This is a genomic window from Rossellomorea sp. H136, from assembly GCF_056838065.1.
Genome location: NZ_CM166371.1, coordinates 1,462,501 through 1,693,186 on the forward strand (window position 1 = coordinate 1,462,501; position 230,686 = coordinate 1,693,186).

Here is a 230,686-nt window from a genome sequence, read left to right on the forward strand (position 1 = left end):
TCCTGAGGAAGGCTCGTCCGCTCAGGGTTAGTCGGGACCTAAGTCGAGGCCGATAGGCGTAGACGATGGACAACAGGTTGATATTCCTGTACCACCTCTTTTCCGTTTGAGCAATGGGGGGACGCAGGAGGATAGGGTAAGCGCACTGCTGGATATGTGCGTCTAAGCAGTTAGGCTGATGATGAGGCAAATCCCATCATCGTGAAGGCTGAGCTGTGATAGCGAGCGAATTATAGTAGCGAAGTTCCTGATTCCACACTGCCAAGAAAAGCCTCTAGCGAGGAAAAAGGTGCCCGTACCGCAAACCGACACAGGTAGGCGAGGAGAGAATCCTAAGGTGAGCGAGAGAACTCTCGTTAAGGAACTCGGCAAAATGACCCCGTAACTTCGGGAGAAGGGGTGCTCTGGTAGGGTGCAAGCCCGAGAGAGCCGCAGTGAATAGGCCCAGGCGACTGTTTAGCAAAAACACAGGTCTCTGCGAAGCCGTAAGGCGAAGTATAGGGGCTGACGCCTGCCCGGTGCTGGAAGGTTAAGAGGAGTGCTTAGCGCAAGCGAAGGTGCGAATCGAAGCCCCAGTAAACGGCGGCCGTAACTATAACGGTCCTAAGGTAGCGAAATTCCTTGTCGGGTAAGTTCCGACCCGCACGAAAGGCGTAACGATCTGGGCACTGTCTCAACGAGAGACTCGGTGAAATTATAGTACCTGTGAAGATGCAGGTTACCCGCGACAGGACGGAAAGACCCCGTGGAGCTTTACTGTAGCCTGATATTGAATTTTGGTACAGCTTGTACAGGATAGGTAGGAGCCTTGGAAGCCGGAGCGCCAGCTTCGGTGGAGGCATCGGTGGGATACTACCCTGGCTGTATTGAAATTCTAACCCGCGCCCCTTATCGGGGTGGGAGACAGTGTCAGGTGGGCAGTTTGACTGGGGCGGTCGCCTCCTAAAGAGTAACGGAGGCGCCCAAAGGTTCCCTCAGAATGGTTGGAAATCATTCGCAGAGTGTAAAGGCACAAGGGAGCTTGACTGCGAGACCTACAAGTCGAGCAGGGACGAAAGTCGGGCTTAGTGATCCGGTGGTTCCGCATGGAAGGGCCATCGCTCAACGGATAAAAGCTACCCCGGGGATAACAGGCTTATCTCCCCCAAGAGTCCACATCGACGGGGAGGTTTGGCACCTCGATGTCGGCTCATCGCATCCTGGGGCTGTAGTCGGTCCCAAGGGTTGGGCTGTTCGCCCATTAAAGCGGTACGCGAGCTGGGTTCAGAACGTCGTGAGACAGTTCGGTCCCTATCCGTCGTGGGCGCAGGAAATTTGAGAGGAGCTGTCCTTAGTACGAGAGGACCGGGATGGACGCACCGCTGGTGTACCAGTTGTCTTGCCAAAGGCATCGCTGGGTAGCTATGTGCGGAAGGGATAAGTGCTGAAAGCATCTAAGCATGAAGCCCCCCTCGAGATGAGATTTCCCATCACGTATGTGAGTAAGATCCCTAGAAGATGACTAGGTAGATAGGTCAGAGATGGAAGCATGGCGACATGTGGAGTTGACTGATACTAATCGATCGAGGACTTAACCACAAAGAGTCATTTATGAAATGAACAACAATGGGTCGGTATTCGGCTTTCTTGACATCAATTCTTTATCTAGTTTTCAGGGAATAAATTTTATACGAAATTATAAAAAAAGCCTTGAAAAAATATATCTACGCGATATAATAGTACTTGTCCTTAAAAAAGAGACAAGAAAACAGTCTGGTGACAATGGCGAAGAGGTCACACCCGTTCCCATGCCGAACACGGAAGTTAAGCTCTTCAGCGCCGATGGTAGTTGGGGGATCTCCCCCTGTGAGAGTAGGACGTCGCCAGGCATATCGTTCCGCAGTAGCTCAGTGGTAGAGCTATCGGCTGTTAACCGATCGGTCGCAAGTTCGAATCTTGCCTGCGGAGCCATCATATGGAGAGCTGTCCGAGTGGCCGAAGGAGCACGATTGGAAATCGTGTAGGCGGTTAATGCTGTCTCAAGGGTTCAAATCCCTTGCTCTCCGCCATAACTTTTCTTCTTATTAAGGCCCATTGGTCAAGCGGTTAAGACACCGCCCTTTCACGGCGGTAACACGGGTTCGAATCCCGTATGGGTCACCAACACTTTTTATTCGAAAGTGAAAACAATACAATTAATATATTGGAGGATTAGCTCAGCTGGGAGAGCATCTGCCTTACAAGCAGAGGGTCGGCGGTTCGATCCCGTCATCCTCCACCATGTTTTTTTACGAAGCTTAAGCGGAGTGAAATAATCTTCCTTAAATTATAAGTTTAACTTAACAAGTTATATCGTCGCGGGGTGGAGCAGTTCGGTAGCTCGTCGGGCTCATAACCCGAAGGTCGCAGGTTCAAATCCTGTCCCCGCAATACCATTTTTGACTTAGGATAGCATTATCCTTGGTGAGTCACGCATGGATAGTTATTTTGACTGTCGTCAAAAAACTTTGGTCCGGTAGTTCAGTTGGTTAGAATGCCTGCCTGTCACGCAGGAGGTCGCGGGTTCGAGTCCCGTCCGGACCGCCATTTTTATTTTACATAGTGGCTCAGTAGCTCAGTTGGTAGAGCAATGGACTGAAAATCCATGTGTCGGCGGTTCGATTCCGTCCTGAGCCACCATTTATCACTATTCTTGATGCCGGTGTAGCTCAACTGGTAGAGCAACTGACTTGTAATCAGTAGGTTGGGGGTTCAAGTCCTCTTGCCGGCACCACCCGAGTGATTTAATATGTGGAGGGGTAGCGAAGTGGCTAAACGCGGCGGACTGTAAATCCGCTCCTTCGGGTTCGGCAGTTCGAATCTGCCCCCCTCCACCAAGATTTTTTGCGGAACCTCATCGAAATAAAATAATCTTCCTTAAACTTTGCAGCGAAGCATTATGCATCAAAGCGAATAGCATGAGGAATCACTGGAAATCAATTATATTTCATAGGGGTATAGTTTAAAGGTAGAACGAAGGTCTCCAAAACCTTTGGTGTGGGTTCGATTCCTACTACCCCTGCCAATTAAATCATGGCGATTGTGGCGAAGTGGTTAACGCACCTGATTGTGGTTCAGGCATTCGTGGGTTCGATTCCCATCAGTCGCCCCATAAAAGTCACATTTTCATTTCCGTGACATATACTATCAGTGGGCTATAGCCAAGCGGTAAGGCATCGCACTTTGACTGCGACATGCGTTGGTTCGAATCCAGCTAGCCCAGTAGTGCGGAAGTAGTTCAGTGGTAGAACACCACCTTGCCAAGGTGGGGGTCGCGGGTTCGAATCCCGTCTTCCGCTCCAATATTAAGGCGGCATAGCCAAGTGGTAAGGCATGGGTCTGCAAAACCCTGATCACCGGTTCAAATCCGGTTGCCGCCTCCAAATGTAATGCCGGTGTGGCGGAATTGGCAGACGCGCACGACTCAAAATCGTGTTCCTCTGGAGTGCCGGTTCGATCCCGGCCACCGGTACCATTCGCGGGTGTAGTTTAGTGGTAAAACCTCAGCCTTCCAAGCTGATGATGAGGGTTCGATTCCCTTCACCCGCTCCAACTTACATACGATAGACTTTCTCATTAGAGGAAGTCTTTTTTTATTGTTTGAAACTGAAAATTTGGAGGTATATGGGGAAGAATATTAAAAAAGAATAGGTTTTGGTGTGGAGCAGTGAGTAACAGCTTTATTTTAGATTAGTAAGGTGTGGTTTGAAAGTTTATAAATATTATAGATATAAGTAGTAGCATTTTGTACAGGAATTGAGTCAAAACATGACTATTTTAAAGTGAAAATGGTTAATTTGACAAAAGAAGCAAATTTCTAATGATGGAAGTGCTAGATTATAGGCTTTTGATAATTTATTATCGAGTTTGGTAGATATATTATCGACTTTACTACATTTATTATCACCATTCCGATTTTATTTTAAATTCACCACATTTATTTTCAAATACACGATTTTATTTTCAAATCCCATCATTCCATCATTCATTCCAACCAGTTCTCACCACTCTAATCCCACCCACTTATCGAATCGTCCCAAGGGTTCCCGCACCAAGATCACCACACCACAATCGATCACGACACACGAACCCCATCCACTTCATTTACCCACACCACAACCAATCCAAAACCATCTAGTCAAAATTTTGCACCTTCTTTGTCAATTGAGTTCCCCTTTTTAAGAAAGCGCTGCCATTATAATGTAAGAAAGCGATTACATAATTAGGGGTGGTGATACGGGTGGAACCAAAGATTCAGACTGGACCAGTAAGCCCAGACGTGCAAATGAAAGCAGTGTCGAAGAAGAAGTTTAAGTATAAGAGCTTGCTGACGTATGCTGCCTTTGTTGGACCGGCACTTTTATTTTTCTTAGTGATTCAGATTCTTCCGTTCTTGATGGGTGTGTATTATTCGTTTACTTCATGGAATGGTGTCAGCTCGGTTGTTGAGTGGGTTGGGTTTGAGAATTATATTAAGATCTTTACGGATGATAAGACGTTCTTTAATTCCTTTATGTTTACGACGAAGTTTATGTTTGCGGCTGTGTTTATTAGTAACTTAATAGGTTTTGGATTTGCGTTACTGTTAAATGCGGCATTGAAAACCCGTAATATTTTACGGACAGTGTTTTTTATTCCGAACGTGATCGGTGGATTGCTACTCGGGTTCATCTGGCAGTTCATTTTTGTTAAAGGGTTTGCATCACTCGGGAATATGACGGATATAGGATTCTTTAAAATGCCTTGGCTTGGTGATGAGACGACGGCATTCTGGGGAATTGTCATCGTGTTTGCGTGGCAGATCAGTGGTTATATGATGGTCATCTATGTTGCGGCATTGCAAGGGGTGGATAATTCACTTTTGGAAGCAGCGAGGATAGATGGAGCATCAAACTGGACGTTGTTGACGAAGATTATCATTCCGTTGATTCTACCGGCATTCACGATTTGTTTCTTCTTGACGATTTCAATGGCCTTTAAGATATTCGATTTGAACATCTCGTTAACAGGTGGGGGACCTTTCAATTCTACACAATCTGTTGCGATCAATATTTACCAAGAGGCGTTCCAAAACAACCGTTACGGCCTGGGAACAGCGAAATCGATACTGTTCTTTGTGGTAGTGGCAGTGTTTACGACTATTCAGGTGATGGTGACGAAGAAGAAGGAGGTTCAGGCGTAATGGGCAATCGCTATACGAAAAGAACGTTTGTATTAGAGATTATCGGTATTGTCATAGGGCTCATTTTTCTTATTCCTTTCTACTTCGTACTCATCAACTCAGTGAAGCCATTTGCAGCGATTTTGATCGATGCGGCGGCGTGGCCAAAGGAATTTGTTTTCTCTAACTATGCGAAAGTGTGGGAGATCATCAACTTCCCCCGTGCATTCTGGAACTCCTTGGTCATCACTGTTTTCAGCAACATTGGATTAGTGATTATCAGCTCCATGGCTGCGTGGAAAATGGTACGAACGCCAGGGAAGTTCAGCAAAATCTTATTTGTCATCTTTGTGTCAGCCATGGTCATTCCGTTCCAGACGGTGATGATTCCTCTTATGAAAGTTGGAGGAACTCTTGGGCTTACGAATAGTATTCCAGGTTTGATCATCATGTACTTCGGATTTGGGGTCCCACTTTCTCTGTTCTTATATCATGGATTTGTAAAAACCGTTCCGATTGAGATTGAAGAATCCGCGATGATTGATGGCTGCAGTCAGTTTGGTGTGTTCTGGAGAATTGTATTCCCATTACTTAAGCCAATAACAGTGACCGTGATCATTCTGAACACCTTATGGATTTGGAATGACTATCTGCTTCCCCTTCTTGTATTACAGGATGCGGAACTGCGTACGATTCCACTCGCAGCAAGCTCGTTCTTCGCTCAGTATACGAAGCAATGGGATATGGGTCTTGCAGCATTGGTGCTAGGCATTACACCGATCATCATTTTCTTCTTATTTTTACAGAAGCATATCATCAAGGGAATTGCTTCAGGGTCAATTAAGTAGATATAAAGTTTCTGTAGAGATGGTCTATCATTGATACAGAAATTTATATAAAATAATTTATATCAGGGAGGTCAATCCATTTATGAAACGTATACTTTTACTTTGTATGTCTTTGGTTTTAGTATTTGGAATTATTGCCGGATGTTCTTCTAAAGACACTACAAGCAAATCAGGTGGAGAGTCTGGATCAGGTGATGATGTAGTAACCCTTAATTTCTTCCAGTTCAAGGTTGAAATTGCCGATCAGCTTCAAGAAATGATTAATGAGTTCGAAGCTGAGCATCCAAACATTAAGATTAAGCTTGAAACAGTTGGTGGAGGTGCCGATTACGGTGCAGCTTTGAAAGCGAAATTTGCTTCTGGTGAAGAACCGGACATTTTCAACAACGGTGGTTTTAAAGAATTAGAGCTTTGGAAAGAGAAGTTAGCGGATCTTTCTGGTGAGCCATGGGTTGAACATGTTCTTCCGATCGGGAAAGTTCCGATGACAGATGAAGACGGCAAGCTTTATGGTATGCCGGTTAACCTTGAAGGCTACGGCTTTGTATATAATAAAGATTTATTTGAAGAAGCGGGGATAACGGAGCCGCCTGCAACGATTGATGAGTTAAAAGACGCTGCGAAGAAGCTGGAAGCGAAGAAAATCACACCTTTCTCAGCGGGTTACGGCGAGTGGTGGGTAATTGGTCAACATTTACTTAACATTCCGTTTGCTCAACAGGAAGATCCGGATGCGTTCATCGCCGGACTTTATGATGGTTCTGAGAAAATTGTAGGAAACGAAAAGTTCAAGCAATTTAAAGAAGTTTTAGATGCTGAGCTTAAGTATGCAAATGATAATCCGTTAACGACGGATTACAATACACAAGTAACGCTATTTGCCTCTGGTGAAACGGCGATGCTGCAACAAGGGAACTGGACTGAGAACATGATCACAGAGATCAATCCTGAAATCAACATGGGCTTCCTTCCGATTTCTATCAGCAATGATGATAGTGCTGATCGCCTTCCTGTAGGTGTACCGAATAACTGGGTATTAAACAAGAACTCCCAGCATCTTGAAGAAGCGAAAACATTCTTGGAGTGGATGGTTTCATCTGAAACTGGTAAGCGTTATATCACGGAAGAATTTGCATTCATCCCGGCATTCGATAACATCGAGCCAAATGGTCTTGGGGACTTAGGTCAGTCTATCCTTGACTACTCTAAAGAAGAGAAGACGATTCCTTGGACTTGGTTCAAATGGCCGGATGGAGCGAATAAGGAATTCGCCGCAACGATCCAGGAATATGCCGCAGGTAAAATTGATTATGATACTGTACTTGAGCGATTCCAGCAAACATGGGATAACTTGAAGTAAATCGATTAATAGAAAGCATGTCTACTTAGGGCATGCTTTCTATTTTATAAGTTTAATAGGAATATTTCGAAAAAACACTTCCAAGAGCGGGGAAAAACACTTTATACTAGTGTATAAGTGAGACCTGGGAGGTCCGTCCCTCATGTTAAAGACCAGCATTCGGAATAAGTTGATTGTGTTGTTGATGATTACGACGATTGTGCCGTTTGGAAGTTCGATTATTATTACATATTTGTATACGAAGGATTCCATAGAGGAGCAGGTGGTGGAGGAGAGCAGCAATCTTCTTTATCAGGGAAAGGTGAATCTGGAGAGCTATATTAATGAGCTCAACGGGTTAACTCTATCACTCTATAATAATCCTGATTTTATCAACTTCATGAGATCACCCAGTCAAGAGAATAATTACTTGACGATCGGCATTGTAAAGAATGTTGTGCAAACGATTCTCTACACGGGTGATACAATTAACGGGGTACGTATTTCCTTCGCAGATGGTGACCGCGTCATCTCTGCAACAAAGCGCTCTACAGTTGTTTTTTCCAATAAGGTAAGGGATTCACAATGGGAGTCCTTCAGAAATGCAGAGCGCAGCCCTTATAACATGTATATTGAACCAACCCATAGTCAGGAAGAAAAGAATATCAACCGGTCGAAGGATATTGTCACGATTCACCGGGCATTCCGAAACGTTCCCGGCGATGAGGTACTTGCGTATATTTCATTGGAGGTTTCGCCTGACAAGATCATTGATTTGAGTAGAAACCTGTATAACGGTAAGTCAGAAGAATTCTACCTTCTTTCTTCCGAAGGGGAAATGATTTATAGCTCGGACCGGGATGTGTCGGACGATGGCAACAACCAGAAGTGGATTAAGAGGATAACGGAATCAAAAGATGTATCAGGGACACTCGAGTGGAAAGAGGACTCTTTCAACGGGGTGATGATGTACGACCAGCTACCTGCTTCGGCTGGAGGTTGGTTGTTAGTGAAAAGGGTCCCTTACGTAAATCTTTATGAAAGCGCATTTAGTGTGGCAAAGATTAATATTTTATTCGGAGTACTTGGATTATCCCTCGTGGTCCTGGCAACTCTCTTTGTATCTTTTAAAATTACATCACCGATAAGGATTCTGCTTCAAAATATCCAGCAGGTTGAAAAAGGGAATATGAAGGTACAGTCTGAATCGTTCGGTTCCGATGAAATTGGGATCCTCGGCTTCAGGTTTCAGCAGATGATCGAGCGGATCAATCATTTGATCAACCGTGAATACAAGCTTGAGCTTGAGAACAAGACGAATCAATTAAAGGTTCTCCAATCTCAAATCAATCCGCATTTTCTCTATAATGCCTTGCAATCCATTGGAACGATTGCTTTGAAGAACAAGGTTCCGCAAATCTACTCCCTGATCACCCACCTTTCCAAAATAATGAGGTACGGGATGAATATGGAGGAGGATGTGGTTCCATTAAGCAAGGAAATCAATTACACGAACGCCTATCTTCTTTTACAAAAAGAACGTTTCGGTGAGAATCTGGATTACAGTGTAGATGTAGAAGATAAGGTAATGGGGACCCCAGTACCGAAGATGATCCTTCAGCCCCTCATTGAAAACTACTTCAAACATGGATTCGATATTCGGGACGGGGTAGGGCGTATATGGTTATCCTGCTTTCAGGATGAGGAAGAATTGGTGATGATTGTCCGTGATAATGGTGTTGGCGTAACGGAAAGCAGACTTAGGGAAATCGGGGACCACTTTAAAGCAGATGCTTGGAATAAAACGGGGGATGAGACCAATATCGGACTGAAGAATGTTTATGCTCGCTTAAAACTCTACTATGACCACCAGGCCACTTTACAGCTTGAAAATCATGATGAGGGAGGCTTTATGGTCACCATGAGGCTGCCGATAAGAATGGAAGGTGAAGCAAATGAAAGCAATCATCATTGACGACGAAAAGCATGTGCGTGAGGGGTTACTTTTATTAGCAGAATGGGACAAGCATGGAATTCACACTATTCTGGAGGCGGAAGATGGAGATCAAGCCATCGAATTGATCACAGAGCACCGTCCGGAAATCATTTTCACTGATATGAGGATGCCGAAGCGGGATGGCATCACCCTATTAAAATGGCTTCATGCGTCTGACCTAAAAAGCAAAACCATTGTTGTAAGCGGGTATGATGATTTCGAGTATATGAGAAACGCGATCTTTTACAAAAGCTTTGATTATATTCTGAAGCCGATTGAACCGGATGTGTTAAATGAAACACTGGATAAAGCGGTAAAAGAGTGGAATGAACAGGCTCAATCAAGAAAATCCCAAGTCGAGGAAAATCGAGTGATGAATGAGGTAAAGCCTCTCTATTGGGATCGGTTATTCTCAAGTCTCTGTGCGAAGGAGAGCATTACCACAGAGATGGTAGAAAAGGTTGAACAGGAGTTTGGGATTGCCATTACAAAGCGTGAAAAGACCGTTGCCCTCATCCCCATCAAACCGATCGTGGAGAAACTCTTTCAAGGAGACCGGGACCTGGCCTTTTTCACCCTTAGCAATATTTGCAATGAATTGCTGCGAAAGCAAAATGATGGAGTTTGCTTCCGGAATGGGAACAAAGAAGAAGAGCTTGTGATTCTCTTCTGGAATGATAAGAATGTGACGTATCTGTTAGAGGAAATCTACTCACTGATCTATCAATATAGCAAACTCTTTACGATCATTGCCCTTGGGCAGCAGTCTAAGAAAATAAACGAAGCGTATGAATCTGCTTTACATGTGTATCTTAAGCATTCCCTGCTTGATCAAAAGAAAATCGTCACCCATAAAGATATGAAACCGAGCCCCCTGCTGCACCTATTGGATCACTCCAATGAATTAAAATGGGCAATCCGTTCAGGAAGCGGCGATCAGGTTCAGTCCCAGTTAGAGAGGATATTTTCACAGATGGAAACGGAGCATGCACTGTCACTTGAGCAGCTCCAGATGTGGGAAAATCAATTCGAGTTATTACGGAATAATTGGTTGAAAGAGTATGAGATTCACTATCAAGCACCATTCTATAGGGGCCAGGGTTATTGGAATGAAGACGGCTCGTTTTCATTCCGGAAATTTAAAGAGGAAAAGGCGAAAGAGTTCAGTGAATTAATTCAAACCCTTTCAAAAGCAAAGTATCAACGGGAAAAGAACAATATGCAGCAGATTGAAGAATATCTTCAACAGCACTATCAAGAAGACATCAATCTACAGGACATTGCCGATCGTTTTTACTTAAGCAGGGAATATATTTCACGTAAGTTCAAACAGGATCATGGATCTACCATCACGGATTACGTTACGAATATCCGGATGGAAAAAGCAAAGAAACTGCTTGGAAATCCTTATTTGAAAATCTATGAAGTTGCCTATGGTGTAGGGTTTGGGAATGAGAAATATTTCAGTAAAGTATTTAAAAAGCACGTCGGTATGACACCAAATGAATACCGGCATTTACAATCAAACACTTAACTTGGAGGTTTTACAATGTTGAACGTTACAGTATGGAATGAAAATCGTCATGAGCAGAAGAATCCGAAAGTGAGAGAGGTGTACCCTGAAGGAATTCATGGTGCCATTGCCTCCTTCCTGGGAGAAGCATCATTCAACGTGAAAACGGCTACATTAGACGAGGGTGACCACGGACTAACAAAGGAAGTATTAGATGGTACAGACGTATTGGTTTGGTGGGGACATATCGCCCATGATGAAGTGAAAGACGAAGTAGTTGAAAGAGTGAAACAGCGTGTCCTTGATGGAATGGGATTAATCGTCCTTCATTCAGGTCATTTCTCTAAAATCTTCAAAACATTGATGGGTACTTCCTGTGACCTGAAATGGCGGGAAGCTGATGAGAAAGAACGCATCTGGATAGTCGATCCAAGTCATCCGATTACAGCGGGCTTAAGTGAATACATCGAGCTTGAGAAGGAAGAAATGTATGGAGAGCATTTTGACATTCCGACTCCTGATCAGCTTGTGATGGTGAGCTGGTTCGAAGGTGGGGAAGTGTTTAGAAGCGGGTGTACGTATCAGCGTGGTAACGGAAAAGTATTCTACTTCCGTCCAGGACATGAAACGTATCCAACCTATTACTATGAAGACGTTCAGAAGGTCATCGTCAATGCAGTGAAATGGGCATCCCCTGTAGATCATGCGAGACCGGTATACGGAAACGCACAGCCGTTAGAAGAAATCAAAGGATCTAACTAAAGAACAAGAGGAGGAAAAATCATGAATAAATTAAAAATCGGGGTTATCGGGTGTGGTAGCATCGCACAGCATCGTCATCTGCCCGAATATGCAAACAATGAAAACGTAGAAGTGGTAGCGGTGTGTGACATCGTGGAAGAACGGGCATGGAAGATGGCCGATGCAGTCGGAGCGAAAGCGTATACCAATTATAAAGAACTACTGGCTAACGCTGAAGTGGAAGCTGTGAGTGTGTGTACCCCGAACTACCTGCATGCACCGATTTCCATTGATGCCCTAAACGCTGGAAAGCATGTATTATGTGAAAAGCCGATGGCCACTTCAAGTGAAGAAGCTCAAAGCATGATAGATGCCGCTGCTAAAAACGGTAAAAAATTGATGATCGCTCATAACCAGCGCTTTGTCCCTTCTCATCAAAAGGCCAAGCAGCTGATTGAAAGTGGTGAAGTAGGTAAAATCTACAGCTTCCGTTCTGCATTTGGTCACGGTGGTCCTGAAGGCTGGAGTGCTGACGGGAAAGACAGCTGGTTCTTCAAAAAGGACGAAGCGTTCATCGGTGCCATGGGGGACCTTGGTGTTCATAAAACCGATCTTCTTCGTCACATCTTAGGGGAAGAATTTTCCGAAGTCGGTGCCTTTGTTGAAACAAGTGCAAAGGAAAATGCAGATGTGGATGATACGGCTGTCTGCGTATTGAAGACTGAAAGCGGTACAATCGGTACCCTTGCAGCAAGCTGGTCTTATGTTTCTAAAGAAGACAACTCTACGATCATTTATGGAGAGAAAGCGATACTCCGCTTAGAGGATGATCCGGTCAACTCTCTTGTCGTTCAATACTCAAGCGGAGAAGTAGTTAAGTATGAGCTTGGCGGCATTCAAACAAATGCCGAGGGCGGCCAGACGAATTCCCGTGTGATCGATCAATTTGTTCACAGTATCCTTCATAATGCAGAGCCTCCTGTTACGGGTGAAGAAGGAAAGAAATCTCTTGAGGTTGTTTTGTCTGCTCTGGAATCAAGTGAAACAAAACGAATCGTAAAGCTATAGAGGTGAATGCATCGATGAAAAAACTTCGGATGGGAGTGATCGGCGTTGGGGGCATTGCCCAAACGCGTCACATTCCTACTTTTATAAAACTATCAGATTCTGTAACCATTGAAGCGATCAGTGATATCAATCCTGTCACTGCTAAATCCGTGGCAGAAACCTTTAACATTCCGAACGTGTTCAGTGATTATCGGGACATGTTCGGGCATGTGGATGCAGTGACGATCTGTACTCCAAATAAATTTCATGCGGAAATTACGATTGCAGCGCTCAAAGCAGGTCTCCATGTGTTTTGTGAGAAACCAATGGCCATGACTCCTGAAGAATGTGAAATGATGATCGAAGCAGCGGAACAGTCAGGAAAGGTTCTGGCTATCGCTTATCATTATCGTTTTATGAAGGACTCACGTGCTGCGAAGCGAGTGATTATGGAAGATGAAATTGGCGAACCAATGGTCGCAAGGGCAAGAGCGATCCGTCGCCGCAAAGTCCCTGGCTGGGGAGTGTTTACCAACAAGGAGCTGCAAGGCGGTGGCAGCCTGATCGACTACGGATGTCACTTTCTGGATCTATCCCTATGGCTCCTTGGGAACCCGGCACCTGTTGAGGTAACAGGGACGACCTATAACAAGCTTAGCAGAATGCCAGATCAAGTGAATCAGTGGGGAGACTTTGATAAAGAGAAATTTGAAGTTGATGACCATGTTACGGCTTATATCAAGTTCGATAACGGTGCATCCATGCTCTTTGAAACGTCTTGGTCTGCAAATGTCAAGAGCGATGAAGAAAGTATGAGCATTTCAGGTGAAACGGGTGGAATCGATCTATTCCCGTTCCAAATGAACCAAATGAAACATGGCATGCTTCTGAATAGTGAAGCGGATTGGGTTCCCGGTGAAGATGATCCGAGTCTTCCACAAGCCCAGAACTTTATCAATAGCTGTCTCGGTTTAGAAGAGTTGGTTGTGAAGCCCCAGGAAGCTATGCAAGTGTCCCAAATAATTGATGCCATCTACAAAAGCAGTGAAACCGGACAAAGCATCCGATTGAAATAGGAGGAAGTACAAATGAAACTAGGCGTATTTACTGTATTATTTTCACAAAAAAATCTTGATGAAATGCTTGATTATGTAAAAGAAGCCGGGCTTCACGCAGTCGAAATCGGCACGGGAGGATATCCTGGAAATGCTCACTGTGACCTGGACGTTCTTCTAGAAAGCGAAGAAAAGAGAAACGAATACTTAGAGAAAGTAACATCAAGAGGACTTCAAATCAGTGCCTTCAGCTGTCACGGAAATCCGATCTCGCCAGATGCAGTATTTGCGGAAGAATCCCATGTGGCACTTCAGAAAACAATCAAGCTCGCAAGCTTGATGAATGTACCGGTTGTTAACTGTTTTTCCGGAACAGCAGGAGACCATGAAGGAGCAAAGCATCCGAACTGGCCTGTTTCCCCCTGGCCGAATGAATATGGGGATATTCTCAAATGGCAATGGGAAGAAAAGTTGATTCCATATTGGAAAGAGATAGGGAAGCTTGCAGAGGATCATAACGTGAAAATCGGTTTAGAGCTGCACGGGGGGTTCCTTGTTCATACTCCATATACATTATTGAAGCTTCGTGAAGAAACATGTGACGCTATCGGTGCAAACCTTGATCCCAGTCATCTGTGGTGGCAAGGAATCGATCCGGTTGCCGCGATTAAAATCCTTGGTAAAGAAAATGCGATTCACCATTTCCATGCGAAAGATACGTATATCGACCAAGACAACGTCAACATGTACGGCCTGACGGATATGCAGCCATACGGAAACATCCAAACAAGAGCGTGGTCCTTCCGTTCGGTAGGGTGTGGACATTCCTTGCAGGAGTGGTCAGATATGATGAGTGCACTGCGCACATTCGGATATGATTATGTGGTCAGCATCGAGCACGAGGATCCGATCATGTCGATTGAAGAAGGCTTCGGACGTGCCGTTAAGAATTTGAAGTCGATCTTGATTGAAGAGCAGCCATCGGATATGTGGTGGGTGTAGAATTTTAGAGGGGAGGGTCCTATGGGGCTCTCTTTTTTTTGGAGTAGTAGCGTGATTGTGTTAGTCTCAAATAAGTAGTGTAAAATTTACAGTTAATGTCAATCGCCAGAATTAATTGCAAAAACAGCTGGATTTTCACAAGAAATGGCCGGATTATCGTGAATTTCGGCGGGATTGACTCCAGCCACAGTGGAAAGCGGGGTGAATATTCCCATTCATCTAAAGATTAAGCCAATCTTATGCTTTAGATTTCAATAAGATTGTATGAGATTTTTTTAGATTAGCTATGGGTTCTCGTACAGAATTCTCTATAAAAAACAAGATCCCAACCAGGGATCCTGCAGAAACAACTAACCTCCCACTACTTCAAACGATCCTTCTCCACCATGGATCCCGATAAACATATCCATTAGCGATTTGGTCAGTTTCTCGCTTTCTTCTATAGAAAGGGAAGGCTTAAGAAAGATGATTTGAACGGCATTTTTGGTTTCTTCGCCGACGGGTGCACGGTCTGAGTCAACGAATGGACTTCCGAAAGGTCCGTCCCCGTCACAGGCGACGATCAGGTTTTCCAGAGAGTTTTCCCGGCCGTTGAGCCCTATGTATGATTGTCCGGTTTCACCAATTTTCAATTGAATGGTGTCTCCCTTAAGTTGAGCCCTGTCGTAAATGCCGATGGGCACTTCGTATTGAAGGGAGAAGAAGTTATTAAGATCTATACTTGAGTTAATGGAGCTCAGATAATTCTGTTTTTTGACCCGACGAAAGAGTGCTTCGGCTGAATGACGATAGCGATTCGGGTCCTTTCCTGTATTTTTGAAGATGTCCCGCCACGCGGCAATTCCCTCTATTTCCGTCACATTTTTATCGTGAAGATCAAAGAAGATGGATTCCTGGAATAGCTGAAGTCTGCCTTTCAGCATTTGAGGAGAAGTGCCGACTTCGATATGATGATATTGAATAAATCCCACTTTAAAACCAGGGATTTTGGACGTTATTGGTGAATCGATCGTGATTTCCACTTATTTTCCCTCCACATTTGTTTTAAAATAGTTTATCATAATACTCGTTGCCATTTCACGTAAGCTGATAAGCTGTATATATATTTTATAGATAGAAAGGAGGAAAGGGCAATGGATATGGATCAGTTGAAACAGGATATCATCGATTATAGTAAGGAAATCGGGATTGATAAAATAGGATTTACGACTGCTGGTGCGTTTTCGGAAATGAAGAACCGTCTTTTACGTCAGGAAATGCTTGGGTATCAATCCGGTTTTGAAGAGAAAGACATTGAGAGACGGGTCGATCCTTCTTTAATCTTTGATGGTCCCAAATCGATCATTGCCATTGCCCTTGCCTACCCTTCAAAGATGAAGAATGCTCCACAAAGCAAACGGGGAGAGAGACGGGGGATCTTTTGCCGGGCATCATGGGGGACAGATTATCACCATGTGCTGCGTGATCGACTTTCAAAGCTGGAAGAATATATCGTATCAAGAGTCCCACAGGCACGTTTCAAATCCATGGTGGATACAGGTGAACTTGTGGATCGTGCGGTGGCAGAACGGGCGGGCATTGGCTGGAGCGGAAAGAACTGCTCCATTATCACGCCTGAGTTCGGATCCTATGTATATCTGGGGGAAACGGTGACAAACCTACCGTTTGCCCCTGATTCACCGATGGAGGACCAATGTGGTACATGTAATAAATGCGTGGATGTCTGTCCAACGGGAGCTCTTATAGAAGGTGGGCAGCTGGATGCTCAGAAATGCATTGCCTTTTTGACGCAGACAAAGGGCTTTCTTGCGGATGAGTACCGGGTAAAGCTTGGGAACCGTCTTTATGGATGTGACACCTGCCAAACTGTATGTCCTGAAAATAAAGGGATGGACTTTCATTTTCACGAAGAGATGGAACCGGATCCAGAAATTGCAAAGCCGCTATTAAAGCCGCTTCTAACGATCAGTAACCGTGAGTTTAAAGAAAAGTACGGTCATGTATCCGGCTCGTGGAGAGGTAAGAAACCGATTCAGCGAAACGCAATCATCGCCCTGGCCCATTATAAGGATACAACAGCCATTGACGACCTGATTGATGTGATGAAAAAAGATGTGCGCCCCGTCATTCGCGGGACCTCTGCCTGGGCCCTTGGCAAAATAGGCGGAGTAGAAGCAGAAGTTGCTCTATTAGGGCAGCAATCGGTTGAAACGGATGAGGAAGTACTAAACGAAATTCAAAAGGGCCTTAACCTTATAACAAATAGTCCAAAAGGATAAACTCACAAATCCACCTGAGTTTATCCTTTTTTGTTTTGAACGGCCCCTTCCCTGCATAACAATTAGGGAGGAGGGAAGACAATGATCAGAAAGCTGTTAATGGAAAAGGTCCAACATGTGATAGATGAATATACATCTCGTAGTCAGTCAGACTATCACATTGACAAAGTGAAAAGAAAGAAGGAATCTTGTCTTCAGCGGAATGCGGAAATTGTAAAGGTGGATGCAGCGGGGAAAATCCAAAGCATGACACCTCAGCGAAATGAAACACAAAACATTTTATATGATGTTCACTATAAATATCTTATTAAGCAAGGCGATCTTCTTTATTTAGAAGAAGAAGTTGAGAATCGGCATGCAGCCTTTTATAAGGATAAAATCTATGAAGACAGCGAGGTTCCGATTCAATATGAAGAGAATGTCGGTCATGAAGAGAATTCCACCTTTAACGAGAAAGCGGTTAGAGCGGTGTATCAATATGATCGTCTGAGTGCGGTGCAGTATGCTGAGCGGTGGTGGAACAGCTATAACCCAGCGTTCAAGAAATTTGAGAATGATTGCACGAATTATATTTCACAGTGCCTATATGCCGGGGATGCTCCCATGCGGGGATATCCAGCGAAGGGGAAGGGCTGGTGGATGAGAAATCAGAACTGGAGCTATAGCTGGACGGTGGCGAATTCCATGAGATGGTACATCCCAAACTCGACGGTCGGGTTAAGGGGAAGACAGGTGAATGACGCTAAAGAGTTAAAGCTTGGAGATGTCATCTGCTATGACTTCGAAGGGGATGGGCGTTTTGACCATACAACGATCGTAACGGGGAAAGATGCTGCTGGAGAGCCTCTCGTGAATGCCCATACGTTCAACAGCAGAATGCGATATTGGAAATATGAGGACTCGACTGCTTATACACCCAATATCAAATATAGATTTTTTACAATAGTAGATGACGGCTAAGTCTTGTTCTATGTGGAGGAAATGGTATAATGTCACTTAGAGTTTTATGAATGAGGTGACAGTAACATGGGAGTACATGTTGTATTATATCAACCAGAAATCCCTGCTAATACAGGGAATATTGCGAGAACGTGTGCAGCAACGGATACAACTCTGCACTTGATTCGTCCACTCGGGTTCTCAACAGATGATAAAATGTTAAAGCGGGCAGGCCTTGATTATTGGCAGTTTGTAAACATTGTATACTATGATTCAATTGAAGAGTTCTTCGAGAAAAATGACGGCGGAGAATTTTTCTATTTAACAAAATACGGAAAGATCCCTCACACTGACTTTGATTACAGTGTGGAAGAGAAGGATTACTTCTTTATTTTTGGCAGGGAAACATCCGGACTGCCTGATGACATCATCCAAAATAACTTAGATCGTGCCCTGCGCATACCAATGAACGAAAACGTCCGTTCATTGAACCTTTCCAATACAGCGGCGATTCTGATTTATGAAGCATTAAGACAAAGAAATTATCCGGGTTTGTTATAAAAAACGAGGAATGAGAATCATATGATTTTCATTCCTTTTTTTATTTGGCTTATACTAGAGGAAAGAATGTGAAGGAGAGATTACATAATGAACGAAACCATTGAAACGATTCTTAAGCATCGATCCATTCGTCATTTCAAGAATGAGCCATTAACGGAGGAGCAGATCCGGACAATTGTCTCGAGTGCCCAGGCTGCGAGTACGTCCAGTTATATTCAAGCGTATACAATCATTGGGGTGAAGGATCCTGCTAAAAAGAAGAAGTTGGCGGAACTTGCCGGTCCACAATCATATGTAGAAGAAAACGGTCATTTCTTTGTATTCTGTGCCGATTTGTACCGCCACGAGAAAATAGGTGAATGGGAAAATGCAGATGTCATTCCAACACTTGAAAGCACGGAGAAATTCATGGTGGCTTTAATTGATGCTTCACTAGCGGCCCAAAATGCGTCCATTGCCGCGGAATCGATGGGAATGGGCATATGCTATATTGGAGGAATCCGAAATGATCTGGAATCAGTGAGTGATCTGCTGGAGCTTCCTGATCGGGTCATTCCTTTATTCGGTCTGGCAGTCGGTTTCCCTGAAGGAAATTCTGATGTAAAGCCACGATTACCTATGGAAGCCATTTACCATGAGGATTCTTATCAAAGTGATGAAGGATCAATGAAAAGGGAACTCGATCGTTATGACGAAACCATTTCTTCCTATTATCATGCACGAACGGCCGGCAAACGATCGGATCGATGGACGGAGCAAATGGCCAACATGCTTTCAGGTAAGAAGCGCATGTATATGAAGGAATTTATAGAGAAGAAAGGATTCAATAAAAGGTAGATCCCTGCGTCCGGATAAATAGAAAAAGCCCGAAAGGAACAATTCCTTTTCGGGCTTTTTCTTATTCCATCTCAGGGAGCTCGACTTGAAAATGTATTGTTACTAACCGGATAAACTCCCTCGTAGTTTTGGGCAAATAGAAGTCTTTTTTCCACACGATACCGTAGCTTGCTTTGTTCATGTTCTCGATTTCCAACAGTTGAACATCTTTATACTTAAATACCTGCAGAGCACTATGGGGGACGATAGAGGAAGCGAATCCTTGTTCCACAAGATTGGCCAGGAGGACAGTATCCGAGCATTCCGCCTTTACATTTGGCGTTAACCCGATTGAAATAAATGACTGAACAATCATTTCGTACAATCCTAAACTTTGCGTACTTGGAAGGATTAATGGGTGGTGAACAATATCCTCTAATCTAATCGTGTCATGGCTCGAAGTCGGAACACTCGTAATGTAATAAAAGGGCTCATTTTGGAGGACCACCTTCACCATATTGTCTGCAGAAAATGGCAGTCGAATCAGAGCAGCATCAATCTCTCGTAATTCTAAAAGATGAATGAGCTGAGAAGATTCGTTTTGATGGATATTATAGGTGATGTTCGGGAAGTTCTTTTCATACTCTGTTAAAATATGTGGTAAATCAATGTCAGATAGTGTATTTACACCAATCCTCAGTTTGCCTTTTTCTCCGGAACCAATTTCTTTGACTTCAGCTTCTGCAGCCTCCAGCAGCTTGATTGTCTGATAAGCATGCTGATAAAGGGCTCTACCAGCCTCTGTAATCAACAATTTCCTCCCCCTACGGTCAAACAAGCTCACACCAAGGTCCTCTTCCATCGTGCGCAGTTGCTGACTTAGAGGAGGCTGAGACATATGTAGTCGCTTTGCTGCAGCCAGTATTGTTTTTTCTTCCACAATCGCCATGAAGTAGCGCAGTTGTTTAATGTCCAGCATGGTAACGACCTCTCTTATACAATAAATATATAATAATACAATTTAATATATATTATACATATATATTGGGCCGTGATACCCTAAAAGTTGTTAGGGGGAGTGAAAATGAAGAAGATGCTCATTGCAATCTTTATCAGTACTCTAGCGGGATGTTCGCCTAATGCTCAAGAGGAGGAAAAAGAAGTGATTTTCACCTATATAAAAGAAGGATATATTGAAGAGGTTGAAACGTTAATTGATGAAGGTGCCGATATTAATCAACAGGATGCCCTCGGTAGAACTCCAGTAATGCTTGCGACGTATCAAAATAATCCGAATATGGTTCGTTTGCTTATTGATAGGGGAGCTAATATTCATGTTAAGGATGAATTAAAAAACAATCCCTTCCTGTATGCTGGTGCAGAAGGAATGAATGACATTCTGCTTCTCACGATCGAAGCAGGAGCAGATCCTGCTCTAGTAAATCGATATGGCGGAACTGCGCTAATTCCAGCTGCGGAAAAAGGCCACGGTGAGACGGTCAAACTTCTACTGGAAAAAACAAATGTCGATATCAATCATGTAAATGACCTTGGCTGGACAGCCTTGATGGAAGCCATTGTATTGAGTGATGGAGGAAAGGTGCATCAAGAGATTATTGCCACATTAATCGAGTATGGTGCCGATGTAACGATACCTGATCAGGAAGGAAAATCACCAATTGAGCATGCCAAGGAAAGAGGATTTGATGAAATTGAGGAGATGCTGCTTAAAGAGGGAGCGGTCAAAGTATCATGAAATGCAAAGGGCAGTCCGTAAGAATAACTATGCAAAGCTTCCAATGGCTCATGTTTTTGATTGGAACGTCGATTGCTCTTCCGATTGTGATTGGTAGTGTGTTTGGATTAAGTGAGATCGAGATATCAGGGTTAATGCAAAGAACGCTTTTCCTGGTGGCTCTCGGCTCCATTCTTCAGATAGTAATTGGACATTCCCTTCCGATTATTGAAGGACCAGCTGGATCCTGGGTAAGTGTCTTTGTTATTTTGGCGGGCTTTTCTAAGCAAATGGGTCTTTCTGTTGAAGAATCACTATCCCTTGGCATGGGATCACTTGCTTTAGCAGGATGTATTCTGCTCCTAATGGGATTAGTGAAAAACAAATCATTTTACCAAAGAGTATTTCCACCTTTAGTTTCAGGTGTTTTTTTGTTTCTTCTAGCGATTCAGCTTAGTGGCATCTTTTTTAAAGGGATGATCGTTCAAGAAGAAGGGAGCGTTGATTGGAAACTGACGATGCTGGCCATTTTCGTTTTTATCTTTATTGTAATTCTGTCAATTAAAGCAAAAGGATGGGGAAAGCAGTTTTCACTCTTGATCGGCATCATTGTTGGCTGGGGTGTGTTCGCCATGTTCGGTGGGGCTTCCAACCCCATTGGACAGAGGGATCTTAATGGTGTAGCTTTACCAGAACTATTTTCATGGGGACCACCTGCAATCAATGGTAATATCATTACTGCGACTATTCTGTTTTCTTTTACTCTGATTCTAAACAATATTGCAGCCATTGATTCGATGTATGAGGTATTTGATGGAAAGAAAATCAATAAGCAAGACAGTATAAGAAGAGGGTTTGTCATCGGAGGAATCAATCATTGGTTATCGTCCGTTTTTTCTGCACTTGCCATTGTGCCCTTGCCGGTTACATCAGGTTTCGTACAAACGACGAAACAAAGAAATGGTCTTCCATTTCTTATAGCAGCAGGCAGTTTATTACTCATATCCTTTATGCCACAAGTGGTGCATGTAGTGTCCACTTTGCCTGTAGCTGTCGCAAGTGCAGCGTTGCTTTCGACAATTGTGAATATGTTTATCATTTCTTTAAAAAAGATTACTTCTATTGAGTTGAACCAAAGGGAGTTATCAATCATTGGTATTTCACTTTTGGGCGGCACAAGTCTCTTCTTTCAATCTCCGGATCATTTCGAAGATCTTCCGAGTTCGCTTCAAATTGTAATGAGTAATGGTTTGATCGTAGGGACAGTTATGGTGATTGGTCTTAATTTAATATGGCGTAATAACTAAAAAAACTGGCCAAGGCCAGTTTTTTTAGTTTATGAATTAGTTGGAGCCGGGTTTATCATTATATCCAGCAGTGAAAATCGCTACTAAGAACGCTAAAGATACACCTATAATCATTATAGTACCCATGTTTGGTAACCTCCCAGTTTCACTTATTCCACAGTCTGTCTTTAGTATAGCCTATTTTTTATTTGATGTGAATGAAATCGGTTAATTTTTTGATGATCTGTGACAGGTGGACGAATTGATAATGAAACGATTTTATTCATAGTGAATACCGAACCTTTGTCTGCAATAAATATATCTTGTTAACATGTTCAGGTGAACAAGCGCATACAGTATATTAATCGTCTCTCATTAAGCGACAGGGGGAGGTCCTTATGGATATTTTAAAAAAAATCGAACATTACCGAGAAGAAGAAGAGAAACTGAAATGGGAAGGGACGTTTGCTCAGTATTTAGACCTGCTGAAAGAGAAGCCTTGGGTTGGGCAATCCGCTCATTCAAGAGTATTTAATATGATTAAGGATGCCGGAGTTGAAGAGGTCGAGGGGAAAAGAAAGTATAAATTCTTCAGCAATCAATTATTTGGCTTAGAAGAGGCGCTGGAAAGACTCGTTGAAGAATACTTTCACCCTGCTGCGAAACGATTGGATGTCAGGAAGAGAATCTTATTACTGATGGGGCCAGTCAGTGGAGGGAAATCAACCCTTGTTTCCATGCTGAAACGCGGGCTGGAACAATATTCCCGGACTGAAAGAGGAGGCGTCTTTTCAATCAAAGGCTGCCCGATGCACGAAGATCCATTGCATCTGATTCCACAACATTTACGTGAAGATTTTTACAACGAATATGGCATTCGCATTGAAGGAAATCTCTCTCCGTTAAATACTATGCGTTTGGAGAAAGAATACCATGGCCGCATAGAAGACGTTCAGGTCGAAAGAGTCTTTTTCTCTGAAGATAAACGTGTCGGAATCGGTACGTTCAGTCCATCCGATCCAAAATCACAGGATATCGCCGATTTAACGGGAAGTATCGATTTTTCCACGATTGCCGAGTTTGGTTCTGAGTCAGATCCGAGAGCTTACCGATTTGATGGTGAGTTAAATAAAGCGAACCGTGGATTGATGGAATTCCAGGAAATGCTGAAGTGTGATGAAAAGTTCTTATGGCACTTATTATCTCTTACTCAGGAAGGAAACTTCAAGGCAGGGCGGTTTGCACTGATTTCAGCTGATGAGCTAATTGTGGCCCATACGAATGAAACTGAGTATCGATCCTTCATTGCAAATAAAAAGAATGAAGCCTTACACTCCCGTATTATCGTCATGCCGGTTCCTTATAACCTGAAGGTTACCCAGGAAGAGAAAATTTATGAGAAAATGATTAACGAAAGTGATGTGTCGAATGTCCACGTGGCTCCTCATACGTTACGGGTAGCGGCGATGTTCACCATTTTGACCCGAATGAAGGAACCAAAGCGCGGTGATATTGATTTAATCAAGAAAATGCGCTTGTACGACGGCGAAAATGTCGAAGGTTTCAACTCTGCAGATGTGGATGAAATGAAGAAGGAATACCAGGATGAAGGAATGAGTGGAATCGATCCGCGGTATGTCATTAACCGAATCTCGTCTACGATCATTCGGAAAGAGATCCCGACCATTAACGCTTTAGACGTTCTTCGTGCGTTGAAAGAAGGACTGGATCAACATCCATCAATTACGAATGAACTTCGTGATAAGTATTTGAACTTTATCTCCCTCGCCCGTAAGGAATATGATGATATTGCCAAGAAAGAAGTTCAAAAAGCCTTCGTGTATTCATATGAAGAGTCTGCGAAAACGCTTATGGATAATTATCTTGATAACGTTGAAGCTTACTGCAATAAGGCGAAGCTTCATGATCCATTAACCGGTGAAGAAATCAATCCGGATGAAAAGCTGATGCGTTCCATTGAAGAACAAATTGGCATTTCAGAAAATGCAAAGAAAGCATTCCGTGAAGAAATTCTTATCCGTATTTCTGCCTATGCCCGTAAAGGGAAGCGTTTCGACTACAATTCACATGATCGCTTGAGAGAAGCCATTCAGAAGAAGCTATTCGCTGACTTGAAGGACGTTGTGAAAATCACGACATCTTCGAAAACGCCAGACGAACAGCAGCTGAAGAAAGTCAACGAAGTGGTTGCCCGCCTCATCGATGAACATGGCTACAACTCAACATCCGCCAACGAATTACTACGCTATGTGGGCAGCCTGTTGAATCGATAAAAACAAAGAAATCGGAAGGTGCCAAACACACCTTCCGATTTTTCTATTTGGTTTATTTTTTTCTCGTAAAGGGAAAAGTAGTAGCCAAGAGGTGAAAGTTATGAGCAAATACAAACATGAACTGGATAAAAACTATGAACCTGAAAATGGCTCCATGGCATCTGATATGGAAGAGATGGAGCAGCTGGGAAAGCAAATGGACAAGCTAAGAACGAATGAAGAGCTGAAAGAGGACAAAAAGCAGCCGGATCCTGTTCAATTTAAAGAGAAAGACAAGGAATAGTTGACGGAAAACTCTGAATATAATAGTCTATAGATAGAGAGCTGGGCCCATTATCTTAAATGAAAGTGGGTGAAGAGGATGTCTTCTAAACCTCATCGTCGAGAAGAAGCAGAACCTCTTAACGGAAGTATGGCCTCCAATATGGAGGAAGTCATTAAGCTAGGGAAGCAGATGGAAAAATTACGTTCCAGTGGCGAATTAAAGATACACAATCGAGTATCAGACCCGGCTCAATATGAAGAAGAAGCTTAATCAGGTGATTCTGCCTGGTTATTTTTTTTGAGGAAATCGGTCATTCACGGGCATCACATAACCTGTCAGAAAAATAGGCTCGTCCAACCATAAAAGAACGATTAATTGTCGAAATTATTTGTAAATTTATCAATACTTCTGCATAGGATAGAGTAATCCCCGTTTCACTTCATGGGATACATGCAGTTTAGACAGTCAACATAGTGTATGCAGGAGAATGAAAAAATGTGAAAAAACTTTAAGGAGGGGAATAATTTGAGTCAAATGGATAATCATCAGTTTGTCATTTCCAAGGAAGATTGGGCCCTCCACCGCAAAGGTCACGATGATCAACAAAGACATCAAGAGAAAGTACAGGATGCGATTCGAAACAACTTACCTGATTTGATTACGGAAGAAAACATTGTCATGTCAAATGGTCGAGACGTCGTCAAGATCCCGATTCGTTCTTTAGATGAATATAAAATTCGTTATAACTATGATAAGAATAAGCACGTGGGGCAAGGTGACGGTGAAAGTCAGGTAGGAGACGTTATTGCAAGAGACGGCTCACCGCAGCAGCAGGGTCCTGGAAAAGGTCAAGGGGCCGGAGATAAAGCCGGTGAAGATTACTATGAAGCAGAAGTGTCGATGCTCGAGATTGAAGAAGCCTTATTTAGCCAATTGGAACTTCCGAACCTAAAAAAGAAGGAGCAAGATGTTCAAACCGTCGAGCACATTGAATTCAACGATATCCGTAAAACAGGCCTAATGGGGAATATAGATAAAAAGAAGACAATGATGTCTGCCTTTAAGAGGAATGCCATGAAAGGAGCACCAAGCTTTCATCCGATATATACCGAAGACTTGAAGTTCAGAACGTGGAATGAAGTATTAAAGCCTGAATCCAAAGCGGTCGTATTGGCTATGATGGATACGAGTGGATCCATGGGAGTATGGGAGAAATATATGGCAAGAAGCTTTTTCTTCTGGATGACACGTTTTTTGAGAACAAAATATGAAACCGTAGAAATTGAATTCATCGCACATCATACCGAGGCCAAAGTGGTATCAGAAGAGCACTTCTTCTCGAAAGGGGAAAGTGGAGGAACCATCTGTTCATCTGCTTATCGCAAAGCGTTGGAATTAATCGATGGAAAGTACGCCCCAAGCCGATATAATATTTATCCGTTCCATTTCTCTGATGGGGATAACTTGACGTCTGATAACGTACGATGCGTGAAGCTTGTTGAAGAATTAATGAAAGTATCCAGCATGTTCGGTTACGGGGAAGTGAACCAGTATAACCGCCACTCCACCTTAATGTCAGCCTATAAAAATATTAAAAACGACGATTTCCGTTATTACATTCTCAAACAAAAAGCAGATGTATTCCATGCCATGAAAAGTTTCTTCCACAATGAGCAGGAAAAAGCATTCGCTTGAGAAAAACCAGCCGATGAGGCTGGTTTTTCACTGTCTTCTGCTTATCTACTTACATATTAAAATATTAGGTTATTCTATATGCATAGTGCTAGAATAGAGAGAGGTACTATTAAAAACATTCTATAAGTGGTGAGGTTTATCATGAAAGATGAAATGCAAGAAATTCAACAACTAAAGAATGAAATTAAAGAATTAAAAGAACAGCTGATTCAATCAGAACAGCTAATCATGGATATCTCAGCACCTATTATCCCATCGATCGTCCCGGAAACCATCTTGATCCCCATAACCGGCAGACTTAGTCCTGAACGTTTTGAAAGAATTATTTCCAGGATATTAGACGTCTCGTACGGTGGGGACATCAACACAATCATTGTAGATTTCTCAGCCATATCAGAAAAAGAAATCGGGGAAATGGACATCTTCGGCACTTATATTCATAACATGGCAAAGGCAATTGGATTAATGGGAATCGAACCCCTTTTTGTCGGATTTACGCCTGCCCTTACCCAAGTGATGATCAATTCAGGGGTGAAAGAGCTTAAAGGGATTAAAAGCTTCCTCACATTCCGGACAGCTTTGCAGTATTTGATGAGTGAAAAGGAAATTACATTTCAGAAGAAAACTGATTAAAAGAACCAGCCTATTCGGTTGGTTCTTTTAATTTATATGCAAACAGCCTTCATGTTTGTTCTGTGATAGGGGAAACTATCCCTATCAGACTCAAAAAGGATTTGAATAGCTCATGGTTGACTTTAAAGACTTAGGTATCGTGGTTTTAAGAATCTTTACGATACTTCCATTTATGATTTTTGTCACATTATATATGGGGAAACGTTCCATTGGGGAGTTGCCTGTATTTGATTTTTTAGTGGTCCTCGTGTTTGGTTCTGTTGTAGGTGCGGATATTGCGGATCCTGACATCAAACATATCCATACGATCGTCGCAATGATTCTAATCGGCATATTACAAAAGATCTTGACCAAAATGAAAGTCTCCTCAAGAAAAGTAGGCAAACTGCTTTCCTTTGAGCCTACTGTCGTGATTGAAAACGGTCAGGTTCTAAAAGAAGACTTAAAGAAAACCGGTTATACGATTGATAATATCCTGATGCTTCTTCGGGAGAAAGAAGTCTTCTCGTTGCAAGATGTGGAGATTGGAATCATTGAATCGAATGGAAGTTTATCGATTCATAAGATTCCCCCGAAACAAACGGTTACATTGGAGGATGCGGGAGTGATGAAGCGGACGAGCCTTGCATTTCCTCTTATTGTAGATGGCGTATTGCATACGGGCGTCTTAGATAAATTAAACGTGGAGGAAAAATGGGTTCGGGATGAAATGCGAAAAGTGGGATTCACGGCAATCGATGAGGTATTCTATGCTTCCATCAATGTAAGAAAGGAAATTCATATCGTGAAAACATCTGATATCCACTCGTATCCCCCATTCTTTAATTGAGAGTACCCTTTGAAAGCAGCAAGGTTAAGTGGAGCTCAGATTGAAGGAGATATCGTTCATTTTTATATAATCTAAAGAAGGCTGTTGCGTATATTGAACAGCTTCTTTGCTTATAAAGGAATCTTGGGAAGAGAAGTCGTATATATAGGGAGAAGGAGGTTGATTCACGATGGAATTTATCTATGTATTAAAGCTGATTCAGCGCCTACATAAGGAAGGAAATTGGACAACCGGGGATGAGGGGATTGTTCAACGTCATTTTGAGAGGCTAAAGGAGCTTACGGATTCTGGAGTGGTTATCCTTGCCGGCAGAACATTGAATGAAGAAGAAAATGCTTTTGGAATTGTTATTTTTGAAGCGGAAGATGCGGAAAAGGCCAAAGCGTTCATGAAGGAAGATCCTGCGGTAAAAGAAGGAATCATGACAGCAGAGCTGTTTCCTTACCGAGTAGCTCTTTCGAGATAGGAACTCAATACTGAAATAGAGTAGGAGAAGGTACGATGGAAAAGTGGATAGAAGAACTTTTTACAGAGAAACTATTGGCTGAAGCTGCCTTGCGATATGGCTGTAATACGGCTCAAGCGAAGAAACTCGGTGACTTTGAAAATTATGTGTATGAGGTGCATAAGGGAGACATCCCTTATATCCTCCGCCTCACTCACAGTTCTCATCGTTCAGAAAGAGAAGTGGAAGCTGAACTGAAATGGATTAACTACTTACATAAACACGGAGTGAATGTATCTTTAGTCAATCATTCTGATAAAGGAAAGCTCGTAGAAGTCATCAAAGCAGGAGACACGTATTTCTATGTGTGTTTGTTTGATAAAGCTCCAGGCAGTCCAGTAAAAGTAACTGATCCGTTGTTCGATGATGAACTGTTTTATAAATGGGGGGAAATGACTGGGCATATGCACCGGGTAACAAAGAAATATGGAGATGATGTCAACCGCCATCGCTGGGATCAGGACGATGTGCTGGACTATAAGAAATATTTATCTGTGGAAGACAGGTACATCCTTAAAGCTGCTCAAACAAACATGGAGACGATTAGAAGCTTTGTGGAAACCAAAGATAATTTTGGGCTGATTCACTCAGACATCCATCCAGGGAACTTCTTTTACCATGAGGGTGACCTTCATGTGTTTGATTTTGACGATAGTACACAGTTCTTTTTTATCAGTGACGTGGCCATCCCTCTTTACTATTCCGTGTGGTGGAAGCTTCGGAATGAGGACTTAGATACCCGCAGTCAATTTGGCGAAAGGTTTCTCGTTTCATTTTTAAAAGGTTATTTAACGGAGTGTGATTTAGAAGAAGAGTGGGTGAAACGGATCTCTCATTTCCTGTTGCTCAGAGATTTAACACTGTATTCTGTATTCCATAAAAAGTGGGATCTTGAGAATTTATCGGAGGTCGAGGAGTCGCTTCTTTCTCAGATCAGGGACAGATTGCTCCATGATGAACCAATCGTCGATCTGGACTACGGCGAAATTATTGAAAAAGCGAAAGCAAAATGATTTGGGCTCTGCTTATTACTGGTGTGATCATCGGATTGTTAGTCCGCCTTATGAGGACGACCTTTAAGAGTGGGTATGGTATGTCTGAGGATTTATTTGATCAACCTGTGTACGTGAAGACATGCAATCATTGCCAGAGGAAGATTCCAAAAGATTATCAAAAATCTCTTTGTCTCCATTGCGGGAAGCTGGTGGAATAAGGGAAAGGTTTGAAGGACTTGTCCTTTGAGCCTTTTTTAATGGCGTTTATTTTATATGTGGAGATAATTTTGGTATGATGCTAAAGACTGTTTACATACAAACTGATGAGGTGAAGAAATGGATAAAACCATTGGATTTATAGGATGCGGAAATATGGCACAAGCGATTATGGGGGGCATACTGAGGTCTGGATTGGTGGATAAACATGCGGTTAAAGCCAGTGCCAGGACTCAGGATACGCTGGAAAAAGTAGCAGGGGAATTTGGAGTGGGGGTTACCAGTGATAATAGAAGTGTAGCAGCCTTTTCGGATATTTTGTTTTTATCCGTGAAACCTGACCAATATCGGAGCATTATCGAATCGATAAAGAATTTCCTGAAAGAGGATGTCATCGTCATTACCATTGCGGCGGGTATCACGATTGATTGGATGGAGAGTCAGCTTTCTGAATCAATGAAAATTGTCCGGACCATGCCTAATACACCGTCTCTTGTAGGTGAAGGTATGACAGCCTATTGTGTAAATAATGAAGCAACAGAAGAAGATCTTGCAGATGTACAAGCCATTTTAGAAAGCTTCGGAAAGGCTGAAATGGTAGAGGAAAGCTTGATGGATGCCATTCCGGCAGTAAGCGGATCTTCTCCCGCGTATGTGTTTATGTTCATAGAAGCTCTGGCTGATGGAGCGGTTCTGCAAGGCATTCCCCGTAAGCAGGCCTATCAGCTTGCATCGCAGGCTGTACTTGGAGCAGCCAAAATGGTTCTCGAAACGGGCACTCACCCAGGAGAACTGAAGGATGCCGTTTGCTCACCAGGAGGAGCAACGATTGAAGCGGTATCGGTTCTGGAGAAAAATAATTTTAAAGGAGCCATTTTAACGGCTATGGAAGCATGCAGCCGTAAATCGAAGTCCTTGGGTGAATAGAGTGGAAAGCATTGACCTCAAGACGGAGGGGCTAACATAATTTCAACCAAACCTGGAGGTCCGTCCCTCTTAGCATTATTCAAACTGCCAAAGTGTTATATACTTTGGCAGTTTGTTATTTATTGGGTTTGGTATTCTACTGTCAAGATGGCTGTGACGCCGATTTGCCCTGGTTGTACGGTTGTACTTTCTTCAGCGGCTTTCACAAGTCCAGTTGTTACAAAGGGGGAGACCATTGGGCTTGATTGCTCTGTGATGGACTTTGGCTGTGGATTTAGCTGCTGCCCCGATTGGCTCGATAATGTGAGTGCTTTTTGGTATGCCTTTTGATATGCGGAAGTAAGGGCTAACTGATAGGATTCAATAGGATTTGAATTGACAAATTGAATGTTTTCTACCCGATTTGCTCCGCTCTTTATGGCTTCATCCATAATCGTACCCACTTTTTCAATATCTTTTATAGTAACGCGAAATACTTGGCGAACCTCATATCCTGTGAAAATTTGCTTCCCGTCCTCATAGTTGTACTGTGGGAATACTTGATAGGTGGAGGTTTGGATATCTTTTTGTGACACACCATTATTTAATAGTGATTGAACGACTTCAGTGGACTGTTGTTGGTTTTGGTTTTGTGCCGCTTCAAGTTCTTCATCTTTAGTGAAAACACCGATAGAGACGATGGCTTGATCGGGATCCACATAAAGTGTATTCTCACCAGTTACAGTAATCGTCCCATTGGTGTTGCCGGTTCTATAGTAAGGATATGAATACATGAGCAAACCTACACGCAAGTAAAGGATTCAATTTTATCTAAATCGATGCCGAAGTATACCCATGTGAATCCGATCCATCTCCACCCGGCAATGGAACGGCGCCCAACAAAGACAGGATAAAACCAAAAAGCATCTCTTCTTAACCAAATATACGTGTAGCGGAATAAACATCTTCTGATGGCACCCGGGTCTACTGCAAAGACACTTGGTCCACCTTGTGTTCCTTGCATTACCGTTTTTTGTGGTTGGAAGTTCGGTGGTGGTCCGGGTGGTGGTTGATTTTGTCCGCCTTGCCCGCCTGTAGGTGGTGGTGAGCTGGGTGCGCCTTGTCCTCCACTTGGAAAGCCTGGAAAGCCACCGCCAGATCCTTGACCTCCCCCAGGAAAGCCGGGGAACCCGCTACCTCCCCCAGGAAAACCAGGGAATAGTTGTCTGTGATCGTACATAGAAGAACCTCCTCATAAAGAATTCTCTTTATCATATGAGGAGGTCCAATGGGCGTGCGTGTCTATTCATTTTAACAAAGGGAGTAAATCAAGAATCCATCGCTTTTTTCATCACATTTTTCAGCATCTCTGCAGAGTGAGCGAATTGGGTTCTTTCTTTATCATTTAACGGAAGCTCGACGACTTTTCTGATACCCTCGCCATTAATAATTGCAGGGACACCGATGTATATGTCTTCCTGATCATATTCTCCATCAAGGAGAGCAGAAACGGTTAAAATGCTATTTTCGTTGTTAAAGATAGCTTTGGTAATCCTGGCAAGCCCCATGGCTATGCCGTAATAGGTTGCGCCTTTCCGTTCAATGATGTGGTAGGCTGCATCTCTTACATTGACGAATATATCATCGAGCTGATTCTGCACGTCATCTTGGTGGAGATCAATCAACTCACTTAAATGACTTGCGCCTACAGTCGTGTGGCTCCAAACAGGAAACTCAGTATCTCCATGTTCTCCCATAATATAGGCATGAATATTCCGTGTATCAATATCAAAATGCTCTCCGACTAAGTAACGAAGTCTTGCTGTATCGAGGATCGTCCCTGATCCGATGACTCTTTCTTTCGGCAGACCGGAAAACTTCCACGTTGAATACGTCAAGATGTCGACAGGGTTCGTCGCCACAAGGAAAATGCCGTTGAATCCACTATTCATGACAGAGTCTACAATGTTTTTAAAGATTTTCACATTCTTTTCCACCAGGTCCAGACGGGTTTCACCCGGCTGCTGGTTCGCTCCTGCCGTAATCACGACCAAGTCAGCATCTTTACAATCACTGTAATCTCCTGCAGATATTTTCATAGGGGAAGCGAAAGCAAGACCATGATTTAAATCACGTGCGTCTCCGTCAGCTTTCTCCTTATTCAAATCAATCATCACAAGTTCATGTGCGATTCCTTGATTCAAGAGAGCAAAGGCATAACTTGAACCTACAAATCCTGTACCGATTAAAGCTACTTTGTTAGTGCACTTGATTGTCATACGTCCTCACCTATTCACTAATTATTTGTAAATAAATTGGTCCATGAATCTAACAATGGCCAGATTAAAAGAAAGTAATAAAGCTTTAAGTATACGAGTGGAGATATTGTGAAGTAATTCACAATAAAATGATAACACGAAACAGATTGTTATTCTAGTCTGAAATATAGCCTAACATACATAAATGTGAATGAATTCACAAACTTGTCATACAGAGGAATGGACCCAGGTCCTTCTTTCAAAAAAAAGGGTTTTTTTTGATATGTGATGAATGTATAGAGGAAGAGGAGAGTTATGGGAGGTGTGTGTATGAATGTCAGGAGTGGGGATTTATATATCCGTCGGTTAGAGGAGGAGGATAAATACACGTTGGCAAGGTGGTTGCAGGATCCAGTGGTACTGGAGTTTTATGAAGGGAGGGACCGCCCCTTCACTCTTCAGATGGTGGAGGAGAAATTCCTGGCAGAGAGGGACGTCTTAGGTTGTCTGGTCGAGTATGAGGGGAATGAAATTGGTTATCTCCAGTATTATCAGCTTGATGAAGAAACAATGATACGATATGGTTACACGAATTTAGATGAAGTGATTTACGGTACGGATCAATTCATCGGAGAAGCGACATATTGGAACAGGGGAGTAGGGACGAAACTCATTCGAGCTGTAGTAGAGTACTTGCTCAAGAAAGAGGGGGTCCACCGCCTCGTGGTGGATCCCATGACTTGGAACACCAGAGCGATCCGTTGCTATGAGAAATGTGGGTATAGTAAAGCGAGAATACTACGGGAGCATGAGCTTCATGAAGGCAAACACCATGATTCCTGGTTGATGGAGTTCATTCCCGAATAAATGGGTGATTTCAAATGAATAGAAAAATAGAAAAAGCCATTGCATTGAGAGAGTCGGGAGAATATGCAGCTTCCATTAAAAGGTGGAAGCGATTGATTGGGGAAGAACCAGATAATGGTTTTCTCCATTACCAATGTGCATGGAGCCATGACGCAATGGGACTCGAAAGCGAAGCCGCTCCTTATTACGAGAATTCGATTCAATTGGGACTGGATGATAAAGATTTACAAGGCGCGTATCTTGGATTAGGGAGTACATATCGGACATTGGGAGAGTATGAAAAAAGCAAATCGGTGTTCGAGAAAGGAATAGGACGATTTCCTGAAAATAAAGTGTTGTCGGTCTTTTATTCTATGACCCTCTATAATTTGAACGAACACAGTCAAGCAATGGAGCTACTCCTGACATGCATTGGAGAATCATCACAAGACTCCACCATCGAACCTTATAAAAAGGCGATAACATTTTATGCTGGTCAATTGGACGTTGTATGGAAATAAGGGTAGCAGTTCTGCATGACGGCTCATTTTTATGGCTGGAAAGTAAATAGGAGTGAATGAAGTTGGCAATTACACAACTGTATCTAGTGAGGCATGCTCACTCGGAATACACCCCCGAGGAGTTAACCAGACCCTTATCAGGCAAAGGTAAAGTGGATGCTGAGCATGTAACGGAATTATTAAAGAATGAAGAGATTGATGCAGTATGTTCCAGTCCGTATAAAAGGGCGGTGGAAACCGTTGAAGGGACAGCCCGCTATATTGGTCAGGGAATCAATTTGTATGAAGAAATGAGAGAACGAACACTCTCTGGAAAACCAGTTCAAAACTTTGAGGAGGCAATCTCATTGGTTTGGGAGGATCCTGCTTTTTCCTTAGAAGGAGGAGAGTCGAATCTCATCGCTCAAAAAAGGGGCGTACAAGGGATATTTAAGATCATTGAAGAATATAATGGGAAAAACGTTGCGATTGGAACACACGGTAATATCATGGTTCTGATCATGAGTTACTTTGATCCTCAATATGATATCAGGTTTTGGAGAAAGCTTGAAATGCCGGATATATATTGTTTAACTTTTGGTGACAAAAATCTAAAAAGCGTCAAGAGAATATGGACACAACCAGCTGAATTTGCACCACAAAAAGACCGTTCATTATGAACGGTCTTTCGAGTATCTATATCGAGTTAATGAGGAAGGAATGCCAGCTGATAGAAGAACAGGACGGCAAAGATATACACGAGTGGGTGTACCTGCTTCCATTGCCCTTTTACTACTTTTAATAATGGATAAGATATGAATCCGAGAGCTATCCCGGTTGCGATGCTTGATGTTAACGGCATGCTAAGAATGATTAGAAATGCAGGGAAGGATTCATCTAACTGATCCCATTTAATATGAGAAATGCTCCCCATCATTAAGCTTCCTACGATGATAAGGGCAGGAGCTGTAATGGCTGAAATTCCTGATACGGCACTTACAAGAGGACCGAAGAATGCAGCAGCGATGAACAGAATAGAAACCGTTAATGTTGTTAATCCTGTTCTTCCTCCAGCGGAAACACCGGCTGAAGATTCGATATAAGCGGAGGTAGGACTTGTCCCAAACATCGCCCCTACAGTTGTTGCAATGGAATCCGCCAGTAGTGCTTCACGTGCTCTTGGCATCGTGTTGCCTTTCATAAGACCTGCTTGTTGAGCCACTCCGATCATAGTTCCTGTTGTGTCAAAGATAGTTACAAGTAAGAATGAGAACACAACGGCATATAGCCCGTATTGAAAGACATCGGCAAATGCTGTAAGAGGATTTGATACGATCAGTCCTTCTGGAAGATGTGGAAGAGCCACAAACCCTTCTTTAAATGATAATTCTCCTGTGAAGAAGGCAACGAGACCAGTGACAATCATTCCGATAAATAATGCACCATGAACACGTAAGACCATGAGGATAAGGGTAACAGCCAAACCGATTAAAGCTAATATCGCTGAAGATGAATGAAGATCCCCCAGTTGTACTAAATTCGTTGGATGAGCTTGGATAAGTCCTGTCAGTCGTAATCCGATAAAAGCAATGAACAACCCGATTCCTGCGGTGATGCCGTGCTTTAGATTTTGTGGTATGGCTTCGATCAATTTTTTTCTGAATGGTGTTAATGAAAGAATGATAAAGATGATACCTGCTACAAAAACGGCAGAGAATGCAACGATATAAGAAATATCATCATTTGCACCTACTACAGAGTACGTAAAGTAAGCATTCAATCCCATACCTGGTGCGATGGCAATTGGATAATTTGCGAACAAGGCCATCCATAACGTTCCGGCTACGGCTGAAATAATGGTTGCTAAGAAGACTTGATCAAATGGCACACCTGCGTCGGCTAATATAATGGGATTGACAACGACAATGTAAACCATTGTTAGAAATGTTGTAATTCCTGCCAGTATTTCAGTTTTAGGATTAGTGCCGTGTTCCTTTAATTTAAACATCGTAATACCTCCAATAAAACGAACATTAAAAACGCGCAACTTCTATAATATTCGGTATTAGATCCGATTTCAATAGAAAGGTATGAAATTTTTTTAAGAAAGAATCCTGAAACCCCTTCCAAACCCATATCATTTTCGATAAGATGTTATCAATTATAGAAGAATCAGTCTCTATAATGCCCAGTAAGTAAACGATTAACCACGCATAAGCTGACATTTCTTAAGGGAAGGAGCGGTACTAACGTGTATACACAATTAATAAACAAATCAATCTCCGAGCAGATTGAACTCATCACACGATCTTTAGTCGCTCTGAAAAGCTATAATGGGACAATTGGCGAAAGTGAAAAAGCCCAGTATATATATGAAATGATTTCTTCATTTCCTTATTTTCAGGAGCATCCTGATCGAGTCTGGCTCCAAGAAGTACCGAACGATCCTACAGGAAGGAAAAACGTGATTGCTCTCGTGAAAGGAACGTCATCGAAAACTGTATTATTCCATGCCCACTATGATACGGTGGGGACGGATGATTATGGGGCACTTCAAGATATGGCTCATGATCCCGACTTTCTTCAAAAGTTCTTTATGGACTATGAAGGAGAGGAAAAGGTAAGAGAAGATGCCCTCTCTGGAAACTGGCTGTTTGGGAGAGGGGCATTGGATATGCAGAGCGGAATTGCCGTACACATAGCGAATCTCTTGTACTATACGGGACAGGAAACGCCAGATGGACATTTACTTTTCCTATTTAATGGTGATGAAGAAAGTGAACATGCCGGAATGATTGCAGCATTAAGTGATCTTTATCGTCTGAAAAATGAGGGTTTTGACTATTTGGCAGCGATCAATACCGATTTCATTTCTCCGATCTATGATGGGGACTGTAAACGCTATATTTACACGGGTGCTGCAGGAAAGCTCCTACCAAGCTTTTATATATATGGAAGAGAAGCACATGTAGGGGATGTGCTGACATCCATCGATCCTACTGTGATTGCTTCCAAAATCAATCTTGAAATCAATCAGAACCTGGATTATCTGGAGGATATACCAGGTGAATTCACCCTGCCGCCATCTTGCCTGTATTTCAAAGATGACAAGCATACGTATAATGTTCAGACCCCTCTAAGCGCTTCTCTATACTTTAACTATTTTGTATATGAGAGAACTGCCCGGGAAGTGCTCTATGATATGAAGAAGGCAGCCTTAAAGGCAGTGAGTGAATTGGAAGAACGCAGTAAAAAACAGTTTGAGCAATATCGAAGCTATCATGGTTTCCCGGAAAGGGAGTTTTCATGGGAAGTGGAAGTGCTGACGTTACGGGAGTATATCTTCTGGCTGAAGGAAAGAGGCATTGATCCGGATCCTGTCATGAAAAAGGTCTTTTATGATATGGAGGGAGAAGACAGAAGAACGATTGCGTATGCCATGGTGGAAGCACTGCAGCATCTGGACCCCGATCGAACGCCTAGAGTGATCATTTTCTTCGCACCGCCTTTTTTACCTCATAACTTTGTGAATGAAGAAAATGAGTATGGCAAGAGGGTGAGAGAAGCCTTAGGGAAATGCTTAAATGATATAGCCAAAGAAACCGGCGAAGAATTTGTTATTAAAAGGTTTTTCCCATATCTCGCAGACGGCAGTTTTCTTTCTCTTCATGAAGAAGACGAGGATATTGACGTATTCAAAAAGAATCTTCCATTGATCGATCAGTTGTACCCTATTCCAATCGACATGATCAGAAAGCTGAACATCCCTTCTATTAATATCGGAGTTTACGGAAAAGATGGCCATCAGTGGACAGAGAGAGTGTATAAACCTTACACCTTCTCAGTGCTTCCGGAGATTATCCAGCGTGTGACGAAGGATTTATTGAAGATATGATGTGCTCATGAAAAAATAAAATTTTCAGACAGAGAGGTCATTCGCTTAGCGGTGTGCCTCTCTATTTTTATTGATTGGAACTGGATACGAAACTGGAATTGTCACAAAAAGGTCAATCCTAAAAGATGCATAAAGAGAACAAGTTTACTATAATAGAGTTATTGATTTGTGAAACATTTCACTAACTTTTAACTTTTGGAGTTGAGAGAAATTATGAAAGAACTGAATCGAATGGCTAAGCAGCAGAAATCATCCATGATGACACTTTACGGAACATCCCTATTAATGGGGGGAGTCGTAATTGGTCAAGCTTACTTGCTGGTTAGCATTGTAGATAAAATGTTTATAGAGGGAGAGGAATTTCAAGACATTCTCCCAATGCTTGGCGCATTGCTGCTTATTTTAGTGGGGAGAGCAGCCCTCACGTATGTGAATGGACGAACCGGAATCAGGATGGCTTCGAGGGTAAAGAGCGACTTGAGAAAGCGGCTCTTGAATAAGTGGGCAAAAAATCCACTGCAAGCGTCCATCCAAGGGCAGTCTGGACAAAAAGTCAGTACGATGATGGATGCTGTCGATGGGCTGGATGGGTATTACAGTCAGTACGTACCCCAAAGAATTCAAACGACCATCGTTCCGTTAATACTATTAATCACCATTTCTACTGAGCATATTTATACGGGTCTGATCATGGTCATAACGGCACCGTTCATTCCTCTGTTTATGGCGATTATCGGAGTGATGACAAAAAACAAATCCGAGAAGCAAATGGATAAGCTGACGGCTTTTTCTGGACGATTTCTCGATACACTGCAAGGATTGACTACCTTGAAGCTCCTTGGAAGAGGGGGTCAACAGAAAGAAGGGATCCGTTCTGCCAGTCTTGACTTTCGTGAAGCAACCATGGAAGTGTTAAAGACCGCATTCTTATCTTCCTTGATGCTAGAGTTTATTTCCATGTTAAGTATTGGACTGATTGCTCTTGAAGTAGGGCTCAGATTAGTCGTCTTTGAAAGCATTTCATTCTTCACCGCTTTCTTCGTTCTTGTGCTTGCCCCGGAATTCTATTTATCACTAAAAGAACTTGGGCAAGCCTTTCATACTGGTCGAGGAAGTATGGGGGCCGGAAAGAAAGTCATGGAGGAGCTTAAAGAAAAAGATCGACCTGTGCATTGGGGAGAGAAGGAACTCGAATCAATTGGGACTCCTGCCACAATTGAATTGCGTAATGTCGGGTTTTCCTACGGGGAAAAGGGATTTGTTCTTCAATCCATTTCGGCAGTCTTCCCTCCCGGCAGTCAAGTGGCGATCGTCGGTCACAGCGGAGCAGGGAAAACAACCCTTCTTCATCTTTTAGCAGGACTTCTTGATCCCTCTGAAGGAGACATCGTGATTGATGGACATTCGAGAAGTGAATATAGAGAAAGCGACTGGTTTGATCAACTGAGTTATATTTCACAGAATCCGTATTTATTCTCAGGCACAATCTCAGAGAATATTGCGGTTGGAGGAAGAGAAGGGGTCACCCGGGAAGAGATTGAATACGCTGCTGAAAAAGCAGGAATCTCACACATGATTGCAGGTCTCGATAGAGGGTATGACACACTAATCGGTGAAGCGGGGAGAGGGCTGTCAGGAGGAGAAAAGCAGCGTATTGCCTTAGCCAGGGCTTTTCTCAAAAAATCTTCTCTTATTCTCTTCGACGAACCGACAACAGGATTGGATCTTAAAACCGAGGGAATCCTTCAAACCTCCATTCAGGAATTATCCAAGGATTCAACGGTGATTACAGTGGCTCACCGCCTGCATACAATTCGTGAAGCGGATCAAATTCTGTTCTTGGAAAATGGGGAATTAGCGGGCATAGGGAATCATGAGAAGTTAATAATGTCCTCTTCTCGCTATCAGGAGATGGTGACAGCACAGCAAGGGGTGAATACATGATGAAAGAGTTAGGATTTGTCGTAAAGCTGATGATGAAGGAAAAGAAGGATATAGTGTATTCTATTCTTTTTGGCTTCCTGGCTGGAATGACCTCTGTGGGATTATTTGCTTCCAGTGGTTATTTAATTTCTAAAGCAGCTTTGGAAGTGCCACTTTACGCACTGACGGTGATGATTGCGCTCTTGAAGCTATTCGGTTTTACAAAGGCGCTAAGCCGGTACGCTGAACGTTATTTTTCCCATCGTGCTACATTCACGATTCTGGCTAATTTACGAGTCTCGATTTATGAAGCAATCGAACCGTTAGCGCCTGGGATTTTCGGTCGATACAGAAGTGGAGATCTTCTCTCAAGAATTGTCGGGGACGTAGAGAGCCTCCAGAATTTCTTTCTTAGGGTCTTTTATCCGCCGATCATTCTGGTGATGGTGTTCTTAAGTACGATTTTGTTTACGATGTTTTATTCTGTATCTGTTGCATTGATCCTTCTCGTGGGCCTTCTGCTGACGGGATTCGTCGTCCCTGCCTATTTTGCTCTTAAACAGAGAAAGTTTGAAATGACATTAAGAGAAAGAAGAGGGGACTTGTCTACTGAGGTAACGGAATTTCTTCATGGATTCAGAGACCTGAAAATCTATCAGAGACTGGAGGATAAAGAGAGAAGTCTTGTTCATGCATCAACAGGCTATGTGAGTGAACAGGAACGTGAGGGTATCCATTCCCTCTTTAGTCATTCAACCAATATCCTGGTTTCGCTTCTTATTTCATGGATCGTTTTAGCTGTAGGAGCATATTCGGTAGGATCAGGTCAACTGGATGGAATATACCTTGCTATGCTTGTCATGATCTCATTAACTGTATTCGAAAACGCCACCCCCATGGCAATCCTCCCTACACACTATGAAGATTCCCGCAGAGCGGCGTCCAGGCTCTCTTCTGTCATTCCCGAAGAGAGCATTGAGAGGGACGGACCTTCATTTGGTGGGAAACTTGGCGGGGAAGCTCCGTCCTTTCATTTGAAGAATGTAAGCTTTTCCTTTGAGGGAGAGGAAAGAAAGGCTTTGGATGGTGTGGATCTTAAGTTGCCTGCAGGTTCGAAAACAGCGATTGTAGGACCTTCGGGATCAGGGAAATCAACAATGCTTCAACTGTTATTGAATTTTTACTCAGTAGATCACGGATCTATTTTCGTAAACGATACTTCCATGAAAGATTTGGATAAAGAGTCGTTGTGGGAGCATGCCAATGTGGTTCTTCAAGAAAATCATTTCTTTTACGGCACTATAAAGGATAATCTTATGCTGGTGCGTGATGGACTGACAGACGGGGAAATGGAATCGGCATTAGAAAAAGTGAAGCTACGCAACTTTTCGTTAGAGGACACTGTACTGGAAAAAGGAGAGAATCTTTCTGGAGGAGAAAAGCAGCGATTGGCGATTGCAAGGACATTGTTGAAGGGGTCACCCTTATGGATGCTGGATGAACCGACGTCTTCGGTTGATGCGTTGACGGAGAAAGAGATCTTTGACCATCTTTATACAGTGGCCGGTGGAGACACGTTGATTCTGATCTGTCATCGTTTAACTGGTCTTGAAAATATGGATCAAATCGTTGTCATGGATCAGGGAGAGGTTGTAGAAGCAGGAAATTTTGATGAGCTCATGAGGAAAAAAGGCTACTTCTATGAAATGAAACAGATTGAAAAGAGCGTACTCTTTTAACAGACTAAAAAGAGGCTGGGACAAAACTAAAAAACCACGATAAAAAGACGAACAATAGAAGTGTAGGTTCTTTATACCGCTAATGATTTCCGTGCAAGACTACGCTTTCCGCGGGTAGCCCGTGAGCCTCCTCGGCAAGCCTGCGGGGTCTCACATAAGCTACTTTCCCGCAGGAGTCTTCGTCTTGCACTCCAATCAACCGCTGGAAACAGTTAAAATCAAATGATTAGAAAACAAATAATAAACCCGAACAAATCTGCACACTAAGAGGCAGGTTTGTTCGGGTTTGACTTAGGATAAAAAACTTTTGTCCCAGCCTCTTTTCATAGGCTTATTCCGCCCAATCAATTAAGTTGCGGATATCTAAACGATCTGATTTTCGTGCTTCTTGAAGTGGTTTTCCGATTGTAATCAGCATAATCGGGATATAACGGTCCGACACATTGAATTCGGAAACGAGAGCTGACGGATTGAAACCGCCGATTGGGCAAGTATCCCAGCCTTTCGCTTTTGCAGCAAGCATGAATTGCATAGCAGCTAAGGAAGCGTTACTGAAAGCTGCGTCTCTTGGATATTCATCGCGGCTGTAAGCACCGTCAATTTGTTTCTTCAGTACCTCTTTGATTTCCGCCGTCATTTCACCTTTTTCAATGGCAGGATCAAAGACAGGGTCGACATTCTTATTGGCTTCCAGGTCACCAAGTATAGCCACAACTGCAGAAGCATCATGTACCTGTTGTTGATTATAGGCAATTGGAAGTAAGCGTTGTTGAACTTCTTTATGATCGAATACCAGGAATTTCCACTGCTGAAGATTCCAGGCAGATGGTGCTTTTCCTGCTGTTTCGAGCAGGCTGACTAATTCCTCACGGGGGATCTCCACTTGAGGATCGTATACTTTCGTTGAGCGTCGTTCATCGACGACTTGAAAGAAATTATCCATGATAAAGCCTCCTTGATGTTTAAAAAGTGTTATAATATTTGTATGTTACTTACTTTTTGTAAGTGCGCAAGCAATATGAACAATATAACCGACGTTTTAGTATGCGTCAAGGAATAACGTTTTAGGATGTGAAAACTTGCATGGAAACAAAACTTTGCCCGAAATATGCCGCTGCCTTTGAACTATTAGGCAAGCGCTGGATAGGGATGATCATAAAGGTATTATTTGAAGGAACGTGCCGTTTTAAAGATATAAATGCAGAAATACCGAATATCAGTCAAAAGGTGTTAACCGATAGATTAAAGGAACTGGAGGAAAACGGTATCGTGTCCCGGGAAGTTCTCGACGAAAAGCCGGTCAAAGTCCTTTATAGCCTGACGAAAAAGGGAAGGGAACTGGAGCCAGTGATGGAGGCCGTCCAGTGGTGGGCAGTAAAATGGGTAAAATAAAAGCCTGCTTCATTGAAAGCAGGCACTTGCACTAGTTGAGTTTATGGTTGTATATGTGCTCAAATGGATCCTGTTGATCGTAGGGGGTATAGAAATGGATGGGCTTTAATGCGGCGTAGCTTCCTCCGATGATCATGATACACAGAACGGGTAAGAATAAAATACCGAGCATAGTATAGCCTCCTTATCATGTTTTAGGGTCGACCCCTTGCATGATTAACTCTAAAGTGTGAAACGCGTTTCAGAGCAAGCGTTTATTAAAAGTTTTGCGCAAAATGGATAGGTGGGCCATTCAGAATATCTAATGAGGGGTATGGGTATGACAAATATACGCAGTATAGCCAAGCTTGCGGGAGTATCTGTTTCAACGGTTTCAAGGGTATTAAATGAACACCCTTATGTGAAAGAAGAAAAACGTCAGAAGGTTCTCGAGGCCGTCGAGCAATTAAATTATACTAAAAACGCAAACGCTGTCCATTTATCAAAAGGAAAGACCTATAGCATAGGAGTTGTTTTGCCGTATTTGAACCTTCCTTACTTCGGAGAGATTATTCAAGGTATTGCAGGTGAAGCGTTAAAGCATGGATATCATCTTCAACTTTTTCAAACGAATTATGACAAGGGAGCCGAACTTGATGCCTTTCATCGTCTGCAAATGAAGGAAGTGGACGGATTGATATTAACTTCACGATCAAATTCACTGGATGTTCTCACTCCGTTCATGGAAAACGCCAATGTTGTTTTCTGTGAGAATGTGTACGGTCACTCGTGTAAGAAAATATATATCGATCACTATCAAGGAATCAGGAATGGTCTCGAGCATCTTTATTCAAAAGGTCACTCCCGGATAGGTCTATGCCTGAATCGAATGTTTGGGACGAATAGTGAAGAGAGAATCCGGGGGTATTACGATAGCTCAGAAGCTGCGGGCAATCCTGTGCGTGAAGAGTGGATCTTCAATGACTGCTATCACCTGGAAGATGGAAGAGACGTGGTGAAGGCATGGGAACAGCTGAAAGAAAAACCTTCAGCCCTTATCGTAACGAGTGATCAGGTTTCAGCCGGTATGGTGACAGAGGCAGGGAAAAGAGGGATCAGAATACCCGATGATTTGGCTATCTTAAGCTTTGATAATCATCCTATTGCCGATGCCCTGGACATTACATCCTTTGAAGTACCGATACGAAAAGTGGGAGAAGAATCGTTTAAACTATTTCTTGAAAATACGGACCCTCGCCCCGTGATACTGGAAACAAAATTATTTGAAAGAGGGACCGTGTAAGTTCCTTAAGAAATAGAGGAGGCGAAAAGAATGTTAGGAAATAAAGAAGAAAAAATGTTGATCATTCTAATGGGGGTAGTCGCTTTTATTGTGTTGCTTGCCATTGTAGGGAAATATCTTATGTAGCTTTTTTGCCCTTGTCTTCATAACTCACTCGTTTCTGCCATATGTTAAGAGTAATGAAGCGGTAGGTGAAATCATCATGTGGCCTGAATTTAAACAATTCATTTCAAGGGGGAATGTAATTGATATAGCAATTGCAGTCATCATTGGTTCAGCGTTTGGCAAGATTGTGGAGTCACTCGTTCAAGACATGATGATGCCGGCAATCGGAATTTTATTTGGCGGCATTAACTTAGAAGGTCTGCACCTTCGAATTGGAGCAGAGGTGATTGAATTGGGAAAGTTCCTACAAGCCTTTGTAGACTTTCTTCTCGTGGCCATGAGTATTTTTCTGATGATAAAAGTGGTCAACCGCTTGAAAGGCGGAGAGCAGCAATACAAAGTGAAGCAAACGACGAACCTTGAAGTCTTACAGGAAATCAGGGATATCTTGAAGGACGATCATAGCCCTTCCCATAGCGATGAAGTCCCGAAAACAATCGATCAGCTCACCAAAAGTGGTATGAAAATTCAGATGAGAACCGACAGAAAGCCAAGATAAATTCATGATCATTGACCTAAATCCTACTTTTATAGTAGGATTACTTTGTGTTGTACGACCATTTTTTAAAAATCATATGAACAAAGGGTGTAATGATCGTGAAAAAAATTCATATTATTCATGAAAATAGTGATTGGACCAATCATTTAACGACTTGTCTCGACGAGCTTCAATTGCCTTATGAGGAATGGTTTCTCGATCAAGGGCTCATCGATTTATCATCAGAACCTCCAGAAGGCGTTTTCTATAATCGAATCAGTGCATCTTCTCATACCAGAAACCATCGTTTTGCACCTGAGTTAACGGAAAGCGTTCTTTCATGGTTGGAGAGATATGAAAGAAAGGTACTGAACGGGAGCCGTGCCCTCCGGTTGGAAGTGAGTAAAGTGAACCAGTATATGGCCTTGAACGCTGCCTGCATCAAGACACCTAAAACCATTGCAGCCGTTGGAAAACAACATATCATAGAAGCCGCACAAAAGCTCAACAAGCCATCATTCATCACCAAGCATAATCGTGCAGGAAAAGGATTGGGTGTTCAGTTGTTTCATTCAGTGGACGCATTGAAAAACTATGTCTACAGTGATACATTTGAAGAACCGCTAGATGGCACAACGCTAATTCAGGAATATATTGAAGCACCAGACGCTTCGATTACGCGCTGTGAATTCATTGGGGGCAAATTCATTTATGCAGTAAGGGTGGATACGTCAAAAGGATTTGAATTATGTCCTGCCGATGTCTGCCAGGTCGATGATTTATTTTGTCCAGTGGGGGAGCAAGAAGAGAAACCTAAATTTCAAATCAGGGAAAACTTTTCCCATGGCATCCTTTCATCCTATGAAGCATTTTTAAAAGAAAACCGGATCGATATTGCCGGGATTGAATTTATTCAGGATAAAGAAGGCACCATCTACACGTATGATGTGAACACCAATACAAATTACAACAAGGAAGCCGAGGCGAAGTACGGACAATTCGGGATGCTAGAGCTGGCAAAATATCTTGGAGAACAATTGAAAACGGTGTAAAGTGATGACTCTCCTGTGCATGTACAGGGGGGTTTTCTTATGTAAATGCACGATTACATATATAATTGTAACGATTTTTGTATTAGTATGGTAGAATTTCTATAAAGTAGACAATATCTGTGAAAGGTAAAAGGGTAAGTATGATTATCTTTAATCAGGATGTTATTAATAATTTCTTTTATATCATTTTGAGTATTTTTTTAATTTTTTTCCTTATCGAAAGAAAGATGATACATGGTTGGTACACAAGGTTAGCAACCCTTGTTTCTTTGAGTATTGCCATTATCCTGTGCATGCTTTCCCCGATCTATCATAATCCATACTGTGTACATGATTTAAGGATGATTCCTTTCGTACTCGGAATTATGTATGGAGGACCATACACAGGGCTCGCACTCTTAGTTGTTTTATTGGTATCCAGAACTATGATATATAGTTGGAGTTTAGTAGCATTTGTTATTTATGTGGTAATCTACCTTTTGACGGTTATCGGGATGAAGTGGTTCGTTTTTGACCGTTTAACAAGCCGTAAGAAGATTATATTCTCGGTGATTCTCTTTACCATTCATTCAATAGTAGCGGCCCTTATTGCTAATGCCATGACAGTGTTTGTAATCGATGAAAGCTATCTCATTAATTTCATCTTACTCCCCTCAGTGGGAATGCTCATCTTGACATACATATGTGAAACATTGCTTAAACAGATTCAAATCAAACAAGCACTCGTGAAAATAGAAAAAATGGAAGTGCTCGCTCAACTGGCAGCCAGCATTTCACACGAAGTGAAGAATCCGTTAACGGTTATTAAAGGATTTCTAAGATTGCTCCATCAAGAAAATCTTCCAGTCGGAAAAAAAGAGCAATACTTAGCCATCGCATCATCAGAACTGAACCGGGCAGAGGATATCATCAATGACTATCTCACATTTGCCAAGCCGGACCCTGATCATATAGAGGACATCTCAATTTCTGAACAACTCAATAAGCTTGTTGATATGGTAGAGCCCCTGAGCAACCAGCAATCGGTGGACGTACATAAAAGCATCATGGACGCCACCATTGTCGGCAATACACGGAGCTTTCAGCAAGCATTTCTCAACATCATCAAAAATGCGATCGAGTCCATGCCAAAAGGGGGTACCCTTACGATGCTTTCGAAGGTTCAAAAGGGCAACGTCAGCATCACCATCACTGATACTGGAGTCGGGATGACCTCTGAACAACACGCCAGACTGGGAGAACCTTATTTTTCTACCAAGGAAAAAGGTACTGGTCTTGGGCTTATGGTTTCCTATCGCATCATTGAAGCGATGAGAGGCGTCATTACAGTTGAAAGTAAAGTTGGCAAGGGGACAAGTTTTCAGATTGTGTTTCCTGTGGATCGTATGAAAGAACCTTCATCTTTATTAGAGAGACCTAATAATATGAGACTGAATAAAACACCTTCAAGTAGTAAATAATTCATTTACATTTGGAGGTGTTTTTTCTATGGGTAATAAAATGTCCTATCCAGAAGAAGTTAAGAAAGAAGTTGTCCGTTTAAAATTAGAAGGTAAACATTCAAATCAAGAGTTAATGGAGATGTTCGGGATTAAGAATCGATCTCAGATTAAGACCTGGGTGAAATGGTTCAAGAATGGTGAGGCCCATCGTTTTGCTCAACCTCTTGGTAAACAATATTCTTATGGGAAAGGTCCTAATGATGAAAGTGAACTAGCCCAGTTACGAAAGAAAGTTGCTTATTATGAAATGCGTGAGGAATTGTTGGGAAAGTACAGGGAAATCGAAAGGAAGTGGTCCCAGAAGTATTCGTACAGACCGTAGAGATGTTTAAACATAAATATACCGTTATTGCCCTTTGTGAATGCTTTGGAGTGGCAAAGGCTACTTATTATCGTTGGCGGGGAAAGTCATGGGGCCCATCAGAATTAGAGAAGAAAATCATTGATATTTGCGGGGATTTGAAATTTCGCATCGGGCACCGGATGGTTCGTGATCTCTTGCGTAAAGAGCACAAACTCAAAGTCAATCGGAACACTGTACAACGAATTATGCAGAAATTTAATATTCAGTGCCGTGTTAAACGGAAAAGACAAAACTATATAGCTGGGGAAAGTAAAATCGTGGTGCCGAATTACTTAAACAGAGAATTCCATGCATCTAAGCCAAGTGAAAAATGGGTTACAGATATTACCTATCTTCCTTATGGTGAGAAAATGTTATATTTATCAACGATTATGGACTTGTATAATAACGAAATTCTTGCTTACACCATTAGTGATAAACAAGATAAAGCTCTAGTGCTAGATACGTTAAAGAGAGCGTGTGAAGGTCGTGATGTATCTGGATGCATCCTTCACAGTGATCAAGGGTCTCAATATACATCGTATGATTTTCAGGAAGACGCAAAAAAAAGAGGCATTATCACAAGCATGTCCCGACGAGGAAACTGCTTTGATAATGCCGTCATCGAATCCTTCCACTCCTCTTTAAAGTCAGAAGAATTCAGCCCTCTGGATCGAGGGAAACTAACCAACCATACAGTACGAAAGAAAATAGAATCGTACATGTATTATTATAATTATTGTCGTCCTTTTACAAAATTAAACTGCCAGACTCCGGTAGAATTTAGAGTCATGGCAGCTTAGGTGTTTTATTTAGTCTTATTTGACTGTGTCACTCCATTATAGATGTAGGTTTTTTTATTTTACTGATTCCCCAACGCATCCAGGTCAATGATTATTAATTGTGTATTGAACTTTCTTAAATTATCTGATAATATATATTCCTGCTCCCAAACGCCTACATAATTTTTACAGATTTCGATATGTCTTTCTATTGTCTAGCTCCGGCGGCTAGGCCTTCGAGGTCATAAGCTAAGTCTGGCAAGAAGACAAAATGCGCCTTCTCGCCAAACTCAACTTATGCTTGTCGGGCCTGATCGAGCCGCCTCCGCTTTTCGTTATGAACGTTTCCCCACCGAGAGTCGTTACCTTAGTGGTATTGTTGAGACGTTTTTTCTCCATTGCGGCTACTAACATTTGGAAGGAGAAATGTATGACGAAGGAATCAACTATTCATCCCGATTTTTCAACTGAATCAGAACGCCTGGAGTTTACGAAGCGTTACATTGATGTGGTCATCAGCACATCCCAGACGAGTAAGGAAAAGTATAAGGAAAACATGGAAAAAGCTTTTGGAGATATTGATTGGGGCGAGTCAAGTGCTGCTTACATCGATATCTTGACGAACTCAAGCTTTTTTGAGATGTCCAAAGAAGAACTGGAGTCCCTAACGAAAGCGAAAACGAAACCGTATTTTGCCAGGATTGATTTTCAACATGAGGGATCGGACAAGGTGGAGAAGCACTATATTGGGAAGACCTCCCTGTATCAGAGGGAGAATCAAGAACAAATCATCGTGGACTGGCGGTCTCCCATCGCAAACCTGTATTACGAAGGACGGATCGGTGATGTTTCGTATGAAGCGGAAGACGAAACATATGAAGGAGATCTTTCATTAAAACGTCAGTACATGATTGAGGATGGTTTGTTAGAAGAAATCAGGGATATAGATTTAACGACCACTGATGAACTGCTTCAGGATTCATTAGCCAAAAGCTCCAGCAATCGTTTAACTGAGATCATTTCCACCATTCAAGAAGAACAGAACCGGATCATCCGGGCCGATTTAAACAAGCCTATCATTGTTCAAGGAGCGGCAGGAAGCGGAAAGACAACCATCGCCCTTCATCGGATTTCATACTTTATTTACAACTATAAGCAGCATTTTGACCCGAAACAACTGATGATCCTTGCACCAAGTAATTTGTTTATCGACTACATTTCAGAAGCCTTGCCGGAACTTGGGGTTGAACGGGTAAGACAAACGACGTTCACGGATTATGTCATGACCTGCTTAGAGAAAAAGCTGAAATTAGTAGAAGATAACAAGCTCATTCAGTTAATTGAAACCAAGGGTGAAGACATAAAGACTGCATCCTGGATATCTGGGTTTAAAGGCTCCAAAGCATTTAGGAGAATTCTTGATTATTATATAGAAGAAATTGAACAGCGTTTTTATACATCAAAGGACTTCTATGTTGATAAATACAAGCTCTACACGGCAAAAAAGTTCACTCACCTTTTTAAAGATGAATATACGTATATGCCAATCTATCGCCGGATGGATAAGCTCAAAGCTCTCTTACAGAGTTATGTTCGGACGAACAAGAAGCAGATGGTGGGGAAGGTAGAGAGGTTTTTCGATGAACGGATCGAAACAGCGCTTTTTCAAAGGACACAAGCAGCAAATCGGAAGGACTATGTGTCAAAAGCATTGGACAAGAAAAAAGAGCGGGTCGAAGAAGTTAAGAAGGCGATCCGAACAAGCGTAACGGCCTACATGAAGCAGTTTGAAAAGAAAAACCTGGATCAATACTTCATAGAATTGTTCTCAGATCCGAATCGGCTGGCTTCTTACTCGAAAGGTGAGCTAAGCATGCAACAGGCAGAACAGCTTAGTCAATATACGTTGAAATACGCGGAGAAGAAGCAGTATGAGGTAGAAGACTTAGCCATTCTTCTTTACTTGCAAACTCACTTGTTTGGAATCGATAAATTTTATAAAGCGAAAAATATCGTGATTGATGAAGCACAGGATTATAGTTATATGCAGCTTTATTCGTTGAAGAGGGCACTTGAAACCGACATGTTTACATTAGTGGGGGATCTTGCCCAGGGAATTCACTCCTACCGTGGACTTCAGTCATGGGAACCGGTGTATAGAGATGTTTTTCCGAGGGCCACCTATACCGAGTTGCAAAAAAGCTACCGAACCACAATTGAAATCATGGAGGAAGCAAATAAACTGCTGAATCTCTTACCCTATGAATTTCCTAAAGTGAATCCAGTGGTGAGACACGGAGATTCTCCCAGCTTCGATGAGTTTGTGGAATTAGAAGAATTGGCTGCCGTAATCGAGGAGAAGGTGAATTCTGGACGAGAAGAAGGATTCCAAACCTTCGCCGTGATCGGTAAAAGCATGAAGGATTGTGTGAAAATCAGCGGAATCCTTCAAGATCGGCAGCCCGGGAAAGTGAAGTTATTAGAAGAACAGGAATCGATCCCAAAAGATCAAATCGTCGTTGTCCCATCTTACCTGTCAAAAGGACTCGAATTCGATGTCGTCATCATCGCAACGGTGGATGAAGCATTCAAAGCGGAAAACGAACTCGACATTAAGCTCCAATACGTGTCCATGACACGCCCCCTGCATAAGCTCGCGTTTATCGGGAAGAATAGAGGTCAATTTATCGGCCGGTAGAAGCTCCAAATTGAGGCTGGGACAAAAGTTTTTTAGCCTAAGTCAAACCCGAACAAACCTGCTTCTTAGTGTGCAGATTTGTTCGGGTTTATTATGTATTTTCAAAACTTGATTTTAGCTGTTTCCAGCGGTTGATTGGAGTGCAAGACGAAGACTCCTGCGGGAAGAGTAGCTTATGTGAGACTTGTCCAGCTATAGGGCTTAGAGGCAAATGTCATAAGGCAGATCGTCCATGAAGGAAAAGAACGCCTTCAAGGCCGCTCCGCCTTATGCCAACCGCCTCTGAGCGAAGCCCCTCCGCTTTTCTACCCGCAGGCTTGCCGAGGAGGCTCACGGGCTACCCGCGGAAAGCGTAGTCTTGCACGGAAATCATTAGCGGTATGAAGAACCTACACTTCTATTGTTCGTCTTTTTATCGTGGTTTTTTAGTTTTGTCCCAGCCTCTTAATTTAGTATATAAACAAATTTTTCAATCATAACATTAGCAAAAAGCTGAGTGAATTTGTAAAATAGTAAATCAGGAGGGATGCAATATGTTAAAAAACTTACAGAGCACGAAGACATTACATAATGGAATCAAAATTCCTTATGTCGGTTTAGGAGTTTACCAAATGAAAGATCCGTCTGAAACGGTGCAGGCTGTTCGAACAGCGATTAAGTCAGGGTACCGTTCCATCGATACAGCGGCGATCTACGACAACGAAGAAAGTGTAGGCCAAGGTGTGAAAGAAGGTGGAGTAGCGAGAGAGGAACTGTTCATTACATCGAAAGTATGGAATAGTGATCAAGGCTACGATACGACATTGAAAGCATTCGAAACCAGCCTGAAAAAGCTTGATATGGACTACCTGGATCTTTATTTAATTCACTGGCCGGTAGAAGGAAAATACATTGATACATGGAAGGCACTCGAAAGACTGCATAGCGAAGGGTTAGTGAAGTCAATCGGTGTAAGTAACTTCCATCAGCATCACCTTGAAGATTTGATGAAGAACAGCAATGAAAAGCCTGTATTAAATCAAATCGAATTACACCCTCGTCTGAATCAGGAAAAAATAAGAGAATTCTGTGCATCACAAAATATTGCAGTCGAAGCATGGTCACCAATCGCTCAAGGGCGTGTACTGGATGAGCCAACACTGAATCACATTGCTGAAAAGCATGAAAAATCCGCTGCCCAAGTGATTCTACGCTGGCACCTTCAGAATGATGTCATCATTATTCCTAAATCTGTTCATGAAAGCCGAATAAAAGAAAACGCAGATCTATTCAACTTCGAATTATCACTGGAAGAAATGAACCAAATCAACGGATTAAATCTCGACGAACGCTTCGGGCCAGATCCGGACAACTTCGATTTTTAATCGATAGGTATATGTTAGAGGTCCGTCCCTCCAGAAGAGGGACGGACCTCTTATTTTCTCCTTCATGTCCCATTATTAACAAAGTTGTAAAATAGTTATTGACAGGGAAGCGAGGAGTATTATACAATTATCTCGAAATCAAAATAAATACATTCGAGATAACAAGTACTCTTTTTTTACACATATATCTCAAATTCAAGATAAATAATTTGAGAATAATTGAATTTGAAATGTTTGAAGCTACATCTCGATGGGAAAACATAAAGGAGGAAGTAAAATGACAGCACTAGCTGCTTTCGGTTTATTGGTTATTCGTTTAGTAGTAGGGTTAACATTGGCTGCTCACGGAGCACAGAAATTATTTGGCTGGTTTGGTGGACACGGACTACAAGGAACAGGTGGTTTCTTTGAGTCCATTGGAATCAAGCCGGGAAAAACGATGGCATTACTTGCAGGACTTTCTGAAGTTGCAGGGGGATTACTATTCGCGGCAGGTTTTTTGACGCCATTAGCAGCGTTACTTATCATTGGAACGATGATTGTAGCGATCGTAAAAGTTCACGGACCAAATGGTTATTGGGTTACACAAAATGGTACAGAATATAATGTGATGCTCATTGTTGTTGCTCTTGGAGTTGCACTGGTAGGGGCAGGATCATTTTCTATAGATGCACTTTTATTTTAGATAAGTTCATAGGAATTCAAATGTACACATATACGATGTGGAAATCCAACACAGAAACTCGGCATGCAATCCAACATCACTACTTTCAATTAGGTAGCAAATGAATAATGCAGGTGAATGTTGATTGATTTACCTGCACTCGGATTCGGTGTTTCACTTATTTACTATATATAAACCATATTTAAAGGAGAGATTAAGATTATGTCTAATGTAAAATTAGCAATCATGTACTACAGTTCAACGGGAACAAATTATCAAATGGCGAAATGGGCAGAAGAGGCTGCGAAAGAAGCAGGCGCTGAAGTGAAGGTACTGCGTTTTGAAGAAACGGCACCTGAAGGAGCGATCGCTTCAAACCCAGCATGGGAAAAGCACTATAATGAAACAAAAGATATCGTACCTGTTGCGACACTTGATGATCTTGAGTGGGCAGACGCATACCTTTTCAATGTTCCAACCCGATTCGGAAATGTTCCTTCTCAAGTCAAAGCCTTCCTGGATACTACTGGAGGTCTTTGGTTCAACGGGAAACTTGCAAATAAAGTAGTAAGTGCCACTTCATCTGCAAGCAACTCACACGGTGGACAGGAGCAGACGGTCCTGGCTCTTTACACAACTATGATGCATTGGGGTGCAATCATCGCAGCCCCTGGATATACAGACCAATCAAGCTTTACTACAGGAGGAAACCCGTACGGAACGAGTGTAACAGTCGATCAAGAGGGTAATATGGTTGAAGCCGTTGAGCCTGCAGTGAAACACCAAACTCGCCGTACCATCCAAATTGCTGAAGCAGTAAAAAACGGATTGAAATAAATAACATATAAAAAAACGAGTCACTCACGAATGGGAGTGGCTCGTTTTTTTTTTGTTCTCACAACCCGACATCATCGGCACAATCAGCCTCACACTCAATCCATTCCCCAGTCAGGGGATGAGGAAATGAAATCCGTGCAGCATGCAGCGCTTGCCTATTGAAAATCGGCCTTCCTCCATATAATATGTCTCCGACTAAAGGATGACCGATGTGACTCATATGGACGCGAATCTGGTGGGTGCGTCCAGTATCGAGCTGGACCTCAACTAGTGTAAAAGGATTTTTATACTCCAGCACCTTGTAGTGGGTGATTGCATCCTGACCAGAAGGTGAGACCCTTCTTCTTGTATTGTGATGGCGGTCCCTGCCGATCGGTTCAGAGATGGTGCCTTTTTTTTGCTTCAATCGACCATGAACGAGAGCGTTGTATGTACGCTTGATCTGTCTCTCAGTGAGAAGGCGGTCAAGAATCGCTTTACTTAACGGGTGCTTGGCGAAGATGATTGCTCCCGATGTATCATGATCCAAACGATGAATGTGCTGGACGCGGCTGCTTTCTCCCCGGGCTTGATAGTGAAAGGCCACCAGATTTGCAAGGGTTTCCGTCTCATTCGGATGGTTTGGGTGAGTATCAATTCCCGCAGGTTTGTTGACGACAATCAGATGGTTATCTTCGAATAGTACATCGATTTCTCCATAGGTCGGAGGGACATCATATTCTACTTCTTTAAATAAATGAAGCTGAAGCGTATCTCCCGGAGAAAGGGGCTGGGTCCAGGAAATCGATTTCCCGTTCACTTTAATATCACCCGCCATCCTCATGGAATGAATTAGTTTCTTAGGTGCTTGCCAGTGATTTCTAAGAATTGTTTCAATCGTTACATTTTTCCATTTGTCTGGAACAACTAGTTCAAATAGTTCTCCTTTTTTCTGTGTTTTCATCAAAAAACTCCTTCAACTGACAAAAATCTTATACTTGTGTGGGTATTTAAACCTAATTTAACTCCTATTCAACCCATTTCATGGGTATAATTACCACGCTGTTGGTTCTACTTCTATGTTATCCTTAATATATCTATTACAGAGAGATTACAACCATTACAAAGGTGGGTTATGACGGTGAAAGTTTTACTAGCATCAACACATGAACAGGAAGACAAAATTCAAGAGCTCATACAGTATATGTATTGTACTATTTTCCCTGATTATTTCACAGATGATGAAATTGAGCAATTTGATGATATGCAAGTATTACATACGACGACGAGAAACTTTGAATACTTCGGAACCCTTAAAGAAGCGTTCCAGGTGATTTCAAGCTTACAAACATTGATTTCCATTGTCGAGAGCGGATCAAAAGAAGAAGTGTATGAAGAAATGTTTTACCGCAATGCTGATATTCTTCAAGGGTTTGGTATGTTTTTCCCACTGTCTTATGATCAATTCAGTGAAGAAACTGATTGTAAGCATAATTTAAGTATTTATTCGAGAGCGGATAACCAACTGCTTGTTTAGAAAAATCACGTCGCAAAAAGTTTGATACTTTAGAAGATTCGTGTAAAAATGTTTAGAAGATTCCAGTGAGGGGAAAATAGCTTGTAATAAGTTGATTTTGAAGATACACAGTATCTTCATCTTGAAATTCCTCCTCACTTGAAAGGGGCTGACTCGTGGAAAAGTCAGCCCCTCTTTTTTTGCTTTATTATTCTTTCGTAACGTTCTCTTCAAAAAACTTCTTAAATTCTTCTTCAGGTTGTTCCCCTACGATTCTCGCTACTTCTTTTCCACCTTCGAAATGTACCAGTGTTGGAGTGGATTCGATTCGGTACTGATCCCATCCTTGTTCAAATTCAAGAAGATTGTACTGAACCATATCGACTCCCATGTCTTCGGCAAGTGGTGCAAGTATAGGAGTAGTTCTCTTACAATGAATACACGATGAGCTATAGAAATACACAGTCACATCTTCGTTATTCTTTAATTTCTCTTCTAATTCCTCTGGCAGGACCACATTCTGATAGTTAGGGTCGTCCAGCAGTTCGACTGTGGCAGGATTAAGATTCGCTTTTTTAAACTTATTTCCCTCTGCTTTTTGACTGTTTTGCATGCTTGTGATGAGCGCGATGGCAGCAAATAATGCGACGATCGCTACTAGAAATATGATGATTTTCTTCAATCTATTTGTCCTCCTTTAATGCTTTTAATACCATTACACTTGCGATGAAGATGATAAAGAAACCGGTCAATGCCAAGAATGGGATGGTGATAAATCCGAACAGGTTGATGTATTCGCCTGTACATGGAACCCGTCCGCAGGCGGGTGCACTCTCTGTAAGGATTGAAACTTTTTGAATAGAGTAGTGATACAAGGAAACGATAAGGCCGATTCCGGATAAAATAGTAGAATATAATGCCGCTTGAAAATCTTTGCGGACATAGGCCACACCTAATAGAATGACCATCGGATACATTAAGATACGCTGATACCAGCATAATACACATGGTTCATATTTCATGATTTCAGAGAAATATAAGCTCCCCATAGTTGCGACAAGAGAGGAAGCCCATGCAAGGAACAACAGAGAATCTGCTTTTTTATTCATATAGAATTCCTTTCTAAGTATATTCTATCAAATTATAGTATGTTATTATTATAAATGTAAAATGAGAAATCTTTATGAAGAAATATGATATTTTTTTAACGATTTATGCAAACGTTTGCAGTAAGCGTTTTATTCTTTGAATTGACCTAACAGGAGGAAATCACATATGACAAAACAATGGTGGAAAGAATCGGTAGTCTATCAAATTTACCCTCGCAGTTTCATGGATTCAAATGGAGATGGCGTCGGGGATATTAGAGGAATTATTTCTAAATTGGATTATCTGAAAGAACTGGGCATTGATGTGGTCTGGTTATCACCTGTGTATGAATCTCCTAATGATGATAATGGTTATGATATAAGCAATTATAAAAAGATTATGGATGAGTTCGGCACGATGGCAGATTGGGAAGAAATGCTTGAGGAAATGCATAACCGTGGTATGAAGCTTGTTATGGACTTAGTGGTGAATCACTCTTCCGATGAGCACGGCTGGTTTGTGGAATCGAGGAAATCAAAGGACAACCCATATCGTGATTATTATATTTGGCGTGAAGGAAAAAACGGAAAAGAGCCGAATAACTGGGAGTCTGTATTTAGCGGTTCTGCTTGGGAATATGATGAAACGACAGAGGAATATTTCTTACATCTCTTTTCGAAAAAGCAGCCGGATCTAAACTGGGAGAACCCGAAGCTGCGACAGGAAATCTATGACATGATGAAATTCTGGCTGGATAAAGGAATCGATGGTTTCCGTATGGATGTCATCAACTTCATTTCGAAAGTGCCAACACTGCCTGATGCGCCAAATCCTGAAGGGAAGACGTATGCTTCCGGTCATGAGTACTTTATGAACGGTCCGCGCATTCATGAATTCTTTAAGGAAATGAATCAAGAGATCTTATCACATTATGATGCAATGACTGTTGGTGAAATGCCGGGAGTGGCACCGGATCAAGCCGTACTTTACACAGGTGAAGACCGCAATGAGGTGAATATGGTATTTCAGTTCGAACATATGGATGTGGACTCGGGTCCAGGAGGGAAATGGGACGTCATTCCTTTCGACCTTGTAAAATTGAAAACCATTTTAACGAAGTGGCAGACAGAACTTCACGGGAAGGGCTGGAACAGTTTGTACTGGAACAACCACGATCAGCCAAGGATTGTGTCACGACTTGGTGACGATGGAGATTACCGCGTGAAATCTGCCAAAATGCTGGCAACACTTCTTCATCTGATGCAGGGGACGCCTTACATTTATCAAGGCGAGGAGCTTGGAATGACGAATGTCCGATTCTCGTCCATTGATGAGTACAAGGATATCGAGACCCTGAACATGTATCGCGAAAAAATAGCGCTAGGAATGGATCCTGAAGAAATCATGAAGTCCATATATGTAAAGGGAAGAGACAACGCAAGAACCCCTATGCAGTGGAACAGCGGGGACCAGGGAGGGTTCACTGAAGGAGAACCCTGGATTGCCCTTAACCCCAACTACAAAGAAATCAATGCCGAACAAGCTCTAAAAGATCCAGAATCCATTTTTTACTACTATCAAAAATTGATTGCTCTTCGTAAAGAGCATGAAATTATCCCATACGGATCCTTTGAACTTCACTATGCAGATCATCCTACCGTATATGCCTATACGAGAACATATGAAAACGAAAAGATCATGGTACTTTGCAATGTATCCGGAGAAAAACAAGTCATTGATAACATCGCTTCTTTTGATATCAGTCAGGCTGAAATCCTTATAACAAACGAAGAAAAGCATGAAAAAGATAAATTTACTTTAAACCCTTGGGAAGCAACGGCTTATTATTTTAAGAGGTAAAATGAAAGGAAGCACCAATATGATCGGGTGCTTCTATTTTTAAGGACATTTTTTGTAAAATTTGTTTGGTGTTAAAGATCTATGAAATCAACCGCTACTGGCTATTTTAAGAATATTTAACCCCAAATCAAATTTCTTCAAATCATCCACACCCCTTTGCTAAAATAAAAGGGATGGACTGTCATGAACTTCGTTTCAACAGTGCACTATAAGGGTATATAATTCAGGTAATTTATGAAGGAGTAGATCATAGATGGCAGAAAAACTAGACTTATCACAGTTCGAAAAGAAAATGATCATACGTCCAATGGAACATAAGGACATTCAAGATATTATCAACATGCAGTCTGTTTGTTTTCCAGGGATGGATCCCTGGAAGGTGGAACATCTGGAAAGTCATTTGGACGTGTTTCCGGAAGGTCAGCTTGTCGCCGAATTAGAAGGGGAAATTATTGCATCATGCTCGAGTCTGATCATTAACTTTGACGAGTATGACGACCGCCACACATGGGATGATGTAACGGATAATGGTTACATAACGAATCACAATCCCGATGGCTATAACCTGTACGGAATCGAAGTCATGGTGCACCCTGAATACCGACGCATGAAGGTAGGACATCGTTTATATGAAGCAAGGAAGGATCTTGCAAGACAGTGGAATTTAAAGAGTATCATCATCGGGGGACGCATCCCGAACTACCATAAACACTCGGAGGAGATGTCTCCAAGGGAGTACGTGGATTCAGTTGGGCGTCATAAGATTTATGACCCTGTACTATCATTCCAGTTATTAAACGGTTTCACCCTGATGCGGATCAACCCGAACTATTTACCTGATGACAAACGATCACATAAATACGCCACGCTGATGGAATGGAATAACGTCGATTACCGTCCGTCCAGCAAACGGCATTTTAAAACAAGTTATCCTGTCAGGATCTGTGTTGTTCAGTACATGATGCGTAAAATCAATTCCTTCGAGGAGTTCGCGAATCAGGTTGAATACTTTACAGATGTAGCATCAGATGCAAAATCTGATTTCGTCGTGTTTCCTGAAATCTTCACCACACAGCTCATGTCATTCTTGAACATCCAGTCACCGAGCTTAGCAGTGAGAAAGCTGACGGACTTTACTGAGGAATATATCGAATTATTCACGGATTTAGCGGTTCGTTACAATGTGAATATCATTGGGGGGTCTCACTTCGTTAAGGAAGAAGACGATGAAATCTACAATATCGCATACTTGTTCCGTCGTGATGGAACGATCGAGAAACAGTACAAGGTTCATATCACACCAAATGAACGAAAGTGGTGGGGAATCAGTCCAGGAGATTCCGTAAGGGTGTTCGACACGGATTGCGGGAAGATCGCGATTCAAATCTGCTATGATATCGAATTCCCTGAGCTTGCCCGTATCGCAACTGACAAAGGGGCGAAGATCATCTTTACTCCATTCTGTACAGAAGATCGCCAAGGGTATCTCCGTGTCAGATACTGTGCACAAGCCCGTGCAGTTGAGAACCAGATTTATACGGTCATTTCCGGTACAGTGGGGAATCTTCCACAGACAGAAAACATGGACATTCAATACGCTCAGTCAGGTATCTTTGCTCCGTCTGATTTTGAATTTGCCCGTGATGGAATTGTCGGAGAGACAAATCCAAACATTGAAATGGTCATGATCGGAGATGTCGATCTCGAAGTGCTGCGACGACAGCGTCAATCGGGTACGGTCCGTCAGTTAAAAGATCGCCGACATGATGTATATGGAGTGAATTATAAGAAGTAATCCAAGTAAAAGCCTCGCTGAATTGTTCAGTGAGGCTTTCTTGAGAAAAAAAGACAAATTCATTTCAGAAAAATTATGCTAAAATAATGACTAAACGAATCTTGTCGACATATGACGGATTGTTTTAGCAGGATTTCTACAATATGTGATAGAATTTATTCTTATACAGCATTAGGAGGGGATCGTTTTGAGTTGGAAAACATCTTGGGAAAAATGGAGCGACTACTTGCATCTGGATGAAGAGATCAACGAGCTTTTAGGAGCAATGAAAGACGACGAGAAAACCTTAGAAGACGCATTCTACAAAAACCTGGAATTCGGTACTGGTGGAATGAGGGGAGAAATTGGTCCCGGAACCAACCGAATGAACATTTATACAGTTAGAAAAGCCTCAGAAGGATTAGCACGATACATAGAAGAACAAGGTGAAGAGGCTAAAAAGCGCGGAGTTGTAATCGCTTACGATTCCCGTTATAAATCTCCTGAATTTGCCATGGAATCAGCTAAGACGCTGGCTACACATGGTATTCAAACATATGTGTTCGACGAACTGAAACCAACTCCGGAGCTTTCATTTGCCCTTAGACAATTAAAGGCATTCTCTGGAATCGTGGTCACAGCAAGCCATAATCCACCTGAATATAATGGTTACAAAGTATACGGTGAGGATGGGGCTCAGCTGCCTCCACACGTAGCCGATGCCGTTATCGATAAAGTGAATGAAGTGGAAAATGAGCTGGAAATTGAAGTTAAATCAGAAGTAGAATTGAAATCATCCGGTCTCATTAAAATGATTGGCGAAGAGATCGATCAATCTTACCTGGAGCATCTGATTTCGATTTCTGAAAAACCTCAAATTGCCAAGGAAGTCGACCTGAAAATCGTATTTTCTCCATTACATGGAACAGCCTTAAAGATGGCTGAAAAGGGTCTGAAAGCTTTAGGATATGAGTCTGTTCACATTGTAAAGGAACAGGCGATTCCAGATCCTGAGTTTACGACTGTGAAATCCCCGAACCCGGAAGATAAAGCGGCCTTTGAATATGCCATCCGTGACGGGAAGGAAATCGACGCAGATATCCTGATTGCGACAGATCCCGATGCAGACCGGTTAGGTGTAGCCGTAAAAGGTGAATCAGGCGAGTATATCTTTCTCACTGGAAACCAAACAGGTGCTATTCTGCTGGATTATATTCTGGCACGTAAACAAGAAAAAAATATGATTCCTGAAAATGGACGAGTATTCAAAACCATCGTTACATCCGAATTAGGCCGTAAAGTGGCAGAACATTACGGAGCTTCATTGGAAGATGTACTGACAGGCTTCAAATTCATCGGTGAAAAAATTAAAAAGTATGAAGAAACAGGCGAATACACATTCTTATTTGGTTATGAAGAAAGCTATGGGTACTTAATCGGCGACTTCGCCCGCGATAAAGATGCCATACAAGCCGTGCTGATGGCAGCAGAAGCGGCAGCCTACTATAAGAAACAAGGCAAAACCCTATATAATGTACTGAATGATTTATTTGAACAGCATGGCTTCTATCAAGAGGGATTAAAAAGTTTAACTCTTAAAGGAAAAGAAGGTGCTGAACAAATTCAGGGGATTCTGAAGGACTTCAGAAACGAGCCTTTGAAAGAAGTGGCAGGTATGCAGGTCGTCTCATCGGAAGATTATAAAGTAAGTAAGAAAATCGATTTACAATCAGGTGAAGAATCAATCATTCACCTTCCATCTTCAAATGTTTTAAAATACTATCTTGAAGACGGATCATGGATTTGCTTACGCCCATCTGGAACCGAGCCGAAAATCAAGTTCTACTTCAGCGTTATTGGTGAGACACAAAGTGATAGCGATAATAAATTACATGCTCTGCAAGAAGCCATCATGGCGAAAGTGGAAACGATGGTAAGTTCATCTGTAGGAGAGGCATAAACATACAGCCATATTGCATTGCTTAATACAAAACAAGAGATGTGCTGGTGCATCTCTTGTTTTTTTGGAGTGAAGTAAGAACATATGTTTTCCGTCAAAGGTCGTAGAATGATTCATTCTTTTTGAGAATACCGGTTATGTGTAAAAACTATATAATAGTAGTGAAGGATCGGAGAGGACGATGAAAATGAATCAAGAATCCCTTTCAAATATCGGGCTTTTGAAAGAGATAGCCGAATTGCTGAACAATGAAACAGAGCTTTCTTCCATGCTATCAGGTGCAGTTAAGAAGTTGATCAGAGGAACAAGCTTCACGACGGGATGGATTTTCTTTATAGAAAAGGAAGGAAGTCACGAGCTTGTCTCCTATGAGAATCTCCCAAAGTCACTATCTGACCGGAAATGTGAACTGATGAAAAAGGGCGGCTGCTGGTGTGTCAATCGCTTTCGAAATGGAAAGCTGACGAAAGCATCCAATATCATCGAATGTCAGCGGATTGAGCAGGCCATCGAAGAAAACAGAGGGGATACGGATGAAATAACGTATCATGCAACCGTCCCTCTTCAGTCCGGAAATGAATCCTTTGGGTTATTGAATGTAGCAGCTCCGAATAAGACCCACTTTTCTACTGATGAACTGGCTCTTCTGGAATCAGTTGCATTTCAAATCGGTTCGGCCATTAAGCGTATTATGCTGACTAAGAAGGAGCAGGAAGTCGCTCTTATTGGTGAAAGGAACCGGTTGGCAAGAGATCTTCATGACTCTGTGAACCAACTGTTGTTTTCTCTTACTTTAACGGCAAGAGGTGGAGCGGAGATGACCAGGGAAGAGGAAGTAAAGGACACCTTCAAGACCATACAAAGTCTTGCCCAGGAAGCGCTTTCGGAAATGCGTGCCCTCATCTGGCAATTAAGACCACATGGTTTAGAAAACGGAGTGGTGGAAGCTGCTAAAGGATACGCAGACATGCTCGGTTTAACCCTTGAAATGAAAGTAGAGGGAGTCATTTCCCTAAGCTCTAAAATTGAAGAGGTATTGTGGCGTGTCAGTCAAGAAGCCCTGAATAATTGTAAAAAACATTCAGGTGAAAAGAACATATTCTATACATTAAAAAGTGAAGCACAATCGATTCGATTAACGATTGAAGATAGAGGTTACGGATTTCAATATGACAGGAAACAGTCTTTGCCGTCAGTTGGGATCCAAGGTATGAGAGAGCGTGTGAAAAGCATTGGAGGAGAATTAACGATAGATAGTGGGCTTGGGAAAGGAACGACGATTTTAGTTCAAATACCGTATTAGGAGGTGTCATGCATGATCAGAGTGTTAATAGCCGATGACCATCATGTCGTACGAAGAGGTCTTGTCTTCTTTTTAAAAACACAAAAAGACCTGGATATCGTAGGGGAAGCAAAAAATGGGGCAGAAGCCGTCCGGTTAGCTGAAACACTTGAACCCGATATCATCTTGATGGATTTAATGATGCCGGTCATGGACGGAATTCAAGCAACAAAGGAAATTAAAAAGAATCACCCTGCCATTCAAATTCTGATGCTCACCAGCTTTTCTGATCAGAATCACGTGATTCCTGCCATTGAAGCAGGAGCAGCTGGGTACCAATTAAAAGATATTGAACCCGATGAATTAGTGAATAGCATCCGAAAGCTTTTATCCGGGGAAAATTCTCTTCACCCTAAGGCAACCAACCATTTACTTACTCGTATCTCCAGAAAAGAGCCACCCCACAAAATCCATGAGCTCACCAAACGGGAGAAGGATGTTTTGATTGAGCTCACGAAAGGGAAGAGTAACAAAGAGATTGCTTCCAGCCTCTATATAACGGAAAAAACCGTCAAGACTCATATTTCAAACATATTTTCCAAGCTGGAAGTTTCAGATCGTACCCAAGCGGCTTTGTATGCCGTTAAACATCAATTGACATCAAACTAAACCGGAAAGGATTTTTCTAACATGAGTATTATAATTATTAACGGAAGTCCAAGAAAGCATGGGCGTACTGGAATTGCTTCACGATTCATTGCCCGGACGTATGACTGCGACCTTATTGACTTAAGTGATGGATCACTCCCATTGTACACCGGAGAGGAGGATCAATCAGAGCTTGAATCCGTTCACTCACTTAAACAAAAAGTGAAGGAAGCAGACGCGGTCATTTTAGCTTCCCCTGAATACCACAGCGGTATGAGCGGGACATTGAAGAATGCACTCGATTTCCTGAGCAGCGAGCAATTTGCCCACAAACCAGTGGCACTTCTTGCATGTGCCGGTGGAGGTAAAGGAGGGATCAACTGCTTGAACAACCTTCGCATCGTCGGCCGTGGAGTGTATGCAAACGTCATTCCGAAGCAGCTCATCCTCGATCCTCACTGCTTTGATTATGAAGGGGACGGACTCTTAGAAGAACCTGCTAAATTAGTTGATAATCTGATGAAGGAACTGAGGGTATATGTGAAAGCGGCTGAGCTAGTGAAAAGTGAAATATCGTCTTAATCGGGGAAAATCGGCATTGCGCCGGTTTTTTTATTAGGTTCCATTTTAATGGCTCTATACATACCAAAATAATAAAAGCTGATCCAATAGCGCATACTAATTGGATCAGCCGTAGGTGGAATTCTCTTTTTGTTACATCTCTGCAAAGGTTTCCTCAAGTGGTTGCTCGACACTATAGGTGAAATTTGCATGTTCAATATATCGTAAAAGCGTATATAGGTTACGCTCTACAACTGTGTAATCATTAGAAAAATGATACGCATGTAAGAAGTGTTCAATTCTTTTCGAAAGAAGGTCATCCTTCGTTCTCACCATGAGGATCAACAGGTTATCCCATTCTGATCGATGAGTGTAATACAAGGCCCGATCGTAATCGACTTTGTTCACTTGGTTTCCCTCCTTTTGAAGGGGTAATCATATTGTATGGAGAAAACAGCTTTTATTTCTCTGTAAAAGTTGGTTATGTTGCAAATGCTTGTTTTCCTACTTTTGGGTGAATAAATCAGTGAATTTAATTCATCCTATTAATGAAACGTAAACAGAGGTGATGATAATGAAGAAAGCAATGGTGATCGCATCAACCGTATTTTTTCTTATATTTTCAAGTCATGCAAATGCTCAACCAACGGATTATCAAAAATTTGGCCGGATTGCAACAGCCGTCATTAAAGAAGACTATCCTGGTCAGCCTGTGAAGGATTATCAATACCAGGGTCGAAAGAAAATGACGGAAAACAAAGTGGCCGATTCATTCGAATTTACCGTTCAAGAGAATAGTGCAGAGAAGAAGGTACTTGTAGTCGTCGTACACAATCTTGATAATGAAAAAATACTGAACATTACGGTGAAGGAATAGGTGCAACAGATAAAGTCTTCTTAAAGGGAGGCTTTTTTTGTTCGGATTGTGCGTGCGCAGTCTTAAGCAGGGTATTTTAAACTTAATACGAGACGTTGTTCATAATTTGGAACAAGTTTACACGAAAGTGGCACAACAAACCCGGATTTTGGCACAATGAACCTAGCTATAGAGTGAATATACTTTGTTGGGTTTGATAAATACGCCACAATCTAACACCCCAACAACGTATTGATAATAAAATAAAGTATTCTCTGCAAAAATTAAAACCATTTGCTAAAATAAACCTATACATAAATCGTTATTAATTTTTGAAAGGGGTTCTTTGATCCAATGTGATGCTATCTTTTCTCACCTAATTAAAAACTGAATAGAGGGAGGAAGAGATATTGCATTCCAATGCATTTAGAAATCTGTGGTTCGGTCAGGCATTGGCGAATATGGGAGATATTTTGTATATCGTAGGATTAATCTCCTTGATTTACAATTTAACAGGATCAGCTGTTTACATGACGGCAGTTCCTTTAGTGATTACGTTTTCGAGGTTTATAAGCAGCATGGTGGCACCCCTTCTGTTGAATCGCACTCAAATGAAGAGTTTAATTGCCTACTCTCAAATGGGGAAAACATTCTTCTTATGTTTATTTCTGTTGTTAATGGTACTCAATATTGAAAATGTGTGGTTCTTTTTAGGGTGTGCGAGTATCATTTCATTTTTAGATGGATGGGCATTGCCTGCCAGGAATTCGTATGTGCCCTTTCTTGTGAAACGGGAAGAGTTGATGGGAGCGAACGGGTTTTTATCCACCGTCGATCAGACGATACAATTTTCAAGCTGGGCATTAGGTGGAATCCTATTATCGCTCATTAATGAAACGAATCTATTTATCTTGATCATTGTTTTGTTTCTCGCCAGTACGTTGTTTATGATGAAGCTGCCTGTTATCCCAAGTACCAGCTTAGAAGTGAGAAAAGTTTGGTGGCAGCAGCTTGGAGAAGGGTGGTCAGAAGTTAGAAGGAGAAAGGGATTAGTTCCCGTGTTTTGGATCTATGGGTTAGAGTCGATTTCAGGTACCGTTTGGATTGCGGCTGTTTTGTATTTGTATGTTGATCTGCAATTACAGCGTGGCGAAGAATGGTGGGGGTTCATCAACTCCAGCTTCTTTATCGGCTTGGTACTTGCTTCCTATTTGATTTTTACGCTCCACAGCTTGTTTTCAAAGCACAGGCATAGATGGCTCCCGATTTGCATGGTCTTTACGTCAAGTGTGACACTCGTCTTTGCCTGGAATAAGGTTGCGCTCCTTGCACTCGTTTTATCCTTTGTGTTCGGTTTGTTTGATCAAATCAAAAATGTCGTTCTTCAAACGTATTTGCAGGAAAGTGCACCACCTGAAGAACTGGGGAGAATCTATGCTGCCCAAGGTGCGTTAACAACATTGCTGTTTGGATTATCATCTATTGGAGTAGGGCTGCTTCTTGAAGTACTTAGTATTTCAATGATTTTCACCCTATCAGCACTCCTATTGCTAGGCACTCTTTTTCCAGTTATGCTCCTTCAAAAGAATTTCCGGACATAACATTGATAAAAAGCTGTTCCCATCTCGTGATTGGGAGCAGCTTTTTTTGTCGACTTCAGCTTTTGCTTGTCGGGTCTGACCTACCCGGTTCCGCTTTTCTATATGTCCAGCTTCCGTGGCTAGAGGCTCGAGGTCATAAGACAAGCTGTCATGAAGGTGAAAAGGCGCACCTACATGACAGCTTGTCTTATGCTTGTCCCCTCTACCAAAGCCCTTCCGCTTTTCTTCATGTCCAGCTCCGGCGGGTAGTCCCTCGAGGTCATAAGCTAAATCGACCAAAAAGGCAAAGTGCGCCTTTCCGGTCGATTCATCTTATGCTTGTCGGGCCTGCTCAACCCGCCTCCGCTTTTCTTTTCATCAAATCCCTTTTCTCTTCATACATTTAGATAAGAGTATAAAGAGGGGGATGACGATGAATTTAGAGGAACAGAGGCAGTTACAAAATGCGATAGGGGAAATTACTGAGATTGCAGCCGGGTTTGGACTTGATTTTTATCCAATGCGTTATGAGATTTGTCCTGCTGAAATTATTTATACATTCGGTGCTTATGGAATGCCGACCCGCTTTTCTCACTGGAGTTTTGGGAAACAATTTCATAAGATGAAGCTTCAATATGATTTGGGTTTAAGTAAAATTTATGAGCTCGTGATTAACTCGGATCCTTGTTATGCTTTTTTATTGGATTCGAATTCGCTTATTCAGAATAAGTTGATTGTTGCCCATGTGTTGGCCCATTGTGATTTCTTTAAGAATAATGTGCGATTCCAGAATACGAAGCGAGATATGGTAGAAAGCATGGCGGCTACTGCAGAGCGGGTGCGAAGATATGAGATCGAGCATGGGAAGCAGGAGGTTGAAAACTTTCTCGATGCCGTGCTTGCCGTGGATGAGCATATTGATCCGTCATTGATGCGTCCGAAGCTGTCGTGGACGATGGATGATGTGGAGTGGGTAGAGGAAGAAGTGAGTCATGCGACTCCTTATGATGATCTGTGGTCGTTGGATGAAAAACCGAAGAGCAGAGAGAAGAAAAAGGTGAAGAAGAAGTTCCCTCCACAGCCTGAAAAGGATATTCTTCTCTTTATTGAACAGTACAGCAGGGAGTTGTCTGACTGGCAGAGGGATATATTGACGATGATGAGAGAAGAGATGCTGTATTTCTGGCCGCAGCTTGAAACGAAAATCATGAATGAAGGGTGGGCTTCGTATTGGCATCAGCGCATCATCCGTGAAATGGATTTGACAAGTGGAGAGTCCATTGAGTTTGCCAAGTTGAATGCAGGTGTTGTACAGCCTTCCCGTACGCAGATTAATCCGTATTATTTAGGATTGAAGATTTTTGAAGATATTGAAGATCGTTTCGACAACCCTACGGATGAAATGAAAAAGCGTGGGGTGAAACCAAATTCAGGTCGAGAAAAAATGTTTGAGGTTCGTGAAATTGAATCTGACATTTCTTTCTTACGGAACTATTTAACGAAAGATCTTGTTACGAGAGAAGATATGTATTTATTCCAGAAGCAAGGAAAGGACTACAAAATTGTCGATAAAGAATGGACTCATGTACGGGATCAACTGGTAGGCATGAGGGTCAATGGCGGGTTCCCTTACATTACCGTGAATGATGGGGATTATATGAAGAGCGGGGAACTTTATCTGAAGCACTGGTTCGAAGACGTTGAACTCGATATTAAGTATTTAGAAAAGGTTTTACCGTATCTGCATCAGCTTTGGGGAAGACCGGTCCATATTGAAACCCATGTGGAGAACCGTGATATGTTATTTACGTATGATGGTCGAAGCGTGCAACGAAAATATTTGTAAATGGGCAGAGCAGTTCCAGGTGAAACCCTGGAACTGCTATTTTGTTCTTAAGCAAAAGGTGTTCTAAATAGATGGACTGGCTTATACGATAATAAGAGAGATTATTTCAAACTTTAGGAGGAGACGGGAATGGCAGATGTTGAAGTCTTTATCGGTGATTTAACGGACCAGACATTTCATTATGAAGGGGGGGACTGGAATCATAATTACCCGAAAAGGATCAGTCCGTTTTTTCCGAAAGGGTATGAACTCTTTTTCTCCCTATTGGATGGCATTTATTATAAAAAAATAGAAGGCAGGCAAACTGACTGGGGAAGTCATACTTGTTTGATGTACCCGGATGAAATGTTGTCGGTCTTGGAAGATTACTATAAGAGTGATAAGGACAATAAACAGGTGCAACAATTATTCCAGTTTATAAAGCAATTAAATCCACATCAACAATATGGATTAGTGGCATGCGAGATGTCATAACGTAGAAAAGGACAAACTGCCTCAGGCATTTGTCCTTTTTACATACTTACATTATTTCGACTGGTGAAACGGGTATTGAGTCTATCCGTGAAAAATAAAAAGGATTTTTGAAAGATGGGACTTTGAATAAACGTATAAATAAAAGTAAAAACGAAGACTGGACCGGAAAGAAGCAGTCCGATTAGTAACACCGCACACTCACAAATGATCCTGACTCTGCTGATTGAAAGATTCGTTAAATCCGAAATGGTAAGCATAAACCCGTCCCGCGGACCCGTGCCAAGGTGTGCCGCTGAATACAATCCCCCGCCAACCCCCATTAAAATAACCGCTGATAATAGAATCAGGATATCTAAGAATATGTTCGTTTCAGGGGGAAGTAGGTCATAAAATAGAAAGAAGTCGACCAACATGCCAACCATCACACCGTTAAGGATCGTCCCGATACGAACATACTTCCCTTTCAAAACCAGGGTACCTGCAATCAGGGTGGCACCGACAATAATATTCCACGTTCCAATTGTTAAGCCGAACTTCTCAAAAAAGGCAATGTTTAACACATCCCATGGATGGATTCCTAAGTATTGCACTTTGATGGACATACTGATCCCATAGCTGAAAATAAGTAACCCTATTACAAAATAGCTTATTTGCCAATAGATTTTCATAGTGTCTCCTTTGAAATAACAGTTATCACTCTATAACAATATTTTACAACGAAAAGGTTTATGAAGATATGGTTTGTTTTTCGTTTAGTAGAGAGAGGACGAAGGTCCTTCAAGAGATGTACATCCTTTGAATGAGAAAACAAAAGGAGAGTAGGAATAAAGGAGTGAATATTCAGATATCTACATTGTTTAAAGGGGTTGTAATTGACAGCGCTTTCGATGGTCGATAGAGTTTTAGTAAGACGAGTAATGGGGGTATGAGTAGATGCTTACTGTGAAAAATGCATGGGGGACACTTTGGAAATGGCACGGAGATGTAATGGATACTTTGCAATTTTTCACTTCCGGAAGTACGCCTGCTGCTTCTCGCGGGGTGGATACAAATCTTGTTCAGGAGCCTAATGCAAATCCAAGACAGAAAATCGGTTTTTTCTTTGGACCACTCTTATTTATTCTTATCATGTTATTTTTCTCTCCTGAAGGTTTGGCAAAAGAGGCTGTTGCTGTCCTTGCAGGGACAACATGGATAGCGGTATGGTGGATAACAGAAGCAATACCTATTCCGGCAACTGCTTTGTTGCCGATCATTTTGTTTCCGCTTACGGGAGCTCTTCAATCCGGAGATGTCACGTCTGCCTATGGTGATAGTACGATTTTTCTTTTTATGGGTGGGTTCATCATTGCGATTGCCATGGAAAAGTGGAACCTACATAAGCGGATTGCCATGAACATCATATTGTTGATTGGTACAGGCACTGAGAGAATCGTCCTTGGATTTATGTTGGCTACAGGTTTTTTATCTATGTGGATCTCGAATACGGCAACGGCTATGATGATGCTTCCGATTGGAACAGCCGTGATTTATCAAGTTAATGAAAGCCTAAAAAGGGAGGGGACTAATAGAACGGGGCACTTCAGTAAAGTGATCATGCTGGGAATTGCCTATAGTGCATCGATCGGAGGATTGGGAACGTTGATCGGAACGCCTCCAAACACGATATTTGCTGCAGTTGTGAAACAGTTGTATGGCATTGATTTCTCGTTTGCGAAGTGGATGCTTTTTGGTGTTCCACTTGCCACTATTCTTCTAGTTGTTACATGGTGGTATTTAATCAAGGTGGCTTTTCCATTAAAGGTTAAAGAACTGCCGGGGGGAAGGGAGATTGTGGAGAAAGAGAACCGGTCTCTTGGTCGTATTTCATTTGAAGAAAAGCTTGTTCTTATGGTCTTTGTCGCTACAGCCCTATGTTGGATCACTCGATCGTTTCTATTGAACCAATGGGTTCCGTCATTAGATGACACAATCATAGCAATCACAGGAGCACTCGTTTTATTCCTTCTTCCAGGAAGAAAAGAATCGCGATTGATCAATTGGGACGATGCGAAGAAGCTCCCATGGGGGATCCTGCTCTTATTCGGTGGAGGTCTTGCCATTGCCAAGGGTTTCAAAGAGACGGGGTTGGCAGAGTGGATTGGACAGCAACTAACGATTCTTGAAGGGATATCCTTCATTATTATACTTCTTGCAGTAACGGCCTTTGTTATTTTCTTAACTGAAATTACGTCCAATACGGCGACAGCCACGATGATGTTTCCGATAATGGCTGCTCTTGCAGCTGCCCTTAATATTCACCCTTATAGTTTGATGGTGGCTGCGGGCTTAGCTGCTTCATGTGCTTTCATGCTGCCGGTGGCTACACCTCCGAATGCTGTCGTATTCGGATCGGGTTATATCAAAATGGGAGACATGGTCAAGGCGGGAATATGGTTAAATCTGATTAGTATCGTATTTATTACACTTTTGATTTATTTTTTCATGCCACTCGTTTGGGGAATCGATTTAGGTGTATTACCTGTAAATATGAACTAAAGAAAAATCGGATCAGTTTCCTGATCCGATTTTTCTGTGCTTATTATTGCGCAGTATATCCGCCATCTAAAACAACGGCCTGACCAGTTACACCTTTTGCTTTGTCACTGGATAGGAAAATGGTGTAGTCTGCAATTTCTTCTACTGATAATAATCTCTTTTGTGGAACAAGAGGATAAATGACATCCTCCAATACTTTTTCAAGCTCCACACCACGAGTCGTTGAAATATCCTTTAATTGGTTACGGACAAGAGGGGTATCCACGTATCCGGGGCATAGGGCATTGACGGTAATCCCATGCTCCGCACCTTCTAAAGCCGATACCTTTGTCAGGCCGATAACACCATGCTTGGCGCTGTTGTATGCCGCTTTACCGGCAAAACCGATCAGTCCATTAATGGATGCCATATTAATGATACGACCGAATTTTTGCTTCTTCATATAAGGGAAAGCAAATTTTGTTGCGATAAAGGGAGCGGTCAGCATAATTTTGATCAGGAGCTCAAATTTTTCAATGGGGAATTCTTCAATTGGAGCTATGTGTTGAATACCTGCGTTATTGATTAATACGTCTATGCGGCCATAGTGCTCAACTGTTTTATCAATTCCCGCTTTCACTTCTTTTTCACTGGTAACGTCGCATTTAATGCCCAGGCAATCGAATCCTCTGTCTTTCAGTTCTTCAACCGCTTCATCCAATCCTTCTTGATTGATGTCTGAGAGAACAACTTTCGCACCATTTTGGGCAAAGTGTTCCCCGATTTCAAAACCAATTCCCCTTGCAGCACCAGTAATGAATACAACTTTATCATTGACCATCTTCTTTTCCTCCTCTAATTAATAAATTCCCATATTGGCTAGGATGATTGAAACGATTTCTGCAATCGTAGGAATAAGCAACCCGACAACGGCTACATCCAAATATGAATCTTTATGGGTTAGTCCTGTTACGGCAAATAAGGTCAGGAGTGCACCGTTATGAGGCAGAATCGATGCTCCAGATGAAATGGAAGCAATTCTATGGAATGCTTCTGCACTGATACCACTTGTTTGAGACAACTCATAATATTTATCTCCCAAAGCCTCTAGGGCAATCCCCATTCCTCCTGAAGCGGATCCAGTAATAGCTGCAAGGGTTTGAACAGCTATGGCTTCAGATATGACGGGATTACCTTTAATGCCAAGAATAAGCTTCGTTAATGTCTTGAAACCGGGTGCTGCTGTGACAACTGCTCCGAAACCAACAGCAGCGCTTGTGTTAATGACTGCCATAACTGAGCCCTTTGCTCCGCCATTGACAGCAGGAATGAATTTTTTATAATGCTTGAAGTTAATTAATAATATCGAAAGTATTCCTACAAGGAGAGCGGTCAGGATGTTCCACTTAAAGACATTCAGTGTAACGACGACAATGACAAGGGGAAGAAATGATAAGTAGAAGTTAGGAAGCTCTGATTCATTAATTTCCTTCACATCGTTTCCACCTTTTGGCTCGGTAAACGAATCTCCTTTACTTGTAAATTGCTTTTGACGCCATCTTAAATAAAAATAACCTCCAACTGCCATTATTAATCCACCGATGATACCGATGATCGGAGCGGCAGTGGGGGATGTTTTAAAATAATCGATAGGAATCAAATTTTGAATCTGTGGTGTACCTGGGATGGCTGTCATTGTAAAGGTGAAAGCCCCCAATACGAAAGTCGGCGGCAATAGTTTCCGTGTGATATCCGCTTCTCTGAACATGGCAATAGCCAGGGGATAAATCGCAAATACTACGACGAATAAGCTCACACCGCCATATGTTAAAACGGCAGCTGCGATCAGCACGCCCAGTATCGCCCTGTCTTTACCGATAATATTCGTAATTTTGTATGCGACGGATTGTGCTGCACCGACGTCTTCCATCAATTTTCCGAAAATGGCTCCGAACAGGAATACAGGAAACCATTCTTTAGCAAAATCCACAAACCCGGTCATATACGTTTCCGTATAGGCAGGGAGCAGGTCAAGTCCACTCATTAATGCCACTAAACCTGCTACCAGGGGAGCGATCCAAATGATTGACCAGCCTAAATACGCCAAGACCATAAGCAGGATTAATCCAACAATGATGCTAGTCATAACTCACCTCTCATAAAAGTTTGTAGTTATTTTTCCATTAAAGGAAGGATTTATTCTATAGGGAAATCTGCTATAGCAAGGAGTGGGATATGCATGCCGACGTTCCGGATACTTCATTCATTTAGAAAAAAAAGAACGAGCCGTTAATCGGACTCGTTCTTTTCATAATGACTGCCATCCATTTTGGTAACTTCTAAATATTGAATATGATGACCATCGATTTCTTTCACTCTAAAGCAATAACCTTGTTCCTCGATCCTGTCATTCAGTTTAACTTCGTACTTCTGAGTCAGGAACCAGCCTCCGATCGTGTCGACCTCATCTTCTTCAATGGAAATCCCAAGGAGATCATTCACATCTTCAATGAGCATCACGGCATCAAAAATAAAATGATTTTCTTTTACCTTCTGCACTTCAGGAATTTCATCGATATCAAATTCATCACGAATCTCCCCGACAATCTCTTCAATGATATCTTCTACTGTAACAAGACCGGCAGTCCCACCGTATTCATCCAAGAGTACGGCCATCGGCGACCGTTCTTTCTGAAGTTTGACGAGTAAGGCTTGAATAGGGATGGTTTCGATGACGCGGATCACAGGCTTGATAAAGGAAGTTAAGTCTTCATGTTCCTCTTTGTGGTTCACGAGTGTTGTCAGCAATTCCTTCACGTTCACTATACCGAGGATATTATCTTTATCACCTTCTACGACAGGATATCTCGTATAGCGTTCCTCTTTAATGATGGTGAGTACTTCATCAATGGTGGAATCTGAGGATAGAGTCACTATACTCGTTCTAGGGACCATGATTTCTTTTGCGATTCGTTCGTCGAATTCAAATATTTTGTTTACGTACTTGAATTCGGATGAATTGATTTCCCCACTTTTGTAACTATCGGAAAGAATGATCCTAAGCTCTTCCTCGGAATGGGCAATTTCATGTTCAGAAGCGGGTTTTAAGCCGAATAACCCCGTGAACACCCGGGCAGAGCCGTTTAATGTCCATATGAATGGATAAGCGAGTCGATAAAACCATATCAACGGTCGTGCAAATAATAGAGTGACTTTCTCTGCTTTTTGAATGGCAAGGGTTTTCGGTGCCAACTCTCCAATCACCACATGCAAAAAGGTAATGACGGAAAATGCGAGTCCAAATGAAATGATACTAGTAATGGAGGCGTTTAAATCAATCCTCTCAAACACGGGATGAAGCAACGTTTCAACGGTCGGTTCACCTAACCAACCGAGTCCGAGGGCTGTGATAGTAATGCCTAATTGACAGGCAGAAAGGTATTCGTCTAAATGGGATGTGACCCTTTTAGCAGCAATGGCCGTTTGATTTCCTTCGGATACCAGCTGATCGATACGAGAGCTTCTTACTTTGACAATGGCAAACTCTGATGCAACGAAGAAAGCGGTCAGCGCAATTAAAACAGCAACGAGAAATAAATTAAGTAGAATGTCCAATGAGCAGAAGCTGTAGAAAGGGAGTGAATCGAAGGACCCTTCTAAAGCTTCAAACACCTCCTGAATAGAAAAGTCATGGTTCCGTAAAAAAATGAAGCAAGATAACACTTGAAATCCGGTTGCAATGAGTATATCCTTTTAAAAGTATCACATTCTTATCGGTATCCAAAGTTCGTTGCAATGTGTAAATCGTTTGGTTATTGTTAGAAAAAATAATTTTCATCATTAAAAATAGAAATGGACAATACAAGGATACGAATCAATGGATAGTTGGAAAGGAGAACGATTATGGCAGACGTGTTTAACCAAGGATTTGTTGTAGCCCTTATCATTGCCTTTTCGGTTTATGTCATCTTAAGAGGGATAGCTATTTTCTTTGGCAAAGCAGGGAAAGGCTATCTGGAAAATATTCAATCCCAAACAGGACGTTTATATCTGCAATTAATAGGTGGCTACTATATATTATCAGGCGTACTTGGCTTGCTTATTCCACGTTTAGACTGGAAAACAGAAGAGATATACTTTGCAATTGCAATCTTTGCGATTTCATCTGTTGTTTTCTGGGTAACATTGGATCTCTTTATGAAACGTGATCGGAAAAAACTACAACAAAATTAATATGTTTCTTATAAGCCCTGGAATCTTTCCGGGGCTTTTTTATACTTTTTTACTGGCTGTTTTCTAAAAGCTTTTTAGTATCCGGGGTCTCGGCACGCCCAAAATCCGCCGGAGTCTGCGCAGTTCCCCCCACCATCTTTAACAGTATTTTCATGACAGAGCACCTGGCAGAAATATATATAAAACAACAAACTTCATTACTTAAAAATTTTAAAAAATCCCATACATTCAAAAGAATGTTTGAACATTATTAGCATTTCTTCTATACTATATTCAAAAGAGTATTTGAATGTTAGAGGAGTGACGAGATGAAAGAGACGGATATATGTGAAATAAAGTGTGTGGAAGATGAAAAGGTCAATCGCTTAAAATCAATGATTTTATCACAAAATACCTCTAAGGTAGCTGAAATCTTTAAAGCACTTTCTGATCAGACAAGAGCGAAAATTGCGTATGCACTTACCATCGAAGAAGAACTATGTGTATGCGATGTGGCAAATATTGTGGATGCTTCAACAGCGACCGCATCCCACCATTTACGTTTATTAAAAAAGCAGGGGTTAGCCAAATTCAGAAAAAAAGGCAAGCTCGTTTATTATTCCTTAGACGACCATCATGTGAAGCAGTTAATTGAAATTGCGTTGACTCATCAAGTGGAGGTGGAGGAACGTGACCGGTAAACCAGCCCATAAACAAACCTACCGGGTCGAAGGATTTACGTGTGCGGGTTGCGCGGCGAAGTTCGAGAAGAACGTTCAGCATCTCGACGGAGTGGTAGATGCAAAAGTGAACTTTGGAGCAGCGAAGATTACCGTTTACGGAGAAACCACGAAGGAATCGGTAGAAAAAGCAGGAGCATTTGAAGGACTTCGCTTAACAGAAGACGGAATAAGAAAACAAGAGGAAGAAAGAGAACCTTTTTACATGAAATATATGCATTTACTTTTCTCAGTTTTCTTTATCCTTCTTGCTTATTCCTTTCCATTTACAGAAATCGATAATAATCAAATCCTTTCTACTCTTTCATTTGCAACAGCCATTGTTGTAGGGGGATTTCGGTTATTTCAAACAGGATTTAAAAACTTACTCAAATTAGAGTTCGATATGAGAACCTTAATGACGATTGCCATTATTGGGGCAGCGTTTATCGGTGAATGGGGTGAGGGAGCCATTGTTGTTCTCCTGTTCGCCATCAGTGAAGTGCTGGAGTCGTACTCCATGGATAAGGCCCGTGAGTCGATTCGTTCACTCATGGATATTGCACCACCACAAGCCCTCATCATCCGGAATGGTACAGAGCTGCTTGTTGATGCAGAGGAAATTGAGGTCGGTGACATGATGATCGTGAAGCCTGGTCAGAAAATTGCCATGGATGGTGATATTGTTGAGGGCTCGTCTTTTGTCAATCAGGCGGCGATCACAGGAGAATCGGTTCCTGTGGAAAAGCTTCATGGTGATGCAGTATTTGCAGGAACGTTAAACGAAGAAGGGTACTTAAAGGTTAAGGTAACGAAGCGAATTGAAGACACGACTCTCGCCAAAATTATTCATTTAGTTGAAGAAGCTCAGGGAGAGAGGGCACCTTCCCAAGCATTTGTGGATGTATTCGCTAAATATTATACACCGATTATTATGGTCATCGCTTTACTTGTTGCTATCATTCCACCATTGCTCTTTGCAGGGGAATGGTCGACATGGGTCTATCAGGGACTATCTGTCTTAGTGGTGGGTTGTCCATGTGCCCTGGTCATTTCCACTCCGGTGGCGATTGTAACCGCTATAGGAAACGCTGCGAAAAATGGCATTCTCATAAAAGGCGGGGTGTATTTAGAGGAATTAGGAAGATTAAAGGCCATCGCCTTTGACAAAACTGGTACACTCACAAAAGGAACACCCGAAGTAACTGATGTCATCCTAATAGGTGATGCAGAGGAAAAACAGTTGTGGATGAAGATGGCTGCACTTGAACTCCACTCCCAGCATCCACTTGCTCACGCTTTTCTGAAAAAGGCTGAAGAGCTGAACATTGAGTATGGGGATTGTGAAGTGGTTGAGTTCCAATCCCATACAGGTAAAGGAATCAGTGGCCGAATCGGTGAGGGTAGATACTTTCTTGGAGCGGAAAGCCTATTTACTAATACCCCTTCTACAGAAATTGAAAGCCTTCAAAGTGAGGGGAAAACGGTCATGGTGTTTGGAATCGATGATACTCCATTAGCTCTTATAGCCGTGGCCGATGAAGTGCGGGAAACAAGTCGCGAAATCATCGACAAACTTCATTATATGGGTATCAAGCAAACGGTGATGCTGACAGGAGATCATGAAAATACGGCCAGGTCGATTGGAAGAACAATAGGTGTCAAAGAAATCAAAGCAGGCCTGCTGCCACAAGATAAATTAGACTTTGTCAAACGCTATATGAACAAGTTTGGAAAAGTCGCAATGGTAGGGGATGGTATTAATGACGCCCCTGCACTTGCAACCTCAAATGTAGGAATCGCCATGGGTGGGGCAGGAACCGATACAGCACTGGAAACGGCAGATATCGTCTTAATGAACGATGACCTTACAAAACTGCCATATATCATTCGCTTAAGTCGGAAAACACTTATCATCATCAAACAAAATATCTCGTTTGCCATTGGGATCAAGCTTCTTGCTTTATTACTTGTCATCCCCGGCTGGCTTACGTTATGGATCGCGATTTTTGCCGATATGGGAGCAACATTACTCGTAACATTGAATGGTCTAAGGCTATTAGGAGTCAAAGACCGGAAGTGAGGGATGTCATGTGGGTCACGACCACAATCATGGACATAATCAGAATAAAAAAGCATTATTAATCAGTTTCCTATTTATTTTTACTTTTATGATCGTAGAAGTCATAGGTGGAATCGTCACAAATAGTCTTGCTCTTCTTTCAGACGCGGGACATATGCTTAGTGATGCAGCCGCTTTAGGTCTTAGTTTGGCAGCTTTTTATATAGGTGAGAAGGCGTCGGATAAAGGGAAGACGTATGGGTACAAGCGATTTGAAATACTGGCGGCGTTTATTAATGGCATAACGTTGATTCTCGTTTCCCTCTATATTTTCTGGGAAGCGTATCATCGTTTCATAGATACCCCTATGGTTTCACCAGGTATGATGGTGATCGCCTTCATAGGTCTGGTTGTAAACATTATCGTGGCATGGATTTTAATGAGAGGGGATACGGAACATAACTTGAATGTTCGAAGTGCCTTTCTTCATGTACTTGGTGATATGTTAGGGTCAGTAGGAGCCATCGCAGCCGGACTCTTGATATATTTCTTTAATTGGAACTTGGCGGATCCTATTGCATCTGTCATGGTTGCCATCCTAATCGTCATTTCCGGATGGAGAGTAACGAAGGATTCCATTCATATCTTAATGGAGGGATCTCCAAAAGGTATTGATACGGAAGAAGTTAAGAATAGCTTGTCTGCTATTCCGGGAGTCATTGAAGTACATGATTTTCATGTATGGTGCATCACGTCGGGATTCACAGCTCTAAGCTGCCATGTGGTGGTTGAAAACGAAGTGAATCGAGATACGATTTTATTACGACTCTCAACTTGTCTTGAACAGGAATTTGGCATTCATCATTCTACGATTCAAGTTGAGGGAAAAAGTGTCACAGAGGGCCAGCATCACATTTGTACGTAACAGCTTTTACTTTTCTTTCCAATTTGTAAGAGGATGTTTAGTTCTCTCTAGATTTGGGGTATATCCTCAACTGGAGGGATGAGCATGTTACATCAAGAAGATAAATCAGAGAAGCAAAAGACACCTGAATTTAAAAAGGATTTCTATATTCAACAATTATTAAGGATAGGCGTATATAAGTATTTTGGTAAGCAGCTTTATGAGCTCTCAATGAGTGAACTACAAGATGTCTACCTGGAATATTACGTTGGTGGCGATATAGCAAATTAAAAAAGACGAACCTTTTAGAAAAAGGATCGTCTTTTTTGCTGCAGTAAGTCTTATTATTACGGCACATCATGTCCCATAGAAGTTTGCAGGATTTCAAACCATTGATCGTGGTTTAAAGAAATGGTAAGAGAGTCGATTGCATGTTGAATGCGTTCTTTTTTACCTGAACCGACGATAGGCATAATGTTTGCCGGGTGATTAAGAAGCCATGCATATAGTACTTCATCAATTCCCTTAGCACCTGTTTCTGCTTGTACCTTTTTCAATGTATGTTGAAGACGAATGGCTTTTTCATCCTCTCCTTTGAAAATCGCCCCGCCTGCGAGTGGAGACCAGGCCATCGGCGCGACACGCTTCTCCTGACAAAGATTCAACGTACCGTCTTCAAAGTTTTCTAGGTTATAGGCTGACAATTCAATTTGGTTTGTGATCAATGGAAATGGCAAATAAGATTGAAGCATATTCCATTGATGATCTTTAAAGTTTGATACTCCGAAATGACGTACCTTTCCTTCATCTTTCAATTGAGTGAAGGCGTCAGCCACTTCTTCTCCATTCATAAATGGATCAGGCCTGTGAACCAATAATAAATCGATGTAGTCCGTTTTTAGGTTCTGCAGGGAGTTTTCAACAGAAGTCAAAATATGCTTTTTACTCGTGTTGTAATGATGTGTTTTATGTTCCGGACGGTTGTCAGAAGGCAGGACAATACCGCATTTCGTTACAATTTCCATTTTTTCTCGTATGGATGGCTGAAGGTTGAGTGCCTCACCAAATAACGCTTCACATGTATAGGAGCCATAAATATCTGCGTGATCAAAAGTCGTGATTCCGTTTTCAATATTGTACTGAATTAAAGAAAGAGTGTCTTCCTTTGATTGATTCCAGTCTGCAAGTCTCCACAACCCATGAATGATTCTTGAGAATGATAGGTCTTCCGTCATTTGTATTCTTTGCATCGATACAACCTCTTTTCATATGGTATGTAGACATTCTTTCATAGTCATACTAAACGTATATTACTATGTTTGGAAAGGAATTAAAAATGATTGAACCTCTTCATGATCTATTATTGAACTGGAAGGTTCCCCCTTCCTGCATAGAGACCGTGGGCAATCAACCGAATGTTTATAAGGTGAAGAGTCCGGAGAAGACATTTTATTTGAAAAAGAGATTGAACTCTTCAGTGGAGAAGCGAATAGAAGAGCTGCTCTTAACTTCTTTTTTATTTGGAAACGGACTTATTGTTGAAAGGCCACTGTTAACGGTCTCACATCAGCCATATGTACGACACCATCAGGTTTTCTACTCCCTGTATCAAGCTCTGGAAGGAATACCAGTACAAGTCTATTCCTTAACTTCTTTGAGAATGGTGGGAACATACCTATCCAAACTCCATGGCAGGCTAAAACAATACGTCTGTAAATACGAGGTAGAAGAATGGAAAATTGAAACACATTTGAGAGAGTGGATAGGCGGTCAGGATTCTACAAGGATAGAAAGGTGGGGTGAAGGGTTTCTTGGCAAGCTAAATGAATGGTCTTTCTCCTATAGCAAATTGCCCCATCAACTCGTCCATAGCGACTGTCATCCGCGTAATATCCTCATGAAAGAAGAAAGGGTGACAGGGGTCATAGATTTCGAGAGGATACGAAAAGCACCCCGCATAGCAGATATCGGCTACTTTATTGCAGGGATGCTCAAAGATCAGGTCATGGAGGGTGAGGATGAAGATGAGCATGCTGAATGTATCCATGCCTTTATGGAGGGCTATCAGTCCGAGGGTCCTTTAACCCAGGAAGAAAAGGAACTGATGCCATTCTTAGTCATTATCTTTCTTCTTCAATACACCTTCTTTTACAATCAAAAAGGGTATTCACACGCTGTATCTACATTCATTTCGTTCATTAACAGACTAGTAAATTCTGGTGTTTATGAGCAGGCATTTCAAATGTAATTTTATTTAAGAGGAAATGCTTGAATATACACCATTTCTGTGGCAAAGTAGGGAAGAAGATAACGTTTAATTTCATAGTACAAGTGTAGGGGGACCGGTGTGGCCGGTTGAGATTGTATCCTGACAGATACTGACCCTTTGAACCTGAACTGGCTGATACCAGCGTAGGAAACATTCTCTTAAACATTACATAATCATGTTTAACAATGCGTCCCTCGCTGAAGCTTGGGGCGCTTTTTTGCTGTTGTGTCCATACGTTCTAAGGTGTTTTACATTCTTTCTCTCTACTAAGTGAACAATAGAGAATAAACGTTACAACTACATACATGGATTTTTAGGAGGAAAAAATGATGAAAAAATGGATGTATATCATCTGTTCTGTCTTTCTTTTAACTGCTTGCAGTGGTGGAGGAAATACATCAGAACAGGAAGGTCATAAAAAGGTTACGGTTGTACTGGACTGGACACCGAATACTAATCACACTGGATTATACGTTGCGAAAGAAAAAGGATACTTTGAAGAGCAAGGGCTGGATGTGGATATCATCTTACCTGGTGAGGCAGGGGCAGACCAACTCGTTGCCTCGGGTAAAGCTGAGTTCGGAGTTGGATACCAGGAAAGTGTCACGCAAGCAAGAGTACAGGACGTACCACTTGTATCTATCGCTGCTGTCATACAGCATAATACATCCGGGTTTGCCTCCCCTAAGGATAAAGGTATAACGACTCCAAAGGATTTTGAAGGCAAAAGGTATGGCGGATGGGGATCACCTGTAGAAAAAGCTGTTATGACGTCGATTATGAAACAAGAAAATGCTGACGTAGAGAAAGTGGATTTTGTAAACATGGGAGATACAGATTTCTTTACTGCCGTGAAACGGGATGTGGACTTTGCGTGGATCTACTATGGATGGACAGGGATTGAAGCAGAGCTTCGCGGTGAGGAATTGAACATGATGTACGTAAAGGATTACTCGGAAAAACTCGATTATTACACGCCTGTTCTGACGACAAATGAAAAGATGATTGAATCAGACCCTGAAACGGTTAAAGCATTTTTGTCAGCTTCTTCCAAAGGGTATCAGTTTGCGATCGACAATCCGGAAGAGGCAGGTGAAATCTTATTAGAGGCAGCTCCAGATCTGGATAAGGAATTAGTCATGAAGAGTCAGGAATGGCTGGCGCCTAAATACAAAGATGACGCTGACAGATGGGGAGAGCAGAAGCTGGAGGTTTGGGAAAACTATGCTTCATGGATGTATGATAACGATTTATTAGATAAGGAACTGGACAGTAAAAAAGCATTCACAAACGAATTCTTACCAAAATAAGAGGTGAACATAATGGGGAACGCACTCGTAAGCATACAAATTATTCCGAAGACGAAAAATGGGGAAGATGTTATTCCATACGTGGATGAAGCCATCGCGATCATTGATGAATCAGGTGTCCGTTATGAAGTCCATCCATTAGAAACGACAATGGAAGGGGAATTATCTGATTTATTTAAGGTGATTGAACAAATGAATGAACGAATGATCGAATTGGGAAGCTCAAATGTCATTTCTCAAATCAAGGTATTATATCAGCCTGCCGGGATTGAGATGGATCAATTAACGGAGAAGTATAAAGGATGAAATCATGGATATCGAAAGGATGGAGACCCTTCTTGGTCCTCATCCTTTTATTCATCATTTGGGAATTCACCATTAGAATATTTGAGGTTCCTGCCTGGCTGATGCCATCACCTTCAGATATTTGGGCTGAAGGGGTTGCTTCCTGGTCAGCATTCACGGGTCATCTTGGCTCGACAACCCTCCTGACGATCGGGGGATTTGCGATTGGGTGTACGATTGGGATCGTGACTGCAGTCGGACTACATCTGCTACCTAAAGTAAGAGAAGCGATTTATCCACTCATGATCCTGTCTCAAAACATTCCGATCATCGTGCTCGCACCCCTGTTGGTTATCTGGTTCGGATTTGGACTATTGCCGAAAATCATTGTCATTACATTGATCTGCTTTTTTCCGGTAGCGGTCTCGGCATTGGATGGTTTCAGGCAGACGAACTCAGAGTACATTCTTTACATGAAAATGTCGGGAGCCACAAAAGCTCAAATCTTTCGAAAAGTTGAATGGCCGCATGCACTTCCATCCATCTTCTCAGGACTGAAAATTTCAGCTACCTATAGTGTGATGGGGGCAGTGATTTCAGAGTGGTTAGGTGCACAGAAAGGGATCGGAGTCTATATGACTCTTGCCTCTTCCTCCTTTAGGACAGACAGGGTATTTGTAGCCATCTTTATGATTATGCTGCTCAGCCTCGTTTTCTTTGGAATCATTTTGTTATTAGAGAAAATCATGATTAAGTGGAATCGAAAGGAGGACAGGTAACATGACGACTTTATCCATACAAAATATGTCTAAATACTTTGATGGGGAGCTGATCCTTGATGAGCTTTCCATTCATGTTGAAGAAGGTGAGTTCGTCTCAATCCTTGGTCCTTCCGGGAGTGGAAAGAGTACGCTATTTCACGTGATCGGAGGATTATTCACTCCCGATTCCGGAGACATTCAATTAGATGGAAAATCGATTAATGGTCAAAGAGGAACTATCAGTTACATGCCGCAAAGTCCGTCCCTCCTGCCATGGAGAACCGTAATTGAGAATGTGATGCTTGGCCAGGAGTTACATGGAAAGAGAGATAGGGATAAAGCGCTCTGCATGATCGAACGTGCGGGCTTAAAGGGGTATGAGAATGCGTATCCTGATGATTTATCCGGAGGGATGAAGCAGAGGGTGGCGTTTATTCGTGCCCTTATCAGTCCTCAATCCTTTTTATGTTTGGATGAGCCCTTTTCAGCCCTGGATGAATTCACACGATTGGACATGCAGAAATGGCTCCTTTCCATTTGGGAGGAAGACTTGAGTTCCGTTCTATTTGTGACTCATAATATCGACGAAGCCCTGTTTCTGTCAGACCGGATCATTGTATTATCGACAAGGCCGGCCAGGGTACAGAAGGAGTTCAAAGTACCGTTTCCCCGTCCCCGCGATAAAGAGATTCTCTTAACGGAGGAGTTTCTGAAATGGAAAACGAGCATTTTTGAGGAGCTTTCTCAATATGTGTAAACCCTCCTTGATTGATGCACATATTCACTTGGATTTATACGAAGGATATGAGCGTGATAAGATTATGCAGGAACTTGAACTGTATTCTGTAGAAGCGCTCATATCTGTATCGTTCCACCTTCAATCGTCCAGGACAAATATAGATCTCTCGAGAAGAGATGCAAGGATCAAACCTGCTGCAGGTTTCCACCCGGAGCAGAAACTGCCTTCTGAAAGTGCAGTTGAGGAGCTTCTTTCATTCATTGAGCGGCATCAACAGGAAATAGTGGCGATTGGTGAAGTAGGATTGCCTTATTATAAAATGAAAGAACATCCTGATGTTAAAGTGGAGCCTTATATCGATCTGTTGGAAAGGTTTGTGATCCAATCCAAAAAGATCAATAAACCGATTATCCTTCATGCCGTATATGAGCATGCCCCCATCGTTTGTGGACTGTTAGAAAAGCACTCCATAGAAAAAGCTCATTTTCATTGGTTTAAAGGAGATAAAAAGACCATTGAAAGAATGAAGGGAAATGGCTATTCCATCTCCATTACCCCTGATGTCCTTTATGAGAATGAGATACAAGAGCTTGTTAAGAGGTACCCAATCGAAGGACTTATGGTAGAAACAGATGGTCCTTGGCGTTTTGAAGGGATCTTCCAGGGAAGGATGACCCACCCTGGAATCATGCATCGGTCCATTGAAAAAATCGCCGAAATAAAACGCATCAAAGAAACAGAAGTATATAAACAACTGTTTAAGAATACAACCGAATTTTATGGGATATCCTAAATCAGGCTTCTCTTGCATCATTGGTGCAGGAGAAGTTTTTTTATAAACATCTTTTTCCATCATATTTATCGGGGAGATAACAAAAAATGATAGTAATGACGTTTAGGAAAAAGGTGAAAAGAATGGAACTGAATGATCAATATATGCCTTATCAAGCAGGTGATGTAGTATATGTGATTTATAGAAATCCGCATACACAAAGTGTAGCCAACGTGCAGGAAGCAGCCGTAGTACAAGATCCGGAAAATCCGAACGAATTGGCATTATTTTTATATGAAACCTATTATCCGTTAACACATGAAATTGCGGTTTATTCTTCAGAAGCTGAAGCGGAGGAAGCCTATACTCAATCATTTGGAGACCTGTAGGAGGGATGAATCATGGTCAAACCGTTCGTGCCACAATTGGTCTACTTTGAACCAAATGCTTTGGAATATCCCCTGGGAAAAGAGCTCAAAGAAAAGTTTGAAAAAATGGATGTGGAGATCAGGTACACAACATCGCATAACCAGGTTCGTAATTTGCCAGGGGACAACCATTTTCAGAAATACCGGATTGCAAAATCCACTTTAGTAGTCGGAGTGAGAAAAACGTTGAAGTTTGATACATCCAAACCGTCTGCTGAATATGCTATCCCATTTGCAACAGGGTGCATGGGGCACTGTCATTATTGCTATCTGCAAACAACGATGGGGAGTAAACCATATATACGAACGTATGTGAATGTGGATGAAATATTTGAGTCGGCAGACAAGTATATTGCAGAAAGAGCTCCTGAATTCACACGCTTTGAAGCTGCTTGTACGTCCGATATCGTAGGGATCGATCATCTCACTCATACCCTAAAACGAGCCATCGAGCATTTTGGTGAATCCGAGCATGGCAAGCTTCGTTTTGTGACGAAATTCCATCATGTCGACCATCTGCTTGATGCGAAGCATAATGGAAAAACCAGATTCCGATTCAGTATCAATGCCGATTATGTGATTAAGAATTTTGAGCCTGGTACATCTCCTTTGGATAAGCGACTTGAGGCCGCGGGGAAGGTTGCAAGAGCGGGGTATCCATTAGGATTCATTGTGGCACCTATCTATATCCATGAAGGATGGAAGGAAGGGTATAAGCAAATGTTTGAACATTTGGAAGTTTACCTGCCGGAAGAAGCGAAAAAGGATTTAACCTTTGAATTCATTCAACATCGTTTCACAAAACCGGCTAAAAGAGTCATTGAGAAAAATTATCCGATGACAAAGCTTGAACTTAATGAGGAAGAACGGCGATATAAATGGGGTAAATACGGGATTGGCAAGTATATCTATCAAAAGGATGAAGAGCAGGAAATGAAAGATCATTTGTATGCCTACATGGAAAAACATTTTCCGAAAGCGAAGCTGGAGTATTTCACCTAAAAAAAGGGACTGATTACAATACAATACCAGTTGTAATCAGTCCTCTTAATGTAGTTGTGGTAGAATATTTTCCAAATCTTTCACTCGCATGGCAATTTCATCACAAATTTCTTGATAGTGTACCCATTCTTCTATGAGTGTCGCAGAACGCTTCCTTGGATTAGGCAAATTCCAATAGATGACTTTATCTTCTAATTCAGATGGAATCTCTATCTTATCATCATATTCTGTATCCTGAATCGCAACAATAACCGAAGCATTACCAAGTTCATTCATCTCAATGCGTGTAAGTGGGAATGTACTGATGTCAATACATAACTCTTTCATTGCTAAAACGCTGAATTCAGCACGACTCTCAGCAACCCAACCGGCACTTTTGAATGACCAATCCGACACATCAAGCTTCTCGGCCCACCCTTCAGCTATCAAGCTGCGCTGTTGACTACTTGAAAGAAAATAGACTGTTTTATTCATTTTAGGTATGTTCCTTTCTATTTTCATGCTGTTATTACTATTTACCCAATAACGTAGCATTTAATCACTAAATGTAAAAAAGAAAAGTTTGGAAGTTGATCTGTAGTCATATCGAATCATTCAACTCCCACATTTTGTGCGGAGTGTGAGGTGAAATATAGTAATAATGTTTTAATTCACACTTAATCTTCTTCAATTATTAAAAAAATCAGTATAATAGGAAAAGGAGAAAGAAGAAGCATCGAAAAAAATGGATGGGAAGGCAGTTCAGGAAAAGATAATAGAAAAATTCAAAAATAATAGTTTTGCTAAAAGTAATTAAGGGTAAACATCTTTTAATTATTTTGTATTCAATAGGGGAGGTACATCTATGAAATTTAATTTAACAACTAAGATTATTATTGCCTTAATACTAGGAGCGATTGTGGGATTACTGCTTAATATTTTTGCTAAAGATACATTTAATATATTAGATCCTTATCTGTTTACTCCGTTAGGGAAGATATTCCTTAACCTCATCAGCATGCTTGTTGTACCAATTGTGTTTTTATCCATCGTTCTTGGATCTGCAGGTCTGGGTGATCCTAAGAAATTGGGGAGAATAGGGTTGAAGACCATTGTATTCTTCTTAATGACTACCTGCATTGCCATCGTCATCGGTTTATCTCTGGCTTATGTCATTGATCCCGGTTTGGTAGAGGGAATTGACAAAACACAATCAGAAGGTTTTGAAACGAAAGATGCTCCTCCTGTGGGAGAGACCCTCATGAACATTATTCCAAAAAATCCACTTACGGCGATGACAGAGGGAAATATGCTGCAAATTATTGCATTTGCCATCTTTATTGGATTTGGATTAACAGCTTTAGGGGATAAAACAAAAGGAATATTAAAGCTGGTTGAACAAGGTAATGACCTGATGATGTACCTTGTGACACTCGTGATGAAATTCGCTCCATACGGAACATTCGGATTGATAGCTTCAGCAATAGGAAGCCAGGGTTTCAGTGCATTGAAGGCGATGTGGCTTTATTTTGTAGTCGTTCTTGCAGCATTGATCATTCACGCCATCGTTACCTATGGTGGAACGATCCTCCTTCTGGCCAAAAAAAATCCGCTTTGGTTCTTCAAGAATTTCAGTCCTGCGATGAGCGTAGGATTCAGTACATCAAGCAGTAACGCGACGCTTCCCATCTCTATGGATGTTGCCCAACAGCGTCTAGGCGTATCGAAATCAGTAAGCTCTTTCGTTCAACCATTAGGAGCTACCATCAACATGGATGGTACTGCGATCATGCAGGGGGTTGCAACCGTCTTTATCGCTCAGGTATATGGTGTTGATTTATCATTGGAACAACTGATTACGGTTGTACTAACGGCTGTTTTAGCCAGTATAGGTACAGCAGGGGTTCCTGGAGTCGGATTGATTCTTCTTGCGATGGTATTAAGCAGTGTAAACCTGCCGGTAGAAGGAATTGGATTAATTCTGGGGATTGACCGCTTGCTTGATATGGCAAGGACTTCCATCAATATTTCAGGAGATGCAGCGTGTGCGTTGTTTGTATCAGAATCTGAAAAGAAACGTACGATCAAGGAACAAAGAGGGGAGGCGTAATCTCCTCATATATTAAATCGAGTCTATGGCGTGTAAAGGCGATAGACTCGATTTTTTTTATCTAATTTATTTAGTGGTAGCGCTCCAATGCCCGATCTCTAGCGGCTTAATGGTCCACGATCGGATAGGGATAATGTTCTCCCAGGATAAACCCCGAATCTTCCAGACTTTTCCTTGCGTTTTTACCGAATTCGTCAATTCTTCACCTAATAGTATAATAAAATAAACAGGGCGATACAAAAAGCGATGGTTTTGATCAATATGTTTAAATATTCTTGAAAATGGAAATGAACTTAGTGTAATATTTCACTATAAATATGTAAGGTGTGATTCGATGACAAAAGAAGAGATTGTTCTAATTATTTCAGATAAATTACGGCTAATACGTACAGAGGCAGGTTATACACAGGATAAGATGGCGAACATAATCGGATTATCCAAAAAAACCCTTGTTCAAATTGAAAAAGGCAGAGTCATGGCCGGCTGGACAGCGGTCATTGCCATCTGTGCATTGTTTAAAGATAGTGAAACCTTAACCACAAGTCTTGGGGGGGAGCCCCTTGAAATCATAGAGACCATTGCTCGGGAAGGCATTGATTATCGGAAGGAGAAAACGTTGGGCGGGAAGGTCTGGTGGAAAGATGTAAAGAAGAATGATGAATACATTCTTCAGCAAAACCTTTTCAGTCAGCACTTCCGAATATTGGACTCCGAGGATTATCGAATATACAGCAGCTTTGACGAGAATAATGCCCATAAACGTTTTGATGAATTAACTGGTAAGTAATACATAATGGAGGGACGGACCTATTAAAGGTCCGTCCCTCCATTTGTTCCATTTATTTTACGACCAGGACGCTGGTTTCGCAGTTTTGAGTGACTTTTTCACTGACGCTGCCAAGCACCCATTTTTTCATGCCGGACTTACGGCTGCTCCCGACTACTACCAGGTCTGCCTGGATTTCTTTGGCATATTCACATATGCGTTTTGCTTCTGAACCGGATAGGTGAATATAGTTTGCCTCAATCCCGTAAGGAGAAAGTTTTTCTTTAGCATTTTTCAAAAAGTGATGTGTAGAGGACGGTGTCTTAATTTCATGACGTTCTTCCTCCGAAGTATGAACTTTGTTGTCTGGAGCAACGGACAAATTCCCCATATAATTGTTATCAAACCCTGGTGACGTATCTGCCAATGCATGGGTAGGGGTATAGTTGTCATGACTTTCATTTGCTACCTTTTCATCTGATATATGGAGTACGGTTAATTGTGTATCTATAGAACCTTTTATTAATTTTTGCACTTCATCCAATGCTTTCTTGCTTCCATCGGTTTCATCGTAAGCTAACAAGATATGTTTATACATCAAAATCACCTCATCAATAGGATATCTATTATTTACCCAATATTAAATTTTTTAATCTTTTTCAGGAAACGAGAACCGAATATAAAGACCATTTTTAAAAAAACTGATTCAACAATCGCTTTATAACAAAGAAAGAGCATAACGGGGGAAGATCCGCTATGCTCTTTCTCTTTGATTAAAACTCATATAATTGCAGGAATAATGTTTAATTTGAATGGTCTTTATTAAAGCATGCTGATAATCCAGCCAATGACAACAATTGCTCCAATGACCATTAAGACTGTACGTACCATTAAAATCACCTCGACTTATCGTATCAATGAAATATGTTCTGTATTTCTAACCGGTTAATGTAAAGTTACCCTGTCAACGAATAGTTAAAACCTTCTCCACATTATTATTTAACCAGGTTACTACTTCAGGCGTTAATTTCTGTTCCAATTCTCCCTCTCTGGATCAATACATATCCAAGATTCTGGAGTTCGTTTAATCTTGTCCTGATTTGTTGAACGGATAGAGGAGTGGAGCTTCGTTGTAGGGGAGAATAAATTTTTTGTCTGTTGGCTCGTTTTCCATCTTCGAAAAATTCAACTAAAGCGGTAAGGATATTTACATACTCCCCGGTTTTAGACATTGAGATAGCATGAAGGAAAAAGATATCCTTAGTATGTTCCTTTTCGATGAAATTATAATCATTTTTAGGTAATTGATGAAACCGTTAACCGATTTTATTCTGCAACAGTGATCATGACTTTATCTGAAAATTATTTATTGATTACACCCGTCGATTGATATCTCCCAGTTTTTTTCTGAACTCGATGATACAAGGTCACTGCTCTGACAATTGAAAGTGGTAGATGATTTTCATTTGAGCCCTGAGCTTTGGGCTATTTTTTTCTTTAAGACAAAATTTCTTATCGACTGAGCAAATAACGGCGAAATCACCTTTTTAACTTCGAAATTCTAAATATATCGGCGAAACGGGTTCTCCTGAATTTTTTGCTATATGGGAGTGACTACTCCCATTCCCTATCCGACCACAGACGGAGGAAAAAACCACCAATAGACCCTCATGTTCTTCGGGTATTCCCTATACTATAAAGATAGTTAATCATTGATGGGAGACGGTTATTCATGAAAAAAATGATTGAAATCTTTAAGAATCCAATTTTTCTAAAGTTATTCTTTGCTAATTTCACTTCGCATATGGGAAGTGTGATTGGTTTGACTGCCTTTATGTTTTATCTTCTGGATCGGTTTTCCGAGCAACCTGTGTATGCTTCCCTTACTGAAATGATGTACTCATTACCCACTCTTCTCGTCTTCTTTCTTGTTGGAGTATTCGCTGACAGAATGGACCGGCAGAAAATTGCCTACCACTGTGATACGATCAGTGCGCTCTTTACACTTTTATTATTCGGTGCAATCTACATTGGTTGGCTGCCCCTCATATTTGCCATCTTGTTTCTAAGGAGCGGCGTCCAGAAGTTTTTCTTTCCTGCTGAACAAGGGATACTGCAAGGAGTGCTTTCTAAAGATGATTATTCAACGGCCGCCGGCTTGAATCAAATGGTGATGAGCTTGTTTATGTTACTTGGAAATGCTGTTGCCATCTTTGTATATTGGACGGCCGGGATCTATGGTGCGATTGCAGTCGATTTTGTTACATTCGTTATTTCTGCCATTTTAATCAGGAAATGTATCATTCCGGAAGAGGTTCGTCTTCCAAACGGGAGGCATACGTGGAAAGACTTGAACATTCAGTCTGTGACGAAAGATTTTACAGCCGGGATGAGCTATATTCTGAATCACAAGCTGCTATTATCCTTAATTGGAGGGTTTGTCGTATTTGGAATTGTGAACGGCGGATTCTCGGTCATTCCTATCTTTATTTTGAAATATAAATTGGCCCCAGAGTCTTATGAAGAATATTCGATTCTATTAGGTGTCGCCTTCGGTGCCGGTGTATTGATTGGCAGTATCTTCTCTTCGATGCTTGCTCAGAAGTTTAAGTTTCATGTTTTGATAGTTGCAGGGCTGGTTATTTCCGGAACGTTTATCATCGCAGCATCTTTCGCCCCTGCGACTTGGATATTCCTCACGATCATTTTTTTCGCAGCACTGGGCTTACCCCTAGTGAATATTGCAATCGGGGGATGGATGCCGAGCATCATTGATCCGAAAATGATGGGCAGGGTGCAAGGGTGGATCAATCCTCTTATGATGCTGTCACAATCGATTACCCTGGGAGTGATTGCTATGACATTCCCTACCGTCGTAACCGTTGAAATGCTCTACTGGCTCGTTGGAGGATGCCTAATCATAGTAGGTATCTTTTACACCATCATTCTACCTAAATATGTGAAAGAAGATGAAGCTCAGCCTGTTGTAATAAATGGATAATAGAGAGTCCCTCTATCAAATAGGGCATGACTGTTCATAGAGGGAATTTTTATTTGAAAAAGAGAATGAAAAACTTTAAACAAACTATAATGATTTTATGAACGATTTTTCTTCAGGTGCGTATGAGCTCGGCAGGCCGGGATGAGATTTGGAGAAAATTCAAGACAGGGAGAGGAAACCATGATTATTGTGACAACCGATTTTGTACCGGGTAAGGAAGTAAAAGAATTAAGAGGATTTGTAAGGGGAAGTACCGTCCAAGCGAAGCATATTGGCAAAGACATCATTGCCGGTCTTAAAACCATTATTGGCGGAGAAATAAGCGAATACAGTGAGTTGATGGAGGAAGCAAGAAAACAAGCGATTGATCGTATGATGGAAGAAGCTTCTCAAAAAGGTGCAAATGCCGTTATTGCCGTTCGTTTAGAAACCTCAGCGGTCATGCAAAACGCTTCAGAAATTATTGCTTACGGTACGGCTGTCGTCGTGGAATAATTCTACTTTGTGGTTCACTTATATTGTGGGAAAATAAAAAAGTATATAGAAAATTATCAATAAAAATAATATTGACACAATTATCGGTGTGTAGTATGGTTATTAATGGAATAATTAATAAAAATGAATGGAGGGTTTGTGATGATGAAAGTGTATATAATTCAAGGAGTACCAGCAGTGTTCAATACCAATTTCATATCATCACATAACCAGTAACTCCTTAATCATTCTGTCATACGAATATTAATGGCACAGGTTATGCATATAATCTGTGCTTTTCTATGTCCAAAAACAAAGACGGACGTTTTAAGGCGCAACAGATTGGTACGGATTCGGAAGGAATCCCTATTGGATCTTGTGAGCCTTAGGCGTCTGTCTTTTTTCGTTTAGGTGTACCCAAGGATCATCCTTGATCACATATAAAAACCTAATTTCAGAAGGAGGAAATTGATAATGTTAATCATTCAAATGAAGAAGATGATGTCTGCTGTGGAGACAGAAGGTGGATAGTGAAAAAAGTCAACAAGAGGAGGTAATGTGGAATGTTTAGTATTTTTAAGAAATTATCGTGGTTTTTTATTGAAAATTGGAAGAGATATACAGTAGCGATCGTTCTATTGACGATTGTCGGTATCCTTGATGTGATTCCTCCAAAGCTTGTAGGGAATGCCATTGATGACATTCACCTGGGGGCGATGACGTGGGAAGTCGTAGGGAAATATCTTTGGCTGATCGCCGGAATCGCACTCATTTCGTACGCATTGACGTATGTGTGGATGTATCAATTATTTGGCGGAGCTTTTCTCGTTGAACGTAAGCTTCGTGGTAAATTTATGGGACATTTATTAAAGATGACTCCGACTTTTTTTGAAAAGAATCGTACGGGAGATTTAATGGCAAGGGCAACGAATGATCTGAAGGCCATCTCGGTTACAGCCGGTTTCGGAGTATTGACACTAATCGATTCCAGTGTCTTTATGTTAACGATCCTTTTTACAATGGGATTTCTTATCAGCTGGAAACTGACTATCGCGGCGATATTGCCGCTTCCAATCATGGCTATGTTGATGAAGGTGTACGGTGCGAGAATTCATAAGCGATTCACGGAAGCTCAGGATTCATTTGGTGACTTGAATGATAAAGTGCTGGAGTCGATTGCAGGTGTCCGTGTCATTCGTGCGTATGTACAGGAAAGAGCGGATGAGAAGCGTTTTGCTGATATGACAGAAGACGTCTATAACAAGAATATTGGTGTGGCAAAGATTGATTCCCTCTTTGAACCAACAATCAAAGTCCTTGTTGGGTTGAGCTATTTGATTGGACTTGGTTATGGAGCATACCTTGTGTTTCATCAATCAATCACATTGGGAGAGCTTGTTTCCTTTAACGTGTACCTTGGGATGCTGATTTGGCCGATGTTTGCCATTGGGGAGTTGATCAATATCATGCAGCGCGGGAATGCATCACTTGACCGGGTTCAAGAGACCCTTGATTATGTGCAGGACGTCCAGGATTCTGAGAACCCTCAATGGCTAGATTCTCCTGATCAAATAGGGTTTAAGGATGTAGACTTTCAATATCCGTCTTCACAGGTGTTGAATCTCTCCAATATCAATCTTAATATCCATCAAGGAGGCACTCTTGGAATCGTCGGGAAGACCGGAAGTGGAAAAACGACCTTTATCAAGCAGCTCCTCCGTGAATACCCTGCTGGAAAAGGGTCTTTATCCATAGGAGGGGTCCCGATCAGTGACTTGACCATCCAGCAGGTTAGGGATTGGATCGGTTACGTGCCCCAGGATCATGTCCTTTTCTCAAGGACCGTTAGAGAAAACATTCTGTTCGGCAGACATGATGCGACAGAGAAAGACCTGGAACAAGCCATTGAACTGGCTGATTTCAAAAAAGATCTTGAAATGCTTCCGGAAGGACTGACCACTCTTGTGGGAGAAAAGGGTGTGGCCCTTTCAGGTGGTCAGAAGCAGCGGATTTCGATTGCCCGGGCACTGATCAAAAATCCGGAAATCTTGATTCTGGATGACTCGCTATCGGCTGTTGATGCGAAAACAGAAGCGAAGATCATTGACAATATACGAAAAGAACGTGAAGGAAAAACAACGATTATTACGACTCATCGTCTCTCCGCCGTTCAGCATGCAGACTGGATTATCGTGTTTGAAGATGGGAAAGTGGTAGAAGAAGGGGTACATGAACGACTCCTTGAAAACGGTGGTTGGTATAAAGAACAATTCGATCGCCAACAAGTTGAAGATTCCTCACGCGAGGAGGTGGGAGCATGAACGTTGGAAGAAGACTAACCGAATATGCCCTTATTTATAAAAAAATCATCATTGCTGCCCTCTTAATGCTAAGTGTGTCAGTAGCGGCTGAACTTGCTGGCCCTTTTATTGCGAAGAAACTGATCGATGATCATATACTTGGAATCGAATCCACCTGGTTTGAAACGGTGGAGGGGAAAGAAGCTGTTTCCTATAAGGGGAAATGGTATAAACGTGATCAATATTTTTCAGAAGGGGAGACGAGAAAAAGTGGTATCCGTATCTTACAGGTCGGGAGAGAGTTTTATTTCGTTCCTTCCAGCGTCTCCTTCGACGGAGAAAGGTCGGTCAAGTCAGGTGAAATGACGATTACGAAAGGGGATAAGTCGGCAACTTATCCCGCCGAGAAGTTGACCGGAGATGAGCTGCTGCGTTTTTATAATCCTGAAATCCCGAAGATCATTCAATTGATTGCCTTCTATTTTGGGCTGCTTGTAGTCGCTGCCTTTTTCCAATACGGTCAGCGCTACTATTTACAGAAAGCTGCAAACCGGGTCATTCAGAAAATGCGTAATGATGTGTTCCAGCATATCCAGAAACTGCCGGTCCGCTATTTTGATAATTTGCCGGCAGGAAAGGTCGTAGCGAGGATCACAAACGACACCGAAGCGATCCGGGATCTGTATGTAACAGTTTTATCAACTTTTTTCTCCAGTACGATTTACATTATTGGAATATACATCGCACTCTTTATACTTGATACCAAATTAGCAGCCATTTGCTTGATCCTGATTCCGATCCTGGTTGTATGGACGTACCTGTATCGTATCTATGCGTCTAAATACAATCACATCATCAGGTCAAAAGTGAGTGATATTAATGCCATGATCAATGAGTCGATCCAGGGCATGAACATCATTCAGGCTTTCAGCAGAGAAAAGAAAACGAACGAAGAATTCGAAGAGTTGAACGAAACGCATTTCAAGTATCAAAATAAACTCTTGAGCTTGAATTCGATGACATCCCACAACCTGGTCGGGGTATTGAGAAACATCACCTTTGTCGCATTTATATGGTATTTCGGAGGCGCATCAATGGGAGTGGGATCTGTTGTCACATTGGGAGTGCTCTATGCCTTCGTTGATTACATCAACCGGTTGTTCCAGCCAGTGACAGGAATCGTCAATCAGCTCGCAAACCTTGAGCAGGCACTTGTGGCAGGGGAGCGGGTTTTTCGCCTGTTGGAAGAGACAGGAACCCGGGTTGAAGATGAGAAAATGAGCAGGTATGACGGAAATGTCAGCTTTGAACATGTATTCTTTGGATACAAGGAAAATGAATATGTTCTGAAGGACATCACCTTTACCGCAAGTAAAGGCGAAACCGTTGCGCTGGTGGGACACACGGGATCAGGGAAAAGCTCGATAATGAATCTTTTGTTCCGTTTTTACGATAGCAATGAAGGGAAGATCCTGATTGACGGAAAAGACATCGTAGATATTCCCTATCAAACGATTCGGGAGCATATGGGAATCGTCTTGCAGGATCCTTACTTATTTACGGGAACCATCGCATCCAATGTCAGTCTTGATGATCCAAGAATTTCAAGAGAAAAAGTGGAGACTGCACTTAAAGCAGTAGGTGCTGAAAAGGTGTTCAAGAACCTCGAGAATGGCTATGATGAACCGGTGATCGAGAAGGGAAGCACCCTTTCATCGGGGCAGCGTCAACTGATTTCATTTGCTCGGGCTTTGGCCTTCAATCCAGCAATCCTCATATTGGATGAGGCCACATCGAGCATTGACACAGAGACGGAAGCCGTCATTCAGGAAGCGATGGAAGTCTTGAAAAAGGGAAGAACGACCTTTATCATCGCTCATCGACTTTCTACGATTAAGAATGCCGATCAAATACTTGTATTAGAACGGGGAGAAATTGTGGAGAAGGGCAATCATGATGTTTTATTGAAGCGGAAGGGTCGCTATTATCAAATGTATCAGCTCCAGCAGGGATCACATGGAGACATGGCAGGGTAATGATGGAAGAGCATCTGACGATCGAGTCGGGTGCTTTTTCTTTTTGAATTATTTTTATCCAGAAAAAGGATTTTCCCACCCCTGACAAGAAGAGTAAGTAGATACACAGATAAGAGAAGGGAGAAAACATGAAGGCAATTCGTCAATTACTGCTGATTATCATAGGGTTCATCCTGATCAGCGTGCTGCCCGTTTTATTTTATGGTGGAGGAAACGCTGAATTATATTATTTGATGATGAATGATCAAGGGAACTCATTTGGCTTTTATCCGAAAGAGTATTTCCTAGGAATTTATCACGTATTCACACGGATCTTTCAACAGGATCAGTGGATCTTGTTTGTATTGGGGAAGGAATACCAACTTCAGGGTGTACTGGCTGAACGATATTTCTACTCAATGAAGGTATTCTTATTTTCATTGGGTTTGGCCGTTGGAATCTCATTCTTAGTAAGTCTATTCATCTCTCTTTCTTCCAAATGGATACAAAATGCGTTCTTAAGTCTCGTGAATATCCTCGAATCGCTTCCTGATGTATTCATCATCATCGGCATTCAACTAACTGTAGTGATGTATTTCCGTCATACCGGGGTATTAATAGGGGATATTGCCATGACGGATGAGGAATTATACTTGTTGCCAGTCACATGCTTAACGATCGTGCCTACCGTATTTTTAATTAAGACCATCGTTCTCCTTCTGAAAGAGGAAGACCAGAAACCGTACATAGAGCTTGCCAGGGGGAAAGGTCTCAATGCGTTTCAAGTATTAGTGACCCATGCTATCAGGAACGTAGTATACAGCTTATTCTACCGATCCAAGATCATCTTTTCTTTTATGTTATCCAATCTGTTTATTTTAGAAAGATTGTTCAATATGAGGGGGATCATGGACTTGTTGATATGGTCGAGTGGATTCACATTTGTGATCATTTCCACGGTCATTTTCCTCCCCTTCTTTCTGGTCTTTACTTTGATTGAGATGCGAATGAAGAAGAGCATCGGATTAAAGGAGGACGGGACCTATGCTTAAGGGGGTCTGGAAACAGCCGCAGTTCCTTTTTGGATTTGTATTCATTACGGGACTTCTGGTGCTTAGTATTTTGTATGAACCATTTATTGAAGAAAAAGTGGAGATGTATAGTTTCTTTAAACATAACGGCGAAACAGTAGGCCCTCCGTTCACACCGGCTGAGCTGCCGCCGTTCGGATCTGATCGATTGGGTCTTCCATTATGGTCATATGTCATTCAGGGGGCGAAGTTCACCATCGTCATTGGATTGATCATCAGCCTTCTCCAAGTCGTACTGGCTTTTTCTTTGTCAGTGCTCTTTATAAACTTCTTTCAAAAAGTGCAACGGGCATTTGAAGAGTTGGTAGAGTCCATGGTCTATATCCCAATGGCTGTCATCGCCTTCATGCTCCTGTCCCCGATCAGTTTCGTCATCGATGAGCCGGAGAAAGCATTTGTGAAAGTGATAAGTATTCAAATCTTCATCCTTACGCTGATCGGTATCCCACCATTGATTGTAGTGTTGTCTAAAGAAATCAAGAAAGTGCTACAGGAAGAGTTTGTGCTGAGTGCGAGAACGTTGGGGGCAAGAGGCATATCTTTGTATCGCAAACATGTCTTAAGAATTTTATTTCCACGCATGATCCTGCTGTTTTTTCAGAGGAATGTGGCGGTTCTGATTTTATTCGCCCATCTTGGCTTCCTTGAGGTTTTCCTTGGAGGAGCGGTAGAGAGGGAAATCATGATGGGAGTAACACGATTATTTTCTCTTTCCAATGAATGGGCTGGGAATATCGGGAAGGCCTACTTCGAACTAATGGTGGCTCCATGGATCCTGTTTGTCCCCCTCCTTGCACTATCGTTCACCGTGCTTGCCTATAATCTCATGGCAACTTCTATTCAACGGGTCCTGTTGGGAGACAAGGGGAGGGTAAAGAGAAGCAGGAAAGCGGATGAAAAACAGAAGTCATCGGTGGAGGGTGTGGAGAAAGAAAAGTTTGTGCTGGAGTCAGAGGAGACATATTAGGGTAGTAGGAAGTAAGGATAGACCCGTCATTTAAACATAAATGCAATATTCTGCTAAGAAAACAGGACTTTTGTGGGATTTTGTCGTTTTAAATCGAATTTCTCTTTATATCAATGTATAATTTAATTGATAAAAAAGTTTCATAAAGGGAGGATCCTATGATGGGATGGGTAATTGCCATTTTATTTGGGACAGCAGTCGTGCTGCTCATTTTATCGTTTATTAAAACGACACAATCCAACTCACAGCTTGAGCAACAAATAGAGCATGTTTCGATTTCAGTATTGAATGAAGTGCATGAACTGGAGAAGCAGTTACGGAATATTCAATTAGATGCTGAAATTACAGCACAACAGTCCGGAGCGGCACCAGCGGATTCGAAAGAACGTCTTATTCTGCGTGAGATGCTTGACTTACATAAAAGAGGGTACTCCATTGAAAGCATTGCATCCAAAAACCAGCTCACACCGAATGAGGTAGAGCACATGCTTGCTCCTTACACGTCAAGGAAAAGTGAAAGGAGCTTGGTAGCACAATGAGAGTGACGCCAAATTCATTGCGCAGTTTTGCTGCAGGACTCTTAATCGCAACGACGTCAATCGGTGCCGTTTATATGTTTGGGCCTTCGGAAGCTAAGAGCACAGAGAAAGTGGAAACCGTTAAAACGGAGAAGCTTTCAGAAGAAGAAATGGTGAAACAGCTGACTTCACACGGTTTTGTTATACATACAGAAGCAGAGTGGAACAAGCAGCTTTCAACCATGACCGAGAAACAGGAAGAGAAAGCGGAAGACAAGAAAGAGGAAAAAACGGGTGATAAGGTCGTTTACCGGACCATTTTGACTGTTTCTACGGGTATGACAAGTATTGATGTCGGAAATGCGCTGGAAAACGCAAACATCATCAAAAGTGGCCTCGACTTTTACAAAGAAGTTGAAAAGCGAGGTCTTGAAAATGATTTGCGCCCGGGTACTTTCGAGGTCGAGAGCGGAATGACAACAGACGAAATCATTTCGACTATATTTAAATAATGGGTAGTAGGGACAGGGGACTGTCTCTACTTTTTTTGGTCAAGTTGGGACATTTTGCCTGCGTCCCAACACTTAGTAACAAATCCCTACGCGAGATCTTATATATCGATCATCCTCCAGCTGTTGGTAGATAAAATCCCCCGTGTCAAACACGGAAATGCTTTTTCCTTCTTCAGGAAGGACATCACCCTCTGTCCGGTATTCCCCAAGGCGCTCTCCATCAGGTAAATAAGTAGGACAAACAATCGTCCAATCCATCTCTGAAGCTTTTAAGATTAAATAGGTTCTTAAATGGTCCTCGGCAGCAGCTGTGCTTCTACGTTTAGATTCAATTGACTGGAATCGATACAGACTGGACTCCTTTCGTGCTTGAAGGATCCCTGCTGTACCACAGGTAATGATTCGTTTTACACCATGATGCCTCATTGCTTTTAAGAGGAGGGGCATGCTCCTTGAGAGTACGTCATTCTTATCCGTATTTAAGCAGCTGATCACCGCATCGCAACCCTCAATGGTTTTCATTACATCTACTTCATTCAACACATCACCAGCAATATCAATGCCAGATGCTTGTCTGTCCCAATATTTTCTAACCAAGCGATTCACTTCATGTGTTGAGTTTGCTTGTTGAAAGACAACAGAACCGACTCGCCCCGTACTTCCAAATAAAGCGATTTTCATCATTTTGACCTCCCGTTTCCCATTAGAAATAGTTTATCGCAAAATCGTTATTCTTTACATGATTGAGCATATCAGAATACATACTAATAAGTGTCAAGAATGAAAAAGTCTCGAATTGAAATCTTTTTTATTGACTTATTCCTTGTATCGTTTTATGATGACATTCGTAATAGTTTTAAATCCGATAAGAATAGTGGGGGTTTTACAATGAAAAAATGGAAATTATCCATCATCATGCTAATTGCTTTGTCCATGGTATTAGCTGCGTGTGGTCAATCTAATGATAAAGAAGAATCCAGTGGTGATTCTAAAGAAGGTTCTGAAACATCACTTTACGATCAAGTGATGGAAGAAGGAGAATTACTGGTTGGAACGGAAGGTACATATCCTCCTTTCACATTCCATGACGAATCCGGAGAACTGACTGGGTTTGATGTAGAGATTGCCCGAGAAGTAGCAAAGCGCCTCGGCGTTGAAGCTAAATTCCAAGAGACTCAATGGGATGCCATGTTTGAAGGTTTGAATTCTAAGCGTTTTGACGTAATTGCAAACCAAGTGGGAATTCGTGAAGATCGCCAGGAGAAATATGATTTCTCAACACCATATATTGAATCAAGTGCAGTTGTGGTTGTATCGAAAGACAATAAGGATGTTACATCATTTGAAGATATCAAGGGACTGACTTCTGCTCAATCTCTGACAAGTAACTACCGCGACATCGCTGAAAAAAATGGTGCGGAAATCCAAGGTGTAGAGGGACTGTCACAATCCATCCAACTCCTTGAACAAGGCAGAGTGGATGTGACAGTGAACGATAAAATCTCTATCCTGGATTATTTAAAGAAACAGCCAAATGCCAATGTGAAAATTGCGGCTGAAGCTGAAGATGCCGGTCAAAGTGGTCTCATGTTCCGTAAAGGTAACGACAAGTTAGTGGAAGAAGTAAACAAAGCGTTAGAGGAAATGATGGAAGACGGTACGTACAAAGAGATTTCTGAGAAATGGTTCGGAGAAGATGTATCTCCTAAGTAGTATCTACCAGGATCCTGAAGCAATGATTGATATCTTACAAAGCTCCCTGCTTCCAATGCTAGAGGGAGCTTTGTACTATTCTATCCCTCTGACGCTGATTTCTTTTGCTTTAGGAATGATCCTGGCCGTCCTTACTGCTCTTGCCCGATTGTCCAATGTATCGATTCTAAGAGGAATTGCACGATTTTATGTATCTGCCATTAGGGGGACACCCTTACTTGTTCAATTGTTCATTATTTTCTACGGCTTACCGACACTTGGAATAAAGTTTGATCCGTTCCCGTCTGCTATCATTGCTTTCTCATTAAATAAAGGTGCCTACTCCTCTGAAATCGTCCGTGCAGCGATTCAATCGATTCCAAAAGGCCAATGGGAAGCGGGCTATTCAATTGGTATGACGTATTCACAGGCCTTAAAGAGAATCATCCTGCCGCAGGCAACGAGGGTATCCATCCCACCGCTATCGAACTCTTTCATTAGTTTGGTGAAGGATACCTCGCTTGCTTCATTAATTCTCGTAACGGAAATGTTCAGAAAAGCACAGGAAATCGCTGCCACAAACTATGAGTTCCTGCTCATGTACATGGAAGCTGCCTTGCTGTACTGGATCATTTGCTTTATTCTATCCGTTATTCAAGGACGGATCGAGACTAGACTGGACCGATATATTGCCAAGTAATATTAAAGGAGATTGAATATGATTTCCATCAAAGGATTAACCAAACGATTTGATCAATTAGAAGTATTAAAAGGAATGAATGTAGATGTCAATAAAGGAGAGGTGATCGTCCTGATCGGCCCATCGGGTTCAGGAAAGACAACCTTCCTGCGTTGTTTAAATGCACTGGAATTACCGAATGACGGAACCGTTTCAATTGGAGGGACTTCTGTTGATTTCAATAAGAAGGCTTCCAAGCAAGAGCTTATTAAACTTAGACGGAAAACAGGCATGGTATTCCAAAACTATAATCTGTTTCCCCACATGACCGCACTGGAAAACGTAATGGAAGGACCAACTGTTGTCCAAAAACGCAACAAGTCCGAAACAAAAGAGAAAGCGATCAGACTGCTTGAAAAAGTGGGACTCGGTGAAAAAGTGGACTATTATCCATTCCAGCTCTCAGGAGGACAACAGCAACGGGTCGGAATCGCAAGAGCATTAGCGATCGAACCGGAAGTGATGCTCTTCGATGAACCAACCTCAGCACTCGATCCTGAATTGGTAGGGGAGGTTCTAAAGGTAATGAAGGACCTTGCTGAAGAAGGAATGACCATGGTTGTCGTGACTCATGAAATGAGATTTGCAAAAGAAGCAGCTGATAAGGTAATCTTCATGGATGGTGGATATATCGTTGAAGAAGGCTCACCTCAAGAAGTGTTTGAACACCCTAAGAACGAACGTACGAAACAATTCCTGAATTTAATACAATAAATTGTAAAAGATGAATGAGACTCATGCTCATTCATCTTTTTTTAGGTTTATGGTCATATTATTATGTGAGTCTAATAAACTTTTCAGAAAAGGTTAGATTAACTGGATTAGTGGAAATATGGTAATAGAAGAGTCATTTAAGGGAGGAACTAGAATGGAATATCGTATAGAACGTGACACAATCGGAGAAATGAAGGTACCCAAGGAAAAATATTGGGGAGCACAGACGCAGCGAAGTAAAGAAAACTTCCAAATCGGTACAGAGAAAATGCCCATCGAGGTTACATATGCCTTCGCACAGTTAAAGAAAGCCGCCGCAGTTGTCAACCATTCACTTGGTAAGCTTTCAGATGACAAGAAGAGGGCGATTGGACAGGCATGTGATGAAATCCTGGAAGGGAAGTGGGATGCCCATTTTCCCCTTGTAGTATGGCAAACAGGAAGCGGTACACAATCCAATATGAACATAAATGAAGTCGTTTCCTTTCGTGCCAATGAAATTCTCAAAGATAAAGGATCTCATGAAAAAGTCCATCCGAATGATGATGTGAACATGTCCCAAAGCTCCAATGATACATTCCCAACAGCCATGCACATCGCAGCGTATCAAGAAATCGAATCAAAGCTGTTTCCTGTTATTCAGGAATTCACTGCGACACTAAGAGAAAAAGAAGAACAATTCAGTGACATAATCAAAATTGGCCGTACCCACCTTCAAGATGCAACACCCTTGACGCTCGGTCAGGAAATCAGCGGATGGCGTGCCATGATGGAGAGATCCTATAGTATGCTGAGAGAAAGCGTTAATCAATTAGTCAATCTGGCTATCGGAGGGACGGCTGTTGGTACGGGGATTAACGCCGACCCAGATTTCGGTGACAAAGTGGCAAGTCAATTAGAAGTTCAGACAGGCATCAAGTTTGCCTCATCTGATAATAAGTTTCATGCCTTAACGTCCCACGATGAAATCGTGTACGTACACGGAGCTGTAAAAGCACTGGCCGCAGATCTGATGAAAATAGCCAACGATGTAAGGTGGTTAGCGAGCGGTCCCCGTAGTGGGATTGGCGAGATAACGATACCAGCCAATGAACCAGGTAGTTCGATCATGCCGGGTAAAGTGAATCCGACCCAGAGTGAAGCAGTGACGATGGTAGTGACACAAGTATTTGGGAACGACGCGGCCATCGGATTTGCCGCCAGCCAAGGAAACTTCGAACTTAATGTATTTAAACCAGTCATCATCTATAACATGCTACAATCCGTACGACTACTTACAGATGGAATAAAGTCCTTTAACGATAAGTGTGTAAAAGGACTAGAAGCGAACATAGAGGTAATAGAAGACTTTGTTCAAAGGTCCCTTATGCTCGTAACGGCATTAAATCCCCATATCGGGTATGAAAAAGCTGCTGAAATAGCCAAAAAAGCTCACAACAATGGCTCTACATTAAAAGAAGCAGCCATCGAATCAGGATACCTGACAGAAGAGGAGTATGATCAGTGGATCGATCCGGCAAGCATGGTTCATAATAAATAATACGAAGAGATGGCTCCTGCTAGTGTCAGTTCTTTTTATATTAGAGAGACAGCCAAAATGAAAACCCCCGGCAATAGGACCGGGGGCTTTATCCATTCATATGAAATTGCTGATTATTTTTGGTACCCGCCACCGATTTGTTGTTCAGCCATTTGAACCAGGCGTTTAGTAATTTCTCCACCTACAGAACCGTTAGCACGAGCTGTAGCATCTGGTCCTAATTGTACGCCAAATTCAGAAGCAATTTCGTACTTCATTTGGTCGATTGCTTGTTGAGCTCCTGGAGCTACTAGTTGGTTAGATGAATTGCTGCGAGATTGTTGCTGTTGCATAATCTGTCATCTCCTTAAAATGTATAAGATTTTTATTGGTTGGGTTAGCTGGAGTTGCACCAGCCCGCTATTCCATGAGCGACCATCTTAATATGGTGTAACCCATCGAGTGGGTGAGAGAATGCTTGTTGCTGCCTTGTTACTAGGTATTATGGTTTTTTTGGGGCAATATATTCAACGTGTTGACAGGGAATTTATTCCTGTTAAATACCTATAAGTTTTCTACATAAATCACCGTGATTGTAAAAAAGATACCACTATACAATGAATTAGATTGAAAGTATGGTGACACAACAATGAAAGCTTGCGCATTATGTAATGGGATCGTTGAATACAGGGGATTATGCCCAAAGTGCGGGGACTCTACAACAGATCAGGGAAGATATTATGATTTTTATGATGAGTACAGTGCGTATATGGATATACAGCATGTGCAATTAGCCGATGGCATTCCGAATAGCAGCTGCTCTGATACTTGCCTACATCTTTTCACGTGCATTCGATGTGGGGAAGAAGAGGGGAAAAGCATAGATTTGACAGAGTTTTAAATGATGTCAAAAAAGCCGCACTCGTAAATGAGTGCGGCTTTTTAAGATTAAGAAGTAAAAGCGTTTATTTTATCGAATTCTTGACTCAGATTCTGAATCAAAGAAATGAGCTTTGTTCATATCAAAAGCAAGTTCAATTGTTTGACCGGCAGCGATATCGGTACGAGAGTCAACGCGGGCTACAAACTCTTGTCCTTCTAATTGGGAGTAAAGCATTGTTTCAGCACCTGTTAATTCAGATACTTCAATCTTCGCAGTGATTTTCGCTCCTTGTGCAGTATCTAAGAATAGTGGCTCATCATGAATATCTTCAGGACGCACTCCCAGAACGATGCTCTTGCCTACATGGCCTTGTTCGCGAAGCACTTTCATTTTCCCTTCCGGTACGGAAACTTTGGTATTTCCAATTACGAATGTACCATCTTCAAGGGAACCATGGAAGAAGTTCATAGCAGGTGATCCAATGAATCCGCCTACGAAAACATTTTCAGGCTTATCGTAAACTTCTTTAGGAGAACCAACTTGTTGGATGACTCCATCCTTCATGACAACAATACGTGTTGCCATTGTCATTGCTTCTGTTTGGTCATGAGTTACGTAAATCGTTGTAGTTTGTAATCGTTGGTGAAGCTTGGCGATCTCTGCACGCATTTGCACACGAAGCTTAGCATCAAGGTTGGATAAAGGCTCATCCATTAAGAACACTTTCGCATCACGAACGATGGCACGGCCAAGTGCTACACGCTGACGCTGCCCACCTGATAATGCTTTCGGTTTACGATCAAGCAGTGCTTCAAGACCAAGGATCTTAGCCGCTTCTTGAACACGACGGTCAATTTCTTGTTTATCGAACTTACGTAATTTAAGACCAAAGGCCATATTATCATAAACGCTCATGTGTGGGTATAGGGCATAGTTCTGGAAAACCATGGCGATATCACGGTCTTTTGGTGCCACATCGTTTACGCGCTTTCCATCTATAGAGAAATCTCCTTTAGAAATTTCTTCAAGTCCGGCAATCATACGCAGAGTCGTTGACTTCCCGCAACCTGAAGGTCCTACAAATACGATAAACTCTTTATCTTGAATATGAAGATTAAAGTCATTTACTGCCGTAACCTTACCATCGTAAATTTTGTGGATATTTTCTAATTTTAATTCAGCCATTTTACCTTCTCCTCCTTGAAATGCAATCGTTTTCATCTATAGCCCTATTGTAGAGAAAGCGGATTCAAAACGATATGGTCAACTTGCACAAAGTTCCTTATTCCTTTTTATGCAGGTTGTCAGATTGAAAGTTCAAGCATGCGAAATAGGCTAAAATTCCACCTTGAAATGTTTTAATATCAATATTGGTTTTTTCAATGAACTTATCAATTCGATACTGTACGCTATTCCGGTGCATAAACAGTTTCTTGGCAGTCTGACTGATATTTGATTGATGCTCGAGAAAAGCCTTAACAGTGTGAATCAATTCAGGATCTTCCTGAAAGGTGTCAGCCACCTTTGTGAAAATTTGTTTTTTCCATTCCTGAGGTAAATGATGTAGGGCAAATTCAGGCAGAACCGTCACCACGGATTGAATAAATGCCTGCTTCTGCACCGTTCTGGAGAATGAAAACAATTCCCGCTCATATTTAAAGGTGTGAGGGAATTGTGGAACCGCATGAAATTGTCCTATGAAATAAGAAAGACTGACGAAAAAGTCCGACTCAATCACATGGGAAATCGTCAGTAATTGCTCTTCATCCAAATTCCATTCATTTTTCTCTTCAATGAGCAACCCCATATTATCATCTTGAAATACAAGAAGCGTGTTGAGGGGTAAAAGATGTTGAAACGCCTCTTTTAATAGGAGCTGGTCTAAACTCTCCTTCATCGAGAATTGAATGATTCGGAATTCGCCGGCTGTATTTGAAGGCATTGGTCCATTCTTATATAAATAGTTGAACCATTCCATTGAGTTGGGAGAATCATTGATCGATCCGGATGGATTTATTATCTCTTTGAACAAGCAGTTCAATAACTCCATTTCCTCTTGAGTGATTTCACTTCTATCAATGCCTATGTATTCATCTTCTGTTTCATTTGTAAACCAAATCTTTGTAGCTTCAAGATTGGTTGGATAATGGTTTTGGATTAAGGAATCAGGAAATTTTTTACGTAAAGATGTAAACATGTCATCCCTCTTTGTTCATTATTATAGTAAAAAAGGTTATAATGTCTATTGTACTGAAATAGTTGGATTAATCAAAGTGTGCATTATTGCAAAGAATCGCTAATTTTAATACTATTGAAGAATGAATAAATCATTATGAGGTGTCCTAAATGGAATATACTAAAGAAGTTACGAATCGAATGAAACGTCTTGAAGGTCAAGTGCGCGGCGTGTTGAAAATGATGGAAGAGGAAAAACACTGTAAGGATGTTGTGACTCAATTATCTGCCGTTCGTACCGCAGTTGATCGTACATTGGGTCTCATTGTGGCGAAAAACCTGGAAGCCTGCATACGTGAATCGGAAGAAGAGGGAATCAATGCAGAAGATGCTATTCAAGAAGCCGTCAATATGCTTGTCAGAAGTCGATAAATACTAAAAGCTGCCTTAGGGAGAAACTCCTTGATTGGCAGCTTTTTTGTTTGGTTTCCAGCTCCAGCGCCTAGCCCCTCGAGGTCATAAGTCAGTCTTGCTAAAAAGGCAAAAATCGCCTTTCCAGCAAGCCCGCCTTATGCTTGTCGGGGCTGAACAAGGCGCTTCCGCTTTTCTATTTGTCCAGCTCCGGTGGCTAGAGGCTCGAGGTCATAAGCCAAGAATGCCAAAAAGGCAAAGGACGCCTTTCCGGCATTCTCGTCTTATGCTTGTCGCCTCTGGGCAAGCCCCCTCCGCTTTTCTATTGTCCAGCTCCAGCGCCTAGCCCCTCGAGGTCATAAGTCAGTCTTGCTAAAAAGGCAAAAATCGCCTTTCCAGCAAGCCTGCCTTATGCTTGTCGGGGCTGAACAAGGCGCTTCCGCTTTTCTATTTCGGCGGGGCTTCATGTTCCGTGATTTCGATTGCTTCTTCGATGTTGGTTGTGTTTTCCCTCATGTGGACAGAACCTCCGGACATGCCTTCGTTAATAAAACGGTCCACATCGAGAAATGCTTTTTCTTTTCCTTCGTAATTGGTATCCGGAAGGAATTGATCATCTTTTTTCATGCTCATCAGCCTCCTAACTTTAGTTTTGGAAAGGAAGCTGAAGTTATGCATGAAGGCTCATTAATTTCTCTTTTTCAGGTGAATTATGTACGTTCTATCAATCATAAACGTGGAATAGCATCAGTTCATGAAGCTGCTTCTTAAGGGTGTCTTCCTTATCAGCCGGTGGAGTAGCTCCGGTCCATTCAATATTACCGTCTTTATGGTAATTCCCTTGATATTTTGTTCCGCTGAAGTAAAAGGAAAACGTCCAGCCGGGAAGCTGTTTATTTTCGAACATGCTTTTATATTGAAAATGTTGAATCATTTTACATCACCTCCACTATTATTGTAAACGTTTTAATACATGCTGTGTAGGTATGTATTAAATGTATCATAAATGGAATTCTCCTCTAATAGAATTTACTGAAGAGATAGGGGGGATGAAGAATGAATTCGTTTATTCGTGATTTGCAAAAGGCGATCAGTGATGAATGGACAGCCTATTATTTCTATAAAGAATTAAAAGGGCGGACGAATAATCCATTATATGTAGAGTTTATCGAACATGCCCGGAAGGATGAAAAAGTACATTATGAAATGTTCCAATACCTCCACTATTTATTAACGGGAGAGTATTACGAGCATAAGAAAGAGAAGGTAGGGTTTACTACTTTTAAAGAAGGAGTCCTGAGGGCATTGAAGGATGAGCTTGAAGCTGCAGAATTTTACAGGGACATGCTGATGGAGATCCCGAATCAACAAGCCTATAAGCCCCTTTTTATTGCCATGACTGATGAAATGGAACATGCTACGAGATTTTCTACTATCTATAATTCATTACGGTAAGAATGAAAAAGGTTGAACCACCTGGATTCAACCTTCGCTATTTTTAGCACTGAGTGTGAAGAATGTGCGGACAAGCTGTTTTCGGCGTTTGTTTTCAATTTCCTCTTCATCAAAGCTCATGGGCTTTGAATTGATTTCAAATAATACAAATCCCCCATGTTCCCGGGGAGCTAGGTCTATGGAGAACTCTCCAACATACCCAAAGGATTTAGCAAGCACTTCCCCACATGTTTGAACGATCCGCGAGATTTCCTTTTTGGTATGAGCGTCTGCGACTTCTTTAAGTGAAATAATCTTCCCACCGGTAGGTACATGAGTGGTGACTTCCTGTCGCTGTGACATGCGGACACCAATGCCTATTAAACGAAAATCTTCTCCCGTGTGTAGGACTAATATTCGGAAGTCATAACGATGATCATGCAATGTTTTACAGGCAACGGCTTCCTGCATGATCCACTGGTGACTATTAAACCATTCGCTGTATGATTGAAACAAGCGGGATATGTTTAAGAACCTCTCCATTTTTTTAATGCTTTTGCAGAGAATACGTCCATTGTCATCAATCTCGATGAGTCTAATTCCCTTTCCTTGCGAAGCGAGAGAGTGTTTCACATATACTTTTTTATGTGTCGTAAGAAAGTTGGTAAAGGACTCTTCATTTGTGACAAGTTCAGTTTGAGGCAGGTAGGGATCGAGTTCACGACTTTTGGACAGAAGCTCGTATATTTTCCATTTGTTAAAGAAATGGGGGTTGAAAAAAGGAATTTTATGTTCCTTGATAAAATGGAGCAGCTTCTCATAGGCCTGATTTTGCTCAGCATTCCTCGAGGGAACGCGATTGTATATGACGTTTGGAACAGGAAATAGGCATTTCACCCATTTGTTTAATAGCTGATTGTACATGATTCCGGAAATGGAATCACCGAAAATATCTTGAGGAGAGAAGACAAAACAGATTCCCCCTGCCTGTTCAACGTCCAGTTGAATCGATCGAAACAATTCAAAATTCCCCTTGTATTTATTCCTTTCCTCCTTACTTGCTACGATTCCGATCAGGGGGATCGCCGGAATATTTTTCTGATGGGGTGAAATGGTGAATTGATAGCAATCTTTTGAATCCTTAGAAGAAAGCAGAAATGAATTCTTCGCAAACCCATATGTTGTTATAGATTCTTCCACATGAAAAAAGGTTTTCTTACCCCGATCATAAAGGATGTTCATGGGAGCATTTCCTCAGGATGATTCAAGCTTTGCTGAGTGAGAAAGATCCCAAATGATAAGGCAAGTTTTCTTGTTAATAAATCAAAGCTCTTCAAATGTGGGTGGGAAAAAATAGACCTTCCCGGCTTAGAGTTTGCTTCAAACATCCAAATTCGATGATTTTTGTCCACTCCGAAGTCAAAGCCGATTTCTCCAATATATCCTTCCAGATTTCGTTCGATGGCATGTGAGAGTGTTAACGCTGCGTCCTTTAGTGCACCTGCAATAACTTCTCGGGCTGCTTCGTCTGGAAACAACTCCGATAAAATTTTCACTTCCCCACCGTTATTCGCATGGGTGGTCACACTTCCTGACCCTGCCACTTTTCCAGCTATTGCACTTACTTGCCAGGCTCCATCCTCACCTTTATTCGTATGAACCCGGAAGTCGATCGGCCGGTTATTTTCCTGCAACAGGGAAATTCCCTGCTGGACGATAAAAGTGTCAAGATTTCGATTCTTAAAGACCGTATTGACAAGTTGCTCCAAGGACTTAAATTTCAGTAAGCGATTTTTAAGATCTGCATCCCTGAACCTGCAATAATATTCTTCAGAAGAGCGATTATACGTAATCTTGTGGATGCCGTTGCCGAGACTGCCATTTTTCGGTTTAAGATAAATATGATGATAGGAGGAAAGCATTCTTTCCATCTCATCAAATGATTGAAATGAATGTGTTTCCGGCAGCAGATGCTGGACTGAAGAATCGTTTTCCAGTCGTTCAAACAAATCAAGCTTATTAAAAAAACCTGGATTGTACCAGGGAATACCGTATTCCCTCTGTAGTCTTTCTTTGATGTTCTGGTACGTTTTTCGCTTTTCACTGCGGCGGTTCGGTAGCCTGTCATAGATAACATTTGGAAAAGGAACTTCCTCGATTTCCCAACCTTCTCCAAAGTGAAAATATCCCTTTATCAGTCCATTCTCCCAATTAATATGACGCTCTCCAAACACAAAGGGAATGACTCCGAGGGATGATTGAACAGATAAGAGCTTTTTGAAGAAATAGGAGCGCTCACCAATCGGGCTTAAGCTAAAGCTTGTGAAACCTGAGGTGAATATGCCAATGAGCACCCCTGCATATAAACAATCCTCTTTACAAAAGAGAGAAAGGGACTTTACTTTAGAAGGAAGATGTAGCTTCCCGGCTAAACCAGAGCTAATGCCAATCACGTTACGTCCATTCGGATGACGCTTACATTCCGCGTATTGCCGTGCAGTTCCAAGGATCACTGTATGAGGGAACGTTTCTTCCTCCAGCTTGAAGCCAGAGGGGAGGTAGAGAAGGCTTTCTTCATCTTGGAATAGTTCTATTTTGTACGTTTTAAGCATTAGAAATCACCTCGTCTTAAGAAAGTTAGTGATTGTGATGCCAAGAACTCACAATAATCTAATGGAGCTTTGTATAAGGATGGCAGTTTCTCTTGTCCTAATGCATCTACTACCTTATGTCCTGGCTTGGAGTTCATATCCAGAATCCACAGTGATTGATCCTCTGCAATAATAATATCAACTCCAATTTCAAACAGGGATGAAAAATGTTCTTCAAGTATTAAAGGCATTTCTTCCACAAGGTCAGTGAGTTCTTCTTCAATATAGTCCCAAGAAGCATTATGAAGGGTCTTCCAATCACTGTATGATTTGTATGAAGCCCCTCGACTGATATTGGTCAGAATTGCCTGCTGTTCCCCTACGCGGATCGCCCGCTGAAATTCTCTCCATTCTCCATAAGCGTTTTTATTCAAAAGAATGCGCAGATCAAAAGGAGCATCCTCTTTCGTCAGATTGAGAATCCGCTTTTGACAAATGAAAGTATGCTGCAGAAGGATTCGATTAACCCACTTGATAAAGATCTCTTTCTTTTGGAAGGATTGTTCCTTGATCCCTTCCTTTTTAGTTGTTCGAACGACTATGCCCCCCTGGCTTTCCACAAGATGATAAATGGCAAATCCATGGGCTCCATCGACTGGTTTGATGATTATATCTTTATGCTCAGTAAGTAGATTAAATAAATGATTTCCATCGGTCACAAGATATGTTTCGGGAATATAAGGGGAGATTGGCGTCTTTTTAAGTTTTTCGTAAAGATGCCATTTGTTTGGTAATCCATAGCCGAGAAATCGAATGTGTCTCTGGTTCTTTAACCACTGAACGACGGCCTTTGCCTGCTGGGACTGTATATCCTTTTGGTAATACGTACGGTCGTAGATATATTCTGGAATTTCAAATGCTTCATTTTCCCATGATTGTGACTCTCTATTGAAATAAAATCCATCCACCGTTTCGTTTAAAGGAGAGATTCCTTTGGGGGAGAACAGATAAAGATCAATAGGATAAGAGAGGGATTGTTTCGCTATTCTAAGAAAGTAGCTGTTCGTTACTTGCGGAGTAAGGGTCATAATGCCCAATGATTGGTTCATCGTTTTAATCCTCCTTGGTCATCCATTTTGTGAAACTATATTCATAGAGTGCTTTAACCGAAGGACGAATTCGGTCGTTTTCCAGGTATGTTCGTTTAGAAGGTTTGGAGTTGACTTCAATCAGCCATGGCTTCCCGCTTTCATCGATGCCAACATCAATGCCTAGCTCGGCGAAATGCCCTTCTACCGTCTCAGAAAGGAGTCGGGCAGAAGACGTACATAACTCCTTCATGTTATTTAGAATTTCGACGCTTTTCTTAGGAGAAAAAAGAGCTTGAAGGATTGGATGAGGTTTTGCGATTCGTCCTCCCTGATCGATATTTGCCACGAATTGATCCTGAGGAGCAATCCGGGCAACAGAAGAAACGATTTCCCAGTTTCCCTTTCCATTCAAGTGACAAAGAAATCGAAAATCTAATGGCTGCTCCTCTACTGTAAGAAAAGGAATAGTTTCCTGAACCAAATAAGAAGAAGGGGTGCACCAGGATCGAATTTGCTTATAGAGTGCAGAGAAGGTTGAGAAAGAAAGTGGACTCTGTGTTGTGAAAGAATTTTGGTACATAATAAACTCCTTTTCTCTTTTTTGGATACGCATGATATAACGTCCCCTACTCCCGTTTATCCCCTTAACGAAAACATCCTTATATAAGGAAAGCATTTCCTCCAATGAATCGAATCCCTGCACGGTTTTGGGCAAATGATGTACTAAGGACGGGCTGTCTTTCAGCGCATTATAGATCTCGTCTTTCGATAGAAACCCAGAATTGAAAACATGAATGTCCCTTTCTTCAGATTGAGTGAGCGCTTTTATAAAGGAAGGGGTTTTTTCTACCTTTCTTGAATGACATCGATTGTAAATGATGTGAGGATCAGGAAGTGTCTTAAGCTCCCAGTCTGGATCAAGAAATACAACCCCTTTAGGGAGGTCTCCGACAAAAGAAGAGAGCGGTATAAGATAAAAGAATCCACCTTTTCGTTGAAACCAGCATTGACACTCTGTAAAATATTCTTTTAAAGAGTGTGAATGTAATGTATTCATAGAAAATTGGTTAATTAATACGGCCACAACCGGTCCCATGTGAATGATGCTATGCCTTGAATCGATGGATATCCATATATTCTCCAGATCCGGTATGGAGGAGAATAATGAATCGCTTGTTTCTAACATAATCTGTAAAGAATCAGTTGAATCTTCCTTACATGTGACGTAGAGGGAAGAGTTTCCCCATTTCAGCGTCATGTTACGTTCAAAAGGATATGAATTCATCATCTTCTTCGGTATATACAAGTGATGATGATCATGATGCTTATGCGAACTAAATGAACATTTTATCTTCATCATGCATTCCCCGTTTGCATAACCCGCAATTTTGATTTTATAATGATTTATTGGGCTAATGTTGATATAGCATTCTATGTAAACCCAGGCAAAATGTTCAAACAAGAGAGGTAGAAAAGGAAGGTGCAATCATGCTGGATGCTTTCATCCTAATATTGTTCATGGTTTTGATTGGAGCCCTCATTGGAGGAGTCACCAATTCATTAGCCATAAAAATGTTATTCAGACCTTATAGGGCTTACTATATCGGGAAATTTAAAGTACCATTCACACCAGGGTTGATCCCAAAACGTCGGGGAGAATTGGCGGAACAACTCGGGAAAATGGTGGTCGATCATTTAATCACGCCTGAAAGTCTTCAGAAAAAAGTGATGAATGATGATTTTCAAAGGGATGTAACCCACTGGCTAGCGGAAGAATTACAACCTGTCTTCACATCGGATAAAACCGTGAATGAGTGGCTGGATATCCTGCAAATCCCTGTAACCTCCGATCGTCTTAATGAGTGGCTTGAAGATTGGGTAGCTGTAAAGATGAAAGATACGAAAACAGCATACACCTCTAAAAAGCTGGAAGAAGCTCTTCCAGAAAAGTGGAAGGAAAAAGTCGAAGAAAATATTCCGAAGCTTGTAGACTTCATCGCAGACCGTGCGGAAACCTATTTCACAAGCCCTGAAGGAAAAGCGAAAGTGAAGATCATGATCGACGATTTTCTGAAAGAACGGGGCATGCTCGGAAACATGCTTGGAATGTTCCTCGGCAACACATCGGTTGCGGACAAAGTACAGCCTGAAATCGTAAAGTTCATCAAGCATGAAGGAACCCAGGAAATTCTTTACAATCTGCTGACAAAAGAATGGTCCAAACTGAAACAAATGAAGCTTGATGAATTCATCGATCGATTACCGGAAGAAGACTTGATTCAAACCGTCCAGGCATCCCTGGTCAAACTCGTCAACATCGAAGGGCACCTATCTAAGCCACTAAGAAACTTTCTTGAGCCTCACAAAGAACCCTTCTTCAATAGCCAGCTTCCAAAATGGGTGGATAGAGGGACGGACCTCTTATCGAAGAAGATTCCGAACCTAATGGAGAAGATGCACCTGCAGCATATCGTGCAGGAGCAGGTTGAATCTTTTTCAGTTGGAAGATTGGAAGAATTGGTTCTCGGCATTTCCCGTCGTGAATTCAAGATGATTACTTATTTAGGGGCATTACTTGGAGGAGTGATCGGAATCGTTCAAGGGGTCATAGCCCTCTTTATCTCTTAATTCAACAGGGCCTAAGGGTCCTTCCTAGAATTTCACTCTATAGTTTGTTATAGTGGTGTAGGAAACATAGAGTGAAATTATAGGAGGTACGTATTTTGGCTATTAACTTATACGATCAAGCGAACGAATTGGAAAGTGCTTTACGTCAAAGCGATGAATTTCTACAACTGAAGAAGATGTACGACGAAGTAAACAATGACGAATCTGCTAACAAGATGTTTGAAAACTTCAGAAACATTCAAATGACACTTCAACAAAAACAAATGAGCGGTGAAGAAATCTCTCAAGAAGAAGTAGAGCAAGCTCAAAAAACAGCTCAACTTGTTCAACAACACGAAAAAATCTCAAAGCTTATGGAAGCTGAGCAACGCATGAGCATGGTCATCAATGACTTGAACAAAGTCATCATGAAGCCACTTGAAGAACTTTACGGTTCAATGGAGAAATAATATTGGTACGAAAAGGACTGACTACCGGATCGGGGGTTAGTCCTTTTTTGTGGATATAGCAGTGGAACAGAAAGATCCACTGCAGCAAGAACTTCTCGTCTAGTTGATAGTTTCTCCCAGCTACTCCATATAATTTTCGAATTGCTCCCACCCCTTGTCATATTTGTTTCCCCTTCTTCATAAAAGTAAAGAAAGGGAGTAGACAACATATAGGGGGGACACCGATGATGATCTATAGAATGCTAGCGCTAAATATTGATGGAACGATTGTAAATGAAAACGGAAAAATTGCGAGGGAAACAAAAGATGCAATTGAGTACGTTCAAGATAAAGGTGTACCGGTCACATTGGTAACAAGCAGGAGCTTTGCTTCAGCTAAGAAAGTAGCCAAGGCACTTAAGCTCAAAACCCCGCTCGTTACACATAGTGGGTCCTACATCGCTGGAGAACTTGAAAAACCGATGTATGTAAAAAAAATTGCCGAGGACATTACGTATGAAATTGCTCAATTCCTTGAAGGTTTCTCAAGCCAAGTAGCTCTATCCCATGAGAAGAGGTCAATCATTGGCAAAGCAAATTCCCAGGCAAAGGATTTGGCAAAAGTCTCCTGGCAAAGAGAGTCAAAATTACTTTATAGTAAGCAGTTTGTGGATCGTGTGAGTGATCATCTCTTGGAGAATCCAATGTCGGTTCCGAAGATATCGGTTGTTATGGAGCATCGTGAAGATGTGTGGGACGTTGTTGCTTCTTTAAAAGGCATGTATGAAGAAGTGGACGCCATTCCGACATCCGACTATAAACTGGATATCGTGCCAAGGGGTGTATCGAAGCTTCGAGGGCTGATGTATCTATCTGAACGCCTCGGAGTGAAAAAGGATCAAATCGTGATGGTCGGATCGGGGCTGGATGACATCGACTCCTTGGAATGCTGTGGCCTTGGGGTTGCTATGGGGGATGCACCTAGACAGGTGAGAGATGCAGCGAACTGGATTACACGTAGCCAAAGCGAAAAAGGCATCCCATACTTTGTAACAGAGCTATTCCGCAAGCAGCATCCAATACCATTTCTGAAAAAAATGAACATCATTAAATCATAAATCGATACACCCCGCATTTCTATTAGAGAAGCGGGGTGTTCTATTTATTTCAGTGGGCCTCGTGGGCCTCACTGCCATTGACCATTCCCACCCCATTCTGTACACTTATAAAAGCTTATTAGATTTGATGAAAGGTGATTAGAACGTGAATGTTTTGATAAAAGGAATCGAGGATGAGCGTTTTGAGCGCCCCCTGCGATTGATTGCGAATTTATTTTTTGAAGAATCCGTGATTCACTTTGGCTCAGGTGATGACATGGATCTTCAAGTCAAAATAGAACTATCAATAGAAGAAAAGATAGAAGCGAAAGCCGTGTTGACAAAGCCGTCTTCTGATAAATCATACACTGCAGCCTATGAACGTGGCTGGACACCATATGAAAATGAAAAAGAACGCTTCAAACAACTGAAAACAGCTGTATCTCATGTGTATCTGAATGTTCTTCAAGACCTGACGGGAATCCGGCAAAAATGGGGGATCTTAACGGGGATCCGCCCTACCAAGCTTTTACATAAGCAGAATCAGCTTGGGCTCCCCCAGAAGGAGATTCATGCGAAATTGAAAGAGGAATATCTTATTACCGATGAAAAGATTCAGTTGATGCAAAACATCGTGGACCGGCAGCTATCGGTTGTACCGGATCTCTATGATCTCCAGCATGAAGTTAGCATCTATATCGGAATACCGTTTTGTCCTACCAAATGTGCATATTGTACTTTTCCTGCATACGCGATTCTCGGTAAACAAGGGCGGGTCGATTCCTTCCTGGCCGGGCTTCACTATGAAATCCAGGAAATGGGACGCTGGCTCAAAGAGAATAACGTCAAGATTACGACGATTTACTATGGTGGAGGAACACCTACCTCTATCACCGCAGAAGAAATGGATGCCCTGTATGAAGAAATGTATCGATCATTCCCAGATGTGGACGCGGTAAGGGAAGTGACGGTAGAAGCAGGGAGACCGGATACGATTTCCAAAGAAAAACTAGAGGTACTAAAGAAATGGAATATCGACCGCATTTCCATCAACCCTCAGTCGTATACACAAGAAACATTAAAAGCGATCGGCCGTCATCACACCGTGGGAGAAACCATCGATAAATTTCATTTATCCCGCAATCTGGGAATGAACAACATCAACATGGATCTCATAATCGGACTTCCAGGTGAAGAGCTTCCAGAACTTCAGCATTCTTTGGATGAAACCGAAAAGCTCATGCCGGAATCATTGACCGTCCATACGCTTTCCTTCAAGCGGGCGTCTGAAATGACCAAGAATAAAGATAAGTATAAAGTGGCAGACCGGGTGGAAATCGAGAAGATGATGGACCTTGCTGAGGAATGGACTAAGGCTCATGGCTATGAGCCCTATTACTTATATCGTCAGAAGAACATTCTGGGTAACCTCGAAAATGTCGGTTATGCTCTTCCCGGACAGGATAGCCTCTATAACATCATGATCATGGAAGAGGTCCAAACCATCATTGGCATCGGCTGCGGCGCTGCAAGCAAATTCATCGATCCGAAGACCGGAAAGATCACGCATTTTGCCAATCCGAAAGAGCCAAACGCCTACAACCTGGGATTCAAAGAATATACCGATAAGAAGATTAAGATCCTTAATGACTTATTTTTATAAAAACAAGCTGTTCAGAGAACTTCTGGACGGCTTTTTATAATATCTAAGGACGGGTTAGTATATGTGTAATTAACGGAATTTTTCAATAATAGTTAAAGGATTACTTCTGAAAAAGTCGAATAAAGTAAGGTAGACATAGAAATCCAGACATTGTTTTTGTAAACGCTTACCAAATTTGAGGGGAGAGATCGAATATGATGCAAACACCACTGCTTCTGACACAAATGATTGACCGAGCCGAAAAGTATTTCCCTAACAAAGAAATTGTTTCACGCACTGAGTCCGGAATAAGCCGCTTCACGTATAAACAATGGGGAGAAAGAACACGAAGGCTTGCAAGCAGCCTATCAAAACTTGGGGTTGAAGAAGGGGATAAGGTCGGGACACTTGCCTGGAACCATCATCGACATCTTGAATCCTATTTTGCGATTCCTTGCAGTGGGGCCGTCCTACATACGATCAATATTCGCTTATCACCTCAGCACATCGTATATATCATCAATCATGCCAAGGACCAGGTATTGCTCATCGATTCAGACATCGTACCACTCATCGAAAAAATCAAAGACCAGATACCGACGGTCAAAGCTTTCATTGTAATGACCGATGGTGACTTGCCGGAAACCACTTTAGAACCGGTTTATCATTATGAGAGATTGCTGGAGGAAGGCGATCCTTCTTTCCAATTCCGGACAGACATTTATGAAAATGCTCCTGCCGGGATGTGTTACACCTCAGCCACAACCGGAAATCCTAAAGGGGTCATTTATTCTCATCGTGGAATCGTCCTGCATGCCATGGCGCTCGGGCTTGCTGATACGACTGGTGTCTGTGAAAGAGACGTGGCACTGCCGGTCGTACCGATGTTCCATGTAAACGCGTGGGGACTTCCTTTCGCCTCGGTGTGGTTCGGGACGAAGCAGGTTCTGCCTGGACCATATTTCACTCCAGGATTACTGGCACAGTTAATGCAGGATGAAAAGGTAACCATTTCTGCAGGGGTCCCGACTATTTGGCTTGGTTTGCTCAATGAATTAGAGAAAAAGGAGTATGATCTCTCCAGCCTTCGTTCAGTTCTATGTGGGGGTTCGGCTGCTCCTAAAGGAATGATTAGAACCTTTGAAGAGAAATTCGGTATTCCGTTCATGCATGCATATGGAATGACAGAAACAAGTCCGCTTGCAGTGATTGCTGCATCGAAAAGCTATCATGATGATCTTTCAGCTGAAGAAAAGCTTGAATTAAAAGCAAAGCAAGGGATCCTCGTCCCTGGATTAGACATGAAAATCGTCGGGAAAGACGGAGAAGTGGCTTGGGATGGAAAGGAAATGGGAGAACTTGCCCTGAAAGGTCCATGGATTGCTTCTGAATACTATGAAGATGAAAGAACAGAAGAAGCATTCCGTGATGGCTGGCTGTATACAGGTGATGTGGTCACCATCGACGAAGAAGGATACATTAAAATCGTTGACCGCACAAAGGACTTGATCAAATCAGGTGGAGAATGGATTTCTTCCGTAGACATCGAAAATGCTCTCATGGCACATGAACATATCTTCGAAGCAGCGGTAGTTGCAGTCCCCCATGAAGAATGGCAGGAACGCCCGATTGCTTGTGTAGTGTTAAAAGACTCGGGAAAAGGAAATGTTTCCAAAGAAGAAATCATGGACTTTCTGAAGCCACAGTTTGCCAAATGGTGGTTGCCGGATGAAATCCTGTTCCTTAATGAGATTCCAAAAACGTCAGTCGGGAAGTTTTTGAAGAGATCCTTGCGGGATCAAGTGCAGGCTAAAATGAAACAAATATAAAACGTATGAGAGGTTGGTCCGAAGTCGACCTCTCTCTTTAATTATTATACTATTCAAAATAATGATTCCTGAAAATGGGATATTACGGTATGCTAGAAGAAAGGGGAGGGATTTTTTTGACAGTATCAAATCAATACGAAACAGTAAAATTACATAAAGAAGGTAAGGTGGCAAGACTTCAGCTGAACCGGCCTCAATCACTAAATGCGTTGGATGCAGGACTTATGGGTGAGCTCCTGGCTGCGTTAAAAGAAGTGAAAAATGACCCATCGATTTCTTTATTGGTCCTGACAGGGGAAGGAAAGGGATTTTCTTCTGGGGGAGATATAAAATCCATGCTTACCTTAAGCGGAGAAGAACAGTTCTCAAGTATTATGGATACCATCAGTGAACTGGTTATGACGTTGTACACCATGCCGAAAATTGTTCTGACGGGTATACATGGAGCTGCTGCAGGTCTTGGGTTCAGTCTGGCGCTTTGCTCTGACTATATTTTGTGTGAAGAAGACAGCAAGCTCGCCATGAACTTTATCGGGATCGCACTGATTCCGGATGGAGGAAGTCATTTTCTTCTTCAGGAGCGCCTGGGAACACATAAAGCCAAAAGATTGATTTGGAACGGTAAAGTCTTGGAAGGGCAAGAGGCCCTTATGAAGGGGCTGGTTGACGAAGCGATTCCTTCCGGAAAATTGGAAGAAGGCATCGAACGCTATACAAAACAAGTACTAGGTGCACCGACGAAAGCGATGCTGAAAACGAAAGAAGTATATGTCACATTAAACAAAGACAGGCTTCAACATGCACTTGATCTTGAAAAAGAAGGGCAATGGCTCATGCGTCAAACCTCGGATCACCAGGAAGGCATTCGTGCATTTGTCGGGAAAAGACGACCTGAATTTAAGGGAGAATAATAGTTGAAAGAGGCTGGGACAAAAGTTTTTTATCCTAAGTCAAACCCGAACAAACCTGCTTCTTAGTGTGCAGATTTGTTCGGGTTTATTATTTATTTTCGAATCATTTGATTTTAGCTGTTTCCAGCGGTTGCACGGAAATCATTAGCGGTATTAAGAACCTACACTTCTATTGTTCGTCTTTTTATCGTGGTTTTTTAGTTTTGTCCCAGCCTCTTTTTCGTTTGGCATTCATCCTTTTAATTAAAAAATGCATTACAGGCCACTGGACGTGACCTGTAATGCAGGTTGAAAGCCTTATACATGAAACAACAATAGTTTCCCCAGAGGAGAAGTACAGCGATGAGTATGATCGGAATACCCCTTTTCTTCTAACATGGATTCACCCATTTTCTTTGCGTCGCTGTCGGATGAAGCTTCGAATGATTCATCCAGAATCTTTTTTCCGTCTTTTTCAAAAACAGTTAATTTGTATACTTTCATTGTGATATACCCCTTTGTATAGAATTCATGTTCTCTTATATTTTTTCATATTATCATTTTTTTGGAAAGTCTAAATAGTTTGATAAAAGAAAATAGATAGAAAATGAAACCTTTTTTGGATAAAATCGTAGAGTACTATAGAGAAAAAGGATGCTCGTTTATGGGTATAGGAGGGAAATGCTGAAATGGGTTTGAGTATACAACAAGTAACCAAACGGTTTGGACAATTTACAGCAGTTGATCAGCTGTCACTGGACATCCCACCGGGTGAAATGTTTGGGTTCCTGGGAGCGAATGGGGCCGGGAAGACGACGACATTTCGAATGGTGTTAGGGTTGTTAGATGCAACTGAAGGGCAGATTACGTGGAAAGGGAAACGGATCGATTATTCCACAAGTCCGGAAATTGGATATCTGCCTGAAGAAAGAGGACTTTATCCGAAAATGAAGGTGAGCGATCAGATTGTCTATCTGGCACGTCTTCGTGGGATGGAGAAAAAGACCATCCTGAAAGAACTGGATTACTGGCTGGAACGATTCAATGTTCCTCAAAACGTGAACAAGAAAGTAGAAGAACTTTCAAAAGGAAATCAGCAAAAAATTCAGTTTATCGCATCGGTTATCCATAAGCCCAGTTTACTGATTCTCGACGAACCGTTCAGCGGTCTCGATCCGGTTAATGTTGAACTGTTAAAGGATGCGGTCCGGGAAATCAAGAAAAATGGAACCACAATCGTGTTCTCCAGTCACCGCATGGAGCATGTGGAGGAACTCTGTGAAAGCCTGTGCATCATGCATAAAGGGCGTCCCGTGGTGCATGGTGGCTTGAAGGAAATCAAGCGTTCCTTTGGGAAGAAGAATGTGGTGATTCACTCCGATTTTGATCTTCTATATCTAAAGGATATGAAAGGCGTGACTAAGCTGAAAGAAACAACGGAAGGAGTTCTTCTTCAGGTCGAGTCTGAGGCTGCTGCCCAGGGGGTATTTCATGATGTTGTTCAAAAGGGATTCCTTCGTAAGTTCGAATTAGAAGAACCTTCCCTTAACGATATCTTCATAGAAAAGGTGGGAACTTCTTATGAATAATTTCTTCTTGATCCTTAGTCACTCCTATTTATCAAAGCTCAAGGCAAAATCTTTTATCATATCTACCGTCATCATTGCCGCTGCCCTTGTATTACTGGCCAATTTTGACAGTATCATTTCGAACTTCAGTGATGATGACACGAGTAAGATAGCGGTTCAGGACGAAACGGGCAAGCTGTATGATCCGCTTGTGCAGCAGCTGAAGACCATGAATAGCGAGGTTGAGCTGGAATCGACCACTCAATCGATGAAAGAAATCGAAAAGAAAATAGAATCTGATGAATTAAATGGATTACTCATTTTGAGTGAAAGCCCTGAAGGTCTTCCACAAGCTCTGTATAAATCCAATTCATTATCAGAGTCCAATGTGACCGGGGAATTACAAGTCGCCCTGCAAAATGTGAAGTCTTCACTGGCTGCAAGTATTTTAGAGCTGTCAGGTGATGAACTGGCACTGTTAAGCGGTCCTGTTGCTTTTGAAAAGGAAGCCCTTATTGAAGGAGCCAAGTCTGAAGAAGAACTGAGTCAGGCGAGGGGCATTGTATATGTTCTATTATTCTTTATTTATTTCTCTGTCATTGCTTACGCCAACATGACGGCCATGGAAGTCGCGACAGAAAAAAGCTCCCGGGTCATGGAAATCCTCATATCGAGTGTATCCCCGGTGAAACAAATGTTTGCCAAAATTATTGGAATCGGTCTCGCAGGGTTAACACAGTTAGCCGTAATTCTTGCAGTAGGCTATTTTACAATGATTCAAAAGAAAGATGAACTGGTCGGGGATTTCTTTGAAGGGTTCGGATTTGAATCTCTATCTGTAGGTGTCATCATCTATGCGGTCACCTTCTTTTTATTAGGGTATTTCCTGTATGCAACCATGGCTGCATTACTCGGATCTCTTGTCAGTAGAATCGAAGATGTACAGCAGATGATCATGCCGATGACCTTCTTGATCATGATTGGATTCTTCATCTCCATGTTCGGTCTTGGGAATCCGGAATCCAGTTTTGTCACTATTACTTCTTACATCCCGTTTTTCACACCGATGGTTATGTTCCTTCGTGTAGGGATGTTGAATCTTCCCGTGTATGAACCAGTCATAGGAATCGTGGTCCTCCTTGCGACGATTATTATTCTTGGAGTATTTGGAGCAAGAGTGTATCGCGGAGGAGTGCTCCTGTATGGAAAATCTAATTCTTATAAAGATATTAAAAAAGCAATCGATATAACTTCGAAAAAATGATTCGTAAGAGCAGGCTGTCTCCGTCGTCCGGGGCAGCCTTTCTCTATGAATCGCGTAAAATGTTGAATATATACTGAAATTATCAACGGTTTTAGGATATAATGAATGGATATAAGAACGTATATTCGTAGTGCGGGGAGGGAACTTCATGGAGAAGATTCGGTTTTTTCATGTAGCAGATCTACATCTGGATAGTCCTTTTATCGGACTAAAACATTTACCGAAAGAAGTGTTCGAACGAATACATGATAGTACCTTTGCCTCTTTTGAAAAAGTGGTAAGGGAAGCGATTCATAGACATATTGACTTTATGATCATCAGCGGTGATCTGTTTGATGAAGAAGATCGCAGTATTCGAGCGCAGGCGAAATTATTGAAGCAATTCAATCTGTTACATTCAAACAACATTCCTGTTTACGTTGTTCACGGGAATCATGATCATCTTGGCAGCTATCGATTAGAGCTCGATATGCCGGATAACATACATATCTTCAACGCAAAAACAGAGGTGAAACAGCTTACTGTAAAGAGTGGGACAATTGTAGATATAGTCGGGTTCAGCTATGGTACAAGACATATCCAGGAAAGAAGGGTTGCTGATTATCCCAAACGTTCCGGTGACCGCTATACGATAGGCATCCTCCATGGAAGCGAAGGAAGTGTGCATTCTTCACATGAAACGTATGCTCCTTTTTCGATAAGGGAATTATTGGAGAAGAATTATCACTACTGGGCTTTGGGACATATCCATGAGCGGCAGATTCTGCACGAAGAGCCTTACATCGTGTATCCAGGCAATATCCAGGGAAGACACCGGAAAGAAACCGGTGCAAAAGGATGCTATGAAGTGGTGCTTGATCATCACCATACTGAATTAACATTTATCCCGACTCACGACTTGATGTGGAAGACATGCAGCGTATCCCTTCAAGGTGTTCAGCGCTTTGGGGAAATTTTTCTGCGTATCCAGCAAGGTCTGGAATCTCTTGAAGAAGGGGATATGTTAATTGAGGTTATCTTGACGGATGATGAATCACTCCCTCAAGACATGGCGGGCAAAATAGAAAATGGTGATCTACTGGAAGCATTGCAATCAGAATACGAGAGTCACCAGGGTTTGAAGTGGATTCATTCAATACGATGGAATCATACCGAATCGAGTCGGGGAATGGAACAGGATCCGTTCAAACAGGAAGTAATGGAGACACTGGAAGGAATGGGTCAAGAAGAGTGGAAGGATGCCTTGGCAGAACTTTATGAGCACCCATCTATTTACCGCTTTCTGAATCCCTTAAAGGAAGAAGAGAAGAAATCTTTAATAGAAGAAACAGAGCACTTGTTACAAAATAAAGGCTGAACGTGGAGGTGAATGGGGTGAAACTGCTCGAACTTCATATTTATGGATACGGAAAAATAGAAAACAAGCACTATATGATTAGTGACCTTCAAATGTTTTATGGAGAAAACGAAGCTGGTAAATCAACGATTATGTCATTCATACATAGCATTTTGTTCGGGTTTCCAACGAAGCAGCAATCCCTGCTCAGGTATGAACCGAAATCTTCTACAAAGTATGGCGGGAGAATCCTTTGCAATATGGAAGGACAAGGACTCCTCAGTATCGAGCGGGTTAAAGGGAAGGCTACAGGGGACGTGACCGTTCAATTTGAGGACGGAAGAACAGGAGGAGAAGAAACCCTTCAACAACTGCTAGGAAATATGGACAGGACAACTTACCAAAACATATTCTCCTTCAACCTCGAAGGGCTGCAAAACATTCAGCGCCTCAAAAAGGAAGAACTGAACCGCTACCTATTCTCTGCAGCCTCTACAGGGACGGACCTTCTGTTGCAGATGGAAGATAATTGGCAGAAAGAAAGGGAGCGGCTGTTTAAGAAATCGGGAAGAAAGCCGATGGTCAACGCAGTGTTGCCAGAATTAAAACTCCTTGAAAAACAAGTAAAGGAAGGAAAAGAAAAAAATGATCAATACCGTCCTCTCATATCAAAGCAAAAATCGTTAGAAATCCGGATTTCATCCTTGGAGACAGAAAAGGCATCTCTTGCTGAAAAGAAAGAGAATCTGATTTCAGTTAATGAAAACTGGGATACACTCACTAGCTTCAAAAGAGTGGAGGAGCGGCTATCCCAATTGGAAACAATTGAGTTTCCTGTAAAAGGATTAGAGCGTTTAAACGAACTTAAAACGGAAGAAAGACAAGTAACGGCATATCTTGAAACCTTGGTGACGAAACAAGAAAATCTGAACAACAAATTAGAATCAGAAGAGATTGATCCTTCTTTAATTGAAGACATTCCTTTTATAGAAAAGATATTGTCTCAACAATCCTTTTATCTGAAATGGAAAGAAGAAAGCAGTGAGCGGAGCAGGGAACTAAAAACGGTGCGTAGTAAGATCAATGATACGATCCGTGAATTGGGATTAGCAATAGAGATGGAGGACATCCCGGCACTGGATACTAGCTTAATGATGTCTGACCGTATTCAGAATGCACTGGACCAGCAATCAAAGCTTCTTCATGAACGGGAAAGCTTCCAGAAGCATTACGAAGAGGAGGAAGAAGAACTTCACAACATCGAAAGGAAGTGTGATAGCTTAGAGGATCGGCTGATGGAAGAAGATGAGTATCAAGAATTGCAAAGAACGGTGAAAATTGAATCTTCCCGGCAAGCTTCACGGGACCAGGCACATTGGATGAACCTGCAAGTGAAAGAGGCAGAAGAACGTTTCAGCAGAAAAAAGTCCTCCTTCTCCCGGCAGCTCCTCTTAATAGGTGCAGCACTCCTTCTTTTATTGGGAATGGGGTCATGGGCAATCCTGACCGGTAATGGGCTCTTTGTCGGGATCAGCTTGGTTCTTCTCATTGTAGTGGGTGCATCCGGAGTGCAGGCGATTGGTAATCTGCGAGAAGAATCCAGCACCCTTCAGCAAACTAAAGCAAGAGCAAAAGAGTTTCAGCCGGAAGGTCAAATGGAACTTCACTCTTTGGATAGGGCTGAGCAAAGCCTAAAGCAGCAGATGGAGTTGAGGAACGAGTGGAAACAGCGGATTCTTTCATTAGAAGAGCAACAGGCAAAACTTCAGAAGCTCCATGAAAAACAGAAGGAAGTAGAGAAAGAAATTGTTTCAGGAGAACAAAGATTATCCAGTCTAAAATCAGAGCTCTGTTTACATTCTGATTTTCACTGGAAATGGCTGCGTGATGCGTTTGTTAAAATGAAAGAGACCGTCTCGAATTATGAGGCTTATATCCATCTTAAAGAAGAACAAGACTATGTGGTCCGAAAATTGAATGAGTATAGGGACCATTGTCAGAAATGGTTCGATAGCCACTCTCTCACGTTTACCACAGTGGATGAGGCTATGATTAAACTGAAGGGGATCATGCAGGATATTGAAAAGAAAAGACTCATAATCAACAGCATCCAAACAGAGCTGGAGCCTCTTTCTTTTGAGATAGAGAAGCTAAGAATTGAAGGTGGAAAGATCCGTGAAGAGGTTGGAACGCTTCTTCAATCTGCAGGGTGCATGGAAGAAACAGAATTTCGTGAAAAGGCACTTCACTCCGAAGAGAGAGTTGACCTATCGTCTCAATATAATGGAATGAAAACGAGGCTGACCGACCGAACACTCAACACGTTTCTTCGGTTTGATTCTCAGGAAGATTGCAGAAAAGAATTAGAATGGGTATCGAAAAAAATCGAAGAGCATTCAACTGAGCTCTCTGCTCATCAAAAAGAGCTCGCTTCCATTTCGTATGAAATAAAAGTGCTTGAGGAAGGAAAGAGCTATTCCTCAATCCTTCAGGAATTTCAAAGCAAAAAAGCTGAGCTTCAAGAACTTGCGTATGACTGGTCCAAATTCACGTTAGCACAAGTGGCTTTAAGGAAAACAATGGATCTTTACCAGAAATCGAAGATGCCTATAGTGATGGAGCTTGCAGAAGAGAACTTTAGAGAGCTGACGGAAGGTCACTATCTACGGATTTTCTTACGGGATGATGAGATGATCAGGGTAGAGAGGAAGGACGGTGCAGTTTTCCATGCAGTGGAACTCAGTCAAGGAACAAAAGAACAGTTATACATCTCAATTCGCTTTGCCCTCATTCAATCTTTCCGGGACAAGTACCCATTGCCGTTACTGATCGACGATGGAGTAGTCAACTTTGATAGAGAAAGAACGAAGGCATTTCTAAAGCTGTTGAGGAAAATAGCAACGAACCATCAGACTCTATTCTTTACCTGTCATCCTCATATAAGAAATGAGTTTACCGATGATGAAACGATCGTGTTAAAGCGAATGGAAAAGGAATCGATCCGGAATGCATAATTCTTTTAAAAATTTGAATTGGCAATATTTTCTCAGATTCGTTACAATACTACAAGGAGTTTGTTTGCACAAAAAATAGTAGCATGGAATGAAATGAGAGTCAGAAAGAAGGAACACATAGTATGACAAAAACAAAAGGGTCCAAACGAAATCGGGGACCACTGGCATTACTAAGCTTTAACTTATTTATCGTCATGGTTGGAATCGGGCTGGTCATCCCCATACTTCCTTTCTATGTAGAAAAATTCAACGCCAATGCCCAAACGCTTGGAGCGTTGGTGGCAGTATTTGCATTTATGCAGTTTTTATTTGCTCCTATTTGGGGACGGTTATCCGATCGAATCGGGAGAAAGCCATTAATTACCATCGGCTTGGTTGGCTTTGCCATAGCAGAATTCATTTTTGCCTTCGCTGTAGGGTTATGGATGCTATTTCTGTCCAGGATCTTAGCAGGCGTTTTCGGCTCAGCATTAATGCCGACTGCAATGGCCTATGTATCAGATGTGACGGATGAGGACAATCGGGGTCAAGGGATGGGGATACTTGGTGCTGCCATGGGTCTTGGAATCGTCATCGGGCCCGGAATCGGAGGATGGCTGGCAGAAATCGATCTCTCCTATCCATTTATCTTTGCCGGGATCGCCGCCTCCATTGCAGCTATCGTCTCGGTCATAATATTACCGGAATCCTATCCAAAGGAAAAAAGAACCTTTGATCCGGACGAGAAGCGTGAAAACCGCTTTGTGGTCATGAAGAATGCGGTGATGAGTCCGGTCGGGTTTCTGTTGGTGCTCGTATTCATCATGAGCTTTGGATTGGCGAATTTCCAATCAATCTTCAGCTACTATGCGCTTGAACGATATGGATATGGTCCACAGGAAGTCGGGATCATCATTTTAATTATTGGTATCATCGGTACCGTTGTTCAAGGAGTGGGTGTGGGAAGGGCGACGAAGATCTTCGGTGAGGAAAAAGTGGTAACCGGCTCATTGCTCCTTAGTGCATTGGGATTTGTCATCATGACATTTGCAACCAGCTTTGTAGGGGTCTTGATCACAACCGCCGTTTTCTTTGTCGGAAACTCGATGCTCCGTCCATCGTTGAATTCCCTTATTTCAAAACTGGCAGGAGAACGACAAGGGACCGTCATGGGGCTGAACAACTCGTTTCTCAGTCTTGGTAACGTTGCTGGACCATTGCTTGCCGGGACACTGTTTGAGTGGAATATACATATTCCCTACTTCTTCGGAGCATTCATTATGCTCGTAGGCCTGGTAGCGACGAAAGTTTGGATTAGCAATAAACAAAAAAGAGCTTTGGTGAATTAGGCTAAAGAACCGTCTCAGGATGAGGGGCGGTTTTTTGTTGTGAGAAGAGAGAGGGACGGACCTCTGGAATTTGATTATAGTTTGAAACAATTCTGGCCCACATCTCGCTCCAACCCTTTCCACCCCTGTACTCTATCGAAATATGATATACTGAGACTACTAATATAGTTGGACGGAGGAGAATAGATGTCTGGGATTACACAATTTAATGTCGGAGAAACAATCGAATTACCCCTTTTAATTAAACAAATGACCAAAGGTACGACAAACACAGGGAAGCCGTTTTTAACGCTGATACTGCAAGATAAGAGTGGAAATATGGAAGCTAAGCTTTGGGATGCTTCTGAGCAGGATGAGAAGGCATATCAACCTGAAACAATCGTGCAGGTTGTTGGAGACATACATAGTTATCGTGGAAAGAGTCAGCTCAAGATCAAGCAGATTCGCCCGGCCTCCCCGGCAGATGGTTATGCCATTTCGGACTTCCTGGAAACTGCGCCAGTGAGCATTGATGAAATGACGAGTAAGATTACTCAGTATATTTTCGAAATGAGAAATCCAAATATTCAACGTATCACAAGACACTTGATTAAAAAATATCAGAAGCCTTTCCTGGAATATCCGGCGGCTACTAAGAACCATCATGAATTTGTGTCAGGCCTTGCGTATCATGTTGTATCGATGCTGGACCTCTCGAAAGCCATTGCAGGACTGTACCCATCCCTGGATTCAGATCTATTGTACGCTGGGGTCATTCTTCATGATTTAGGCAAAGTCATTGAGCTTTCAGGTCCAACCTCTACTACTTATACGATTGAAGGAAATCTGATCGGTCATATTTCGATCATGGTGAACGAGATTGGAAAAGCTGCAGATGAGCTTGGAATTGAAGGGGAAGAAGTAATGATCCTTCAACATCTCGTATTGAGTCATCACGGAAAAGCGGAATGGGGAAGTCCTAAACCGCCGCTCATTCGTGAAGCTGAAATTCTGCATTATATCGATAACGTGGATGCAAAGATGAATATGCTGGATCGTGCATTGGAACGGGTGAAACCAGGGGAGTATACAGAAAGAGTGTTTGCCCTTGATAATCGTTCATTCTATAAACCGACATTTCATAAATAGGTAACCTATTAGACCCCGGATTATGGACCGGGGTCTTTTTAGTAGAACAAAAGGTTAAATCTAGTAATGTTTTATCTCTTTACTACATATAGTGTTAATAAAGAGGACAAACCTATAAGGAGATGAAGCAAATGACACTACCTATTTGGATGTACTTGGTTGTAGCAGGGATTTTCGGGAGTGCCTTTATGACGATTAAATCGGCTAAGGAAGAAAAGAATATGGAAGATGAGTGGATAGAGAAAGAGGGAGAAGTCTACATTCATCGAATGGAAGAGGAGAAGGAGCGGAAACGCCAACTAACATCTTGATTATAGAGTATAAAAAGGACTGGCGGAATGGATCCATCAGTCCTTTTTGATCTACTCTTCGGTAGGTGCTGGAGTTTCTTCTCCTTCAGGTACAGCAGGAGTTTCTCCGCCTTCAGGTGCCGCCGCAGGGTTCAGCACTTGATCAAATGCTTTTTTAAGATCTTCATCTTTAATGTTTAAGTCAGCTTTTTCAATTTCAGCTTTCATCGCTTCCTGGATTTTTTGAGGATCCACTTTTGAAAGCTTCAGTTCTTTTTCGATTTCCTTTTTCATCTCGTCATAGGATTTCTTTTCTTTTTTATCTGTCACTTCAATGATGTGGTAACCATATTCTGTTTTGATGGGCTCACTCACTTTGCCTTTCTCTAAAGTGTCCAGAGCTTTAGAGAATTCCGGTACGAAGTTTTGACGACCTGCATTGTCTACCCAGCCTAAGCTTCCGCCATTTTCAGCAGAACCAGGATCTTTAGAATATTCTTTTGCAAGTTCTTCAAATTTTCCACCATCAGCTAATTTTTGTTTCACTTCTTTAGCTGTTTTTTCATCATCAACAAGAATGTGACGAACTTGAATGTCAGGCTTCCATGTCTCGTAGTATTCCTTTACTTCATCTTCAGTGACTTTCACGTCAGAGATCGCAGCTTTTTCTTGAAGTAATTGAAGCTTTAAGTATTCTTTAAACGATTTTTCATCAAGATTATATTGTTGTAAGAACATTTCGAATTGAGGTCCCAATTGATCTTTGGCTTCATTCAGCTTTTCGTCAACTTCCTCTTTCGACACGTCATACTTTTCTTCAAGTACTTTCGTGTAAACCAATTCTTGAAGGGCTTGTTCCATTTGTGGAGTGAATTTTTGCTTCATTGATTTGTAAAGTTCATCTTTTGTTACGTCTCCAGCTTTTGTTGTTGCAACAACGTCACTGTTTCCCTCAGCACCGTCTCCGCTGCATCCTGCAAGTCCAACGACTCCAGCAGCCAATGATACTGAAATGATCCATTTTTTCATGGTGACCAACTCCTACAATATATTCGTTTGATGGCTTGTCAAATTTCTACAAAACATACTATAACACACTTTTTCCATGAAAAAAAATATTTTCCATATTAATCTTCAGAAAAATGGGCATTTTACACACCCATTTCCTAGGTACTTTCATATGATAAGAGCGAAGAGAGAAAAGGAGGTAATAAATATGAGCTGTGGATACAATTCCGGATTCGCGTTAATCGTAGTGCTGTTCATCTTATTAATCATCGTTGGTGCCGCATATATTTGCTAAAAAAAACTAAATTTATGACATTGGCCTAAAACAAATGGCAGCTAACTTGAATAAGATAAATTAGCGCTTCAAAGGAGGTGGAAAGTTATGGGTAATGCATACGGCGGAGGTTTCGCGTTAATCGTAGTACTGTTCATCCTGTTAATCATTGTGGGTGCAGCATGGCTATAATTTTAGCCTCAGGGTTTAAAGTTATCGGATAAAGATTGTAGAGGGGGCAATACCTTAAAAAAGAGGGCCCCTTTTGCTTTATTCATATTTAGGCGGCTTTTTCATACATGAAAGGAGGAAGCGCAGATGTCAGGTGCTTACGGCGGAGGATTTGCGTTAATCGTTGTTCTATTCATTTTGTTAATCATCATTGGTGCAGCATACGTTTGCTAATTTGAATATATAAAAAGCAGATCCGGATTTTTCCGGGTCTGCTTTTTGCTTGTCGTCTCTGAGCGAGCCGCCTCCGCTTTTCTACTTGTCCAGCTCCAGCGGCTAGCCCCTCGAGGTCATAACTGGGAAATCCCCAAAGGCAAAGAGCGCCTTCAGGGATCTCCCAGTTATGCTTGTCGGGGCTGACCAAGCCGCCTCCGCTTTTCTACTTGTCCAGCTCCGGCGGCTAGAGTCTCGAGGTCATAAGTAAAACCTACCAAAAAGGCAAAGAACGCCTTTCCGGTAGGTTTTACTTATGCTTGTCGCCTCTGAACGAGCCGCCTCCGCTTTTCTATGTAAACAATATTTCTATATAAGAAGAGACCAGTAGTATGGTGATTAGAATATTGATGGTTCTAAACACCTTTGGTTGGCGTTCTTCAGGTATTTCTTTTTGTAAACATAATGCGTTTGTCATTTTATTTATATAGAATAAGATGAAAACAGCAAACACTAAAAACATGGAGATCATCCAAACCCCTCCCCGTTATCTCCTTTAAGCTATACATTACCAAATAATTTCTCAAATTGGTAGCGAGAGTATTGCATTAATCATGCAAATAAGGCTTTTTGCATTCTATTTTACATTTCATCCAAGTGCAAGCAGGAATTTTCGATCAGTAAATGAAGAATCTTCGTGAAAACACCTGAAAATAGCAGAAGGATGATTTCTTCCATCGATTGTATGTTTCAATGGCCATCCATCATCCTTACTGATAAATCAATATTTCGTATCCATCATCATTCTCTTCAATTAATGCATTCTTTGGTGAGTCCATTAGTTGCTTTGCATATATAAAGTCAATGGCGCAGATTCCTGAATGAAATGCAAGCAGCATTGTAAAGTAATGAGAGTAGTGCGGGAAGTGGATACATCCGTATAGCAAAATTCCGTTCAGTACAAAGAATGGTGCCACCAGGGCAAGCATGTAACGGTATTTTGAGATAGGCTGATCCACTCGCAAAGAAACGATCGGTAAAAAAAATAGTTTCCGATTGCATCTACACTTCATTTTTTTCACAAAAAGCAGTATCGGTACAATGTGAAAAAACTTATGCAACGGATAGATACTCAGCATTCCTATGAAGAACACAAGGAAATGATTATCATAGAACGCACTTGGAAATAGTAAGTTAATTGGTACGTATATTAATGAGAATACCATCATCATGATGATGGATGAAAGTAAAAAGACTCGGTAAAATCCGAATTGTTTTTCCAGATTGATTGTTTTCCAGCAATGCATAAAAAAATCGCCTCCATTAGACGAATAAATCTTAGTTAAGTGCCTAACATACTTTATTACGATTGCCGGAAAAAATCAATACATTTCAGGGTGATTTTTTCATATTTTTTAGAAGAACTTTATGGGAAAGGTATGTTATAGTTTTGTACAATGAGAGTATGAGAAATTTTTGCAATGATTGAAAGGTGATTAAGATGAATGATTTAGTGAAACGTATAGAGCAACTCGAGTATTATCAACGGTTAATAGCGGAGATGATCCCCGAAAATGGTTTTCCATTTCATCGAATGATCATTCGTAATGGTTTGTCGGAGAGGGAAGTGAAGGAGTTCTTTATCACTTGTGATAGGTTGAGCATGAAGCTCCAAAAGCAAAAAGCGGAAGGATTCGTGTACAATACCCCGCTTTTCAAAGAGTTTGAAGAACAGCTTCATTCAAAGCTGAAGGTCCATGAAGTGGTTGATAGCTGTTTAGCTCAAGACATTTATCCAGCTTTGATGAAACAGTTAAAGAAGAGTTTGTAGATTAAGCCAGTTCTTCTTCATCTTGAAATAATTCTCCCAGTTTTCCGTTATCATCAGAAAAATCATTTTCAATATTATGAAACGATTTTTCGAATATCTCCATAAAATCATTTCCATATATATTTCGCACGACGGTCATCATTTCAATCATTTCCGGGAACTTTCCATATAATTCTCGTAATGGAGAAACTCCCTGGAAGATTGAGTGACTCTCAGGCTTATAGTTCTTCATTAGCTCAAGAAGTATATTTTCCCCTTTAGCCGTCAATTGAATATAGGTGTTCCGTTTATCGTTCTCCCGTTTAGAAAACTGGAGTAATTCCCGTTCTTCTAATTTCTTGGAGAAGTTAAATGCAGTTGAAACGTGCATAACACCAAACTTGGCTACGTCTGAAATGGAAGCACCCTTTAAATGATAAGCAATCCAGAGAATATGATGTTCGTTGATATTTAAGTCGTATGGCTTGATCCATTGCTGCCAGTCCTTTTCTATGGCCTTCCACAGAGCTTTACTTAGCTGAGCCATCCTTTGACTGAAGAGCATAGCCTCTTTTAAAGTAAATTCTCTTTCCTTCATCTCATTCACCCACTTTGCTAGAAAATCTTATTAAATCTAAGTAATACTAAAATGACTTACTAAAACAACTATCACAAAAAAAGAAAGCGCTTATATTTTATTATGCCAATAAAGTAATAATTAATAAAGGTTAAATTGACAAAATTTTTCGAAGTATATAATTTTTGATTGGGACATACTGTGAAAATAAGAGGTCGATGGGGGTATGGATACTGTAATGACGGGATTTGTGCATGAAATCATTATATTGATAGAAAAGAAGGGGGATAATAATTTTTTTTCAAAACATGTTTCTACAGAATCGATATAATCCCTATTCAAACAAAAAAAGCCCACAGCCTTCCATCACCATTAGTGAAAAAGGGCTGCGGGAATCTGGTTATTGATTAGAGGTATTTGCTGAGTTAATGGATTTTTCCAAGTCTTCAATGGTTCTTTGGATGGATTGGATTTCTTCCTGAAGTCGACGGTTATTTGGCTCTGTCGAAGCCTGCCATTGTTTGAAAGAAGCTTGAAGATCTTTCGAAAGCTGCATGACTGTTTCTTTTCCTTCCTGAGACAGCGTGCCGATGGATTCTTTCAATTCACCAATATTCACCTTCATCTCGTCGATTACTCCAGTCCAGTCATCCTTTTTGTCCTTGATTTGTGCCCGGATTTCTTTCCCTGATGAAGGAGACGTGAGAAGGGATGCTACTCCTCCGACCACTCCACCGATTAAAAGCCCGTAAGCCAGGGATTTTTTGTTCACTATGATCACCTCGTTCTTCTAGTTCTATAATACTCTATTTCTACAATCAACATGTATTCTCCTTTTCCCTTTTAAAACAGATTAAAACAAGTCAATTCATAACTTTCTTTTTTCCAGCATAAATATAAAGTTAAGAGGTGGAGTTTAGGAGGGGTTCTAAACAATGGACGGGGTAATCTTTGGTTTCTTTGCTCTCTGTGCAGTATTATTTCTAAGTATGGTGTATAATTTCATTTCCATTCAAAGGCCGGGTATGTATCCTCCTAAGAATATATTAAAAAAGCGTGCTGCCATAATGGGGTCCGGCGGAGTGATCACCTTTTTGATTGGAGTGCTCTTATGGGTTGCAGTCAAGTAAGATATAGAAAAAGCCCTCCATTCAGGTGGCGAAAACACAATGAATGGAGGGCTTTACTATGATTAAATTAGGATAGCTGTTCTGTTGTGACAGCTTCTCGAATGGTTGAACGTTTTAAAATCCCGTTAATGATTGGATACACCACAAACATCGCTCCGGCGTTAACAAGTGTAGCTGGAAGTACGACTGCTGCAAATAGAGCAAAGAAAGCTCCAGGCAGACCGACAATCACATAAGCAGAAAGTAAGAATATACTTCCTGATACGAGTGTACCAATAGCTGTTAGAACAGAAGCTCCTACAAGTGAACGAGTGATCTTTTTAGTAGCCAGGAAAAGGCCGTAAAAAACGAAAGCCGTGATCGGTTTATCGATCAGGTTAGGTAAGAATCCTCCAGGGAACTGTGTTGTCAGACCTGAAATGACTCCAGTTAATAAACCTAAAAGTAATACGTTTTTCTTGGCTGGAAATAATATAATGCCTAGAAACATCATCGTCAGCATCATGTCCGGCTTCATTCCTAAGAAAATTCCCGGGATCACTGTGTGCAGGACGGCCCCGATCCCCACTAATAAGGACAGGGATACAAGTGTTTTTGTATTCATTTCTCATCTCTCCTCAACTAAACTATACTATTTGCTTCTCCTAATGTGCACTGTTGCCATTAGCGAAAAGATAGGTACATTATAACATACCAAGTATTGTTGTCAAAGATTAATTATTCTGAAAAAACCTGATCCCTTTAGCTTCAGGGATCAGGCTCGATTTTTATGAAAGATGCTGTGCAATGGATTCAGCTATTCCTTTCAGGTCTTCTTGAGTGTAGTCATCATTATGTGTCTTCCAAACGGCTCCAAAACCATCTCCCTGGCCATAGCGGGGAATGAAGTGCATGTGGAAATGAAAGACAGACTGTCCTGCTGCTTCCCCTGCGTTGCTTAACAAGTTCATTCCAATAGGGTTAAACTCGGCCTTGATACTGTCCGCAATCTTAGGTGCAACAGAGAAGAGGTGACTTGCAATGTCAGGAGTCAGTTCATAGATGTTTTCTTTATGTACTTTGGGAATAAGTAATGTATGACCTTTCGTCACTTGGCTAATATCAAGGAATGCAAGGACATGCTCATCTTCGTACACTTTCATAGAAGGGATTTCCCCGTCGATAATCTTGCAAAATATACAGTCACTCACTGTTTACTCCACCTTTCAGTAATGGCATTTTTATGTATTTTATCATGAAAGAGGAAATAAATGAAGAAGAGACAGGAACGATTTTCCTGCCTCTCTTCTTGAAGGGGTAATACTATAAAGATTAATATGTCAAATCTTCATTCTCTTTGATAAACACCTCATTCTCTAGTAGCTTCTGTAGTGATACATTCTTAAGTTAGAATGAAAATTGTTCAATGCGACCATCCCCTTATCTTTTCGCTATTTAAGCAATTTTAGACAATAGAAACAGTTAGCCGTCTTGGACAAACACCTCATTTGCTATAAGGATGATATGTGTAAACCATTAGAAACATGAATGACTATAACCAATGTGACCATCCCCTTATCTCTTAAGCTTGATAAGCTAATAAAGTAAGTTGATTCAGTCAAAGTGTGCTTTAACAAACACCTCATTTATCAATTTTTTGAACAAATGAATATGGTGAGTGTGTCATTCACTATAGAAGACGACAATCCTTACAGCCGCAAACAATAGTGAAATCGGTTAGCTGGTCTTTAACAACCATCCCCTTTTCCTTATTGCTGGCCCCTTCAAATACTATGATGTGCAAATCGCGTAATGTTATGAATGCTAAAATATGGAATGGAAAGTTGGTTAAACCATGCCTTTACAATGAAATTTTGATAAAATAGAGAAAAACATATAGAAGAGAAAGGACGTTGCTGCTCGTGTCATTATTAGAAATCAAACACCTGGTTGGCGGGTATACCCGAAAACCGGTCTTAAAGGATATAACATTTTCCATACATTCAAATGAAATTGTCGGATTAATAGGCCTGAACGGAGCAGGGAAGAGTACTACTATCAAGCATATTATTGGTCTCATGGAAGCAAAGCAAGGAGAAGTGTCCATTAATGGTCATACATTAAAGAGTGATGCCGATCAATATCGAAAGCAGTTTTCATACATACCGGAAACACCGATTCTTTATGATGAACTTACCCTTGAGGAGCATTTAAAACTTACGGCCATGGCTTATGGATTATCAGAATCTGAGTATAAAGGAAGAATTGATAAACTGTTGAAGGCCTTTCGTATGGAGAAGAAGATGAGCTGGTTTCCTGCACACTTTTCTAAAGGAATGAAACAAAAGGTGATGATCATGTGCGCCTTTCTTATTCAGCCCAGTCTCTATATCATTGACGAGCCGTTTGTTGGATTAGATCCACTCGGGATTCAATCACTGCTGGACTGGATGCAGGAGATGAAGCAAAACGGTGCAGGAATACTGATGTCGACGCATATTTTAGCAACTGCAGAAAGGTATTGTGACTCATTCATCATCCTTCATGAAGGGAAAATTCGTGCAAAAGGAACGCTTCAGGAACTTCGTAAGGAATTCTCCATGCCTGGTGCAACGTTAGATGATATTTATATTCAGCTGACAAAGGAAGAAGCCCATGATGAATAAGGTGGATAGTATTTGGAAGAAACGAATTGTAGAGTATAATCAGGAGCTTCAAAAGTATTTGAAATATATGTTTAACGATCATTTACTATTTGTCCTGATCTTTGCACTGGGAGGAGCAGCGTATACATATAATCATTGGGTGAAAACACTGGATCCGGCTTTCCCTGCACCACTCATCATGGCGGTGATCCTGGGTTTATTATTGGCATGGAGTCCCGTCTATACGTTTTTGAGAGAAGCGGATGCTGTGTTTCTTTTGCCGATAGAGGGGAGTTTATCGAGTTATTTCACCAAATGCATCTGGATTAGCTTCATGTTTCAATCATACATTCAACTGCTCGTACTGGCTGCACTCATGCCAATGTATGTAGCGGTATCCGGAAGCAGTTTTGGAAGCTTCTTTCCGTTACTTGGCTTAGTATTAGCATTAAAGATATGGAATCTATATGTACGCTGGTTGATGTTGCGCTTTCAGGAAAGGGAAGCTCATTGGACCGACAGCTTTTTGCGCTTTCTATTAAGCGGTTCTCTCGTATTCTTAGTTTTATCGAATGCAACTATCTGGATGATTATCGTCGTTGCCTTGGTCATGCTCGGGTATGCTTTGTACTTTTTTCAATCGACAAAAGGTAAGAATCTTAAATGGGATTTGTTAATCAATCTGGAGCAGCAGCGGATGCTGATCTTTTATCGGATCGCCAATATGTTCACGGATGTGCCTAAGCTGAAAGGGAAGGTGCACCGGAGAAAATGGCTTGATGGACTTGTGCGGACACCTTTCTCTCAAGCTTCGACGTATCGGTATTTGTACCTTCGGTCGTTGGTGAGAACAAGTGAATATTCGGGACTTTACATTCGGTTAACCTTGATCGGTGTGCTGTTAATTTATTCGAATTCTTCTTTTATCTTCAGTATTCTGACGGCATTAGTGTTTCTTTATTTAACAGCTTTTCAGTTGATCCCTTTGTTTAAACGGTTTGATTATAAAATCTGGGTTCTCATTTATCCTGTATCAAGGGAATTAAAGAAGTCCTCTTTTCAAAAAATCATAAATCAAGCGATGATGATCCAAGCGAGTGTGTTTTCCCTGCCTCTTTTTTTAAAGGGTGCATGGATAGAAGGGGTGATTACGCTCCTGGTCGGGTTGGCATTTTCAATTCTATTTAGTCAGTTTTACTTAGTACAGCGATTGAAGAAGATGGAAGAAACATTATTTTAGTGAAACAATCCGGAAGAAAGAAACGTATAGAAAGAGTAAACAGATAAAAAAAGGATGGTGGTTCAGTGTGAACCATGAAAGAGAAGAGCTCGATTCCTGGAAACGTAAGTTCAGTAGAAAATCTTCCATCTTCCAACGGGTTTCTAAGCAAGCTCAAACAAAAGTGAATCAATGGATTCCAGAGAAAGCACATAACGTAGTAACGGAAAGTATCAAGAAGATGGTAGAAGTAACGTTAAAGGGAAGCGAGTGGGTACCCCTTCAGCAGGTCTCTGTGAAGTCTTCACTGAAGGAAAGAGAAGCGCTGATGAAGGAACGAATGGAATTTTACCGGAAGGCGGCTACGATTGAAGGAGCAGGAACAGGTGCAGGTGGGATCTTTCTTGGCCTGGCAGATTTTCCGTTGCTTTTATCAATCAAAATGAAATTTCTGAGCGAATGCTCTGCCATTCATGGCTATAATACAAAACAATATGAGGAACGCCTGTTTTTGCTTTATGTCTTTCAGCTTGCATTCTCCAGTGATTCTCATAAAAAACATGTTCTCGACATCATCGAAAACTGGGATGTGGAAAAAGAAAAATTAAAGGAATTGGACTGGCGAACTTTCCAACAGGAGTATCGGGATTACATTGATTTTGTGAAATTATTTCAACTCATTCCCGGAGTAGGGGCTGTGGTGGGAGCCTATGCAAACTATCAACTTCTTGAACAATTGGGGGAAGTGGCAAAATATGCTTATCGGATTCGGTACTTTCATGATTTAGAATAGTAGTGAGGGAAGGTCGACGTGATGGTCGATCTTTTTTTTGAGGGATATTGGCAGAGCGACCGAATACAAACGCATCTTTTTATTTCCTCTGAATATTCAGGTGTAGTTAGAAAGTACGTTATCATTATTGTTGTGAGGTGTGAAACAGATGAACAAACGCAAGAAAGGATTGAAAGTGTTAGGACTTATTCTATTCTCATTCTTCTTCTTTTTAGCAGGGGTCTTTCATTTTATTGAAGCTCAAGGATTCGCCAAAATGATCCCTGAATTCATTCCTCTAAGGGAAGAAATCGTATATATTACGGGAATGATCGAGTTTATATTGGCTGTACTCCTGCTCATTCCAAAGACTCGTGAAAAAGCGGGGGTTATCACAGCGATTTATTTAGTTCTCATTTTCCCCGTGAATATTTATGTGGCCATTAAAGAAATTCCTTCTCCAGGGAACGATGAAGCGAATGTAGTACTGCTCTGGGTGAGGTTATTATTTCAACCGCTTTTGATCTGGTGGGTCTTGGTGGTAAGTAAGATTGAAAAAAATCATCGCTTTTATTAAGAGTAAAGGATCAGGCAGGTCACCTGATCCTTTTTTATGAGTTATTTTGTCAGCGTCTCTGTGATAGAATGCCTTTCTTGATATTGAATGGTAGCAGACGCCAGTGATTTAGCGGCAATCAGAAGAGCCTTTTCGTTAATATCAAACTTGGGGTGATGGTGGGGGAAGGCAACTTCAACATTTTCCGGCTTGGCTCCCGTAAAAAAGAAAGTACCCTTTACTTGTTCTAAGTAATGTGAGAAATCTTCCCCACCCATTTGCATTTCAATTTCTTCCACACTATGAACTTCATCGACTGTATCGACACTTTGAATCAACAGATCCGTTTCCCCTGCGTGATTCACGACTGCTGGATATCCGCGATCATAAACATATTCATACTCACAGCGGGCTGAAAGACATGCACCCTTTAGAATCTGTTCGATTTCTTCTTCAATAAAATCTCTGACCTCAGGATTGAATGTACGGACTGTTCCAATGAGTTTAGCGGAATCGGCAATCACATTAAATGCATTATCTGCCATAAAAGAACCGATCGTCACAACGGCAGGGTCAATCGGATTCACTCTTCTGCTGACAATTTGTTGAATCTCGGAAACGACTTGAGCTCCAATCACGATGGAATCCTTTGTTTTATGAGGTTGTGCCCCGTGACCTCCGGAGCCCTTGATGACGATTTCAAATCTGTCAGCAGCAGCCATGATCGGACCTGTTCGATATAGAATTTTTCCGAGAGGTTCACTTGACCATAAATGAGTTCCGAAAATAACATCCACTCCATCCAGGCAGCCCGCTTCAATCATGGGTTTCGCTCCGCCTGGTGCATATTCTTCCGCATGCTGATGAATAAGAATCACTGTACCTGAAAGATTACTACGCATTTCATGCAGGGTTTTACCCAATACTAACAGTGTTGCTGTATGACCATCATGGCCACATGCATGCATGACCCCTGGAACGGTGGAGCGATATTCAACTTCCTTTTCATCCTGGATGGGGAGGGCGTCAAAGTCTGCACGAAGAGCCACTGTTTTTCCAGGGAGAGCTCCCTCGATTCTTGCTACTACCCCATTGCCACCGACTTGTTGCTGGACGGGAACGCCGATTTTCTTATAGTAATCTGCAATGTATGCAGCTGTGTTTTTCTCTTGGAAGGATAGTTCAGGATGTTGATGGAGAAACCTTCTGATCTCAACCATTTCTATCCAACGTTCTTCTAATTTCTGATATAATTCATTCAGCAAGTGCACAACCTCCTAATATTTGATGAATATTACGAATATTATAACACTAAATATGATGAGGGATGTGGGTAATTAGAGTGAAATTCAAGGAGGATCAAGATGAAGAAGTTTCAATACATAACGGCCATCATTTCATTTTTACTGTTTATGACCATCGCGCATTTTGTTTTTTATGAGATGGAAATTTTAGGTGAGGATTATTTCTTGTCGAACATGAGCAACCTTCACTTTATTGAACTGTTTTCCGTAATCGGTACTGAAATAGTGATTGGGATCGCATCCATCGTCCTTATTTTATATCTTTGGTGGGCCAAGAAGGACTTTCTTGGAATCATTACTGTTGTTGTTCTGGTAGCCGGAAGTAACGTCCTTAATAAATCAATCAAAGGTTTGATGGAAAGAGAAAGACCTCCTTTTTCAAATGGTGAGGAAGGGTTCAGCTTTCCAAGCGGCCATGCTATGGTAGGGCTGGTCTTCTTACTCGTCACTGCATACTTCATTAGTAGAGAGATTTCTTCTGCTGGGATGAAAGTGATTCTCTATATCCTGGCGATCACCCTTGCCCTGCTGACAGGACTCAGCAGAATAGTGGAACAGGCTCACTATCCATCGGATGTAGCAGCCGGATATCTGCTCGGATACTCCTTTTTCGTACTATGTATCTTTCTTTATGAGAATCGGCCGAAACAGGAAAGATAGAGGGACGGACCTTGAAACAAGGTCCGTCCCTCACTTTATTCAAATCAAAAACATCGCTACAATCGTGGTTGCTATTAATCCGATGACGACAGGAAGCATGTTACGCCGTGCGAGTTCGAATGGATCGACTCCACAGATGGCGGCAGCCGGGATGAGGGCCCATGGGACGAGTGTTCCGCCGCCGACCCAGATGGCTGCCACTTGCCCGAGGGCGGTTAGGGTTGCAACACCGGACCCAATGCTATCTGCGAATAGATTGGCTACGGAACCGGCAAGGGAAATACCGGAAAAGCCGGATCCATCGAGGCCTGTGATCGATCCAACGGTCGTTAGGGTGATCGCCCCTACTGCTGTAGACAGGGGAACGACGGCAGCCAGGGATGCACCGAGGTCATTGACGATTCCTTGAGACGTTGAAGGAAGGAAGTCGCCGATAATCGTTTGAAACCCTGAATCTCCCAAGTAGAAGAAAGCAGCAATTGGAATCACGGGACCAAACACTTTAAATCCAAACTGAAACCCGTCAATCATGAAGCTCGTCGTTTTCTCCAATCCCTTTCCTTTATAAGCAGCCAATGAAATCAAGAGAAGAATGATGATGGATGTTCCACCGATCAGTGCGGTTGCATCTCCCCCTTGAAGATCAAATAGAACCATTGCAGTAATATCCAGGGCAAATAAAATAGGAATAAGGATGGCGATTGTTCGTTTCCATCGTGTAGATAACAGGTTAGGTGACTCCTCCTGATCCTTGCCAATAGATACGATGGAGCTTGAATCCACTTTCAGGATTCCTTTTTTCATATCTCGTTTAAGAAAAAGAAAAGCGGTAACAGTTGTGACGACGCCCATCACAATAATAAGGGGGATACTTGCAGAAATAACATCTGATACAGGTATTCCTGCTGCGTCTGCTGTTAACTTCGGAGCTGCCTGAATGACAAAGTCACCTGAAAGGGCGATACCGTGACCGAATAAGTTCATGGCCATGGCGATTCCAAGGGCAGGTAATCCGACTCTAAGGGCGACTGGTACTAACACGGCACCCAGGAGGGCTACTGCAGGCGACGGCCAGAAGAACCAAGATATAAACATCATCACAAGACCGATTGTCCAGTAAGCAAGGGATGGTGTCCGGATGAACTTTGTAAACGGGCGAATCATGACATCGTTAATACCGGTTGTAGTCAGCCCTTTACTCATTGCTACGATAATGGAAATCACGAGAATGGTAGATAGCAATTCCGTAATCGCAAAGATAAAGCTATTAAATATGCTACTAACCGATCCACTTAACGATCCTGTTGCCATCAGTGCAATACTGAAGATTCCCAGGATACATACGATCGTGGTGTCTTTCCGGAAAATCATAAATAGGATGATGAATCCTATGAAAGCTAAATAAATCCAATGAAGAGCGGTCAAATCAATCCCCATTAGAAAAAACCTCCTCTAAATCGTTCCTCAAACTTTAGGCATATGCCCTGATCTGTACTATAGATTATGAAAATCGTGAAAAGATGTGAAACAGGTTAGAAACATTTTTTCCGTCTCGAGACCGAGGCAGAATCATGCCGATGCTCCTCAATACACGAGAGAAAGCAATCTATAATGAAAGTAGTAACAGGAATTTATTCATAAATAGCGAAATAAATAGAAGATGTGAAGGTGGTGTTGGTATGAGGTATAAGGGAAGAAAACAATGGTTTTTCTCGTTCCTGTTGATGGGGATAGGATTGTTGTTATTACTATTGAATATTGGTGTCATTTCCTTGGAAATAACGCAGATATTTGTCAATATTATTCCAATTTTGTTGTTGCTCCTTGGCTTGAAGTGGACGGTAGACAGTTTTTTGAAGGGAAGCTTTGGGAAGTTACTGTTTGGACTATTCAGTATGGTATTAGGGGGACTCATTATACTCGATGGGTATGATGTAGTGGATTTTGACTATGGAAGCTGGTGGAAACTATGGCCTCTCTTTATCATTGCCATTGCCATTAATAGAGTGGGAAGAAATAAACCCATCAAGATTAGCATTAGCAATGAATCACCAGATAAAGAGGAGACAGGGCAAATAGGATTTGAAAATCAGCCGTTGGGGGAGAAAATCCTTCAAAAGAAGAATAAAATGAACAAAGGGTTTATTGTCGGGGATATACGTTTTTCCGAGCCTAACTGGCCGCTGGAATCAATGAATCTTTACAATGCCATTGGAGATTACTATTTTGACTTTAGTAAAGCCTTTATACCAGAAGGGGAAACGCCCATTGATATTAAGGGTTGGATAGGTGATGTAAAGATGATTATTCCAGAAAACGTCCCAGTGGAGATCACCTTGAATGTACAAGTAGGAGATATTAAATTATTCGACCAGAAGTCAGCTGATCTTCGTTCTGAGTTATATTACCGTTCCCCGGAATACGAGCTTGCTAGCAAAAAAATCAAACTGAATGTTAATGTAAAAATAGGATCGATTCGAATCAGCCGAGTGTGATTGGAGACGATTTATCCGATAAAAGGAGGTTAGAACGTGGAGAAGTCTTCAAACATTCGCAACTGGATCTTTAAAAGCTTTTTCATGATGTCCACCATGGCTGTATTGCTTTTCTTTATTTCCTTGCAGGTCTATCTGTACTTAGCTGATAACCCAAGCTTTTCTCTTGAAATATCACTCTATTTAACCATTTGGCTGGCAAGCATTCTTCTATTATTAAGCATATATTTCGGATTTCGAACGGGGTATACTTTTAAAGGAAGAATTGATGATATTTCCACCTTTGTAACGCTGCTAAGAAGTGGAAAGTTTTCTGCAAGGGTGGACCGATACGAACACGACGAGCTTGGGATTTTATCGGATGAATTGAATCAGCTTGCTGTGTTCATTCAAGAACAGGTCAAATCACTTCAGAGATTAGCTGATGAAAAATCCGAACTTGCCGATCAAGCTCACCAGGCAGCTGTCATGGAAGAGAGGCAAAGACTGGCGAGGGATCTTCATGATTCAGTCAGTCAGCAATTATTCGCGTTGAACATGCTTTCTTCCGCCGCGCAAAAAAGTATCGGGACAGACCCTGAAAAGGTTGGAACGATTATAACACAAGTGGCTGAAATTGCAGGGAAAGCGCAAGGGGAGATGAGGGCTCTTCTTCTTCATTTACGACCGGTCGATTTAAAAGGTGAAAGTCTCTGTGAAGCGTTAACCATTTTAATTAGAGAATTAAAGGAAAAAACACAGATTGAAATCGAAGCAAGCCTCGAAGGGATTGAGAATCTTTCAAAGGGGACTGAAACCCATATGTTCAGGATTATTCAGGAGAGCCTATCCAATATCCTGCGTCACTCAGAGGCAACGAAAGTGAAGATTGTTACGGAGAAAAAAGATGGTTATGTCACTCTGTACATCAGTGACAATGGAAGAGGCTTTAACCTAAAAGAAAACAAGATGACATCGTACGGACTTCAGACGATGAGAGAGCGTGCCGAGGAAATCGGGGGATTGTTTCAGATTCGTTCTAAAGAGAAGGAAGGAACGTATATTGACCTGCGGATTCCAGTCTAAACCAAAGGGGGAAAACAAGTGGATAAGGTAAAGGTGATGATTGTAGATGATCACGAAATGGTTCGATTAGGTATAAAAACCTATTTGCTGACAGAGGATCGGATTGAATTCCTAGGGGAAGCGAAAAGCGGTAATGAAGCGTCTCAGCTTGCGAAGCTGTATATGCCTGATGTCATTCTGATGGATTTATTAATGGAGAACGGGAATGGAATCGAGGCGACTAAGAAAATCCTAACCTTTCATCCCCACTGTAAAATCATTATTCTTACAAGCTATTATGATGATGAGAAAGTATTTCCAGCCATAGAAGCGGGAGCTCATAGTTATTTGTTGAAGACAGCAAGTGCCGAAGAAGTGACATCGGCTGTTTATAAAGCGATGAAGGGGGAGTCCGTCATTGCCTCCAAAGTAGCGGATAAAATGATGAACCGATTCCGGCCTCAGGAAGTATTACCTCATGAAGAGCTGACGTCGAGAGAAATGGATGTATTGAAATGCCTGGGAGAAGGTATGACAAACCAGGAAATTTCAGAAGAGCTTTTCATTGGGATTAAGACCGTTAAGACTCATGTAAGTAATATTCTGAGTAAACTTGCAGTGGCCGATCGTACACAGGCAGCGATTTATGCGAATCGGAATGGGATATTATACAGTAAAAATCCGATAGAATAAGTAGACTTTTACTTCAGATAACGCAAAGGGGCTTAATCAAAGGGAATGTAATCACTCCCCTTGACTAAGCCCCTTTTACGGGAACAGAAAAGTTACTTAGAAAGTAACGGGTTTACTAAATTTAAATCGTGAAGAGAGTATAGATTCTGTTGAAGAGATGTTGGCGAATTCATGATGAAGATTAGCCAGTGACAGACCGTGAACAATTTCAGCTGAAAATAAAGAACCATCATACGAATACGTTTCGAAGCATGCTGTGGCATCAAAAGGAACAGTCACATCATAACCTAAGTTCTGAGCCATGCGAACCGTAGTGGAGACACAGTGATTCGTCGTGAAGCCCATCACTACAAGGGATGTGAACTTTTCCCTCTTTAAATATAAATCCAGGTCCGTATCGATAAAGGCGCTGTTGACGTGCTTAATGATTTGCTTTTCGTTTCGTAAAGGGCGGAATTCGTCTATAAAATCGAAACCTGCAGAGCTGGAATGCAGTTGTGATTCCATATCATTGGAAGAATGCTGTACATGAACGACAGGACATGACTTTTCTCTCCATGCGTGAAGAAGCTGAAAGGCGTTCTCTTCCATACCAGGATTATTTCGCTTTCCCCATGAAGGATGACTAAATGCCTTTTGAAAGTCAATCAGAAGCAAACACGTTTGACTCAATGGTACTCAACTCCTTTCAAATAGGGTGTGTTGTAAATAAATGCAAAGTAAATATCTATGACCAATACGATAAAGTATACTGTTAATAATTTGTAATTATGTATGTACACTTTAAGTGTAATTGTTAAGTTTGAGGGACCGGCGAGTAGCTGCCATATAGGAAAAATAAAAAGCTGCCTCGGATCGGGCAGCTTATGTATTACTCTTGACCTGTTACATGATATTCACTTACATAGGAAGCGCGGGGAAAGATATCCTTCTTATTATCAATTCCTTCTTCCGTCCCGCGCTTTTCATGTGCTTTTTTGTATTGCTCTGACTCCTGCCAGGCAATGAAGTTTCTCTCGTCTTCCCATAGTGTCATAATCACATATGTATCCGATTCTAATGGACGAAGAACCCGAATGGCCGTAAAGCCCGGAACTTCTTCAATCAATCCTGCCCGATTTTTAAAGCGGTACTCAAATAGCGGACGGCCTTCATCTGTAACTGGAATATTATTGAACACTACATATCCTTCATTTACAAGCTCACCAGATTGGTCGACGATTTCATATTTGCGTGGGGATTCAAAGACACTTTCTCCATTTGTCTCATGAAGCAGCATGGCATCTTTCCCTTGCAATAAGATCATTTTTTCATTTGTATGCCGATCCATTAATTTTTGCAGGAATTCATGTGTTCCCGTTGTTATATACACCTTCATCCAAATCACCTCAATTAATTAGTTATCTCTATTATACTCTTCCCTAATCCTTTGATCATGTAACATGATTTCTGGATATTTTTTCATCCGCCTTGAAAATCGGCAAATTTATGACATTTTCCCTTGATAACTATACAATTCTCATTAAAACGTCTATAGTTTAAAAGGGTTACAATTCGTACGGTCATATTGAAATAGTACAATTTTAGAATCTAATTAAATTAGTATACAATGGGAATAATGGAGTTACATAGAAAGGTGGACGAACAAAGGTATGAAACAAATGAATGATACATTTTTACGAGCAGCAAGGGGAGAGAAGACGGACTATACTCCGGTTTGGTATATGAGACAAGCTGGGCGTTCACAACCTGAATACCGCAAAATCAAAGAGAAGTATTCTTTGTTTGAAATAACACACCAACCTGAGCTTTGCGCATATGTGACAAGGCTGCCGGTTGAACAATATGATGTGGATGCAGCGATCCTATATAAAGACATTATGTCACCACTTCCTTCTATTGGAGTGGATGTAGAAATCAAATCAGGAATCGGCCCCGTGATCGATAACCCGATTCGTACGACAGCTGATGTTGAAAAGCTTGGAGAAATCGATCCCGAAAATGATGTTCCTTACGTATTAGATACCATTAAATTATTGACTCAGGAGCAATTGTCCGTGCCGTTGATCGGTTTTGCCGGTGCACCTTTTACAATGGCAAGCTACATGATTGAAGGCGGCCCATCGAAAAACTATAATAAAACAAAAGCGTTCATGTATGCAGAGCCACAAGCCTGGTTTGCTTTAATGGATAAACTGGCAGCTATGACAGTGACGTATGCGAAAGCTCAAATCAAAGCAGGGGCGTCTGCTTTTCAAATTTTCGACTCATGGGTCGGGGCATTGAATATACAAGATTATCGTACATTCATTAAGCCGGTCATGGAGAAGATCTTTACAGAATTGAAGGAAGAGAACGTACCATTGATTATGTTTGGTGTTGGCGCAAGTCACTTGGCCAATGAATGGCATGACCTGCCTCTTGATGTAGTCGGATTAGACTGGCGCCTGCCGATTAATGAAGCAAGAGAGAGAGGCATTTCCAAAACGGTAATGGGAAATCTGGATCCTGCGATTCTGTTAGCTCCTTGGGAAGTCATCGAAGAAAGAGCCAAAGAGATCCTTGATCAAGGAATGGAGCTTCCTTCCCACATCTTTAACTTAGGACACGGTGTATTCCCGCAAGTTAATCCGGACACATTAAAGCGTCTGGCAGCTTTCGTGCATGAATACAGTGCCAGGTAGAGCACATTCATACGTGTGGAACCATGGATTCATATGAAAAAACATGGCACAAAATGGAATGTATGATACTGATAATGAGGTGAAATGGTATGACAAAGAAGAAAATGGGTCTATTGGTGATGGCCTATGGAACTCCATATAAAGAAGAAGATTTGGAACGTTACTATACACATATCCGACATGGAAGAGCTCCTTCAGCTGAACTGCTGGAAGACCTCCGTGGACGTTATGAAGCGATTGGTGGGATTTCTCCACTGGCTAAAATCACCCTGGATCAAGCGAAGAGTCTTGAAGAACATTTAAACAGCATACAGGACGACATTGAGTTTAAAATGTATCTTGGGCTGAAGCATATTGAGCCTTTCGTGGAAGACGCTGTTGAACAAATGCATAAAGACGGCATTCAAGAAGCTGTATCGATTGTACTTGCCCCTCATTTTTCAACGTTCAGTGTTAAATCCTATAATGGACGCGCGAAGGAAACAGCAGAAAAGCTGGGCGGGCCACACATTACATCCGTTGAAAGCTGGTATGATGAACCTAAATTCATTCAGTATTGGGTGGACAGAGTGAAGGAAACCTATGCAAGCATGTCGGATGATGAGCGTAGCAATGCTGTCCTGATTGTATCTGCTCACAGCCTGCCTGAACGCATCCTGCAATCAGGGGATCCTTATCCAATGCAATTAGAGGAGACAGCGAAGATGATTGCAGAGGGCGCAGGTGTAGAGGAATATGCAGTAGGCTGGCAAAGTGAAGGAAACACTCCTGATCCCTGGTTGGGTCCTGACGTTCAAGATTTAACCCGTGACCTATTTAAAGAAAAAGGGTACAAGACATTCGTCTACACACCGGTAGGCTTCGTATCCGATCATCTAGAAGTACTATATGACAATGATTATGAATGTAGAGTGGTAACAGATGATATTGAAGCTTCGTACTATCGTCCGGAAATGCCGAATGCCAAACCTGAATTCATCGATGCAATGGCAGATGTCGTGTTAAAACACCTTAAATAATTTCTCGTTTTTGGCTGAAACAAAGGAAGGACTGAAGCATATGAGTTCACTCTCACCGCTTTAGTCCTTCTCTATTGTTCAATAAGATACATTGTTAAAGAAGGCGATGAACGTGTTGGAACAACAAAATAAAAGAGTCGTGATCATAGGTGGAGGGATCACCGGATTAACGACTGCGTACTACTTGCAACAGGAAATAAAAGATAAAAATCTTCCCATCGAAGTGAAGCTTGTCGAAGCAACCCATCGCCTCGGTGGAAAAGTGCAAACCTTGAAAAGGGACGGGTATGTGATCGAAAAGGGACCGGATTCATGTTTAGCCAGCAAACAAGAAGTTTCCCGCTTAGCAGAACGGCTGGGAATCGAGGATACGCTTATTCGTAACCGTAAAGGCACATCCTATGTGATAGCGGGCGGTGAGCTGTACCCTATACCCGGGGGATCCATCGTAGGTATTCCAACCCAAATCGCTCCTTTCATTACGACCAGTCTGTTTTCGTTGACCGGTAAAATGAGGGCTGCCGCTGATTTCGTTCTTCCCCGATCACAGGAAATGGAAGACCAGTCATTGGGTAAATTCTTCCGACGAAGAATGGGGGATGAGGTTGTTGACCATTTAATTGAACCTCTCTTAACAGGTATCTTTGCCGGGGATATCGACCAATTAAGCTTAATGTCAACCTTTCCGCAACTCTATGAACTAGAACAAAAACATCGTAGTTTAATAGCAGGTATCAAAAAGAGCGGTCAATCTGCAAACTCGAATGAAAATGGAAACTTTCTGACATTTACAGGAGGGCTTCAATCTCTTATCGATACCATGGAAGCAGCACTGATCCCGAATACAGTATACAAGAGCATGAAAGTAACCAGCATAGAAAAAGAAGCCAGCAATGATTACACGATTACTTTCACAAACGGTGAGCAGTTGGAAGCCGACAGCGTAATCGTCACCACACCACATCATGTAGTACAATCCATGTTTCCTTCGTATCCTTTCTTAACCTTTTTAAAAGAAATGCCGGCTACATCCGTAGCAACTGTAGCAATGGGATTCTCACAAGATGCTATCAAAAAAGACATTGCCGGTACGGAATTCCTTGTATCAAGAAACAGCGACTATTCCTTGACGGCGGGAACCTGGACCCATAAAAAATGGCCACACACTGCCCCGGAAGGAAAGGCACTATTGCGATGTTACCTGGGGAAATCCGGTGACGAAACGATCGTCGATTTATCTGATGATGAAATTGAGCAGATTGTCCTTGAAGATCTGAGCAAAGTCATGGATATAGAGGGTGCCCCGGAGTTTACAATCGTGTCCCGTTATAAGAACTCCATGCCTCAATATACCGTAGGCCACAGGGAACGGATTCAGGACATGTTTAATCAGGCTGAAGCAATTCTGCCTGGATTATTTATCGCCGGGAGCTCTTATGAAGGAGTAAGTATTCCTGACTGTATCGAACAGGGGGAAAAGGCTGTATCGAAAGTAATGGAGTATCTGAAATAGGATAAGGGAGACCGCCAGGGTTGGCGGTCTTTTTTGTATCTAATAGGATTGGGGAACTAATAGGAAGCTAGGCGAATTTTCTTCAAGCTGAACCAACAGAAAGACACCTCCTGCAGACAACAGGTGTGCCCCTCACTTCACAACCCTATACCTGGAATGCTGCAGCATCCAATTCTGAGGAAATGCAGATCCCAAAACCCAGTAACTTAAACCTCGCAGTCTATACTCATCCACCGTTTTCTGTTTGGCCAGCATGCTTCGTGCGTCTTCAAACCAGACTTCATGCTTTTGACCGGTTTCATCCCAATAGGTGAAAAAAGGGGATTGATATACGTCGTTGTATTGAATTCTTACACCATATTTGCTTGCGAGATCAAGTGCTCCTTGAGGAGAGACTGTTTTGGCGAAGGTCCCGTCGACCCAAGGAACTTTCCAATCGCGCCCGTAGAGGGGGGCGCCCATCATGATTTTGTTTCTCGGGATGACGGTAACGGCGTAATCGAGTACTTTCTTCACTTCATTAATCGGGGCAATCGCCCATGGTTTGCCGCCTGCCCACCCCCATTCGTATGTCATGATGACAACAAAATCGACAATTTCTCCGTGTGCTTTATAGTCATGGGCTTCATATAAAAGTCCTTTTTGATCAGCTTTAATTTTAGGTGCAAGGGCCGTCGACACAGAGTATCCTTTAGGATTTAGTGCTGCAACGGTTCTTCTTAAGAAAGTATTATAATTTTCCCGGTCTTCGGGATATACATATTCGAAATCAAAATTTAAACCTTTATAGCCCTTCGTCTCCATTTTTTTTACGATAGATGAGATTAAGGTGTTTTGCAGAGATTCACTTCTTAGGATGGTGGCAACAAGATCAGAGTCGAATTTTCCACCTGTAAAATTCGTGAGAACCAGTAAAGGGTCGACGTTTTGGTTGTATGAGGCTGAAATTAAAGCACTATCATTTAACTCAGTGACCGAACCGTCTTCTGTAATGGAATAAGTGAAGGGAGTCAGGTAGGTGAAATAGCTGCCCAAACCGTTCACTTCTGCTACCCCTTCACTGTCTGTCCGGGTAATGTAGGCATTTACTTCCGTCGTGAGTTTCGTGTTTGGAATCCTGATTTGCTGCTTTGGATAAATGAGAGAAGGGTTCGCAATAGAATTGGCATTTAATATTTCCTGCAGCGGGACTTTATAGTTATAGGAAATGGTATAGAGAGATTCACATGACTTTACTCTATGGATAAAGGAAGGCATTACGATCAATTGACCAACGAATAGCATGGCAGGATCAGAAATCTGGTTGAAATCGATGAGTTCTTGTAAACTTATATTGTATTTTTGGCTAATGCTATACAAAGTGTCTCCTGGTTGCACGATGTATTCTTTTAAAGATTCCGGAATGAGAAGACTTTGTCCAATCACGAGAATATTGGGATTTTTCAATTGATTTCCGTATGAAATTTGATTGATTTCGACACCATATCTTTGTGCGATCGACCAAATAGAATCCCCGCTTTTTACAACATAAATATTCATAAGACACCTCCAAGCAAACCTTATCTTTATAGCCTATTCAGAAGGGCTTATTTTATATGAAAGATGAATGGTATACTAAAAGAAAAAAATCACTTGTGTATTGGCAAGAGATGTGATAAATTTATTTATGTTCATTAAGTGACTAAATTACAAATTTGGTCAACTGGTCATATTAAGGGGTGAGGTCATGGCGATTGATCGAAAGAAACAGGTTCTGGATGCTGCGACGAATTCGTTTTCACTGTTTGGCTATAAAGCAACGACGATGGATCAAGTGGCAAAATTAGCGAACGTAGGAAAAGGAACAATTTATACGTTTTTTAAAAATAAAGAAGAATTGTTTGATGAAATTGTATCATCGCTAATCAATGAAATGAAACGGGAAGCGGAAGAAGTGATTGATCCTCAGGAAACCTTCTCGGAAAATGTTCATCGTGCATTGTTCCGCATGCTTGAATTCAGGAAAGAGCATAAGCTGACCATCAAGCTTTATCAAGAAGCCCGGGAAATGGGAACTCCTGCTGTATCAGAAGTCATTGATCGCATGGAGAAAGTGGTCATTGAATTCTTGAGTCAACGAATTGAAAAAGCGATTGCCTCAGAATCGATTAAGCCATGTAATCCCGAAATGACCGCCTTTGTTATGTTGAAGATGTACGTTTCACTTATTTTCGATTGGGAACGAGCGCATGGTCCCCTTGATAAAGATGAAATTGCCAATCTCTTTGAACTATATTTAATTAAAGGGTTATCGAAACGATAGTCCTTTACTTTTGGCAACGAATGACTAAATGGATGAAATGGTCATTTGTTTTTCGGGCTAAAATGACCATTTGGACTAATTGGTCAATTATTCAAATTCAGAAAAATAATAGGAGGAAAACATGAAGAATTCATTTATTGGTTCAGAATTCAAAGCGATTTTAAAAAATAAGAAACTTCTCATCCCGATTCTAGCCGTTCTTTTCATCCCAGTTTTGTACAGTGGTATGTTCTTATGGGCATTTTGGGATCCATATGAACAGTTGTCAGACTTACCTGTAGCGGTTGTAAACAGCGACCAGGGAGCAGAGTTTGACGGGAAGGAATTGCATATTGGAGATGAACTTGTAGATAAACTGAAGGATAGTGACCAATTCGACTTTCATTTTATCGATAAAGAAGAAGGCTACAAAAATTTAGAGAAGCAGGATTATTACATGCTTGTTGAGATCCCGGAGGATTTCTCTGCAAACGGAACAACATTATTAGAAGATGATCCTAAAAAGCTTTCTCTGAAATATGTGCCTAACGAAAGCTTTAACTTCCTGTCCGCTCAAATCGGTGATACGGCGATGAAAGAAATCAAAGCAAGCCTTTCGAAGTCTGTTTCTGAAACATACGCTGAGACTATGTTTGATAAAATTAAAGAAATGGGAGATGGCTATCAAACAGCCAGTGATAAAGCTGGCGAAATCAATAATGGTGCGCTCGATTTATCTCAAGGTGCCGATAAGTTAAAGGATAATTTAGCCGTCTTAGCTGAAAAGAATGTCGAGATGAATGACGGTGTGGCGAAAACGCGGGCAGGTGCCGGTGAACTTGCCAAGGGTTCTAAAGAATTATCGGACGGTGTCGGCGTCATGAAGGATAAATCAGAACAATTGTATGAAGGAACAAAGGATGTCCAATCAGGGATCGATGCCCTTGCAGCCGGAATCGATAGCAGTAAGGTTGGTTTAGAGCAGGTGGATGCAGGTTTAAATAGCGCAGTGGACAATACAGCCAAGTTGCACGCCGGATCTCAAAACCTGGCAGAAAAAATCGGTGCTCTTCAAGGTGGAGCAGAGAGTGCGAAAGTAGGTGCTCAAGCCATCGAAGCAGGGGCTACAAAACTCGAAGATCAACTGGCACCATTTATGGGAAGCCTTCCAGAAGAAAAACAGAACGAATTACAGGCAGCAATCGATCAGATTAAACAAGGGGCAACTGGTCTTCAAACAGGTACCGGGGCTCTAAGTACTGGGGCATCCGAGCTTCAAAAAGGAGCGAATTCTCTTGCTGGAGGAATCGGGGCATTAAATGATGGCCAAAAGGAACTTCAAGGGGGAGTCGGCCAATTAGTAGCCGGATCTGCTCAATTGGATCAAGGATCCAACCAGCTTCAAGCAGGTCAGGGTGAAGTTGTGAAAAATTTTGGCTTGTTAAATGATAAGCTTGGAGAAGTGTATCAAGGTACGGTAAGTGTTGCTTCAGGAGCAAGAGAACTAAGTTCAGGCCTTAACAAAGTTTACAATGGTTCCACTCAATTAACAGATGGGTCTAAGAAACTTGCCGATGGTTCAACAGAATTAGCAGAAGGCTCAACGAAACTGTCAGATGGAACGACAGAATACGAAACGAAATTAAAAGACGCGGCCAAAGAAGCCAACAGCGTAAAAGCCAATGGAGATACGTACGACATGATGGCTGCCCCGGTAGATGTGAAAAATGAAAAAATCAATCATGTTCCAAACTACGGAACTGGTTTTGCTCCTTATTTCTTATCTCTCGGATTATTTGTCGGAGCACTATTAATTTCGATTGTATATCCATTGAAAGAACCAGCAAATCATCCATCAAGCGGAATGAGTTGGTTCCTGGGTAAATTCACTGTTCTTACAGTAGTCGGGATCATTCAATCATTGATTGCAGCAGGCATATTGCTGCTGGGATTAGGTCTTGAAGTGGAAAGTGTACCATTATTCCTACTTTCAACGATCATTACCAGTCTTACATTCCTGGCCCTCATCCAAATGCTAGTAACGATATTAGGTGATCCGGGACGCTTTGTAGCGATTATCATATTAATCCTTCAATTAACTACAAGTGCAGGGACATTCCCATTAGAATTAATCCCGACTGCATTACAGCCAATCAGTGCATTGTTACCAATGACATACTCAGTGGCAGCATTTAAAGCAGTCATTTCAAGCGGGGACTTTGCCTTCATGTGGCAAAACCTCCTCATCCTCCTGGGATACTTCATTGTGTTTGTCATTTTGACGTCTGTATTCTTTGTAGGACTGTTCAAGAAACAATATAGAAAAACAGTAGAAGCTTAAGGGAAAAAAAGGGAGATGTCACACACATTTCCCTTTTTTTCTTCATAAAATGGACAAACCATCCGTAAGTATGAGAGTGTATACTAATTGGTAAGAAGTACATAATGGTGAGACATATAAAAAAGAAGAGCGTTAAAGGAGAGTTTAGGATGAAGAAGATAAGCTTGTTTGTACTGGTAGGTTTTCTCGCATTGATTATCGTTGCCTGCGGGAATTCAAATGAAGATAACGGAGCAAAAGAAGATGAAAAATTGGAGGCTATTGAGGCAAAGTTGGACGTGCCTGAAAAAGGAGAAAAGGGAGAAACCGTTTCGCTTTCCACTAAAGTCACTCAAGGTGAGGAAAATGTAGAGGATGCGGGGGAAGTCAAATATGAGATTTGGAAAAATGGTCATAAAGAAGAAAGTGAAATGATTGAAGCTAAGCATGATAAAGAAGGAGTATACAATGCTGAAAAGACGTTTGAAGAAGACGGCATGTATACTGTGCAAGTCCATGTAACAGCCCGTGATATGCACACCATGCCAAAAGCTGAAATTGCGATTGGCGAAGTAGAAGTTGAGGAACATGGTGAAGAAAGCGGCGACGATCACCACGGTCACCACGAAAGTTCTGTTTCCATCCATCTTATGGAGCCTGATGTGATTAAGATGAATGAGGAAGCAGAAATGAACGTTCATGTGGAAAATGAAGAAAAAGCACTGGAACAAGCAGAAGTGCGGCTGGAAATTTATAAAGAGGGTCAAGAGAAACATGAGTGGGTAGACTTAACTGCTGGTGAAGCCGGTAAGTATAACGGTTCCTATACATTCCCGGATAAGGGGACTTATAATGTACAGGTTCACGTGACCAAAGGTGAGGAAATTCACGAACACACAATGCAAACAGTAGAAGTACAATAAACATAAAAAGGATGCTCTTCAGTTTGAAGAGCATCCTTTTTATTACCCCTTTGATTCTTAATTCTTAATACTCGTAATCAGTGGTACATTTTTCGCAATAAATGCCGTAGCATTCATGCTGCTCTTCAATTGTATCTCCACATTGTGCACAAGACTTAGGCGGCAAATTTCGAAAGAACTCCACAATATTTTTTACCATGTTAATCACCCTCCGTAAATTTGTTTTCACCCATCAATTGTTTGTGTTATATAACTGATGTGTTAATTTATTTTATTGTATTATAACAGTATGAACTTCGTCAACGATTAATTCAAAAATAGGCGAAAAAAATGAAAAAATAGGCACAATGAAGTATAGTAAGGGTACATCCTAAAGTGAAAGGCGATGTTCAAAAATGAAGCTAACCGTTATTGGTCAATGGGGCGGGTATCCGAAGGCAGGAGAAGCGAGCACCGGGTATTTACTTGAACATAAAGGCTTTAAACTGCTTATTGACTGTGGAAGTGGTGTTCTATCCCACCTGCAACATCACGTAGAAGCAACAGATTTAGATGCGGTCCTTCTGTCCCACTATCATCCAGATCATGTGGCAGATATAGGTGTACTACAACACGCTTTATTGATTCAATACTTTCTGGGGAAAAATAAGGGTACATTACCTGTGTATGCCCATAGAGAAGATCAACGGGGTTACGATACGATTACATATAAAGATTTAATGAAAGCCCATGAATACAAGGAAGATACATCATTATCAATTGGTCCTTTCACAGTAACATTTGTGAAAACCAAGCATCCCGTGCCATGCTACGGGATGAGAATCGAAGCAGAAGGCAAATCGATGTTCTATACAGGAGATTCTGCATTCAAAGAGTCATTTGTTCCATTTGGGAAAGACGCGGATGTACTGCTATGTGAATGCAATTTCTATGGAGGGATGGATGCCTCGAACGCGGGTCATATGTCGAGTCTCGACGCCGGAAATCTTGCTCAGAAAACCAATGCCGGAAAGCTCATTCTCACACATTTACCTCATTTCGGCGAACTGGAGCAACTGATCACGGAAGCGAAAACCATTTATAACGGCGAGGTATTGTTAGCGAAAAAAGATATGGAAGTAGATATTTAGGAGGGCGAATGATGTTATTTATCGATAATAAAGGGATTACGGATCCAAGGATCAATCTTGCTATTGAAGAATATGCACTGAAAAACTTAGATATTAATGAGAGTTATTTATTGTTTTATATTAATGAACCTTCCATCATTATCGGGAAGAACCAAAATACGATCGAAGAGATTAATACAGACTACGTGGAGAAACAAGGTCTTCATGTCGTTCGCCGCCTTTCCGGTGGGGGAGCGGTCTATCACGACTTAGGAAACCTGAACTTCAGCTTTATCACGAAGGATGATGGAGAGAGCTTCCACAACTTCAAAAAATTCACTGAGCCTGTTGTAACAGCCCTTCATAAACTGGGGGTGAAGGCAGAGCTTAGCGGACGTAACGATATTATCGCAGAAGGCAGAAAGATTTCCGGAAACGCCCAGTTCTCCACTAAGGGTCGGATGTTCAGCCACGGAACGCTGCTGTTCGATTCCGAAATGGAAAACGTCGTATCAGCTCTACGGGTTAAAAAGGACAAGATTGAATCAAAAGGGATCAAGTCGATCCGTAGCCGTGTGGCCAACATATCTGAATTCCTGTCAGAAAAAATGACCATCGAACAATTCCGTTCAACCCTTCTGGATTATATTTTCGACGGAAGCGACGTGGAAGAATATGTCCTGACGGAAGAAGACTGGAAGAATATCCATGAGCTCTCAAAAGAACGCTATCAGAACTGGGATTGGAACTACGGTAAATCACCGAAATTCAATCTTCAACATTCTCACCGCTTCCCGGTCGGATCCATTGACGTCCGTCTCGAAGTGAACAAAGGGAAAATTGATAACTGTAAAATTTTCGGTGATTTCTTTGGGGTCGGGAATGTAGAAGACATCGAAGAAAAGCTGACAGGTACACGCTATGAACGAAAAGACATTGCCGGAGCTTTAGAGGGTGTTGATATTCAACACTATTTCGGGAATGTGACGAAGGATGAATTCGTGGATTTGGTGTATTAACAATTAAAAACTCTCCTTTAATAAGGAGGGTTTTTTTTTTGTTTGAAAAAATACTACAAAAAGTATCAGATTTTTCAAAAAAATAATCTGAGTATTTCACATTATGAAATTATCATAAGTTTTATCTTTTAAAAGGCTATAGTATGGAGACAGATTAAGAAATGAGGAGGTGGCATGTAAAATGGATATTCGCGATTTAAGAAATTGTTTTGGTAAGTTTGCCACAGGAGTAACGGTTGTTACTTGGAAAGGTGATAACAATCAGAATCATGGCATTACAGTAAATTCGTTTACGTCTGTCTCTTTGGACCCTCCACTAGTATTGGTATCTATTGATAAAAAAGCCAAAGCCTATGAAAGAATGAAAGCAAAGCCTTTTGTTATTAATATATTGGCAGCTGGTCAGGAAGCTGTGGCTTGGCAATTTGCCGGAAAAGAACAACAAGGACTGCAAATCGAATGGGAAGATACAGAATGTGGCCCACGTATTAAAGGATCATTAGCTACAATCGAATGCAATCCCTGGAAGGAATATGAAGGCGGAGACCATGTTCTATTTTTGGGTGAAGTTCAAAATTATCATTACGAAGAAGGTAATAGTTTAGTATTTTTCCAAGGTAAATTCTTAGAAACAAATTCAATCGACAACTATGTAAAATAATAGGAGTAAAGGGGGATGTTTAAATGTCAATTCGTACTGGTGCCCAGTATATAGAAGGTTTGAAATCTCGACAACCAGAAGTTTGGTTAGGAGGAAAGAAAGTAGAGGACGTATATGAGGAAGAAGTATTCCGCCAGCCAATTCATGAAATTGCTAATCTCTATGATATTCAAAATGACCCAAAATACAAAGAGGATATCACTTACATATGTGAAGAAACAGGTGAGCGGTATTCCCATGCATTTAAAGTCCCTAAATCGTATGAAGATTTAAAGGCAAGAAGCAATCTTTTTGAAGTTTGGGCTAAAGCAACCTTTGGGCTTATGGGAAGAACACCCGACTTTCTTAATGTAACGATCACTGCAATGGCCAGCAATAAGTGGTTTCTGGAACAATACAATCCGGAATGGGCACAGAATATGGTGAACTACTACGAATATATTCGCGCCAACGACTTATTCTTGACTCATGCCATCATTAATCCTCAAAATGACCGCAGTAAAGCCTCTCATGAACAGGAAAAAGAGTTTACACATCTAGGGGTAGTTGAAGAAAGACCTGATGGTTTTATCGTAAGAGGAGCCAAGATGTTAGCCACACTGGCGCCAATAACAGATGAAGTGATCATTTATTCATTCCCAGGGTTTCAGCCAGGCGATGAGAAGCATGCCATTGCATTTGCTTTACCTATAGACACACCGGGCCTGCGGATTATTTGCCGAGAGCCGATGCAGGATGGAAAACGATCTGTATTAGACCATCCACTCGCTTCGAGATATGAAGAAATGGATGCATTACTTGTCTTTAATGATGTATTTGTTCCAAGTGACCGTATTTTTATCAATCAGAATATTGAAGCTGCCAATCTATTATATCCAAAAACGGGAATTGGCCAGCAGCCTGCTCATCAATCAGGGGTAAGAGGATTAGTAAAATTGCAATTTGCTTCTGAAGTAGCAGCAAGAGTGGCAGATTCCATTGGTGTGGACGGATATTTAAACGTTCAAACACAATTAGGGGAGCTTATGCAGTCTGTTGAAGCAGTACGCGCGTTATTAAGAGTGGCAGAATACGAATTTGAAACGACGTCAAGCGGTGAGGTGAGACCGGCCGGTATACCTCTTGAGACCATTCGTGGGATGTTGCCTAAGCTTTATCCTCGGGCCATTGAGGTGATGCAAACGGTCGGTGCTGGTGGATTATTGATGTCACCTACATTCGCTGACTTTGAACAACCTGAACTTAGGGAAGATGCTCAGAAATATTATGTAGGACGTGAAGGAGTTCAATCGGAAGAACGGGTTCAAATATTTAAACTTGCATGGGATTTATGTGGTGAAGCTTTTGGACAGAGGCTACTGCAATATGAGCGTTATTATTCAGGAGATCCTCTTAGAAGATTGGGGCGTTTTTATGCAGGGTTTAAACGGAACCACTCTTTTGAAATGGTTGATGAAGCATTAAAAGGTTCAAAAGACCTTCAAGGACAACCGACTCCATAAATGTAAGCGCTTTAATATTATTTGGTTGGAAGCAGGTAATTCAACAAGATTTGTCAAAGTTCTTAAATTGGTGCTATTAGCCAATAGTAGGATGAGGGGGATAATAAGTGATTTCTTCTGTGAAAAAGATTTCCAAAATTCTGAATTGTTTCACCAATGATGAACCGGCATTAGGCAATAATGAAATTGCCGAAAGACTAGGAATGAATCAAAGTACTGTCCATCATTTAGTGCGTACCCTATGTGAAGAAGGAATGCTGATTCAAGATAGCCGAAAAAAATACCGATTAGGTTGGAAGCTATTAGAATGGAGCAATCATGTTATGTATCAGCAGGATATATATAGTGAGGCAACGCCATTCTGTGAGAATCTAATACGAAAATTTCACGGTACTGTCCATATTGGAATGTTCGATTCAGGAGAAGTACGATTCGTTTTAAAGGTGAAATCAAAAACATCGCTTCCCGTACCCACATATGTCGGGGCAACGAAACCTGCTTATTGTACGAGTACGGGGAAGATTTTATTGGCTTATAACCCTTCGCTGATTAAACCTACGATTGCTAAGGGCCTTTTACAACGTGCACCAAATACAATTACCTGTATTTCAAAATTGAAAGAAGAGTTAAAGCAAATAAAATCCCAAGGATTTGCGATTAGCAATAATGAAAATGAACTAGGGCTATATGGTATAGCGGCACCTATTCGGTCATATACGGGTCAAACGATTGCTGCGCTTAATATGGTTGGACCGATCACATATATGAATGGCAGTAATCGCAATGAAATGATTAGAAGTGTGGTAAATACAGCTGAAAAAATTTCAAAAGATATCGGCTATATAAGCAGTGTATTGTAACAACTACAATCATTCAGGAGGTAATGAAATGACTACTCAATCAAAATCTTTCTTAAAAACACGGGTATTGGATTTATTGAAAACAATTGAAGAAAATAAAGATTTATTGAAGCCGCCAGTGAATAATAAAGTGCTTTGGGAAGACTCTGAATTTATTGCCATGTTACTTGGAGGTCCCAATAAACGTCGTGATTTCCATGTGGATCCTTCTGATGAATTCTTCTATCAAATTAAAGGCAACGCATACGTAGAGTGCATTAATGATGAAGGAAAACGAGAAGTTGTAACTGTAGGAGAAGGTGAGATATTTATGCTGCCGGCAAATATACCACACTCTCCTCATAGAGTAGCAGATTCCTATGGAATTGTTTTAGAAAGAAAAAGGGACCAGGGAGAACTTGAAAGCTTTGTATGGTTCTGTGATAAATGTGACCATGAAATGCACCGGGCGACTGTTCAACTGACGAATATTGAAACACAGGTGAAAGAAGCGATAGAACATTTTAATTCAAGTGAAGATCTGCGTATATGTGAAAATTGTGGTTATAAAATGCCTCCTGAAGCTGAGGAATGGAAATGAGAGTAGATTTTCATACCCATATCATTCCGAAGGACCTCCCGGATTTTGCTGATAAATATGGAGGGAAATGGCCGGTTCTTCATCAAACATGTGCGTGTGGAGCTAATATTTTAGTAGAAGGAAAGATATTTAGAGAAGTGACTGATCAAGTGTGGAGTCCAAAAAAGAGAATACAGGATATGGATAGAGAAGGTGTAGACATTCAGGTACTTTCTCCCATTCCCGTCACATTCTCTTACTGGGCAAATAAGGACGCAGCACTTGAAATGGCACGGATTCAAAATGACTTTATTTCAAAAACCGTTCAAGAGCATCCCTCCCGTTTTGTAGGATTAGGGACTGTTCCCATGCAGGATGCAGCAACAGCAGTAGCTGAAATGGATCGTTGCATGAATGAATTAAATTTATACGGAATTGAGATAGGTACAAATGTAAATGGCGAAAATTTAGATGCACCTGAATTCCTTGAATTTTTTGAGATGGCCGAGAAATGGAATGTACCTTTATTTATTCATCCGTGGGAGACGATGGCTAAGGATCGAACACCTCGACATAACTTTATGTATACCATCGGAATGCCGAGTGAGACAGCTCTTGCCGCTGCCAGTCTTGTTTGGAGTGGTGTGATAGAGAAATTTCCTAATTTGAAAATTTGTTTTGCCCATGGTGGAGGATCGTTCCCGTACATTTTACCAAGACTGGATCAAGGGTGGAAAGTATGGCCGCAATTACGATTAACAACGCATCCACCAAGTCATTATGTGAAAAATTTTTATTTTGACTCCTTAAACTATGATTCTTTAAATGTGAACTATCTAATTGATCGATTTGGTCATGAGAAAGTAATGATGGGGTCAGATTATCCATTTTTATTAAGAGAGATTCCACCAGGAAGAGTAATAGATGGAATGAACGAATTAACAGACGTTCAAAGACGAATGATCTTAGGTGAAAATGCGTTGAGATTCTTAAATATAAAGGAGTTAAAATCTGACTATGGAACAAAAACTAATGACACCAGAGGAGAAACTTCAAAGTCTGGGACTTAAGACTTCTCCTGTACGCCCTGTTGTGGGGAATTATGTTAGTAGAGTTCGTGTTGGCAACCTGATTTTCACTTCTGGTCAAGGGGTCGATGAGTATCATGGAAAGATTGGCAGGGAATTTGATGTACAGGAGGGTTATCTGGCTGCCCGTCAATCCATGATGAATCTATTAAACGTGTTGAAGGATGAACTTGGAGAACTTTCAAGAGTCAAGAGAATCGTGAAAATATTAGGATTTGTCAATTGTACAGATAATTTTACGGATCAGCCAAAAGTAATGAATGGTGCGTCTGATTTATTAGTAGAGGTTTTTGGTGAAAAAGGTAAGCACGCCAGGTCAGCTGTGGGGATGGCACAATTACCTGGAGGAACTGCCATTGAAATTGAAATGATTGTAGAAATTGAAGACCCATTAACTTAAATGAAGTGGAAAAAGGTGACATGTTGTTTGTCACCTTTTTTCAAAAATAATAACGTGTGAATAGTAGCAGGGGGGACTTTCAGTGCATTTAAAAGAAAAATCCAATCAGAAAGTTAGACCAATAGATTGCAGACATTTCATTAATGGTGATTATAGAGATTCATTTGATATGAAAACATTCGAAAATATTAATCCCGCTACAGAGGAAAAAATCGGAAACGTTTCAGAAGGCGGGAAGAAGGAAGTAGATGAAGCTGTAAAAGCAGCGAAAACCGCTTTAAAGGGACCTTGGAAAACCTTCACTTCAAGCCAACGTTCTGCCGTTTTAAGACGTATTGGCGACCTGATTCTTGAACGTAAAGAAGAATTAGCTGCACTTGAATCCATGGATACGGGAAAACCTTATCAAATGGCACTTGAAATTGATATTCCAAGAGCTGCCTATAACTTTCATTTCTTTGCAGACTACTTGACCTCTATGGGAACAGAGGCATATCAGCAAGATCAACAAGCCCTTCATTACTCCATTCGCCGGCCAGTTGGGGTAGTGGGAATGATCAATCCTTGGAATCTGCCATTATTACTTCTTACATGGAAGATGGCACCTTGCCTTGCAGCTGGAAATACAGCAGTTATGAAGCCTGCTGAGTGGACTCCCATGACAGCTACAGTACTGGCAGAAATATGTAAAGAAGCTGGAGTACCAGACGGAGTAGTAAATCTAGTTCATGGTTTTGGACCTGGCTCAGCAGGGGCTGCCATTACCGAACATCCTGACGTTGATGCTGTTACGTTCACAGGGGAAACCAAGACAGGAACCGCAATTATGAAAGCCGCTGCCCCATCTTTAAAAAAACTATCATATGAACTAGGTGGGAAAAACCCTAACATCATTTTTGCAGATTCCGACTTGGATGAAGTGATCGAGACGACACTTAAATCAAGTTTTATGAATCAAGGGGAAGTATGTCTGTGTGGTTCCAGAATTTATGTTGAAAGTTCGGTGTATGAATCCTTTTTAGAAAAGTTCGTTGCCAGAACAAAAGAGCTTATTGTAGGTGATCCTTTCCGTGATGAAACCAAAGTTGGCGCAGTAATTAGTAAAGAACACTATAATCGAGTGTTGGGCTACATACAATCAGCCAGAGATGAAGGGGGAACCATCCTTGCCGGGGGAGGTCGTTCTCAGGAAGAAGACAAAGGGTATTTTATCATGCCGACGATCATAGTTGGTCTTGATAAAGATGCAACATGTGTTCGTGAAGAAATATTTGGGCCTGTGGTGACTGTACTTCCTTTTGAAACGGAAGAGGAAGTCATTGAACAAGCAAACGATACTCATTATGGATTAGGGACGACGATTTGGACAAATGATTTACGAAGAGCCCATCGAGTAGCTCACCAAATAGAAGCAGGAATTATTTGGGTGAACACCTGGTATTTGCGAGATCTGCGCACTCCATTTGGGGGTATGAAACAAAGCGGTATAGGCAGAGAGGGTGGCATGCATAGTTTCGAATTTTATAGTGAGCTTTCCAATATCACGATTAAATTATAGGAAAGGTGAGCTGTCCATGTTTGAGAAAACAATAAGCGAAGAAATCAAGACCTTTTCAAATCATCTAATAGAAGCTGAGAGAAATAGAGAGGGAAGTAAACCTTTAACAGAATTAAAGCCATCGATCACGATTCAAGAAGCCTATCACATCCAACTAAAAACGATCGCCAGGAAAGTCGAAACGGGTGCGACCGTAGTGGGCAAAAAAATTGGCCTCACTTCCATCGCCATGCAGGAACTACTTGGTGTCGATGAACCAGATTATGGACACCTTCTTGATGAAATGGCCATTGAGAACAACGGAACAGTGTTGAAGCCACAAGTTCTTCAACCAAGAGTGGAGGGGGAAATCGCCTTTGTCCTTAAAGAAGAGTTACGAGGTCCTAACGTAACTGCAGATGATGTATTGAAGGCTACAGATTATGTATTACCTGCATTAGAAATTGTGGATAGCAGAATTACAGATTGGAAGATTAAATTAGAAGATACGATTGCCGATAATGCTTCATCAGGATTATTTGTATTAGGGGATCGACCAGTTTCAATAGAGGATGTCAATTTAAAAGAAGTAGGGATGAATTTCTATCGTAATGGTGAACTGATGAATACGGGGAAGGGTTCAGCAGCACTGGGAGATCCAGCATATTGTGTAGCGTGGCTTGCCAATAAACTTCATGAGTTTAATTTGACACTGGAACCTGGGGAGTTGATCTTATCAGGTGCTTTATCAGCAGCAGTATACGCACATCCAGGTGATGATTTCTCTGCTGTGTTTGATGGTCTGGGAAAGGTTTCATGTACGTTTGAAAGGTAAGGAGGAAAAGAAATGAAAACGAAAGTTGCTATAATCGGGTCTGGGAATATAGGTACAGATTTAATGAAGAAATTGCTTCGTTCAGATGTATTGGAAATAACGGCAATGATTGGTATTGACTCAAATTCAGAAGGATTAAGAATGGCACAGGAACATGGTCTTTCAACATTTTCGAAGGGGTTGGATGGATTCTTAGAAAGACATGAATTGGCAGATGTATTATTTGATGCAACATCTGCAAAAGCACATCATCACCATGCTGAAGTATTAAAAAATCTCGGTAAAAAGGTGATTGATCTTACCCCTGCTGCTATCGGTCCCTTTGTTGTTCCACCTGTAAACTTACACGAGCATTTACATGAACAAAATGTAAATATGATCACATGTGGAGGGCAAGCGACCATTCCCATCGTGCACAGTATAAATTCAGTGACTGAAGTGGAGTATGCAGAAATTGTTGCCACAATATCCAGTAGAAGTGCGGGTCCTGGCACAAGAGCTAATATTGATGAATTTACAGTTACAACAACTAAAGGTCTTGAAGTGATTGGAGGAGCTGAAAATGGAAAAGCGATTATCATTCTTAATCCAGCTGAACCTCCAATCTTAATGAGGGACACGGTTTATTGTTTAGTAAAAGGAAATGTAAATCAAAAAGAGATTACTCAATCTATCAAAAACATGGTACAGAGAGTGAGTGAATATGTTCCTGGATACCGCCTTCGAACAGATCCTATTTTTGAAGACAATAAAGTGACGGTTTTCCTTGAAGTGGAGGGCTCTGGTGACTACTTACCGAGTTATGCCGGAAACCTGGATATCATGACTTCGTCTGCAGTGAAAGTAGGGGAAGAACTAGCTAAATATGTAATGACTCAGCAGGCATAAAATTCACCTCGAGTAAATGAGAAAGGAGAATGAGTGTGACAAATAGGGATATTACTGTGACAGAGGTAGCTTTAAGAGACGGCAGTCATGCTATCGGTCACAGCTATACAGTAGATCAAGTAATAAATGTAGCAAAAGGCTTAGATGAAGCAAACGTTCCTTATATTGAAGTCTCGCATGGAGATGGTTTAGGGGGTTCCTCCCTGCAGTACGGGCTTTCAAAGACAAATGAATTTGATTTGATATCAGCTGCTGTTTCGGTATGCAGACAAGCAAAGATAGGGGTTTTGCTCCTACCGGGAATAGGAACGGTTAAAGAATTGAAAAAGGCAGAGCAAGCAGGAGCAAGGCTCGCTCGTATTGCTACCCATGTGACAGAAGCTGATGTGTCAAAGCAACATATCCAAACGGCAAAAGAATTGGGTATGGAAACGGTCGGTTTCTTGATGATGGCTCACATGGCACCCATGGAAAAATTGGTACAGCAGGCGAAATTAATGGAAAGCTATGGAGCGGATACCATTTATATTGTAGATTCTGCAGGGGCCATGCTTCCTCATGAAGTAAGGGAAAGAGTGAAAGTATTAAAGCAAAGCCTCCATTCAAATATTGGATTTCATGCACATAATAATCTTTCACTGGCGATGGCCAATACTCTTACAGCAATAGAGGAAGGAGCAACCTGGGTCGATGGGAGTGTCCGGTGTTTAGGTGCAGGTGCTGGAAATACCCAAACAGAAGTATTGATCTCGATACTGGATCGCATGAACATTGAGACTGGAATCGATCATTATAAAATGATGGATTTGGCAGAGGATATTGTAGCCCCCATTCTAGAAAAACCACAAGAAATTACAAAAGGTAGTTTAATTCTGGGCTATGCAGGTGTCTATTCGAGTTTCTTACTCCATGCACAAAAAGCGGCCAGGAAATTCAATGTTGATCCAAGAGATATTTTAGTGGAATTAGGTAGACGGGGGGTCGTTGGAGGACAAGAAGATATGATTGTCGACGTTGCCAGCGAATTATCAAAGAAAGCTACTGTATTGTAGAAAGGAGATAAAAATGGAAACTAAAACACAAAACTTAAAAAAATTAGCGGAAAACATAGATTTTCATCAGGTAAAAGGAATTGAGATGGATAAGATTACACTGGCTTATCCCAACTTAACGGTTGAGGAATCCTATGAAATTCAGAAATTATGGGAACAATGTGCCCTTCAAAGGGGAGATCATAAAATTGGGTGGAAAATGGGTTTAACGAGTGTTGCTAAACAACAATCGGTTGGTGTGAATGAACCAATTTATGGGAGACTAACTCGATCAATGGAGCTCAATCAAGACTCTCTCTCTCTTCAAGGCTTGATCCATCCCAGAGTTGAACCGGAAATTGCATTTGTAATGAAGAAAGCTTTAAAGGGAAGCAACCTGACACCTCGGGATGTTTGGAGTGCTACAGAATTTATCATGCCTTCAGTGGAAGTTATTGATAGCCGATATAAAAATTTCTCTTTTACATTAGTGGATGTAGTGGCAGATAATGCTTCTTCTTCTCGTTTTATACTGAGTGATCAAGCATATTCCCCTTTGAACCATTCACTTGAAAATCTGGAAGTTTCCATGTTTAGAAATGGAGAAGAAGTTCAATCTGGTCAAGGGTCTGCTGTTTTAGGGCACCCGGTCAAATCCATTATTGAATTAGCCAAAATGTTGGATCGAGATGGTCTGGGCATTGAAGCAGGGATGGTTATTTTAACGGGAGGAATAACTGAAGCGATCAATATCTATGATGGTGACTCTTTGAAGGTTGATTTTGGTCCCCTTGGATTCATTGGTTTTAATGTGTGTAAAGGGAAGGATGAATAAGGGTGCCGATTGCTTATCTTCATATTCTCGAAGGCAGGAGTCCCGAAGTAAAAGAAGAGCTTGTAAAATCTCTGACTCAGTCTATTTGTGAATGTTTAAAAACAAACCCGGAACAAGTAAGAATTTTAATAAATGAAGTTCCAAAGGGGAATTGGGCAGTTGGTGGAACGTTGAAAGAATAGTAAGTATTTAAGGTTATTATTTATTGGAGGTGCTAATGGTGCAAACACTTCATGGTCAGTCATTAACATTGCCTCAGTCGATCATAACAATTGGGGCCTTTGACGGTGTACACAAAGGACATCAATCTGTGATTACTCATGTCGTACATGAAAGCAAAAAAAGAAGTATTCCAAGTGTAGTATATACTTTTGATCCACCACCTCGCGCTTATTTCCAAGGTGCTAAAATGCTTACCACCTTGGATGAGAAGTTGGAACGTATAGAGTCTCTGGGTGTTGATTATGCCGTTATAGCCAGTTTCAATAAAGAGTACCTAAAACAATCATCTTCCCAATTTATAAACATTCTAATGAGTTTCCACCCGGAAGAAATATTTGTTGGGAACGATTTTAGATTTGGTAATGGTAGAAAAGGCAATGTGGAAACGCTCAGGAAATCTTTTAATGTAAGCACAATGAATCCTGTTTGTTGCGAGCAAGGATCAATAATTTCCTCAACTAGAATCAGAAAGCTTATCGAGCAAGGTGAACATTTCGAAGCTAGTAATCTGTTAGGGTTACATCTGCAACTTTAGAGAATGCATTCATTGGATTTTCAATAATTGAAAACGCTTTAATAATGAATGAGGGGGAAATAAAAGTGAAAAGTAAGAAAAAATGGGGATTAAACTTGTTGAGTCTTCTTCTTGTATTAGGTGTATTGGGTGCTTGCGGTTCTGGAGATTCAGAAAAAAGCAGTGGAACTGATGATAATAAGGGAAAAACGTATAGCTTTAAATTAGCTCATATTACACCACCGAGTCATATGTGGCATAAAGGGGCAGAAAAATTTAAAGAAGAGCTGGAAAAGAGATCAGAAGGTCGTATGAAAGTGGAAATTTATCCATCAAGTCAGTTAGGAACGGAAGCAGATATGGTAGAGCAAATCGCTGCTGGCTCAGTTGATTTTGGTTTAATAACAGCTGCATATATGAGCTCAAGGGAACCTTCATTTGCTGCGTGGTTTACTCCTTATGCCTTTGAAGATTTAAATGCGGCGAATGAAGCAAGAGATTCAGGGATAGCAAAGAATATTCTCAATACGATAGATAAGCAAGGTCTAGTTGGCCTGGACTATTTATTCGCCGGCCAACGAGTGATGTTGTTTAAAGATAAAGAAGTGAAGAACCCATCAGATATGGAGGGGTTAAAACTGCGTGTTACACCTAGTCCACCAATGCAGGATTTCTATCAATTCTCCGGTGCTTCTACTGAGGGGCTCCCATTACCGGAAGTATATTCTGCCGTTCAAACAGGTGTAATTGATGGAATGGACATGGACTTGGATGCAGCCATCACCAATAAATATCATGAGGTAGTTAAATATGGAGCGGTGACTAATCACATGGTTTGGCCTGCAGTGGCCATGATGAATAAAGGAACATTCGAAGGACTGTCTGAAGAAGACCAACAAATTGTCCGTGAATCCATGGCGGCAGCCGCAGATTTCGCAGCAACTACAAGAGCTGGACAAGAAGAAGAATTCAAACAAACCCTAAAAGATGAAGGTATGAAAATCTACGAACTTGATTCTGAAGTTTTTAAAGAACAGATGAAGCAGTTTGATGAGAAATATGGTCCGACAGATCCACTTATTCAAGAGTTTATTGATACCTTCCGTAAATAATAGATTAGCAATAGGGGGTCAAAATCATGAAAACGATAAGTAACGGCATTTCTACTATAGAAAAGATACTGTCAATGATCCTGATGTTTTCGATGGCCGTTATCGTAACGTTAGCAGTCGGTTTTCGTTATATCCTTAATTCCCCATTATCATGGGCAGGAGAAGTGTCTATTTTTCTGCTGATTTGGATTAGTTTTATAGGGGGGAGCTTGGGGCTGAAGTATAAGTCCCAAGCCTCCGTCACAATCTTATTAGAATATGTCTCTTCAAAAGTTAAAAGGATCATTCTTATTTTAGGGCATATGATTATGCTCGTTTTTCTCGTTCTCTTAATCTATTACAGCATTAGTTGGATTTTATCACCTAGTGTTGCTTATCAAAAATCCACAGCCATGTTAATACCAATGTGGATTCCCTATTCAGCAGTACCATTGGGTCTTTCATTTGCCGGTATCCATGTATTATCTAACCTCTTTGATTTGGTAAAGGAGGGGAAATAATTGACAATATTAGTGGTCTTTTGTTTCTTTATACTCCTCTTTATGTCTGTACCTATCTCCCTTGTGCTGGGAATCACAACCGTACTCTATTTTCTAGTAGTAGGAAACGTAACACTTCTGTCCTCTACTCCCATGAGACTATACTCAGGTTTGGATAATTTTGGTTTGCTGGCCATTCCTTTATTTATGCTGGCTGGAGAGTTAATGAATGGTGGTGGTATTACTACAAGGTTAGTAAAGTTTGCAAGAGTCTTAATCGGTCATGTTAGAGGCGGACTCGCGTATGTCACGATTATTGCTAACATGTTTTTAGCTTCCATACTGGGATCAGCTAATGCTCAGGCTGCCATGATGAGTAAAGTAATGGTTCCCGAAATGGAAAAAGAAGGTTACGACAGAGAGTTTTCGTCAGCATTAACATTAGCCTCTTCCATAGTAGCTCCAATCATTCCGCCCAGCATGATCTTTATCATCTATGGAACTCTATCTGGTACTTCCATTGGCGGTTTGTTCATGGCCGGAATCATTCCGGGTATCATGTATGGAATAGGTTTTATCAGCTTAATCGCCTTCCTTGGATATAAATATAATTTTAAGAAGTCGACCAGAGCCTCTGCGAAAGAAATTATGACGAGTTCATTAAGTGTTCTCCCGGCATTACTTGTTCCATTCATTATTATATTTGGAATATTAAGTGGAGCATTTACAGCTACGGAATCTGCTGCCATCGCCTCGCTGGTAGCCTTTATTGTAGGAATGCTTTTCTATAGGGAATTAAAGTGGAGAAAAATCCCTGGTATTTTAGTGAATACAGTGACGGCAACAGCAACGGTTACTTTTTTAATTGCAATGGCCAATATCTTTGGCTGGATGATTGCATTTGAACAAATCCCACAAGCGATCGTAACTCAAATGACATCCTTATCAGATAACCCATTTGTTTTCCTGTTATTGGTGAATATACTACTGCTATTACTGGGTGCTGTACTGGATGGGATAGCAGCGTTAATCATATTAGTACCTGTTTTTATGCCTCTGATCACGGCATTTGAAATCGATCCGATTCATTTTGGAGTCATCATTTGTATTAATCTCACCATAGGTCTTCTCACACCTCCTGTAGGGACAGGTCTATTCATTGTTTCCTCGATAGCAGATGTTAAATTTGAAAGACTGGTAAAGGCAACCATGCCATTTCTCATGATGGGGATATTCATCTTATTTATCATTACCTATTGGGAAGGGGCAGTGATGTGGATACCGAATAAGCTTGGACTATAGGTTACAAAATGTTATGAGATCTGTTTACTCGTGTGACTCGAGCCAACTTTCCGTGATCATACAGATTATCTGTTCAGACACGTTTCCAATGCGATTTTTGCACAATAAGAAAATGGAAGAGCCGTCCAAATTGGGCGGCTTTTTTTCTACAAGATACTTGTATTAATACTATTCTTTATATAGAATATATTTTGAATACTTTTAATAGTTTGATGAATGACCATTCATTCAGTTTATCTGAAAAGGGGAGGGATACAATTGAATATCGCAACACGGTTAGACCAAATCGCTCAAGAGAAAGCAGATAAAACAGCTTATCATTTCTTAAATACCTCCAGTACATACGGGGAATTAAATGCAGCTGTATCGACATTTGCAAGCGGCTTAGAGCAATTGGGTCTGAAAAAAGGGGATCACATCGCGCTTGTATTAGGGAATTCACCACATTTCGTCATTGGATTATATGGGGCATTACGAATGGGGTTAAAGGTGATACCGATCAATCCGATCTACACACCGGATGAAATTGGCTACATTCTGAAAAATGGTGACGTGAAAGCAATCGTCACACTGGATTTGCTTGTACCATTAATCGAAAAGATGCAGCATCTTTTATCTGATGTGGAGCATTTCATCATTTGTGAATCAGGGGATGAACGAGCGGAGGATATCGATTTAGAGAAAATCTCGCTTGCATATCCTAAAATGAAATCGTTTACAGGTGTTCTCGGAAAAGGGGATCCTGCGTTTAAGGGGGAGGAAGTGGATGAAAATGAGGTAGCCATCATCCTTTACACCTCCGGAACGACGGGGAAACCGAAAGGCGCCATGCTGACGCACAAAAATATTTATTCCAATGCAACCGATGTTGGCGGCTATTTACGAATGAATGAAGATGATCGCGTCGTAACAGCTCTGCCAATGTTCCACGTATTCTGTTTGACAGTGGTATTGAATGCTCCATTGATGACAGGGGCGACCCTTTTAATCGTTCCGCGCTTCAGTCCAAAAGCCATTTTTGAACTGTCGAAGGCCTATCAGCCAACCGTATTTGCTGGCGTACCAACTATGTACAACTTCCTGTTCCAGTATCCCGAAGGAAATCCAGAAGACTTATCATCTCTCCGTCTCTGTATTTCAGGTGGCGCTTCCCTTCCGGTGGCCCTCTTGAAAAACTTTGAAAAGAAATTCAACGTCATGGTTTCTGAAGGTTATGGCCTATCCGAAGCATCACCTGTGACATGTTTCAATCCGCTGGATCGACCGAGAAAACCAGGCTCCATCGGAACTTCGATTATGAACCTGGAGAATAAAGTTGTCGATGAACTGGGTGAAGAAGTACCAGTCGGACAAGTTGGCGAACTGATTGTCAAAGGCCCGAATGTCATGAAGGGCTATTACAAAATGGAAGAAGAAACGGCGGCAACGATCCGAGACGGCTGGTTATACACAGGTGACCTTGCCCGGATGGATGAAGAAGGCTACTTCTATATTGTGGACCGTAAGAAAGAACTGATCATCGTCGGGGGGTACAATGTCTACCCACGCGAGGTTGAAGAAGTGCTATACAACCATCCTGGAATTGTGGAAGCAGCGGTCATCGGTGTCCCTCATCCGGAACTGGGTGAAGCCGTCACCAGCTATATTGTGAAAAGTGATTCATCCTTAACGGACCAGGACGTACTGGAGTATTGTAAAGAGCATCTTGCCAAGTACAAGATGCCAGCATCGATTGAGTTCATTGATGAGCTGCCGAAGAATACAACAGGAAAGATTTTAAGAAGGGCGCTGAAGGAACAAGTCCTTCAATCATAAAAAAAGAAGATGTTCAGTGGATCACTGAGCATCTTTTTGCGTTCAATTCAGCTTTTTACCATCCAACAAACACATCTCCATTATGGGTAGCGGTGACATTTCGTTTATGCACCTACCAGAGAGGTGTTTGGCACAATTAAAAAATGAAAGGGTTTTCTCGGTTTGTGTCGAATCATATATAAGAAGGAAACACTTAAAAAAAGGGGGAACAAATATGGAATCGATCTTATTACAACAAAAAGGCAACGTCGCCACCGTCAGCATCAACCGACCGGAGGCAATGAACGCCTTTAATTACGATACATTGAACGAACTTCAGCAGGTAGTCGAAGCACTCCGCATCAACCCGGACGTCAGAGTCGTTATCTTCACAGGAAGCGGAGAAAAAGCCTTTTCGGTTGGAGCTGATCTCAAAGAACGCAAAACCCTGACCGAACAACAAGTCATCCGCAACGTCTACAAAATCGGCGAAGTCTTCCAATCCGTCGCCACCCTCCCACAACCAACCATCGCCGCCATGAACGGCTACGCATTCGGCGGAGGAATGGAGCTGGCACTGGCATGCGACTTCAGAATCGCTGTAGCAGGAACCACAATGGGACTGACCGAAACGAGCCTGGCCATCATCCCGGGAGCAGGAGGAACCCAGCGCCTTCCACGATTAGTAGGGGAATCCAAAGCACTGGAGCTTATTCTGACGGCTAAGCGATTAACTTCAGCAGAAGCGTTTGACATCGGACTGGTTACAAGAGTAGTAGAAAAAGAGAATTTCTTGGGTGAAGTCCAATCATTCGTGGAACCTATGCTGGCTAATGGCCCGATTGCCCTGCAGCAAGCTAAGTTTGCCGTGAAGAATGGTATGAATGTAGACCTGCAGACCGGATTACAGATTGAGAGAAAAGCATATGAGATTACAATTCCTACTGAAGATCGTGTGGAAGCATTGTTGGCGTTTAGTCAAAAGCGAAAGCCGGAGTTTAAGGGGAAGTGATATAGGTTGGATGAAAAGAACTCTTCTTTAGGGGTTCTTTTTGTTTGGACAGGCATATGAATCATTGACCTAAGTTCATTTCTAACAGGAGGATCCGACTCGGAGCCTCTTTTTTATATGCCCCTTTTTAAACACCGAAAATCATGTAAAATAAAGAATCATACTAAAAAAACACTGGAGTGACTCCTGTGAAGAAGAAACAACTTAAACTAAGTACCATCATCATTCTCTTCGTGTGTATCGTTGTCCTGGTATCACTTTTGATTACCGACTTGCTTATTTCAAGGACGATTAATGACAACATTGAGTCTAATATTGAAGAAAAGGCGAAAATCGTTTCCCGGACGGTCGCGCATTCCACGATTGTGAAGAGCGGTTTAGAAGGGGAAAGTGCAGATCGAATTCAGGAATACACCCAAGATATCCAGAAATCCGCAGAGGTTCTGTTTGTAGTGGTCATGGATATGGAAGGGATACGTCAATCTCACCCTGATCCCGACCGTATCGGCAAACATTTTGTCGGCGGGGATGAGAAAGATGTGCTCCTGGGGAAGGAAACATTGTCTATTTCAGAGGGGACTTTGGGCAAATCCGTCAGGGCATTTTCTCCTGTCTTTAACGATGAAAATAAACAGATAGGGGCTGTCGCAGTAGGGATTTCCCTGGGTAGCGTGGAGGAAGCATTGAGCATGAGTCACCGGAATATTTTAGTGGGATCCATGATCGGGATTATTGTTGGAATCATTGGGGCGATTATTATAGCCAGATACATAAAGAAAATTTTATTTGGATTGGAGCCGATTACAATTGCGAAAATATTGGAAGAGCGAAATACGATGCTCCAGTCGGTACATGAGGGGGTAGTGGCTGTCAATAAAGATACGTCCATCTCATTAGTGAATAAATCTGCTCTCAAAATATTTAATAAAGCGGGACTAAGCTCGAATCCGATTGGAATGCCCATCAAAGAATACATGCCACACACCAGGTTGGAAAGAGTCATCGCAACGGGAAAACCTGAGCTTGATGAGGAGCAAACGATCAATGGGGTATCGATCCTGGTAAACCGTGTTCCGTTAATCGTCAATGATGAAGTAGTCGGAGCAATCTCTACCTTCCGTGATAAAACGGAAGTGAATCAATTAGCTGAGCAGTTAACGGGTGTAAAATCGTATGCGGAAGCGCTCCGTGCCCAGTCGCATGAATTTATGAATAAGATGCATGTGATTCTGGGATTGGTGAAGATGAAGGATTATAATCATTTAAATCGCTACGTGAAAGAGCTTGTTTCCTTAAGGGTTGATGAAGTGAGCACGGTGACGTCGAAAGTGAAGGATCCTGCTTTGGCTGGTTTTATCATGGGGAAACTGAGCTATGCGAGGGAAAAGAACGTTGCATTGACCATTGAATGTCACGACTTTATCCCGGAACCCAAAGATCCTACTGTTACACATGAACTGATTACCGTGATCGGAAACCTATTGGATAATAGTGTTGAAGCAACGACAAATAGTGATGAAAAGGAAGTGCTGATGGAGCTATTCTATGAGGACGAGCAATTTGAAATGGTCGTGACGGATACAGGAGAAGGAATGGCGGATGAAATGTTAGAGAATATCTTTACCAAAGGATACTCTTCTAAAGGAGAAGGAAGAGGATACGGTCTCTTCTTAGTGAAAGATAGTCTCCGTAAACTGAATGGAACCCTGCACCTTGAATCAAAGGTGGGCTCGGGATCGACGATGATTGTTCAAGCTTCATATAAGGAGGGTAAGAAGAGTGATTAATGTATTGATCGTGGAAGATGATCCGATGGTGGCCAGGTTTAATCAAAGGTATCTGGAAGAAATCAAAGGGTTTCATTTAATCGGGATTTCGAATTCAATTGAAGATGCCATGGTGAAAGTAAATGAGTATAAGATTGACCTGATTTTACTGGATGTTTATATGCCTGGGAAACACACGGGGATGGATTTATTAGAGCAAATACGGAAGGAACAGCGGGAAACAGATGTCATACTTATAACAGCGGCATCAGAAGTCGATAATATTCAGAGCGCCCTTCGTATGGGGGTAGTGGACTATTTGATCAAGCCTTTTGAATTTGAACGGTTTAAAAAAGCATTGACGTCTTACCGGGAGAGTAATCGAATGCTTCAAAAGCAATCTACCATCGATCAGAGCGAATTGGATTTACTTTTACTTAGGGATGTTCAAGAAGCCGGGGATAAGGTACCTCTACCGAAAGGATTGACGAGCAGTACATTATCATCTATTTACGACAAGATTGTGAGTTTAGAAGGACAATCGTTTTCAACAGATGATATCGCAGACGTGACGTCCATTTCACGGGTGTCGATCAGAAAGTACCTCAGGTTTCTGAAAGATATCGGCGTGGTGGATGAAACCCTGATCTACGGTATCGGAAGGCCTGTCTATCAATATAGATGGAACAAACTGAATAGCTCACGAATTCAAAGCTATTTGTAAGCAGCCCATCCGGCTGCTTTTTTTAATTTCAAAAGTCAAACAATAGTTTCATAATCTATGAAAGGATAAAGCGTTTTCATATGATGGGTATACATTGTAAGCGATTACGTTAGGAGCGATTGGATGACTCGAAAGAATTTAAAGGAAGAAGCTTTATCCATACATGAATCCCATGCAGGGAAAATTGAAGTGGTCAGTAAGATTGATATTTCATCTGAAGAAGATCTCAGTCTTGTCTATACACCTGGTGTCGCCGATGTATGTAAGACGATAGCCGAGGATCCCCGACAGGCCAATACGCTGACATCGAAAGGAAACATGGTGGCCATCATCACAGACGGTACAGCTGTATTGGGTCTTGGTGATATCGGTCCGGAAGCCGCGATCCCGGTCATGGAAGGAAAAAGCATGTTGTTTAAGAAGTTCGCCGGTATAGATGCCTTCCCTCTTAGTCTGGATACGAAGGATGTAGATGAAATCGTCACGATCATTAAAGCCTTGTCCCCTTCTTTTGGAGGGATAAATCTGGAGGACATTTCAGCGCCGCGCTGCTTTGAAATTGAAAAACGGTTAAAGAAAGAGTTGGATATTCCGGTATTCCATGATGACCAGCATGGTACAGCCATTGTCGTCCTAGGCGCATTAGTAAATGCGCTGAAGGTCGTAAACAAATCATATAAGAAAGTGAAAATTGTCATCAATGGGGCGGGGGCAGCCGGAATCGCGATTGCGGAACTCCTTTTATTTGCAGGTTATGAAGATATTACTCTCGTAAGTTTAGAAGGTGTCCTGTGCAAAGGGGAGAAATGGATGAATACTACCCAAGAGGATATTTCTTCACGCACGAACCTGTTAGGGGTACGCGGTGAATTATCGGATGCGATAAAAGGGGCAGATGTATTTATCGGTGTATCGGGACCTGGAGCCCTCAAGAAAGAGTATATTAAAATGATGAATGAGCAGCCGATTGTGTTTGCCATGGCCAATCCGATACCTGAAATTTATCCGGAGGAAGCATTGGAAGCTGGCGCAGCAGTAGTGGGGACGGGGAGATCGGATTATCCGAACCAGGTCAATAATCTTCTCGCTTTCCCTGGTATATTCAGGGGTGCCCTGGATGCGAAAGCAAAGGACATTACAATGGAAATGAAACTGGCTGCTTCCTATGCCATAGCCGATGTGATCAGCTCTTCTGAATTGAACCCTCAATATATTATTCCGAAGGCGCTTGATTCCCGTGTGGCAGAAAAAGTAGGGGAATCCGTGCGAAAGATTGCATGTAAGAAAAGCAAGGCAAACAGTTCAGTTTCGTAATTATTAAAACGACAAAGGGGATGAACAAGATGGGACAAGCAGCAACAACACTCTCATATGAAAATGAGAAGACAAAAGAAAATGTGACTCTTACGGAAAATCGATCGCTTCAGATCTTTAATATGCCGATCCTTTGGTTCCTGGTCTTTACGGGAATCACGTTAGCTAGCTTGTATACAGGGAACCTTCCAGGGGGCATGATCGGAAGCCTTCTCGTCATGATGGTCCTCGGTGAATTATTTGGATGGATAGGAGACCGTACGCCGATCGTGAAAACATTCCTTGGCGGGGGTGCCATCATTGCAATCTTTGGATCTGCTTTTATGGTTTACTCAGGTTTACTTCCGGAAGCCACCGTCACGTCCATGACCGACTTCATGAAATCAGGCGGATTTTTGAATTTCTATATTGCTGCATTAATTACGGGAAGTATCTTAGGAATGAATTCAAAGGTATTGGTTAAAGTGGGACTTCGCTATTTCCTTCCGATTTTCGGAGCGGTAGCGGGAGCCGTGATTGTTGCCGGGATTTTTGGATCTCTTGTTGGCTTTACGCTGCAAGAGGCTGTGCTTGTTATTACGATGCCGATCATGGGTGGTGGAATGGGAGCGGGAGCCGTTCCCATGAGCCAAATCTATTCAGAGATGATGGGGAATGATCCGAGCTATTATATTTCAATGCTCGTGCCGGCACTGGCATTAGGGAATGTATTTGCCATCATTTTAGCATCGGTTCTTGATATTATTGGAAAAAAAGTACCGTCCCTAAGTGGAAACGGTCAGCTTATGAAAGGTTTTACCTACGAAAAAACAAAGCAGAAGTATAATATTGAAAAGATGGGGGTAGGCTTACTCGCTGCCCTGACATTCTTCACTGTTGGAACATTACTGGGATCCGTTCTTCCCCTTCATCCATACGCCATCATGATCATTCTTGTGGCTGCAGCGAAGATTTCAAACATGATTCCTCAAAACGTCGTAGAGGGAGCCAGTCAGTGGTATCAATTTGTTGCAAGCAACTGGACGTTCGCTTTATTATTTGGGATCGGTGTCGCGTACACCGACTTAGATACTGTTCTTGCAGCGTTGACACTTCAATATATCTTGACCGTATTCGGAGTCGTTTTAGGTGCGATCATCGGAGCGGCGATCCTTGGGAAAGTGGTTGGATTTTACCCGATTGAAGCAGCGATCACCGCAGGACTATGCATGGCGAATATGGGAGGAACAGGGGATGTTGCCGTGTTGTCAGCATCGAAACGAATGGAGCTTATGCCTTTCGCTCAAATCTCTTCCCGATTAGGCGGCGCATTGATCCTGCTGTTAGCCGGATTAATTATCCCTCTGTTGTAAATATGGTACACTTAGGCTTGACTCTACCAGTCAAGCCTATCTTTCATTTTAATAGATTGTGGTGACGTAAATGGACGTAATATTGATTGTACTGCCTGCATTACTGGTCTTTGCTGTTGGATATATCGGCCAAAAGAAACTTGGTTTCGAGATCAATTCGATTTCGAAGATGGCTATTTACTTAATGTATCCGTTTCTTGCATTCAAGACCTTTCACGAGAATGAACTGAATTTGGATTATCTTTATATTTTTCTCTTTTGTATCGCGCTTTGTGCGATTTTGATTGTTTCTATTAAAATAGTGGCTAAGTTTAGAAACTATTCAAAACCGAAAGTGTCGGCCATGATTCTATCCGGGGTATTCATGAACAGCGGCAACTATGGAGTACCGATCATCCTATTCGCTTTCGGTGAGCTCGGTTTTCGCTATGCGGTCATTATGATGGTTATACAGTCATTTCTTATGAATACAATCGGTCTCTATTATGCTGTCAGTGGCAGTGATAAAAAGAGGGAAACGAGCGAAATCTGGATGAAGATCGTCAAGATGCCCATTCTGCATGGTGCTTTTCTTGGATTGGGCTTTCAATTGTTTCATCTTGATGTGCCGGTGTTTATGAGTCAGACCATTGATCTGATTTCCCAGGCAACGATTCCTACGATTATGGTGGTGTTAGGGATGCAATTAGCGACATTGGGAGGGAAGAAGGTGGAAAGAGGTGCCCTTTCCTTTATTGTGATCACGAGAATGGTAGCTTCACCCATCATAGCTATGGTCGTCGTGTCTTTCCTGCCTATTTCTACCATGTTGGGATCGATTCTCATTATTTTGGCAAGCATGCCGACTGCTGCTAATACTACTATGTTTTCATTGCAGTTCAATACAGAACCTGATTTAGTGTCGACAAGTACACTTGTCACTACACTTATGAGCATTGTGACGATCCCGATTATGTTGGCTCTTGTATCCTTATAGAAGCGTAAGGCTGGGACAAAACTAAAATGCCTCGATTTAAAGACGAACAATAGAAAGTGTAGGTTCTTAATGCCGCTAATGATTTCCGTGCAAGACTACGCTTTCCGCGGGTAGCCCGCGAGCCTCCTCGGCAAGCCTGCGGGATCTCACATAAGCTACTTTTCCCGCAGGAGTCTTCTCCTTGCACTCCAATCAACCGCTGGAAACAGCTAAAATCAAATGTACCGAAATAAATAATAAACCCGAACAATTCTGCCTTCTAGGAAGCAGACTTGTTCGGGTTTTATTTAGACTAAAACACTTTTGTCCCTCTTTTTAAATAGAAGAAAGTAAGTGGAAGTCTATCTTTTTGACAACTGCCTTCGAATCTATTACTATTGTAAAATAAATTCCAACCAATTCAATAAGATTAAGGAGGATTATTTATGGCTGGCTATGTTCAACCGATTAATGAACAAAAGGGCCCAGAGAAAGCGAGTATCGAATTGAACCCACCACAGACATCTTTAGTGGCTGGCGGTTTAATCGTTACAGTGATTCTTGGGCTTTATTTACTCTTTACACAAGACGTTGCCCAAACCGTGTTACTTGTGCTAGGGCTGCTATTAGGATATACATTATTTCATGCACGATTCGGATTCACTTCTGCTTTTCGCAGAGTGATGTCTGTAGGGAACGGGCAGGCACTGCGGGCACATATGGTGATGCTTGCCGTTGCCGTAACGCTGTTTGCTCCGATCCTTGCGACAGGGTACACATTCTTTGGGGGTGAAGCGGCAGGTTATGTATCACCCGTAGGTTTCAGCCTACTCGTTGGTGCTTTCCTGTTCGGAATTGGCATGCAGCTTGGAGGAGGCTGTGCTTCAGGTACCCTTTACGCAATCGGCGGCGGTCGCTCTGTTATGTTTATCACATTACTATTCTTTATTGTCGGTGCCACAGTCGGAGCCTATCATCTTCCATTTTGGACAGAGGAATTGCCGTCCTTTAAACCTATTTCATTAGCGACCTCTACCGGATTAGGTTATTTTGGGGCATGGGTCGTTTCGATTTTATTCTTTGGCTTCATTGCGTGGATTACACTGCGGGTGGAGAAGAAGAAAAACCCTCCCCGCATGGCGACACTTCCAACGGGAAAAGGATGGAAACGGATTTTACGTGGATCTTGGCCCCTTATGGCAGCAGCGATTGTATTGGCTGTGTTAAATGCTCTTACTCTCATGACACGAGGGAATCCTTGGGGAATCACTTCTGCCTTTGCTCTATGGGGATCAAAGATTGCCGGAATGTTCGGGGTCGACGTCGCAAGCTGGGGCTACTGGACAGGAGCCAATGCTGAAGTTCTTCAAGCATCGATCTTTGCTGATTCCACAACGGTCTTAAACTTCGGTGTCATCCTTGGAGCATTTCTTGCATCTGCTGCAGGAGGCCTGTTCCGTTTTAATAAAATCACTGGGAAAAATGCCATGGCGTCCGTCGTTGGTGGGCTGCTGATGGGATATGGTGCCCGTTTAGCATTCGGATGTAACATAGGGGCTTACTTCGGAGGGATTGCGTCCTTCAGTCTTCACGGTTATATTTGGGGGATCCTTGCCCTTGGGGGTACGTTCCTGGCACTTTATCTTCGTCCGATGTTCGGATTGTCAGTGCCGAAACCGAAGGATACATTTTGCTAGCTGGATAGTTTGAAAAATCCTGCATGTCGTGTCACATGCAGGATTTTTTTGGGGGATTATTCACCACCATAATAAATAACCATCTGGCACACAGTTGTTTCTCCTGAATCATTTACATATTCATGCCCGGAGTCAGCGGCAAAACGAATCGAACTTCCTTCTGTCAGCTCATAGGTTTCTTCGCCGATTTTAAGGGCAATCTTACCTGACAGCACCGTGATGTATTCCTCTACCCCCTTCGTATGCCCTTCATTACGATACGAGCAGCCAGCCTTCATTTCTACCCGGTAGCTTTCCCATTTTTTCAGGGGATCGAAGGGGAATATGGGATAAACGATGTAGTTTCCGTTATCTTCAAGAACAGGCTGAACGTCTTGATAATGAATGATCGATACTTGATTGCCTGGCTTTTCAATCAGTGAAGAGAAGGATACCTTCAAGCCATTGGCGATCTTCCATAGAATAGCGACCGTCGGATTCGAATCACCACGTTCAATCTGACCGATCATCGCCTTGCTTACACCGGTGCGCTCTGCCATCTGTTCAAGGCTGAAGCCACGCTCCCTGCGGATCTTTCGTATATTATCTCCAATTTGAATCGGGAAATTTTCCATGTTAAAAACTCCTCTTGTATACTATAACGTCTATATGTATAATATAATAAATTAACAAAAAATTAAAATAGTAAATTACTTCTATTATAAAGGATGTGAGAGGATGGAGGCACTGATTTCAACGAAAAAAGTGAGTGATTTTCGTCTTGGTCTGCAGGGAGGACTCAGCATTGCCATCGGATACATGCCTGTTGCGTTAACCTTTGGGTTGTTGGCACGTACAACCGGCCTCACGGTCACGGAAACGGTACTGATGAGCATGCTCGTGTTTGCGGGGGCTGCCCAATACATATCGCTGAGTCTGATTGCGGTTGGTACAGGTATCATTGAGATCATTCTTACAACGTTTATCGTAAACATCCGTCACTTCCTGATGTCGGCTTCTTTAAGTGAAAAGCTCGAGGAAGACCGTTTGTTTAAAAAGCTTTTTTATGCGTTTGGGATTACGGATGAAACCTTCACGGTCATCAGCGTCAAAGATGGCAAAGTAAGAACGGGTTTTGCGGTAGGAGTGATGCTCATTTCATACGGGAGCTGGGTCGTGAATTCTGGTGTCGGCTACTTCATCGGGGAAATACTTCCCGAATTTCTACAAGCGAGCATGACGATCGCTCTATATGCCATGTTTGTGGGACTCCTCGTTCCTTCTATGAAAAAAAGTGTGAAGGTCACGTTTTTAGCCGTAGTAGCCGGTGCATTGAATAGCATCCTGCTTTTCACGACGAACCTTTCAAACGGATGGTCGATTGTACTTGCTACCCTCGTTTCAGCCGTGATTGTGGAATTGGTGGTCATGATGAAGGGGGGAGCGAGATCGTATGAATAGCGCGATTGTTTTGATGATCATCGGTATGGCAATTGTCACGTATATTCCCAGAATGCTTCCTTTCCTCGTATTTAAAGGAAAAGAACTGCCTCCATTTCTTCAAGGAGTATTAAAGAATGTTCCCTTCGCCGTATTGGGTGCTTTAATTTTTCCAAGCATCTTGTTGATTCAAGAGGGAAATCTTATGTTTGGAGCTATCGGTACGGCAGCTGCATTTGTCATCGCCTTTCTGGGTGCTAACGTCATCCTTGTGGTGATTGGGGCGATTTCTGTTCTGTCTTTATATTCGGTATTCTTGATGTAAGCCTCGATTCGGGTCGTGGCTTTTTTTTATTAGAAGGAAAGGTGCTGAGTGTTCCTGAGGTATGACAAATGTTGAAGAATGGCAGATAAATCTTTAAAATGGCAGATATAATGAAAATACGGCAGTTAAATTTATAATATGGCACGTAAATCCCCAGAATGGCAGATAAACATTTTCCACATCAAGCCCGGCACTTTAACTGACATGTGTTTAGGTTCTAAATCTTTGGACAGGGTATTACATATAGTAAGAAGAAGAGAAGGGAGGAAATATGTTGGCTAAAAAATGGGCACTTCGTTCGATACTGGCTTATTTGCTATTAGGCATGTTTCTATATGTGTATTTATTCTTCTTGGCGGATTCTACTTTGCCCGACATGTACAATGGAAGCAGTGCTGATCCGGACACCTTTATGAATGATAAAGAAATCATGCTGAGTGAGGATTTCTCGAAAATCAAGAATCTCCTGTTTTTCTTATCCACTCCTTACGAATGGTTGTTTTATTTCCTGATCCTAATTCTCGGGGTCTCGCGTGTGTTTGAGAAGTGGGCGAGGGGAACGGTGAAAAATGGTTTCCTGCAAACGGCCATTTATTTGTTCTGGTTATCGATTGCTTCATTCCTGGCGATTTTTCCACTGCAGTACATTTCGTATAGCATTTCGAAGAGCTACAATATTTCCACCCAGACGTTCTCCATATGGATGAAGGATGAAATCACGGATTTCTGGGTGAATTACCTCCTCATGTTCATCATTGTATCGGTGTTATATGGATTGATGAAACGATTCAAGCAGCGCTGGTGGTTAGCGGCATGGGCATTGTCGGTACCCTTTACGATTTTCATGATGTTCGTGCAGCCGGTTTTGATCGACCCGCTATATAACGACTTCTATCCACTGAAGGATAAAGCGTTAGAGGAACAAATCCTGACACTTGCCGACAAGGCAAACATTCCAACGGACCACGTATTTGAAGTCGACATGTCGGAGAAAACGAACTCACTTAATGCTTATGTAACCGGAGTCGGATCCAATTCCCGGATTGTACTTTGGGATACCACCCTTGAAAAATTAACGGACAAGGAAATCCTGTTTGTGATGGCCCATGAAATGGCTCACTATGTGGAGAAGCACATCTATATCGGCATTGCCATCTACCTGATTTTATCCTTCTTTGGGTTATTCTTGACAGCTAAGCTGATGAGAGGTATCGTCGCCAATCATAAGGAGGACATGAAAGTATCGAACGTTTCGAACTTGAGCTCATTACCTCTGTTCTTGATGATTACGTCCATGCTCCTGTTTACTGTCAGTCCCCTTAGTAACTGGATCTCCCGCTACCAGGAAACGAGAGCTGACCGATACGCAATAGAAATGACGGGCGATAAAGAAGCCGCCATCTCATCTTTCCAAAAGTTATCGAAGGTTGGATTATCTCAGGTCAATCCGCCTTTACTTGTGAAGATTTTCCGTTACGGTCATCCGACCATGCTTGAGCGACTTTCCATGTTGGAACAGTACGAAGTGGAGAAAAAAGAAGAATAAAAAAGGAAAAGCCTGGTCCCGAGTAGAGAGACTAGGCTTTTTCTCTTTTACTGATAATCAGGTTTTTGGCTTTCTCTGTCATATAAGCGAAAATCACGTCTTTATGATGAAGGTTGGAGTTGGTTAGTTGAGTTTCCAGCCATTCTGTTGATTTTCCAAGAAGCTTCAGGTTCCGCGTTTGGATTTTACCATCCACAATCACTGAAATCGGCAATCCTTCGTCATCGATTTTAAGGTTGAGATGTTGGACGGTAACAGGGGTGTTTTCCACCTTAGGAATGACGCTTACTTCACCGATCGGCTCGAGCATGGCGTAGTCCACATCTGAAATTTTCGGGTAACCTTGAGAGCGTAGAATGGAGGTTAATTGAATCAGCGAGATCTTGGATTTCTCCAGATTATCCTCTAATATCTCCCCATTTTTAATTAATAAGGTGGGTTCTCCCAAGAAGAAGCGATTCCCCCATTGACTTAGGGTCAGGAATGAGAACAGTACATGAAGCCCGACTAAAATGACGAGAGCCGAGATGGTTGGCCAGAATTCCGTGGAGATCAGTGGTTCAGAGGCAATGGTCCCAACGATAATAATCGCCACAAGATCATAGGGAGTCATTTGTACAATTGTGGATTTTCCCATCAGTCGCATAGCGGCAATGGTAATTAAGTAGAGGACAAGTACTTTTATTAGCAGGATCATCATATTCGCTCCAAAGTGTATAGGTTAGCTATAGGGTTTACTATTTGAATTGAAGTCATGCATAAATGGAGGGACCAATGGCCCGTCCATTAAAAAAGGAATAGCTGACTCATGTATAGAGTCAGCTATATTTATTATCCGTAGCTTAGGTTTAGTTCGTTTAATTCTTTTGATAATTTCATGAACAGAGGTTTATTTTTCTTATCCAGGGCGGCGTCAATGTCTGTCAGGAGTTTTGTCTTGCGCGTCATCAGAAGGCTTTCATGCAGCACCATGTCGATATAGATCTCCATCACACTTCTCTCAGCGGCTTTCTTACGGGTCATGGCAGAAGCTTTCATCATTTCGGTATAGGACTTTTTGTTTTCCATATACGGTCACCCCTGAATTCTTTTTATTAGTATATGGGGTAAGTAGTAAAAATTCAACCAAAAAATTAAATATTCTGATAATTTTTTACCCTTAACAGAATAGCGTATTGTTAATTTCAGAATTTTTAAAAATATGCGAGACAACCCTCGAAATTTATGGTATTATTTTGGTGAAAAATGTAAATGGAGGCGATGAAATGAGAGAAAAATCTCGAATTATAGAAGAATATGAAGTGAATCCCCATACGATGATCCTGCAGCCAATTGAGTACGGTGCCAGGACATTTACCAAAATCATAGAGGTAGATGACGTACTAATCTCCCCATTTAAACCGTTCGATATTTTAAAGAAGAGCTGTGAATTCTTTGGTTCCTCCTATGAAGGAAGAAAAGAAGGCACCAAAAGACTTACGGGTATCATCTACAAAGCTCCCATCATGGTGAATCCTCAGATGTCCATTTATCTATTTCCAACATCATCTCCTGTCAAGCAAGAATGCGCCTGGATTTCCCATTCACATGTTCGCGGGTATGAACGCTCGACAAATGGATCAACACGGGTCTTTCTTCAAAACAATGAGTCCTGCATGGTTCCCATTTCTTACAGTTCCTTTGAAAATCAAATGCTTCGTACATCTGACTTGCGAATCGCTTACACACAGCGTGTCGCGGAAATGGAAAGTAAATATAATACGAAGGTTCAAACTGAAATGAGTAATATCAAAACGTTTTACCTTAACCGAAATATCAAAAAAAACGATGCGTGAGATGAATCACGCTTCTTTTGTTGTATCTGTTTTCGATTCCAGGAATCGGCGATACAAATAATGTCTCATTAAATCCTCCACGCGGTTTCGAAGGCGCGGATTAAAGTAATTATGGTGCTCCTCATAACCCTTATACAGAAACATATACATTGTAAAGGCTTCGTCTGATTGAATTCGCTCTACCTTCATCTTATTGGTCCTCATGTACTTTTTGACATGAGCGAGTTCTCCTTGGATGACCTTCATCGTCTCCTCAATCATTTCTAAATACGGTCGTTTTAATTTAAACGGGCTGCTGTCTACGATTTGCAGATCACGATTCAAAATCGTCAGCACCATCGGTAAATATATGGCCTGTTCTAATATGTTCCTGTCGTTCTCCGGGATTCTTGTCATATGAAAAGACTCCTTTTCACTTTAGTATAGAACGAATGTTCGTGTTTTTATTTTACGTGGAATTCGATTTACTTTCAATAGCGAAAGTTGTAGAATTTGAATTTGTTTCTATTATGAAGGGCAGATCGGATTTTTATCCATAAAGGGAAAAGTATTTCTGACGTCGAAATAATAAAGAGAATAGAAGAAAGGAAGGTGCCGGAACATGAATAAAGGAATCGAAATCCACGATCTCTATGAGTTAAGGGCCTTATCAGATCCAAGATTGTCACCAAGTGGAGATGAAGCCGTTTATGTCAAAACCATCATGTGTGAAGAAAGAAATGAGTATTTCTCAACCTTACATAGCATTCGTCTGCAAGATAAGACCACTCGCCAATGGACTTTCGGAGAACAAAAAATTTCAACTCCCAGATGGTCACCTGATAGTAGAAAGATCGCCTTTGTCTCGAATCGCTCCGGTGTGAATCAACTATACCTCATCCACCGGGATGGAGGGGAAGCAGAACAGCTGACAGATTACCAAAAAGACGTTTCAAATCCAGTCTGGTCTCCGTGCGGTGAGAAAATTGCAGTCTCGCTCCGGCTTAAAAAGGGGGAGACGTTTGAAAAAAATGAAGGCGAAGAAGAGATATTAAAGCCATACGTTACCACAAGCATGAAATATAAAAGTGACGACCGAGGATTCGATGATAACTGCTACTCGCAAATAGTAGTGGTGGACGTGGCGTCGAAAAAAATGAGAAGAGTCACGGATGATGTCCATGATTACGCTCTTCACTCCTGGTCTCCCGATGGAAAGCACATCGCGTTTTCAGTGGACAGAACGAAAGACAAAGATTTCTCCTTCCAGTCTGATTTATTTATTTTTCACCTTGAAATGAATGAATATAAAAAGATTAATAAAGAATCGGGTTACTATGGAGGAGCAGCCTGGTCTCCCGACGGAAAGCATCTTGCCTACATGGGGCATGGACGTGAATATGAGAATGCGACACATAATAAGGTGTGGCTGTATCATTTTGAAACTGGACATGCCATCTGCCTGACAGAAGGCATGGATTTGCCCGTAGGAGACTATATTAATAGCGACAGCATCCAAGGTTCATCACAAACGGGGATTTTATGGTCAAAGGATAATGAAAGCTTCTATTTCCTGGCGTCTGATGCAGGGAACACAGTTCTTTATTACGCTCATATTGAAGGGGCCATCTACCCTGCACTGCTGCAGGAAGAACAGCATGTATACGGATTCGACTTCGATTCAACTCGACAAGTGATGCTCGTTGCCATGAGCAAACCGACCGAACCTGGTGAATTATATATTCTTCATGTTCCTAGTGGTGAGCTGACGGAAATAACCAGTCTGAACGGAGACCTGCTGGGGAAACGTGAATTGTCTTCTCCCCAATCGTTTATGTACATGGGTGCGAAAGACTGGCCTATACAAGGCTGGATCATGAAACCAGTCGGTTATGAGGAAGGAAAGAAGTATCCACTTATCGTCGAAATACATGGGGGCCCACACACCATGTATGGGAACACTTTCTTTCACGAATTTCAGGTGCTGGCAAGTAAAGGATATGCTGTTTTATATGTGAATCCAAGAGGAAGCCATGGCTACGGACAAGAATTCGTGGATGCCGTAAGAGGCGATTACGGCGGCGGGGATTATGAGGATATCATGGCAGCAGTCGAGTATGCCCTGGAGGAATTTCCGTTTATTGATGAAACCCGCTTGGGTGTGACCGGTGGAAGCTACGGAGGATTCATGACCAACTGGATCATCGGTCACAGCGACAAGTTTAAAGCGGCGGCAACCCAGCGCTCCATCAGCAATTGGATCAGTTTTTACGGAGTGAGTGATATCGGCTACTATTTTTCAGAATGGCAAATTCAAAGCGATCTTGGTGACATCGAAACCCTTTGGAAGCATTCACCCCTTGCGTATGTGAAGAATATGGACACGCCCCTATTAATACTTCACAGCGAAAAGGACTACCGTTGTCCGATTGAGCAGGCGGAACAACTATTTATCGCATTAAAGCGAGAGAAGAAAGAGGTGAGATTCGTACGTTTTCCAGAATCCAATCATAATCTGTCCAGGACCGGAAAGCCTTCTTTGAGGGAAGCAAGATTACAAGAGATTGTTGATTGGTTTGGGGAGCATTTATAGAGGTGAGAGCTGTCATTCCTGGATGGGGATGGCAGCTTTTTGTTAGAACGCATGAGTCAATTCCAATCCAAAGCCTATTCCACAACCCACCGCAAAAAATACCCACCACAGCACGTTTACATTATCCCTCATTAGGCAAAGTTATATTAATAAAACGACCCAAGAGATAACAATATGGAAATCCTGATTTAGTGTGATATGATGAAAATATAAGTAACGATATCACGAAATGAGTTTATTTGTTCATGGTCGTTTAAGGGGAAACATATAATATGGATATAAATAAGATTAAAGCCTGGTTTACACTTGAAAATATGATGGACCTGATTCAGCAGTATCGTTCATTTGGACCGATACCAGGGATCCTGCTGCCGCTGTTGGAAGCATTTCTTCCTTTCCTGCCCCTGGTTGTGTTTGTGACGGCCAATGCGAATGCCTTCGGGTTATGGTGGGGATTTCTGTTTTCTTGGATTGGCGCTACGCTTGGAGCTCTTATTGTATTCTTGTTGGTACGAAGATATGGGGAAACACGATTCTTTCGCATCCTGAGAAAGAACCGCCAAGTGAAGCGATTGACGAAATGGGTAGACAAGCATGGGTTTGGCCCGTTGTTCATTCTATTATGCTTCCCATTTACGCCGTCTGCCGTGGTGAATGTGGTGGCGGGATTGTCGTCGATCAGTATCGCTCAATATATGCTCGCTGTAGTTACGGGGAAAATGGTGATGATTTTCACCATAAGCTTTATCGGATATGATATTATATCATTAGTAAGACAACCAATACGTACTGTAATCGTTGCAGCCATTATTTTTGTCCTATGGTTTGTAGGGAAACGAATTGAGATACATCTGAATAAGAAAATGGAAATAGACCAACGAATTGAACGGAAAAAGCAGGAGGAATCAAATTGAGAGAAGAGGTAAAAAGAGAAGGACTCGAATGGATTAAAGCCTTGGGGATTGGACTGATCATCTTTATTATCATTCGAACCTTTCTCTTCTCCAACTATGTAGTCGAAGGTGAATCGATGATGCCGACACTACAGGATGGAAATAAACTTGTTGTGAATAAAATCGGTTATCATATTGGAGACTTGGATCGCTTTGATGTTGTTGTCTTTCATGCAAATGAGAACGAGGATTATGTGAAACGAATCATTGGACTGCCAGGTGATAAGGTCGTTTATAAAGATGATAAGTTATATGTTAACGGAGAGTACTATCCTGAACCTTATTTAGAAAAGTTCAAGCAGGAGTTCATCGGCAACAAACTGACTGGAGACTTTACCCTTGAAGAAATCACGGATGAGCAAACGGTTCCCGAAGGCAAAGTATTCGTTCTTGGAGACAATCGTCGGGGAAGCATGGATAGTCGCTACTTTGGGTTTATAGATCGGGAACAGATTGTAGGAAAAGTGGATCTTCGTTACTGGCCTATCAACGAATGGGATATACAATTCAGGAACTAAAGTTATGGGAATGCTGTTCAATATATGAACAGCATTCTTTTTTTGCGGAAGATTCTTCAGTATGTACTAGTTATCCTCCTGTGATCCATATAAATATGGTAGAATAGTAAGAAAATTCGATCTTTTTGACGGTGGTAGTGTGACAATAGAAATACCAATCATTGAAACCAAGTTTGTGCCGCCTGTTGTCAAGGATACATATATTAGGCGTCCAAAGAAACAGCTGAAAATATCCCGACTATTGCTTGAGATAACAGAAAGTGATCTTTTCCTTACAAAAGAAGAGGAGGAGGTACGTCTGACCGACTTCATGAGACAGGGATTAAGTAATCACAAAAGAAACGACAAGGAAATTGTCGAAGATATAGGAGAAACCGCTACTTTTGTTGAATTAAAGAACAGTGGGCATTCACCCCTCATCGATGATTTAGATCAATTGTTAAAGGCAATACAATCGTTTTTGCAAGCAAAGGAGGAATTCGCATGAGACTGGAAGGGAAAGTTGCCCTTATCACAGGTGCTGCGAACGGGATTGGATATGCGGCAGCAGAATTATTTATAAAAGAAGGATGTAATGTTGCCCTGGTGGACTTCAATCAGGAAGTCGGTGAAGTAAAAGCCAGTGGGCTCAATGAACTTGGTACAGGTAAAGCGGCCTTCTTTCAGGGAGATGTAGCAGACCGTTCTTCCGTAGATGCCTTTGTCAAGGGAGTAATTGAACAGTTCAGCAAGCTCGATATTTTAATTAACAACGCTGGAATCACAAGAGATGGCATGATTCATAAGTTATCGGAGGAAGATTTTCAAAAGGTGCTGGATGTGAATTTAACAGGTGTGTTTAATTGTACCCAAGCGGTTCTCCCCTATTTGATTGAAAATGGAAAAGGGAAAATCATAAACACATCTTCAGTAAGCGGGGTATACGGAAATGTCGGTCAAACCAACTATGCTGCAGCAAAAGCGGGGGTTGTGGGGATGACGAAAACCTGGGCGAAAGAGTTGGGACGCAAAGGGATCAACGTGAACGCAGTCGCGCCCGGATTCACCGAAACGAGTATGGTGGCAGCTGTTCCTGAAAAGGTCATCGAGCAAATGAAAGCGATGATCCCCCTTGGAAGATTAGGAAAACCGGATGATATCGCGAAAGCATATTTGTATCTGGCATCGGAAGACAGTGACTATGTGAATGGAACCGTCCTCCATGTAGATGGCGGCATCATGATGTAATTTAGACAGGAAAGGGAAGTGACAAGATGAGGAATGTAGTGATCACAGCGGCTATGCGTACTCCGGTTGGGGCATTTGGAGGAACATTCAAGGATCTGCTCCCAACGGATTTGATTGTCCCCGTTATGAAAGAAGCAGCTAGAGAAAGTAGGCTGTCGGCAAGTGATATTGATGAAGTGATCCTCGGGCATTGTATTCAAAGGACCGATCAGCCAAATACAGCAAGAACAGCCGCATTACTGGCCGGGTTTGATGACACGACCACGGGTTATACGATCCAGCGCCAATGTGCCAGTGGAATGCAGGCCATCATTTCAGCAGCCATGCAAATTCAAACAGGATTATCTGATATTGTGCTGGCAGGCGGGGTGGAAGCGATGAGCTCCAGTCCATATATTTTGAAGCAGCACCGATTCGGTCAAAGACTGCAACATGGAGAAATTCGTGATTCGGTTTGGGAAGTCCTTGAAGATCCCATTCACGGCATGATGATGGGGGAAACAGCTGAGAACCTGGCGGAAATTCACTCGATTTCCCGTGAAGAGCAGGATGAGTATGCAGTATTAAGCCATGAGCGCGCAATGACGGCAATGGAAAATGGGCACTTCGATTCTCAAATCGTTCCTCTTACAGTGAAGGAACGAAAAGGAGAGAAGGTCATTGATAAAGATGAAAGCCCACGAGCTGGATTGATGGTAGAAAAACTGCAGAAATTAAAGCCGGCATTCCGGGAAAGCGGCACGGTCACTGCCGGGAATTCTTCAAGCCTGAATGATGGAGGGGCGGCACTGATTCTCATGAGTGAAGAAGAAGCTGAACGAAGAGGACTTCAGCCTTTGGGAAGAATCGTTGGATATTCCGTAGCAGGCGTCGATCCAAAAGTGATGGGGATAGGACCCGTGCCCGCTATTCACAAAGGTTTACATACAACAGAAAATTGGTCTTTGGATGATATTGATCTATTTGAAATCAACGAAGCATTCGCAGCCCAGTATTTAGCTGTTGAAAAAGAGCTGGGCCTGGATCGTGAGAAAGTGAATGTCAATGGCAGCGGAATCAGTATCGGTCACCCAGTCGGCTGCACAGGTGCACGACTTGTTGTGTCTTTACTGCATGAATTGAAGCGTCGTGAATTGAAAAAAGGAATTGCGTCATTATGTGTAGGTGGTGGCATGGGCGCTACGGTATTGGTTGAAGGGATGTAAGAAGAGGAAGTGCTGGCTCTGGATGGGCTAGTGCTTTTTTGTGGGATTTGTAGTGGGGGAGGAAGACCCGCACCCATTACGGAAAGAACGTCTAGCCCCCCAACGCCAATAACAACCCTATGATAATAGACTCATTTTCAAGCATTTACACAAAATTTACCCTATTTTGACAATGTGTAATGTACGCTAAATGTATAGTTATATTTAGAGGAGGAGAAGCGATTTGAAGGATGTAAACAAAAAGTTCATCAGCATTTTTTCAATTTTAATTATTTTTATGATTGCGTGTGGTCAAGTATCTCCAAGTCAAATGAGTGCAGCGGGAAATGGGACATGGAGTTCGCCATTCACTGTTGATCAGGCATTATCCAATCAAGATGGTTCCACTCAGTCAGTGGAAGGGTATGTGGTCGGGCAGCCGACCTCTACGTCATCCGTTGTCACGGGTAACTTTCCAAACGATTACGCACTTGCCTTGGCGGATTCCCCGTCTGAATCCAATACGGATGAGATGGTTTATGTTCAAATTCCATCTTCTTACCGTTCAAACTTTGGATTGCAAAGTAACCCGGGTCTAATGGGTGAAAAAATTAAAGTGACGGGCAGTTTAACGGCCTATTTCTCTCATCCGGGAGTGAAGTCTACGTCAGCATTTGAATCAGTGGAAGATGGAGGGACTGATCCGACTGATCCTCCAACCGACCCAACCGATCCACCATCCTATGAGGAATATTACAACTCGGCTGAAGGGAAAACAGGATCTTCTTTAAAGACAGCACTACATAACATCATTGATGATCATCAAACTCTTTCCTACAGTGATGTATGGGGTGCACTTCGAAATACAGACGAAGATCCGAACAACCCGAATAACGTGATCCTCCTATACTCAGGCCGTTCCCAATCCAAATCGACAAACGGCGGTGGAATCAACGATTGGAACCGGGAACACGTCTGGGCGAAATCCCACGGGGACTTTGGAACAGCTCAGGGACCAGGGACGGACCTTCATCATTTGAGACCGACAGATGTAACGGTCAATTCTACAAGAAGTAATCTTGACTTTGATAATGGCGGGACTCAGCATGGTGAAGCGCCAGGCAACTATTATGATGGGGATTCCTGGGAGCCACGGGATGAAGTAAAAGGGGACGTCGCCCGTATGATTTTCTACATGGCAGTCCGCTATGAAGGGGACAGCGGGGAACTGGATTTAGAGATCAATAACAACGTGAACAATGGAAGTGCCCCTTATCACGGGAAAATGTCCGTTCTTCTGCAATGGAATGAACAGGACCCTGTAGATGAAAGGGAAATCCGACGCAACGATATCATTTTCGAACAATATCAAGGAAACCGAAATCCATTCATTGACCACCCTGAATGGGCGGAAATGATCTGGTAAGCAACACGGGGCCTGGAATCTTCCAGGCTCTTTTTTTAATGTGGAAGCTAGGTTCCTTTACTGTAACTCATTTGTAACCCCGCCATCTATCATGAAAGCAACCATCCAAAGGGAGATGTACATGGAAAGAGTCAAAGATTGGTTTCAGAATCGATCAATGATCTCTCCTGATCATAAAACTTTTTCAAGTGCAATAAAGGAATCGGAGAGAAACGCCTCGAAATACATACGTCGAGGTGAAGTGAGAATGAAACGGTTATTAACAGGTACAAGAATTTATCTTTCAGGATTTCAGGATGAAGATCTTGCGGCCATACGAGAATGGAATTCAAATGAAGAGCTTCAGAGATTATTCGATGCTCTCCCCCATAAACCAAAATCAGAGGAAGAGGCAAAAAAATGGATGGTGGTTTCTGAAGACAATGCTTTTCGATTTGCCATACGCCTAAAAAATGATGGGAGAATCATAGGCTTTGTCGAATTGGACGGGATCCTATGGACGCATCGTGTCGGATGGGTTTCCATTTCAATTGGAGACGAACAGGCCTGGGGCAATGGTTATGGGAAGGAAGCCATGAAGTGTTTGTTGGCATATGCCTTTCATGAGTTGAATTTATACCGCCTTCAATTGACGGTATTTTCATATAATGAGAGGGCCATTCGTTTATATGAATCACTCGGATTTACGAAAGAAGGAAGCTACCGTCAATTTTTACAGAGGGACGGAGATCGGTATGACATGAACTTATACGGGATATTAGCGGATGAATGGAGAGAAAGTGTGAAAGAAGGATGAGTCTATCCTTCTTTTTTTGGCGTAGAATGCATCTATGCCCCCATCTTCCATCTCCTCCTCTCAACAGACAACAATCCTCCCATCCAGCCATGAAACAAAAAGCATCCCAGTAACAGAAACAACGATTGTACGTAAGTAAGCTGCATGATGACTAAGGGTGCTATGCTGGTTCCACCTAATAAAATAAAGGAGTACAGGCTGAGTGCCTGGCTTCGGTCATCTCCACTCATATCTCAATCCGACTGCCCGGAGGAGGAAAAGTAGATTGGAATCACCCGATAAGTACCGGGTTAAGCTGTCATAATAAGCAACAAAAGATGCGAGAAGGGTGAACCCGATGCCGTAGCAGTAATAGAGTTCCTTTCTCAAAAGGAGTTTATAAATCGTGACGATCTGGTGTGTGACGGAAACGACCGAGTGGAAGTTGGAGGTAGCGTTTGTTTTCCTATGGTAAATAAGGAGACGTACACCACTGCGAAAAAGAAAAATACAATCGTTCATTTGCTGTAGCGGGTGATTCCTTCACTGAGTAATTGACCGAGTATTCCTGCGAACAGAAAACCGGAATTGATAAAAGCGAGAAGCAGGGTTCGTTTTTTTCCAGAAAACAAATCAAACGTATAAGTAAAGGCGACGGGGGCAAAACTTCCCAAACAAAACCCTTGAATTCCCCGTAAGAAAAATAAACTCCAGAAATCACCTGCAAGCCCCACCAAACCTGTTGAAACAGCAGAGGCAAGCATTCCCCAAACAAGAATCTCTTTTTTTCAAAACGATCTGCGCTATTGGCAAAGGTTAGAAGTCCACATGCGTAGAAAAAGATAAATGAGCTTCCTGCAATAACGACATCACTTGGTGCTATAGAGAGGGAGGAAGCGATATTCCCGTAAATGGGAATGAACGTGTAAATATTACAGGCTACCATAATCACCATCACAACAAGAACAGAAGCGATTCTGTTAAAATATTGATTCATCAGCCATCACCTGCCTCTTTTTACTGTATGCAGGTGTTCCAAATATTTTCAATAAAGATTGAGACGGGAAAGATTTGTTCCTGTGTACTATAATGAACCTATACAAAAATTCAACCTGCCTCATGGTTACAATAGATTAGTATAAGAAAGGGAGTGAGAGGATGGCTGTACGTTTTATTCTCGGGCGCTCTGGTACGGGGAAAACCCATCGCATATTAGATGAGATGAAGCAGAGCTTATTGGAAGAGCCGAATGGGGATCCCATCATCTATATCGTACCGGATCAGATGTCATTTATATCGGAATACGATCTTGTTAACACACCCGGATTAAATGGGATGATTCGTGGACAAGTGTTCAGTTTCACCCGGCTCGCGTGGAAGATTCTGCAGGAAACGGGCGGAATGAGCCGCTACCATCTATCAGATGTCGGCTTAAATATGATGATTAGGAAGATTATCGACGAAAATAAAGATCGTCTCCATATTTTCTCGAAGGCCGCGGATAAGCCGGGTTTCATTCATCATGTAGAATCCATGTTGACGGAATTCAAGCGCTATTGTATTTCGCCTCAGGATCTCGGGCAACTTGATGGGGAAGATGAGCTGGGTTCGAAGGTGTTGAAGGATAAGCTTCATGATCTTGAATTGATTTATGAGAAATTCGAGGAAAAGCTCCTCGGCAAATACATTGATTCAGAAGACTACTTTCAGCTGTTGGCTGATAATGTGAAAAACTCTGAGCTTCTTAGAGATGCAGAGATTTACATAGACGGCTTTCATAGCTTCACGCCCCAGGAATATCAGATAATCGATCAGCTCATTCAGCATAGTAAGACAGTGACGGTTGCACTGACAACCGATCCGGAGCAGCAAATGGGCGCGATGAACGAGTTGAGCTTATATCGGATGACGAACGAAACGTACCATACTCTTCAGGATATAAGCAATGGTGCGGGGAAGTCCATAGAAGAAGAGGTGTTAGTGAATCGGATTCGCTATCATAATGACACGATGCTGCATCTCGAACGTCATTTTGAGGACCGGCCAACTGTTCCATGCGAAGAAGCAAAAGGTTCCATTGAGTTTCTGGAAGCCTCTAATCGCCGGGCAGAGGTCGAAGGGATAGCAAGGGAAATACGGAAGCTTGCCCGGGAAAAGGGATATCGGTACAAGGATATAGCGGTGCTGGTTCGAAACAGCCAGGACTACCGTGATAAGGTCGAAACGATATTTCAAGATTATAGTATTCCATTTTTCCTTGATCAGAAGCGGACAATGTTAAATCACCCTCTGATTGAGTTGATCCGTTCGACTCTGGAAATCATGAACACGAACTGGAGATATGAGCCTGTATTCAGGGCGGTAAAAACAGACCTGTTGTTTCCTTATCAAAAAAATCCAACCGATTTACGGGAAAAAATGGACCGATTGGAGAACTATGTGCTGGCTTACGGGATCAAAGGCGATCGCTGGACGAAGAAAGATCGCTGGAAATACCGTCGCTTCCGTGGTCTTGAGCATGTGGACGCACCACAAACCGACCGTGAAAAGGAACTCGAGCATGAAATCAATGAGCTTCGTTTATTTATTTCTGCGCCGATCATACGTCTTGGAAAACGATTGAAAAAGCAATCCACGGGACGGGAATTCTGTGAAACTCTCTATCTGTATCTGGAAGAGTTGGATATTCCGGCTAAGCTTGAACGTATGCGTATTGAAGCAGAAGAAAAAGGCGACTTGATTGCGGCAAGAGAGCACGATCAAGCGTGGTCAGCTGTAATGGACTTACTTGATCAATATGTAGAAATGCTCGGTGATGAGGAAACAACGATGAAGAAATTCTCATCGATCCTCGATGCGGGTATGGAAACGATGCAATTCTCGTTAGTTCCCCCTGCCATTGATCAAGTCATAATAGCTGATCTGGAGAAATCAAGGCTTGGTGCCATTAAAGCAGCATTTATTATTGGAGTGAATGATGGGGTTCTTCCGGCAAAAATGAATGAAGACGGAGTCCTGTCAGATGAAGACCGTGAATCGTTGATCAACAGGGGCTTCAAGATATCTCCCAGTAACAGGACGAAGCTGTTGGACGAGGAGTTTGTGGCGTATAAAGCCTTTACGACCCCGAGTGAACGCTTATTCATCAGCTATCCGATTGCCAATGAAGAAGGAAAAGCGTTATTGCCATCCTCTTTCATAAAAAGGCTGAATGAAATGTTCCCGGATGCATTTACGAAGCTTCTTATTAATGAACCATCCGAGCTTTCTGAAGAAGAACAGCTGCACTACGTTTGTCATCCCAATGTGACAATTTCTCATTTAACGTCGCAATTACAGTTAAAGAAGCGCGAATATCCGATCTATGACTTCTGGTGGGATGTGTATAACTTCTATGCAACGTCAAACGATTGGAAATGGCATGCACAGCATATTCTATCCAGTCTATTCTACCAGAATCGGGCGAATCAGCTTTCTGAGGATACGAGCAGGGATCTGTATGGTGACCATATTTTAGCGAGCGTATCCCGAATGGAGCTGTTCCATAGTTGTCCGTTTTCTCATTTTGCCAGTCATGGGTTGAAGCTTAGAGAGCGGGATTTCTTTAAACTGGAGGCACCGGATATTGGGGAAATGTTCCATTCCGCTCTTAAATGGATATCAGAAGAAGTAGAGCGTCATGGTCTGACCTGGGCATCCTTATCAAAAGCTCAGTGTCTCAAGCTTGCTAAAGAAGCCGTCTTGATGCTCGCACCGAAGCTTCAGCACCAGATTCTATTAAGCTCAAACCGCCATTATTATATCGCTCAGAAGCTTGAGCAAATCATAAGCCGTGCGAGCCTGATTCTCAGTGAGCATGCGAAGGCGAGTGGATTTGTTCCTGTAGGGGTGGAGCTTGGATTTGGACCGCAAGCGACCCTGCCTCCGTTCCAGTTCCAGCTGAGAAATGGAACGAAAATGGAATTACAGGGAAGGATCGACCGGGTAGACAAAGCAGAAGATGCAAGCGGAGTATACCTAAGGATTGTCGATTACAAATCGAGTGCAAGAGATTTGGATATGACGGAAGTGTACTACGGATTGGCACTTCAGATGCTGACGTATTTAGATATTGTGTTAACGAACTCTAAGCAATTTGTCGGGAAAGAAGCAAAGCCTGCGGGCGTACTCTATTTCCACGTTCATAATCCTATGATCAATAGTAAGAAAATCTTGACAATGGATCAGATTGAAAAGGAAATCTTTAAGAGTTTTAAGATGAAGGGACTCGTTCTGGGTGACTCTGACATCGTTCGGTTAATGGATCAAACGTTAGATACGGGCAACTCAGATATCATCTCGGCAGGGGTCAAGAAGGATGGATCATTATCCTCCCGGTCAAAAGCTGCTTCAACAGAAGACTTTCACTATATGCGTCAGCATGTGAGAAAACTATATCAAGCTTCAGGGAACCGGATTGTTTCAGGTGAGACCAATATTACTCCTTACAAGCTAAAGGACCGTACACCATGTCAGTTCTGTTCGTTCCGTTCCGTTTGTCAATTCGACCAATCACTTGAAGAAAACGAGTACAGAGTGCTCCCGACGGCAAAACCAGAAGATCTATTAAGGACATTGAGAGAGGAGGCTGAGTCCAATGAGTAAAGGTACGATTCCGGCAAAGCCTGATCATGTTACATGGACAGATGATCAGTGGAAGGCGATTTGGGCGAAAGGTCAGGACATTCTCGTAGCAGCTGCTGCAGGATCAGGGAAGACTGCAGTTCTTGTAGAGAGGATCATTCAGAAAATCCTTTCTGAAGAAGACAGAATGGATGTGGATGAACTATTGGTAGTAACCTTTACCAATGCATCTGCCGCTGAGATGAGACATCGGATCGGGCAGGCGTTGGAAAAGGCGATTGATGAGGATCCCCATTCCCATCATTTAAGAAAACAGCTGAGCTTACTGAACCGTGCTACCATTTCGACTCTTCACTCTTTTTGCCTTGAAGTGATTCGTAAATATTATTATCTCATCGACATTGACCCGGGTTTTCGGATTGCCGATGAAACAGAAGGGGATCTGCTGCGTGATGAAGTGCTTGATGAGCTGTTTGAAGAGGAATACGGAAAAGAAGGCAATCATGATTTCTATACACTGGTAGATACATTTACCAATGATAGAAGTGACGGTGCCCTTCAGGATATGATCCGTAAGCTGTATGACTTTTCACGCTCTCACCCGAACCCGGACGAATGGCTGAGAGGGCTGGAAGAGATGTATGACATCCAAGAAGGTGTAGAGATCGATCACCTTTCTTTCATTCAGCCGCTCCATACAGATATTCGCTTACAGCTTCATGGGGCGAAAAGCTTGTTTCAGCGTGCATTGGATCTGACACGGGTTCCTGGAGGTCCGGGTCCAAGAGCTGAAAACTTTCTAAACGATATAGAGATTGTCGAGAGCCTTGAAGAAAGCCGGCACATTTCATGGAATGCTTTATATGAAACGATTCAAACCTTACCCTTTACAAAGTTAAAAGCTTGTCGAGGGGATGACTATAACAAGGATATCGTTGATGAAGCGAAAAAGCTTCGGGATCAAGGGAAGAAAACGTTAGAAAAACTGCAGGAAGATTTTTTCTCAAGAAGACCGGAGTCATTCCTTGAGGATATGAAGAAAATGAGAGACGTGATTCATACCCTGGCAGAAGTGGTGGTGGAATTCGGCAAACGTTTCCGACAAGTGAAAGAGGAAAAGGGACTTGTTGACTTTGCCGATTTAGAGCATTTTTGTCTCGATATTTTAAGAGACCCTTCATCAGATGCTTTACTTCCTTCAGAAGCTGCAAAGCAATATAAAAAGAAATTCAAAGAAGTACTGGTCGACGAGTATCAGGATACGAATATGGTTCAGGAATCGATTCTTCTTCTCATTACTGAAGAACGAGAAGAAGTAGGGAACCGTTTTATGGTAGGAGATGTAAAGCAATCCATCTATCGCTTCCGATTGGCAGAGCCGAATTTGTTTTTAGGAAAGTATACCCGCTTTCTTCCTGTAAGCGGAGAAGCGGGATTGAAGATCGATCTATCTCAAAACTTCAGAAGCCGGAAAGAGGTGTTAGAGGGAACCAACTTTTTATTTAAGCAAATCATGGGGTCTTCGGTTGGTGAGATGGAATATAACCGGGAAGCAGAGCTGGTGAAGGGTGCTCCCTACCCGGAAGAGAAAGAGTATCCGATCGAAGTAGCGATCATTAATCAGGAATCAGAGGAAACTTCATCGGGTGGTGATGAAGAGGAGTTGTCCATTTTTGATGAGGGCGATATTGAGAAATCCGTGCTCGAAGCCCGCTACATGGCAAATAAAGTGAAGGCCATGATTGAAGAGCGTACACCGATCTATGATGCCAAAACGAAGACAGAGCGTCCCATTCAATACAAAGATATTGTGATTTTGCTTCGTTCTATGCCTTGGGCGGCAGAAATTATGGAAGAATTCAAACGGCAAGGAATTCCGATTTATGCAAATCTGTCTACTGGTTATTTTGAAGCAACCGAGATCGCGATTATGCTTTCACTGCTGAAAGTGATTGACAATCCGTATCAGGATATCCCCCTGGCATCGGTTCTTCGTTCACCGATTGTTGGGCTGGACGAGCAGGGTCTTGCAAGCATTCGGATTCATTCGAGAGCAGGAACGTATTACGAAGCCTTGAAGAAATTTGCAAGTGAAAAACCAAGTAACGCACGTGAAGAAGAAACATTTGAAAAGGTCAAAGTGTTTCTGTATCACATGCAAAACTGGCGGACAAAGGCTAGACAAGGATCGGTTACGGAGCTGATTTGGCAATTGTATCGGGACACTAGATTCTATGATTATGTCGGAGGAATGGCCGGCGGGAAACAGCGTCAGGCAAACCTTCGGGCACTATACGACCGTGCCCGCCAATACGAATCAACGTCCTTTAGAGGTTTATTCCGCTTCCTGCGATTCATTGATCGGATGAGGGAAAGAGGCGATGACCTCGGGGTAGCGAGAGCTCTCAGCGAGCAGGAGGATGTAGTCCGCTTAATGACGATTCACTCCAGTAAAGGGCTTGAGTTCCCGGTTGTCTTTGTCGCTGGCACATCGAAGCAATTCAATCTCATGGATTTGAACGCTTCCTATTTATTAGATAAAGATTTGGGTTTTGCTACAAAGTATACAGACCCAGGGAAGCGAATCAGTTATCCATCTCTTCCCCAACTGGCATTTAAGCGGAAGAAGCGCATGGAGTCCATCTCAGAGGAAATGCGGGTACTCTATGTGGCGTTAACCCGTGCAAAAGAGAAGCTATTCTTAGTGGGAACTGTGAAAAGCTTAGAGAAGTCACTTAAGAAATGGCGGGGAGCTTTAGGTCAGACAGAATGGTTGTTATCTGACTATGAGCGGGCCGGGGCAAGTTCATATCTTGATTGGATAGGTCCGTCCCTCATGCGACACCCTCATTGTGGAGAGCTTGGTGAAGATGTGGTTTTAGAAGGAAGTGGGATCAATGAAGAGATTCTAAAGCATCCTTCTTGCTTTCATATCACGATGATTCAAAAGTCTGAGCTGGGTGCAGAAGACGATGAGTCAATGAGTGAAGATGACAATTGGAAAGAGCAAGTGAAGAGCGGTGGGGAAGTGGAAATAGAGTCCATTCATAAAGAAGAGGTATTGCACCGATTGTCGTGGAAGTATCCACATCTGAGTGCTACAAACCTTCGCTCGAAGCAATCGGTTTCTGAGCTGAAGCGAATGGTGGAAATAAGGGATGAAGCATCCAGTATCGATATTTTGCGGCGCCATCAAAAGCCTGTGTACAATCGCCCACAATTCATGCAGTCAAAAGAGCTGTCTCCTGCTGAAAGAGGAACAGCCATGCACACAGTCATGCAGCATATTTCTTTTGCGGATGGTGTACCTGCAGAAGAAGATGTAAAAGAGTTGTTATCGACGTTAGTGTATAAAGAAATCCTGACGGAAGAACAGGAAAGAGCAATAACGTTAGACAACATCGTTGGATTCTTCCAAAGCGACCTTGGGAAGCGTTTGGTTCAGGCGGCGAATATCCAACGGGAAATTCCATTCAGCATGAGTGTCCCTCTGAGTGAAATATCGGAAACAGGAGAGGGTGCCCCGGAAGAAACGATCCTCGTTCAAGGGGTCATTGACTGTGTATTCCGGGATGAATTGGGAATTGTGCTGTTGGATTACAAAACGGATGGCATCCACGATCGATATAAGGATGGTTTTAGAGGAGCAAGACCGATACTTGAAGAGCGTTATAGAGTGCAAATTGAATTATATACACGTGCACTGGAATCGATTTGGAAAGAAACGGTGTCTGAAAAGTATCTTTACTTTTTTGATGGAGGGCATGTGTTGAAACTATAAAGAATAACCACTTTGAAGCACTTGTCTTCAGAGTGGTTTTTAAAGTGATAATAATAGGGAATATTTATATTAAACACATTCAGGAAGGGCTTAAGATGAGTAAAAAAACGAGGTACCTGTGAATTATGCTCCCGGCAAAATGTAGAAACTACGATTCATCACCTGAGACCTAAAGAGGTTGGGGGAACCTTCCTTCCTACAGCACAACTTTGTATTCCGTTTCATAAGCAAATTCATTCACTCTATACAAATGACGAATTGGAAGTAAGATTGAACACCATCGAAAACTTGAGGGGGGATGAAAGATTCATAAGTTCATGAAGTGGATCCGAAAGCAGCCCTCCACTAAATTGGTGAAGACAAAGAAAAGTATCGAACGTCGAAAGAAACGATAAGGAAATCAAAAAACAAAAAGCCGCATAAGGGCTTTTTGTTTTTTAGTTATTTCCGGTGATTGGTTGATCCACGACATTGCAATCAAACGTGGTACTTACGCTGAAGACATTGTAGCTTAACTGAAATGGACCAGTATTAAAGCCACCGGCGCCACCGAATGTCTTGGTTGCTGACTTAGGTGAAATAACGGCCGTATCTCCAAACTGAACATTTCCTCCACCAACGTTAAGAATAGCGACAGGACCTACTAAAGCGGGCATAATCAACATCCTCTTTTTATTTGTCTATATGGTTAGCCTATGTGAACTTACAGGGAAGGTTCTTCGGTCAGCCTTGAACAGAAAAAAACACCGCGCATCAATCTAGTTCATCGATCGTTTCAAATGTTTGAGGAGTGTCATCTTCTTTATTTTCCAACTGCCTGATATTTTTCACCCTTGCTTCCATATATGCATTGCAAGTATTCCCTAAATGAATAATGGAAGAAGAGGAGGTCGCTCGGATGTTCATGTTGTCGACCTTGATGGGACAAAGGTTGAGACGGCTTACCCGAATGTCGGGATTGATTGCAGGCAGTTCGATCGGATTTTGGAATACATCTGAATCGAAGCTTCCCTCACTCGTCAGGAAAAATTCTTTTTCACGTTGTACTGCAAAAGCCTTTGAGCGAGCACAAATATTTTGGGAATCACCAATTTGATAAACCGAACTAAAGGCCAGAGTGATACCATCAAGCTTGTTTACGATGGAATATCGTTTCATATGATTTATCCTTCAGGGGACAGAGGGACAAATGGGCCGATGATCAGGGACTCAGGGGGGGTGTCGAAGGCAGATGCCAATTGAATGATATCAGCATCTCCAACAAGCACGAGGGAAGAACTCGCCACCCCTGCAATATCAATATTTCCAACTGAAAGTTCACGATTGATGACCTGGAGGTTCATTGTTCTTCATTCCTTCCATATTATTTGGGATTTGTGACATAAAGGAGAAGAGGGCCGTTTCGATATCCTTTTTGATTTTGCTGATGATTTTCCGTTCCCATTCTCCTTCTTGGTCTTTTGACTCAATATAGGGGATGTTCTGTAAATAGAAATCGATTCTTTGTGGCATCTGGTTCAATAAATCCTGCTGGATCATTTCGTAGTAAGACGGATCCAGTGACCGCTTAAATTGCATTTCATTATCCTGAATAAGGCTTGGTAATTCTGAATCGATATACGCTTTAATTTCTGCAGTAATCCTTTCTTTATAGGGCTTGATGTCCTTTATTGAATTGACATCCACATTTTGCTCGACGGCCAGATCCTCTATGGTTTCTTTTAAGTTATTTGGATTTAATCCAATATTCAAGGTGCCATCAAGAGATTCTACTTTGAGTTGATCAAATTTATATTCGATTCTTTCAACGTTGATTTTCGGAGCATCTCTTAGTGTTATTACCTCTTGTGACAGCTCATTCACTTTTTTTTCCAACGCGACAATTTTCGTGTTCAACATCTCGATATACTGATAAAGTTGTTGTGGGGTCATATAGTAATTGTTCATACTGCCACCTCTTTCTTTTGTCGCGATTTAGGTTAACTTGGCGTTTGCAGGGGAACGAGGGGGGTTACAGAGGGAGGTGGTTCTCCATTACCGTTTTTCTCCGCTTCTGGAGCAGGCTCCGTGAAGCCCCCTGTATTATAAAGAAAGTTATTTGTTGTGATTTGACCGCATGTTCCAATCTGAAGGATGGAAGAATTGGACATCCCCCCGATTTTAATAAATTGAATCTGTATGGATTGTTGAACATTATAATTCGTCATTCGGCATCACACTCATAGGTTAAAGTTTATTCCTTGATCCATTCCATCATCGTCCACGGTATAGGTCAAGGAGCTTTCATTGTAGACTGAAATCCCCTTTCCTGTAATGAACGAACCTGCCCCTGCGAAGGTCTTGGCTGTGGAAATTGGACTAATGTTAAATACATCTCCAATATGGAAGACGGCACTTGAACCGACGCTTACGACTTGAGCAATTCCTACGATTGCGGGCATATCAACTCACACCTTTAAGACAAAGTTAATTATTGTTATTCTATGTGAAAGGAACGAATAGGTGATAATCGCCTAATTTCATATTTAGAGTTAGAATGGAAAAGAGAATATTTTTTCGGAGGAACTGTACATGAACACATTATCGCCAATTGAGCATTCAGAACGTATTGTAAGTCTTGATGTGATCCGGGGCTTTTCATTGCTTGGGATCTTTATCATCAACATGATTTCCTTTCATTCACCATTTCTGTATCTTGATCCGTATTCTTGGTGGAAAACGCCTGAAGATGTCGCCTTGTATCCATGGATTGATGTATTGGTCCAAGCAAGCTTCTATCCTCTGTTCGCCATGATGTTTGGGTATGGGTTAGGCATTCAGCAGCAAAGGGCAACTGCTAAAGGAACGTCTTTCTATCTATTTGGAATCAGAAGGCTTCTTATCTTATTAGTGATTGGCTGCATTCATGCTTTTCTTATTTGGTCGGGAGATATCTTAATTAATTATGCCGTATTCGGGCTGCTGCTGCTCGTATTTATGAGGCTGTCTGGAAAGGGATTATTGTGGTTAGGGGGATTATTATTTCTGCTGCCTCAATTATTTTTCAGTATTCTGCTCGTATTAATGACATTCGCAGATCCGACTGGTGTAACCCAGTTTACTGATATCCAGTCGCTGCAGAATTCAGTTGCCGCTTATGCATCCGGAAGCTTCAGCAGTATTATGGAGCAGCGTTTTCAGGACTGGTATGCGGTGAATTCACCAGGTAACCTCATATTCTTATTACTTTCTATCTTACCAATGATGATGATCGGGGCAGGGGCCAGTAAACTGCAACTCTTGGAAAAGGTAAGAGATTATAAGAAGACATGGATTGTAATAGGAAGCTGTACTTTGGCGATTGGGATTTTCATTAAATCAATGCCATTATTCATCCAGTCCAATTTTGCATATGCATATATTCAAGACTTTTTGGGAGGTCCGTTCTTATCAGTATCTTATGCAATAATCCTTTCATTATTATTGTTGAATGAAAAAATCATGAAAGGGAGCAAGCCTTTAGCCTCAGTAGGGAAAATGTCCTTGACGAACTACCTAATGCAATCGATCATCGGCACCCTGATATTCTATTCTTATGGATTTGGACTCTACGGGGAAGTGACGTTAACGACGGGGACTTTGCTGGCGGTTGGGATTTATGTCATTCAAGTCATCTTATCAGAGATTTGGTTATCCAAGTTTAAATACGGTCCTGTTGAGAAGTTGTGGCGTGTATTTAGCTATGGAAGAAGCACTGTGGTTAAACAAAGAGAGTTATAGTTTCCATATCAAATGAAGGAGATGAGTAAGGAATGAAATTTGTTAGCTTTCAGATTGGGGATAGACAGACGTATGGTGTAGAACGAGATGGAAGAATCCTAGAATTGGCCTGTTTTGACGGTTTATCTAAGGATTTACTTGACGGGGTAGAAGAAGGGGAAGGCTTTCTTCATAAGGTGAAAAATGTTCTCCAGGACGATTCGATAGTACCCCGCTCTTATTCACATGATGAGATAAAGTGGCTGTCACCTCTTCCGAGAGTGAAGAGGAATATTATGTGTGTGGGAAAAAATTATCGTGATCATGCCATTGAAATGGGCAGCGAACAGGATATCCCTAAAGACATCATGATCTTCACTAAAGCCACCAATACCGTAGTCGGTCATGGAGAAATGGTGTTGCATCATGGTGAAATGACGGAGCAGCTTGATTATGAAGGGGAGCTTGCTGTCGTGATTGGCAAGAAAGGGAAAGGGGTTTCCCTGGAAGACGCCTTGGAGTACGTATTTGGATACACGATACTCAATGATATAACCGCCAGGGACCTGCAGAAAAAGCATGGCCAATTTTTTATCGGTAAAAGCCTGGATACTACATGTCCGATCGGTCCGTATCTTGTCACGAAGGATGAAATCGTCGACCCGCAGAATCTGGAAATCACGACGAGGGTAAATGACGAAATACGTCAGTCTTCGAACACAAGTGAAATGATATTCAACATTCCCACCATCATTTCGACATTATCAAAGGGGATGACACTTGAGCCTGGTGATATCATTGCTACCGGAACACCGGCTGGAGTTGGAAAAGGCTTCAAGCCTCCGCTTTTCCTGAAGAAGGGTGACAGAGTGGAGATCGAAATTGAATCTCTGGGAATTTTGACAAATCAGTTACAGGCCTAGTTTAAATTTCTGTTGTAGTAAAGACTATGGTAATATTATGAACGTAAACTATCTACATAGGAGGTTCATAATGTTTGATAATACACATGCCCATATTACAACTTGGGTCATTGCGATTATTCTTTTCTTTGTAGCGGTTGGGTTACATAATGCAGGAAAGAAAAAAGGCATGAAAGTTGTACATATGATCTTAAGGTTATTCTACTTGCTCATTATTTTAACGGGTGCCCTATTATTCTGGAAGCATCAAGGAATTAATCCTGCCCTATATGGCATTAAAGGATTGGTTGGAATCTGGGTCATCGGGATGTTCGAGATGGTCTTGGTTCGTACGAATAAAGGCAAGAGTACGAGGGTGTTCTGGATTCAATTGATCATCGCTTTAATCATTGTTCTTTACCTGGGATTGCGTTTGCCTCTTGGCTTAAATTTCCTTGGATAGAGAAGTAATAGAAAAAAAGCAAATGTATGCCGGATAGCGGCAGGCATTTGCTTTTTTCTATTTGGGCTTATGAATGGATTAAATATTAAAACTTTCAATCACAATTCGTTTCCCCGTACTTAATGTGAATTCAAAGCGGTCCCGCTTCTTTTTGTAATAGGTGAAGTGATGCTGGACAGCACATACTTCTACACCGTTATCGAAGGTGATGAAGTTAACTCCTTCTTTGATTTTTTGATTTCCAAGGAAAACCAGGTGGTTATGGCAAAAGATACTATCATAAATAGAATAACCCAGGTTGTTTAAGGCCGTTGTAAACTGATGAAAAGCATCATCAGAAATTTCTTCCAATAAATTCTCCAACGAATACAATATATTCTTCTTTATTTGAATTCGATCGCCATTCTCGATTCTTAATCGTTCATACGGAGTGACAATAATTCCATCTTCCAACAGAACACCAGAAAGCCAGTCTCCATCTCTATATACTTTCAATTCATGATTGAGGTAAAATTCGAGCTCAGACTCTTCCTCGGCATCAATTTCGAAAAAGTACCACGTATCATCTTCGTAAAGGGCAGTGCCTTCGGAATAGGACCTTTTTTGGGATTTTATAATGTTTGATCGAAAAGTGTTGCTCAAGTGAATATCCCTCCTTAACTACATTTCTTGTCATAATTATCATATTTCATTCATGTGAAAATTGATTGAGACAATTAACCATTTCTTGCCTGGAGCATAGAATAATTTATGTGTCCGTGAGCCCAGTTTGTTTGATTAGAAAGTGAGGATGATCACCATGTGCGGAATTGCAGGTTGGATTCATTATAAACGAGATTTGTCTGATCAAAAAGAAGTAGTGGAAAAAATGGCAGAAACCCTTTCTAAGAGAGGGCCAGATGAAACGAATGTATGGATTGAACAACATGTTGCGTTTGGTCATAAACGATTGATTGTCGTAGATCCTGCAGGTGGAAGGCAGCCCATGAGCATTCAGCATAAGAACCACCATTTTACCATTTGCTACAATGGAGAACTTTACAATACAGAAGATTTGAGAAAAGTACTTATATCTAAGGGGTATACCTTCAAAGGACATTCTGATACGGAGGTCTTGTTAACGTCTTATATAGAGTGGCGTGAGGATTGTGTCCATCACCTAAATGGGATTTTTGCCTTTGCTGTGTGGGACAGTGAGAAGGAGCATGTATTTATAGGCAGGGACCGAATGGGCGTAAAGCCTTTATTTTATTTTGAAAAGGAAGAAGGCATCCTCTTTGGTTCCGAACTCAAAGCGTTACTGGCCCATCCTGATGTTTTGCCCCAGGTGGATCATCAGGGATTGGCGGAAGTATTGGGACTGGGGCCATCCCGTACGCCTGGTAATGGAGTGTTTAAAGGAGTGAAAGAGCTTCGTCCTGCTCATGCTATGCTTTTTTCAAAAAACGGCTTGAAAATATGGAGATACTGGAATGTGAAGAGTGAGGAGCATACAGACTCATTTATTGAAACAGTGTCAAAGGTGCGGTTCCTGTTGACTGATGCCATCGAGAGACAGCTCGTTTCCGATGTGCCGCTTTGTACGTTCTTATCAGGCGGACTCGATTCAAGTGCGATTACAGCGGTGGCAGCGAACAGCTATAAAAAAGAAGGAAAAGGGAAACTTCATACCTATTCCATTGATTATGAAGAAAACGAACAATACTTTAAAGCGGACGACTTTCAGCCTAATTCTGATGCACCATGGATAGAAAAAATGAATTCTGAATTCGATACCGAGCACCATCGCTGTGTCATCAGCCAACAGAAATTGAAAGACTATCTTACTGAAGCGGTTCATGTAAGAGACTTACCGGGGATGGCAGACGTTGATTCATCACTATTATGGTTCTGTCGGGAAATTAAACAGGACTTCACGGTTGGATTATCAGGGGAGTGTGCAGATGAAATATTCGGTGGTTACCCTTGGTTTCACCGTCCTGAAGATTTCGACCGCAGAGCATTTCCGTGGATGCGCTCCACGGCTGAGCGTCAAGGTCTTCTAAAAGAAGAATGGAGCAAGAAATTAAATCTGGAAGAATATGTACTGGAGCAATATGAACGCACAGTGGCAGAAACCCCATTATTAGAAGGGGAAAGTGAAGTTGAAACAAAAAGAAGACAATTATTCTACCTGAATTTACTTTGGTTCATGACGACATTGTTAGATCGTAAAGATCGGATGAGTATGGGTGCAAGTTTAGAGGTCCGTGTTCCATTTGCTGATCATAGACTCGTAGAATACGTCTGGAATATTCCATGGGAGATGAAAATGCACGAAGGAAGAGAAAAAGGAATTCTACGAAAGGCTCTTGAAGGAGTATTGCCTCACGAAGTCCTTTATCGTAAGAAAAGTCCGTACCCAAAGACCCATCACCCTGAGTACACGAAGCTGGTCAGTGACTGGTTAAATGAAATACTCGAAGACAAATCAAGTGTTCTCTATGAATTATTCGATGAAGAAAAACTGAAAGCAATCGTTGCAACAGGCGGATCTGCCTTCCAGGTGCCATGGTACGGCCAACTCATGACCGGTCCCCAGCTAATTGCCCACTTGGCACAGATTCATGTTTGGTTTAAGGATTATAATGTAGAGATTGTGGAATAATAGTCGTACGAAAAAGAGGCTGGGACAAAACTAAAAAACCACGATAAAAAGACGAACAATAGAAGTGTAGGTTCTTCATACCGCTAATGATTTCCGTGCAAGACTACGCTTTCCGCGGGTAGCCCGTGAGCCTCCTCGGCAAGCCTGCGGGGTCTCACATAAGCTACTTTCCCGCAGGAGTCTTCGTCTTGCACTCCAATCAACCGCTGGAAATAGCTAAAATCAAATGATTCGAAAATAAATAATAAACCCGAACAAATCTGCACACTAAGAAGCAGGTTTGTTCGGGTTTGACTTAGGATAAAAAACTTTTGTCCCAGCCTCTTTCTTTGTCTAAGATAAAAAAGAAAAAATCATTTCAACGATTTCGTAAATAAGCTCGTATGGAAGCTTTTATTGGAAGCCTTCCATATGAGCTTATTTTTGTTAGAGGCAAAAGAAGAGAGCCGCTTCTGCAGCAGCTCCCGATCTGATTATATTGTGTTTCGCTGATTAATGGTTTCACTCACTTTACCTGTTCCAATCGAATTTAATCGATCAACTAAATCAGATCCAAAAGGAGAAGAGGAAGGAACGTTTGATTCTAATACAGTATCCTTTAATTCATAAGCGTTCGAACCATGCTCTGTAAAGTCCAGTCCAGAAAGTTCTTCCTCACGTGAAACGCGAATACTTGATACTCTCGTTACGATGAACAGGAACCCTCCGACAGTGACGGAGGTCCAGGCAATAACTGCTAACACACCGAGGGCTTGAGTGGCTACTAAAGAAACACCACCGCCATATAATAAGCCGTTTGAAACATCAAACAACCCGACTGCTACTGTACCCCATATCCCGCAAATTCCATGTACGGCAATGGCCCCTACAGGATCATCGACTTTAAGTTTAGAATCGATTACGGTTACGGCTTCAACAAGGATCACTCCTGCAATAAGCCCGATAATGAGAGAACCGGCGAGTGATACATTGGCACAGCCGGCGGTGATACCGACAAGTCCTCCCAGAGCTCCATTTAAAGTGAGGGAGGGGTCAATTCGTTTAAATCTCACTAACGTGTAGAAAGCGGATGAAAGAATGGCGGCAGATGCTGAGAATAAAGTTGTTGTAATGACGTGGGGTACAAGTGTCGGATCAGCGGCCAAGCTGCTGCCTCCATTAAATCCAAACCAGCCAAACCAAAGGATGAATACCCCAAGGGCACCGATCGGGATATTATGACCAGGAATGACATTCACTTTCCTTTTATTGTATTTGCCGATACGTGCTCCAAGGAAAAGTACCGTAATGAAAGCTCCGACAGCACCTGTTAAATGAACGACAGTAGATCCGGCGAAATCAACGAATCCAAGCTCTGAAAGCCATCCACCTCCCCATATCCAATGTCCGACAATTGGATAAATGATTCCAGTCATGGCAATGGTTAACAGAATATAACTTTTAAGCTTCATTCGTTCAGCTACAGCACCTGAAATGATCGTTGCACATGTAGCGGCAAATACGGATTGGAATAAGAAGAAACCGATGTCTTCACGTCCTGAAAGAAAAAAACTGTCAATTCCAATGATGCCTCCGGATGTTCCTCCAAACATAAACCCAAATCCTACAATGAAAAACAAAACAGAGGCAATGGCAACAGTTAAGAAGTTTTTCATCAGGATATTAAGAGAGTTCTTGGCACGGGTGAATCCGGTCTCAACCATTGCGAATCCAGCGTGCATGAAGAACACAAGCACTGCAGCAATCATGACCCATAGGGAGTCAACGGACGCTTGAACAGATTCTGCGGTAGGGGCCGCAGCGAAAGTAGTAGTACTCACAAACAGTGAAAGAAGCAACAGAGCAGAAATTTTTTTTATCAATGGTATCCCTCCAATATTGGTTTGGCCAGCGGCTATGTTATTGAGTTAAGAATGAAGTGATCTATAAAACGGCTTTTTTTCCTCGTTCACCTGTACGGATGCGAATGACATCCTCGACCGGATAGATGAAAATCTTTCCGTCTCCTATGGTGTCGGTACTGCAATGTTCAACAATGAGATCAATGATGTCTTCAACTTGACCATCGTCGACAATCATTTCCACCTTTACACGGGGGACTAACTGCAGTTCGAATTTATTCCCTCTGAAAATCCCTTGCTTTCCTTTCTGTTTTCCACAGCCAGCTGCTTCTGATACGGTTAGCCCGCTGAATCCACGAAGGCATAAAGCTTCTCGCAGGGACAAGAATGCTTCTGCACGAATAATCGCTTCTACTTTTTTCATTGTGTTTTCCTCCTTTTGTTTTTTGTTCTTTCATTCTTAGAAAAATGATTCATAGATGTTAGGTTTTATGACATGAATAAGTTATATTATTTATCATATTCAGAAAATAACAAAAGTTCAAGTGTTAATTTGTAATGTAAGCGTTTTTATGTAAAAAAACATAACATAAGTTGGTGGATGCGTTTTCATTTGGTGTGAAAAAAGAGTCAGCTCGGTTGGAGAGCTGACTCTTTTTGAAAGGAGAGAGGGGAGCGGCGGTTATATGGACCCGCGTCAAGGTTCGCAACCTCCTAAAGGAAGCCCCGTCACTCTATATTGGACCTTTATTACTTTGGACAAATCGTTTCTGGATCCATACTTTGGACCGCCAGCGTTTGAGCATGATGATGCCTCGGAGCCATTCATCGGCAATAAAGGAGATCCAGATCCCGATAAGTCCGAGCCCTAACCAGATTCCGAGTATATAGGAAAGCGTAACGCTCACTCCCCACATGGATAAGATCCCCATATAAACTGGGAAGCGCACGTCGCCTGTTGCCCTGAGTGCGTTTATGACGACAAGGTTGAAGCTTCTTCCTGGTTCTAGAATGATGGTCAGGTAGATTAATGTTTTACCAAGAGAAATGATTTCTTCGTTATTTGTAAATATTCGCAGCAGCGGCTCGGCTGCGATAGAGAAAATTCCGGCCATAATAAGAGAGATGAAGATAGCGATCTTTAAACTTTTCAAACACCGTTCATAGGCACTGTCAAATTGTTTCGCTCCGATCATATGACCTATGATAATTTGAGTTCCCTGACTGATCGCTACGCTGAATAAAAAGATAAACATCATCAGGTTTTGTGCATACACCTTGGTGGTTAGTGCGTTCGTTCCGATACTTGCAATGAAATACGTAATGACCATTTGTGAACCATTATATGATAAATGTTCTCCGGCAGAGGGAATCCCGATGCGCAATAAATTTTTTACATGAGAAATAGGTAACTGAAATAATCTCTTGATTGAAAGAGCATTTGGGATTCGTTTGGTAATCACGATGATGCTCACGATAAATCCGATAAGTCTCGAAGCAATCGTGGAAATCGCTACCCCTTCCACCCCTAAAACAGGAACGCCAAATGGACCAAAGATAAATAAATAGTTCCCGATCACATTGATGATATTCATTCCAATCGTAATGTACATGGCGTCTTTCGTATAGCCGTAGCTCCTCATGATGGAACCGGCCGTCATGATCAATGCCTGGATGAAGGCGAATCCTCCAACGATTTTTAAATATGAAGAGGCTTCATTCATCAACGATCGGGGAAGATCCATTGAAAGCAGGATCGGTTCACTGAAAAACACAAGGGCGAAACTGAGGAAGAGACCGAACCCTAAGTTAACGGCAATGGAAACGATGGATACTTCTCCAGCCAATCGGTCCTCCCGGGCTCCCAGATGCTGAGCAACAAGAATGGCAGTACCTGTTGCGACAAATCCAAACATGACAATAATGAGTGAGAGGATTTGGTTGGATACCCCGACGGCTGCGACAGAGTCATCTGAGTACTGACTGAGCATTAACGTATCGGCATTTCCCATCAGCATATGAAGGAAAATTTCAATGAAAATCGGCCAAGTCAAGGCGAAGAGGGTCATGTTTTTTTGATTCTTACTCATAGATTTTCTCCTTTAGCTGGCCAGGGATAGGTACCTGGTCATTCTGATCTATTTAAATAGATAAGGGGACTAACCGTTAAGGTGTAGTCCCGCTTTTCACGAACTAAGCTTTATTAAAATTTCAGGATTGCAAATCCATGCCCTTCAAGTGTCACTTCAATGGAATCTGCTTCAGCGGCAAAATCTTCACCGCTCCACAGATTCGTGATTTTCTTTCCTTTTAATTCAAAAGGAAGAGAGTAGGTGATAGATTCTTCACTGGAGTTTAATAGGACAAAGATTGTTTCCTCTCCGTTTGATTTTGTGAAGGAAAGGCAATGCTCATGAAGGTTCCCGGGTAAAAAAGTCAGATTTCCTTCGTTGCTTAACAGTGGATACTTATTACGGAGGGCGATATGTTTCCGTATATGCCCGAAGAGCTCTTCATTATGATGTTCTTTTTCCCATGGGAAGCACATACGGCACCCTGGATCCTGTTCACCAGTCAGGCCAATTTCATCACCATAATAAATACAAGGTGTACCTGTGAAAGTGAGCATGAACGTGTAAATTTGTTTAGCACGTCGGATATCTTCGCCGCACTCTGTTAATACACGAGGTGTATCGTGACTTCCGACAAGGTTGAAGTTCACTTCGTTTACGTTCTTAGGGTACATATGCACGACCGAAGCCATATTTTCTACAAATTGAGAAGCAGAAATCGTTTGGTGAGCAAATAGGTTCAAGAGATTTGTCGTGAAAGGATAGTTCATGACAGCATCGAATTGATCTCCCCGTAACCAGGGCATTGAATCGTGCCAAATTTCACCTAAAATATATAGATCCGGTTTTATACCCTTCACTTCTCTCCGGAATTCACGCCAGAAGTGGTGATCGACTTCATTTGCAACATCCAGACGCCATCCATCGATATCAAATTCCTTTATCCAGTATCGGCCAACCTCTAATAGATAATTGCGGACCTCTTCATTTTCAGTATTTAATTTCGGCATGGAAGGTTCGAATGCAAAAGTATCATAATTAGGAGGCTTACTTTCTATATCCAAAGGAAATTCGTTTACATGAAACCACTCTTTATAAGGAGAAACTTCTCCGTTTTCAAGTACATCCTGGAACTGGTCAAAATAGAATCCACTATGATTAAAGACGGCATCCAGCATGACTTTAATTTCATTCTCATGACAGACCTTTATTAATTCCTTCAAAGTTTCTTTCGTCCCAAACTGTGGGTCGATTTCGAAATAATCAATCGTGTCGTATTTATGATTGGAATGAGCTTTAAAGATTGGGGTAAAGTAGATCCCGGAGATCCCAAGCTCTTTTAGATAAGGAATGTTCTGGATCACACCTTCTAAATCCCCACCGAAGAAATTGGTTGGAGTGGGCTCTGTACTATTCCAAGCCAGTGTTCCCTCAGGGTCATTCTCCTGATTCCCATTTGCGAATCGCTCCGGGAAGATTTGATACCATACTGTATCCTTCACCCATGCCGGTGCTTGAAAGACATCGATGGCATTCAAGAACGGGAAGCAGAAGTAATCCCCGATATCAGTAGAAGGAGCCTCATTAAATCCTTTTTCACCATAAAAGACTTCATCCGTTTCGTCATGGAGAAGAAAACCGTAACGAAGGCGTCTGAAAGGGGGGGAGATGGGAGCAAACCAATAATCAAACAGGTGATCAGTTCCGGTTAAAATCATTTCCTTACGATCATAAAGCCATTTTCCGGCTTCCCATTGATAGGGATCTCCGTGCAGGAGTGTGACGTTTTCTACATCATTCTTCTTCGTACGAATCCGTATGTGTAACTCGTTTTCAGTGCAAGCGTATGCATAGTTATCTTTTGGTCTATGATAAATGGCTTCCAGTAGCATCGTAAACCCTCCTCTTTTTGATTCCATTTAAAGAGTATTCTAAAGGAACAATGTTGTCAATAATGGGCCATCAATCTAGTGAAGCGTTTTCTTTTCTCCCTGGCAAACATAAAAAATTTTCAAAAAAGTATTGTCAAAGGAGATTTAGTTTGTATAATAAGAAGTAGATTGTGCAATCGTTTTCACAAAGAATGTAAGCGATATCTTTCAAGAAATGTCATAGGTATGTGCAAACGTTTGTTCAGTCTAAAATATGAATCAATACTTTTTACCATACTTAGGAGGGGTTGAGATGAAAAAAGCGTTATCATTATTGATGGTAATCATGCTTGTACTAGGGGCGTTGGCTGCTTGTGGTCCTAATCGTGAAGAAGGATCAGGAAACAACGACAGCGGAGAGAAAAAAGCTGACGATGCAAACAAACCTGAAAAACTGGTTGTCTGGGAAGATCAAGAGAAAACTGGATGGCTGGATGAAGTAGGTGCTAAATTCGAAGAAGAAACTGGCATCAAAGTTGAAGTGAAAGAAGTCGAAATGGCTACTAAGATGAAAGAACAATTACGTTTAGACGGTCCTGCTGGAACTGGTCCAGACGTTTTAACATTACCACATGACCAAATCGGCGAGCTTGCTCTTGCTGGTCATATCGCTGCTTTAGAAGTTGAAGGGGACATTGAAGAGCGTTTCACTGAATCTTCTATGACGGCGGAGAGCTATGATGGAAAACTATATGGTCTTCCAAAGTCTTCTGAAACACCGGTATTCGTTTATAACAAAGCATTAATGGAAGAAGCTCCCAAAACAATGGATGAAGTTTACACATTCTCTAAAGACTTCACAAAAGATGGAAACTACGGTTTCTTAGCTCTTTGGGACAACTTCTACTTCGCTCATGCACCAATCGGTGGATTTGGCGGATATGTATTTGCTGAAAATGATGGAGCATTAGATGCGAAAAATCTTGGGTTAAACAATGAAGGTGCTGTAGAGGGTACGGAATATATTCAAAAATGGTACACAGAAGGTTTATTCCCTAAAGGTATCGTTGGTGAAAATGGTGGATCTGCAATGGACGGTCTGTTTGGTGAAGGAAAAGTTGCTTCTGTCATGAATGGACCATGGTCTTTCCAAGGTTACAAAGATGCTGGAATTGATATCGGGGTATCTGCTATGCCTAAACTTCCAAACGGAGAGCCGATGAAAACATTCATGGGTGTTAAAGGATGGCACGTATCAGGATACTCTGAAAATAAAGAGTGGGCTCAAAAATTCATCGAATTCATCACTCAAGATGAGTATGCGAAATTACGTTTTGAACAAACTCAAGAAGTCCCAACAAACCAAGGGTTGATCGACGATCCTGCAATCGCAGAAAATCCAGGAGCTAAAGCGGTTGCTGAGCAATCTCAATATGCGGTTCCAATGCCGAACATTCCTGAAATGGGAGAAGTTTGGGGACCAATGGCTGACTCACTTCAAACCGTTGTGACAGGTAAACAAGAACCTAAAGCGGCTCTTGATGCAGCTGTAAAGCAAATTCAAGAAAACATTGATGCCAATCACTCAAACTAATGAATAAACATAGCGGTACCTTCTCACTTAGAGAGGTACTGCTATCCTTTTAAAGACCTATTCAAGGGCTTTTTAAGGAAATAATGACTTCTTTTCTTAAAAAGCTCTTGAAGCTTATCAAAATTGTGAACGTAGAAAGGGGAATATAGGATGGATCAACAATCCTATCAAACAAAACATAGAAAAACAGCACTGGCCCTTTCCCTAATCCCTGGATTAGGTCAGATGTATCATAGACAGTTTCTAAAAGGCGGATTCTTCCTGGTCATGACAGCCGCTTTTATCCTTGTCTTTAGAGATTTGATCGGCTACGGATTATGGGGGATTACAACGCTTGGGACAGACATCTCATACGGAGATCATTCCATTTTCTTAATGGTATACGGAATCCTGGCAATCATCGTATCAATCTTCGGAATCGGATTTTACTTATTTAATCTTCGGGACGCATATAAAAACGGAGAAAAGAGAGACAGAGGAGAGAAGCTAAGTACGATTCGGGAACAATACAGAAATTTAGTAGACAATGGCTTTCCTTATCTTATTATGTCTCCAGGATTCTTACTACTCGTATTCGTAGTCATCTTCCCGATTATCTTCGTTATCTTACTGGCATTTACAAACTATGATTTGTATCACTCACCGCCGGCTAAATTAGTCGACTGGATAGGGATTCAAAACTTTGTTGATATTTTCAAGATTGATATTTGGAGAGAAACATTCATCACCGTTTTAGCCTGGACACTTGTTTGGACATTTGGTGCCACAACGCTTCAAGTTGCCCTGGGTGTATTCCTGGCCATCCTGGTCAATCAAAAAGATTTAAAAGGAAAAGCAATCATTCGTACCGTGTTCATCTTACCTTGGGCCATCCCGGCTTTCGTTTCCATTTTGGTTTTCGCCGGTATGTTCAATGAATCTTTCGGAACGATTAACCGGGATATCTTAGGATTTTTCGGCATTGAAGGATTACCATGGATGACTGAACCAATGTATACAAGAATTGCCCTTATCGGTATTCAAGCCTGGTTAGGCTTCCCATTCATCTTTGCCATGACAACGGGTGTACTTCAATCGATTCCAGATGAGCTTTATGAAGCAGCAACGGTTGACGGGGCATCGGCTTTCCAAAAATTCAAGAACATTACGTTGCCGCTTGTTCTTTTTGCAACGGCACCAATCATCATTACGCAATATACATTTAACTTTAATAACTTTAACGTTATTTACTTATTCAATGGCGGAGGACCTGCCCTGACAGGACAAAATGCAGGTGGAACTGACATTCTGATTTCCTGGATCTACAGTTTGACTATGACATCCGCACAGTATTCGAAAGCCGCTGCCATCACATTATTATTATCCATCATCGTCATTACAGTAGCGATCTGGCAGTTCAAGAGAACGAAATCATTCCAAGAAGAGGATATGATGTAATATGAATATGAAGAGACAGAAACTCATACGTTTGACACTTTCATACGCAGCAATTGGAATTATGTTTGCCATCATTCTTTACCCGGTTGCATGGATCATCGGTTCTTCCTTTAACCCAGGACAAAGTTTATCGGGTTCATCCATCATTCCTAAGAATGCAACACTGGCACATTATAAGGAACTATTCGATCTCGAGCAAAATAATTATTTGCTTTGGTACTGGAATTCATTAAAAGTAAGTTTATCAACAATGGCACTTACGGTATTACTGGTCAGTTTAACGGCTTACTCTTTCTCACGTTACCGCTTCGCTGGTCGTAAGAATGGATTAATGACATTCCTTATCCTCCAAATGATTCCTAACTTTGCTGCATTAATTGCGATTTTCGTTTTAGCACTATTAACGGATCTATTGGATACTCATATTGGATTGATTCTTGTATACGTTGGTGGACAGATCCCAATGAATACATGGTTAATGAAAGGGTATCTGGATACGATTCCGAAAGAGCTTGATGAATCAGCTAAGATGGACGGAGCGGGACATTTACGTATTTTCTTCCAGATCGTAATGCCCCTTGCAAAACCGATCATTGCGGTAGTTGCACTGTTTTCATTCATTGCACCATTCGCAGACTTTATCATCGCAAGTATCCTATTGCGCTCAGAAAGAATGTACACATTACCGGTTGCCCTTTATGATATGGTAGCAAAACAATTCGGAGCTGAATTTACTACATTTGCTGCTGGATCTGTATTAATTGCCGTACCAATTGCTCTATTATTCCTGTTCTTCCAGAAATACTTCGTTTCAGGATTGACGGCAGGGGGTACAAAAGGATAATCTTATAGGCGTTACTAACAGTTTTAGGAGGAGCGGAGATGAAAAGTAGAGTATTATCTCTCATTTTAGTCCCGTTTCTTCTTTTTTACGCCCTTCCGGTAGGTGCAGTTGAAAAAGAAGAACGAAAATGGCAGGATGAGACCATTTATTTTCTTATGGTCGATCGCTTTAATAACGGGGATACGGGCAATGATAAGAATGTGGATACCAAAGACCCTAAAGCCTATCAAGGCGGTGACTTTCAAGGTGTGATTGATAAGCTGGATTATATTAAGGATATGGGATTTACCGCCATCTGGCTGACCCCGATCTTTGATAATCAACCCCTTGGGTATCACGGGTATTGGATTACAGATTTCTATAAGACAGAAGAACATTTCGGATCCATCGATACGTTTAAAAAGCTTGTAGATGAGGTACACAAACGTGATATGAAAGTAATGATGGACTTCGTTGTAAACCATGTCGGACCCGAACACCCTTGGGTGAATGATCCTGAAAAATCGGACTGGTTTCATGAAAGACAGCCGATGAACTTCGATAATGAAGACAGTCTACAAAATGCGTGGTTATATGATCTTCCCGATTTAAATACAGAAAATCCTGAAGTGAAAAACTACTTATTTGACGCCGCTAAATGGTGGATCGAAGAAACAGATGTTGACGGATACCGGCTGGATACTGTTCGTCACGTACCACAAGAATTCTGGACTGAATTTAGCGAAGAGGTTAAGTCAGTCAAAGAAGACTTCTATCTTCTTGGTGAGGTGTTCGATCGCGATCCCGAGAAGATAGCGAAGTATAATGATGTAGGAATTGATGGATTTGTTAACTTTCCTCAAGCAGAAGAAATGCGTTCTGTATTCCAAAAACCGGATGCATCGATGGATCGTCTTTTTGACTTCTGGAATTACAACGAAACGTACTATGACGATCCTTACTTAATGGGGACTTTTATCGATAATCATGATATGGAACGTTTTACGAGACTACTCGTTCAAGAGAAACTCTTCCCGGGTACCAGGTGGAAGCTCGCTCTAACGTATATGTATACGACTCCTGGGATACCGATCGTTTATTATGGTTCAGAAATAGCTGTAGATGGTGGAATTGACCCGGATAATCGGCGTTTTATGAACTTTAGGGCAGATGAAGAATTGATTGATTACATCACTCAATTAGGAAAGCTTCGTCAAGATTACCCCGCCCTTACAAGAGGGACGATAGAACCCATCTATGAAAAAGACGGTATGGGAATATTTAAGCGTACTTACGGGGATCAAACGCTCGTGATCGCCATAAACAACACAAGTGAATCTCAAAAGGTTCAATTGAGTGAAGAAGAATTAGCAGAAAATAGTGAGCTGAAAGGATTATTAACCGCAGACCTGGTACGTATTGATAAGGATGGAAACTATACGATCATAGTCGATCGTGAAGAATCAGAGGTTTATTCCCTTAAACAGAAGAGTGGATTGAATTATCCTTACCTACTGACACTTGGCACTGTATATGTTCTTTTCTTACTCTTTATTTACCTTGTATGGAAGCGTGGAAAGAAGAAAAAACAGTCATGATTTGATGCGGGGCTCAATCTATGAGCCCTGCAATTCCTGATTTTTAAGAATAATGAAATGGAAGCGTTTTAATTATTGTAAAAAAGAATAAAGCAGCCCTCAACACCTAAGAGGGTACGATTTTCAAAGAGGGGGGTGGAATGAATGGCGGTCACCATCAAGGATGTTGCAAAGCTTGCAAACGTAGCTCCATCTACGGTTTCGCGTGTTATTGCAAACAATCCAAGAATCAGCGAGAAAACAAAGCAAAAAGTAAGAGAAGCGATGGAGCAGTTAGGATATCATCCTAACTTCATTGCAAGGAGCTTGGCAAATCAATCCACTCAAGTATTGGGGCTTGTATTACCAGGTTCGGCTAGTACTTTTTCACAAAATCCTTTCTTTCCTACAGTGTTAAGAGGACTAAGTGAAGGGGCGCAGGAAAAACAATACGCACTTCAGATGTCCACAGGTCAATCCGAAGAAGAAATCTATGAAGGGGTCGTCCAAATGGTGCAAGGGGGAAGAGTGGACGGAATCATCCTTCTTTACTCAAAAGTGGAAGATAAAGTGATGAACTACTTAAAAGATCGTGGTTTTCCATTTGTCGTCGTCGGGAAGCCTTATAAATATAGTGAAGAGATTACTCATGTGGATAATGACAACTACCGGGCAACGAAGGAAGTAACCGATTATCTGCTGGAGCTTGGTCATGAATGCATCGGCTTTATAGGTGGAGACCTCAACCTAGTTGTAACAGTTGAGCGTCTATTAGGTTATGAGAAGGCTTTGCGTAATGCTGGAATAGACATGAAGGACGAGTACATCATTCATGAAGAATTTCTTCGTGAAGGAGGTCGTGAAGCCATTAATGAACTGATGCAATTAGACGCTCCTCCAACAGCTCTGGTAGTGGCCGATGATCTAATGGCATTAGGGGTACTGAACACACTGGATGAAATGGGCATCCGTGTTCCTGAAGACATTTCCATTGTCAGCTTCAACAATGTATTGCTGGCTGAAATGTCCCGTCCGCCGCTCACGTCTGTAGATATCAATATATTCAATCTGGGAAATGAGGCAGCAAAAAGCCTGATCCAAAAGATTGAGAACCCAAAAGAGCCGATCAAGAGAATCATAGTTCCGCATCAGCTCGTTACAAGATGCTCTTGCAGTGAGCGAAAAGTGAACTAATAATAAAAGCGACTGAAGCCCTTTAAACTCCACTTATTGGAGAATTAAATGCTTCAGTCGCTTTCAATTTAGCCGTTAATAACCGTTCCGCCATTAATATGAATCATCTGTCCTGATACGTAGCTTGAATCTTCGCTTGCCAGGTATACGTATGCAGGTCCTAATTCATACGGCTGACCTGCACGTCCTAGTGGAGTATTCGCTCCAAACTGAGATACCTTCTGAGAGCTGAAAGTGGACGGAATCAACGGAGTCCAAATCGGGCCAGGTGCCACGCCATTTACCCTGATTCCATCGGATGCAATGTTTTCTGCAAGGGATCGCGTGAAACTGACAATGGCACCCTTAGTAGAAGAATAATCAATCAAATCCTTATTCCCTTTATAAGCTGTGATAGAAGCCGTGTTAATAATCGAAGCTCCCTTTTTAAGATGAGGCAATGCTGCTTTTGTTAAGTAAAACATAGAGAATACATTCGTCTTAAATGTACGCTCCAATTGCTCATCACTTATATCCGTAAGCCCTTGTTGAGGATGCTGTTCAGCAGCGTTGTTCACCAGTATATCAAGCTTCCCGAATTCAGAAATCGTTTTGTTCACGATGTCTTTACAAAACGTCGAGCTTCCTATATCACCTGACAGCAGGATACATCTTACACCTTCCGCTTCCACTAATTCCTTCGTTTTATTCGCATCTTCATGTTCATCTAAATAAGAAATTGCCACATGTGCGCCTTCCCTGGCATAATACCATGCTACCGATCGTCCAATCCCGCTGTCTCCTCCGGTAATAAGTGCAACCTTACCGTCCAGCTTTCCACTGCCTTTATAATTTTGATCCGTATGAATCGGCTGGGGGTTCATTTCATCCACTGTGCCGGGCTGATGATCCTGGTGCTGCGGGGGAAACGTTTGCTTCTGATTTTGTTGTTGTGGTGACAATGAAAACACTCCTTTGATGATTTAGGTTATCTTAAGATAGTGTTTACCCGAAAAAAATAATTATTAACGTGTTTCTATTGGGAGATTTATCAAATTTATCGGTTGAATTGACGTGTGATGCAGTTATTTCGATATGGGACGAAGCCATTTGATGTGAGATAGAGCCGTGATTGAGGGAGTTCAGCCGATTTTTTATGGAATTCCGGCAGCTTTCCTAAAAAACCCAACATTTTAACAGATTTATCCATTATCGAAGTGCATAGACATACAAAAAACAGGCCTCACCCGAGAGAAGCCTGCCTACAATTATTCTTTTTCCATC

At 41.8% G+C, this 230,686-nt stretch carries 222 protein-coding genes, 16 tRNA genes, 2 rRNA genes, 2 pseudogenes and 1 riboswitch (2 of these 243 running past the window's edge); of the genes and pseudogenes, 181 read left to right on the forward strand and 61 right to left on the reverse strand.

Annotated features, from left to right (window positions below; all coding sequences use genetic code 11):
• From ACYH0O_RS07325 to ACYH0O_RS07455, 27 genes are all read left to right on the forward strand, one after another.
• A 23S ribosomal RNA gene (locus tag ACYH0O_RS07325) occupies window positions 1–1,578 on the forward strand (it extends 1,358 nt beyond the left edge of the window).
• Window positions 1,579–1,751: 173 nt separating this feature from the next.
• Window positions 1,752–1,868 (forward strand): 5S ribosomal RNA (gene rrf / locus ACYH0O_RS07330).
• Between the two features lie 7 nt (window positions 1,869–1,875).
• Window positions 1,876–1,950, forward strand: a tRNA-Asn gene (locus ACYH0O_RS07335).
• Window positions 1,951–1,956: 6 nt separating this feature from the next.
• A tRNA-Ser gene (locus tag ACYH0O_RS07340) sits at window positions 1,957–2,048 on the forward strand.
• A gap of 19 nt (window positions 2,049–2,067) precedes the next feature.
• Window positions 2,068–2,142, forward strand: a tRNA-Glu gene (locus tag ACYH0O_RS07345).
• 42 nt (window positions 2,143–2,184) lie between these two features.
• Window positions 2,185–2,260 (forward strand) — tRNA-Val (locus ACYH0O_RS07350).
• Window positions 2,261–2,335: 75 nt separating this feature from the next.
• Window positions 2,336–2,409 (forward strand) — tRNA-Met (locus tag ACYH0O_RS07355).
• A gap of 79 nt (window positions 2,410–2,488) precedes the next feature.
• Window positions 2,489–2,565 (forward strand) — tRNA-Asp (locus tag ACYH0O_RS07360).
• Window positions 2,566–2,582: 17 nt separating this feature from the next.
• A tRNA-Phe gene (locus tag ACYH0O_RS07365) sits at window positions 2,583–2,658 on the forward strand.
• An 18-nt stretch (window positions 2,659–2,676) separates the two neighbouring features.
• Window positions 2,677–2,752, forward strand: a tRNA-Thr gene (locus ACYH0O_RS07370).
• 19 nt (window positions 2,753–2,771) lie between these two features.
• Window positions 2,772–2,855 (forward strand) — tRNA-Tyr (locus ACYH0O_RS07375).
• Window positions 2,856–2,969: 114 nt separating this feature from the next.
• Window positions 2,970–3,043, forward strand: a tRNA-Trp gene (locus ACYH0O_RS07380).
• 11 nt (window positions 3,044–3,054) lie between these two features.
• Window positions 3,055–3,130, forward strand: a tRNA-His gene (locus tag ACYH0O_RS07385).
• 39 nt (window positions 3,131–3,169) lie between these two features.
• A tRNA-Gln gene (locus tag ACYH0O_RS07390) sits at window positions 3,170–3,241 on the forward strand.
• Window positions 3,242–3,245: 4 nt separating this feature from the next.
• Window positions 3,246–3,320 (forward strand) — tRNA-Gly (locus tag ACYH0O_RS07395).
• Between the two features lie 7 nt (window positions 3,321–3,327).
• Window positions 3,328–3,401 (forward strand) — tRNA-Cys (locus ACYH0O_RS07400).
• Window positions 3,402–3,409: 8 nt separating this feature from the next.
• Window positions 3,410–3,493 (forward strand) — tRNA-Leu (locus tag ACYH0O_RS07405).
• A 3-nt stretch (window positions 3,494–3,496) separates the two neighbouring features.
• Window positions 3,497–3,570: transfer RNA gene (locus ACYH0O_RS07410), tRNA-Gly, on the forward strand.
• 688 nt (window positions 3,571–4,258) lie between these two features.
• Window positions 4,259–5,200, forward strand: a complete 942-nt coding sequence (locus ACYH0O_RS07415; RefSeq protein ID WP_482631806.1) for a carbohydrate ABC transporter permease — start codon at window positions 4,259–4,261, stop codon at window positions 5,198–5,200.
• Window positions 5,200–6,027: a carbohydrate ABC transporter permease gene (locus ACYH0O_RS07420; protein ID WP_148968227.1), complete on the forward strand. Its 828-nt coding sequence runs from the start codon at window positions 5,200–5,202 to the stop codon at window positions 6,025–6,027. Before ACYH0O_RS07415 ends, ACYH0O_RS07420 begins: the two co-directional genes overlap by 1 nt.
• 82 nt (window positions 6,028–6,109) lie before the next feature.
• Window positions 6,110–7,387 carry an ABC transporter substrate-binding protein gene (locus ACYH0O_RS07425; RefSeq protein WP_482631807.1) on the forward strand — a complete coding sequence of 426 codons (1,278 nt, stop codon included), beginning with the start codon at window positions 6,110–6,112 and terminating at the stop codon, window positions 7,385–7,387.
• A 142-nt stretch (window positions 7,388–7,529) separates the two neighbouring features.
• A complete protein-coding gene (locus ACYH0O_RS07430; RefSeq protein ID WP_482631808.1) occupies window positions 7,530–9,341 on the forward strand; it encodes a sensor histidine kinase in 1,812 nt (603 codons plus the stop codon).
• Window positions 9,322–10,896 (forward strand): response regulator transcription factor, encoded by a 1,575-nt coding sequence (locus ACYH0O_RS07435; RefSeq protein WP_482631809.1) that lies wholly within the window; start codon window positions 9,322–9,324, stop codon window positions 10,894–10,896. Before ACYH0O_RS07430 ends, ACYH0O_RS07435 begins: the two co-directional genes overlap by 20 nt.
• Before the next feature lie 15 nt (window positions 10,897–10,911).
• Entirely contained in the window at window positions 10,912–11,637 is a 726-nt protein-coding gene (locus tag ACYH0O_RS07440; protein WP_482631810.1) for a ThuA domain-containing protein, read from the forward strand.
• A gap of 21 nt (window positions 11,638–11,658) precedes the next feature.
• Window positions 11,659–12,684 carry a Gfo/Idh/MocA family protein gene (locus ACYH0O_RS07445; protein ID WP_482631811.1) on the forward strand — a complete coding sequence of 342 codons (1,026 nt, stop codon included), beginning with the start codon at window positions 11,659–11,661 and terminating at the stop codon, window positions 12,682–12,684.
• Window positions 12,685–12,698: 14 nt separating this feature from the next.
• Window positions 12,699–13,739 (forward strand): Gfo/Idh/MocA family protein, encoded by a 1,041-nt coding sequence (locus ACYH0O_RS07450; RefSeq protein WP_482631812.1) that lies wholly within the window; start codon window positions 12,699–12,701, stop codon window positions 13,737–13,739.
• Window positions 13,740–13,751: 12 nt separating this feature from the next.
• Entirely contained in the window at window positions 13,752–14,720 is a 969-nt protein-coding gene (locus ACYH0O_RS07455; protein ID WP_482631813.1) for a sugar phosphate isomerase/epimerase family protein, read from the forward strand.
• A gap of 350 nt (window positions 14,721–15,070) precedes the next feature.
• Here the strand turns inward: ACYH0O_RS07455 and ACYH0O_RS07460 are convergent, their stop codons facing one another.
• Window positions 15,071–15,742 carry a B3/B4 domain-containing protein gene (locus ACYH0O_RS07460; RefSeq protein ID WP_482631814.1) on the reverse strand — a complete coding sequence of 224 codons (672 nt, stop codon included), beginning with the start codon at window positions 15,740–15,742 and terminating at the stop codon, window positions 15,071–15,073.
• Window positions 15,743–15,853: 111 nt separating this feature from the next.
• Here ACYH0O_RS07460 and queG point away from each other — a divergent pair, with 111 nt between their 5' ends.
• From queG to nfsA, 4 genes are all read left to right on the forward strand, one after another.
• Window positions 15,854–16,999 carry a tRNA epoxyqueuosine(34) reductase QueG gene (queG, locus tag ACYH0O_RS07465; RefSeq protein WP_482631815.1) on the forward strand — a complete coding sequence of 382 codons (1,146 nt, stop codon included), beginning with the start codon at window positions 15,854–15,856 and terminating at the stop codon, window positions 16,997–16,999.
• 81 nt (window positions 17,000–17,080) lie between these two features.
• Complete coding sequence (locus ACYH0O_RS07470; RefSeq protein ID WP_482631816.1) at window positions 17,081–17,959, forward strand: amidase domain-containing protein; 879 nt, start codon at window positions 17,081–17,083, stop codon at window positions 17,957–17,959.
• A 66-nt stretch (window positions 17,960–18,025) separates the two neighbouring features.
• Window positions 18,026–18,499, forward strand: coding sequence for a tRNA (uridine(34)/cytosine(34)/5-carboxymethylaminomethyluridine(34)-2'-O)-methyltransferase TrmL (trmL, locus tag ACYH0O_RS07475; RefSeq protein WP_113971500.1), 474 nt, complete (start codon window positions 18,026–18,028; stop codon window positions 18,497–18,499).
• 87 nt (window positions 18,500–18,586) lie between these two features.
• Window positions 18,587–19,336, forward strand: coding sequence for an oxygen-insensitive NADPH nitroreductase (gene nfsA / locus ACYH0O_RS07480; RefSeq protein WP_149158268.1), 750 nt, complete (start codon window positions 18,587–18,589; stop codon window positions 19,334–19,336).
• A 61-nt stretch (window positions 19,337–19,397) separates the two neighbouring features.
• Here nfsA and ACYH0O_RS07485 read toward each other — a convergent pair whose 3' ends face one another.
• Window positions 19,398–20,294, reverse strand: a complete 897-nt coding sequence (locus ACYH0O_RS07485) for a LysR family transcriptional regulator (RefSeq protein ID WP_426891268.1) — start codon at window positions 20,292–20,294, stop codon at window positions 19,398–19,400.
• A gap of 105 nt (window positions 20,295–20,399) precedes the next feature.
• Here ACYH0O_RS07485 and ACYH0O_RS07490 point away from each other — a divergent pair, with 105 nt between their 5' ends.
• The 11 genes from ACYH0O_RS07490 (at window position 20,400) to proC (ending at window position 30,695) form a co-directional block, all read left to right on the forward strand.
• Complete coding sequence (locus tag ACYH0O_RS07490; protein WP_482631817.1) at window positions 20,400–21,071, forward strand: ankyrin repeat domain-containing protein; 672 nt, start codon at window positions 20,400–20,402, stop codon at window positions 21,069–21,071.
• The gene (locus tag ACYH0O_RS07495; protein ID WP_482631818.1) at window positions 21,068–22,357 is read left to right on the forward strand and encodes a purine/pyrimidine permease; all 1,290 of its coding nucleotides are present in this window, start codon (window positions 21,068–21,070) and stop codon (window positions 22,355–22,357) included. The genes ACYH0O_RS07490 and ACYH0O_RS07495 overlap by 4 nt, the downstream gene beginning before the upstream one ends.
• Before the next feature lie 377 nt (window positions 22,358–22,734).
• Window positions 22,735–24,630 (forward strand): PrkA family serine protein kinase, encoded by a 1,896-nt coding sequence (locus ACYH0O_RS07500; protein ID WP_148968241.1) that lies wholly within the window; start codon window positions 22,735–22,737, stop codon window positions 24,628–24,630.
• 100 nt (window positions 24,631–24,730) lie between these two features.
• The gene (locus ACYH0O_RS07505) at window positions 24,731–24,913 is read left to right on the forward strand and encodes a hypothetical protein (RefSeq protein WP_482631819.1); all 183 of its coding nucleotides are present in this window, start codon (window positions 24,731–24,733) and stop codon (window positions 24,911–24,913) included.
• Window positions 24,914–24,991: 78 nt separating this feature from the next.
• A complete protein-coding gene (locus ACYH0O_RS07510; RefSeq protein WP_149154994.1) occupies window positions 24,992–25,165 on the forward strand; it encodes a hypothetical protein in 174 nt (57 codons plus the stop codon).
• Window positions 25,166–25,429: 264 nt separating this feature from the next.
• Window positions 25,430–26,590 (forward strand): sporulation protein YhbH, encoded by a 1,161-nt coding sequence (gene yhbH / locus ACYH0O_RS07515; protein ID WP_395940666.1) that lies wholly within the window; start codon window positions 25,430–25,432, stop codon window positions 26,588–26,590.
• A 141-nt stretch (window positions 26,591–26,731) separates the two neighbouring features.
• Window positions 26,732–27,223 (forward strand): STAS domain-containing protein, encoded by a 492-nt coding sequence (locus tag ACYH0O_RS07520; RefSeq protein ID WP_482631820.1) that lies wholly within the window; start codon window positions 26,732–26,734, stop codon window positions 27,221–27,223.
• A 112-nt stretch (window positions 27,224–27,335) separates the two neighbouring features.
• Window positions 27,336–28,052, forward strand: coding sequence for a DUF421 domain-containing protein (locus tag ACYH0O_RS07525; RefSeq protein ID WP_482631821.1), 717 nt, complete (start codon window positions 27,336–27,338; stop codon window positions 28,050–28,052).
• 169 nt (window positions 28,053–28,221) lie between these two features.
• Window positions 28,222–28,518, forward strand: coding sequence for a YciI family protein (locus tag ACYH0O_RS07530; protein WP_482631822.1), 297 nt, complete (start codon window positions 28,222–28,224; stop codon window positions 28,516–28,518).
• Window positions 28,519–28,553: 35 nt separating this feature from the next.
• Window positions 28,554–29,570: a phosphotransferase enzyme family protein gene (locus ACYH0O_RS07535; RefSeq protein ID WP_482631823.1), complete on the forward strand. Its 1,017-nt coding sequence runs from the start codon at window positions 28,554–28,556 to the stop codon at window positions 29,568–29,570.
• Window positions 29,571–29,888: 318 nt separating this feature from the next.
• A complete protein-coding gene (gene proC / locus ACYH0O_RS07540) occupies window positions 29,889–30,695 on the forward strand; it encodes a pyrroline-5-carboxylate reductase (protein ID WP_482631824.1) in 807 nt (268 codons plus the stop codon).
• Window positions 30,696–30,814: 119 nt separating this feature from the next.
• On the opposite strand, the gene ACYH0O_RS07545 is transcribed toward proC, so the two are convergent.
• The 3 genes from ACYH0O_RS07545 to ACYH0O_RS07555 all read right to left on the reverse strand — a co-directional run bounded on the left by ACYH0O_RS07545 (window position 30,815) and on the right by ACYH0O_RS07555 (window position 32,953).
• Window positions 30,815–31,468, reverse strand: coding sequence for an SIMPL domain-containing protein (locus ACYH0O_RS07545; protein ID WP_482631825.1), 654 nt, complete (start codon window positions 31,466–31,468; stop codon window positions 30,815–30,817).
• An 8-nt stretch (window positions 31,469–31,476) separates the two neighbouring features.
• On the reverse strand, window positions 31,477–31,914 hold the full coding sequence (locus tag ACYH0O_RS07550) for a hypothetical protein (RefSeq protein ID WP_482631826.1): 438 nt from the start codon (window positions 31,912–31,914) through the stop codon (window positions 31,477–31,479).
• Window positions 31,915–32,002: 88 nt separating this feature from the next.
• Complete coding sequence (locus tag ACYH0O_RS07555; RefSeq protein WP_482631827.1) at window positions 32,003–32,953, reverse strand: L-lactate dehydrogenase; 951 nt, start codon at window positions 32,951–32,953, stop codon at window positions 32,003–32,005.
• Between the two features lie 309 nt (window positions 32,954–33,262).
• Between ACYH0O_RS07555 and ACYH0O_RS07560 the strand changes: the two genes are divergently transcribed.
• From ACYH0O_RS07560 to ACYH0O_RS07570, 3 genes are all read left to right on the forward strand, one after another.
• Window positions 33,263–33,799: a GNAT family N-acetyltransferase gene (locus ACYH0O_RS07560; RefSeq protein WP_149155004.1), complete on the forward strand. Its 537-nt coding sequence runs from the start codon at window positions 33,263–33,265 to the stop codon at window positions 33,797–33,799.
• Between the two features lie 14 nt (window positions 33,800–33,813).
• Window positions 33,814–34,299 (forward strand): tetratricopeptide repeat protein, encoded by a 486-nt coding sequence (locus ACYH0O_RS07565; RefSeq protein ID WP_482631828.1) that lies wholly within the window; start codon window positions 33,814–33,816, stop codon window positions 34,297–34,299.
• Between the two features lie 68 nt (window positions 34,300–34,367).
• Window positions 34,368–34,958, forward strand: a complete 591-nt coding sequence (locus tag ACYH0O_RS07570; RefSeq protein WP_482632519.1) for a histidine phosphatase family protein — start codon at window positions 34,368–34,370, stop codon at window positions 34,956–34,958.
• Window positions 34,959–34,984: 26 nt separating this feature from the next.
• Here ACYH0O_RS07570 and ACYH0O_RS07575 read toward each other — a convergent pair whose 3' ends face one another.
• Complete coding sequence (locus ACYH0O_RS07575; protein WP_482631829.1) at window positions 34,985–36,286, reverse strand: NCS2 family permease; 1,302 nt, start codon at window positions 36,284–36,286, stop codon at window positions 34,985–34,987.
• Window positions 36,287–36,529: 243 nt separating this feature from the next.
• Here ACYH0O_RS07575 and ACYH0O_RS07580 point away from each other — a divergent pair, with 243 nt between their 5' ends.
• The 3 genes from ACYH0O_RS07580 (at window position 36,530) to cydC (ending at window position 41,835) form a co-directional block, all read left to right on the forward strand.
• Window positions 36,530–38,173: a M20/M25/M40 family metallo-hydrolase gene (locus ACYH0O_RS07580; protein WP_482631830.1), complete on the forward strand. Its 1,644-nt coding sequence runs from the start codon at window positions 36,530–36,532 to the stop codon at window positions 38,171–38,173.
• Window positions 38,174–38,386: 213 nt separating this feature from the next.
• Window positions 38,387–40,117 (forward strand): thiol reductant ABC exporter subunit CydD, encoded by a 1,731-nt coding sequence (gene cydD, locus ACYH0O_RS07585; protein ID WP_482631831.1) that lies wholly within the window; start codon window positions 38,387–38,389, stop codon window positions 40,115–40,117.
• Entirely contained in the window at window positions 40,117–41,835 is a 1,719-nt protein-coding gene (gene cydC, locus ACYH0O_RS07590; protein ID WP_482632520.1) for a thiol reductant ABC exporter subunit CydC, read from the forward strand. Before cydD ends, cydC begins: the two co-directional genes overlap by 1 nt.
• 331 nt (window positions 41,836–42,166) lie before the next feature.
• Here the strand turns inward: cydC and ACYH0O_RS07595 are convergent, their stop codons facing one another.
• Window positions 42,167–42,778, reverse strand: coding sequence for a nitroreductase family protein (locus ACYH0O_RS07595; protein WP_482631832.1), 612 nt, complete (start codon window positions 42,776–42,778; stop codon window positions 42,167–42,169).
• Between the two features lie 140 nt (window positions 42,779–42,918).
• Between ACYH0O_RS07595 and ACYH0O_RS07600 the strand changes: the two genes are divergently transcribed.
• On the forward strand, window positions 42,919–43,227 hold the full coding sequence (locus ACYH0O_RS07600; protein WP_149155010.1) for a winged helix-turn-helix transcriptional regulator: 309 nt from the start codon (window positions 42,919–42,921) through the stop codon (window positions 43,225–43,227).
• 31 nt (window positions 43,228–43,258) lie between these two features.
• Here ACYH0O_RS07600 and ACYH0O_RS07605 read toward each other — a convergent pair whose 3' ends face one another.
• On the reverse strand, window positions 43,259–43,399 hold the full coding sequence (locus ACYH0O_RS07605) for a hypothetical protein (protein WP_188048454.1): 141 nt from the start codon (window positions 43,397–43,399) through the stop codon (window positions 43,259–43,261).
• A 147-nt stretch (window positions 43,400–43,546) separates the two neighbouring features.
• Here ACYH0O_RS07605 and ACYH0O_RS07610 point away from each other — a divergent pair, with 147 nt between their 5' ends.
• The 9 genes from ACYH0O_RS07610 (at window position 43,547) to wrbA (ending at window position 54,394) form a co-directional block, all read left to right on the forward strand.
• Window positions 43,547–44,509 carry a LacI family DNA-binding transcriptional regulator gene (locus tag ACYH0O_RS07610; RefSeq protein WP_482631833.1) on the forward strand — a complete coding sequence of 321 codons (963 nt, stop codon included), beginning with the start codon at window positions 43,547–43,549 and terminating at the stop codon, window positions 44,507–44,509.
• A 202-nt stretch (window positions 44,510–44,711) separates the two neighbouring features.
• Window positions 44,712–45,173 carry a large conductance mechanosensitive channel protein MscL gene (gene mscL / locus ACYH0O_RS07615; protein ID WP_426891258.1) on the forward strand — a complete coding sequence of 154 codons (462 nt, stop codon included), beginning with the start codon at window positions 44,712–44,714 and terminating at the stop codon, window positions 45,171–45,173.
• Between the two features lie 98 nt (window positions 45,174–45,271).
• Window positions 45,272–46,204: an ATP-grasp domain-containing protein gene (locus ACYH0O_RS07620; RefSeq protein ID WP_482631834.1), complete on the forward strand. Its 933-nt coding sequence runs from the start codon at window positions 45,272–45,274 to the stop codon at window positions 46,202–46,204.
• Window positions 46,205–46,344: 140 nt separating this feature from the next.
• On the forward strand, window positions 46,345–47,664 hold the full coding sequence (locus tag ACYH0O_RS07625) for an ATP-binding protein (RefSeq protein WP_482631835.1): 1,320 nt from the start codon (window positions 46,345–46,347) through the stop codon (window positions 47,662–47,664).
• Between the two features lie 28 nt (window positions 47,665–47,692).
• A protein-coding gene (locus ACYH0O_RS07630) for an IS3 family transposase (RefSeq protein WP_482629156.1) occupies window positions 47,693–48,852 on the forward strand; the annotation gives its coding sequence in 2 pieces (ribosomal slippage) (window positions 47,693–47,972 and window positions 47,972–48,852; 1,161 coding nt in all).
• A 409-nt stretch (window positions 48,853–49,261) separates the two neighbouring features.
• Window positions 49,262–51,529 carry an RNA polymerase recycling motor HelD gene (gene helD, locus ACYH0O_RS07635; RefSeq protein ID WP_482631836.1) on the forward strand — a complete coding sequence of 756 codons (2,268 nt, stop codon included), beginning with the start codon at window positions 49,262–49,264 and terminating at the stop codon, window positions 51,527–51,529.
• Between the two features lie 533 nt (window positions 51,530–52,062).
• On the forward strand, window positions 52,063–52,893 hold the full coding sequence (locus ACYH0O_RS07640; protein ID WP_482631837.1) for an aldo/keto reductase: 831 nt from the start codon (window positions 52,063–52,065) through the stop codon (window positions 52,891–52,893).
• A gap of 277 nt (window positions 52,894–53,170) precedes the next feature.
• On the forward strand, window positions 53,171–53,578 hold the full coding sequence (locus tag ACYH0O_RS07645) for a DoxX family protein (protein ID WP_482631838.1): 408 nt from the start codon (window positions 53,171–53,173) through the stop codon (window positions 53,576–53,578).
• A 201-nt stretch (window positions 53,579–53,779) separates the two neighbouring features.
• Complete coding sequence (wrbA, locus tag ACYH0O_RS07650) at window positions 53,780–54,394, forward strand: NAD(P)H:quinone oxidoreductase (RefSeq protein ID WP_149155018.1); 615 nt, start codon at window positions 53,780–53,782, stop codon at window positions 54,392–54,394.
• Window positions 54,395–54,452: 58 nt separating this feature from the next.
• Here the strand turns inward: wrbA and ACYH0O_RS07655 are convergent, their stop codons facing one another.
• On the reverse strand, window positions 54,453–55,337 hold the full coding sequence (locus tag ACYH0O_RS07655) for an RluA family pseudouridine synthase (RefSeq protein WP_482631839.1): 885 nt from the start codon (window positions 55,335–55,337) through the stop codon (window positions 54,453–54,455).
• A gap of 171 nt (window positions 55,338–55,508) precedes the next feature.
• Here ACYH0O_RS07655 and ACYH0O_RS07660 point away from each other — a divergent pair, with 171 nt between their 5' ends.
• Window positions 55,509–55,910 (forward strand): YhcU family protein, encoded by a 402-nt coding sequence (locus ACYH0O_RS07660; protein WP_262481653.1) that lies wholly within the window; start codon window positions 55,509–55,511, stop codon window positions 55,908–55,910.
• A 187-nt stretch (window positions 55,911–56,097) separates the two neighbouring features.
• Here the strand turns inward: ACYH0O_RS07660 and ACYH0O_RS07665 are convergent, their stop codons facing one another.
• Together ACYH0O_RS07665 and ACYH0O_RS07670 are read right to left on the reverse strand one after the other, a co-directional pair.
• Entirely contained in the window at window positions 56,098–56,571 is a 474-nt protein-coding gene (locus tag ACYH0O_RS07665; protein WP_149155021.1) for a thioredoxin family protein, read from the reverse strand.
• A 1-nt stretch (window position 56,572) separates the two neighbouring features.
• Entirely contained in the window at window positions 56,573–56,998 is a 426-nt protein-coding gene (locus ACYH0O_RS07670; protein ID WP_149155022.1) for a disulfide oxidoreductase, read from the reverse strand.
• Between the two features lie 166 nt (window positions 56,999–57,164).
• On the opposite strand from ACYH0O_RS07670, the gene ACYH0O_RS07675 reads away from it, so the two are divergent.
• The 6 genes from ACYH0O_RS07675 to ACYH0O_RS07700 all read left to right on the forward strand — a co-directional run bounded on the left by ACYH0O_RS07675 (window position 57,165) and on the right by ACYH0O_RS07700 (window position 65,084).
• A complete protein-coding gene (locus ACYH0O_RS07675) occupies window positions 57,165–58,838 on the forward strand; it encodes a glycoside hydrolase family 13 protein (RefSeq protein ID WP_482631840.1) in 1,674 nt (557 codons plus the stop codon).
• A 253-nt stretch (window positions 58,839–59,091) separates the two neighbouring features.
• Window positions 59,092–60,633, forward strand: coding sequence for a bifunctional GNAT family N-acetyltransferase/carbon-nitrogen hydrolase family protein (locus tag ACYH0O_RS07680; protein ID WP_149155024.1), 1,542 nt, complete (start codon window positions 59,092–59,094; stop codon window positions 60,631–60,633).
• A gap of 187 nt (window positions 60,634–60,820) precedes the next feature.
• Window positions 60,821–62,572: a phospho-sugar mutase gene (locus ACYH0O_RS07685; RefSeq protein WP_482631841.1), complete on the forward strand. Its 1,752-nt coding sequence runs from the start codon at window positions 60,821–60,823 to the stop codon at window positions 62,570–62,572.
• Between the two features lie 187 nt (window positions 62,573–62,759).
• Window positions 62,760–63,875, forward strand: coding sequence for a GAF domain-containing sensor histidine kinase (locus ACYH0O_RS07690; RefSeq protein WP_482632521.1), 1,116 nt, complete (start codon window positions 62,760–62,762; stop codon window positions 63,873–63,875).
• A gap of 12 nt (window positions 63,876–63,887) precedes the next feature.
• A complete protein-coding gene (locus tag ACYH0O_RS07695) occupies window positions 63,888–64,523 on the forward strand; it encodes a response regulator (protein WP_149155027.1) in 636 nt (211 codons plus the stop codon).
• Window positions 64,524–64,544: 21 nt separating this feature from the next.
• Entirely contained in the window at window positions 64,545–65,084 is a 540-nt protein-coding gene (locus ACYH0O_RS07700) for an NADPH-dependent FMN reductase (protein ID WP_482631842.1), read from the forward strand.
• A 132-nt stretch (window positions 65,085–65,216) separates the two neighbouring features.
• Here ACYH0O_RS07700 and ACYH0O_RS07705 read toward each other — a convergent pair whose 3' ends face one another.
• On the reverse strand, window positions 65,217–65,471 hold the full coding sequence (locus ACYH0O_RS07705) for a YhdB family protein (protein ID WP_044337863.1): 255 nt from the start codon (window positions 65,469–65,471) through the stop codon (window positions 65,217–65,219).
• 166 nt (window positions 65,472–65,637) lie between these two features.
• On the opposite strand from ACYH0O_RS07705, the gene ACYH0O_RS07710 reads away from it, so the two are divergent.
• The 4 genes from ACYH0O_RS07710 (at window position 65,638) to ACYH0O_RS07725 (ending at window position 69,819) form a co-directional block, all read left to right on the forward strand.
• Entirely contained in the window at window positions 65,638–65,940 is a 303-nt protein-coding gene (locus tag ACYH0O_RS07710) for a DUF3889 domain-containing protein (RefSeq protein ID WP_482631843.1), read from the forward strand.
• A 389-nt stretch (window positions 65,941–66,329) separates the two neighbouring features.
• Window positions 66,330–67,520, forward strand: coding sequence for an MFS transporter (locus ACYH0O_RS07715; protein ID WP_482631844.1), 1,191 nt, complete (start codon window positions 66,330–66,332; stop codon window positions 67,518–67,520).
• Between the two features lie 412 nt (window positions 67,521–67,932).
• A complete protein-coding gene (locus ACYH0O_RS07720; protein WP_324747667.1) occupies window positions 67,933–69,345 on the forward strand; it encodes a SpoVR family protein in 1,413 nt (470 codons plus the stop codon).
• Between the two features lie 129 nt (window positions 69,346–69,474).
• Window positions 69,475–69,819: a hypothetical protein gene (locus tag ACYH0O_RS07725; RefSeq protein ID WP_149155032.1), complete on the forward strand. Its 345-nt coding sequence runs from the start codon at window positions 69,475–69,477 to the stop codon at window positions 69,817–69,819.
• 38 nt (window positions 69,820–69,857) lie between these two features.
• On the opposite strand, the gene ACYH0O_RS07730 is transcribed toward ACYH0O_RS07725, so the two are convergent.
• On the reverse strand, window positions 69,858–70,487 hold the full coding sequence (locus ACYH0O_RS07730) for a YczE/YyaS/YitT family protein (protein ID WP_482631845.1): 630 nt from the start codon (window positions 70,485–70,487) through the stop codon (window positions 69,858–69,860).
• Window positions 70,488–70,752: 265 nt separating this feature from the next.
• Here ACYH0O_RS07730 and ACYH0O_RS07735 point away from each other — a divergent pair, with 265 nt between their 5' ends.
• Complete coding sequence (locus ACYH0O_RS07735; protein WP_482631846.1) at window positions 70,753–72,357, forward strand: SLC13 family permease; 1,605 nt, start codon at window positions 70,753–70,755, stop codon at window positions 72,355–72,357.
• Between the two features lie 43 nt (window positions 72,358–72,400).
• Here ACYH0O_RS07735 and ACYH0O_RS07740 read toward each other — a convergent pair whose 3' ends face one another.
• The 3 genes from ACYH0O_RS07740 to ACYH0O_RS07750 form a co-directional block, all read right to left on the reverse strand.
• Window positions 72,401–73,177: a 3-hydroxybutyrate dehydrogenase gene (locus ACYH0O_RS07740; protein WP_482631847.1), complete on the reverse strand. Its 777-nt coding sequence runs from the start codon at window positions 73,175–73,177 to the stop codon at window positions 72,401–72,403.
• A gap of 18 nt (window positions 73,178–73,195) precedes the next feature.
• On the reverse strand, window positions 73,196–74,482 hold the full coding sequence (locus ACYH0O_RS07745; RefSeq protein WP_482631848.1) for a GntP family permease: 1,287 nt from the start codon (window positions 74,480–74,482) through the stop codon (window positions 73,196–73,198).
• A 143-nt stretch (window positions 74,483–74,625) separates the two neighbouring features.
• Window positions 74,626–75,951 (reverse strand): hemolysin family protein, encoded by a 1,326-nt coding sequence (locus tag ACYH0O_RS07750; protein WP_482631849.1) that lies wholly within the window; start codon window positions 75,949–75,951, stop codon window positions 74,626–74,628.
• Window positions 75,952–76,239: 288 nt separating this feature from the next.
• Between ACYH0O_RS07750 and ACYH0O_RS07755 the strand changes: the two genes are divergently transcribed.
• The 5 genes from ACYH0O_RS07755 (at window position 76,240) to ACYH0O_RS07775 (ending at window position 80,524) form a co-directional block, all read left to right on the forward strand.
• The gene (locus ACYH0O_RS07755; RefSeq protein WP_149155038.1) at window positions 76,240–76,569 is read left to right on the forward strand and encodes a hypothetical protein; all 330 of its coding nucleotides are present in this window, start codon (window positions 76,240–76,242) and stop codon (window positions 76,567–76,569) included.
• Window positions 76,570–76,877: 308 nt separating this feature from the next.
• A complete protein-coding gene (locus tag ACYH0O_RS07760) occupies window positions 76,878–77,249 on the forward strand; it encodes an ArsR/SmtB family transcription factor (protein WP_149155039.1) in 372 nt (123 codons plus the stop codon).
• Window positions 77,239–79,350, forward strand: coding sequence for a heavy metal translocating P-type ATPase (locus tag ACYH0O_RS07765; protein ID WP_482631850.1), 2,112 nt, complete (start codon window positions 77,239–77,241; stop codon window positions 79,348–79,350). The genes ACYH0O_RS07760 and ACYH0O_RS07765 overlap by 11 nt, the downstream gene beginning before the upstream one ends.
• 10 nt (window positions 79,351–79,360) lie before the next feature.
• Window positions 79,361–80,254 (forward strand): cation diffusion facilitator family transporter, encoded by an 894-nt coding sequence (locus ACYH0O_RS07770; RefSeq protein ID WP_482631851.1) that lies wholly within the window; start codon window positions 79,361–79,363, stop codon window positions 80,252–80,254.
• Between the two features lie 84 nt (window positions 80,255–80,338).
• Window positions 80,339–80,524 carry a Fur-regulated basic protein FbpA gene (locus tag ACYH0O_RS07775; protein WP_482631852.1) on the forward strand — a complete coding sequence of 62 codons (186 nt, stop codon included), beginning with the start codon at window positions 80,339–80,341 and terminating at the stop codon, window positions 80,522–80,524.
• Window positions 80,525–80,580: 56 nt separating this feature from the next.
• Here the strand turns inward: ACYH0O_RS07775 and ACYH0O_RS07780 are convergent, their stop codons facing one another.
• A complete protein-coding gene (locus ACYH0O_RS07780) occupies window positions 80,581–81,483 on the reverse strand; it encodes an aldo/keto reductase (RefSeq protein ID WP_482631853.1) in 903 nt (300 codons plus the stop codon).
• A gap of 86 nt (window positions 81,484–81,569) precedes the next feature.
• On the opposite strand from ACYH0O_RS07780, the gene ACYH0O_RS07785 reads away from it, so the two are divergent.
• The 8 genes from ACYH0O_RS07785 (at window position 81,570) to splB (ending at window position 87,799) form a co-directional block, all read left to right on the forward strand.
• Window positions 81,570–82,481: a phosphotransferase enzyme family protein gene (locus ACYH0O_RS07785; protein WP_482631854.1), complete on the forward strand. Its 912-nt coding sequence runs from the start codon at window positions 81,570–81,572 to the stop codon at window positions 82,479–82,481.
• A 77-nt stretch (window positions 82,482–82,558) separates the two neighbouring features.
• Window positions 82,559–82,669, forward strand: a riboswitch (TPP riboswitch).
• 162 nt (window positions 82,670–82,831) lie between these two features.
• Window positions 82,832–83,812: an ABC transporter substrate-binding protein gene (locus ACYH0O_RS07790; protein ID WP_482632522.1), complete on the forward strand. Its 981-nt coding sequence runs from the start codon at window positions 82,832–82,834 to the stop codon at window positions 83,810–83,812.
• A 12-nt stretch (window positions 83,813–83,824) separates the two neighbouring features.
• On the forward strand, window positions 83,825–84,118 hold the full coding sequence (locus tag ACYH0O_RS07795) for a thiamine-binding protein (RefSeq protein WP_426891238.1): 294 nt from the start codon (window positions 83,825–83,827) through the stop codon (window positions 84,116–84,118).
• Window positions 84,115–84,876 (forward strand): ABC transporter permease, encoded by a 762-nt coding sequence (locus ACYH0O_RS07800; RefSeq protein WP_149155047.1) that lies wholly within the window; start codon window positions 84,115–84,117, stop codon window positions 84,874–84,876. Before ACYH0O_RS07795 ends, ACYH0O_RS07800 begins: the two co-directional genes overlap by 4 nt.
• 1 nt (window position 84,877) lies before the next feature.
• The gene (locus ACYH0O_RS07805; RefSeq protein ID WP_482631855.1) at window positions 84,878–85,615 is read left to right on the forward strand and encodes an ABC transporter ATP-binding protein; all 738 of its coding nucleotides are present in this window, start codon (window positions 84,878–84,880) and stop codon (window positions 85,613–85,615) included.
• On the forward strand, window positions 85,608–86,390 hold the full coding sequence (locus ACYH0O_RS07810) for a TatD family hydrolase (RefSeq protein WP_482631856.1): 783 nt from the start codon (window positions 85,608–85,610) through the stop codon (window positions 86,388–86,390). Before ACYH0O_RS07805 ends, ACYH0O_RS07810 begins: the two co-directional genes overlap by 8 nt.
• Before the next feature lie 122 nt (window positions 86,391–86,512).
• Window positions 86,513–86,758: a transcriptional regulator SplA domain-containing protein gene (locus ACYH0O_RS07815; RefSeq protein WP_482632523.1), complete on the forward strand. Its 246-nt coding sequence runs from the start codon at window positions 86,513–86,515 to the stop codon at window positions 86,756–86,758.
• 12 nt (window positions 86,759–86,770) lie between these two features.
• Complete coding sequence (gene splB, locus ACYH0O_RS07820; protein WP_482631857.1) at window positions 86,771–87,799, forward strand: spore photoproduct lyase; 1,029 nt, start codon at window positions 86,771–86,773, stop codon at window positions 87,797–87,799.
• A 45-nt stretch (window positions 87,800–87,844) separates the two neighbouring features.
• On the opposite strand, the gene ACYH0O_RS07825 is transcribed toward splB, so the two are convergent.
• A complete protein-coding gene (locus ACYH0O_RS07825; RefSeq protein WP_482631858.1) occupies window positions 87,845–88,273 on the reverse strand; it encodes a low molecular weight phosphatase family protein in 429 nt (142 codons plus the stop codon).
• A 370-nt stretch (window positions 88,274–88,643) separates the two neighbouring features.
• Here ACYH0O_RS07825 and ACYH0O_RS07830 point away from each other — a divergent pair, with 370 nt between their 5' ends.
• Window positions 88,644–89,888, forward strand: a complete 1,245-nt coding sequence (locus ACYH0O_RS07830; RefSeq protein ID WP_149155052.1) for a dicarboxylate/amino acid:cation symporter — start codon at window positions 88,644–88,646, stop codon at window positions 89,886–89,888.
• 334 nt (window positions 89,889–90,222) lie between these two features.
• Window positions 90,223–90,675 (forward strand): helix-turn-helix transcriptional regulator, encoded by a 453-nt coding sequence (locus tag ACYH0O_RS07835; protein ID WP_482631859.1) that lies wholly within the window; start codon window positions 90,223–90,225, stop codon window positions 90,673–90,675.
• Between the two features lie 52 nt (window positions 90,676–90,727).
• Here ACYH0O_RS07835 and ACYH0O_RS07840 read toward each other — a convergent pair whose 3' ends face one another.
• On the reverse strand, window positions 90,728–91,252 hold the full coding sequence (locus ACYH0O_RS07840) for a universal stress protein (RefSeq protein WP_482631860.1): 525 nt from the start codon (window positions 91,250–91,252) through the stop codon (window positions 90,728–90,730).
• Between the two features lie 1,134 nt (window positions 91,253–92,386).
• Here ACYH0O_RS07840 and ACYH0O_RS07845 point away from each other — a divergent pair.
• From ACYH0O_RS07845 to ACYH0O_RS07880, 8 genes are all read left to right on the forward strand, one after another.
• A complete protein-coding gene (locus ACYH0O_RS07845; protein WP_482631861.1) occupies window positions 92,387–93,655 on the forward strand; it encodes an MFS transporter in 1,269 nt (422 codons plus the stop codon).
• A gap of 180 nt (window positions 93,656–93,835) precedes the next feature.
• A complete protein-coding gene (locus ACYH0O_RS07850; protein ID WP_397553250.1) occupies window positions 93,836–94,150 on the forward strand; it encodes a YbjQ family protein in 315 nt (104 codons plus the stop codon).
• A 542-nt stretch (window positions 94,151–94,692) separates the two neighbouring features.
• Window positions 94,693–96,450 carry an ABC transporter ATP-binding protein gene (locus ACYH0O_RS07855; RefSeq protein ID WP_482631862.1) on the forward strand — a complete coding sequence of 586 codons (1,758 nt, stop codon included), beginning with the start codon at window positions 94,693–94,695 and terminating at the stop codon, window positions 96,448–96,450.
• On the forward strand, window positions 96,447–98,465 hold the full coding sequence (locus ACYH0O_RS07860) for an ABC transporter ATP-binding protein (protein WP_482631863.1): 2,019 nt from the start codon (window positions 96,447–96,449) through the stop codon (window positions 98,463–98,465). Before ACYH0O_RS07855 ends, ACYH0O_RS07860 begins: the two co-directional genes overlap by 4 nt.
• Window positions 98,466–98,593: 128 nt before the next feature.
• On the forward strand, window positions 98,594–99,496 hold the full coding sequence (locus ACYH0O_RS07865) for an ABC transporter permease subunit (RefSeq protein ID WP_482631864.1): 903 nt from the start codon (window positions 98,594–98,596) through the stop codon (window positions 99,494–99,496).
• Window positions 99,489–100,502, forward strand: coding sequence for an ABC transporter permease subunit (locus tag ACYH0O_RS07870; protein ID WP_482631865.1), 1,014 nt, complete (start codon window positions 99,489–99,491; stop codon window positions 100,500–100,502). Before ACYH0O_RS07865 ends, ACYH0O_RS07870 begins: the two co-directional genes overlap by 8 nt.
• Window positions 100,503–100,660: 158 nt before the next feature.
• Window positions 100,661–101,041, forward strand: a complete 381-nt coding sequence (locus ACYH0O_RS07875) for a hypothetical protein (protein WP_482631866.1) — start codon at window positions 100,661–100,663, stop codon at window positions 101,039–101,041.
• The gene (locus ACYH0O_RS07880; protein ID WP_482631867.1) at window positions 101,038–101,532 is read left to right on the forward strand and encodes a hypothetical protein; all 495 of its coding nucleotides are present in this window, start codon (window positions 101,038–101,040) and stop codon (window positions 101,530–101,532) included. The genes ACYH0O_RS07875 and ACYH0O_RS07880 overlap by 4 nt, the downstream gene beginning before the upstream one ends.
• Before the next feature lie 72 nt (window positions 101,533–101,604).
• Here ACYH0O_RS07880 and ACYH0O_RS07885 read toward each other — a convergent pair whose 3' ends face one another.
• Window positions 101,605–102,216 carry an NAD(P)-dependent oxidoreductase gene (locus ACYH0O_RS07885; RefSeq protein WP_482631868.1) on the reverse strand — a complete coding sequence of 204 codons (612 nt, stop codon included), beginning with the start codon at window positions 102,214–102,216 and terminating at the stop codon, window positions 101,605–101,607.
• Window positions 102,217–102,420: 204 nt separating this feature from the next.
• On the opposite strand from ACYH0O_RS07885, the gene ACYH0O_RS07890 reads away from it, so the two are divergent.
• The 4 genes from ACYH0O_RS07890 to fumC all read left to right on the forward strand — a co-directional run bounded on the left by ACYH0O_RS07890 (window position 102,421) and on the right by fumC (window position 106,217).
• Complete coding sequence (locus ACYH0O_RS07890) at window positions 102,421–103,245, forward strand: amino acid ABC transporter substrate-binding protein (protein WP_482631869.1); 825 nt, start codon at window positions 102,421–102,423, stop codon at window positions 103,243–103,245.
• Complete coding sequence (locus ACYH0O_RS07895) at window positions 103,229–103,924, forward strand: amino acid ABC transporter permease (protein WP_482631870.1); 696 nt, start codon at window positions 103,229–103,231, stop codon at window positions 103,922–103,924. The genes ACYH0O_RS07890 and ACYH0O_RS07895 overlap by 17 nt, the downstream gene beginning before the upstream one ends.
• 18 nt (window positions 103,925–103,942) lie before the next feature.
• Window positions 103,943–104,677: an amino acid ABC transporter ATP-binding protein gene (locus tag ACYH0O_RS07900; protein WP_482631871.1), complete on the forward strand. Its 735-nt coding sequence runs from the start codon at window positions 103,943–103,945 to the stop codon at window positions 104,675–104,677.
• 154 nt (window positions 104,678–104,831) lie between these two features.
• A complete protein-coding gene (gene fumC / locus ACYH0O_RS07905; RefSeq protein WP_482631872.1) occupies window positions 104,832–106,217 on the forward strand; it encodes a class II fumarate hydratase in 1,386 nt (461 codons plus the stop codon).
• Window positions 106,218–106,330: 113 nt separating this feature from the next.
• Here the strand turns inward: fumC and ACYH0O_RS07910 are convergent, their stop codons facing one another.
• The 3 genes from ACYH0O_RS07910 to ACYH0O_RS07920 all read right to left on the reverse strand — a co-directional run bounded on the left by ACYH0O_RS07910 (window position 106,331) and on the right by ACYH0O_RS07920 (window position 109,276).
• On the reverse strand, window positions 106,331–106,549 hold the full coding sequence (locus ACYH0O_RS07910) for an alpha/beta-type small acid-soluble spore protein (protein WP_034763234.1): 219 nt from the start codon (window positions 106,547–106,549) through the stop codon (window positions 106,331–106,333).
• Window positions 106,550–107,166: 617 nt separating this feature from the next.
• Window positions 107,167–108,264 carry an ABC transporter ATP-binding protein gene (locus ACYH0O_RS07915; protein WP_149155379.1) on the reverse strand — a complete coding sequence of 366 codons (1,098 nt, stop codon included), beginning with the start codon at window positions 108,262–108,264 and terminating at the stop codon, window positions 107,167–107,169.
• Between the two features lie 97 nt (window positions 108,265–108,361).
• Window positions 108,362–109,276, reverse strand: coding sequence for a PucR family transcriptional regulator (locus ACYH0O_RS07920; protein ID WP_482631873.1), 915 nt, complete (start codon window positions 109,274–109,276; stop codon window positions 108,362–108,364).
• Window positions 109,277–109,425: 149 nt separating this feature from the next.
• Between ACYH0O_RS07920 and ACYH0O_RS07925 the strand changes: the two genes are divergently transcribed.
• A complete protein-coding gene (locus ACYH0O_RS07925) occupies window positions 109,426–109,686 on the forward strand; it encodes a metal-sensitive transcriptional regulator (RefSeq protein ID WP_148968325.1) in 261 nt (86 codons plus the stop codon).
• A gap of 426 nt (window positions 109,687–110,112) precedes the next feature.
• On the opposite strand, the gene ACYH0O_RS07930 is transcribed toward ACYH0O_RS07925, so the two are convergent.
• Both ACYH0O_RS07930 and ACYH0O_RS07935 read right to left on the reverse strand, forming a co-directional pair.
• Window positions 110,113–110,292 (reverse strand): hypothetical protein, encoded by a 180-nt coding sequence (locus ACYH0O_RS07930; RefSeq protein WP_149155070.1) that lies wholly within the window; start codon window positions 110,290–110,292, stop codon window positions 110,113–110,115.
• A 97-nt stretch (window positions 110,293–110,389) separates the two neighbouring features.
• On the reverse strand, window positions 110,390–110,599 hold the full coding sequence (locus ACYH0O_RS07935) for a YheE family protein (RefSeq protein ID WP_149155071.1): 210 nt from the start codon (window positions 110,597–110,599) through the stop codon (window positions 110,390–110,392).
• Between the two features lie 122 nt (window positions 110,600–110,721).
• Here ACYH0O_RS07935 and ACYH0O_RS07940 point away from each other — a divergent pair, with 122 nt between their 5' ends.
• Window positions 110,722–111,120, forward strand: coding sequence for a ferritin-like domain-containing protein (locus ACYH0O_RS07940; RefSeq protein WP_482631874.1), 399 nt, complete (start codon window positions 110,722–110,724; stop codon window positions 111,118–111,120).
• Between the two features lie 27 nt (window positions 111,121–111,147).
• On the opposite strand, the gene ACYH0O_RS07945 is transcribed toward ACYH0O_RS07940, so the two are convergent.
• From ACYH0O_RS07945 to ACYH0O_RS07960, 4 genes are read right to left on the reverse strand one after another with little or no spacing between them, the layout of a single operon-like run.
• A complete protein-coding gene (locus tag ACYH0O_RS07945; RefSeq protein ID WP_482631875.1) occupies window positions 111,148–112,341 on the reverse strand; it encodes a YheC/YheD family endospore coat-associated protein in 1,194 nt (397 codons plus the stop codon).
• A complete protein-coding gene (locus tag ACYH0O_RS07950) occupies window positions 112,338–113,711 on the reverse strand; it encodes a YheC/YheD family endospore coat-associated protein (RefSeq protein ID WP_482631876.1) in 1,374 nt (457 codons plus the stop codon). The genes ACYH0O_RS07945 and ACYH0O_RS07950 overlap by 4 nt, the downstream gene beginning before the upstream one ends.
• A complete protein-coding gene (locus ACYH0O_RS07955) occupies window positions 113,711–114,799 on the reverse strand; it encodes a YheC/YheD family endospore coat-associated protein (protein ID WP_482631877.1) in 1,089 nt (362 codons plus the stop codon). Before ACYH0O_RS07955 ends, ACYH0O_RS07950 begins: the two co-directional genes overlap by 1 nt.
• A gap of 4 nt (window positions 114,800–114,803) precedes the next feature.
• Window positions 114,804–116,141 (reverse strand): YheC/YheD family endospore coat-associated protein, encoded by a 1,338-nt coding sequence (locus ACYH0O_RS07960; protein ID WP_482631878.1) that lies wholly within the window; start codon window positions 116,139–116,141, stop codon window positions 114,804–114,806.
• 128 nt (window positions 116,142–116,269) lie between these two features.
• Here ACYH0O_RS07960 and ACYH0O_RS07965 point away from each other — a divergent pair, with 128 nt between their 5' ends.
• From ACYH0O_RS07965 to ACYH0O_RS07990, 6 genes are all read left to right on the forward strand, one after another.
• Window positions 116,270–117,409: a DUF445 domain-containing protein gene (locus ACYH0O_RS07965; RefSeq protein WP_482631879.1), complete on the forward strand. Its 1,140-nt coding sequence runs from the start codon at window positions 116,270–116,272 to the stop codon at window positions 117,407–117,409.
• A gap of 95 nt (window positions 117,410–117,504) precedes the next feature.
• Complete coding sequence (locus ACYH0O_RS07970) at window positions 117,505–117,858, forward strand: YlbF/YmcA family competence regulator (protein WP_149155078.1); 354 nt, start codon at window positions 117,505–117,507, stop codon at window positions 117,856–117,858.
• Between the two features lie 224 nt (window positions 117,859–118,082).
• The gene (locus ACYH0O_RS07975; protein ID WP_482631880.1) at window positions 118,083–118,955 is read left to right on the forward strand and encodes an HAD-IIB family hydrolase; all 873 of its coding nucleotides are present in this window, start codon (window positions 118,083–118,085) and stop codon (window positions 118,953–118,955) included.
• Window positions 118,956–119,100: 145 nt separating this feature from the next.
• Entirely contained in the window at window positions 119,101–120,597 is a 1,497-nt protein-coding gene (locus tag ACYH0O_RS07980) for a coproporphyrinogen III oxidase (protein ID WP_482631881.1), read from the forward strand.
• Window positions 120,598–120,791: 194 nt separating this feature from the next.
• On the forward strand, window positions 120,792–122,405 hold the full coding sequence (locus ACYH0O_RS07985; protein ID WP_482631882.1) for a long-chain fatty acid--CoA ligase: 1,614 nt from the start codon (window positions 120,792–120,794) through the stop codon (window positions 122,403–122,405).
• Between the two features lie 116 nt (window positions 122,406–122,521).
• Window positions 122,522–123,316 (forward strand): enoyl-CoA hydratase, encoded by a 795-nt coding sequence (locus ACYH0O_RS07990; protein WP_482631883.1) that lies wholly within the window; start codon window positions 122,522–122,524, stop codon window positions 123,314–123,316.
• 297 nt (window positions 123,317–123,613) lie between these two features.
• Here ACYH0O_RS07990 and ACYH0O_RS07995 read toward each other — a convergent pair whose 3' ends face one another.
• The gene (locus tag ACYH0O_RS07995) at window positions 123,614–123,799 is read right to left on the reverse strand and encodes a YhzD family protein (RefSeq protein WP_113971251.1); all 186 of its coding nucleotides are present in this window, start codon (window positions 123,797–123,799) and stop codon (window positions 123,614–123,616) included.
• A gap of 185 nt (window positions 123,800–123,984) precedes the next feature.
• Between ACYH0O_RS07995 and ACYH0O_RS08000 the strand changes: the two genes are divergently transcribed.
• The 7 genes and pseudogenes from ACYH0O_RS08000 (at window position 123,985) to ACYH0O_RS08030 (ending at window position 133,244) form a co-directional block, all read left to right on the forward strand.
• A complete protein-coding gene (locus tag ACYH0O_RS08000; protein WP_482631884.1) occupies window positions 123,985–124,884 on the forward strand; it encodes an ABC transporter ATP-binding protein in 900 nt (299 codons plus the stop codon).
• Window positions 124,877–126,127, forward strand: coding sequence for an ABC transporter permease (locus tag ACYH0O_RS08005; RefSeq protein WP_482631885.1), 1,251 nt, complete (start codon window positions 124,877–124,879; stop codon window positions 126,125–126,127). The genes ACYH0O_RS08000 and ACYH0O_RS08005 overlap by 8 nt, the downstream gene beginning before the upstream one ends.
• Before the next feature lie 148 nt (window positions 126,128–126,275).
• Window positions 126,276–127,484 carry a metallophosphoesterase family protein gene (locus tag ACYH0O_RS08010; RefSeq protein WP_482631886.1) on the forward strand — a complete coding sequence of 403 codons (1,209 nt, stop codon included), beginning with the start codon at window positions 126,276–126,278 and terminating at the stop codon, window positions 127,482–127,484.
• Between the two features lie 17 nt (window positions 127,485–127,501).
• Window positions 127,502–130,477: an ATP-binding protein gene (locus tag ACYH0O_RS08015; protein ID WP_482631887.1), complete on the forward strand. Its 2,976-nt coding sequence runs from the start codon at window positions 127,502–127,504 to the stop codon at window positions 130,475–130,477.
• Between the two features lie 113 nt (window positions 130,478–130,590).
• A pseudogene (locus ACYH0O_RS08020) lies at window positions 130,591–131,805 on the forward strand (MFS transporter); the annotation flags it as partial.
• A 186-nt stretch (window positions 131,806–131,991) separates the two neighbouring features.
• Window positions 131,992–132,933, forward strand: coding sequence for a 3'-5' exoribonuclease YhaM (gene yhaM, locus ACYH0O_RS08025; protein ID WP_148968344.1), 942 nt, complete (start codon window positions 131,992–131,994; stop codon window positions 132,931–132,933).
• A gap of 131 nt (window positions 132,934–133,064) precedes the next feature.
• Window positions 133,065–133,244, forward strand: coding sequence for a sporulation YhaL family protein (locus tag ACYH0O_RS08030; protein WP_149155088.1), 180 nt, complete (start codon window positions 133,065–133,067; stop codon window positions 133,242–133,244).
• Window positions 133,245–133,295: 51 nt separating this feature from the next.
• On the opposite strand, the gene ACYH0O_RS08035 is transcribed toward ACYH0O_RS08030, so the two are convergent.
• The gene (locus tag ACYH0O_RS08035; RefSeq protein WP_482631888.1) at window positions 133,296–134,252 is read right to left on the reverse strand and encodes a peptidylprolyl isomerase; all 957 of its coding nucleotides are present in this window, start codon (window positions 134,250–134,252) and stop codon (window positions 133,296–133,298) included.
• 187 nt (window positions 134,253–134,439) lie between these two features.
• Here ACYH0O_RS08035 and ACYH0O_RS08040 point away from each other — a divergent pair, with 187 nt between their 5' ends.
• The 3 genes from ACYH0O_RS08040 (at window position 134,440) to ACYH0O_RS08050 (ending at window position 134,910) form a co-directional block, all read left to right on the forward strand.
• Window positions 134,440–134,526, forward strand: a complete 87-nt coding sequence (locus ACYH0O_RS08040; protein WP_044337791.1) for a YjcZ family sporulation protein — start codon at window positions 134,440–134,442, stop codon at window positions 134,524–134,526.
• An 87-nt stretch (window positions 134,527–134,613) separates the two neighbouring features.
• The gene (locus tag ACYH0O_RS08045) at window positions 134,614–134,697 is read left to right on the forward strand and encodes a YjcZ family sporulation protein (protein ID WP_032089274.1); all 84 of its coding nucleotides are present in this window, start codon (window positions 134,614–134,616) and stop codon (window positions 134,695–134,697) included.
• Window positions 134,698–134,823: 126 nt separating this feature from the next.
• Window positions 134,824–134,910, forward strand: coding sequence for a YjcZ family sporulation protein (locus ACYH0O_RS08050; RefSeq protein WP_082051156.1), 87 nt, complete (start codon window positions 134,824–134,826; stop codon window positions 134,908–134,910).
• Between the two features lie 331 nt (window positions 134,911–135,241).
• Here the strand turns inward: ACYH0O_RS08050 and ACYH0O_RS08055 are convergent, their stop codons facing one another.
• On the reverse strand, window positions 135,242–135,421 hold the full coding sequence (locus tag ACYH0O_RS08055) for a hypothetical protein (RefSeq protein ID WP_034763303.1): 180 nt from the start codon (window positions 135,419–135,421) through the stop codon (window positions 135,242–135,244).
• A gap of 238 nt (window positions 135,422–135,659) precedes the next feature.
• The gene (locus ACYH0O_RS08060; protein ID WP_149155090.1) at window positions 135,660–136,196 is read right to left on the reverse strand and encodes a DUF3267 domain-containing protein; all 537 of its coding nucleotides are present in this window, start codon (window positions 136,194–136,196) and stop codon (window positions 135,660–135,662) included.
• Between the two features lie 194 nt (window positions 136,197–136,390).
• Here ACYH0O_RS08060 and ACYH0O_RS08065 point away from each other — a divergent pair, with 194 nt between their 5' ends.
• The gene (locus tag ACYH0O_RS08065) at window positions 136,391–136,720 is read left to right on the forward strand and encodes a DUF1878 family protein (RefSeq protein ID WP_482631889.1); all 330 of its coding nucleotides are present in this window, start codon (window positions 136,391–136,393) and stop codon (window positions 136,718–136,720) included.
• Between the two features lies 1 nt (window position 136,721).
• On the opposite strand, the gene ACYH0O_RS08070 is transcribed toward ACYH0O_RS08065, so the two are convergent.
• Together ACYH0O_RS08070 and ACYH0O_RS08075 are read right to left on the reverse strand one after the other, a co-directional pair.
• Window positions 136,722–137,297 carry an HTH-type transcriptional regulator Hpr gene (locus ACYH0O_RS08070; RefSeq protein ID WP_113971262.1) on the reverse strand — a complete coding sequence of 192 codons (576 nt, stop codon included), beginning with the start codon at window positions 137,295–137,297 and terminating at the stop codon, window positions 136,722–136,724.
• Between the two features lie 379 nt (window positions 137,298–137,676).
• A complete protein-coding gene (locus tag ACYH0O_RS08075; RefSeq protein ID WP_188048424.1) occupies window positions 137,677–138,048 on the reverse strand; it encodes a YtxH domain-containing protein in 372 nt (123 codons plus the stop codon).
• Window positions 138,049–138,211: 163 nt separating this feature from the next.
• On the opposite strand from ACYH0O_RS08075, the gene yhzF reads away from it, so the two are divergent.
• On the forward strand, window positions 138,212–138,406 hold the full coding sequence (gene yhzF / locus ACYH0O_RS08080) for a membrane protein YhzF (RefSeq protein ID WP_148968349.1): 195 nt from the start codon (window positions 138,212–138,214) through the stop codon (window positions 138,404–138,406).
• 67 nt (window positions 138,407–138,473) lie between these two features.
• On the opposite strand, the gene ACYH0O_RS08085 is transcribed toward yhzF, so the two are convergent.
• On the reverse strand, window positions 138,474–139,010 hold the full coding sequence (locus tag ACYH0O_RS08085; RefSeq protein ID WP_149155094.1) for a tryptophan transporter: 537 nt from the start codon (window positions 139,008–139,010) through the stop codon (window positions 138,474–138,476).
• A gap of 163 nt (window positions 139,011–139,173) precedes the next feature.
• Entirely contained in the window at window positions 139,174–139,596 is a 423-nt protein-coding gene (locus tag ACYH0O_RS08090) for an HIT family protein (protein WP_482631890.1), read from the reverse strand.
• Window positions 139,597–140,307: 711 nt separating this feature from the next.
• Between ACYH0O_RS08090 and ACYH0O_RS08095 the strand changes: the two genes are divergently transcribed.
• From ACYH0O_RS08095 to ACYH0O_RS08110, 4 genes are all read left to right on the forward strand, one after another.
• Window positions 140,308–141,051, forward strand: coding sequence for an ABC transporter ATP-binding protein (locus tag ACYH0O_RS08095; RefSeq protein ID WP_149155096.1), 744 nt, complete (start codon window positions 140,308–140,310; stop codon window positions 141,049–141,051).
• Window positions 141,041–142,270 carry an ABC transporter permease gene (locus ACYH0O_RS08100; RefSeq protein WP_482631891.1) on the forward strand — a complete coding sequence of 410 codons (1,230 nt, stop codon included), beginning with the start codon at window positions 141,041–141,043 and terminating at the stop codon, window positions 142,268–142,270. Before ACYH0O_RS08095 ends, ACYH0O_RS08100 begins: the two co-directional genes overlap by 11 nt.
• Window positions 142,271–142,337: 67 nt before the next feature.
• A complete protein-coding gene (locus ACYH0O_RS08105) occupies window positions 142,338–143,042 on the forward strand; it encodes an EcsC family protein (protein WP_482631892.1) in 705 nt (234 codons plus the stop codon).
• Between the two features lie 148 nt (window positions 143,043–143,190).
• Complete coding sequence (locus ACYH0O_RS08110; RefSeq protein WP_482631893.1) at window positions 143,191–143,598, forward strand: DoxX family protein; 408 nt, start codon at window positions 143,191–143,193, stop codon at window positions 143,596–143,598.
• A 41-nt stretch (window positions 143,599–143,639) separates the two neighbouring features.
• On the opposite strand, the gene ACYH0O_RS08115 is transcribed toward ACYH0O_RS08110, so the two are convergent.
• A complete protein-coding gene (locus ACYH0O_RS08115) occupies window positions 143,640–144,842 on the reverse strand; it encodes a M20 family metallopeptidase (RefSeq protein ID WP_482631894.1) in 1,203 nt (400 codons plus the stop codon).
• Window positions 144,843–144,941: 99 nt separating this feature from the next.
• Between ACYH0O_RS08115 and ACYH0O_RS08120 the strand changes: the two genes are divergently transcribed.
• Window positions 144,942–145,541, forward strand: a complete 600-nt coding sequence (locus ACYH0O_RS08120; protein WP_482631895.1) for a phosphatase PAP2 family protein — start codon at window positions 144,942–144,944, stop codon at window positions 145,539–145,541.
• A 39-nt stretch (window positions 145,542–145,580) separates the two neighbouring features.
• Here ACYH0O_RS08120 and ACYH0O_RS08125 read toward each other — a convergent pair whose 3' ends face one another.
• Window positions 145,581–146,978 (reverse strand): hypothetical protein, encoded by a 1,398-nt coding sequence (locus tag ACYH0O_RS08125; RefSeq protein ID WP_426891214.1) that lies wholly within the window; start codon window positions 146,976–146,978, stop codon window positions 145,581–145,583.
• Window positions 146,979–147,220: 242 nt separating this feature from the next.
• On the opposite strand from ACYH0O_RS08125, the gene liaF reads away from it, so the two are divergent.
• The 3 genes from liaF to ACYH0O_RS08140 are packed head-to-tail and all read left to right on the forward strand — an operon-like array spanning window position 147,221 to window position 149,773.
• Window positions 147,221–148,036 carry a cell wall-active antibiotics response protein LiaF gene (gene liaF, locus ACYH0O_RS08130; RefSeq protein ID WP_482631896.1) on the forward strand — a complete coding sequence of 272 codons (816 nt, stop codon included), beginning with the start codon at window positions 147,221–147,223 and terminating at the stop codon, window positions 148,034–148,036.
• A 36-nt stretch (window positions 148,037–148,072) separates the two neighbouring features.
• Window positions 148,073–149,101, forward strand: a complete 1,029-nt coding sequence (locus ACYH0O_RS08135) for a sensor histidine kinase (protein ID WP_482631897.1) — start codon at window positions 148,073–148,075, stop codon at window positions 149,099–149,101.
• 36 nt (window positions 149,102–149,137) lie between these two features.
• Window positions 149,138–149,773, forward strand: a complete 636-nt coding sequence (locus tag ACYH0O_RS08140) for a response regulator transcription factor (protein WP_482632524.1) — start codon at window positions 149,138–149,140, stop codon at window positions 149,771–149,773.
• Between the two features lie 96 nt (window positions 149,774–149,869).
• Here the strand turns inward: ACYH0O_RS08140 and ACYH0O_RS08145 are convergent, their stop codons facing one another.
• Together ACYH0O_RS08145 and ACYH0O_RS08150 are read right to left on the reverse strand one after the other, a co-directional pair.
• Window positions 149,870–150,445, reverse strand: a complete 576-nt coding sequence (locus tag ACYH0O_RS08145) for a cysteine hydrolase family protein (RefSeq protein ID WP_482631898.1) — start codon at window positions 150,443–150,445, stop codon at window positions 149,870–149,872.
• A gap of 199 nt (window positions 150,446–150,644) precedes the next feature.
• On the reverse strand, window positions 150,645–151,151 hold the full coding sequence (locus tag ACYH0O_RS08150) for an antibiotic biosynthesis monooxygenase family protein (RefSeq protein WP_148968360.1): 507 nt from the start codon (window positions 151,149–151,151) through the stop codon (window positions 150,645–150,647).
• Window positions 151,152–151,425: 274 nt separating this feature from the next.
• Between ACYH0O_RS08150 and hemE the strand changes: the two genes are divergently transcribed.
• The 3 genes from hemE to hemY all read left to right on the forward strand — a co-directional run bounded on the left by hemE (window position 151,426) and on the right by hemY (window position 154,989).
• On the forward strand, window positions 151,426–152,457 hold the full coding sequence (gene hemE, locus ACYH0O_RS08155; protein WP_482631899.1) for a uroporphyrinogen decarboxylase: 1,032 nt from the start codon (window positions 151,426–151,428) through the stop codon (window positions 152,455–152,457).
• Window positions 152,458–152,546: 89 nt separating this feature from the next.
• Window positions 152,547–153,476, forward strand: a complete 930-nt coding sequence (gene hemH, locus ACYH0O_RS08160) for a ferrochelatase (protein WP_482631900.1) — start codon at window positions 152,547–152,549, stop codon at window positions 153,474–153,476.
• A 115-nt stretch (window positions 153,477–153,591) separates the two neighbouring features.
• A complete protein-coding gene (hemY, locus tag ACYH0O_RS08165; RefSeq protein WP_482632525.1) occupies window positions 153,592–154,989 on the forward strand; it encodes a protoporphyrinogen oxidase in 1,398 nt (465 codons plus the stop codon).
• A 132-nt stretch (window positions 154,990–155,121) separates the two neighbouring features.
• Here hemY and ACYH0O_RS08170 read toward each other — a convergent pair whose 3' ends face one another.
• Window positions 155,122–156,528, reverse strand: coding sequence for a LysM peptidoglycan-binding domain-containing protein (locus ACYH0O_RS08170; protein ID WP_482631901.1), 1,407 nt, complete (start codon window positions 156,526–156,528; stop codon window positions 155,122–155,124).
• A gap of 187 nt (window positions 156,529–156,715) precedes the next feature.
• On the opposite strand from ACYH0O_RS08170, the gene ACYH0O_RS08175 reads away from it, so the two are divergent.
• The 3 genes from ACYH0O_RS08175 to ACYH0O_RS08185 all read left to right on the forward strand — a co-directional run bounded on the left by ACYH0O_RS08175 (window position 156,716) and on the right by ACYH0O_RS08185 (window position 160,513).
• Window positions 156,716–157,291, forward strand: coding sequence for a TetR/AcrR family transcriptional regulator (locus ACYH0O_RS08175; protein ID WP_149155109.1), 576 nt, complete (start codon window positions 156,716–156,718; stop codon window positions 157,289–157,291).
• A gap of 121 nt (window positions 157,292–157,412) precedes the next feature.
• On the forward strand, window positions 157,413–159,611 hold the full coding sequence (locus tag ACYH0O_RS08180) for a YhgE/Pip family protein (RefSeq protein ID WP_482631902.1): 2,199 nt from the start codon (window positions 157,413–157,415) through the stop codon (window positions 159,609–159,611).
• Window positions 159,612–159,760: 149 nt separating this feature from the next.
• On the forward strand, window positions 159,761–160,513 hold the full coding sequence (locus ACYH0O_RS08185; RefSeq protein WP_482631903.1) for a FixH family protein: 753 nt from the start codon (window positions 159,761–159,763) through the stop codon (window positions 160,511–160,513).
• A 64-nt stretch (window positions 160,514–160,577) separates the two neighbouring features.
• Here ACYH0O_RS08185 and yhfH read toward each other — a convergent pair whose 3' ends face one another.
• A complete protein-coding gene (yhfH, locus tag ACYH0O_RS08190; protein WP_079533738.1) occupies window positions 160,578–160,712 on the reverse strand; it encodes a protein YhfH in 135 nt (44 codons plus the stop codon).
• Between the two features lie 196 nt (window positions 160,713–160,908).
• Here yhfH and ACYH0O_RS08195 point away from each other — a divergent pair, with 196 nt between their 5' ends.
• The 26 genes from ACYH0O_RS08195 (at window position 160,909) to ACYH0O_RS08320 (ending at window position 187,080) form a co-directional block, all read left to right on the forward strand.
• A complete protein-coding gene (locus tag ACYH0O_RS08195; protein ID WP_482631904.1) occupies window positions 160,909–161,643 on the forward strand; it encodes an MBL fold metallo-hydrolase in 735 nt (244 codons plus the stop codon).
• Between the two features lie 11 nt (window positions 161,644–161,654).
• The gene (gene lplA, locus ACYH0O_RS08200) at window positions 161,655–162,641 is read left to right on the forward strand and encodes a lipoate--protein ligase (RefSeq protein WP_482632526.1); all 987 of its coding nucleotides are present in this window, start codon (window positions 161,655–161,657) and stop codon (window positions 162,639–162,641) included.
• Between the two features lie 181 nt (window positions 162,642–162,822).
• The gene (locus ACYH0O_RS08205) at window positions 162,823–163,302 is read left to right on the forward strand and encodes a flavin reductase family protein (protein WP_482631905.1); all 480 of its coding nucleotides are present in this window, start codon (window positions 162,823–162,825) and stop codon (window positions 163,300–163,302) included.
• A 23-nt stretch (window positions 163,303–163,325) separates the two neighbouring features.
• A complete protein-coding gene (locus ACYH0O_RS08210; RefSeq protein ID WP_482631906.1) occupies window positions 163,326–164,804 on the forward strand; it encodes a 4-hydroxyphenylacetate 3-hydroxylase family protein in 1,479 nt (492 codons plus the stop codon).
• 107 nt (window positions 164,805–164,911) lie between these two features.
• Window positions 164,912–165,664 (forward strand): IclR family transcriptional regulator, encoded by a 753-nt coding sequence (locus tag ACYH0O_RS08215; RefSeq protein ID WP_149155116.1) that lies wholly within the window; start codon window positions 164,912–164,914, stop codon window positions 165,662–165,664.
• Between the two features lie 28 nt (window positions 165,665–165,692).
• Window positions 165,693–166,244, forward strand: a complete 552-nt coding sequence (locus tag ACYH0O_RS08220; RefSeq protein ID WP_149155117.1) for a 3-hydroxyanthranilate 3,4-dioxygenase — start codon at window positions 165,693–165,695, stop codon at window positions 166,242–166,244.
• Window positions 166,235–167,293, forward strand: coding sequence for an amidohydrolase family protein (locus ACYH0O_RS08225; protein ID WP_482631907.1), 1,059 nt, complete (start codon window positions 166,235–166,237; stop codon window positions 167,291–167,293). Before ACYH0O_RS08220 ends, ACYH0O_RS08225 begins: the two co-directional genes overlap by 10 nt.
• Window positions 167,241–167,711, forward strand: coding sequence for a RidA family protein (locus tag ACYH0O_RS08230; RefSeq protein WP_149155119.1), 471 nt, complete (start codon window positions 167,241–167,243; stop codon window positions 167,709–167,711). The genes ACYH0O_RS08225 and ACYH0O_RS08230 overlap by 53 nt, the downstream gene beginning before the upstream one ends.
• 82 nt (window positions 167,712–167,793) lie before the next feature.
• Window positions 167,794–169,269 (forward strand): aldehyde dehydrogenase, encoded by a 1,476-nt coding sequence (locus tag ACYH0O_RS08235; RefSeq protein WP_482631908.1) that lies wholly within the window; start codon window positions 167,794–167,796, stop codon window positions 169,267–169,269.
• 16 nt (window positions 169,270–169,285) lie between these two features.
• A complete protein-coding gene (locus ACYH0O_RS08240) occupies window positions 169,286–170,083 on the forward strand; it encodes a 2-keto-4-pentenoate hydratase (protein ID WP_482631909.1) in 798 nt (265 codons plus the stop codon).
• Between the two features lie 12 nt (window positions 170,084–170,095).
• Complete coding sequence (locus ACYH0O_RS08245) at window positions 170,096–170,971, forward strand: acetaldehyde dehydrogenase (acetylating) (RefSeq protein WP_482631910.1); 876 nt, start codon at window positions 170,096–170,098, stop codon at window positions 170,969–170,971.
• Between the two features lie 29 nt (window positions 170,972–171,000).
• Complete coding sequence (gene dmpG / locus ACYH0O_RS08250; RefSeq protein ID WP_482631911.1) at window positions 171,001–172,023, forward strand: 4-hydroxy-2-oxovalerate aldolase; 1,023 nt, start codon at window positions 171,001–171,003, stop codon at window positions 172,021–172,023.
• A 13-nt stretch (window positions 172,024–172,036) separates the two neighbouring features.
• Window positions 172,037–172,837 (forward strand): 2-keto-4-pentenoate hydratase, encoded by an 801-nt coding sequence (locus tag ACYH0O_RS08255; protein WP_482631912.1) that lies wholly within the window; start codon window positions 172,037–172,039, stop codon window positions 172,835–172,837.
• Window positions 172,838–172,839: 2 nt separating this feature from the next.
• On the forward strand, window positions 172,840–173,019 hold the full coding sequence (locus tag ACYH0O_RS08260) for a tautomerase family protein (protein WP_149155124.1): 180 nt from the start codon (window positions 172,840–172,842) through the stop codon (window positions 173,017–173,019).
• Between the two features lie 35 nt (window positions 173,020–173,054).
• Complete coding sequence (locus ACYH0O_RS08265) at window positions 173,055–173,594, forward strand: FAD synthetase (RefSeq protein WP_482631913.1); 540 nt, start codon at window positions 173,055–173,057, stop codon at window positions 173,592–173,594.
• Between the two features lie 65 nt (window positions 173,595–173,659).
• Window positions 173,660–174,685: a TRAP transporter substrate-binding protein gene (locus tag ACYH0O_RS08270; protein ID WP_482631914.1), complete on the forward strand. Its 1,026-nt coding sequence runs from the start codon at window positions 173,660–173,662 to the stop codon at window positions 174,683–174,685.
• Between the two features lie 26 nt (window positions 174,686–174,711).
• On the forward strand, window positions 174,712–175,185 hold the full coding sequence (locus ACYH0O_RS08275; RefSeq protein ID WP_482631915.1) for a TRAP transporter small permease: 474 nt from the start codon (window positions 174,712–174,714) through the stop codon (window positions 175,183–175,185).
• A complete protein-coding gene (locus ACYH0O_RS08280; protein WP_428973599.1) occupies window positions 175,186–176,466 on the forward strand; it encodes a TRAP transporter large permease in 1,281 nt (426 codons plus the stop codon).
• Window positions 176,467–176,724: 258 nt separating this feature from the next.
• The gene (locus ACYH0O_RS08285) at window positions 176,725–178,281 is read left to right on the forward strand and encodes a fatty acid--CoA ligase family protein (protein WP_482631916.1); all 1,557 of its coding nucleotides are present in this window, start codon (window positions 176,725–176,727) and stop codon (window positions 178,279–178,281) included.
• Window positions 178,282–178,495: 214 nt separating this feature from the next.
• Window positions 178,496–179,272, forward strand: a complete 777-nt coding sequence (locus ACYH0O_RS08290) for an enoyl-CoA hydratase-related protein (protein WP_482631917.1) — start codon at window positions 178,496–178,498, stop codon at window positions 179,270–179,272.
• Window positions 179,273–179,460: 188 nt separating this feature from the next.
• Complete coding sequence (gene dcuS / locus ACYH0O_RS08295) at window positions 179,461–181,059, forward strand: DcuS/MalK family sensor histidine kinase (protein ID WP_482631918.1); 1,599 nt, start codon at window positions 179,461–179,463, stop codon at window positions 181,057–181,059.
• Entirely contained in the window at window positions 181,052–181,762 is a 711-nt protein-coding gene (locus tag ACYH0O_RS08300; RefSeq protein WP_482631919.1) for a response regulator, read from the forward strand. Before dcuS ends, ACYH0O_RS08300 begins: the two co-directional genes overlap by 8 nt.
• A gap of 123 nt (window positions 181,763–181,885) precedes the next feature.
• Window positions 181,886–183,076: an NAD(P)-dependent malic enzyme gene (locus tag ACYH0O_RS08305; protein WP_482631920.1), complete on the forward strand. Its 1,191-nt coding sequence runs from the start codon at window positions 181,886–181,888 to the stop codon at window positions 183,074–183,076.
• 29 nt (window positions 183,077–183,105) lie between these two features.
• Window positions 183,106–184,428: a 2-hydroxycarboxylate transporter family protein gene (locus tag ACYH0O_RS08310; RefSeq protein ID WP_482631921.1), complete on the forward strand. Its 1,323-nt coding sequence runs from the start codon at window positions 183,106–183,108 to the stop codon at window positions 184,426–184,428.
• 70 nt (window positions 184,429–184,498) lie between these two features.
• Window positions 184,499–185,404, forward strand: coding sequence for an AEC family transporter (locus ACYH0O_RS08315; protein ID WP_482631922.1), 906 nt, complete (start codon window positions 184,499–184,501; stop codon window positions 185,402–185,404).
• 425 nt (window positions 185,405–185,829) lie between these two features.
• The gene (locus ACYH0O_RS08320; protein WP_482631923.1) at window positions 185,830–187,080 is read left to right on the forward strand and encodes a YeeE/YedE family protein; all 1,251 of its coding nucleotides are present in this window, start codon (window positions 185,830–185,832) and stop codon (window positions 187,078–187,080) included.
• A 56-nt stretch (window positions 187,081–187,136) separates the two neighbouring features.
• Here ACYH0O_RS08320 and ACYH0O_RS08325 read toward each other — a convergent pair whose 3' ends face one another.
• Complete coding sequence (locus ACYH0O_RS08325) at window positions 187,137–187,694, reverse strand: helix-turn-helix domain-containing protein (RefSeq protein WP_482631924.1); 558 nt, start codon at window positions 187,692–187,694, stop codon at window positions 187,137–187,139.
• A gap of 103 nt (window positions 187,695–187,797) precedes the next feature.
• Between ACYH0O_RS08325 and ACYH0O_RS08330 the strand changes: the two genes are divergently transcribed.
• From ACYH0O_RS08330 to ACYH0O_RS08340, 3 genes are all read left to right on the forward strand, one after another.
• A complete protein-coding gene (locus ACYH0O_RS08330; protein ID WP_482631925.1) occupies window positions 187,798–188,520 on the forward strand; it encodes an AzlC family ABC transporter permease in 723 nt (240 codons plus the stop codon).
• A complete protein-coding gene (locus tag ACYH0O_RS08335; protein ID WP_149155139.1) occupies window positions 188,513–188,824 on the forward strand; it encodes an AzlD domain-containing protein in 312 nt (103 codons plus the stop codon). Before ACYH0O_RS08330 ends, ACYH0O_RS08335 begins: the two co-directional genes overlap by 8 nt.
• A 274-nt stretch (window positions 188,825–189,098) precedes the next feature.
• Window positions 189,099–190,370 carry a M48 family metallopeptidase gene (locus ACYH0O_RS08340; protein WP_482632527.1) on the forward strand — a complete coding sequence of 424 codons (1,272 nt, stop codon included), beginning with the start codon at window positions 189,099–189,101 and terminating at the stop codon, window positions 190,368–190,370.
• A gap of 31 nt (window positions 190,371–190,401) precedes the next feature.
• Here ACYH0O_RS08340 and ACYH0O_RS08345 read toward each other — a convergent pair whose 3' ends face one another.
• Window positions 190,402–191,070: a DUF421 domain-containing protein gene (locus ACYH0O_RS08345; protein WP_482631926.1), complete on the reverse strand. Its 669-nt coding sequence runs from the start codon at window positions 191,068–191,070 to the stop codon at window positions 190,402–190,404.
• A 131-nt stretch (window positions 191,071–191,201) separates the two neighbouring features.
• A complete protein-coding gene (locus ACYH0O_RS08350) occupies window positions 191,202–191,438 on the reverse strand; it encodes an IDEAL domain-containing protein (protein ID WP_149155142.1) in 237 nt (78 codons plus the stop codon).
• A gap of 197 nt (window positions 191,439–191,635) precedes the next feature.
• Here ACYH0O_RS08350 and ACYH0O_RS08355 point away from each other — a divergent pair, with 197 nt between their 5' ends.
• Window positions 191,636–192,205, forward strand: coding sequence for a competence protein ComK (locus tag ACYH0O_RS08355; RefSeq protein ID WP_482631927.1), 570 nt, complete (start codon window positions 191,636–191,638; stop codon window positions 192,203–192,205).
• A 6-nt stretch (window positions 192,206–192,211) separates the two neighbouring features.
• Here the strand turns inward: ACYH0O_RS08355 and ACYH0O_RS08360 are convergent, their stop codons facing one another.
• Window positions 192,212–192,601: a YhjD family protein gene (locus ACYH0O_RS08360; RefSeq protein WP_149155144.1), complete on the reverse strand. Its 390-nt coding sequence runs from the start codon at window positions 192,599–192,601 to the stop codon at window positions 192,212–192,214.
• Window positions 192,602–192,806: 205 nt separating this feature from the next.
• Between ACYH0O_RS08360 and ACYH0O_RS08365 the strand changes: the two genes are divergently transcribed.
• The 8 genes from ACYH0O_RS08365 to ACYH0O_RS08400 all read left to right on the forward strand — a co-directional run bounded on the left by ACYH0O_RS08365 (window position 192,807) and on the right by ACYH0O_RS08400 (window position 200,881).
• The gene (locus ACYH0O_RS08365) at window positions 192,807–194,777 is read left to right on the forward strand and encodes a S9 family peptidase (protein ID WP_482631928.1); all 1,971 of its coding nucleotides are present in this window, start codon (window positions 192,807–192,809) and stop codon (window positions 194,775–194,777) included.
• A 272-nt stretch (window positions 194,778–195,049) separates the two neighbouring features.
• Complete coding sequence (locus ACYH0O_RS08370; protein ID WP_482631929.1) at window positions 195,050–195,691, forward strand: TVP38/TMEM64 family protein; 642 nt, start codon at window positions 195,050–195,052, stop codon at window positions 195,689–195,691.
• Entirely contained in the window at window positions 195,688–196,248 is a 561-nt protein-coding gene (gene lepB / locus ACYH0O_RS08375; RefSeq protein ID WP_149155147.1) for a signal peptidase I, read from the forward strand. The genes ACYH0O_RS08370 and lepB overlap by 4 nt, the downstream gene beginning before the upstream one ends.
• 139 nt (window positions 196,249–196,387) lie before the next feature.
• Entirely contained in the window at window positions 196,388–196,735 is a 348-nt protein-coding gene (locus tag ACYH0O_RS08380) for a hypothetical protein (protein WP_482631930.1), read from the forward strand.
• Window positions 196,732–197,475 (forward strand): 3-oxoacyl-ACP reductase FabG, encoded by a 744-nt coding sequence (gene fabG / locus ACYH0O_RS08385; protein ID WP_482631931.1) that lies wholly within the window; start codon window positions 196,732–196,734, stop codon window positions 197,473–197,475. Before ACYH0O_RS08380 ends, fabG begins: the two co-directional genes overlap by 4 nt.
• A gap of 26 nt (window positions 197,476–197,501) precedes the next feature.
• A complete protein-coding gene (locus tag ACYH0O_RS08390; protein ID WP_482631932.1) occupies window positions 197,502–198,680 on the forward strand; it encodes a thiolase family protein in 1,179 nt (392 codons plus the stop codon).
• 277 nt (window positions 198,681–198,957) lie between these two features.
• The gene (locus ACYH0O_RS08395; protein WP_482632528.1) at window positions 198,958–200,085 is read left to right on the forward strand and encodes an endonuclease; all 1,128 of its coding nucleotides are present in this window, start codon (window positions 198,958–198,960) and stop codon (window positions 200,083–200,085) included.
• Between the two features lie 247 nt (window positions 200,086–200,332).
• The gene (locus ACYH0O_RS08400; protein WP_482631933.1) at window positions 200,333–200,881 is read left to right on the forward strand and encodes a GNAT family N-acetyltransferase; all 549 of its coding nucleotides are present in this window, start codon (window positions 200,333–200,335) and stop codon (window positions 200,879–200,881) included.
• A 445-nt stretch (window positions 200,882–201,326) separates the two neighbouring features.
• On the opposite strand, the gene ACYH0O_RS08405 is transcribed toward ACYH0O_RS08400, so the two are convergent.
• A complete protein-coding gene (locus tag ACYH0O_RS08405) occupies window positions 201,327–201,857 on the reverse strand; it encodes a hypothetical protein (protein WP_482631934.1) in 531 nt (176 codons plus the stop codon).
• Between the two features lie 161 nt (window positions 201,858–202,018).
• Between ACYH0O_RS08405 and addB the strand changes: the two genes are divergently transcribed.
• The 3 genes and pseudogenes from addB (at window position 202,019) to ACYH0O_RS08420 (ending at window position 209,659) form a co-directional block, all read left to right on the forward strand.
• Window positions 202,019–205,504 (forward strand): helicase-exonuclease AddAB subunit AddB, encoded by a 3,486-nt coding sequence (gene addB / locus ACYH0O_RS08410; protein WP_482631935.1) that lies wholly within the window; start codon window positions 202,019–202,021, stop codon window positions 205,502–205,504.
• Window positions 205,497–209,264: a helicase-exonuclease AddAB subunit AddA gene (gene addA, locus ACYH0O_RS08415; RefSeq protein ID WP_482631936.1), complete on the forward strand. Its 3,768-nt coding sequence runs from the start codon at window positions 205,497–205,499 to the stop codon at window positions 209,262–209,264. Before addB ends, addA begins: the two co-directional genes overlap by 8 nt.
• 153 nt (window positions 209,265–209,417) lie before the next feature.
• A pseudogene (locus ACYH0O_RS08420) lies at window positions 209,418–209,659 on the forward strand (HNH endonuclease).
• Window positions 209,660–209,701: 42 nt separating this feature from the next.
• Here the strand turns inward: ACYH0O_RS08420 and ACYH0O_RS08425 are convergent.
• From ACYH0O_RS08425 to ACYH0O_RS08450, 6 genes are all read right to left on the reverse strand, one after another.
• Window positions 209,702–209,920 carry a spore germination protein gene (locus ACYH0O_RS08425; protein WP_149155153.1) on the reverse strand — a complete coding sequence of 73 codons (219 nt, stop codon included), beginning with the start codon at window positions 209,918–209,920 and terminating at the stop codon, window positions 209,702–209,704.
• A gap of 97 nt (window positions 209,921–210,017) precedes the next feature.
• Window positions 210,018–210,422: a spore germination protein GerPE gene (locus ACYH0O_RS08430; protein ID WP_482631937.1), complete on the reverse strand. Its 405-nt coding sequence runs from the start codon at window positions 210,420–210,422 to the stop codon at window positions 210,018–210,020.
• 5 nt (window positions 210,423–210,427) lie between these two features.
• Window positions 210,428–210,607, reverse strand: coding sequence for a spore gernimation protein GerPD (locus tag ACYH0O_RS08435; protein WP_149155155.1), 180 nt, complete (start codon window positions 210,605–210,607; stop codon window positions 210,428–210,430).
• Window positions 210,582–211,211, reverse strand: a complete 630-nt coding sequence (gene gerPC, locus ACYH0O_RS08440; RefSeq protein ID WP_149155156.1) for a spore germination protein GerPC — start codon at window positions 211,209–211,211, stop codon at window positions 210,582–210,584. Before gerPC ends, ACYH0O_RS08435 begins: the two co-directional genes overlap by 26 nt.
• Before the next feature lie 32 nt (window positions 211,212–211,243).
• Window positions 211,244–211,471 (reverse strand): spore germination protein GerPB, encoded by a 228-nt coding sequence (locus ACYH0O_RS08445; protein ID WP_482631938.1) that lies wholly within the window; start codon window positions 211,469–211,471, stop codon window positions 211,244–211,246.
• 12 nt (window positions 211,472–211,483) lie between these two features.
• Window positions 211,484–211,705: a spore germination protein gene (locus ACYH0O_RS08450; RefSeq protein ID WP_138777268.1), complete on the reverse strand. Its 222-nt coding sequence runs from the start codon at window positions 211,703–211,705 to the stop codon at window positions 211,484–211,486.
• A 130-nt stretch (window positions 211,706–211,835) separates the two neighbouring features.
• Here ACYH0O_RS08450 and ACYH0O_RS08455 point away from each other — a divergent pair, with 130 nt between their 5' ends.
• The 3 genes from ACYH0O_RS08455 (at window position 211,836) to ACYH0O_RS08465 (ending at window position 214,367) form a co-directional block, all read left to right on the forward strand.
• The gene (locus tag ACYH0O_RS08455; RefSeq protein WP_482631939.1) at window positions 211,836–213,023 is read left to right on the forward strand and encodes a DUF418 domain-containing protein; all 1,188 of its coding nucleotides are present in this window, start codon (window positions 211,836–211,838) and stop codon (window positions 213,021–213,023) included.
• Window positions 213,024–213,055: 32 nt separating this feature from the next.
• A complete protein-coding gene (locus ACYH0O_RS08460; protein ID WP_482631940.1) occupies window positions 213,056–213,925 on the forward strand; it encodes a fumarylacetoacetate hydrolase family protein in 870 nt (289 codons plus the stop codon).
• Between the two features lie 70 nt (window positions 213,926–213,995).
• Window positions 213,996–214,367, forward strand: a complete 372-nt coding sequence (locus ACYH0O_RS08465; RefSeq protein WP_149155160.1) for a YisL family protein — start codon at window positions 213,996–213,998, stop codon at window positions 214,365–214,367.
• A 78-nt stretch (window positions 214,368–214,445) separates the two neighbouring features.
• On the opposite strand, the gene ACYH0O_RS08470 is transcribed toward ACYH0O_RS08465, so the two are convergent.
• Window positions 214,446–215,009, reverse strand: a complete 564-nt coding sequence (locus tag ACYH0O_RS08470; RefSeq protein ID WP_149155161.1) for a DUF2777 family protein — start codon at window positions 215,007–215,009, stop codon at window positions 214,446–214,448.
• Window positions 215,010–215,166: 157 nt separating this feature from the next.
• Here ACYH0O_RS08470 and asnB point away from each other — a divergent pair, with 157 nt between their 5' ends.
• Window positions 215,167–217,014, forward strand: coding sequence for an asparagine synthase (glutamine-hydrolyzing) (gene asnB, locus ACYH0O_RS08475; RefSeq protein WP_482631941.1), 1,848 nt, complete (start codon window positions 215,167–215,169; stop codon window positions 217,012–217,014).
• 473 nt (window positions 217,015–217,487) lie between these two features.
• Here asnB and ACYH0O_RS08480 read toward each other — a convergent pair whose 3' ends face one another.
• The 4 genes from ACYH0O_RS08480 to ACYH0O_RS08495 form a co-directional block, all read right to left on the reverse strand.
• Window positions 217,488–218,876, reverse strand: coding sequence for an ammonium transporter (locus tag ACYH0O_RS08480; RefSeq protein ID WP_482631942.1), 1,389 nt, complete (start codon window positions 218,874–218,876; stop codon window positions 217,488–217,490).
• Window positions 218,877–218,937: 61 nt separating this feature from the next.
• Window positions 218,938–219,279, reverse strand: a complete 342-nt coding sequence (locus ACYH0O_RS08485; protein ID WP_149155164.1) for a P-II family nitrogen regulator — start codon at window positions 219,277–219,279, stop codon at window positions 218,938–218,940.
• A 310-nt stretch (window positions 219,280–219,589) separates the two neighbouring features.
• Window positions 219,590–220,945, reverse strand: coding sequence for an MATE family efflux transporter (locus ACYH0O_RS08490; protein ID WP_482631943.1), 1,356 nt, complete (start codon window positions 220,943–220,945; stop codon window positions 219,590–219,592).
• A gap of 113 nt (window positions 220,946–221,058) precedes the next feature.
• Window positions 221,059–222,819: an alpha-glycosidase gene (locus tag ACYH0O_RS08495; RefSeq protein WP_482631944.1), complete on the reverse strand. Its 1,761-nt coding sequence runs from the start codon at window positions 222,817–222,819 to the stop codon at window positions 221,059–221,061.
• A gap of 292 nt (window positions 222,820–223,111) precedes the next feature.
• On the opposite strand from ACYH0O_RS08495, the gene ACYH0O_RS08500 reads away from it, so the two are divergent.
• The 5 genes from ACYH0O_RS08500 (at window position 223,112) to ACYH0O_RS08520 (ending at window position 229,423) form a co-directional block, all read left to right on the forward strand.
• Window positions 223,112–224,392, forward strand: a complete 1,281-nt coding sequence (locus ACYH0O_RS08500; RefSeq protein WP_482631945.1) for an extracellular solute-binding protein — start codon at window positions 223,112–223,114, stop codon at window positions 224,390–224,392.
• 150 nt (window positions 224,393–224,542) lie between these two features.
• A complete protein-coding gene (locus ACYH0O_RS08505; RefSeq protein ID WP_482631946.1) occupies window positions 224,543–225,829 on the forward strand; it encodes a carbohydrate ABC transporter permease in 1,287 nt (428 codons plus the stop codon).
• Between the two features lies 1 nt (window position 225,830).
• Window positions 225,831–226,673, forward strand: a complete 843-nt coding sequence (locus ACYH0O_RS08510; RefSeq protein WP_482631947.1) for a sugar ABC transporter permease — start codon at window positions 225,831–225,833, stop codon at window positions 226,671–226,673.
• A 38-nt stretch (window positions 226,674–226,711) separates the two neighbouring features.
• Window positions 226,712–228,250 carry an alpha-amylase family glycosyl hydrolase gene (locus tag ACYH0O_RS08515; RefSeq protein WP_482631948.1) on the forward strand — a complete coding sequence of 513 codons (1,539 nt, stop codon included), beginning with the start codon at window positions 226,712–226,714 and terminating at the stop codon, window positions 228,248–228,250.
• Between the two features lie 144 nt (window positions 228,251–228,394).
• Window positions 228,395–229,423, forward strand: coding sequence for a LacI family DNA-binding transcriptional regulator (locus ACYH0O_RS08520; protein WP_482631949.1), 1,029 nt, complete (start codon window positions 228,395–228,397; stop codon window positions 229,421–229,423).
• A 68-nt stretch (window positions 229,424–229,491) separates the two neighbouring features.
• Here the strand turns inward: ACYH0O_RS08520 and ACYH0O_RS08525 are convergent, their stop codons facing one another.
• Together ACYH0O_RS08525 and ACYH0O_RS08530 are read right to left on the reverse strand one after the other, a co-directional pair.
• The gene (locus tag ACYH0O_RS08525) at window positions 229,492–230,364 is read right to left on the reverse strand and encodes an SDR family oxidoreductase (RefSeq protein WP_482631950.1); all 873 of its coding nucleotides are present in this window, start codon (window positions 230,362–230,364) and stop codon (window positions 229,492–229,494) included.
• Window positions 230,365–230,670: 306 nt separating this feature from the next.
• Window positions 230,671–230,686, reverse strand: the 3' end of a protein-coding gene (locus tag ACYH0O_RS08530) for a CoA-disulfide reductase (protein WP_482631951.1). It continues 1,337 nt past the right edge of the window; 16 of the gene's 1,353 nt are visible here — the last part of the coding sequence; its start codon lies beyond the right edge, outside the window — the gene reads right to left on this strand; it ends in the stop codon at window positions 230,671–230,673.

Excerpts from the sequence above, each read along its gene's own strand:
- ACYH0O_RS07420 (WP_148968227.1), top strand. The coding sequence starts at position 5,200 with ATGGGCAATCGCTATACGAAAAGAACGTTTGTATTAGAGATTATCGGT.
- ACYH0O_RS07425 (WP_482631807.1), top strand. The coding sequence starts at position 6,110 with ATGAAACGTATACTTTTACTTTGTATGTCTTTGGTTTTAGTATTTGGA.
- ACYH0O_RS07430 (WP_482631808.1), top strand. The coding sequence starts at position 7,530 with ATGTTAAAGACCAGCATTCGGAATAAGTTGATTGTGTTGTTGATGATT.
- ACYH0O_RS07435 (WP_482631809.1), top strand. The coding sequence starts at position 9,322 with ATGAAAGCAATCATCATTGACGACGAAAAGCATGTGCGTGAGGGGTTA.
- ACYH0O_RS07440 (WP_482631810.1), top strand. The coding sequence starts at position 10,912 with ATGTTGAACGTTACAGTATGGAATGAAAATCGTCATGAGCAGAAGAAT.
- ACYH0O_RS07445 (WP_482631811.1), top strand. The coding sequence starts at position 11,659 with ATGAATAAATTAAAAATCGGGGTTATCGGGTGTGGTAGCATCGCACAG.
- ACYH0O_RS07450 (WP_482631812.1), top strand. The coding sequence starts at position 12,699 with ATGAAAAAACTTCGGATGGGAGTGATCGGCGTTGGGGGCATTGCCCAA.
- ACYH0O_RS07455 (WP_482631813.1), top strand. The coding sequence starts at position 13,752 with ATGAAACTAGGCGTATTTACTGTATTATTTTCACAAAAAAATCTTGAT.
- queG (WP_482631815.1), top strand. The coding sequence starts at position 15,854 with ATGGATATGGATCAGTTGAAACAGGATATCATCGATTATAGTAAGGAA.
- ACYH0O_RS07470 (WP_482631816.1), top strand. The coding sequence starts at position 17,081 with ATGATCAGAAAGCTGTTAATGGAAAAGGTCCAACATGTGATAGATGAA.
- trmL (WP_113971500.1), top strand. The coding sequence starts at position 18,026 with ATGGGAGTACATGTTGTATTATATCAACCAGAAATCCCTGCTAATACA.
- nfsA (WP_149158268.1), top strand. The coding sequence starts at position 18,587 with ATGAACGAAACCATTGAAACGATTCTTAAGCATCGATCCATTCGTCAT.
- ACYH0O_RS07485 (WP_426891268.1), bottom strand. The coding sequence starts at position 20,294 with ATGCTGGACATTAAACAACTGCGCTACTTCATGGCGATTGTGGAAGAA.
- ACYH0O_RS07490 (WP_482631817.1), top strand. The coding sequence starts at position 20,400 with ATGAAGAAGATGCTCATTGCAATCTTTATCAGTACTCTAGCGGGATGT.
- ACYH0O_RS07495 (WP_482631818.1), top strand. The coding sequence starts at position 21,068 with ATGAAATGCAAAGGGCAGTCCGTAAGAATAACTATGCAAAGCTTCCAA.
- ACYH0O_RS07500 (WP_148968241.1), top strand. The coding sequence starts at position 22,735 with ATGGATATTTTAAAAAAAATCGAACATTACCGAGAAGAAGAAGAGAAA.
- ACYH0O_RS07505 (WP_482631819.1), top strand. The coding sequence starts at position 24,731 with ATGAGCAAATACAAACATGAACTGGATAAAAACTATGAACCTGAAAAT.
- ACYH0O_RS07510 (WP_149154994.1), top strand. The coding sequence starts at position 24,992 with ATGTCTTCTAAACCTCATCGTCGAGAAGAAGCAGAACCTCTTAACGGA.
- yhbH (WP_395940666.1), top strand. The coding sequence starts at position 25,430 with ATGGATAATCATCAGTTTGTCATTTCCAAGGAAGATTGGGCCCTCCAC.
- ACYH0O_RS07520 (WP_482631820.1), top strand. The coding sequence starts at position 26,732 with ATGAAAGATGAAATGCAAGAAATTCAACAACTAAAGAATGAAATTAAA.
- ACYH0O_RS07525 (WP_482631821.1), top strand. The coding sequence starts at position 27,336 with ATGGTTGACTTTAAAGACTTAGGTATCGTGGTTTTAAGAATCTTTACG.
- ACYH0O_RS07530 (WP_482631822.1), top strand. The coding sequence starts at position 28,222 with ATGGAATTTATCTATGTATTAAAGCTGATTCAGCGCCTACATAAGGAA.
- ACYH0O_RS07535 (WP_482631823.1), top strand. The coding sequence starts at position 28,554 with ATGGAAAAGTGGATAGAAGAACTTTTTACAGAGAAACTATTGGCTGAA.
- proC (WP_482631824.1), top strand. The coding sequence starts at position 29,889 with ATGGATAAAACCATTGGATTTATAGGATGCGGAAATATGGCACAAGCG.
- ACYH0O_RS07545 (WP_482631825.1), bottom strand. The coding sequence starts at position 31,468 with ATGTATTCATATCCTTACTATAGAACCGGCAACACCAATGGGACGATT.
- ACYH0O_RS07550 (WP_482631826.1), bottom strand. The coding sequence starts at position 31,914 with ATGTACGATCACAGACAACTATTCCCTGGTTTTCCTGGGGGAGGTAGC.
- ACYH0O_RS07555 (WP_482631827.1), bottom strand. The coding sequence starts at position 32,953 with ATGACAATCAAGTGCACTAACAAAGTAGCTTTAATCGGTACAGGATTT.
- ACYH0O_RS07560 (WP_149155004.1), top strand. The coding sequence starts at position 33,263 with ATGAATGTCAGGAGTGGGGATTTATATATCCGTCGGTTAGAGGAGGAG.
- ACYH0O_RS07565 (WP_482631828.1), top strand. The coding sequence starts at position 33,814 with ATGAATAGAAAAATAGAAAAAGCCATTGCATTGAGAGAGTCGGGAGAA.
- ACYH0O_RS07575 (WP_482631829.1), bottom strand. The coding sequence starts at position 36,286 with ATGTTTAAATTAAAGGAACACGGCACTAATCCTAAAACTGAAATACTG.
- cydD (WP_482631831.1), top strand. The coding sequence starts at position 38,387 with ATGAAAGAACTGAATCGAATGGCTAAGCAGCAGAAATCATCCATGATG.
- cydC (WP_482632520.1), top strand. The coding sequence starts at position 40,117 with ATGAAAGAGTTAGGATTTGTCGTAAAGCTGATGATGAAGGAAAAGAAG.
- ACYH0O_RS07595 (WP_482631832.1), bottom strand. The coding sequence starts at position 42,778 with ATGGATAATTTCTTTCAAGTCGTCGATGAACGACGCTCAACGAAAGTA.
- ACYH0O_RS07600 (WP_149155010.1), top strand. The coding sequence starts at position 42,919 with ATGGAAACAAAACTTTGCCCGAAATATGCCGCTGCCTTTGAACTATTA.
- ACYH0O_RS07605 (WP_188048454.1), bottom strand. The coding sequence starts at position 43,399 with ATGCTCGGTATTTTATTCTTACCCGTTCTGTGTATCATGATCATCGGA.
- ACYH0O_RS07610 (WP_482631833.1), top strand. The coding sequence starts at position 43,547 with ATGACAAATATACGCAGTATAGCCAAGCTTGCGGGAGTATCTGTTTCA.
- mscL (WP_426891258.1), top strand. The coding sequence starts at position 44,712 with ATGTGGCCTGAATTTAAACAATTCATTTCAAGGGGGAATGTAATTGAT.
- ACYH0O_RS07625 (WP_482631835.1), top strand. The coding sequence starts at position 46,345 with ATGATTATCTTTAATCAGGATGTTATTAATAATTTCTTTTATATCATT.
- helD (WP_482631836.1), top strand. The coding sequence starts at position 49,262 with ATGACGAAGGAATCAACTATTCATCCCGATTTTTCAACTGAATCAGAA.
- ACYH0O_RS07640 (WP_482631837.1), top strand. The coding sequence starts at position 52,063 with ATGTTAAAAAACTTACAGAGCACGAAGACATTACATAATGGAATCAAA.
- ACYH0O_RS07645 (WP_482631838.1), top strand. The coding sequence starts at position 53,171 with ATGACAGCACTAGCTGCTTTCGGTTTATTGGTTATTCGTTTAGTAGTA.
- wrbA (WP_149155018.1), top strand. The coding sequence starts at position 53,780 with ATGTCTAATGTAAAATTAGCAATCATGTACTACAGTTCAACGGGAACA.
- ACYH0O_RS07655 (WP_482631839.1), bottom strand. The coding sequence starts at position 55,337 with ATGAAAACACAGAAAAAAGGAGAACTATTTGAACTAGTTGTTCCAGAC.
- ACYH0O_RS07660 (WP_262481653.1), top strand. The coding sequence starts at position 55,509 with ATGACGGTGAAAGTTTTACTAGCATCAACACATGAACAGGAAGACAAA.
- ACYH0O_RS07670 (WP_149155022.1), bottom strand. The coding sequence starts at position 56,998 with ATGAATAAAAAAGCAGATTCTCTGTTGTTCCTTGCATGGGCTTCCTCT.
- ACYH0O_RS07675 (WP_482631840.1), top strand. The coding sequence starts at position 57,165 with ATGACAAAACAATGGTGGAAAGAATCGGTAGTCTATCAAATTTACCCT.
- ACYH0O_RS07680 (WP_149155024.1), top strand. The coding sequence starts at position 59,092 with ATGGCAGAAAAACTAGACTTATCACAGTTCGAAAAGAAAATGATCATA.
- ACYH0O_RS07690 (WP_482632521.1), top strand. The coding sequence starts at position 62,760 with ATGAATCAAGAATCCCTTTCAAATATCGGGCTTTTGAAAGAGATAGCC.
- ACYH0O_RS07695 (WP_149155027.1), top strand. The coding sequence starts at position 63,888 with ATGATCAGAGTGTTAATAGCCGATGACCATCATGTCGTACGAAGAGGT.
- ACYH0O_RS07700 (WP_482631842.1), top strand. The coding sequence starts at position 64,545 with ATGAGTATTATAATTATTAACGGAAGTCCAAGAAAGCATGGGCGTACT.
- ACYH0O_RS07710 (WP_482631843.1), top strand. The coding sequence starts at position 65,638 with ATGAAGAAAGCAATGGTGATCGCATCAACCGTATTTTTTCTTATATTT.
- ACYH0O_RS07720 (WP_324747667.1), top strand. The coding sequence starts at position 67,933 with ATGAATTTAGAGGAACAGAGGCAGTTACAAAATGCGATAGGGGAAATT.
- ACYH0O_RS07725 (WP_149155032.1), top strand. The coding sequence starts at position 69,475 with ATGGCAGATGTTGAAGTCTTTATCGGTGATTTAACGGACCAGACATTT.
- ACYH0O_RS07730 (WP_482631845.1), bottom strand. The coding sequence starts at position 70,487 with ATGAAAATCTATTGGCAAATAAGCTATTTTGTAATAGGGTTACTTATT.
- ACYH0O_RS07735 (WP_482631846.1), top strand. The coding sequence starts at position 70,753 with ATGCTTACTGTGAAAAATGCATGGGGGACACTTTGGAAATGGCACGGA.
- ACYH0O_RS07740 (WP_482631847.1), bottom strand. The coding sequence starts at position 73,177 with ATGGTCAATGATAAAGTTGTATTCATTACTGGTGCTGCAAGGGGAATT.
- ACYH0O_RS07745 (WP_482631848.1), bottom strand. The coding sequence starts at position 74,482 with ATGACTAGCATCATTGTTGGATTAATCCTGCTTATGGTCTTGGCGTAT.
- ACYH0O_RS07755 (WP_149155038.1), top strand. The coding sequence starts at position 76,240 with ATGGCAGACGTGTTTAACCAAGGATTTGTTGTAGCCCTTATCATTGCC.
- ACYH0O_RS07760 (WP_149155039.1), top strand. The coding sequence starts at position 76,878 with ATGAAAGAGACGGATATATGTGAAATAAAGTGTGTGGAAGATGAAAAG.
- ACYH0O_RS07775 (WP_482631852.1), top strand. The coding sequence starts at position 80,339 with ATGTTACATCAAGAAGATAAATCAGAGAAGCAAAAGACACCTGAATTT.
- ACYH0O_RS07780 (WP_482631853.1), bottom strand. The coding sequence starts at position 81,483 with ATGCAAAGAATACAAATGACGGAAGACCTATCATTCTCAAGAATCATT.
- ACYH0O_RS07785 (WP_482631854.1), top strand. The coding sequence starts at position 81,570 with ATGATTGAACCTCTTCATGATCTATTATTGAACTGGAAGGTTCCCCCT.
- ACYH0O_RS07790 (WP_482632522.1), top strand. The coding sequence starts at position 82,832 with ATGAAAAAATGGATGTATATCATCTGTTCTGTCTTTCTTTTAACTGCT.
- ACYH0O_RS07795 (WP_426891238.1), top strand. The coding sequence starts at position 83,825 with ATGGGGAACGCACTCGTAAGCATACAAATTATTCCGAAGACGAAAAAT.
- ACYH0O_RS07800 (WP_149155047.1), top strand. The coding sequence starts at position 84,115 with ATGAAATCATGGATATCGAAAGGATGGAGACCCTTCTTGGTCCTCATC.
- ACYH0O_RS07805 (WP_482631855.1), top strand. The coding sequence starts at position 84,878 with ATGACGACTTTATCCATACAAAATATGTCTAAATACTTTGATGGGGAG.
- ACYH0O_RS07810 (WP_482631856.1), top strand. The coding sequence starts at position 85,608 with ATGTGTAAACCCTCCTTGATTGATGCACATATTCACTTGGATTTATAC.
- ACYH0O_RS07815 (WP_482632523.1), top strand. The coding sequence starts at position 86,513 with ATGGAACTGAATGATCAATATATGCCTTATCAAGCAGGTGATGTAGTA.
- splB (WP_482631857.1), top strand. The coding sequence starts at position 86,771 with ATGGTCAAACCGTTCGTGCCACAATTGGTCTACTTTGAACCAAATGCT.
- ACYH0O_RS07825 (WP_482631858.1), bottom strand. The coding sequence starts at position 88,273 with ATGAATAAAACAGTCTATTTTCTTTCAAGTAGTCAACAGCGCAGCTTG.
- ACYH0O_RS07830 (WP_149155052.1), top strand. The coding sequence starts at position 88,644 with ATGAAATTTAATTTAACAACTAAGATTATTATTGCCTTAATACTAGGA.
- ACYH0O_RS07835 (WP_482631859.1), top strand. The coding sequence starts at position 90,223 with ATGACAAAAGAAGAGATTGTTCTAATTATTTCAGATAAATTACGGCTA.
- ACYH0O_RS07840 (WP_482631860.1), bottom strand. The coding sequence starts at position 91,252 with ATGTATAAACATATCTTGTTAGCTTACGATGAAACCGATGGAAGCAAG.
- ACYH0O_RS07845 (WP_482631861.1), top strand. The coding sequence starts at position 92,387 with ATGAAAAAAATGATTGAAATCTTTAAGAATCCAATTTTTCTAAAGTTA.
- ACYH0O_RS07850 (WP_397553250.1), top strand. The coding sequence starts at position 93,836 with ATGATTATTGTGACAACCGATTTTGTACCGGGTAAGGAAGTAAAAGAA.
- ACYH0O_RS07855 (WP_482631862.1), top strand. The coding sequence starts at position 94,693 with ATGTTTAGTATTTTTAAGAAATTATCGTGGTTTTTTATTGAAAATTGG.
- ACYH0O_RS07860 (WP_482631863.1), top strand. The coding sequence starts at position 96,447 with ATGAACGTTGGAAGAAGACTAACCGAATATGCCCTTATTTATAAAAAA.
- ACYH0O_RS07865 (WP_482631864.1), top strand. The coding sequence starts at position 98,594 with ATGAAGGCAATTCGTCAATTACTGCTGATTATCATAGGGTTCATCCTG.
- ACYH0O_RS07870 (WP_482631865.1), top strand. The coding sequence starts at position 99,489 with ATGCTTAAGGGGGTCTGGAAACAGCCGCAGTTCCTTTTTGGATTTGTA.
- ACYH0O_RS07875 (WP_482631866.1), top strand. The coding sequence starts at position 100,661 with ATGATGGGATGGGTAATTGCCATTTTATTTGGGACAGCAGTCGTGCTG.
- ACYH0O_RS07880 (WP_482631867.1), top strand. The coding sequence starts at position 101,038 with ATGAGAGTGACGCCAAATTCATTGCGCAGTTTTGCTGCAGGACTCTTA.
- ACYH0O_RS07885 (WP_482631868.1), bottom strand. The coding sequence starts at position 102,216 with ATGATGAAAATCGCTTTATTTGGAAGTACGGGGCGAGTCGGTTCTGTT.
- ACYH0O_RS07890 (WP_482631869.1), top strand. The coding sequence starts at position 102,421 with ATGAAAAAATGGAAATTATCCATCATCATGCTAATTGCTTTGTCCATG.
- ACYH0O_RS07895 (WP_482631870.1), top strand. The coding sequence starts at position 103,229 with ATGTATCTCCTAAGTAGTATCTACCAGGATCCTGAAGCAATGATTGAT.
- ACYH0O_RS07900 (WP_482631871.1), top strand. The coding sequence starts at position 103,943 with ATGATTTCCATCAAAGGATTAACCAAACGATTTGATCAATTAGAAGTA.
- fumC (WP_482631872.1), top strand. The coding sequence starts at position 104,832 with ATGGAATATCGTATAGAACGTGACACAATCGGAGAAATGAAGGTACCC.
- ACYH0O_RS07910 (WP_034763234.1), bottom strand. The coding sequence starts at position 106,549 with ATGCAACAGCAACAATCTCGCAGCAATTCATCTAACCAACTAGTAGCT.
- ACYH0O_RS07915 (WP_149155379.1), bottom strand. The coding sequence starts at position 108,264 with ATGGCTGAATTAAAATTAGAAAATATCCACAAAATTTACGATGGTAAG.
- ACYH0O_RS07920 (WP_482631873.1), bottom strand. The coding sequence starts at position 109,276 with ATGTTTACATCTTTACGTAAAAAATTTCCTGATTCCTTAATCCAAAAC.
- ACYH0O_RS07925 (WP_148968325.1), top strand. The coding sequence starts at position 109,426 with ATGGAATATACTAAAGAAGTTACGAATCGAATGAAACGTCTTGAAGGT.
- ACYH0O_RS07930 (WP_149155070.1), bottom strand. The coding sequence starts at position 110,292 with ATGAAAAAAGATGATCAATTCCTTCCGGATACCAATTACGAAGGAAAA.
- ACYH0O_RS07935 (WP_149155071.1), bottom strand. The coding sequence starts at position 110,599 with ATGATTCAACATTTTCAATATAAAAGCATGTTCGAAAATAAACAGCTT.
- ACYH0O_RS07940 (WP_482631874.1), top strand. The coding sequence starts at position 110,722 with ATGAATTCGTTTATTCGTGATTTGCAAAAGGCGATCAGTGATGAATGG.
- ACYH0O_RS07945 (WP_482631875.1), bottom strand. The coding sequence starts at position 112,341 with ATGAACATCCTTTATGATCGGGGTAAGAAAACCTTTTTTCATGTGGAA.
- ACYH0O_RS07950 (WP_482631876.1), bottom strand. The coding sequence starts at position 113,711 with ATGCTTAAAACGTACAAAATAGAACTATTCCAAGATGAAGAAAGCCTT.
- ACYH0O_RS07955 (WP_482631877.1), bottom strand. The coding sequence starts at position 114,799 with ATGAACCAATCATTGGGCATTATGACCCTTACTCCGCAAGTAACGAAC.
- ACYH0O_RS07960 (WP_482631878.1), bottom strand. The coding sequence starts at position 116,141 with ATGATGAAGATAAAATGTTCATTTAGTTCGCATAAGCATCATGATCAT.
- ACYH0O_RS07965 (WP_482631879.1), top strand. The coding sequence starts at position 116,270 with ATGCTGGATGCTTTCATCCTAATATTGTTCATGGTTTTGATTGGAGCC.
- ACYH0O_RS07975 (WP_482631880.1), top strand. The coding sequence starts at position 118,083 with ATGATGATCTATAGAATGCTAGCGCTAAATATTGATGGAACGATTGTA.
- ACYH0O_RS07985 (WP_482631882.1), top strand. The coding sequence starts at position 120,792 with ATGATGCAAACACCACTGCTTCTGACACAAATGATTGACCGAGCCGAA.
- ACYH0O_RS07995 (WP_113971251.1), bottom strand. The coding sequence starts at position 123,799 with ATGAAAGTATACAAATTAACTGTTTTTGAAAAAGACGGAAAAAAGATT.
- ACYH0O_RS08000 (WP_482631884.1), top strand. The coding sequence starts at position 123,985 with ATGGGTTTGAGTATACAACAAGTAACCAAACGGTTTGGACAATTTACA.
- ACYH0O_RS08005 (WP_482631885.1), top strand. The coding sequence starts at position 124,877 with ATGAATAATTTCTTCTTGATCCTTAGTCACTCCTATTTATCAAAGCTC.
- ACYH0O_RS08010 (WP_482631886.1), top strand. The coding sequence starts at position 126,276 with ATGGAGAAGATTCGGTTTTTTCATGTAGCAGATCTACATCTGGATAGT.
- yhaM (WP_148968344.1), top strand. The coding sequence starts at position 131,992 with ATGTCTGGGATTACACAATTTAATGTCGGAGAAACAATCGAATTACCC.
- ACYH0O_RS08030 (WP_149155088.1), top strand. The coding sequence starts at position 133,065 with ATGACACTACCTATTTGGATGTACTTGGTTGTAGCAGGGATTTTCGGG.
- ACYH0O_RS08035 (WP_482631888.1), bottom strand. The coding sequence starts at position 134,252 with ATGAAAAAATGGATCATTTCAGTATCATTGGCTGCTGGAGTCGTTGGA.
- ACYH0O_RS08040 (WP_044337791.1), top strand. The coding sequence starts at position 134,440 with ATGAGCTGTGGATACAATTCCGGATTCGCGTTAATCGTAGTGCTGTTC.
- ACYH0O_RS08045 (WP_032089274.1), top strand. The coding sequence starts at position 134,614 with ATGGGTAATGCATACGGCGGAGGTTTCGCGTTAATCGTAGTACTGTTC.
- ACYH0O_RS08050 (WP_082051156.1), top strand. The coding sequence starts at position 134,824 with ATGTCAGGTGCTTACGGCGGAGGATTTGCGTTAATCGTTGTTCTATTC.
- ACYH0O_RS08055 (WP_034763303.1), bottom strand. The coding sequence starts at position 135,421 with ATGATCTCCATGTTTTTAGTGTTTGCTGTTTTCATCTTATTCTATATA.
- ACYH0O_RS08060 (WP_149155090.1), bottom strand. The coding sequence starts at position 136,196 with ATGCATTGCTGGAAAACAATCAATCTGGAAAAACAATTCGGATTTTAC.
- ACYH0O_RS08065 (WP_482631889.1), top strand. The coding sequence starts at position 136,391 with ATGAATGATTTAGTGAAACGTATAGAGCAACTCGAGTATTATCAACGG.
- ACYH0O_RS08070 (WP_113971262.1), bottom strand. The coding sequence starts at position 137,297 with ATGAAGGAAAGAGAATTTACTTTAAAAGAGGCTATGCTCTTCAGTCAA.
- yhzF (WP_148968349.1), top strand. The coding sequence starts at position 138,212 with ATGGACGGGGTAATCTTTGGTTTCTTTGCTCTCTGTGCAGTATTATTT.
- ACYH0O_RS08085 (WP_149155094.1), bottom strand. The coding sequence starts at position 139,010 with ATGAATACAAAAACACTTGTATCCCTGTCCTTATTAGTGGGGATCGGG.
- ACYH0O_RS08100 (WP_482631891.1), top strand. The coding sequence starts at position 141,041 with ATGATGAATAAGGTGGATAGTATTTGGAAGAAACGAATTGTAGAGTAT.
- ACYH0O_RS08110 (WP_482631893.1), top strand. The coding sequence starts at position 143,191 with ATGAACAAACGCAAGAAAGGATTGAAAGTGTTAGGACTTATTCTATTC.
- ACYH0O_RS08120 (WP_482631895.1), top strand. The coding sequence starts at position 144,942 with ATGAAGAAGTTTCAATACATAACGGCCATCATTTCATTTTTACTGTTT.
- ACYH0O_RS08125 (WP_426891214.1), bottom strand. The coding sequence starts at position 146,978 with ATGGGGATTGATTTGACCGCTCTTCATTGGATTTATTTAGCTTTCATA.
- liaF (WP_482631896.1), top strand. The coding sequence starts at position 147,221 with ATGAGGTATAAGGGAAGAAAACAATGGTTTTTCTCGTTCCTGTTGATG.
- ACYH0O_RS08140 (WP_482632524.1), top strand. The coding sequence starts at position 149,138 with ATGATTGTAGATGATCACGAAATGGTTCGATTAGGTATAAAAACCTAT.
- ACYH0O_RS08150 (WP_148968360.1), bottom strand. The coding sequence starts at position 151,151 with ATGAAGGTGTATATAACAACGGGAACACATGAATTCCTGCAAAAATTA.
- hemE (WP_482631899.1), top strand. The coding sequence starts at position 151,426 with ATGAAACAAATGAATGATACATTTTTACGAGCAGCAAGGGGAGAGAAG.
- hemH (WP_482631900.1), top strand. The coding sequence starts at position 152,547 with ATGACAAAGAAGAAAATGGGTCTATTGGTGATGGCCTATGGAACTCCA.
- ACYH0O_RS08170 (WP_482631901.1), bottom strand. The coding sequence starts at position 156,528 with ATGAATATTTATGTTGTAAAAAGCGGGGATTCTATTTGGTCGATCGCA.
- ACYH0O_RS08175 (WP_149155109.1), top strand. The coding sequence starts at position 156,716 with ATGGCGATTGATCGAAAGAAACAGGTTCTGGATGCTGCGACGAATTCG.
- ACYH0O_RS08180 (WP_482631902.1), top strand. The coding sequence starts at position 157,413 with ATGAAGAATTCATTTATTGGTTCAGAATTCAAAGCGATTTTAAAAAAT.
- ACYH0O_RS08185 (WP_482631903.1), top strand. The coding sequence starts at position 159,761 with ATGAAGAAGATAAGCTTGTTTGTACTGGTAGGTTTTCTCGCATTGATT.
- yhfH (WP_079533738.1), bottom strand. The coding sequence starts at position 160,712 with ATGGTAAAAAATATTGTGGAGTTCTTTCGAAATTTGCCGCCTAAGTCT.
- ACYH0O_RS08195 (WP_482631904.1), top strand. The coding sequence starts at position 160,909 with ATGAAGCTAACCGTTATTGGTCAATGGGGCGGGTATCCGAAGGCAGGA.
- lplA (WP_482632526.1), top strand. The coding sequence starts at position 161,655 with ATGTTATTTATCGATAATAAAGGGATTACGGATCCAAGGATCAATCTT.
- ACYH0O_RS08205 (WP_482631905.1), top strand. The coding sequence starts at position 162,823 with ATGGATATTCGCGATTTAAGAAATTGTTTTGGTAAGTTTGCCACAGGA.
- ACYH0O_RS08210 (WP_482631906.1), top strand. The coding sequence starts at position 163,326 with ATGTCAATTCGTACTGGTGCCCAGTATATAGAAGGTTTGAAATCTCGA.
- ACYH0O_RS08220 (WP_149155117.1), top strand. The coding sequence starts at position 165,693 with ATGACTACTCAATCAAAATCTTTCTTAAAAACACGGGTATTGGATTTA.
- ACYH0O_RS08225 (WP_482631907.1), top strand. The coding sequence starts at position 166,235 with ATGGAAATGAGAGTAGATTTTCATACCCATATCATTCCGAAGGACCTC.
- ACYH0O_RS08230 (WP_149155119.1), top strand. The coding sequence starts at position 167,241 with ATGGAACAAAAACTAATGACACCAGAGGAGAAACTTCAAAGTCTGGGA.
- ACYH0O_RS08240 (WP_482631909.1), top strand. The coding sequence starts at position 169,286 with ATGTTTGAGAAAACAATAAGCGAAGAAATCAAGACCTTTTCAAATCAT.
- ACYH0O_RS08245 (WP_482631910.1), top strand. The coding sequence starts at position 170,096 with ATGAAAACGAAAGTTGCTATAATCGGGTCTGGGAATATAGGTACAGAT.
- dmpG (WP_482631911.1), top strand. The coding sequence starts at position 171,001 with ATGAGTGTGACAAATAGGGATATTACTGTGACAGAGGTAGCTTTAAGA.
- ACYH0O_RS08255 (WP_482631912.1), top strand. The coding sequence starts at position 172,037 with ATGGAAACTAAAACACAAAACTTAAAAAAATTAGCGGAAAACATAGAT.
- ACYH0O_RS08265 (WP_482631913.1), top strand. The coding sequence starts at position 173,055 with ATGGTGCAAACACTTCATGGTCAGTCATTAACATTGCCTCAGTCGATC.
- ACYH0O_RS08275 (WP_482631915.1), top strand. The coding sequence starts at position 174,712 with ATGAAAACGATAAGTAACGGCATTTCTACTATAGAAAAGATACTGTCA.
- ACYH0O_RS08290 (WP_482631917.1), top strand. The coding sequence starts at position 178,496 with ATGGAATCGATCTTATTACAACAAAAAGGCAACGTCGCCACCGTCAGC.
- ACYH0O_RS08305 (WP_482631920.1), top strand. The coding sequence starts at position 181,886 with ATGACTCGAAAGAATTTAAAGGAAGAAGCTTTATCCATACATGAATCC.
- ACYH0O_RS08310 (WP_482631921.1), top strand. The coding sequence starts at position 183,106 with ATGGGACAAGCAGCAACAACACTCTCATATGAAAATGAGAAGACAAAA.
- ACYH0O_RS08315 (WP_482631922.1), top strand. The coding sequence starts at position 184,499 with ATGGACGTAATATTGATTGTACTGCCTGCATTACTGGTCTTTGCTGTT.
- ACYH0O_RS08320 (WP_482631923.1), top strand. The coding sequence starts at position 185,830 with ATGGCTGGCTATGTTCAACCGATTAATGAACAAAAGGGCCCAGAGAAA.
- ACYH0O_RS08325 (WP_482631924.1), bottom strand. The coding sequence starts at position 187,694 with ATGGAAAATTTCCCGATTCAAATTGGAGATAATATACGAAAGATCCGC.
- ACYH0O_RS08330 (WP_482631925.1), top strand. The coding sequence starts at position 187,798 with ATGGAGGCACTGATTTCAACGAAAAAAGTGAGTGATTTTCGTCTTGGT.
- ACYH0O_RS08335 (WP_149155139.1), top strand. The coding sequence starts at position 188,513 with ATGAATAGCGCGATTGTTTTGATGATCATCGGTATGGCAATTGTCACG.
- ACYH0O_RS08345 (WP_482631926.1), bottom strand. The coding sequence starts at position 191,070 with ATGATGATCCTGCTAATAAAAGTACTTGTCCTCTACTTAATTACCATT.
- ACYH0O_RS08350 (WP_149155142.1), bottom strand. The coding sequence starts at position 191,438 with ATGGAAAACAAAAAGTCCTATACCGAAATGATGAAAGCTTCTGCCATG.
- ACYH0O_RS08355 (WP_482631927.1), top strand. The coding sequence starts at position 191,636 with ATGAGAGAAAAATCTCGAATTATAGAAGAATATGAAGTGAATCCCCAT.
- ACYH0O_RS08360 (WP_149155144.1), bottom strand. The coding sequence starts at position 192,601 with ATGACAAGAATCCCGGAGAACGACAGGAACATATTAGAACAGGCCATA.
- ACYH0O_RS08365 (WP_482631928.1), top strand. The coding sequence starts at position 192,807 with ATGAATAAAGGAATCGAAATCCACGATCTCTATGAGTTAAGGGCCTTA.
- ACYH0O_RS08370 (WP_482631929.1), top strand. The coding sequence starts at position 195,050 with ATGGATATAAATAAGATTAAAGCCTGGTTTACACTTGAAAATATGATG.
- fabG (WP_482631931.1), top strand. The coding sequence starts at position 196,732 with ATGAGACTGGAAGGGAAAGTTGCCCTTATCACAGGTGCTGCGAACGGG.
- ACYH0O_RS08390 (WP_482631932.1), top strand. The coding sequence starts at position 197,502 with ATGAGGAATGTAGTGATCACAGCGGCTATGCGTACTCCGGTTGGGGCA.
- ACYH0O_RS08395 (WP_482632528.1), top strand. The coding sequence starts at position 198,958 with ATGATTGCGTGTGGTCAAGTATCTCCAAGTCAAATGAGTGCAGCGGGA.
- ACYH0O_RS08400 (WP_482631933.1), top strand. The coding sequence starts at position 200,333 with ATGAAACGGTTATTAACAGGTACAAGAATTTATCTTTCAGGATTTCAG.
- ACYH0O_RS08405 (WP_482631934.1), bottom strand. The coding sequence starts at position 201,857 with ATGAATCAATATTTTAACAGAATCGCTTCTGTTCTTGTTGTGATGGTG.
- addB (WP_482631935.1), top strand. The coding sequence starts at position 202,019 with ATGGCTGTACGTTTTATTCTCGGGCGCTCTGGTACGGGGAAAACCCAT.
- addA (WP_482631936.1), top strand. The coding sequence starts at position 205,497 with ATGAGTAAAGGTACGATTCCGGCAAAGCCTGATCATGTTACATGGACA.
- ACYH0O_RS08425 (WP_149155153.1), bottom strand. The coding sequence starts at position 209,920 with ATGCCCGCTTTAGTAGGTCCTGTCGCTATTCTTAACGTTGGTGGAGGA.
- ACYH0O_RS08430 (WP_482631937.1), bottom strand. The coding sequence starts at position 210,422 with ATGAAACGATATTCCATCGTAAACAAGCTTGATGGTATCACTCTGGCC.
- ACYH0O_RS08435 (WP_149155155.1), bottom strand. The coding sequence starts at position 210,607 with ATGAACCTCCAGGTCATCAATCGTGAACTTTCAGTTGGAAATATTGAT.
- gerPC (WP_149155156.1), bottom strand. The coding sequence starts at position 211,211 with ATGAACAATTACTATATGACCCCACAACAACTTTATCAGTATATCGAG.
- ACYH0O_RS08445 (WP_482631938.1), bottom strand. The coding sequence starts at position 211,471 with ATGACGAATTATAATGTTCAACAATCCATACAGATTCAATTTATTAAA.
- ACYH0O_RS08450 (WP_138777268.1), bottom strand. The coding sequence starts at position 211,705 with ATGCCCGCAATCGTAGGAATTGCTCAAGTCGTAAGCGTCGGTTCAAGT.
- ACYH0O_RS08455 (WP_482631939.1), top strand. The coding sequence starts at position 211,836 with ATGAACACATTATCGCCAATTGAGCATTCAGAACGTATTGTAAGTCTT.
- ACYH0O_RS08460 (WP_482631940.1), top strand. The coding sequence starts at position 213,056 with ATGAAATTTGTTAGCTTTCAGATTGGGGATAGACAGACGTATGGTGTA.
- ACYH0O_RS08465 (WP_149155160.1), top strand. The coding sequence starts at position 213,996 with ATGTTTGATAATACACATGCCCATATTACAACTTGGGTCATTGCGATT.
- asnB (WP_482631941.1), top strand. The coding sequence starts at position 215,167 with ATGTGCGGAATTGCAGGTTGGATTCATTATAAACGAGATTTGTCTGAT.
- ACYH0O_RS08485 (WP_149155164.1), bottom strand. The coding sequence starts at position 219,279 with ATGAAAAAAGTAGAAGCGATTATTCGTGCAGAAGCATTCTTGTCCCTG.
- ACYH0O_RS08490 (WP_482631943.1), bottom strand. The coding sequence starts at position 220,945 with ATGAGTAAGAATCAAAAAAACATGACCCTCTTCGCCTTGACTTGGCCG.
- ACYH0O_RS08495 (WP_482631944.1), bottom strand. The coding sequence starts at position 222,819 with ATGCTACTGGAAGCCATTTATCATAGACCAAAAGATAACTATGCATAC.
- ACYH0O_RS08500 (WP_482631945.1), top strand. The coding sequence starts at position 223,112 with ATGAAAAAAGCGTTATCATTATTGATGGTAATCATGCTTGTACTAGGG.
- ACYH0O_RS08505 (WP_482631946.1), top strand. The coding sequence starts at position 224,543 with ATGGATCAACAATCCTATCAAACAAAACATAGAAAAACAGCACTGGCC.
- ACYH0O_RS08510 (WP_482631947.1), top strand. The coding sequence starts at position 225,831 with ATGAATATGAAGAGACAGAAACTCATACGTTTGACACTTTCATACGCA.
- ACYH0O_RS08515 (WP_482631948.1), top strand. The coding sequence starts at position 226,712 with ATGAAAAGTAGAGTATTATCTCTCATTTTAGTCCCGTTTCTTCTTTTT.
- ACYH0O_RS08520 (WP_482631949.1), top strand. The coding sequence starts at position 228,395 with ATGGCGGTCACCATCAAGGATGTTGCAAAGCTTGCAAACGTAGCTCCA.